At 64.4% G+C, this 230,686-nt stretch carries 200 protein-coding genes, 4 tRNA genes and 9 pseudogenes (2 of these 213 cut by a window edge); 96 read left to right on the plus strand and 117 right to left on the minus strand.

All coding sequences use genetic code 11. The features are described from left to right. The 4 genes in view from secF to P6U27_RS17380 are tightly spaced (at most 60 nt apart) and all read left to right on the plus strand, a layout consistent with a single transcriptional unit that may run on beyond the window. Positions 1-83 carry the final stretch of a protein translocase subunit SecF gene (gene secF / locus P6U27_RS17365; RefSeq protein WP_122406656.1) on the plus strand. Its footprint begins 937 nt before the window's first position, so the window shows 83 of its 1,020 coding nt (coding positions 938-1,020); its start codon lies beyond the left edge, outside the window; its stop codon occupies positions 81-83. Between the two features lie 60 nt (positions 84-143). After that, the gene (locus P6U27_RS17370) at positions 144-527 is read left to right on the plus strand and encodes an Mth938-like domain-containing protein (protein WP_027576230.1); all 384 of its coding nucleotides are present in this window, start codon (positions 144-146) and stop codon (positions 525-527) included. Further along, on the plus strand, positions 524-1,387 hold the full coding sequence (locus P6U27_RS17375) for a phytoene/squalene synthase family protein (protein WP_122403135.1): 864 nt from the start codon (positions 524-526) through the stop codon (positions 1,385-1,387). The genes P6U27_RS17370 and P6U27_RS17375 overlap by 4 nt, the downstream gene beginning before the upstream one ends. A 45-nt stretch (positions 1,388-1,432) precedes the next feature. Continuing rightward, positions 1,433-2,677, plus strand: coding sequence for a threonine ammonia-lyase (locus P6U27_RS17380; protein WP_122403136.1), 1,245 nt, complete (start codon positions 1,433-1,435; stop codon positions 2,675-2,677). A 25-nt stretch (positions 2,678-2,702) separates the two neighbouring features. On the opposite strand, the pseudogene P6U27_RS17385 reads toward P6U27_RS17380, so the two are convergent. After that, positions 2,703-4,258 (minus strand): annotated as a pseudogene (locus P6U27_RS17385) (winged helix-turn-helix domain-containing tetratricopeptide repeat protein). Positions 4,259-4,370: 112 nt separating this feature from the next. Between P6U27_RS17385 and P6U27_RS17390 the strand changes: the two are divergent. Then, a complete protein-coding gene (locus tag P6U27_RS17390; RefSeq protein WP_122406657.1) occupies positions 4,371-4,832 on the plus strand; it encodes a cupin domain-containing protein in 462 nt (153 codons plus the stop codon). A 59-nt stretch (positions 4,833-4,891) separates the two neighbouring features. On the opposite strand, the gene P6U27_RS17395 is transcribed toward P6U27_RS17390, so the two are convergent. The 5 genes from P6U27_RS17395 to P6U27_RS17415 form a co-directional block, all read right to left on the minus strand. Continuing rightward, entirely contained in the window at positions 4,892-6,070 is a 1,179-nt protein-coding gene (locus P6U27_RS17395; RefSeq protein ID WP_122403138.1) for an aminotransferase class V-fold PLP-dependent enzyme, read from the minus strand. Between the two features lie 96 nt (positions 6,071-6,166). Continuing rightward, complete coding sequence (locus P6U27_RS17400) at positions 6,167-6,745, minus strand: CAP domain-containing protein (RefSeq protein ID WP_122406658.1); 579 nt, start codon at positions 6,743-6,745, stop codon at positions 6,167-6,169. A 74-nt stretch (positions 6,746-6,819) separates the two neighbouring features. Then, positions 6,820-7,914 carry an AMP-binding enzyme gene (locus tag P6U27_RS17405; protein WP_122406659.1) on the minus strand — a complete coding sequence of 365 codons (1,095 nt, stop codon included), beginning with the start codon at positions 7,912-7,914 and terminating at the stop codon, positions 6,820-6,822. A gap of 7 nt (positions 7,915-7,921) precedes the next feature. After that, positions 7,922-9,349 carry a methylenetetrahydrofolate--tRNA-(uracil(54)-C(5))-methyltransferase (FADH(2)-oxidizing) TrmFO gene (gene trmFO, locus P6U27_RS17410; RefSeq protein ID WP_407194323.1) on the minus strand — a complete coding sequence of 476 codons (1,428 nt, stop codon included), beginning with the start codon at positions 9,347-9,349 and terminating at the stop codon, positions 7,922-7,924. Between the two features lie 125 nt (positions 9,350-9,474). Further along, positions 9,475-9,627, minus strand: a complete 153-nt coding sequence (locus P6U27_RS17415; protein ID WP_007590701.1) for a DUF1127 domain-containing protein — start codon at positions 9,625-9,627, stop codon at positions 9,475-9,477. Positions 9,628-10,297: 670 nt separating this feature from the next. Between P6U27_RS17415 and P6U27_RS17420 the strand changes: the two genes are divergently transcribed. Next, entirely contained in the window at positions 10,298-10,561 is a 264-nt protein-coding gene (locus tag P6U27_RS17420; protein ID WP_244608021.1) for a hypothetical protein, read from the plus strand. A gap of 74 nt (positions 10,562-10,635) precedes the next feature. On the opposite strand, the gene P6U27_RS17425 is transcribed toward P6U27_RS17420, so the two are convergent. Further along, complete coding sequence (locus tag P6U27_RS17425; protein WP_122403141.1) at positions 10,636-11,460, minus strand: lytic murein transglycosylase; 825 nt, start codon at positions 11,458-11,460, stop codon at positions 10,636-10,638. 131 nt (positions 11,461-11,591) lie between these two features. Beyond that, positions 11,592-12,500, minus strand: a complete 909-nt coding sequence (locus P6U27_RS17430; protein WP_407194324.1) for a DUF2189 domain-containing protein — start codon at positions 12,498-12,500, stop codon at positions 11,592-11,594. Positions 12,501-12,836: 336 nt separating this feature from the next. Here P6U27_RS17430 and P6U27_RS17435 point away from each other — a divergent pair, with 336 nt between their 5' ends. Continuing rightward, positions 12,837-13,235, plus strand: a complete 399-nt coding sequence (locus P6U27_RS17435) for a DUF3597 domain-containing protein (RefSeq protein WP_122403142.1) — start codon at positions 12,837-12,839, stop codon at positions 13,233-13,235. Between the two features lie 51 nt (positions 13,236-13,286). Here P6U27_RS17435 and P6U27_RS17440 read toward each other — a convergent pair whose 3' ends face one another. Then, positions 13,287-13,562 carry a GNAT family N-acetyltransferase gene (locus P6U27_RS17440; RefSeq protein WP_122403143.1) on the minus strand — a complete coding sequence of 92 codons (276 nt, stop codon included), beginning with the start codon at positions 13,560-13,562 and terminating at the stop codon, positions 13,287-13,289. A 429-nt stretch (positions 13,563-13,991) separates the two neighbouring features. Here P6U27_RS17440 and P6U27_RS17445 point away from each other — a divergent pair, with 429 nt between their 5' ends. Beyond that, positions 13,992-14,276 carry an SPW repeat protein gene (locus tag P6U27_RS17445; protein WP_312016221.1) on the plus strand — a complete coding sequence of 95 codons (285 nt, stop codon included), beginning with the start codon at positions 13,992-13,994 and terminating at the stop codon, positions 14,274-14,276. A gap of 49 nt (positions 14,277-14,325) precedes the next feature. Here the strand turns inward: P6U27_RS17445 and P6U27_RS17450 are convergent, their stop codons facing one another. Continuing rightward, on the minus strand, positions 14,326-14,601 hold the full coding sequence (locus P6U27_RS17450) for a GNAT family N-acetyltransferase (protein WP_122403145.1): 276 nt from the start codon (positions 14,599-14,601) through the stop codon (positions 14,326-14,328). Between the two features lie 87 nt (positions 14,602-14,688). Next, entirely contained in the window at positions 14,689-15,048 is a 360-nt protein-coding gene (locus P6U27_RS17455; RefSeq protein WP_122403146.1) for a hypothetical protein, read from the minus strand. A gap of 103 nt (positions 15,049-15,151) precedes the next feature. Here P6U27_RS17455 and P6U27_RS17460 point away from each other — a divergent pair, with 103 nt between their 5' ends. The 7 genes from P6U27_RS17460 (at position 15,152) to P6U27_RS17490 (ending at position 22,475) form a co-directional block, all read left to right on the plus strand. Further along, complete coding sequence (locus tag P6U27_RS17460) at positions 15,152-15,478, plus strand: hypothetical protein (RefSeq protein WP_245163263.1); 327 nt, start codon at positions 15,152-15,154, stop codon at positions 15,476-15,478. A 102-nt stretch (positions 15,479-15,580) separates the two neighbouring features. Continuing rightward, a complete protein-coding gene (locus P6U27_RS17465) occupies positions 15,581-17,188 on the plus strand; it encodes an acyl-CoA synthetase (RefSeq protein WP_122403148.1) in 1,608 nt (535 codons plus the stop codon). 9 nt (positions 17,189-17,197) lie between these two features. Continuing rightward, positions 17,198-18,058 (plus strand): PCC domain-containing protein, encoded by an 861-nt coding sequence (locus tag P6U27_RS17470; RefSeq protein ID WP_122403149.1) that lies wholly within the window; start codon positions 17,198-17,200, stop codon positions 18,056-18,058. 100 nt (positions 18,059-18,158) lie between these two features. Then, complete coding sequence (locus P6U27_RS17475; RefSeq protein ID WP_122403150.1) at positions 18,159-18,956, plus strand: AAA family ATPase; 798 nt, start codon at positions 18,159-18,161, stop codon at positions 18,954-18,956. A 440-nt stretch (positions 18,957-19,396) separates the two neighbouring features. Further along, positions 19,397-20,497 carry an IS4 family transposase gene (locus tag P6U27_RS17480; protein WP_122401899.1) on the plus strand — a complete coding sequence of 367 codons (1,101 nt, stop codon included), beginning with the start codon at positions 19,397-19,399 and terminating at the stop codon, positions 20,495-20,497. Positions 20,498-20,958: 461 nt separating this feature from the next. Next, positions 20,959-21,522 (plus strand): SRPBCC family protein, encoded by a 564-nt coding sequence (locus P6U27_RS17485; RefSeq protein ID WP_122403151.1) that lies wholly within the window; start codon positions 20,959-20,961, stop codon positions 21,520-21,522. A 2-nt stretch (positions 21,523-21,524) separates the two neighbouring features. Then, positions 21,525-22,475, plus strand: a complete 951-nt coding sequence (locus P6U27_RS17490; RefSeq protein WP_122403152.1) for a cytochrome D1 domain-containing protein — start codon at positions 21,525-21,527, stop codon at positions 22,473-22,475. Between the two features lie 25 nt (positions 22,476-22,500). Here the strand turns inward: P6U27_RS17490 and P6U27_RS17495 are convergent, their stop codons facing one another. The 7 genes and pseudogenes from P6U27_RS17495 to P6U27_RS17525 form a co-directional block, all read right to left on the minus strand. Further along, the gene (locus P6U27_RS17495) at positions 22,501-23,688 is read right to left on the minus strand and encodes a hypothetical protein (RefSeq protein ID WP_122403153.1); all 1,188 of its coding nucleotides are present in this window, start codon (positions 23,686-23,688) and stop codon (positions 22,501-22,503) included. 280 nt (positions 23,689-23,968) lie between these two features. Next, the gene (locus tag P6U27_RS17500) at positions 23,969-24,610 is read right to left on the minus strand and encodes an HAD family hydrolase (protein ID WP_122403154.1); all 642 of its coding nucleotides are present in this window, start codon (positions 24,608-24,610) and stop codon (positions 23,969-23,971) included. Positions 24,611-25,590: 980 nt separating this feature from the next. After that, positions 25,591-26,936 (minus strand): annotated as a pseudogene (locus tag P6U27_RS17505) (IS5 family transposase). A 220-nt stretch (positions 26,937-27,156) separates the two neighbouring features. Beyond that, positions 27,157-30,141, minus strand: a complete 2,985-nt coding sequence (uvrA, locus tag P6U27_RS17510) for an excinuclease ABC subunit UvrA (RefSeq protein WP_122403155.1) — start codon at positions 30,139-30,141, stop codon at positions 27,157-27,159. 274 nt (positions 30,142-30,415) lie between these two features. Beyond that, positions 30,416-31,168, minus strand: a complete 753-nt coding sequence (locus tag P6U27_RS17515; protein WP_122406661.1) for an outer membrane protein — start codon at positions 31,166-31,168, stop codon at positions 30,416-30,418. Between the two features lie 237 nt (positions 31,169-31,405). After that, complete coding sequence (locus tag P6U27_RS17520; RefSeq protein WP_122403156.1) at positions 31,406-32,098, minus strand: outer membrane protein; 693 nt, start codon at positions 32,096-32,098, stop codon at positions 31,406-31,408. A gap of 237 nt (positions 32,099-32,335) precedes the next feature. Further along, entirely contained in the window at positions 32,336-33,106 is a 771-nt protein-coding gene (locus P6U27_RS17525) for an outer membrane protein (protein WP_122403157.1), read from the minus strand. A gap of 439 nt (positions 33,107-33,545) precedes the next feature. Here P6U27_RS17525 and P6U27_RS17530 point away from each other — a divergent pair, with 439 nt between their 5' ends. Beyond that, complete coding sequence (locus P6U27_RS17530) at positions 33,546-34,040, plus strand: single-stranded DNA-binding protein (RefSeq protein WP_122403158.1); 495 nt, start codon at positions 33,546-33,548, stop codon at positions 34,038-34,040. Positions 34,041-34,351: 311 nt separating this feature from the next. Continuing rightward, positions 34,352-37,096: a DNA gyrase subunit A gene (gene gyrA / locus P6U27_RS17535; protein WP_122403159.1), complete on the plus strand. Its 2,745-nt coding sequence runs from the start codon at positions 34,352-34,354 to the stop codon at positions 37,094-37,096. Positions 37,097-37,190: 94 nt separating this feature from the next. On the opposite strand, the gene P6U27_RS17540 is transcribed toward gyrA, so the two are convergent. From P6U27_RS17540 to P6U27_RS17570, 7 genes are all read right to left on the minus strand, one after another. Further along, positions 37,191-38,117: an alpha/beta hydrolase gene (locus tag P6U27_RS17540; protein ID WP_160118824.1), complete on the minus strand. Its 927-nt coding sequence runs from the start codon at positions 38,115-38,117 to the stop codon at positions 37,191-37,193. 31 nt (positions 38,118-38,148) lie between these two features. Beyond that, positions 38,149-38,883: an ABC transporter ATP-binding protein gene (locus tag P6U27_RS17545; protein ID WP_122403161.1), complete on the minus strand. Its 735-nt coding sequence runs from the start codon at positions 38,881-38,883 to the stop codon at positions 38,149-38,151. Continuing rightward, positions 38,880-40,013, minus strand: a complete 1,134-nt coding sequence (locus P6U27_RS17550; RefSeq protein ID WP_129143466.1) for an ABC transporter permease — start codon at positions 40,011-40,013, stop codon at positions 38,880-38,882. Before P6U27_RS17550 ends, P6U27_RS17545 begins: the two co-directional genes overlap by 4 nt. A gap of 10 nt (positions 40,014-40,023) precedes the next feature. Then, positions 40,024-41,247, minus strand: coding sequence for an acyltransferase family protein (locus tag P6U27_RS17555; protein WP_122403163.1), 1,224 nt, complete (start codon positions 41,245-41,247; stop codon positions 40,024-40,026). A gap of 155 nt (positions 41,248-41,402) precedes the next feature. Further along, positions 41,403-41,864, minus strand: a complete 462-nt coding sequence (locus P6U27_RS17560) for a hypothetical protein (RefSeq protein ID WP_129143468.1) — start codon at positions 41,862-41,864, stop codon at positions 41,403-41,405. Positions 41,865-41,882: 18 nt separating this feature from the next. Next, positions 41,883-43,736 (minus strand): potassium transporter Kup, encoded by a 1,854-nt coding sequence (locus tag P6U27_RS17565; RefSeq protein ID WP_122403165.1) that lies wholly within the window; start codon positions 43,734-43,736, stop codon positions 41,883-41,885. A 195-nt stretch (positions 43,737-43,931) separates the two neighbouring features. Further along, positions 43,932-44,189: a hypothetical protein gene (locus tag P6U27_RS17570; RefSeq protein WP_122403166.1), complete on the minus strand. Its 258-nt coding sequence runs from the start codon at positions 44,187-44,189 to the stop codon at positions 43,932-43,934. Between the two features lie 267 nt (positions 44,190-44,456). On the opposite strand from P6U27_RS17570, the gene coaD reads away from it, so the two are divergent. The 5 genes from coaD to queA all read left to right on the plus strand — a co-directional run bounded on the left by coaD (position 44,457) and on the right by queA (position 47,651). Then, on the plus strand, positions 44,457-44,954 hold the full coding sequence (coaD, locus tag P6U27_RS17575; protein WP_122403167.1) for a pantetheine-phosphate adenylyltransferase: 498 nt from the start codon (positions 44,457-44,459) through the stop codon (positions 44,952-44,954). Positions 44,955-44,990: 36 nt separating this feature from the next. Then, positions 44,991-45,554 (plus strand): peptidylprolyl isomerase, encoded by a 564-nt coding sequence (locus P6U27_RS17580; protein ID WP_122403168.1) that lies wholly within the window; start codon positions 44,991-44,993, stop codon positions 45,552-45,554. Between the two features lie 8 nt (positions 45,555-45,562). After that, positions 45,563-45,973 (plus strand): hypothetical protein, encoded by a 411-nt coding sequence (locus tag P6U27_RS17585; protein WP_122403169.1) that lies wholly within the window; start codon positions 45,563-45,565, stop codon positions 45,971-45,973. Beyond that, positions 45,970-46,434 carry a peptidylprolyl isomerase gene (locus P6U27_RS17590; protein ID WP_122403170.1) on the plus strand — a complete coding sequence of 155 codons (465 nt, stop codon included), beginning with the start codon at positions 45,970-45,972 and terminating at the stop codon, positions 46,432-46,434. Before P6U27_RS17585 ends, P6U27_RS17590 begins: the two co-directional genes overlap by 4 nt. A gap of 143 nt (positions 46,435-46,577) precedes the next feature. Next, the gene (gene queA, locus P6U27_RS17595; RefSeq protein WP_122403171.1) at positions 46,578-47,651 is read left to right on the plus strand and encodes a tRNA preQ1(34) S-adenosylmethionine ribosyltransferase-isomerase QueA; all 1,074 of its coding nucleotides are present in this window, start codon (positions 46,578-46,580) and stop codon (positions 47,649-47,651) included. 169 nt (positions 47,652-47,820) lie between these two features. Here the strand turns inward: queA and P6U27_RS17600 are convergent, their stop codons facing one another. The 4 genes from P6U27_RS17600 to P6U27_RS17615 form a co-directional block, all read right to left on the minus strand. Continuing rightward, the gene (locus P6U27_RS17600; RefSeq protein ID WP_122403172.1) at positions 47,821-48,846 is read right to left on the minus strand and encodes an aspartate-semialdehyde dehydrogenase; all 1,026 of its coding nucleotides are present in this window, start codon (positions 48,844-48,846) and stop codon (positions 47,821-47,823) included. Between the two features lie 245 nt (positions 48,847-49,091). Beyond that, positions 49,092-49,694: a PepSY domain-containing protein gene (locus P6U27_RS17605; protein WP_162500269.1), complete on the minus strand. Its 603-nt coding sequence runs from the start codon at positions 49,692-49,694 to the stop codon at positions 49,092-49,094. A gap of 252 nt (positions 49,695-49,946) precedes the next feature. Beyond that, positions 49,947-50,693: a TetR/AcrR family transcriptional regulator gene (locus tag P6U27_RS17610; protein WP_407194325.1), complete on the minus strand. Its 747-nt coding sequence runs from the start codon at positions 50,691-50,693 to the stop codon at positions 49,947-49,949. A gap of 134 nt (positions 50,694-50,827) precedes the next feature. Further along, positions 50,828-52,036 carry a patatin-like phospholipase family protein gene (locus tag P6U27_RS17615; RefSeq protein WP_122403175.1) on the minus strand — a complete coding sequence of 403 codons (1,209 nt, stop codon included), beginning with the start codon at positions 52,034-52,036 and terminating at the stop codon, positions 50,828-50,830. A gap of 193 nt (positions 52,037-52,229) precedes the next feature. On the opposite strand from P6U27_RS17615, the gene tgt reads away from it, so the two are divergent. Then, on the plus strand, positions 52,230-53,375 hold the full coding sequence (gene tgt, locus P6U27_RS17620) for a tRNA guanosine(34) transglycosylase Tgt (RefSeq protein ID WP_122403176.1): 1,146 nt from the start codon (positions 52,230-52,232) through the stop codon (positions 53,373-53,375). Between the two features lies 1 nt (position 53,376). On the opposite strand, the gene P6U27_RS17625 is transcribed toward tgt, so the two are convergent. Then, positions 53,377-53,595: a hypothetical protein gene (locus P6U27_RS17625; RefSeq protein ID WP_122403177.1), complete on the minus strand. Its 219-nt coding sequence runs from the start codon at positions 53,593-53,595 to the stop codon at positions 53,377-53,379. Between the two features lie 223 nt (positions 53,596-53,818). On the opposite strand from P6U27_RS17625, the gene cysK reads away from it, so the two are divergent. Both cysK and P6U27_RS17635 read left to right on the plus strand, forming a co-directional pair. After that, positions 53,819-54,796 (plus strand): cysteine synthase A, encoded by a 978-nt coding sequence (gene cysK, locus P6U27_RS17630; RefSeq protein ID WP_122403178.1) that lies wholly within the window; start codon positions 53,819-53,821, stop codon positions 54,794-54,796. Positions 54,797-54,799: 3 nt separating this feature from the next. Then, positions 54,800-55,042, plus strand: coding sequence for a BrnA antitoxin family protein (locus P6U27_RS17635; RefSeq protein WP_129143470.1), 243 nt, complete (start codon positions 54,800-54,802; stop codon positions 55,040-55,042). A gap of 170 nt (positions 55,043-55,212) precedes the next feature. On the opposite strand, the gene P6U27_RS17640 is transcribed toward P6U27_RS17635, so the two are convergent. Beyond that, complete coding sequence (locus P6U27_RS17640; RefSeq protein WP_129143471.1) at positions 55,213-56,640, minus strand: caspase family protein; 1,428 nt, start codon at positions 56,638-56,640, stop codon at positions 55,213-55,215. Between the two features lie 200 nt (positions 56,641-56,840). After that, on the minus strand, positions 56,841-57,716 hold the full coding sequence (locus P6U27_RS17645) for a DMT family transporter (RefSeq protein ID WP_122403181.1): 876 nt from the start codon (positions 57,714-57,716) through the stop codon (positions 56,841-56,843). Between the two features lie 152 nt (positions 57,717-57,868). On the opposite strand from P6U27_RS17645, the gene P6U27_RS17650 reads away from it, so the two are divergent. Continuing rightward, the gene (locus P6U27_RS17650; RefSeq protein WP_122403182.1) at positions 57,869-58,267 is read left to right on the plus strand and encodes a RidA family protein; all 399 of its coding nucleotides are present in this window, start codon (positions 57,869-57,871) and stop codon (positions 58,265-58,267) included. A 49-nt stretch (positions 58,268-58,316) separates the two neighbouring features. On the opposite strand, the gene P6U27_RS17655 is transcribed toward P6U27_RS17650, so the two are convergent. From P6U27_RS17655 to P6U27_RS17665, 3 genes are all read right to left on the minus strand, one after another. Beyond that, positions 58,317-58,862 carry a hypothetical protein gene (locus tag P6U27_RS17655; protein ID WP_162500270.1) on the minus strand — a complete coding sequence of 182 codons (546 nt, stop codon included), beginning with the start codon at positions 58,860-58,862 and terminating at the stop codon, positions 58,317-58,319. Next, positions 58,807-59,157 carry a hypothetical protein gene (locus tag P6U27_RS17660; protein WP_122406662.1) on the minus strand — a complete coding sequence of 117 codons (351 nt, stop codon included), beginning with the start codon at positions 59,155-59,157 and terminating at the stop codon, positions 58,807-58,809. Before P6U27_RS17660 ends, P6U27_RS17655 begins: the two co-directional genes overlap by 56 nt. Before the next feature lie 197 nt (positions 59,158-59,354). After that, on the minus strand, positions 59,355-59,942 hold the full coding sequence (locus P6U27_RS17665; protein ID WP_122403184.1) for a formyltransferase family protein: 588 nt from the start codon (positions 59,940-59,942) through the stop codon (positions 59,355-59,357). A gap of 321 nt (positions 59,943-60,263) precedes the next feature. Here P6U27_RS17665 and P6U27_RS17670 point away from each other — a divergent pair, with 321 nt between their 5' ends. Continuing rightward, positions 60,264-60,482 (plus strand): hypothetical protein, encoded by a 219-nt coding sequence (locus tag P6U27_RS17670; protein ID WP_122406663.1) that lies wholly within the window; start codon positions 60,264-60,266, stop codon positions 60,480-60,482. A 162-nt stretch (positions 60,483-60,644) separates the two neighbouring features. Here P6U27_RS17670 and P6U27_RS17675 read toward each other — a convergent pair whose 3' ends face one another. Both P6U27_RS17675 and P6U27_RS17680 read right to left on the minus strand, forming a co-directional pair. After that, positions 60,645-60,947: a hypothetical protein gene (locus tag P6U27_RS17675; protein ID WP_122403185.1), complete on the minus strand. Its 303-nt coding sequence runs from the start codon at positions 60,945-60,947 to the stop codon at positions 60,645-60,647. A gap of 203 nt (positions 60,948-61,150) precedes the next feature. Further along, a complete protein-coding gene (locus P6U27_RS17680) occupies positions 61,151-61,378 on the minus strand; it encodes a hypothetical protein (RefSeq protein WP_122403186.1) in 228 nt (75 codons plus the stop codon). A gap of 505 nt (positions 61,379-61,883) precedes the next feature. Here P6U27_RS17680 and P6U27_RS17685 point away from each other — a divergent pair. Both P6U27_RS17685 and P6U27_RS17690 read left to right on the plus strand, forming a co-directional pair. Continuing rightward, a complete protein-coding gene (locus P6U27_RS17685; protein WP_376707313.1) occupies positions 61,884-62,963 on the plus strand; it encodes an AI-2E family transporter in 1,080 nt (359 codons plus the stop codon). Positions 62,964-63,109: 146 nt separating this feature from the next. Beyond that, positions 63,110-63,502: an NUDIX hydrolase gene (locus P6U27_RS17690; protein WP_122403189.1), complete on the plus strand. Its 393-nt coding sequence runs from the start codon at positions 63,110-63,112 to the stop codon at positions 63,500-63,502. A gap of 1 nt (position 63,503) precedes the next feature. Here P6U27_RS17690 and P6U27_RS17695 read toward each other — a convergent pair whose 3' ends face one another. Further along, positions 63,504-63,749 carry a hypothetical protein gene (locus P6U27_RS17695; RefSeq protein WP_312016216.1) on the minus strand — a complete coding sequence of 82 codons (246 nt, stop codon included), beginning with the start codon at positions 63,747-63,749 and terminating at the stop codon, positions 63,504-63,506. A gap of 179 nt (positions 63,750-63,928) precedes the next feature. Further along, positions 63,929-64,168, minus strand: coding sequence for a hypothetical protein (locus P6U27_RS17700; RefSeq protein ID WP_122403191.1), 240 nt, complete (start codon positions 64,166-64,168; stop codon positions 63,929-63,931). A gap of 622 nt (positions 64,169-64,790) precedes the next feature. On the opposite strand from P6U27_RS17700, the gene P6U27_RS17705 reads away from it, so the two are divergent. From P6U27_RS17705 to P6U27_RS17715, 3 genes are all read left to right on the plus strand, one after another. Further along, a complete protein-coding gene (locus P6U27_RS17705; RefSeq protein WP_162500597.1) occupies positions 64,791-67,898 on the plus strand; it encodes a DEAD/DEAH box helicase in 3,108 nt (1,035 codons plus the stop codon). A 1,389-nt stretch (positions 67,899-69,287) separates the two neighbouring features. Continuing rightward, positions 69,288-69,956: a hypothetical protein gene (locus P6U27_RS17710; RefSeq protein WP_162500271.1), complete on the plus strand. Its 669-nt coding sequence runs from the start codon at positions 69,288-69,290 to the stop codon at positions 69,954-69,956. A gap of 70 nt (positions 69,957-70,026) precedes the next feature. Further along, positions 70,027-70,311 (plus strand): hypothetical protein, encoded by a 285-nt coding sequence (locus tag P6U27_RS17715; protein ID WP_162500035.1) that lies wholly within the window; start codon positions 70,027-70,029, stop codon positions 70,309-70,311. 828 nt (positions 70,312-71,139) lie between these two features. On the opposite strand, the gene P6U27_RS17720 is transcribed toward P6U27_RS17715, so the two are convergent. Continuing rightward, positions 71,140-71,298, minus strand: coding sequence for a hypothetical protein (locus tag P6U27_RS17720; RefSeq protein ID WP_164936882.1), 159 nt, complete (start codon positions 71,296-71,298; stop codon positions 71,140-71,142). 1,806 nt (positions 71,299-73,104) lie between these two features. On the opposite strand from P6U27_RS17720, the gene P6U27_RS17725 reads away from it, so the two are divergent. Beyond that, on the plus strand, positions 73,105-73,266 hold the full coding sequence (locus P6U27_RS17725) for a hypothetical protein (protein ID WP_160118827.1): 162 nt from the start codon (positions 73,105-73,107) through the stop codon (positions 73,264-73,266). A 496-nt stretch (positions 73,267-73,762) separates the two neighbouring features. On the opposite strand, the gene P6U27_RS17730 is transcribed toward P6U27_RS17725, so the two are convergent. The 4 genes from P6U27_RS17730 to P6U27_RS17745 form a co-directional block, all read right to left on the minus strand. After that, positions 73,763-73,984, minus strand: a complete 222-nt coding sequence (locus tag P6U27_RS17730) for a hypothetical protein (RefSeq protein ID WP_122403197.1) — start codon at positions 73,982-73,984, stop codon at positions 73,763-73,765. A gap of 237 nt (positions 73,985-74,221) precedes the next feature. Further along, positions 74,222-74,297, minus strand: a tRNA-Lys gene (locus P6U27_RS17735). Positions 74,298-74,590: 293 nt separating this feature from the next. Next, the gene (locus P6U27_RS17740; protein WP_122403198.1) at positions 74,591-77,260 is read right to left on the minus strand and encodes a glycosyltransferase; all 2,670 of its coding nucleotides are present in this window, start codon (positions 77,258-77,260) and stop codon (positions 74,591-74,593) included. Between the two features lie 217 nt (positions 77,261-77,477). Then, positions 77,478-78,074, minus strand: a complete 597-nt coding sequence (locus P6U27_RS17745) for a beta-1-3, beta-1-6-glucan biosynthesis protein (protein ID WP_122406664.1) — start codon at positions 78,072-78,074, stop codon at positions 77,478-77,480. A 345-nt stretch (positions 78,075-78,419) separates the two neighbouring features. Here P6U27_RS17745 and P6U27_RS17750 point away from each other — a divergent pair, with 345 nt between their 5' ends. Continuing rightward, positions 78,420-79,979 carry a beta-(1-6) glucans synthase gene (locus tag P6U27_RS17750; protein ID WP_122403199.1) on the plus strand — a complete coding sequence of 520 codons (1,560 nt, stop codon included), beginning with the start codon at positions 78,420-78,422 and terminating at the stop codon, positions 79,977-79,979. Here P6U27_RS17750 and P6U27_RS17755 read toward each other — a convergent pair. Together P6U27_RS17755 and P6U27_RS17760 are read right to left on the minus strand one after the other, a co-directional pair. Then, positions 79,939-80,319 carry a hypothetical protein gene (locus tag P6U27_RS17755; RefSeq protein WP_122403200.1) on the minus strand — a complete coding sequence of 127 codons (381 nt, stop codon included), beginning with the start codon at positions 80,317-80,319 and terminating at the stop codon, positions 79,939-79,941. The two genes, P6U27_RS17750 and P6U27_RS17755, sit on opposite strands and share 41 nt — an antisense overlap. 383 nt (positions 80,320-80,702) lie before the next feature. Then, the gene (locus tag P6U27_RS17760) at positions 80,703-82,097 is read right to left on the minus strand and encodes a hypothetical protein (protein WP_407194326.1); all 1,395 of its coding nucleotides are present in this window, start codon (positions 82,095-82,097) and stop codon (positions 80,703-80,705) included. Between the two features lie 173 nt (positions 82,098-82,270). On the opposite strand from P6U27_RS17760, the gene glmU reads away from it, so the two are divergent. Next, on the plus strand, positions 82,271-83,626 hold the full coding sequence (gene glmU / locus P6U27_RS17765) for a bifunctional UDP-N-acetylglucosamine diphosphorylase/glucosamine-1-phosphate N-acetyltransferase GlmU (RefSeq protein WP_122403202.1): 1,356 nt from the start codon (positions 82,271-82,273) through the stop codon (positions 83,624-83,626). Between the two features lie 153 nt (positions 83,627-83,779). Here the strand turns inward: glmU and P6U27_RS17770 are convergent, their stop codons facing one another. Next, the gene (locus P6U27_RS17770; protein ID WP_122406665.1) at positions 83,780-83,998 is read right to left on the minus strand and encodes a hypothetical protein; all 219 of its coding nucleotides are present in this window, start codon (positions 83,996-83,998) and stop codon (positions 83,780-83,782) included. A 223-nt stretch (positions 83,999-84,221) separates the two neighbouring features. Here P6U27_RS17770 and glmS point away from each other — a divergent pair, with 223 nt between their 5' ends. The 3 genes from glmS (at position 84,222) to P6U27_RS17785 (ending at position 87,862) form a co-directional block, all read left to right on the plus strand. Beyond that, positions 84,222-86,048 (plus strand): glutamine--fructose-6-phosphate transaminase (isomerizing), encoded by a 1,827-nt coding sequence (gene glmS, locus P6U27_RS17775; RefSeq protein ID WP_122403203.1) that lies wholly within the window; start codon positions 84,222-84,224, stop codon positions 86,046-86,048. A gap of 84 nt (positions 86,049-86,132) precedes the next feature. After that, a complete protein-coding gene (locus tag P6U27_RS17780; RefSeq protein ID WP_122403204.1) occupies positions 86,133-86,903 on the plus strand; it encodes a DUF502 domain-containing protein in 771 nt (256 codons plus the stop codon). Between the two features lie 104 nt (positions 86,904-87,007). Then, positions 87,008-87,862 carry an NAD(P)-dependent oxidoreductase gene (locus tag P6U27_RS17785; protein ID WP_122403205.1) on the plus strand — a complete coding sequence of 285 codons (855 nt, stop codon included), beginning with the start codon at positions 87,008-87,010 and terminating at the stop codon, positions 87,860-87,862. A 50-nt stretch (positions 87,863-87,912) separates the two neighbouring features. On the opposite strand, the gene P6U27_RS17790 is transcribed toward P6U27_RS17785, so the two are convergent. The 3 genes from P6U27_RS17790 to recG form a co-directional block, all read right to left on the minus strand. After that, positions 87,913-88,341 (minus strand): DUF1236 domain-containing protein, encoded by a 429-nt coding sequence (locus P6U27_RS17790; protein ID WP_122403206.1) that lies wholly within the window; start codon positions 88,339-88,341, stop codon positions 87,913-87,915. A 184-nt stretch (positions 88,342-88,525) separates the two neighbouring features. Beyond that, positions 88,526-88,732: a hypothetical protein gene (locus tag P6U27_RS17795; RefSeq protein ID WP_122403207.1), complete on the minus strand. Its 207-nt coding sequence runs from the start codon at positions 88,730-88,732 to the stop codon at positions 88,526-88,528. A 146-nt stretch (positions 88,733-88,878) separates the two neighbouring features. Further along, positions 88,879-90,987, minus strand: a complete 2,109-nt coding sequence (recG, locus tag P6U27_RS17800) for an ATP-dependent DNA helicase RecG (protein ID WP_122403208.1) — start codon at positions 90,985-90,987, stop codon at positions 88,879-88,881. Between the two features lie 183 nt (positions 90,988-91,170). On the opposite strand from recG, the gene P6U27_RS17805 reads away from it, so the two are divergent. The 3 genes from P6U27_RS17805 to P6U27_RS17815 all read left to right on the plus strand — a co-directional run bounded on the left by P6U27_RS17805 (position 91,171) and on the right by P6U27_RS17815 (position 96,265). Then, positions 91,171-91,461 (plus strand): succinate dehydrogenase assembly factor 2, encoded by a 291-nt coding sequence (locus tag P6U27_RS17805; protein WP_122403209.1) that lies wholly within the window; start codon positions 91,171-91,173, stop codon positions 91,459-91,461. Next, a complete protein-coding gene (mfd, locus tag P6U27_RS17810; RefSeq protein ID WP_407194327.1) occupies positions 91,458-94,976 on the plus strand; it encodes a transcription-repair coupling factor in 3,519 nt (1,172 codons plus the stop codon). The genes P6U27_RS17805 and mfd overlap by 4 nt, the downstream gene beginning before the upstream one ends. Positions 94,977-95,098: 122 nt before the next feature. Beyond that, entirely contained in the window at positions 95,099-96,265 is a 1,167-nt protein-coding gene (locus tag P6U27_RS17815) for an IS110 family transposase (RefSeq protein WP_122406309.1), read from the plus strand. A 543-nt stretch (positions 96,266-96,808) separates the two neighbouring features. On the opposite strand, the gene P6U27_RS17820 is transcribed toward P6U27_RS17815, so the two are convergent. From P6U27_RS17820 to P6U27_RS17830, 3 genes are all read right to left on the minus strand, one after another. Continuing rightward, a complete protein-coding gene (locus P6U27_RS17820; protein ID WP_129143473.1) occupies positions 96,809-98,032 on the minus strand; it encodes a GGDEF domain-containing protein in 1,224 nt (407 codons plus the stop codon). 86 nt (positions 98,033-98,118) lie between these two features. Continuing rightward, positions 98,119-99,621 (minus strand): class I adenylate-forming enzyme family protein, encoded by a 1,503-nt coding sequence (locus P6U27_RS17825; RefSeq protein ID WP_122403212.1) that lies wholly within the window; start codon positions 99,619-99,621, stop codon positions 98,119-98,121. A 4-nt stretch (positions 99,622-99,625) separates the two neighbouring features. Continuing rightward, a complete protein-coding gene (locus P6U27_RS17830; RefSeq protein WP_407194455.1) occupies positions 99,626-101,467 on the minus strand; it encodes an extracellular solute-binding protein in 1,842 nt (613 codons plus the stop codon). A 260-nt stretch (positions 101,468-101,727) separates the two neighbouring features. Here P6U27_RS17830 and P6U27_RS17835 point away from each other — a divergent pair, with 260 nt between their 5' ends. Then, a complete protein-coding gene (locus tag P6U27_RS17835; protein WP_122403214.1) occupies positions 101,728-102,549 on the plus strand; it encodes an invasion associated locus B family protein in 822 nt (273 codons plus the stop codon). 70 nt (positions 102,550-102,619) lie between these two features. Here the strand turns inward: P6U27_RS17835 and hspQ are convergent, their stop codons facing one another. Continuing rightward, complete coding sequence (hspQ, locus tag P6U27_RS17840) at positions 102,620-102,952, minus strand: heat shock protein HspQ (protein WP_008564941.1); 333 nt, start codon at positions 102,950-102,952, stop codon at positions 102,620-102,622. 106 nt (positions 102,953-103,058) lie between these two features. Between hspQ and P6U27_RS17845 the strand changes: the two genes are divergently transcribed. Further along, positions 103,059-104,012, plus strand: coding sequence for an AEC family transporter (locus P6U27_RS17845; protein WP_122403215.1), 954 nt, complete (start codon positions 103,059-103,061; stop codon positions 104,010-104,012). 72 nt (positions 104,013-104,084) lie between these two features. On the opposite strand, the gene P6U27_RS17850 is transcribed toward P6U27_RS17845, so the two are convergent. Beyond that, positions 104,085-105,269, minus strand: a complete 1,185-nt coding sequence (locus P6U27_RS17850) for a UbiH/UbiF family hydroxylase (RefSeq protein WP_122403216.1) — start codon at positions 105,267-105,269, stop codon at positions 104,085-104,087. Between the two features lie 86 nt (positions 105,270-105,355). Between P6U27_RS17850 and pcsA the strand changes: the two genes are divergently transcribed. The 3 genes from pcsA to P6U27_RS17865 all read left to right on the plus strand — a co-directional run bounded on the left by pcsA (position 105,356) and on the right by P6U27_RS17865 (position 107,905). Next, on the plus strand, positions 105,356-106,123 hold the full coding sequence (gene pcsA / locus P6U27_RS17855; protein ID WP_122403217.1) for a phosphatidylcholine synthase: 768 nt from the start codon (positions 105,356-105,358) through the stop codon (positions 106,121-106,123). Next, positions 106,120-106,854: a TerC family protein gene (locus tag P6U27_RS17860; protein WP_122403218.1), complete on the plus strand. Its 735-nt coding sequence runs from the start codon at positions 106,120-106,122 to the stop codon at positions 106,852-106,854. The genes pcsA and P6U27_RS17860 overlap by 4 nt, the downstream gene beginning before the upstream one ends. Positions 106,855-106,930: 76 nt before the next feature. Continuing rightward, a complete protein-coding gene (locus P6U27_RS17865) occupies positions 106,931-107,905 on the plus strand; it encodes a quinone oxidoreductase (RefSeq protein WP_122403219.1) in 975 nt (324 codons plus the stop codon). A gap of 166 nt (positions 107,906-108,071) precedes the next feature. On the opposite strand, the gene P6U27_RS17870 is transcribed toward P6U27_RS17865, so the two are convergent. Beyond that, entirely contained in the window at positions 108,072-109,268 is a 1,197-nt protein-coding gene (locus P6U27_RS17870; RefSeq protein ID WP_407194328.1) for an acetylornithine transaminase, read from the minus strand. Between the two features lie 267 nt (positions 109,269-109,535). Continuing rightward, positions 109,536-109,739, minus strand: a complete 204-nt coding sequence (locus tag P6U27_RS17875; RefSeq protein ID WP_376707312.1) for a hypothetical protein — start codon at positions 109,737-109,739, stop codon at positions 109,536-109,538. 162 nt (positions 109,740-109,901) lie between these two features. Here P6U27_RS17875 and P6U27_RS17880 point away from each other — a divergent pair, with 162 nt between their 5' ends. After that, on the plus strand, positions 109,902-110,843 hold the full coding sequence (locus P6U27_RS17880; RefSeq protein WP_122403221.1) for a hypothetical protein: 942 nt from the start codon (positions 109,902-109,904) through the stop codon (positions 110,841-110,843). A 166-nt stretch (positions 110,844-111,009) separates the two neighbouring features. Here the strand turns inward: P6U27_RS17880 and rimO are convergent, their stop codons facing one another. Continuing rightward, entirely contained in the window at positions 111,010-112,335 is a 1,326-nt protein-coding gene (rimO, locus tag P6U27_RS17885; protein WP_122403222.1) for a 30S ribosomal protein S12 methylthiotransferase RimO, read from the minus strand. A 110-nt stretch (positions 112,336-112,445) separates the two neighbouring features. On the opposite strand from rimO, the gene P6U27_RS17890 reads away from it, so the two are divergent. The 5 genes from P6U27_RS17890 (at position 112,446) to P6U27_RS17910 (ending at position 118,279) form a co-directional block, all read left to right on the plus strand. Continuing rightward, the gene (locus P6U27_RS17890; protein WP_008564898.1) at positions 112,446-113,036 is read left to right on the plus strand and encodes an ANTAR domain-containing response regulator; all 591 of its coding nucleotides are present in this window, start codon (positions 112,446-112,448) and stop codon (positions 113,034-113,036) included. Continuing rightward, positions 113,033-114,196, plus strand: a complete 1,164-nt coding sequence (locus P6U27_RS17895; protein WP_407194329.1) for a CmpA/NrtA family ABC transporter substrate-binding protein — start codon at positions 113,033-113,035, stop codon at positions 114,194-114,196. Before P6U27_RS17890 ends, P6U27_RS17895 begins: the two co-directional genes overlap by 4 nt. Positions 114,197-114,531: 335 nt before the next feature. Next, entirely contained in the window at positions 114,532-116,313 is a 1,782-nt protein-coding gene (locus P6U27_RS17900) for a NirA family protein (RefSeq protein WP_407194330.1), read from the plus strand. Next, positions 116,310-117,923, plus strand: a complete 1,614-nt coding sequence (locus P6U27_RS17905; RefSeq protein ID WP_122403225.1) for a sulfite reductase subunit alpha — start codon at positions 116,310-116,312, stop codon at positions 117,921-117,923. Before P6U27_RS17900 ends, P6U27_RS17905 begins: the two co-directional genes overlap by 4 nt. A 203-nt stretch (positions 117,924-118,126) precedes the next feature. Beyond that, positions 118,127-118,279: a hypothetical protein gene (locus tag P6U27_RS17910; protein ID WP_164936884.1), complete on the plus strand. Its 153-nt coding sequence runs from the start codon at positions 118,127-118,129 to the stop codon at positions 118,277-118,279. Positions 118,280-118,342: 63 nt separating this feature from the next. Here the strand turns inward: P6U27_RS17910 and P6U27_RS17915 are convergent, their stop codons facing one another. From P6U27_RS17915 to pxpB, 3 genes are read right to left on the minus strand one after another with little or no spacing between them, the layout of a single operon-like run. Next, positions 118,343-119,110 (minus strand): LamB/YcsF family protein, encoded by a 768-nt coding sequence (locus tag P6U27_RS17915; protein WP_122403227.1) that lies wholly within the window; start codon positions 119,108-119,110, stop codon positions 118,343-118,345. Between the two features lie 32 nt (positions 119,111-119,142). Continuing rightward, a complete protein-coding gene (locus tag P6U27_RS17920) occupies positions 119,143-120,180 on the minus strand; it encodes a biotin-dependent carboxyltransferase family protein (protein WP_122403228.1) in 1,038 nt (345 codons plus the stop codon). Continuing rightward, positions 120,177-120,908, minus strand: a complete 732-nt coding sequence (pxpB, locus tag P6U27_RS17925) for a 5-oxoprolinase subunit PxpB (protein WP_122403229.1) — start codon at positions 120,906-120,908, stop codon at positions 120,177-120,179. Before pxpB ends, P6U27_RS17920 begins: the two co-directional genes overlap by 4 nt. Before the next feature lie 250 nt (positions 120,909-121,158). Here pxpB and P6U27_RS17930 point away from each other — a divergent pair, with 250 nt between their 5' ends. Both P6U27_RS17930 and P6U27_RS17935 read left to right on the plus strand, forming a co-directional pair. Then, the gene (locus P6U27_RS17930) at positions 121,159-121,857 is read left to right on the plus strand and encodes a ribonuclease activity regulator RraA (protein ID WP_027550912.1); all 699 of its coding nucleotides are present in this window, start codon (positions 121,159-121,161) and stop codon (positions 121,855-121,857) included. Positions 121,858-121,881: 24 nt separating this feature from the next. After that, complete coding sequence (locus P6U27_RS17935) at positions 121,882-122,286, plus strand: cupin domain-containing protein (RefSeq protein WP_209296197.1); 405 nt, start codon at positions 121,882-121,884, stop codon at positions 122,284-122,286. A gap of 127 nt (positions 122,287-122,413) precedes the next feature. Here P6U27_RS17935 and P6U27_RS17940 read toward each other — a convergent pair whose 3' ends face one another. Together P6U27_RS17940 and P6U27_RS17945 are read right to left on the minus strand one after the other, a co-directional pair. Next, positions 122,414-123,247, minus strand: a complete 834-nt coding sequence (locus P6U27_RS17940) for a DUF2147 domain-containing protein (RefSeq protein ID WP_122403231.1) — start codon at positions 123,245-123,247, stop codon at positions 122,414-122,416. Positions 123,248-123,417: 170 nt separating this feature from the next. Then, positions 123,418-124,197, minus strand: a complete 780-nt coding sequence (locus P6U27_RS17945; protein ID WP_122403232.1) for a transporter substrate-binding domain-containing protein — start codon at positions 124,195-124,197, stop codon at positions 123,418-123,420. Positions 124,198-124,312: 115 nt separating this feature from the next. Between P6U27_RS17945 and P6U27_RS17950 the strand changes: the two genes are divergently transcribed. Next, the gene (locus tag P6U27_RS17950) at positions 124,313-124,810 is read left to right on the plus strand and encodes a DUF1993 family protein (protein ID WP_122406666.1); all 498 of its coding nucleotides are present in this window, start codon (positions 124,313-124,315) and stop codon (positions 124,808-124,810) included. 60 nt (positions 124,811-124,870) lie between these two features. Here P6U27_RS17950 and P6U27_RS17955 read toward each other — a convergent pair whose 3' ends face one another. The 8 genes and pseudogenes from P6U27_RS17955 to P6U27_RS17990 all read right to left on the minus strand — a co-directional run bounded on the left by P6U27_RS17955 (position 124,871) and on the right by P6U27_RS17990 (position 132,454). Further along, on the minus strand, positions 124,871-125,338 hold the full coding sequence (locus tag P6U27_RS17955) for a hypothetical protein (protein ID WP_162500273.1): 468 nt from the start codon (positions 125,336-125,338) through the stop codon (positions 124,871-124,873). Between the two features lie 247 nt (positions 125,339-125,585). Then, positions 125,586-125,788, minus strand: a pseudogene (locus P6U27_RS17960) (transposase); the annotation flags it as partial. Next, positions 125,760-126,644 (minus strand): aminoglycoside phosphotransferase family protein, encoded by an 885-nt coding sequence (locus P6U27_RS17965; protein ID WP_244607651.1) that lies wholly within the window; start codon positions 126,642-126,644, stop codon positions 125,760-125,762. The pseudogene P6U27_RS17960 and the gene P6U27_RS17965, both read right to left, overlap by 29 nt. A 346-nt stretch (positions 126,645-126,990) precedes the next feature. Beyond that, on the minus strand, positions 126,991-127,980 hold the full coding sequence (locus tag P6U27_RS17970; protein WP_122403234.1) for a hydroxyacid dehydrogenase: 990 nt from the start codon (positions 127,978-127,980) through the stop codon (positions 126,991-126,993). 32 nt (positions 127,981-128,012) lie between these two features. Continuing rightward, positions 128,013-129,113, minus strand: coding sequence for an ABC transporter ATP-binding protein (locus tag P6U27_RS17975; protein WP_122403235.1), 1,101 nt, complete (start codon positions 129,111-129,113; stop codon positions 128,013-128,015). A 6-nt stretch (positions 129,114-129,119) separates the two neighbouring features. Beyond that, the gene (locus P6U27_RS17980; RefSeq protein WP_122403236.1) at positions 129,120-130,031 is read right to left on the minus strand and encodes a carbohydrate ABC transporter permease; all 912 of its coding nucleotides are present in this window, start codon (positions 130,029-130,031) and stop codon (positions 129,120-129,122) included. Beyond that, on the minus strand, positions 130,031-130,969 hold the full coding sequence (locus tag P6U27_RS17985; protein WP_122403237.1) for a carbohydrate ABC transporter permease: 939 nt from the start codon (positions 130,967-130,969) through the stop codon (positions 130,031-130,033). Before P6U27_RS17985 ends, P6U27_RS17980 begins: the two co-directional genes overlap by 1 nt. Before the next feature lie 144 nt (positions 130,970-131,113). After that, complete coding sequence (locus tag P6U27_RS17990; protein WP_122403238.1) at positions 131,114-132,454, minus strand: ABC transporter substrate-binding protein; 1,341 nt, start codon at positions 132,452-132,454, stop codon at positions 131,114-131,116. Positions 132,455-132,947: 493 nt separating this feature from the next. Between P6U27_RS17990 and P6U27_RS17995 the strand changes: the two genes are divergently transcribed. After that, positions 132,948-133,745, plus strand: coding sequence for a Spy/CpxP family protein refolding chaperone (locus tag P6U27_RS17995; RefSeq protein ID WP_122403239.1), 798 nt, complete (start codon positions 132,948-132,950; stop codon positions 133,743-133,745). 106 nt (positions 133,746-133,851) lie between these two features. Next, positions 133,852-134,229 carry a response regulator gene (locus P6U27_RS18000; protein ID WP_122403240.1) on the plus strand — a complete coding sequence of 126 codons (378 nt, stop codon included), beginning with the start codon at positions 133,852-133,854 and terminating at the stop codon, positions 134,227-134,229. Between the two features lie 60 nt (positions 134,230-134,289). Here P6U27_RS18000 and P6U27_RS18005 read toward each other — a convergent pair whose 3' ends face one another. From P6U27_RS18005 to glk, 3 genes are all read right to left on the minus strand, one after another. Continuing rightward, a complete protein-coding gene (locus P6U27_RS18005) occupies positions 134,290-134,445 on the minus strand; it encodes a hypothetical protein (protein WP_164936885.1) in 156 nt (51 codons plus the stop codon). Positions 134,446-134,588: 143 nt separating this feature from the next. After that, positions 134,589-134,792 carry a hypothetical protein gene (locus tag P6U27_RS18010; protein WP_122403241.1) on the minus strand — a complete coding sequence of 68 codons (204 nt, stop codon included), beginning with the start codon at positions 134,790-134,792 and terminating at the stop codon, positions 134,589-134,591. A gap of 147 nt (positions 134,793-134,939) precedes the next feature. Further along, complete coding sequence (glk, locus tag P6U27_RS18015) at positions 134,940-135,917, minus strand: glucokinase (protein ID WP_129143477.1); 978 nt, start codon at positions 135,915-135,917, stop codon at positions 134,940-134,942. 276 nt (positions 135,918-136,193) lie between these two features. On the opposite strand from glk, the gene pncA reads away from it, so the two are divergent. From pncA to P6U27_RS18120, 21 genes are all read left to right on the plus strand, one after another. Beyond that, on the plus strand, positions 136,194-136,820 hold the full coding sequence (pncA, locus tag P6U27_RS18020; protein ID WP_122406669.1) for a bifunctional nicotinamidase/pyrazinamidase: 627 nt from the start codon (positions 136,194-136,196) through the stop codon (positions 136,818-136,820). A gap of 16 nt (positions 136,821-136,836) precedes the next feature. Then, a complete protein-coding gene (locus P6U27_RS18025) occupies positions 136,837-137,952 on the plus strand; it encodes an alpha/beta fold hydrolase (protein WP_122403242.1) in 1,116 nt (371 codons plus the stop codon). A 140-nt stretch (positions 137,953-138,092) separates the two neighbouring features. Continuing rightward, positions 138,093-140,126 carry an NAD(+) synthase gene (locus tag P6U27_RS18030; RefSeq protein ID WP_407122429.1) on the plus strand — a complete coding sequence of 678 codons (2,034 nt, stop codon included), beginning with the start codon at positions 138,093-138,095 and terminating at the stop codon, positions 140,124-140,126. Positions 140,127-140,654: 528 nt separating this feature from the next. After that, entirely contained in the window at positions 140,655-141,470 is an 816-nt protein-coding gene (locus P6U27_RS18035; protein ID WP_122403244.1) for a sugar phosphate isomerase/epimerase, read from the plus strand. Positions 141,471-141,499: 29 nt separating this feature from the next. Next, positions 141,500-143,137, plus strand: coding sequence for an ABC transporter substrate-binding protein (locus tag P6U27_RS18040; RefSeq protein ID WP_122403245.1), 1,638 nt, complete (start codon positions 141,500-141,502; stop codon positions 143,135-143,137). A gap of 1 nt (position 143,138) precedes the next feature. Continuing rightward, on the plus strand, positions 143,139-144,122 hold the full coding sequence (locus tag P6U27_RS18045) for an ABC transporter ATP-binding protein (protein WP_407194331.1): 984 nt from the start codon (positions 143,139-143,141) through the stop codon (positions 144,120-144,122). Further along, positions 144,119-145,105 carry an ABC transporter ATP-binding protein gene (locus tag P6U27_RS18050; protein ID WP_407194332.1) on the plus strand — a complete coding sequence of 329 codons (987 nt, stop codon included), beginning with the start codon at positions 144,119-144,121 and terminating at the stop codon, positions 145,103-145,105. The genes P6U27_RS18045 and P6U27_RS18050 overlap by 4 nt, the downstream gene beginning before the upstream one ends. Beyond that, a complete protein-coding gene (locus tag P6U27_RS18055) occupies positions 145,105-146,034 on the plus strand; it encodes an ABC transporter permease (protein ID WP_162500274.1) in 930 nt (309 codons plus the stop codon). Before P6U27_RS18050 ends, P6U27_RS18055 begins: the two co-directional genes overlap by 1 nt. Further along, the gene (locus P6U27_RS18060) at positions 146,031-146,954 is read left to right on the plus strand and encodes an ABC transporter permease (protein ID WP_407194333.1); all 924 of its coding nucleotides are present in this window, start codon (positions 146,031-146,033) and stop codon (positions 146,952-146,954) included. Before P6U27_RS18055 ends, P6U27_RS18060 begins: the two co-directional genes overlap by 4 nt. Before the next feature lie 267 nt (positions 146,955-147,221). Continuing rightward, positions 147,222-149,072, plus strand: a complete 1,851-nt coding sequence (ilvD, locus tag P6U27_RS18065; RefSeq protein WP_407194334.1) for a dihydroxy-acid dehydratase — start codon at positions 147,222-147,224, stop codon at positions 149,070-149,072. Positions 149,073-149,471: 399 nt separating this feature from the next. Next, the gene (locus P6U27_RS18070; RefSeq protein WP_122403251.1) at positions 149,472-149,789 is read left to right on the plus strand and encodes a hypothetical protein; all 318 of its coding nucleotides are present in this window, start codon (positions 149,472-149,474) and stop codon (positions 149,787-149,789) included. A 324-nt stretch (positions 149,790-150,113) separates the two neighbouring features. Continuing rightward, positions 150,114-150,437: a hypothetical protein gene (locus P6U27_RS18075; RefSeq protein WP_407194335.1), complete on the plus strand. Its 324-nt coding sequence runs from the start codon at positions 150,114-150,116 to the stop codon at positions 150,435-150,437. A gap of 274 nt (positions 150,438-150,711) precedes the next feature. Then, positions 150,712-150,801 (plus strand) — tRNA-Ser (locus tag P6U27_RS18080). 243 nt (positions 150,802-151,044) lie between these two features. Next, complete coding sequence (locus tag P6U27_RS18085; RefSeq protein ID WP_407194336.1) at positions 151,045-151,440, plus strand: hypothetical protein; 396 nt, start codon at positions 151,045-151,047, stop codon at positions 151,438-151,440. A 705-nt stretch (positions 151,441-152,145) separates the two neighbouring features. Continuing rightward, positions 152,146-152,442 (plus strand): hypothetical protein, encoded by a 297-nt coding sequence (locus P6U27_RS18090; RefSeq protein ID WP_129143480.1) that lies wholly within the window; start codon positions 152,146-152,148, stop codon positions 152,440-152,442. Between the two features lie 104 nt (positions 152,443-152,546). Continuing rightward, positions 152,547-154,622 (plus strand): VTT domain-containing protein, encoded by a 2,076-nt coding sequence (locus P6U27_RS18095; protein WP_407194337.1) that lies wholly within the window; start codon positions 152,547-152,549, stop codon positions 154,620-154,622. Beyond that, positions 154,523-155,329, plus strand: a complete 807-nt coding sequence (locus tag P6U27_RS18100) for an endonuclease/exonuclease/phosphatase family protein (RefSeq protein WP_407194338.1) — start codon at positions 154,523-154,525, stop codon at positions 155,327-155,329. Before P6U27_RS18095 ends, P6U27_RS18100 begins: the two co-directional genes overlap by 100 nt. Positions 155,330-155,541: 212 nt before the next feature. Then, positions 155,542-155,733 carry a hypothetical protein gene (locus P6U27_RS18105; RefSeq protein WP_122403255.1) on the plus strand — a complete coding sequence of 64 codons (192 nt, stop codon included), beginning with the start codon at positions 155,542-155,544 and terminating at the stop codon, positions 155,731-155,733. Positions 155,734-156,319: 586 nt separating this feature from the next. Beyond that, entirely contained in the window at positions 156,320-156,640 is a 321-nt protein-coding gene (locus tag P6U27_RS18110; protein WP_162500276.1) for a DUF1476 domain-containing protein, read from the plus strand. Between the two features lie 164 nt (positions 156,641-156,804). Continuing rightward, on the plus strand, positions 156,805-157,041 hold the full coding sequence (locus tag P6U27_RS18115) for a hypothetical protein (RefSeq protein ID WP_245163180.1): 237 nt from the start codon (positions 156,805-156,807) through the stop codon (positions 157,039-157,041). A gap of 746 nt (positions 157,042-157,787) precedes the next feature. Next, positions 157,788-158,714, plus strand: coding sequence for a septal ring lytic transglycosylase RlpA family protein (locus P6U27_RS18120; protein ID WP_122403258.1), 927 nt, complete (start codon positions 157,788-157,790; stop codon positions 158,712-158,714). Here the strand turns inward: P6U27_RS18120 and P6U27_RS18125 are convergent. Continuing rightward, the gene (locus P6U27_RS18125) at positions 158,708-159,664 is read right to left on the minus strand and encodes an alpha/beta fold hydrolase (protein WP_122403259.1); all 957 of its coding nucleotides are present in this window, start codon (positions 159,662-159,664) and stop codon (positions 158,708-158,710) included. The two genes, P6U27_RS18120 and P6U27_RS18125, sit on opposite strands and share 7 nt — an antisense overlap. A 153-nt stretch (positions 159,665-159,817) precedes the next feature. Here P6U27_RS18125 and P6U27_RS18130 point away from each other — a divergent pair, with 153 nt between their 5' ends. From P6U27_RS18130 to P6U27_RS18155, 6 genes are all read left to right on the plus strand, one after another. After that, positions 159,818-161,080, plus strand: coding sequence for a D-alanyl-D-alanine carboxypeptidase family protein (locus tag P6U27_RS18130; RefSeq protein WP_407194339.1), 1,263 nt, complete (start codon positions 159,818-159,820; stop codon positions 161,078-161,080). Between the two features lie 2 nt (positions 161,081-161,082). Then, on the plus strand, positions 161,083-161,769 hold the full coding sequence (gene tmk, locus P6U27_RS18135; protein ID WP_407194340.1) for a dTMP kinase: 687 nt from the start codon (positions 161,083-161,085) through the stop codon (positions 161,767-161,769). Beyond that, complete coding sequence (locus tag P6U27_RS18140; RefSeq protein ID WP_122403262.1) at positions 161,766-162,812, plus strand: DNA polymerase III subunit delta'; 1,047 nt, start codon at positions 161,766-161,768, stop codon at positions 162,810-162,812. The genes tmk and P6U27_RS18140 overlap by 4 nt, the downstream gene beginning before the upstream one ends. Before the next feature lie 110 nt (positions 162,813-162,922). After that, positions 162,923-164,896: a methionine--tRNA ligase gene (metG, locus tag P6U27_RS18145; RefSeq protein ID WP_407194341.1), complete on the plus strand. Its 1,974-nt coding sequence runs from the start codon at positions 162,923-162,925 to the stop codon at positions 164,894-164,896. A gap of 13 nt (positions 164,897-164,909) precedes the next feature. Continuing rightward, positions 164,910-165,686: a TatD family hydrolase gene (locus P6U27_RS18150; RefSeq protein WP_122403264.1), complete on the plus strand. Its 777-nt coding sequence runs from the start codon at positions 164,910-164,912 to the stop codon at positions 165,684-165,686. Positions 165,687-165,699: 13 nt separating this feature from the next. Further along, positions 165,700-166,497, plus strand: coding sequence for an MBL fold metallo-hydrolase (locus tag P6U27_RS18155; RefSeq protein ID WP_122403265.1), 798 nt, complete (start codon positions 165,700-165,702; stop codon positions 166,495-166,497). Positions 166,498-166,835: 338 nt separating this feature from the next. Here the strand turns inward: P6U27_RS18155 and P6U27_RS18160 are convergent. The 3 genes and pseudogenes from P6U27_RS18160 to P6U27_RS18170 form a co-directional block, all read right to left on the minus strand. Then, positions 166,836-168,484: pseudogene (locus P6U27_RS18160) on the minus strand (acyl-CoA synthetase). 22 nt (positions 168,485-168,506) lie between these two features. Then, positions 168,507-170,396, minus strand: a complete 1,890-nt coding sequence (locus tag P6U27_RS18165) for a TRAP transporter large permease subunit (RefSeq protein WP_209295947.1) — start codon at positions 170,394-170,396, stop codon at positions 168,507-168,509. A 15-nt stretch (positions 170,397-170,411) separates the two neighbouring features. Then, positions 170,412-171,443: a TRAP transporter substrate-binding protein gene (locus P6U27_RS18170; RefSeq protein WP_122403268.1), complete on the minus strand. Its 1,032-nt coding sequence runs from the start codon at positions 171,441-171,443 to the stop codon at positions 170,412-170,414. Between the two features lie 452 nt (positions 171,444-171,895). Here P6U27_RS18170 and P6U27_RS18175 point away from each other — a divergent pair, with 452 nt between their 5' ends. Beyond that, complete coding sequence (locus P6U27_RS18175) at positions 171,896-173,095, plus strand: Xaa-Pro peptidase family protein (RefSeq protein WP_122403269.1); 1,200 nt, start codon at positions 171,896-171,898, stop codon at positions 173,093-173,095. 120 nt (positions 173,096-173,215) lie between these two features. On the opposite strand, the gene P6U27_RS18180 is transcribed toward P6U27_RS18175, so the two are convergent. The 8 genes and pseudogenes from P6U27_RS18180 to P6U27_RS18215 form a co-directional block, all read right to left on the minus strand. Further along, positions 173,216-173,809, minus strand: coding sequence for a DUF4956 domain-containing protein (locus tag P6U27_RS18180; RefSeq protein ID WP_407194342.1), 594 nt, complete (start codon positions 173,807-173,809; stop codon positions 173,216-173,218). 329 nt (positions 173,810-174,138) lie between these two features. Next, the gene (locus P6U27_RS18185; protein ID WP_407194343.1) at positions 174,139-174,954 is read right to left on the minus strand and encodes a hypothetical protein; all 816 of its coding nucleotides are present in this window, start codon (positions 174,952-174,954) and stop codon (positions 174,139-174,141) included. Between the two features lie 86 nt (positions 174,955-175,040). Beyond that, positions 175,041-176,333, minus strand: coding sequence for a siderophore utilization protein FsrB (fsrB, locus tag P6U27_RS18190; RefSeq protein WP_407194344.1), 1,293 nt, complete (start codon positions 176,331-176,333; stop codon positions 175,041-175,043). A gap of 56 nt (positions 176,334-176,389) precedes the next feature. Next, positions 176,390-178,373, minus strand: a pseudogene (locus P6U27_RS18195) (TonB-dependent siderophore receptor). Between the two features lie 518 nt (positions 178,374-178,891). Continuing rightward, on the minus strand, positions 178,892-179,557 hold the full coding sequence (locus P6U27_RS18200) for a methionine ABC transporter permease (protein ID WP_407194345.1): 666 nt from the start codon (positions 179,555-179,557) through the stop codon (positions 178,892-178,894). Next, positions 179,547-180,686 (minus strand): methionine ABC transporter ATP-binding protein, encoded by a 1,140-nt coding sequence (locus P6U27_RS18205; RefSeq protein ID WP_407194346.1) that lies wholly within the window; start codon positions 180,684-180,686, stop codon positions 179,547-179,549. Before P6U27_RS18205 ends, P6U27_RS18200 begins: the two co-directional genes overlap by 11 nt. 234 nt (positions 180,687-180,920) lie before the next feature. Continuing rightward, the gene (locus P6U27_RS18210) at positions 180,921-182,393 is read right to left on the minus strand and encodes a DASS family sodium-coupled anion symporter (RefSeq protein ID WP_122406674.1); all 1,473 of its coding nucleotides are present in this window, start codon (positions 182,391-182,393) and stop codon (positions 180,921-180,923) included. Positions 182,394-182,536: 143 nt separating this feature from the next. Continuing rightward, entirely contained in the window at positions 182,537-183,295 is a 759-nt protein-coding gene (locus P6U27_RS18215; RefSeq protein WP_407194347.1) for a hypothetical protein, read from the minus strand. Between the two features lie 62 nt (positions 183,296-183,357). On the opposite strand from P6U27_RS18215, the gene nthA reads away from it, so the two are divergent. Genes nthA through P6U27_RS18230 form a run of 3 tightly spaced genes read left to right on the plus strand, consistent with a single transcriptional unit; the run spans position 183,358 to position 185,020 of the window. Continuing rightward, positions 183,358-183,984, plus strand: coding sequence for a nitrile hydratase subunit alpha (gene nthA / locus P6U27_RS18220; protein WP_122403276.1), 627 nt, complete (start codon positions 183,358-183,360; stop codon positions 183,982-183,984). Beyond that, positions 183,981-184,640, plus strand: a complete 660-nt coding sequence (nthB, locus tag P6U27_RS18225; RefSeq protein WP_407194348.1) for a nitrile hydratase subunit beta — start codon at positions 183,981-183,983, stop codon at positions 184,638-184,640. Before nthA ends, nthB begins: the two co-directional genes overlap by 4 nt. Beyond that, the gene (locus P6U27_RS18230; protein WP_164936887.1) at positions 184,640-185,020 is read left to right on the plus strand and encodes a nitrile hydratase accessory protein; all 381 of its coding nucleotides are present in this window, start codon (positions 184,640-184,642) and stop codon (positions 185,018-185,020) included. The genes nthB and P6U27_RS18230 overlap by 1 nt, the downstream gene beginning before the upstream one ends. A 205-nt stretch (positions 185,021-185,225) precedes the next feature. Here P6U27_RS18230 and P6U27_RS18235 read toward each other — a convergent pair whose 3' ends face one another. Together P6U27_RS18235 and queC are read right to left on the minus strand one after the other, a co-directional pair. Beyond that, the gene (locus P6U27_RS18235; RefSeq protein WP_129146477.1) at positions 185,226-186,422 is read right to left on the minus strand and encodes an IS256 family transposase; all 1,197 of its coding nucleotides are present in this window, start codon (positions 186,420-186,422) and stop codon (positions 185,226-185,228) included. Positions 186,423-186,638: 216 nt separating this feature from the next. Continuing rightward, positions 186,639-187,355 (minus strand): 7-cyano-7-deazaguanine synthase QueC, encoded by a 717-nt coding sequence (gene queC, locus P6U27_RS18240; protein ID WP_407194349.1) that lies wholly within the window; start codon positions 187,353-187,355, stop codon positions 186,639-186,641. A gap of 127 nt (positions 187,356-187,482) precedes the next feature. Between queC and mazG the strand changes: the two genes are divergently transcribed. After that, positions 187,483-188,307 carry a nucleoside triphosphate pyrophosphohydrolase gene (gene mazG / locus P6U27_RS18245; protein WP_122403280.1) on the plus strand — a complete coding sequence of 275 codons (825 nt, stop codon included), beginning with the start codon at positions 187,483-187,485 and terminating at the stop codon, positions 188,305-188,307. Positions 188,308-188,321: 14 nt separating this feature from the next. On the opposite strand, the pseudogene P6U27_RS18250 reads toward mazG, so the two are convergent. The 5 genes and pseudogenes from P6U27_RS18250 to P6U27_RS18270 all read right to left on the minus strand — a co-directional run bounded on the left by P6U27_RS18250 (position 188,322) and on the right by P6U27_RS18270 (position 194,133). Next, positions 188,322-188,464: pseudogene (locus tag P6U27_RS18250) on the minus strand (GDCCVxC domain-containing (seleno)protein). A 49-nt stretch (positions 188,465-188,513) separates the two neighbouring features. Continuing rightward, positions 188,514-189,890 (minus strand): GTPase HflX, encoded by a 1,377-nt coding sequence (hflX, locus tag P6U27_RS18255; protein ID WP_407194350.1) that lies wholly within the window; start codon positions 189,888-189,890, stop codon positions 188,514-188,516. 11 nt (positions 189,891-189,901) lie between these two features. After that, positions 189,902-190,150, minus strand: a complete 249-nt coding sequence (hfq, locus tag P6U27_RS18260) for an RNA chaperone Hfq (protein ID WP_007591126.1) — start codon at positions 190,148-190,150, stop codon at positions 189,902-189,904. 243 nt (positions 190,151-190,393) lie between these two features. Further along, positions 190,394-191,764: a sigma-54 dependent transcriptional regulator gene (locus P6U27_RS18265; protein ID WP_036039494.1), complete on the minus strand. Its 1,371-nt coding sequence runs from the start codon at positions 191,762-191,764 to the stop codon at positions 190,394-190,396. Positions 191,765-191,781: 17 nt separating this feature from the next. Then, on the minus strand, positions 191,782-194,133 hold the full coding sequence (locus P6U27_RS18270; RefSeq protein ID WP_407194351.1) for an ATP-binding protein: 2,352 nt from the start codon (positions 194,131-194,133) through the stop codon (positions 191,782-191,784). 177 nt (positions 194,134-194,310) lie between these two features. On the opposite strand from P6U27_RS18270, the gene P6U27_RS18275 reads away from it, so the two are divergent. Continuing rightward, entirely contained in the window at positions 194,311-194,457 is a 147-nt protein-coding gene (locus tag P6U27_RS18275; protein ID WP_164936889.1) for a hypothetical protein, read from the plus strand. Positions 194,458-195,024: 567 nt separating this feature from the next. Here P6U27_RS18275 and ntrC read toward each other — a convergent pair. The 3 genes from ntrC to dusB are packed head-to-tail and all read right to left on the minus strand — an operon-like array spanning position 195,025 to position 198,650. Beyond that, a complete protein-coding gene (gene ntrC, locus P6U27_RS18280; RefSeq protein ID WP_122403283.1) occupies positions 195,025-196,467 on the minus strand; it encodes a nitrogen regulation protein NR(I) in 1,443 nt (480 codons plus the stop codon). Positions 196,468-196,476: 9 nt separating this feature from the next. Further along, positions 196,477-197,652, minus strand: coding sequence for a nitrogen regulation protein NR(II) (locus tag P6U27_RS18285; RefSeq protein WP_027573361.1), 1,176 nt, complete (start codon positions 197,650-197,652; stop codon positions 196,477-196,479). After that, on the minus strand, positions 197,649-198,650 hold the full coding sequence (dusB, locus tag P6U27_RS18290; RefSeq protein ID WP_407194456.1) for a tRNA dihydrouridine synthase DusB: 1,002 nt from the start codon (positions 198,648-198,650) through the stop codon (positions 197,649-197,651). Before dusB ends, P6U27_RS18285 begins: the two co-directional genes overlap by 4 nt. 277 nt (positions 198,651-198,927) lie before the next feature. Here dusB and P6U27_RS18295 point away from each other — a divergent pair, with 277 nt between their 5' ends. Further along, a complete protein-coding gene (locus P6U27_RS18295) occupies positions 198,928-200,124 on the plus strand; it encodes a bifunctional 2-C-methyl-D-erythritol 4-phosphate cytidylyltransferase/2-C-methyl-D-erythritol 2,4-cyclodiphosphate synthase (RefSeq protein ID WP_407194352.1) in 1,197 nt (398 codons plus the stop codon). 4 nt (positions 200,125-200,128) lie between these two features. Next, positions 200,129-200,737, plus strand: a complete 609-nt coding sequence (locus P6U27_RS18300; protein WP_122403285.1) for a CinA family protein — start codon at positions 200,129-200,131, stop codon at positions 200,735-200,737. A gap of 53 nt (positions 200,738-200,790) precedes the next feature. On the opposite strand, the gene P6U27_RS18305 is transcribed toward P6U27_RS18300, so the two are convergent. Continuing rightward, positions 200,791-201,267, minus strand: coding sequence for a type II toxin-antitoxin system RatA family toxin (locus tag P6U27_RS18305; RefSeq protein WP_129143495.1), 477 nt, complete (start codon positions 201,265-201,267; stop codon positions 200,791-200,793). Between the two features lie 6 nt (positions 201,268-201,273). Continuing rightward, entirely contained in the window at positions 201,274-202,230 is a 957-nt protein-coding gene (gene lipA / locus P6U27_RS18310) for a lipoyl synthase (RefSeq protein WP_122403287.1), read from the minus strand. A 130-nt stretch (positions 202,231-202,360) separates the two neighbouring features. Between lipA and P6U27_RS18315 the strand changes: the two genes are divergently transcribed. After that, a complete protein-coding gene (locus P6U27_RS18315; protein ID WP_407194353.1) occupies positions 202,361-202,963 on the plus strand; it encodes a DNA-3-methyladenine glycosylase in 603 nt (200 codons plus the stop codon). Between the two features lies 1 nt (position 202,964). Here P6U27_RS18315 and P6U27_RS18320 read toward each other — a convergent pair whose 3' ends face one another. From P6U27_RS18320 to P6U27_RS18350, 7 genes and pseudogenes are all read right to left on the minus strand, one after another. Beyond that, positions 202,965-205,841, minus strand: a complete 2,877-nt coding sequence (locus P6U27_RS18320) for a valine--tRNA ligase (protein WP_407194354.1) — start codon at positions 205,839-205,841, stop codon at positions 202,965-202,967. A gap of 144 nt (positions 205,842-205,985) precedes the next feature. Continuing rightward, on the minus strand, positions 205,986-206,735 hold the full coding sequence (locus tag P6U27_RS18325) for a PopZ family protein (protein ID WP_407194355.1): 750 nt from the start codon (positions 206,733-206,735) through the stop codon (positions 205,986-205,988). A gap of 306 nt (positions 206,736-207,041) precedes the next feature. Further along, positions 207,042-208,427: a TolC family outer membrane protein gene (locus tag P6U27_RS18330; RefSeq protein WP_122403291.1), complete on the minus strand. Its 1,386-nt coding sequence runs from the start codon at positions 208,425-208,427 to the stop codon at positions 207,042-207,044. 203 nt (positions 208,428-208,630) lie between these two features. Next, positions 208,631-209,293, minus strand: coding sequence for a protein-L-isoaspartate O-methyltransferase family protein (locus P6U27_RS18335; RefSeq protein WP_407194356.1), 663 nt, complete (start codon positions 209,291-209,293; stop codon positions 208,631-208,633). A gap of 137 nt (positions 209,294-209,430) precedes the next feature. Next, positions 209,431-209,610: a hypothetical protein gene (locus P6U27_RS18340; RefSeq protein ID WP_129143503.1), complete on the minus strand. Its 180-nt coding sequence runs from the start codon at positions 209,608-209,610 to the stop codon at positions 209,431-209,433. A 210-nt stretch (positions 209,611-209,820) separates the two neighbouring features. Continuing rightward, a tRNA-Asn gene (locus P6U27_RS18345) sits at positions 209,821-209,895 on the minus strand. 497 nt (positions 209,896-210,392) lie between these two features. Then, a pseudogene (locus P6U27_RS18350) lies at positions 210,393-210,652 on the minus strand (hypothetical protein). Positions 210,653-210,910: 258 nt separating this feature from the next. Between P6U27_RS18350 and P6U27_RS18355 the strand changes: the two are divergent. Then, positions 210,911-211,117: a hypothetical protein gene (locus P6U27_RS18355; protein ID WP_129144858.1), complete on the plus strand. Its 207-nt coding sequence runs from the start codon at positions 210,911-210,913 to the stop codon at positions 211,115-211,117. Positions 211,118-211,161: 44 nt separating this feature from the next. Here the strand turns inward: P6U27_RS18355 and P6U27_RS18360 are convergent, their stop codons facing one another. The 7 genes from P6U27_RS18360 to P6U27_RS18390 all read right to left on the minus strand — a co-directional run bounded on the left by P6U27_RS18360 (position 211,162) and on the right by P6U27_RS18390 (position 221,581). Next, positions 211,162-211,308 carry a hypothetical protein gene (locus P6U27_RS18360; RefSeq protein WP_164937083.1) on the minus strand — a complete coding sequence of 49 codons (147 nt, stop codon included), beginning with the start codon at positions 211,306-211,308 and terminating at the stop codon, positions 211,162-211,164. Positions 211,309-211,488: 180 nt separating this feature from the next. Further along, positions 211,489-211,562, minus strand: a tRNA-Cys gene (locus tag P6U27_RS18365). 87 nt (positions 211,563-211,649) lie between these two features. Then, the gene (locus P6U27_RS18370) at positions 211,650-212,390 is read right to left on the minus strand and encodes a tRNA-uridine aminocarboxypropyltransferase (RefSeq protein ID WP_407194357.1); all 741 of its coding nucleotides are present in this window, start codon (positions 212,388-212,390) and stop codon (positions 211,650-211,652) included. Positions 212,391-212,427: 37 nt separating this feature from the next. After that, a complete protein-coding gene (locus P6U27_RS18375) occupies positions 212,428-215,529 on the minus strand; it encodes an efflux RND transporter permease subunit (protein ID WP_122403295.1) in 3,102 nt (1,033 codons plus the stop codon). After that, positions 215,529-218,678 (minus strand): efflux RND transporter permease subunit, encoded by a 3,150-nt coding sequence (locus P6U27_RS18380; protein ID WP_407194358.1) that lies wholly within the window; start codon positions 218,676-218,678, stop codon positions 215,529-215,531. The genes P6U27_RS18375 and P6U27_RS18380 overlap by 1 nt, the downstream gene beginning before the upstream one ends. A 37-nt stretch (positions 218,679-218,715) precedes the next feature. Then, positions 218,716-220,107, minus strand: coding sequence for an efflux RND transporter periplasmic adaptor subunit (locus P6U27_RS18385; RefSeq protein WP_407194359.1), 1,392 nt, complete (start codon positions 220,105-220,107; stop codon positions 218,716-218,718). Further along, positions 220,097-221,581 (minus strand): efflux transporter outer membrane subunit, encoded by a 1,485-nt coding sequence (locus P6U27_RS18390; protein ID WP_407194360.1) that lies wholly within the window; start codon positions 221,579-221,581, stop codon positions 220,097-220,099. Before P6U27_RS18390 ends, P6U27_RS18385 begins: the two co-directional genes overlap by 11 nt. A gap of 699 nt (positions 221,582-222,280) precedes the next feature. Between P6U27_RS18390 and P6U27_RS18395 the strand changes: the two genes are divergently transcribed. Next, positions 222,281-223,315: a cysteine synthase A gene (locus P6U27_RS18395; protein ID WP_209294311.1), complete on the plus strand. Its 1,035-nt coding sequence runs from the start codon at positions 222,281-222,283 to the stop codon at positions 223,313-223,315. A 61-nt stretch (positions 223,316-223,376) separates the two neighbouring features. Here P6U27_RS18395 and P6U27_RS18400 read toward each other — a convergent pair. The 3 genes and pseudogenes from P6U27_RS18400 to P6U27_RS18410 form a co-directional block, all read right to left on the minus strand. After that, positions 223,377-225,614 (minus strand): annotated as a pseudogene (locus P6U27_RS18400) (tetratricopeptide repeat protein). A 106-nt stretch (positions 225,615-225,720) separates the two neighbouring features. Then, positions 225,721-227,964: a tetratricopeptide repeat protein gene (locus P6U27_RS18405; RefSeq protein ID WP_407194361.1), complete on the minus strand. Its 2,244-nt coding sequence runs from the start codon at positions 227,962-227,964 to the stop codon at positions 225,721-225,723. A gap of 120 nt (positions 227,965-228,084) precedes the next feature. Continuing rightward, a pseudogene (locus tag P6U27_RS18410) lies at positions 228,085-228,903 on the minus strand (acetylglucosamine transferase); the annotation flags it as partial. On the opposite strand from P6U27_RS18410, the gene P6U27_RS18415 reads away from it, so the two are divergent. After that, positions 228,829-229,041 (plus strand): hypothetical protein, encoded by a 213-nt coding sequence (locus P6U27_RS18415; RefSeq protein ID WP_407194555.1) that lies wholly within the window; start codon positions 228,829-228,831, stop codon positions 229,039-229,041. The pseudogene P6U27_RS18410 and the gene P6U27_RS18415 sit on opposite strands and share 75 nt — an antisense overlap. Positions 229,042-229,099: 58 nt before the next feature. Here P6U27_RS18415 and P6U27_RS18420 read toward each other — a convergent pair whose 3' ends face one another. Then, the gene (locus P6U27_RS18420; RefSeq protein WP_027574517.1) at positions 229,100-229,837 is read right to left on the minus strand and encodes an amino acid ABC transporter ATP-binding protein; all 738 of its coding nucleotides are present in this window, start codon (positions 229,835-229,837) and stop codon (positions 229,100-229,102) included. An 11-nt stretch (positions 229,838-229,848) separates the two neighbouring features. Further along, on the minus strand, positions 229,849-230,686 hold the 3' portion of the coding sequence (locus tag P6U27_RS18425; protein ID WP_407194362.1) for an amino acid ABC transporter permease. 683 nt of this gene lie beyond the right edge of the window; the window shows 838 of its 1,521 coding nt (coding positions 684-1,521); the start codon falls outside the window, past its right edge — the gene reads right to left on this strand; its stop codon occupies positions 229,849-229,851.

Genomic DNA, 230,686 nt, shown 5'->3' on the forward strand with positions numbered 1-230,686 from the left:
CGATCCTGATCTATCTCGGCGTCGGCGAGCATCGCGAGGATGCGCCCGATTCCGCTACGCCGGCGAAGAAAAGCAAGGCATGATCCGAACCTCATGCCCTCGCAGGAGTTTGCGGGGGCAGTAAGCCCATTCGGACGAAGCTCATGGCCGGCGATCCCAACGCTCCGCATTTCCCGCGCTCGGCGCCGATCGATGCCTATGGCAAGGGCGGCTTCGCCTTTGCCGGCATGTCGCATCGAGGATCGCTGCTGTGCCTGCCCGATGCGATCTGGGCCTGGGATGTGACGGACCCCCAGAAGATCGATCGCTACTCGCTGGATCGGGTGTTCGCAGCCGCCAACAGCATCGACACGCTGCTCGTCGGCACCGGAACCGGGCTCTGGCTGCCCCCGCCGGAGCTCCGCCAGGCGCTCAAGGCGGTGAGGGTGGTGTTGGACACGATGCAGACCGGCCCGGCCGTGCGCACCTACAACATCATGATCGGCGAACGGCGGCGCGTCGCAGCCGCGCTGATCGCCGTGCCATGAGCCGCGCTGCGCCGCCGCCCGACTCCGTTGCCTTCTGCGCCGATCTCGTGCGTAGCCATGACTTTCCGCGCTATGCCGCGACCCTGTTCGCGCCTGCCGCCGAGCGCCGCGCGTTGTTGGCGCTCTATGCCTTCAATGTCGAGATCGTGCGCGTCCGCGACCAGGTGAGCCAGCCATTGCCCGGCGAAATCCGCCTGCAATGGTGGACCGACATGCTGTCGGGCCATGTCCATGGCAGCGCTGAGGGCAATCCCGTGGCGGCCGAGCTGCTGCGCGCGATCCGCGATTTCGACCTGCCCGTCGAGCCGCTGTCGTTGCTTGCCGACGAGCACCAGTTCGATCTCTACAATGACCCGATGCCGACCATGGCCGCGCTGGAGGGGTATCTGGCGGCGACGTCATCGGCGCTGTTCGATCTCGCTGCCCGGATCATGGGACCACGATCGGAGGCGGTCGAGCATCTCGCTCGTCATGCCGGACTGGCGCAGGGCCTCGTGCAGGTCATAGCCAATTTGCCGCGCGATGCCGCGCACCGGCAGCTGTTCTTGCCGCAACAGGTGCTCGAGAGGCACAATTGCAGCATGCAGGATGTCTTCGCCGGCAAGGAGACACCCAGTCTCCACGCGGTGCTGGAGCAGCTTGCGGCTGAAGCCCGGCAGCATATGACGGCGTCGTCGTCGCTGCTGGCGCAGGTGGCGCCGTCCGTGCGGCCGGCGTTTCTACCGCTGAGCCAGGCGCAGGCCGATCTCAAGCGCCTCTCGCGTCCGGGACGAAACCCGTTTACGCTGCAGCCGTCGTCGCGGCTGCGCACGCTCTGGACACTGTGGCGCGCCTCGCGATCACGTGAATTTACCAAATAGAGGCTGGCTTATCGCCTGGGCCGGCGAAATGCTCTATGCTGTCCCATGGCTGACTTGTCCCAAACCACGTCCTCCGAAGTCAGCGGCCTTTCGGTCGCACCGGAAGACATTCGCGCTGCCGCCGAGACCATCCAGGGCGCCGTCGTCGAGACGCCCTGCAACTACAGCCGCACGCTGAGCAGCATCTGCGGCTGCGACATCTGGCTCAAATTCGAGAACCTCCAGTTCACCTCCTCGTTCAAGGAGCGCGGCGCTCTCAACCGGCTGACCGCGCTGACGCCGGAAGAGCGCGCGCGGGGCGTGATCGCAATGTCCGCGGGCAATCACGCGCAGGGCGTCGCCTACCACGCCAAGCGGATCGGCATTCCCGCCACCATCGTGATGCCTATCGGCACGCCGATGGTGAAGATCGAGAACACCAGGCATCACGGCGCCGAGGTGGTGGTCACGGGCGCGACGCTGGAAGAGGCGGCCGCCTTTGCGCGCAGCCATGGTGAAGCGCACGGCATGATCTTCGTCCATCCCTATGACGATCCGCTCGTGATCGCGGGGCAGGGCACGATCGGGCTGGAAATGCTCAAGGCGGTCCCGGAGCTCGATACGCTGGTCGTCCCGATCGGCGGCGGCGGGTTGATCAGCGGCATTGCCATTGCCGCGAAATCGATCAAACCGTCGCTGCGGATATTGGGCGTCGAGGCCTGGCTCTATCCCTCGATGTACAACGCCATCCATGACGGCAATCTGCCGGCGCGCGGCGATACGCTCGCCGAGGGCATTGCGGTGAAATCGCCGGGCAAGATCACCACCGAGATCGTCCGCCGCCTTGTCGACGACATTGCGCTCGTTAGCGAAGCGGAGCTTGAGCGCGCGGTCGCGACCCTGATCTCGATCGAGAAGACTGTTGTCGAGGGCGCCGGCGCCGCCGGCCTTGCCGCGCTGATGTCCGATCCGTCCCGCTTTGTCGGCCAGAAGGTCGGCCTGGTGCTGAGCGGAGGCAATATCGACACGCGGCTGATCGCCTCCGTCCTCACCCGCGAGCTGGCGCGCGAGGGGCGGTTGACGCAACTGTCGCTCGATATTCCCGATCGGCCCGGGCAGTTGGCCGCCGTGGCGGCGCTGCTGGCCGAGGCGGGTGCGAACATCATCGAGGTCTCGCATCAGCGGACCTTTTCCGACCTGCCGGCCAAGGCGACGCTGCTGCAGCTCGTCATCGAGACCCGTGATGCCGCCCATCTCGATGAGGTGATGGCCCGGCTCAGCGCATCCGGACTGAGCGCGCGCTGCGCTTGAGCGCAACGCGAGGCCGAGCCGAGCGCTACTCGGGAAGGCCCGCAACGCGGAGCGCGTCGCCCAGCGAGGAGGCCAGCGCCGGCGCGCAGTTGACGCCCTGAAATTGACGGCCGTAGCGGAAGGTCGGGTGTAGCTCCAGCACCCGCGCGGCCGCTGCCTTCGCCTCCTGCAATCGTCCCAGCTTTGCCAGCGCTGCGGCCAATTGCACATAGGTGATGCTGTGGGGCGAGGATTGGCCTGAACCGAGCGGTAAGCGGCGCGGCACGCTTCCTCATATCGGCCGCGGTGGAAGTGCCCGAGCGCCTGGGCGTCGAATGCGGCGAAAGCCCAGGAATCGAACGGGCTGAGCCGCAGGCCTTGCTCGCTCCATTCGATGGCGCGGTCGGAATCTCCGCCCCAGCCGAGCACGACACTTCCGAGAATGTAGGTCAGCGCCGATGATGGGCTGATGGCGAGCGCGGCCTCGAACGCGGTGAATGCCGCGGAGCGATCGTGCCCGTCCATGCCGACCGAAAAGCCCGCGAGCGTGAGCGCAAGTGCGTCGTCCTGGCCGTGGACGATGGCCGAGCGCGCGTGGCGGATCGAAGCCTCGCGATTGGCTTCCTGCAGACCGGCCCGGAGAAACAAGCAGTGATGGCACATTGCTGCATTGCCGTGCGCGAGCGCATACGCAGGCTCGAGCGCGATCGCACGCTCAAGCAACACGAGGGCCTGGGTGACCTGGGCGGGCATGCCGGAGTCAACGTCCGGCTGGGCGCGCAGGACGAGATCATAGGCATCCAGGCTGTCCGGCCGCTTGCGCTTGACCCTGTTGATCTCGGCACGCCGCAGGCTGGGCGCGATGGCACCGACGGTCGACAATGCAATGTCATCCTGGAGGGCGAAGACGTCTTCGGACCGGCGGTCAAATCGCTCGGCCCATACGTGCATTCCGCTCTCCGCATCGATCAACTGGCCGGTGATGCGGACCAGCGTGCCTGTCCTGCGGACGCTGCCTTCCAGGACGTAGCGTACACCAAGCTCGCGGCCGACCTGCTTCACGTCCACCGCACGGCCCTTGTAGGCGAATGTGGAATTCCGCGCGATCACGAACAGCCAGTTGATGCGTGACAACCCGGTGATGATGTCGTCGACCATTCCGTCGGCGAAATAATCCTGCTCCGCATCGCCGCTTAGGTTCGTGAAAGGCAGCACCGCGATCGACGGCCTGTCGGGCAGTGTCAGCGGCGGCGCTTGCGGCGCTGCCTGTGCGCGATCCGGATCGGACGTCGTCACGGTGGGGCCGACATAGCGATAGCCGCGGCGCGGCAACGTTTCGATCCAATGTGCATCGCCGGAGATGTCAGCCAGCGTGCGCCGCACCGCCGCGATCTGGACCGTCAGATTGCTGTCCTCAATGGCCTGGCCGGGCCAGGCCGCCTCGATCAAGGCATCTTTCGAAACTGGCGCGCCAGCCTGCCGGACGAGGAGGGCGAGGAGCAGCACGGCCCGCCGGCCGAGTCCCGTCGGCTCAGCCCCGTGGAACAGGATTCCCGCCTCGGCATCGAGCCGAAAGGGACCAAATTCAAGGATCGCGGCCATCGCCGAAGAAGGGCACATTTCGCAGGTTTTTTGCAACGTTTTCCGATCGGCTTCACCACTTTCGGGCTGGCCTGGATCACTATCGCGGCTGCAACAAGCGATGGAGGGGTACATGACCGTGAAACACGTGATCCGCAGGCCAGGCGAGTCCGAAGGGGTTGTGCTGCGCGGCAAACCCATGGGCTTCCTGGTGACCGGCGAGGACACCAGGCACACGAGTATGTTCGACTGGACGATTCCGGCCGGATTTGCCACCGGCCGGCACGTGCATCGTGTTCAGGAAGAGACCTTCTACATGCTCGAAGGCGAGTGTGAATGGCACGTTGGGGATGAGGTTGTCCGGGCAACCCCCGGGACCTTTCTCTTCATTCCTTCGGGCGTGGCTCACAACATCACCAACGTGAGCGAGAAGCCCGCGCGTGTGCTCATGACCGTCTCCCCGCCGGGACACGAGCATTATTTCGAGGAACTGGCCAAGTTGACGGCGAGTGGGCCGCCGGATGCGAGAGCCATCAGCGCCTTGCGCGCCCGCTTTGATACCGACCAACTCTCGGCATTGACGACAAGAGCTTGATGTCAGGGCGGCGCGATCGTGGCCGACGTCACGTCGGCCGGTCGCGCCGGCTCCTTTTGCTATCGTGACGTCAGGTCCGCCAGATGCGCGACCAGCCGATCGACCTCGGCCTCCGTGTTGTAATAATGCGGTGACGCCCGCACGAGATGCGGCAGCGAGCGAAGCTCAGCATCGATGCGCGTGCTCGACGGATCCGAAGCGCCGATCGTGATGCCGGCTGTAGCGGAACTTGCGACAATGTCGTCCGCCCCGTGCCCGGCCATCGTGAAGCTGACGATCGCACCCGGCGAACGCCCAAGGTCGCGAATGGTGATGCCGGGAAGGGCCGCAAGGCCGCGGCGCAGGCGGCCCGCGAGCAGCCGGCAGCGCTCCTCGATGGCATCCATGCCGATGTCCAGCGCATAATCGATGGCAGCGCCGAGCCCAAGCCGGGCCGCGTAATTGTTCTCCCAGGTCTCGAAACGGCGCGCATCGTCGCGGAGCCGATATTCATCGCGCGAGACCCAGGGCGCTGCGAAATGGTCGATCATCGGCGGTTCGAGCCGTTGCAGCAGCGCACGGCGGACGTAGAGAAAGCCCGTGCCGCGCGGGCCGCGCAGGAATTTGCGCCCCGTCGCCGACAGCATGTCACAGCCGACGGCTTCGACGTCGACCGCCATCTGTCCGACCGCCTGGCATGCGTCGAGCAGATAGGGAATGCCGTGCGCCCGCGCGATCTTGCCGATTGCCGCGGCGGGATTGACCAGCCCGCCATTGGTCGGCACCCAGGTGATGGCGATCAGCTTCACGCGCTCGTCGATCATGCGTTCGAGCGCGTGCACGTCGAGCTCGCCGCTGGAATCGCTCGGCACGACGTCGATCGTCACGCCGGTTCGTTTCGCGGCCTGAAGAAAGGCGACATAGTTGGCGGCGTATTCCGCCTCGGCGGTCAGGATGCGGTCGCCCTCGCGGAACGGCAGCGCGTAGAACGCCATCTGCCAGGCAACGGTCGCGTTCTCGACAAGTGCGATCTCATCGGGGGCGGCATTGAGCAGGCGCGCGACCGAGCCGTAGATCGCGTCGAGCCGATCGGATTCACGGTCGGCAGCGGCATAACCGCCGATATCGCTTTCGAGATCGATATGCTGCTTCATCGCCGCGACAACGGGCGCCGGCATCAGGGCCGCACCGGCATTATGCAGGTATACGAGCCGCGAGGCGGCCGGTGTCTCAGCACGTATCCGCTCGATGTCGATCACTTGCGCCTCCGCCTCCTGGACGTTCGTGCATGAACTGGACGTTCGTGCATGAATTTGACACGTCGAAGACTGCGAGCAAGACGGCCCGGTCTCGTTTCAGATGCAGAGGCTGAGCAGCTTGATGTGGCAGTTGCTGGATTTGGGCTTGCTTGCCGGAGCAGCCTCGCGCTTCACGGCAACCAGCGGCTCCTTGTCCTTCTTGCCTTTACCCTTGCCCTTCGGCTCGTAGTCGCCGGCGATTACCATGGCCCAATAGGTGCGCTTGCCGCTGGCATTCTTGGCGCTCGCAAGGCCGACGCGAGAGGCGTTGTGCAGCAACAGGTTCTTGCGGTGCCCGGACGAGTCGATCCACTGACCCAACGTCTTCTCGAAACTGTCATACCCGTAGGCGATGTTCTCGGCGGCGCGCCCCGCGCCCGCCGGTGCGACACGGCGGTTGAACGGACCGAGTGCGTCGTGGCTCAGGTCATCCTTCGCCGCCATCGCGCGGGCCTGATCCATGGCAATGCGGTCGAGCGTGGCATCGCGGACGACGCGGATCTCGCCATGCTTGAGACGGAAGCTCGAGATCAACTCGGCCGGCGAGTCGGCCATCGCGGGCGTGCCTGCCAGCAACAGAAGGCCAGCGATCATCCCGCCAACCACACGATGTATTATCGCTCCCCGAGCGCCCATGATCTTTCCCAACCCAGCCTTGTCCGTACGCTTCTCCATCGCCAATGTGGACGCTTCAAGGCGCAGACCCCGCGCTAGCTCGTCGGCAGGTTCGCCTCGAAATTGAAGCGGTCGCGAAGGTTCTTGCGCTGCTCCAGGATGTCCTTGAGGAAGGCCCGGTCCTGCTCGTTCGTCATCATCGGCTCGATCAGGTCGAGCTGGTTCATGGCGACGAGTTGCAGGACCTCGGTGCGCGGCTTGCCGCTGGTGTTGCGTGGCAGGGCGTGCACGACCTGGATGTGCTCGGGTGGCTTCGGTCCGTTGGCGGCGGCAAGCTCGCTGCGGAGCTGGCCTTCGAGCGCGGCCTGATCGGCTTCGACGAAGGCATAGAGCCCGACGCCGGAGCGCCGGTCGGCAAAGGCGACGATGGCGGCGTCGCGCACGGCAGGATTCCGCAGGATCAGTTCGGCCAGGACCGGCGCGTCGTTGACGAGCCTGCGGCCGCCACCCTCGCGGTCGGTGAAATTGAACAGGCCGCGGGTGACGGCGCGATAGACCTTCTTGCCGGTGGCAAGCCACAGGCTCGCGGCGAACGACTTCTTCGCCAGTATCTTTCGCTCCCGCGGCGTCAGCGCCTCCGGCGCGTAGGAGCGCTTGTGCTTGAGCAGATGCCGCAGGTCTTCATAGGCGAGGATGCGATAGAGCCGGCCGCGGCGGTTAAAGCAAGCTGCAAGCTGGAAGTCGGTCACATAGGCCCTGCCGTCGCGGCCGACCAGCCAGTTCTGCTCCTTGGCGAGATCGTTGTGGCAGATGCCGGCGCGGCGCAGCCGGCGCAGCACGGCTTTGGCCGAGCGGAAATAGGTGAGATCGCCATGCGGCTTGGCCAGATGCAGTGCGACGCCGTCGACGAAGCCGCGCACCAGAGCGCGGCGTCCGGCCCACAGCAGCTCCGGACCGGCGTTGAGGCCTTTGGCGCGCAGCAGCGCATGCTTCTCGCGGGCGAACAGATGGCGTGCCAGCAGGAACGACCACCATGGCACCTCATCGAGCCGGCGCAGCACCGCGTCGATCTCGCCGCTTTCGCTGCGGAAGCGGCCGCGCTCGACGGTCGAGAACACGTCTCGCTTGAGCAGCACACCTTCGGTCCAGCGCGGCGACAGCACTGCGGCGTCGTCTTTGGGGAGGCTCATCGAAAGCTCACGCGGCGGCGGCAATGCGCAGGTGGTCGGCGATCCAGCGATCGAGATCGGCGAGCGCTCGTGCGCTCAGCGCCTGCTTCTTGGCCACCGTCTTCTCGCTGCCGCGCAGCCGCGTGCCGTCGGGCTTCTTCGCCGGCACCGTCGCGAGCGGCGGGAACAGGCCGAAATTGATGTTCATCGGCTGGAACGAGCGCGTGCCCGGCTCGATGGTCTCGATATGGCCGCCGGTGATGTGGCCGAGCAGCGATCCGAGCGCCGTCGTAGCCGGCGGACTGACAAGCGTCTCACCGCGCGCGTCCGCTGCTGCGTAGAGACCGGCGATCAAGCCGACGCTGGCGGACTCCACATAGCCCTCGCAGCCCGTCATCTGCCCGGCGAAGCGCAGCCGCGGCTGCGCGCGCAGGCGCAACTGGCCATCGAGCAGCTTTGGCGAATTCAGGAAGGTGTTGCGATGCAGGCCGCCGAGACGGGCGAACTCCGCCTTCTCCAGTCCGGGAATGGTGCGGAAGATGCGCTGCTGCTCGCCGTATTTCAGCTTCGTCTGGAAGCCGACGATGTTGTAGAGCGTGCCGAGCTTGTTGTCCTGGCGCAGCTGCACGACCGCGTAGGGTTTCGTCGTGGGATCGTGCGGATTGGTGAGGCCGACCGGCTTCATGGGACCGTGGCGCAGCGTCTCGGGGCCGCGCTCCGCCATCACCTCGATCGGCAGGCAGCCGTCGAAATAGGGGGTATTGGTTTCCCATTCCTTGAACTCGGTCTTCTCGCCGGCGATCAGCGCGGCGACGAAGCCGTCATACTGCTCCTTGGTCATCGGGCAGTTGATGTAGTCGGCGCCGTTGCCGCCGGGGCCGACCTTGTCGTAGCGCGACTGGAACCAGGCCACTGACATATCGATGGACTCGCGATGAACGATCGGTGCGATCGCATCGAAGAAGGCCAACGCATACTCGTCGGTCAATTCGCGGATGGCGTCAGCCAGCGGCGCGGAGGTGAGGGGACCGGTTGCAACGATCACGTTGCTCCAGTCGGCCGGCGGCAGGCCAGCGACCTCGCCACGTGCGATCTCGATCAGGGGATGGTCATTCAGTGCCTCGGTCACGGCCGCCGAGAAGCCGTCGCGATCGACCGCAAGCGCGCCGCCGGCGGGCACCTGGTTGGCGTCCGCCGCGCGCATGATCAACGAGTCGAGCCGGCGCATCTCCGCATGAAGCAAGCCGACAGCGTTGCTGGCAGCATCGTCCGAGCGGAACGAATTGGAGCAGACGAGTTCGGCGAGTCCGTCGGTGCGGTGCGCCTCGGTCATGCGGTCCGGCCGCATCTCGTGCAGCACTACGGGCACACCGGCTTTGGCGACCTGCCAGGCGGCTTCGGAGCCGGCAAGGCCCGCGCCGATCACGTGCACACTACTGGAATGAGGTCCTGTCATGGGCGGACAGGTAGCGCTTTTCGGCGGAGAGTGGAATCGCCGAGATCGAGTTTTCTGCCACCAGATACGACAACGCCCGCACAAGGCGGGCGCTATCGGTCCGTCCGGTGGAGGGCTGAACGGTATCAGCCCTGATACTGACCGGCGGCAACGCGCGGGATGTCCGAGCGATCGAGGCCGATATCGGCCAGTTCGCGATCGCTGAGTTGGGACAGCTCGGCAACATTGCGCTGATAGTCCCGGAAGGCCTGGATCATGCGGATGAGCGAGAGCAGCATTGGTAGTCTCCTGTAGTTCGATTCAGCGTTTGCCTTTAGGCCTCATCGTTGAAATGAATATAGGTGAGTGTGGTGCACTGCGAAAGTTCCGATGTTGCGATGCAGCTAGGCGCTAGGTGCATAGCGTCGGCAAGAAATGATTAACCTCTCGGCAGTGTCGCTCATGAGTTCGGCGGATCATGTCGTGCGTTGCAATATAATGCATGTAAATCAATTGCTTATTTCACACATCTCGGCTCCGAAAAACCTTGAGATAAGTTGCTCCCTCTTGATCTGCAACACGATGGGTCAGCTTGTAAGCCCAAGTTTCTCATGCGCGAATCGCATGAACTCATGAAATGAACAAAGATTCTATTGTTCCTGAGGTGGAGTCCGAAATGGCTAGATTAATGGCGAGCCTGGAACTGCGAGCCAAGGCGGATGCGCTGGCCTCTTCGGACTGAGACTGACCGCCCCTTTGATGCGGTGCACACGTCAAGCGGGTGCTCCGATTACGAAGTTGTAATGAAAATCAGAAGTTTCGCATGCGGCTCTGCGCGGCTCGCAACATCACGCAATTCTCGCGGGGAATTTATTGCGGCAAGTTGCCGCAAGCAGAGGAAAGTCATTCTTGCAGATTCCGGCAATGTCGCTGGTTCTGGCCCAAGAACAAGAGAAGGAAAGTAACATCATGAAGAAGTTACTCGGGGTTATCGCAATTGCTGCCGCCGCATTCGCGGTCGCGCCGTCCCACGCCGCCAAGCACGCCATGGGCGGTTGCAGCGGGGCCAATCTGGAGAAGACGGAGACTGCGATCGAGAACATGGCCGACGGCGACAGCAAGTTCGTCGCCCAGAAGGAAATCGCGGCGGCGCAGGACGCGCTGCTCAACGGCAAAATGGCCGCATGCGGCGCGCATCTGAACAAGGCGATGCAGGCGACCACGGGCAAATAGGGACGTCCGGAAGCCAAGGCACCGAGAGAAGGCCGGTCGCCGTGCGATCGGCCTTACTCATCTTGTCCGAGGCATCAGGGGGCGTGAGCGAGCTGGGTTGCGAAATAGGCGACGGTCTTGGAATAGACCTCGCTCTTGTTCCACTGCTGTAGCACCGCAAAATTCGGACTGCCTGGCTGCCAATCCTTGCCTCGCTGCCAGCCATAGCTTGCGAGATAATTGGCGGTGGAGGCGAGCACGTCAGGCGCGTTATGCAGGAGATCACGCTTGCCATTGCCGTCGAAATCGACGGCGTATTTCATCCAGGACGACGGCATGAACTGGGTTTGGCCGAGCTCGCCGGCCCAGGCGCCTTTCATGTCGGCAGGTGCAAGATCGCCGCGCTGGATGATGCGCAGCGCATCCATCAGCTCGGCGCGAAACTGCTCCGAGCGACGGCAGTCATAGGCAAGCGTTGCCAGCGAGCGGATCGTTGCGAACTTGCCGGTGTTGACGCCGAAATCGGTCTCCAGACCCCAGATCGCAACCAAGACCTCGCCGGGCACGCCGTAGGCCTGCTCGATGCGCGACAGCACGGATCCGTATTGCTTCATCATGTTGGAGCCGCGCTGCACGCGTGGCGGCACCATGCGGCCGGAAAACTCCTCGAAGGTCTGGCTGAAGACCTTTTGCGAGCGGTCGCGGTTGAGCACGCTCTGATCGAGCGTCACGCCGGCAAGCCCGCTAGCGATGGCCTGCTGCGAGATGCCTTTTGCCGCAGCGTCGGTTTTGAAATCCGCAAGCCAGGCGTCGAAATTGCCCGAGCCGCAGGCAACCGCGGCGAGCGCTGGCTGGGCGGACAGGATTGAAACGGAGAGGGCGAAGGCTGCGAGAGCGAGACGAGAAATCGTCGGGGGCATTCGGGTAAATGAATTCCGTGGAGCGATCTGACCGGCGGGGCGCAATCTCGGCCGGAACCGCGGCCAAAGCAAGGCGCGCGACAGGGCGCGATCCTGCCCGAGCCGAGGCAGGATCGCATGTCACGATGTCGTCAGGCGTCGGTCCGGTTTCGCCAAGGGAAGAGGTTGGCCGGGAAGTCGGCGGCCGGCTTGCGCGGACGATGCGGCGGGGGCGGCACCGGACGTGCCCCAGGCTCCGACACGATCACCTTGCGGTAGAGGTGCCACGTGGCGTGCCCGAGCAGGGGGATCACCACGGCGAGGCCGAGGAAGGCCGGTATCGTGCCGAGCGCGAGCAGCACCGCCACGACCAGGCCCCAGGCCGCCATCGGTACCGGGTTTCTTCCGACAACGCGCAGCGAAGTCACCATCGACTCGAACGCGCCGGCATGACGGTCGAGCATCAAGGGAAACGACACCACGCTGATGCAAAGCGCGGCGAGCGCGAACAGGAAGCCGTTGCCGCAGCCGACCACGATCAGCCACCAGCCTTGCTGCGTCGTCAGCACGCGCGTCGCGAAATCCGAGAAACCGGTGACGCCCTCGTACCCGAACGCCGCGACATAGATCGCCTGCGCGGTCGCAACCCAAGTGACAAACAGGGCGAGCAGCACCGTACCGAGGCCGAGCATCGCACCGAACGAGGGCGAACGCGGTACCTCCATGGCATCCCAGGCGCTGGCCGGTTCATAGCGCTCGCGCCGGCTTGAGAGCTCGTAGAGTCCGAGCGCCGCGAAGGGCCCGATCAGCGCGAAGCCGGCAGCCAGCGGAAACAACAGCGGCAGCACCGAATAGCCCATCACCACGCGGGCGAGCACGAGGCCAAGCACCGGGTAGATCACGCAGAGGATAATGGCGTGGCTCGGAACGGCCTTGAAGTCTTCCCAACCGCGCCTGAGCGCGTCGTGCAGATCGGACAATTTGATGGTTCGGATCACTGGCCCAGCCGCATCCGAGCGCTGGGCCATCGTGGGGACATTGCCTTGGTAGAGTGTGGCCATGGTCGCTAGCTCCCTTGCCAGGCAGCCGAGCCCGGCGCCAGCAAACGGCGCAAGCGGCCGCCATTCTCTGAAATCTCGCAATCCCGACCAGATGCGAACTCCGGATGACATCGCGAGCTGAACGACAACCATACTCCCAAGTCCGAGTCCTGTCCCTCGCGCTCGGGTGAAATTCAATGCCGCGGCGCAACCACGACGATGTCATTCTGTCGTCATTTCGCCGCAGATAAGCTGATGCTGCTGGTCGTTCGCGGAGCTTCGCGGGCGCGACGCAGTAACTTCGTCTATAAGTGCCACTCAAGGCCCTTCCAACGGATTCCTTTTCGGGGAGCAGACATGAGCATTTTCGGGAAAATCATGAGCGCGATCTTCGGCAGCCAGCCGGTCTCCGCCGCCCCCGCCGGTGGCGCGGCTTCGCCCAGCGCGCCCGCAGGGACGCCGGGCGCTTCGGCGCCGGCCACAGCGCCCATGGCCGCGGTCGACGTGGCGGCGATCGTCGACAAGGCAGCGGCCGCGCATAAGGGCGAGAAGCTGGAATGGCGTACCTCGATCGTCGACCTCATGAAGGCGCTCGACATCGATTCCAGCCTCGCTGCGCGCAAGGATCTCGCCAAGGAGCTGGGCTACAGCGGCGATATGAACGACTCGGCCAGCATGAACGTCTGGCTGCACAAGCAGGTAATGTCCAAGCTCGCCGCCAATGGCGGCAAGCTGCCGCCGGAGATCAAGCACTGATCCGCCTGGGTCGCGAAAAAGGGGCTGCCATCTCGCGGACCCCCTTCGCTTTCAGGCGATCAGATCCGCATCCTCCGGATGCCTGTCGAGATAGTCGACGACGAAGCCGCAGCCGGCGATCACCTTCCTGCCGTCGCGCCGGATCAGGTCCAGCGCGCCCCTGACCAGCTCGGAGCCGATGCCGCGGCCGCGCAGCGCGCGCGGCGTCTCGGTGTGGGTAATGATCACGGCCGACGGCGTCAGCCGGTAGTTGGCGAAGGCGATGTCGCTGCCGACATCGAGCTCGAAGCGGCTCCTGTCCTTGTTGTCGCGTACCGAAGCCGCCATGCGGGATCCTCCGAAATGCCGATTGTCTCCTGATCTAGGAGGCCGACGCCATCCTTGCCAAGTGAGATCAAGGGAGATTGGCGCAGAGGAGGTATATGCAAACGCGCACTGCCGCGACCGCAGTGCAGTATGGATATCGCGCTTTGCGAGCATGGTGCGGCGAGCGCAAATAATCCTCGGTACCGCTCTTGCAAGCCGGACCTCGGTTCCCACGTCCTGCGGAGGACATACGCCCGAATGCGGCCGGCAGGGTCGCTAGACATTCGGAGTGTCATGATCGCCAGCCGCAGACGTATGCCTCTTGTGTAGGAGGGTACGATGTCGGACTCTGGTTTCTTTGATACTCATCGAACATGGGAAGACTGGTGCGGGATGCTGCTTGGGGCGGTCATCGTGGCTTCGCCATGGTTTCCCATCCAGGATCAACCGATGACCGGACATGAGATGGTCATCCTGAACGCGGTCGCGGTCGGTCTGGTCGTGTTTGGCCTCAGCCAGCTCGAATATGTCGCGTTGCAGCGCTGGCAAGAGGTGACGACGATCCTGGTCGGACTTTGGCTCATCGCCTCGCCTTATGCGCTCGGCTATTCCGGTGAGGGCTTTCTCCGCATCTATCACACGAGCCTCGGTGCGGTGGTGGTGCTGCTCGGCATACTCCAGCTGTGGCAGGACTGGGATCTGACCGACCAGGATATGCTCAAGCATGGACAATAGGCCGTAGATATCGGCAGGCCCGCCGGCTACTGACGGCGGGCCTGTGCATTCATCGCGTCACGAGATCCGCATAGTCCGGGTGCTTGTCGATCCACGCCTTCACGAACGGGCATTGTGGGATCAGCTTCAATCCGTCGGCGCGGACCTGATCGAGTGCGCCTTGCACCAGCTTCGAACCGACACCTTTGCCTCCGAGCTCCTTCGGCACGTCGGTATGTTCGAATGTGATGACATTGCCGTTGAGCTTGTAGTGCTCGGTCGCAAGATGACCGTCCACCTCGAGCTCATAACGGTGATGGGCTTTGTTGTTGATGACGTCGCTCATATCGTCGCCCCTGCATAGCTGCCAGCCTCGCGCACGAAGTCGTAACGCACGGTCCGGTCGGTGGTTTCCGATCTGAAGCCGTTCGGTTCAATCGGTCGCTCTGGCCAGCCTGGAATCTTCGGCCTGAGGCTGCGGGCGGAGGCAGCCCTGGCAGATGACCAGGGAGCGGTTGACCCTGGCGTCCTGTTCGGCCTCTGTGGCGTCCTGCGCCTGCCACCACTCCTTGGAAGAGGACTGAAGCCCGACTTGCGATCTGCTGCGCTCCGAACGGGCAGCGGCCCGCGTTGGCTGCGAGGCAGCGTGCGGCCGATTGGGATCCTCACCGGCGCCATCCCAGGCATAGCGCGCAGGCTTGAAGGCAGGATCGGAAGCCAGATGAGTCTGTGGCGCCATAGCACACCCGGCGAGCGCCAGCGACAACAGGAGGAGGGCGGGCGCTTTGACCATGATGCGGCACTCTGTACGCGGAGACGGACGAAGGTTGCGCCGATCATGTTTAAAATTCCCTGAACGGTTGCGATTGCGGCTGCGAACCTTCGCGCGAAACACCGTGCGCAAGATCGATCTGACCGGCGATGGACGCGAGGACTACATCGTGGATTTCCAGGACACCAAATGCGGCGATCGCCAAACGACCTTTTGCGGAACCGGCGGCTGCGTCATGAAGATCCTGGTGATGCTGCCGGATGGCAGCGTGCGCGAGGTGTTTGACGGCTATGTCCGCGGCTACAAGATCATGGTCCCGCCTGTGAAGCGCGGCGCGGCGCGCACCGTCCGCTTCGATCTGCATGGCAGCTTCTGCGGCGGATTTGGTCCGCAAGCCTGCTGGAAGACGAAGGCCATCACGGCGACGTCCTTTGCGTTCGAGCAGCCATAGGGCTGGTCCGCGGCAGCTGGCCTTGCAGGGGCGCTGGCGTTGGCGATAAATGGGCTGCAATGAACGGGCGGCTCGCGTGCCGCCAGTCGAAGAGGAAGCCCGATGCAGCCCCTGCGCATGTCCCGCCGCGTCATGAATCTCGCCTATATGCTGACCCAGAATGCGCGGCGGCATGGAGCGCGCCCCGGCTTCGTCTGGGGCGACAGGTCCTGGACCTGGCGCCAGATCGATGCGCAGGTCTCGGCGCTGGCCGCGGCGCTCGCCGCGCGCGGCATTGCGAAGGGCGACCGTATCCTCGTCCATTCCAAGAATGGCGAGGAGATGTTCGTTTCCATGTTCGCCGCGTTCCGGCTCGGTGCGGTCTGGGTCCCCACCAATTTCCGTCTGATGCCGGATGAGGTCAGCTATCTCGCGCAGGCCTCCGGCGCCAAGGCGTTCCTGTGCCATGTCGATTTCCCCGAGCACGCTGCGGCGGTGAAGGACGGCGCGCTGGAATTCACCTGGAGCATCGACGGCAAGGCCGCGTTCGGCGAGCGCTCGGTGGCTGACGCCATCGCCTCGCATACCGGAGCGACCGTGGAGAATGTCGCCGTCGAGCACGACGATCCCTGCTGGTTCTTCTTCACCTCCGGCACCACCGGCCGCTCCAAGGCGGCGGTGCTGACCCACGGCCAGATGGGTTTCGTCGTCACCAATCATCTCGCCGATCTGACGCCCGGTACGACCGAGCAGGATGCCTCGCTGGTGGTGGCGCCCTTGTCGCATGGTGCCGGCGTGCATCAGCTGATGCAGACCGCACGGGGCGCGCGCACCGTGCTGCTGCCGACCGAGAAATTCGACATCAACGAGGCGTTCCGCCTGATCGAGGCGCATCGCGTCAGCAATCTCTTCACGGTGCCGACCATCCTGAAGATGATGGTCGAGCATCCCGCCGCCGACAAATACGATCACTCCTCGCTGCGCCATGTCATCTATGCCGGCGCGCCGATGTATCGGGAGGATCAGAAGGCGGCGCTGAAGAAGCTGGGCAAGGTGATCGTGCAGTATTTCGGCCTTGGCGAGGTCACCGGCAACATCACCGTGCTGCCGGCCGCGCTGCATGATCTCGAGGATGGCCCGCATACGAAGATCGGCACCTGCGGTTTCGAGCGCACCGGTATGCAGGTCTCGATCCAGGACGACGAGGGCCGCGAGCTCAAAGCCAATCAGAGCGGCGAGATCTGCGTGATCGGGCCGGCCGTGTTCGCCGGCTATTACGACAATCCGGAAGCCAATGCGAAGGCGTTCCGCAACGGCTGGTTCCGTACCGGCGATCTCGGCCACATGGATGAGGAGGGCTTCGTCTACATCACCGGGCGCGCCTCCGACATGTATATCTCCGGCGGCTCCAACATCTATCCGCGCGAGATCGAGGAGAAGATATTGACGCACCCCGCGATCGGCGAGGTTGCGGTGCTCGGCGTGCCGGACGCGACCTGGGGCGAGGTCGGCGTTGCCGTTTGCGTGGCGCGCGAAGGCGCAAAGCCGGTGAGCGAGGCGGAGATGGCGGCGTTCCTGTCGCCGAAGGTGCCGCGCTACAAGATGCCGAAGCGCTTCTTCTTCTGGGAGGCCTTGCCGAAATCCGGCTACGGCAAGGTGCCGAAGCGGATGGTGCGCGATGAGCTCGAGGCGCGCGGGTTGCTCGATCTGGATAAGAAGCAGGCGGGCTGAGCAGACGAGATGCGAAGGATCAAGCAGCCTGGAGCGCCGCCTCCCGAACGTATTCAGTGGGTGGAGACGAGGGGGCGCGCCTTTTCCTTCACGCTTCAGGCGGGTCTGCCGCTGCTGGAAGCCGCGCGGCGCGGCTTTGCCGAGGAGGGTTTTGCCGGCGGCGTGCTGAATTTTCGCCGCGGCGCACTCGGACCGTTCGCCTATGTCATGCCGGCACTGTCGAAGACCGGCGAGAACGCGGCGTTCTACAGCGACACCTACCGGCCCAACGGCGTGACGCGCTTGAGGCTCGGCAGCATGACGCTCGGCACGCGCGACGGCGCGCCGTTCTTTCATTGCCATGGACTGTGGACCGAGGCGGACGGCAGGACCAGCGGCGGCCACATGATGCCGGATGAGACTGTCGTCGCCGAGCCGTTCGAGGTCGAGGCTTTCGGCATCGATGGTGCGATGTTTATCGCCGAGCCGGATCCGGAGACCAACTTCAAGCTGTTCGGGCCGGTTGCGGCTGCAAGCACCGGCGCGCGAACGACGAGCCGCGCCTTTGCGCTGCGGCTCCGTCCGAACCAGGATCTTGCCGGCTGTCTCGAAGCGTTCTGTCACGCGCACGGCATTGCCCGCGCAAAGATCCACGGTGGCGTCGGCTCGACCATCGGCGCGCGGTTTACCCACGGTGGCGTGACAGAGCCATTCGCCACGGAGCTGGCAATAACGTGTGGCGCGATCGAGTCCGGTCCGTCTCACACGGTCGAAGCGGCAGTCGATGTTGCCCTGATCGACTACACCGGCGGTATCGCGGAGGGCCGTCTCGTCCGGGGCGACAATCCCGTGCTGATGACGATGGAGCTTGTGCTGGAGGCCTTGGGTTAAGGTTCGACCGGAGCTTGCTGTCTTCCGCAGATGCCGCTTCCGTGCGATTGATGTTCCTGTTATGTTCCATTAAGGTTTTGAGTAGAGAGGGGGCAGGAGCATGAGCCGGACACGACGCCGTCAGACCACGTTGCGTGCGCCTTATCTCAGGCGCGTCTGGCTCGATCGCTCGCGCGTCGAGGACTGGGAGGCTTATCCGTTCTGTCTTCCTGTGTTCAGGGATGAGTTCGACCAGAGCTTCGACGCCGCGGTCACGATCATCGTCGGCGAGAACGGGAGCGGCAAATCGACCATTCTCGAGGGCATCGCGGGACTGGCCGGCTTTGCCAGCACCGGCGGCCGCAAGGGTTTTCAGGAAGTCGACGGCGGCGGCATCGAGATCAGCGGCGATGAACTGTCCTCTGCGTTGCGGGCTGCCTGGGTGCCAAAGGTGACCGACGGCTGGTTCTTTCGTGCCGAGACGTTCTTCTCCATCGCGCGCTATCTGGACCGCTCGGCGGTGGATGCTGCGCACGCCATGGAAGGCGTGTTTGGTGCGAGCGTTCAGGAAGCGCCCGACTATCTCTCCTTTTCCCACGGCGAAGGTTTTCTGGTGTTCTTCGAGGAGCGCTGCCAGAAGCAGGGCATTTACATCTTCGACGAGCCGGAATCCGCGCTGTCGCCGGCACGGCAGATGGACTTCCTCAAGCTGCTGCATCGCATGGATCTCTCCGGCAATTGCCAGGTGATCATGGCGACCCACGCTCCGCTGCTGATGGCCTATCCCAACGCGCAACTGTTGCGGCTCGGGAAATACGGCCTTGAGCCGGTTACTTTGGAGCAGACGGATCATTACCGGGTGATGCGGGAGTTCTGCGATGATCCGCGCGGGTTCGTGGAGGCGACGCTGGGAGAGTAGGCAAGGGCACTTCCTGGTCATTGCGAGCAAAGCGAAGCAATCCAGAATCTTTTCCACGGCGGCAGTCTGGATCGCTTCGCTACGCTCGCAATGGCGGAGTGGAGGGCCACACCGCGCTCACCTGTCGTGTCCCGGACAAGCCGCAACGCGCAAGCGTTGTGGCGCAGAGCCAGGACTCAAATGGCGACACGGTACGACGCAGAAGAGATGGGTCCCGGCTCTGCAGCGCATCGCCGCGGATGCGCTGCGTCCGGCCACGAGAGTGCAATTCATCTTCATACTCGAATCTAAATCGCACACGCGGTCCCCCGTTCTCGCGGCACATCGTGCCCGAGCTTTGCTTCAGCTGCCGCCCTCGAAAGTGCCGAGGGCGCAGGGAAGGCCGCATAGGCGTTAAGTTTGTTCTTGAGTGTTGGAATCACACGTGATTCCAAGGCGGGATGGCAGACGAATCGCTTCTGAACGAGGACTGGACGAGAGTGGTTACGCAGCTCGGCGGGGCTGCGCAGCTTGAAATAAGTGCGCGCCAGACGAAGGCTTTCGTGCGGCGGCGCCAAATTCCAGATGCGGTGTCGTTACTTCGGCTGATGCTGGCCTATTGTCTGGGTGAAAGAGGGTTGAGATCGACAGCCGCGTGGGCCGCTTCTGTTGGCCTTGCCGACCTCAGCAGCGTGGCGTTGTTCTATCGCCTGCGTCAATGTGGCGATTGGTTTGCAGTGCTGGTGGAGGGCTTGCTCGCTGCGGCAGCCCCGAAAGCGAGCCGAGGCCGCCTGATCCGCATTATCGATGCGACGACAGTGCCTCAGGCAGGACCGGCTGCGCGCAGGAACAGTGAGCTTTGGCGCGTTCATAGTGCATTCGATCTGCCATATGAGCGCTTTGGTCACTTCGAGCTGACAGATCAGCAAGAAGGCGAAACGTTTGACCGGATACCGGTGGTCAAGAACGAGATCCGCATTGCTGACCGCGCTTATCTACAACCTGACCGCATCGCCGCTGTGCGCGACGCCGGGGCAGACGTTTTGATCCGAGCGGGCTGGAAGAACGCACGTTGGCTTGATGCCAAAGGCCTTCCGTTCGATCTGATGGCCCAATTGCGTGCGGCGAAGGCGCACGGACTGATCGATCGGAGGATTTGGATCAAACGCAAGGACGGTGCGCCTCTGGCTATGCGTCTGGTCGCAGTCAAGAAGCCCGCCGGTGCAGTCGCGGCTTCGCGCCGTAAAGCCCGGCGCGACGCACAAGACGAAAACCGCGTCATCTCCAAAGAAACTCTGGAAGCCGCGGATTGGGTCATTCTGGTCACGTCGCTCGCGCGGGACGAGTTCTCCACCAAGGATGTACTCGCGCTCTATCGACTGCGATGGCGCATCGAACTTGGCTTCAAGCGACTGAAGAGTCTGATTGGTCTCAAGACGCCACCTGGAACCGATCCGCGCTCCGCCAAGCCCTACTTGCTGGCACACCTCTTGATCATCCTGCTGCTCGAGCCGCTTGCCCGCGACTTCGAGGACTCTCCCCGCTGGACGCAGGCCGCCTGACGGCACCTGGCGCTTGGCGTGTTTTGCAACAACTCGTTGCATCCTTGCTACAAGCGATCATTCCACAACCAACCATCCGTTGCTTTCGCCGCAGAAAGCGAGCGCTTGGGCGGCACCTGCGCGAGCCTCCTCGAAAACGTCCGTATCAATCGATGCTCGCGCTACCTTAACGCCTATGGGGAAGGCCGGGTGCCGGCCGGGCACCCACGGTCCACTGTGCGAAAACTGCGCTACGAGAAGCTGCACAGCGGCATACAGGTGAAGCCAAACATCGGGCCTTCCCTGCGCAGTGGTTTTACGGCTTTGGCGTGTTTTGCCCGTCGGGCACCGCAACCGATGGTGTGAACGGAGAAGCCCTGCCACAGCCGCACCACGAACTGGTCTCCCCACGGTCCAAAAATGCGCTACGATGATCTCAGCGCGCGTTCCAAGTCGCGCAGGATCAGGAGTGAGGAAACGGTATGAGGATGAGAAGCGGAACGGCGCTCGCCGGGGTGGCGGCGCTGGCGGTGGCGGGGATGGCTCTGACGGCAGCTTTTGAGCCGGTCTGGGCCCATGGGCCGACGCGGCAGAAGGTGCGCGAATCCATCGAGATCAACGCGCCGCAGGACAAGGTCTGGGCCGCAATCCGCAACTTCCAGGACATGAGCTGGCTACCGCCTGTGACCAAGACCACGGGCGAGAGGGGCAACGAGATCGGCGCAACGCGCCAGCTGACGCTGACCGGCGGGGCAACCGTCGATGAGGAGCTCTACAAGTACGAGCCCGACATGATGAGTTATTCGTACCGGATCACCAAAGTCGACGTGAAGGTGCTGCCGGTGACCAATTATTCTTCGACTCTCAGCGTGTCGCCCGCTCCCGATGGCAAGTCCAAGCTGGAATGGGCTGGCGCATTCTATCGCGGCTATCCCAACAACGATCCGCCACCGGAGCTGAGCGACGAAGCCGCCAAAACTGCGGTGAGCGGGCTCTACAAGACCGGCCTCGAAGCGCTGAAGAAAAAGATCGAGAGCGGCAGCTGATCGTGCGCATCCCGGTCCTGGCGGCGCTCGCCAGCCTCTGGCTTGCCGCTTCCCGCGGCGCGGTCGCCGAGGAGGCGTTCGTCACCAACCAGCTCAGCGACGATCTGATGGTCGTGGACCTCGCGACCGCGCGCAGCGTTGCGACCATCCCGATCGGCGGCAAGCCGGCCGGCATCGCCGTCAGCGTGGACGGACGCTTTGCCTATGTGACGAGCCCCGATGCCAAGGCCGTGACGGTGGTGGACGCCGCCGCGCGCCAGGTCGCTGGCCGCGTCGAGGTCGGCGGCGGGCCGCTCGGCATTGCCGTGGCGCCCGACGGCAAGACCGTCTATGTCGCGGACTGGTATGCCGCCGCGGTTCGGCTGATCGATACGGCCTCGCGCAGCGTCACCGCCAGCATCGCGGTCGGCGCCTCGCCATCGGGCCTCGCCGTCACGCCGGACGGCAAGCTGCTGCTCTCGGCGGACCGCGACGACGACAGCGTCTCGATCGTGGACACCGCGACGCGCCAGCGCAAGGCGACCATCAAGGTCGGCACCCGTCCGTTCGGCGTCACCATCGACGCCGATGGCAGGCGCGCCTACACCGCCAATGTCGGCTCCGATAATGTCTCGGTGATCGACATCGCCGAAGGCAAAGAGATCGGCCGCGTGCCGGTCGGCATGCGCCCCTATGCGGTGGCGCTGGCGCAGGGCCGCGGCTTCGTCACCGACCAATATGGCGGAACCGTCAGCGTGTTCGACCTTGCGACGCTGAAGCCGATCAAGCGCATCAATGTCGGCGACTATCCCGAAGGCATCAACGCGACCGCCGACGGCAAGCGCGTCATCGTCGCCTGCTGGGAGAGCAACGTGCTGGACATCATCGATGCGGTCGAGCTGAAGGTGATCGGCGAGATCAAGACCGGCGACGGCCCGCGCGCGTTCGGGGCGTTTTTGCGGAGGACGGAGTAGGGGGTGGAGGCGGATTCGCTGAAGCTCAGGCGATGCCGGCAGCTCTTTCATGATGGGCCAGGGGCGCCAGCTGGAGCATTGCCTCGTAGATCGCCGGACCGGAAGATACGTCGTGCATCAGGTCAGCCCAATCGTCGCGACTGAACGCAGCGACCTCGACCTTAAGCTCCGCCAGCCATTGCGCTCGCAATTGTCGATACAGACTGAGCAGAATCCGCATGCTGATGAATGCGCAAAACGTCGCGGGGACAACGCAAAGGCCGGCGAAAACCAATGCTTGGACGCCGACAGCCAACATCATCGGCAACGGATCGGTCGCTTCAGGCTGAAGCGACGCGGCCTTACTGTACACCAGGAATGCTGACAGGAGCCACAACGCCATGGTGACGAGAAGAAACGTCATTGCGATTGCCCACGATATCGCCTTTCCCTGTCGAAGCGATCGCTTGCAGATTTCCAGCATGGACTGCAAGTCACCGCCGATGAAGCTGAGAAATATCTCGAGGGGATGGAAACCGTTGTCGGCGAGAGCCTCGATCTGAAAGACCGGGTAGCGCTTGTCTGCCGTGTTCGGGATCGTGCCGTCGTCCCCTGATATCAGGAGGACGACCGGGTGACCGATCGTCGTCGCGGCCAGGATTTCGTGTTCCACGAATGAATCTGATGGACCGGGAATGCAAACCACGAGCTCGGTTTTCTTCAGCAGCTCGACAATCTTCCGTAGAAGAGCTTGATGCTCCGCCTTGTCGTCAAACGGGAGCCGGGATACCGCAAACCCTTTTCTCTCAAGAAAGACGTGCAACTGTTCTGCGGCATCGCCGCGAACACGGTTGAACGAGACGAAAATGCGTAGGCGACGTCGCGAAGCGAACCGATACAGCAAGGGGGCGACGAGACACACGATTGTCATCAGGAGGCAGAGCAGGCCGCTCAGAAAAATCGCGCCTCGATCGATAGCGATCTCCCTGCCTATCTGGTCGACCAGCTTCTGCGTAGCTTCGATCTGTTGGGGTTTCGTCGCTAACCTCTCGGCAAGCCGCGTAGCAAGGAGTAGGGCCACGCGATCAAAGATGTCGGTGTAGATGGACTCGGCGACGAGGGTCGCGATGAATACGATCTTTGCAGATAGCGCCTTTAGCGGCTCGGCTTTCACGAGCGCGTCGATCAGCGCTGATATCTCTTTGGCGAAGATTTCGGCAAACCGGCCCAACATTCAGCTTCTCCGGGCTTTTGTCGGGATACCACCGTGCACAATAGTCGCTGAAGAAACTTGGGAGTGAATACGATACCACAGATTTTTCTACTTGTGGTTTGCTACCCGAAAAAAGTCGACAGCAGCATCTGGACCAGCGACAAACTGATTGTCGATCTCGTTGTAGATATCGGTATCGAGCACGACGCGCACCCTGCCGACCGGCGACGTCAGGAGTTCAGGCGGACTGCGTCCGTGAGCGTCATCACCATCTCCCTGGGCCTTGCTTGGCAAATGCGGATCATATCCTGGCCGGGATGCGGCCGGCGATATCCGTGATCTCATTCATCCGCTCGAACATGTGGTCGGGCCCCCGAGCTCGCAGCGCCGCCGGGGCCGCGTAGCCCCAGCAAACCGCGCCGCAGGCAATTCCGATAGTGCGTGCCGCCTCGATGTCGCGGACCTCATCGCCGATCGAGATGACCTTGCCAGGCTCAACACCCGCGCGCCGGATGACTCGACGGAATTTTGCGGCCTTGCCGAACAGTGACGCCGAGCAGTCGAAATGCGAAAACAGTGCGGCGGACTCGCCGAGCTTCTCGCGCGCATTGGCTTCGCTGTCGGAGGTCACCAGCGCGAGCTGCACGCCGTTGTCGGCCAGCGTCCGCAGCATCGTCTCAACGCCCGCAAACAGCGAAATCTCGCCAGCTGCCTCCGCCTTCAACCGCCGCGCATGCCGCGCGATCGCCGGCAGCTTCCACAATGGCACCTCGAGCCGGGTCAGGATCTCGCGGCTCGACGCATGCCTGAGCTCCTCGATATCCTCATCCCTTACGCGGCGAAAATTGAAGCGATCGGCGACGTCGTTGATGGTGCGCAGGAACCAGGGAAAGCTGTCGGCGAGGGTTCCGTCGAGGTCAAAGATGACGAGGGCATAGGGCATGGGGGCTGATTTTGAGCTCACCGACGAGCGAGAGGTCGCGTGCTAGTATTCGCGAGTTCGAGCACAGCCATGCGACACGAGCGGATCGAAATCAACCTGCAATCATGGGCGGCAAGCCAATGCTCTGGCTCGCCGATGAGTGCATCGCTGCCTCCCCTGTACGAGAGCCGCGCGCCGGTCGCGACGTGCCTTATATCGCCGAATATGCCGCGAGCCTGAGCGACATGGAGGTAAGGGCGCGCGCGGCCCGGTATCGCCATTAAGCGGACTTGACGGCGCTCGAGGAAACGGTGGCGGACCGGAGCCGCTCACTGGCCCATTCAGCAAAAGCAGCGTGTGCGGAGGGATCGGAAAAGGCTCGCGCCGGTATGAAAAAGCCTTGCCCTGAATTGTACCATATCCCCACCATGGTCGATGCATCTGTCACGCCCTTGATGGAATGCCAGCACGTCCTCCGGCGTTCGCTGCCGGGGGTTCTGACGACAATCGAGCTATCGTCAAGAGTGACGTTCCATGTCATTTGCGCTACGCGATCTACCTCAAACAGGTTGTCCTGGATTCGTCGGATGATCCGCAATGTTAGGAAAAATGCCTGAATCTGCCCAAGTACGAGGCAGACTACCAATACAAACAGAGTTTGCAGTGTGATAGACCCGCTATCATCAGGACAGCCCAAATGTTGAGCGCTTGAACTTGGTAGGCTTCCGTATCGAAGTGCACCTTTAGACGTTTGCCTACAAGTTTTCGGAAGGATCTATCTTCCTCTATTGTGATGTTGAATTGGAAACGAAAGCTTGACTGATCAATTACGTCGCTCAAATCTCATCTCCGCGGCGAAGCCAATTGAGTATAGTCATCACCCGCGAGATAACCATAGGTTGTGTCGGCTAATAGCGTAGTCGTCTGAACAACTTTGCGCATCTGCGAAGGGGCCGCCCGATGTGGCAGCCCGGTCTCCGATGATTGTCTGATGTCGTCCGTTAAGAAGCCGATTGCAGCGGTGAGCGGTCGCTGATGGCTGCGATGAGGGTGGCCAGGAAGAGGCACCAAAGAACCCTCAGCCAGGCGAGGATGCGGCGGAAGTTGTGACCGACGGCAGAGAGGATGACGTTGGCGGCATCGCCGGCGCGGCCTTTGAGGTAGCAGCGGCCGAGGTGACCATCGGCCTTCAGGTGTCCGATGACGGGTTCGATGGCGGAGCGGCGGCGCAGCTCGCGCTTGATGATACCGAAGACGCCGCGCTTCTGGCCGGAGATGAAGACACGGCGCGGGTTCTGCGCGTCATGGCCGCGGTATCCCTTGTCGACATAGGCCCGCTCGATCGGATAGCCGGTGAGTGTCTCGGTGCGGTCGATGACGTCCCGCAGGGTGTGACCGTCGTACGGGTTATCGGGTAGCGCCCTGGCGTGCAGCACGAACAGGCCGCCGGGAGCACGGCGGTTGTTGGTGACGATGGAGGCTTTGACACCGAACTCGTAAGGCGCGGCTGCTTTGCCCTTGCCGATGCACTCGACCTCCGGAGCATGGAAGGAATACAGCTTCCAGCCGCGCTGGCGCTGCTGCTGCGAGCGGATCTGCGCGGCCCGGCTGAGCGGCAGGGCGAAGGCGTTCTCGAGCACGGCCTGAGCTTCGATCTTGCGGCGGATATCGCGGATGATCCGGCCCAACCGGCTGCGCAGGATGCGCAACTGCCGCTGATGCCGTTTGAATTGCTTGGCATGGGCGTAGCGGGAAGCCATCATGGCCGCGGTCTTGGCAATGCGAAGATAGGACTGCCGCAGCCTGATCCCGTGCTTCCTCGCTAGACGGTTGAGCCCCTTGATCGCCGCGTGCAGCAGCTTGGCATCGGTCGGGAAGGTGATGGCCTTTGGCTGCACCGTGGTATCGACTGTGACCCGCTTGAGGTCTTGGCCGCGTAACGCGCCGGCCTCGTGCGCCACCCGCAGGCTCTCGGCCAGCAGCAGTTCCAGCTTGTCGCCGAGCCGCTTGCGCCAGTGGCTCAGGTCCGAGCGCTCGTGCGGGAAGGCGTGCTGGAAGAACTCTTCGCCGGTGAAGTACTGGAAATATGGGTCGTGGACCCAGCGCTCGCAGACCCCTCATCGGACAGGCCGTAAATGTGCTTGAGCAGCAGCAGCCCGATCACGAAGCGGGTCGCGATGCCGGGCCGGCCGTTCTCGCTGTAGAGCGGCGCGATCTCGCCGTCGATCCAGTCCCAATCGACCTTGCCAGCGAGCTGAACCAGCTCGTGCTTCATGTTGATGATCTGGTCCAGCCTGGCCCGGAACAGATCGCCCGATCCCGTCGTCCTGTGCTTCTTCGGTCGCATCGCCACCTCCGATGCGGCCACCGAATCATGTCTGGCGATTCGACGGAATCCTGAAAATGAAATTGCAAGGTTCCGATGCCCGAAGCATCAAAACCCTGCAATCCTAAAACACCCCGCAACCACAAATGCGATTCCAGCTCAATCGCTTAGCCGCTCTTCACGGATGACTCTGATTGCAGACCTTTGGTTTCGCGTAGATTGGCCGAGTCCAAACCGACCCTCACTCCGCCGCCTCGCTCGCCGCACGCCTCCGCTTCGGCTTTCGCGCCTTCTCCAGTACCGGAGCCAGGAATTTCCCCGTATAGCTCCGCGGCGCCTTGACGATATCTTCCGGCGGGCCCCAGGCGACGATCTCGCCGCCGCCATCGCCGCCTTCGGGGCCGAGATCGATGACCCAGTCCGCGGTCTTGATGACTTCGAGATTGTGCTCGATGACGACGACCGTGTTGCCCTGCGCGACCAGCTCGTGCAGCACCTCCAGCAGCTTCTTGACATCGTGGAAGTGCAGGCCGGTGGTCGGCTCGTCCAGGATGTAGAGCGTGCGGCCAGTGGCGCGCTTGGACAGCTCCTTGGCGAGCTTGACGCGCTGGGCTTCGCCGCCTGAGAGCGTGGTGGCCTGTTGGCCGACATGGATGTAGTCGAGGCCGACGCGGTGCAGGGTCTGGAAGGTCTCGCGCACGCGCGGCACCGCCTTGAAGAACTCGGCGGCTTCCTCGACGGTCATGTCGAGCACGTCGGCGATGCTCTTGCCCTTGAACAGCACCTCCAGCGTCTCGCGGTTGTAGCGCTTGCCCTTGCAGACGTCGCAGGTGACGTAGACATCGGGCAGGAAGTGCATCTCGATCTTGATGACGCCGTCGCCCTGGCAGGCCTCGCAGCGGCCGCCCTTGACGTTGAAGGAGAAGCGGCCGGGCTCGTAGCCGCGCGCCTTGGCTTCGGGAAGACCCGCGAACCATTCGCGGATCGGCGTGAAGGCGCCGGTGTAGGTCGCGGGGTTGGAGCGCGGGGTGCGGCCGATCGGCGACTGGTCGATGTCGATGATCTTGTCGATGTGCTCCAGGCCTTCGATGCGATCGTGCGGCGCGGCACCTTCGCTGGCATTGTTCAGCTTGCGGGCGATGGCGCGGTAGAGCGTGTCGATCAGCAGCGTCGACTTGCCGCCGCCGGAGACGCCGGTGACGCAGGTGAACAGGCCAAGCGGAATCTCCGCCGTGACGTTCTTGAGATTATTGCCGCGCGCGTTCACCACCTTGATGGTGCGGCGGTGGTTCGGCGGACGCCGCTCCGGCACCTCGACCTCGAGCTCGCCGGTGAGATACTTGCCGGTGAGCGATTTCGGGTTGCGCATGATGTCGGCGGGCGTGCCTTCGGCGACGATGTTGCCGCCATGCATGCCGGCGCCGGGGCCGATGTCGAGCACGTAGTCGGCGAGGCGAATGGCATCCTCGTCATGCTCGACCACGACCACGGTGTTGCCGAGGTCGCGCAGCCGCTTCAGCGTATCGAGCAGGCGGGCGTTGTCGCGCTGGTGCAGGCCGATCGAGGGTTCGTCGAGCACGTAGAGCACGCCCGTCAGGCCGGAGCCGATCTGCGAGGCCAGGCGAATGCGCTGGCTCTCGCCGCCGGACAGCGTGCCGGAGGAGCGCGACAGCGTGAGATAGTTGAGGCCGACGTCGAGCAGGAAGGTGAGGCGCTCGCGAATCTCCTTCAGGATGCGGCCGGCGATCTCGTTCTGTTGCTTGTTCAGCGCCTCGGGCACGCCCGCGAACCACTCGCCGGCCTTCTTCACCGACAGCTCCGAGATCTCGCCGATATGCTTGCCGCCGACCTTGACGCAAAGCGCCTCGGGCTTCAGGCGGAAGCCATTACAGCCCTCGCAGGGCACGTCGTGGAAGTACTTCGCCAGCTCCTCGCGGGCCCACTCGCTTTCGGTTTCGCGGTAGCGGCGGTTGATATTGGTGATGACACCCTCGAACGGTTTCTTGGTGTCGTAGGAACGCACCCCGTCTTCATAGGAGAACTTGATCTCGTCCTCGCCCGAGCCGTAGAGGATCGCGTTCTGCGTCTTCTTCGGCAGATCCTTCCACTTGGTGTCGAGCGTGAACTTGTAGTGCTTGCCGAGCGCGGTCAGCGTCTGCACGTAATAGGGCGATGACGATTTGGCCCAGGGCGCGATCGCGCCCTTGCGCAGCGTCAGATCCTTCTCGGGGATGACGAGATCCTCGTCGACATGCTGCTCGACGCCGAGGCCGCCGCAGGCGGGGCAGGCGCCGTAAGGATTGTTGAAGGAGAACAGGCGTGGCTCGATCTCGGGAATGGTGAAGCCGGACACCGGGCAGGCGAACTTTTCCGAGAACAGGATGCGCTCGGGGCCGCTCTTGTCGTGGATCTTGGCGGTCTTCTTTTTCTCTTTCTCTTCGGCGGGCGCGGCTGCGGGCGCGTCGGCGAACTCGACGACGGCGAGCCCCTCGGCGAGCTTCAGCGCGGTCTCAAAGCTCTCGGCGAGGCGCTGGCCGATGTCGGAGCGGACCACGATGCGGTCGACCACGACGTCGATGTCGTGCGGGAATTTCTTGTCGAGGCTTGGGGCTTCCGCCAGCTCGTAGAAGGTGCCGTCGATCTTGACGCGTTGAAAGCCCTTCTTGAGCCATTCGGCGAGCTCTTTCTTGTACTCGCCCTTGCGGCCGCGCACGACCGGCGCCAGCAGATAGAGGCGGGTGCCTTCGGGCAGCGCCAGCACACGATCGACCATCTGCGAGACGGTCTGGCTTTCGATCGGCAGGCCCGTGGCGGGCGAATAGGGCACGCCGACGCGGGCCCAGAGCAGGCGCATATAGTCGTAGATCTCGGTCACCGTGCCGACGGTGGAACGCGGGTTCTTCGACGTCGTCTTCTGCTCGATCGAGATCGCCGGCGACAGGCCGTCGATCTGGTCGACGTCGGGCTTCTGCATCATCTCCAGGAACTGGCGGGCATAGGCCGACAGCGACTCGACGTAGCGGCGCTGGCCCTCGGCATAGATGGTGTCGAAGGCGAGCGAGGATTTGCCGGAGCCGGAGAGGCCGGTGAACACCACCAGCTTGTCGCGGGGAATCTCGACGTCGATGTTCTTGAGGTTGTGCTCGCGCGCGCCGCGGATCGTAATTGCGCGCAGGCTGGAGCCCGCGTTCTGTTGTTGGCGCTTCGCCCTGATCACTTCGTCCATCCCGCTGGTCCCTCAAGGAATCCAAAGACGCGCGATCGCGCCAATGCAAAAGGCGCGCTTCGCCCGGAACCGGGATCGGCGCCGATGGGTATGGCAGCGAACGTAGGAAGAACGGCGGAGGATTTCCAGTGGGACTTGCGAATCGTCAACGGATTGTTGGCGCGCTGGCGGCAAGTGGCAGCAAGCGGGCGCGGAACTGCACCTGAACAGCCCGCCGCAACAAAAAGGCCAGCGCGAGGCCGGCCTTTCGTGGCGATGTGACGTCGGTCAGCGATCAGTACTTCGCGACGACAGGGCCGCCGAAAGTGTAGTTCAGGCGAACGGTGCCCATGTCGACGTCCTGCTTGATACGGTCGGTCCGGTCGTTGATGCCAAGCACAGTGAAATTGAGGTTGCGGCCGCCCATGAACAGGTGGTCGTATTCGATGGCAACGGACCAGTTCGGTGCGAAACCGAATTCGAGGCCGGTGCCGACCGCGCCACCCCAGCGGGTCTCGCTTGCGCTGTCGACGACCACGCCGCCCAGAAGGCCGTTATATTTGGCGTGCGTGACCGCGGCGCCGCCCTTCACGTACCAGAGCACGTTGTTCCAGGCATAGCCGACCTGGCCGGTGAACAGGCCGATCGCATCGATTTTGGTCTGATTGACGACCGGCGCGAATGCGGCAAGCGGGCTCGCATTCGACCCCTTCAGATTGGCCCAGTCTCCTTGAGCTTCGAGCCCGAACACCCAGTTGGCCGCCTGCCAGCGATAGCCGACCTGACCACCGACGAGTCCACCGGTCGCGTTGTGACAACCTTCGGACACGACCGGGATTGGCGCGCCGAGCACAGCATTGAGATCCCAGCAATTGCGGCTCGAGGCACCACCGCCGTTGATGCCGAGGTAGAAGCCGCTCCAATTGTACATCGCGACTGGCGCGACCGGAGCTTTGGTGTAGGGGCGGGCCGCCAAATCGGCTGCCGAGGCCGGTGCCAACGCGCTGAGTGCGAACAAACTGGCCGAAGCCAGCAAAAGCTTCTTCATATCCATTCCCCAGTTCCGTTTCCATTCCGGCCTTCCGGAGAGCGGAAGAGCAGCGGACCCTATGACTCAAGTAACGTGGTGATTTTACACCACCGAAGCCAAAGGTTGTGTCTCCCTGGAGCCACATCTCGGCGAAAACGCTGGGGGCGGGCTGGCGTATTGCTACGCGCCTGAAAACAACAAAAAGGCCGGCGCGAGGCCGGCCTTTCGTAACGCGGGTAGCGTCAGAGACGCAGCTCAGTACTTCGCGACGATCGGGCCGCCGAAGTGATAGTTCACGCCGACCTGCACGGTGTGGAAGTTGAGCGTGCCGGTAGGAATGGCGCCCGAGAAGTAGGTCTCGCCGCCCAGGCTGCGATAGAGGTACTCGCCCTTGACCGACCACTGCGGAGCGAAGAACGCCTCGACGCCCGCACCAACGGTCCAGCCGGAGTGGAACTTGCTGTCGGAGACCGAGAGGGCTCCCAGGCTGGCGGTGAGCTTGTTGTCGATCCAGGCGTAACCACCGGTGCCGTAGAACAGCACGTTGTTGACAGCCCAGCCGATGCGGCCGCGCACGGTGCCCATCGCGTCGGTCTTCGAGGTCAGCGAGGCGGGGACGCCACCGACGCCGGGGACGAAAACCACACCTGCAGCCGTCGCGCTGACGTCGGCCCAGGCGCCATCGGCCTCAACGCCGAACACCACGTTGCCGGTCTGCCAGTTGTAACCGGCGGTGCCACCGACGAAGCCACCCTTCATCTTCGGGTCGCCCGAAGCGTTTTCCCACGCGCCGCCGCCGACGATACCGAGGTAGAAGCCGGTCCAGTTGTAGACAGCAGCGACCGGAGCGACCGGAGCCTTGGTGTAGGGGCGCGCCGCGAGGTCAGCGGCCGAGGCCGGAGCGGCGAGAGCGAGCAAACAGGCCGAAGCCAGCAAAACCTTTTTCATTTTCAACTTAATCCCAGTCCCAGTTTCTGTTGTTGCCTTCCGCGACGGAAGGGCAGCGGACTCAACGGCCCAACTGATGCCATCTCTACACCACCAAAGGCGCACGTTGTGTCTCCGAAAAGCCACATAGCCGCAAAAGGTGATGGTTACTGACTTATTACTTCCAAGCGATCGAGCCGAAACAAGAAAGGCCGGCGCAAGGCCGGCCTTTGATCTCCGAATAATTTCAGCGAGATATCAGTACCTCGCGATCGCCGGGCCACCCCAGCGATAGTTCACGCGGATGAGGCCGATATCGACGTCCTGGCTGATGCGCTCGGACCGTGTGACGACACCGAGCGGGGCAATGGCGAAATTGCCGGATCCGGTGAAGTTGATCGTGCGGTTGCCGAGGAAGATGTGGTCGTACTCCAAGCCGACTGACCAGTTCGGCGCGAATCCGAACTCGATGCCTGCACCGACCGTGCCCCCCCAACGGGTCTCGTTGGCGCGATCGAATTCGAGGCCTGTCGCCAGATCGTAGGTGCGATAGCGATCCCCGACGACGGCGCCGCCGCCCTTCACGTAGAGCAGCACGTTATTCCAGGCGTAGCCGACCTGGCCGGTGAGCAAACCGAAAGCGTTGATCTTGGAACGATCGCGCAGGCCAGTCAGCGGGCTGATGTTGTCGCCGGAGAAGTCGGCCCAGTTGCCTTGGCCCTCGACGCCGAACACCCAGTTCGCCGACTGCCAGCGATAGCCGACCTGGCCACCCACCGTGCCGCCCGTGGCGTTGTGGCAGCCTTCACCGACCAGAACGCCCGTCACGGGCGTCACGAAGTCCCAGCACTTGTGGCTCGTGCCGCCGCCGCCGTTGATGCCGATGTAGAAGCCGCTCCAGTCGTAGATGGCAGCGACCGCCGGCGCCGGAGCCTTGGTGTAAGGACGCGCTGCGAGATCCGCCGCGCTTGCAGGAGCCGACAGGACCAACGCCATTGCACCGATTGCACTAAACAGAATCTTATTCATTGCAGTCTCCCCACTTTCGTCCGCTTCTCGAAATCCCCAAAGCGGCTGATCAGGCGCGACGCCCATATGAACTAATTCCGAGGCAACCGTAGCCTAAGGAAAGAGCAGAGTCCGTCTCCGAAATGCCACACTCGGCGACCGACTGAAGTGGCTGCAACTTGATGAATGTTAAGTGGTTTTTGCCGTTCACGGGAACCCGGAAAGGTTCCATCGGAGGAATTGTCTTTTTATCGGCACGCGACCGAATGTTCTGGTGCGTCGCCGCAAAGAACAAATCTGGAACAAAGCCGATGGTGATGCTATATGTGGGGATAACCCTGGGGGTGCCGGGCTGACCGGTGCCCGCAAGCGTATAGGGTCGCCTCGACGGGGCGCAGAGCAACGCGGGCAGCGGATTCGCCCTTTTGAAATTCAGTGGCATTCGGAGTGGAGAGCGGCGATGGCGGGAAGCGTCAACAAGGTCATTCTGGTTGGAAATCTCGGCAAGGATCCTGAAATCCGCCGCACCCAGGACGGGCGGCCGATCGCGAATTTGAGCATCGCCACCTCGGAGACCTGGCGCGACAAGAACACCGGCGAGCGCAAGGAAAAGACCGAATGGCATCGCGTCGTGATCTTCAATGAAGGGCTCTGCAAGGTCGCCGAGCAGTACCTGAAGAAGGGCGCGAAGGTTTACATCGAGGGCGCGCTGCAGACCCGCAAATGGACGGACCAGAGCGGCGTCGAGAAGTACTCGACCGAGGTCGTGCTCCAAGGCTTCAACTCGACGCTGACCATGCTCGACGGCCGCGGTGGCGGCGGAGGAGCCGGCAGCTTCGGCGACGAGCCGGGCGGCGATTTCGGCTCCTCCGGTCCCATCAGCAGCGCACCGCGCCGTCCGGTTGCCGCCGGCGGTGGCCGCAACAGCGACATGGACGACGATATCCCGTTCTGAGCGTGCGTCGTGTCAGCAATTCTTACTAATTGATAGGGCGGGCTCGGATTTTCCGGGCCCGCTTCATGTTTGGGATGAGGTCCGCGTTGCGCCCATGCGAAGTTGGCCGACGGGGCGGCTTCTCGCGTGATCAGCCAGGCGCGACGGGTGGTTCTGAAGGGCCGATTCCGGGAGCGGTTCAGGGGCTGGTCCGGAGCCTTAAGTTATTGGAAAAATAAGCGGAAAAAGCGCTTTCGAGGGGGCTGCAAGGGTGGTTATCCGACCCTGGATGCGCTATATGATTCCCAGATAAAACCTCACCGGATTTCCCCTTGGCTGACGACGACAACAAGCCCGGCGACCAGCCGGCGCAACCCTCGGACATTCGCCCCGTTTCCATCTACGAGGAGATGAAGAAGTCGTACCTCGATTACGCCATGAGCGTGATCGTGGCGCGCGCGCTGCCCGATGCGCGCGACGGGTTGAAGCCGGTGCACCGCCGCATCCTGTTCGCGATGAACAATCGCGGCGACACCCCGGACAAGAAGCACAAGAAGTCTGCCGGTGCCGTCGGCGAAGTCATGGGTAAATACCACCCGCACGGCGACCAGGCGATCTACGACGCCTTGGTGCGCATGGCGCAGGACTTTTCGATGCGCGCGCCCCTGATCGACGGACAGGGCAATTTCGGGTCGGTCGACGGCGATCCGCCGGCGGCGATGCGCTACACCGAGTCGCGCCTGACCAAGATCGCGCTGAAGCTGCTCGAGGACATCGACGACGACACGGTCGACTTCCAGGACAACTATGACGGCTCTGAAAAGGAGCCGGTGGTTCTGCCCGCGCGGTTCCCGAACCTGCTGGTCAACGGCGCCGGCGGCATCGCGGTCGGCATGGCCACCAACATCCCGCCGCATAATCTCGGCGAGGTGATCGACGCCTGTGTGGCGCTGATCGACAATCCGTCGCTGACCATCGACGAGCTCAACAACATCATTCCGGGGCCGGATTTCCCGACCGGCGGCATCATCCTCGGACGCCAGGGCATCCGCAGCGCCTACCATCTCGGCCGCGGCTCGATCGTGATGCGCGGCAAGGTCACCTTCGAGACGATCCGGAAAGAACGCGAGGCGATCGTCATCACCGAGATCCCGTATCAGGTGAACAAGGCGACGATGGTCGAGCGCATCGCCGAGCTCTACAAGGAAAAGAAGATCGAGGGCATCTCCGACCTGCGCGACGAGTCCGACCGCGACGGCTATCGCGTCGTCGTCGAGCTCAAGCGCGATGCCGTGCCCGACGTGGTGCTGAACCAGCTCTACAAGTTCACGCCGCTGCAGACGAGCTTCGGCGTCAACGCCGTCGCGCTCGATTCCGGCCGTCCGCAGACCATGAACCTGAAGGACATGCTGACGATCTTCGTCGGCTTCCGCGAGCAGGTCGTCACGCGACGGACCAAGTACAAGCTGCGCAAGGCGCGCGAGCGCGCGCATGAGCAGGTCGGCCTTGCCATCGCGGTCGCCAATATTGACGAGATCATCAAGGTGATCCGGCACTCGCCGACGCCGGCTGCGGCGCGCGAGACCCTGATGACGCGCGACTGGCCCGCCCGCGACGTCGAGGACATCATCACGTTGATCGACGATCCGCGCCACCGCATCAATGCCGACGGCACCATTCGCCTGTCGCTGGAGCAGGCGAGGGCGATTCTGGAGCTGCGCCTCGCGCGCCTCACCGCGCTCGGCCGAGACGAGATCGGCGAGGAGCTTTCCAAGCTCGCCGGCGAGATCAGCGACTATCTCGACATTCTGCGTTCCCGCGCCCGCATTCTCGACATCATCAAGACCGAGCTCGCCGAGGTGAAGGCGGAGTTCGCCACGCCGCGCCGCACCGTCATCATGGAGCAGGAGGGCGAGGTCGAGGACGAGGACCTGATCCAGCGCGAGGACATGGTCGTCACCGTCTCCCACGCCGGCTACGTCAAGCGCGTGCCGCTGTCGGCCTATCGCGCCCAGCGCCGCGGCGGCAAGGGCCGCGCCGGCATGCAGACCCGCGACGAGGATTTCGTCAGCCGGCTGTTCGTGGCCTCCACGCACACGCCGGTGCTGTTCTTCTCCTCACGCGGCCAGGTCTACAAGGAGAAGGTCTGGCGGCTGCCGATGGCTGCGCCGAACGCACGCGGCAAGGCGCTGATCAACATCCTCCCCCTGGAGCAGGGCGAGCGCATCACCACCATCATGCCGCTGCCGGAGGATGAATCGACCTGGGGGCAGCTCGACGTGATGTTCGCCACCACGGGCGGCAACGTCCGTCGCAACAAGCTGTCCGACTTCGTCGACGTCCGCCGCTCCGGCATCATCGCGATGAAGCTGGAGGAGGGGGAGGCGATCGTCGACGTGCAGATCTGCACCGAACGCGACGACGTGCTGCTGACGGCTGCCGGCGGCCAGTGCATCCGCTTCCCGGTCACCGACGTGCGCGTGTTCACCGGGCGCACCTCGATGGGCGTGCGCGGCATCGCGCTCGGCGAAGGCGACAAGGTGATTTCGCTGGCGATCCTGCGCCACGTCGAGACCACCTCGGACGAGCGTTCGGCTTACCTGAAGATGCGCCGCGCGGTGGCTGGCGAAAGCGCGGCCGAGGAGCCGGCAGCGGACGCCGAGGCCGAGGAGGCCTCCGGCAGCTTCCAGCTGCCGCAGGAGCGCTATGTCGAGATGTCGGCGCAGGAGCAGGTCGTGCTGACGGTATCCGTCAACGGCTACGGCAAGCGGACCTCGTCCTACGAGTACCGCACCACGGGCCGCGGCGGCAAAGGCATCGTCGCCATGAGCGTCAACAACCGCAACGGCAACCTCGTGGCGTCCTTCCCGGTGGAGGAGGCCGATCAGATCATGCTGGTCACAGACAAGGGCCAGCTGATCCGCTGCCCGGTCGAAGGCATCCGCATCGCGGGCCGCTCGACGCAGGGCGTGATCGTGTTCGACACCGCCGAGGACGAGCACGTCGTCTCGGTCGAGCACATCACCGAAGAGGCCGAGAACGGCAACGGAGAGAGCGGCAACGGTAGCGGGGCCTAGGGCATGATCCGGAAAAGTGCGCAGCGGTTTTCCGAAAAGATCATGTTACAGCCCAAAGCGCGATGACGACGATTTATCCTGATCTCATCGCGCTTCAGGCTGGCCCGGAAGCCGACGCAGTTGTATCGCAACGCAGGTTGGAGATGAATTCTCCGATCTGGGCGATGGCTGCATGGGCTTCCGGCAGCACCGGGACGAAGAGCTGGAACACGTGCGGCATGCGCGGCCAGACCTCCAGGCGGCTCCGCGGATCACCGTTTTTCAGCTTGTTGGCCATACGGACCGCGTCATCGCGCAGGATCTCGTCGCTGCCGACTTGGATCAGCACCGGCGGAAGGCCGAATGCATCGCCATAGAGCGGCGATGCACGGGGGTTATACGGGTCGGCGCCTGCCAGATAGCAACGCACGAATTCCGGAATATCGTCCACGTTCAGCATCGGATCTGATGCGGCATTCTCGGTCAACGAGGGCGCGGTGAGCGCCAGATCGGTCCAGGGCGACATGGCAACCGCGGCGGCAGGAAGCGGCTTGCGTTCGTCACGCAGTCTCATGAGAAGGCACAGAGCCAATCCTCCACCGGCTGAATCACCCATCACGAACAGTTCGCTTGGATCGGCCGTCTCGCCGGCGAGCCAGAGAAAAGCCGCCACGGCATCGTCCAGTGCGGCCGGAAACGGATGTTCGGGGGCGAGGCGATATTCAAGCGCCCAGACCGTCGACTTGGTCACATTGGCAATGCGCCAGGTGAAATGCCGATAGTAGATCGGCGCGCCCGAAATATAGGCGCCACCGTGAAGATACAGCATGTTGCGCCCCGGGCGCGACGCCGGGGTGGCGATCCGGTGCAATCTGAGGTGACCGACCTGTACGACGCTTGTCTTGGTGCTGCGTGGCGGGCGAGGCACCCACCTCTCCATGCGATGCATGTTTGCCCGCCACGTTCCGACATCGAATGGCCGACGGTGCCGTTTCAGGAACATGCGGATGCCGAGGCGCAGCATTTCCCCGCGCAGGCTCATGGTGCGTCCTTTTGATTCATTCGCGTGGGTCTTACGACCTGAATGCGGCCGCCTTTGGCAAATGCAGCCGTTCGGGTTCGCCGGATCCGGTGTCGACCAGCAGGCCATCCTCGATCTCGACGATGCGATCCGCAAAGGGAATGACTCGCGGATCATGGGTCACGACGAGCACGGCGCGTTCGCGCTGATGTGCGGCGTCTGCGAGAATCCGCATGATGCTTCGTCCGTTATTGCCGTCGAGCGCGGCCGTCGGCTCGTCGGCGAGAATGACCGAGGGATTGGCGACGAAGGCTCGCGCGATCGCGACCCTCTGCTGCTCACCGCCGCTGAGCTCGCCCGGCAAGGTATCGGCCTTCTGCTCCAGACCAACCAGGTTCAGCGCTTCCCGCGCGCGTTTCCCGGCTTTGCGCCCACGCTCGTGACGGATGTCGAGCGCGAGCTGCACGTTCTGCGCTGCAGTGAGCGTCGGAAACAGATGATAGGACTGGAACACAAAGCCGATATGGTCGCGCCTGATTTGGGCTAGTCCCTCCTTGTCGACACCCGACGTGGGCGTGCCGCACACGGTGAGTGTACCCGAGCTTGGTGCCAGCATGCATCCGAGCACGAGCAGCAGCGTCGTCTTGCCGCTGCCCGAGGGCCCCATCAGCAGTGTGAACTCGCCCCGCCGCAGCGTCAGGTCGATCCCGCGCAGCGCCTTCACCTCACCGGCGCCACGCCCAAGCGTCTTCTTGATTCCGGCCGCCTCAATGATGATTTCGTTCATCGCATGAATACCGTTGCTGGATCGATCCGCACCACGCGCACGATTGCACCGATCGCCGACGCCACGCACATCACGACCGTCAGCACGAACAGGGCTGCAATCAGCCACGGCGTGATGACGATCGGCAGCGCGCTCTTGGCAGTCATCTCCACGACGACGGCGCCAATCGCACCCGCGATGACGAAGCCGATGATCGCGTTGAGGAGCGCCTGATAGATGATGACCCTGTAGATATATCCATTCGAAGAACCCATTGCCCGCAGGGTGGCGAATTCACTGAGGTGATCCTTGGTGCTCGAATAGAGCGTTTGCGCGACGATGACGGTGCCGACGATCACTCCCAGCAATGCACCTGCAAATAGCGCAGCGCCGGCGCCCGTTCCGAACAGCCAGAACGAGCGGCTACGGCTGCGGAATTCATCGGTGGTGAGCACCTCGTGCTCACCAACTTGAGAGCGAATGGCCTTGAGAACTGTGTCGCGATCGGCGTCGGGCTTGAGGCGCACCAGGAGATCGCTGGCGCGATCCGGGAAGGTTCCGGTGTAGGTGCGAGCGTTTTTCAGGTCCACGAAGACGTAGGGCGTGGTGGTGAAGGAGCGGATGCCGTCGGTCAAGGCCACGACCTTCACGCGGCGGCCGCGGATCTCGGCCGTTGATCCGATTTTTGAGACGCCGAGGCGATCGTAGTAGGAGCGGTCGACGACCACCGCTCCATTTTGCGACAGCGCGCGAACGTCACCCTCGACCACGTTCCATGGCCTCAGGCTTCCATCACGCAAATCGGCGCCGACAACGAAGATGGGTGTCATCTCGCCGCTCTCGAGGCGCCAGTCCGAGAAGCCGATGACCAGCGGGACCACGGAGGCGACGCCGTCGACGGACATGACCTTGTCGCGCAGCTTCGCATCCAGCAGCGAGGGATCCTCGAAGCATTTCGCTCCCTTCGGCAGCACCCAGAGATCGGCCGATGCATGGTCGATCATCGTCGTCACCATGCGACCGAAGCCCAGGAACAGGCCCATCTGGATCATCACCAGGACGACCGAAAAAACGATGCCGACGAGCGTCGCGACAAAGCGCAGGCGGTCGTGGAAGAGATTGCGGGACGCGAGCGTCGGGACCAGTGACATGGACGTTCCGTCATCGAGGTTGATCTGAGATAGCGCCCTTACCGGGGAATCCGGAATGCCGGTGGCCCAGCAGTCTCGCGCCTGCGGCCAGGAATCCGCTCGCGGCCCAGCTCAGAGCCAGCGCCACAATGAGGACGAACGCGGCTTTGGCGGCGGCGTTCAGTCTCGTGTCGAGCAGTGCATATTGCAGCCACAGCACGAACGGGTAATGCGTGAGGTAGATGCCGTAGGCATTGGTGGAAAGGCTGTCGGCGACCGCCGACCTGCGACGCAACAATGCCAGCGAACTCGCCACAAAAGCGATCACGCCCGTCGCGCATGCAGGGGGAAACGCGAAAGCAGCGGCGATCCGGTACGCCGGCGGACTGGCATTCCAGTCCGGCATGGTCAGTGCGGTCAGCCCGCCCCATACGGCAAAGCAGGCGAAAGCTGCGGCAACCCACGTTGGCCAGTGGTGCGCGAGGGGGCCGTCGATGCGGAAGACGCTGCGATCAGAGCCGTAGCTGCCGATGGCGAGCCCCGCGGAGAAATAGAGGAGATAGTGCAGCGGGCGGCTTAGCTGGAAAGACAATGGGCCGAAAAAGGTCCATTCCCAGGGGGTGAAGATCATCGCGAGCGGGACATAGGCCAGTGCCGACAGACTGGTCAGGCCTGCGAAGAGGAGCAGGGGACGATCGTCGCATTTGGCGACGATGAAGCTCGCGGCGCGTGGCCACGATGGCACGAGCTCATGCAGCGCAGCAGCCAGTGCGCTGAGCAGCAGAAGCTGCCACAAGAACCATTGCGGGCCCGAGGGCCACATCGGCAAAGCGCGCCAGTGCTGCCAAAATGCCGCAGGCGACGGGTCGGTCGCGGTCGTCAGATACGAGGCGTAGTACGCCACCGGACTGAGGAGGACGACGGCGAGGACGAAGGGCAATCCAATTCGCCACCAGCGATCCGCGAGATAGGCGGCGGCGCCCTTGCGGATCAGGCCACGCGGGGTGAACAGGCCCGCCAAAAGGAACATCAGGGACATCAAGCTGACGTCTTGCCATGCGCAGAACAGGTCCAGCCCAAACCAGCGCTCGCTGTCGATGATCGGAAACGCGATCCAGCGATAGGGCGACGCGTCGAAGGCGAACGGATGCGGCGGCTGAGAGGCGAGGTACGGAAGGGCCGAATGGAAGGCGACCACGATCAGGATGACGACGGCGCGCAAATTGCTGAATGTGACGTTGGCGCCAGAGTTCATGGGGGAGCACCAGCCCGGGATTGATCTCGCCGGAACCAACCGAAAGCCGATCCACCTGGTTCCAATTCGCCGACGGGCAATTTCAGATTGGATCCGCAGCGGACGCGGTTTTGCTGAAGCCAACGCCTCCAGGGCCAGGCGCGCTCGCTGGTGGGCTACGAGGCGGTCGAAAGCTCTCTCGTCAAATCGGCAAGCGCCTCCCGCTTTCCGATTTGTGCCATCCAGCACCAAAGGGGACGCTCAATCTTGCCATAGCCCGCGAGCAGTCCCTCTCGTTTCGGCGCATCGTCAACGTCGCGAAGAAGCCCAGAACGTAGACCCTCCTTTGCCATCTTCCACTGCAGCGATGCAGGGTAGGCCTTGAGGACGCAAGCAGGCGAATCCGCCGCCATGATCTCCAGGACGGTACCGATCTCCCCGCCATGCAGTTCGGCGACGTCCAGCACCGAGGCCTGCGGAAAGATCCGACCGATGATCGACTGCACCTGATCGAACGAGATTGTCAGCCGAGGTTTCAACTGCAGAGGCGGATCGCTGGACATTTTCGCACCTGCCTCATGCAGCAATCCGGGGCTCTCACGCTTGTCGAGAAACCCGGATTGCGCTTGCCGCTCCACTCGGGCTACGCGCTTCCGCTAAATCTCCAGCTCCGTCCCGAACTCCACCACCTGCTTGGTCGGCACGCCGAAGAACGCGGCGGAGCGTTCGGCGTTGCGCTGGAGGAAGGCAAACACGCCTTCGCGCCAGACCCACATTCCCGGGACGTCCTCGCGCGGGATGATGGTCTCGCGGCCAACGTAGTAGGTGATGTCGGAGAGGTCGATGCCGGGCAGCTTGCCCAGGCGGCAGATGAGCTTCAGTCCTTCATAGATCGTCGGGTTCTGCATGAAGCCGTAATGCAGGATCACGCGGGTGATGCCCGGGATGATCTCGAGCACCTCGGCGCGTTCCTCGTCGGGAATGTGCGGCGATTCCTCGATCAGCACGGTGACCAGCAGCACGCGTTCGTGCAGCACGCGATTGTGCTTGACGAACTGGGTCAGCGCCAGCGGCACGCCGCGCGGCGCGGAGGCCAAAAACACCGCGGTCCCGGGCAGCCTCGCCCTGCACTGGTTCACGACGGTCTCGATCAGGTCCTCCTCGGGTTGGCGCAGCCGCGCCCGCGCCGCCTCGACCAGCTTCACGCCGCCGCGCCAGGTCAGCATCAGGAACGCAACGAGGGCCGCGAGCAGCAACGGAAACCAGCCGCCCTCGAACAGCTTGATCGAGTTGGCCGAGAAGAAGATCACGTCGATCACGAAGAAGGCGCCGTTCACGGCAACCACCAGCCAGGGCGAATAGCCCCACTGGATCGCCACCAGCGCCGCGAGCAACGTGGTGATCGCCATCAGCAGCGACACTGCGATGCCATAGGCGCCGGCGAGCGCGTCCGAGCTGCCGAAGCTCAGCACCGCCCCGAGCGTTGCGGCAGCAAGCAGCCAATTGACCAGCGGCACGTAGATCTGGCCGATCGCAGCGCTCGTGGTGTGGCGGATCTGCATGCGCGGCAGGAAACCGAGCTGGATCGACTGCTGTGTCAGCGAAAACACGCCGGAGATGATCGCCTGCGAGGCGATCACGGTCGCGACCGCCGAGAAGGCGACCAGCACATAGTGCAGGGCGTCGGGGCAGAGCTGGAAGAACGGATTCTCGATCATGGCGGGATCGGTGATCAGAAGCGCTGCCTGGCCGAAATAATTCAGCACCAGCGCCGGCAGGCAGACCGCGAACCAGGCGAGCCGGATCGGGAAGCGCCCGAAATGCCCCATGTCGGCATACATGGCTTCGCCGCCGGTGACCGCGAGGAAGGCGGCGCCGAGAATTCCGAAGGAGACGTGAAAATCCTGGTGGATCAGGAAGTCGAAGGCATAGAGCGGGCTGAGCGCCGCCAGCACCGCCGGCGCCTTGACGATGCCGTGGATGCCAAGCGCGGCAAGCACGACGAACCAGGCCAGCATCACAGGGCCGAAGATGCGGCCGATGAAGCCGGTGCCCTGCTTCTGCATCATGAACAGCCCGATCAGGATGGCGACGGTCACGGGCACCACGGCCGGTGCCAGCGAGGGGGCGTCGACCTTGAGGCCTTCGATGGCGCTGAGCACCGAGATCGCCGGCGTGATCGCGCCGTCGCCATAGAGCAGGGCGGCGCCGATGAGGCCGACCACCAGGAGATGGGCGCGCCATGTGCCTGGCTGGGCGTGGCGGGCATGCAGCAGTGCCAGCAGCGCGACGATGCCCCCTTCGCCGCGGTTATCCGCGCGCAGGATCAGCAGCGCGTATTTCAGCGAGATGATCAGCAGCAACGCCCAAAGGATCAGCGAGGCAACCCCCAGGACAGCGTCCTGACTCAGCGTGCCTCCATGAGCAGCCGCCTTGGCGGCTTCCTTCAGGGCGTAGAGGGGACTGGTGCCGATATCGCCGTAGACCACCCCAAGGGCGCCCATGGTCATGGCAAGCGGCAGCGCGTCGGGGCGATGGCCGGAGGCGACTGCGGGCGTACTGGACAACGGCAACTCCCCCGATGGAAACGCGCCCGTCGGGTCATTCCGATGGGGGCGAGCACGATGCAGTTTGCGACGAGACGTCGCAAATATCCACGGGGTTTATCTTGAGGGGGCTTCCTGACGCGAAACTTACAGGTCCGACTACGGGGTGCGGTCGGCTGTCACGAGGCGGGCCTCGCGGACACTGGCCTTGCTGCCGGCGCGGCGCAGGCAGGACGCCTCGAAATTCGGCCAGGCCTGCTGTGAGCAGTCGCGGCCGATGGTGCGGATGTCGAGCCGGTCGCTCTTGGCCAGCGGCTGCGGCACGCTGGCTTCGACGGTCGGGGCAAAGCCGGGCAGGAGGGTGAGGGCTGCGGCAACACACGCAGAGACTGCGATCGCTGAAATGGTCTTGATCATTGACGGTCCCCTGTGATGCGGCCGCCTCGCCCAGTGTGCGGCCCGTCATTCGTTGGCTGGATTAGTAACCATGGCCAGTTTCCGGACGTCTTCGCGGAGACTGGAAATGGTTTCGTTCGCGCTCCGTTTTGTTTCGTCGCTGCCCGAGGACGAAACAAAACGGCCATTGCCGACGTCCGGCGAGACATTTTCCGTGTAAAAGGTCCGGAAACGGACAAGGAACCTGCCCGGCTTGCCGGGCCGGGCCGGGCGCGGTAGGACGGGGCCATGTCGCGCATTGCCTTCTACCCAGGTTCCTTCGACCCCATCACCAACGGCCATCTGGACGTGGTCCGGCACAGCGTCTCGCTGTGCGACCGGCTGGTGGTCGCGATCGGCGTGCACCCAGGCAAGAAACCGCTGTTCTCCACCGAGGAGCGGCTGAAGATGCTCCATGACGTCTGCGGGCCAATCGCGGCCCAGGCCGGCTGCGTGCTCGAGGCGACGACGTTTGACGATCTGTCGGTGACCGCGGCGCGCAAGCACGGCGCGATCATCATGATCCGGGGCCTGCGCGACGGCACCGATCTCGATTACGAGATGCAGCTCGCCGGCATGAACGAGGCCATGGCGCCTGAAGTGCATACGGTCTTCCTGCCGGCCTCTCCCATGGTCCGCCCGATCACCGCCACTTTGGTGCGCCAGATCGCCGGCATGGGCGGGGATGTCTCGGCCTTCGTCCCGCCGCAGGTCGCGGCACAGCTCAAGGCCAAATTCGCCGGTTAACGGCCCGCTTCCTTTCTCATCCTGACCGGAGTTGTCATGATCCGAATTTTCGCAGTTCTTGCCGCGCTTGTGTTCGCGGTGCCGGCGGTGGCGCAGCAATTGCCGGCAAACCTCGACAAGGCCAATGCCATCGTCATCGACAGCACCAAAGGCCGCATCGTCATCAAGCTCAGGACCGACATCGCGCCGCAGCATGCCGAGCGCATCAAGCAGCTCGCGCGCGAGGGCTTCTACAACAACGTGCCGTTCCACCGTGTCATGGACGGCTTCATGGCGCAGACGGGCGACGGCCAGAACGGCAACGGCACCGGCGGCTCGAAATATCCGAACCTGAAGCAGGAATTCTCCAAGGTGCATTTTGCCCGCGGCATCGTCGGCATGGCCCGGCGCGGCGACAGCGTCGACAGCGCCAACTCGCAGTTCTTCATCATGTTCGCCGACGGCGGCAGCCTCGACGGCCAGTACACGGTGATCGGCGAGGTCGTGCAGGGCATGGACGTCGTCGACAAGCTGAAGAAGGCGCCCCCCGGCTCGCCCGGCGGCACCGTCACCGATCCCGACAAGATGGTGAAGGTGCAGGTCGCCTCCGACATCAAGTAGGAGCGGCCATGGCGCGCCGCGGTGGCAAGCTCCTGCTGGTTGCCGCGATGCTGCTGCTCGGCGTTCCCCGTGCGGCCGCGGAGGACGCGCAGGTCAACACCATCCAGGACATCTTCCGGCACTTGCGTACCTGCTGGAGACCGCCGTCGCCGGCCAAGGCGCGCCCCCTCGACATCACCGTCGTCGTGAGCTTTAACCGGGCCGGAAACATTCTGGGCCATCCGAGGATTACCTATGAATCCGCGGAGGCCTCCGACAACGACCGGCTGCAATACCGGATCGCGGTGATGGAGGCGTTGCAACGCTGCACGCCGGTGCCATTTACCGATGCAATGGCCGGCGCCGCGGCGGGACGTCCATTCGCGATCCAGTTCCGCAACCGGAAGACTTCACCTCCAACACAAGAGAGACGAGCATGAGCGTCACCGAAAACACCCTGATCCTCGAGACAACGCAGGGTCCCGTCACCATCGAGATGCGGCCCGACCTCGCGCCGAACCACGTCGCGCGCATCAAGGAGCTCGTGCGCGAGGGCTTCTATGACGGCATCGTGTTTCACCGCGTGATCGAGGGCTTCATGGCCCAGACCGGCTGTCCGCATGGCACCGGCACCGGCGGCTCCGGCAAGAAGCTGAAAGCCGAGTTCAACAAGGAGCCGCATGTGCGCGGCACCGCCTCGATGGCCCGCGCCGCCAATCCCGATTCCGGCGACAGCCAGTTCTTCATCTGCTTCGACGATGCCCGCTTCCTCGACAACCAGTACACGGTCTGGGGCAAGGTCACCGAGGGCATGGAGAACGTCGACAAGATCAAGCGCGGCGAGCCCGTGATGAATCCTGACAAGATCGTCAAGGCGCGGATGGCCGCGGACAAGGAGTAAGCACGCGACCCTCATCCTGAGGAGCGCGGAACGCGCGTCTCGAAGGATGAAGGCTTCGCTGCTGCAGTTCGGCCTTCATGGTTCGAGACGGCGCTACGCGCCTCCTCACCATGAGGGCTGGCTGTGTCGCGCTAGGCCCGCACATGCGCACCGATCTCTTCGATTTCGACCTGCCCGCCGAGCGCATCGCATTGCGTCCGGCGAGTCCGCGCGACTCCGCGAAGATGCTGGTCGTGGAGAACGGCGCGTTGCGCGACCAGACCATCTCTGACCTGCCGCAATGGCTTAAGCCCGGCGACCAGCTCGTCGTCAACGACACCAAGGTGATCGCGGCGCAGCTGAAGGGCCGCCGCATCGGCCGCGAGACGGAGCCGAAGATCGAAGCGACGCTGATCAAGCGCGTCGACGGCTCGCGCTGGCAGGCGCTGGTGAAGCCGGCAAAGAAGCTTGTTGCCGGCGATCGCATCCGCTTCGGTAATGAAGGCAAGGTCTGCCTGCTCGGCCACCTCGACGCCGACGTCGAGGCCAAGGGGGCAGAAGGTGAGGTGACGCTGTCGTTCTCATTCCACGGCCCGGCACTCGACCAGGCCATCGCCGATCTCGGCAGCCCGCCGCTACCACCCTACATCGCTTCCAAGCGCACGCCTGACGACCAGGATTTTGCGGATTACCAGACCATGTTCGCGGCCAACGAGGGCGCAGTTGCAGCGCCGACCGCGGGTCTGCATTTCACGCCCGCGCTGGAGCAGGCGCTGCGCGCGCGCGACATCGGGATCAACCGCGTGACGCTGCATGTCGGGGCAGGGACCTTCCTGCCGGTCAAGGCCGAGGACACCGAGGGCCACAAGATGCACGCCGAGTGGGGCACCATCTCGGCCGAGGTCGCGGAGCGGCTCAACAGCGCGCGGAAAAATGGCAGGCGGATCGTCGCGGTCGGCACGACGTCATTGCGTCTGCTCGAAAGCGCGGCGAGCGAGGACGGCATGATCCAACCGTTCGCGGCCGAGACCTCGATCTTCATCACGCCGGGTTATCACTTCCGCGCCGTCGATGTCCTGATGACCAATTTTCACCTGCCGAAGTCGACACTGTTTATGCTGGTGTCGGCGTTTTCGGGGTTGGAGACCATGAAGCAGGCCTATGCGCATGCGATCGCGAATGGTTACCGGTTTTATTCGTACGGGGATGCGTGTTTGCTGTTTCCGTCGGTGCCGTAGGCGACCAACGCAAACCCATCGCCGTCACCCCGAGGTGCTCGGCTCTTCGGCGAGCCTCGAAGGGCGACGGCCCGGCTGCTGCATCTCGGCCGCTCATCGAGGCTCACCATGCAGCGCCTGGCGCGGCATGGTTCGCACCTCAGGATGACGGATCGACGGGCGTGCTCCGTTACGCCATCACCCGCTGCGGCAAGAGCTCCGCGATCTGCACCGCGTTCAGCGCCGCGCCCTTGAGCAGCTGGTCCGCCGCCACGAACATCGAGATCGAATGCCCGCTAGCGTCGCTGAGGTCCTTGCGGATGCGGCCGACCAGCACGTCGTCCTGGCCCGAGGCGTCGATCGGCATCGGGAAGTAGTTCTTGGCGCGGTCGTCGACGACCTTCACTCCGGGCGCCTGCGCCATGATGGCGCGGACCTGGTCTTCGGTGATCGGCTGCTCGCATTCGAAGGTGATGGCCTCGCAATGGGCGCGCAGCACCGGTACGCGCACGCAGGTGACGCCGACGGCGATGCTGTCGTCCTCGAAGATCTTGCGGGTCTCCTTGATGACTTTGGTCTCTTCGTCGTTGTAGCCGGTCTCGGGATCGACGGCCGTGTTGTGATTGAAGAGATTGAAGGCGTAGGGGTGCGGCATCACCTTGGGCGTATAGACCTGCCCGTTGAGATTGGCGCGGGTGGACTCGACGAGCTCCTCCATCGCGGCGGCGCCGGCGCCGGAGGCCGCCTGATAGGTCGAGATGATCACGCGCTTGATCCGGTTCTTCTGATGGATCGGCCACAGCGGCACCAGCGCGGTGATCGCGGCGCAGTTCGGGTTCGCAATGATGCCCTTGTGATCGCGGATGCGGTTCGCGTTGATCTCGGGAATCACCAGCGGCACGTTCGGGTCCATGCGGAAGGCGGAGGAATTGTCGACCACGACCGCGCCCGACTTGACCGCGATCGGCGCATACTTCCTGGAGATGCTGCCGCCGGCGGAGAACAGGGCGATATCGACACCTTCGAAAGACCGCTCGGTCAGTTCCTCGATGACGACGTTCTGGCCGCGGAACGACACCGTCTTGCCGGCGGAGCGGGCGCTCGCCAGCGCCTTGAGCTTACTGATGCGAAAGCCGCGCTTGTCCATGGCGGCGATGAATTCGGCGCCCACCGCACCGGTGACGCCGACAATCGCGACGACGGGATCGTTACTCACTTTGTCCTCCGTTGAATTTGCGAATTAGACAACAAAAAAGCCCCGGACCATCGAGGGCGGGGCTTGCCGTAGAGCTGATGCGTTTAAGTCGACGACCTACGTGCGCACGCCTCCCCGGGCCCCTGAGGCCGTGGTGGTTTTGGTCGTGCGTTTGGTGATCGTGAACATGGCGGCGACTTATGCGGGAGAGTCTTGCGTCCGTCAATGGGTTTTCGGCGGGAACGTGGCAGCGCGGGGACCTGTCGCTATTTGGCCCGGGCAGCCGGCGGCTCCAGGATGACCTCCTTGAGGTCGTCGCCGCTGATCACGACGATCGCAAAATTGAGCCGGCCGCGTTCGCGCACCAAGCCGCCGCTGATGGCCTTGCCCGAGGCTGCGCGCTCGGCGACGCGTACGGCGTCGGCGAGGCGGTGCCTGATCGCACCGAGCGCGGCGAGATTGCTGCGGTCCTCGTGGTCGAGCTCAGTGAGGGGGAGGGCGGCCTCCCCGCCGACCAGCTCGCCCGTCGCAGCATTGATGGTGTGGCGCCAGATTCGGTCGTTGTGCAGGGTCTTGACGCGGTAGACCGGCACGCCCGAGGCGCCGTCGAAGCTCACATCCGCCGTCGTGGCGCCGGCATGGCGGGCTTCCGCGATCGCCATGGCCTGGCTGATCGTGATCGACGAGCTGCGGAATCGTTCTATTTCGCGGCTGACCGCCTGGCGGTCCGCTTCAGCATCACCATCTGTCTCGCTGTGAAGCGCGGTCGGCGTGCCCGCAGTCACGATTGCCTGCGCCGGCGCGGTGATGAGCAGCGCGGGCAAGGCGATCGCAAGCAGTTGCGAGGTCCATCGTTTGGCTGTCGTCATGCTCGAAACCCTCGGCCAGCGAGTGTGCCGGATGATCGTAAAGAATTCGCGGCCGGCCTTGGGCATCGGCCGGCCGCGGAGCGCCGCGGCGGGCTATACCCGCCGTGACGATCGAAGCGGTCCGGACCTCTTTGGGGCTGGTGAAAAAGCGATCCGTACCCGGCTTATAACTAAACCATACCGTATCGTTTTATTTTGGTCAACGCTGCCGCGCGGTCCCCTTTGGGGAAAGATCGCAAGCTCACGGAATTGTCAGCGGGAGGAGCGGCGCCGTGGCGTGACTTTGGCGGCGTCCTGGACGCGGTCGGGGGGCCCCAGCGCGCCGGCCAGGAACAGCTTGATCGCCGCGCGCATGCGCTTTTCGGCGGCCTTCAGCTCCAGCGCCGTCCCGAACGTCGCCATGCGGTGGGTGTGACCGACGACGACGTCGAGGAATACCTCGGCTGCAATGGTGGTGTCTTCGACATCGAGCGCACCTTGCGCCACCAGATGGTCGAAGAAGCGCGCGGTGGTGGCGACGGCCTTGAGCCAGCCTTCCTCCTTGCCGAGCTTGGCGACGTCGGGGAAGTTGATGGCCTGCGACGTCATCATGCGGCTGAAGGCGACGGCGTCGAGACCGCAGGTGAAGGTCAGCATCTCGCGCCCGATCTCGACCAGCCGCTGCTCGACCGAGATGTTCGAGGCGCTGGAGAGCTGTGTCTCCGCCGCCGCCGAGAGCGGCGCGAGCCAGCGCGCGATCTCGCGCCTCAGCACGGCCGCAAACAGCCCGCGCTTGTCGCCATAGCGGGAATAGACCGTGGGCTTGCTCACCCGCGCGGCTTCCGCGACCGCGTCGAGTGAGGTCGCATCGAAGCCGCGGTCCAGGAACAGGCGGGTGGCGACCTCGATCAGCCGCTGATCGCGCTCGATCGCGGCTGACTTCGTCGGCCGGCCGCCGCGCGATTTCGGCACCTCGCGCCGTGGCGCTGCCGGTCTCGTCCTGGTCGCAGTCAATCCCATGCCCAATGATTCCTGCGCGTTTCTGACAGTCGTCTTTGCTCTATAACGCGCAGCAATCGAGGCGTCATCGCGAATCTGGCCGAATTGGCCGTATCGTCAACGGTCTCGATCCGCCCCCGTTCCGTCGTGCCGGCTTACGGAAGCGTCGAGGTCCAGGCCCGCCCGGATGCGGCCTTCTCGTATCCGTACTCATACAGCGCCCGCATATAGACGGTATCGAATCCTTCCGACGGCGGCGCCGGGTAATCGCGCGCGATGTAGGAGAGATGGAAGCCCAGTCGGTTGCGCTTGGCGAAATCGTAAGTCGAGAAGATGATCGACCGCGTCTGCGATTGGGTGATCGCCGACAGGCTCCGTGAGGCAACGTCGATGGTGCCGTTGGAGACGAGCTCGAAGTTGCGTTCGATCTTCTTGTTGACGAGGATGTAGATGTCCATGTTTGCATTGCCGGGCAGGCGGCTGCTCTGGAACAACAGGGCTTCCGGCAAGGTGAGCACCGGCGCCGTCACGCCGCCGTCGACATGCATCTCCTGAAACCGGCGGCCCTGGCCTTCGGCATCGATCATGATCGGCGGAAACACCAGGGGAATGCTGGCGGAAGCCGCCATCACGTCGCGAAACAGTTTCAGGGCCTCGGGCGTTCCAACAGCGGCGATCTTGCCCATGTCCCAGATCGCGGTCCGCTGGGTGTCGAGATCGGTCGTCACCACCAGTAGCTTCCGGCCGTTCGCGTGCTCGCGCGCGACCTGCGCCATGATTTCCGGACCTACATAGCGCGCGACGAGCTCGCGCAGCCTTGTGTTGCCGAACAGGCCGGATCCGAACAGCACGCGCATGATGCTGGGATCGTTCAGGAGGCTCTCCGCAATGCCGCTGGTGTAGACCTCCTTCAGCGTGTCGTCATATTGCGGGCCGAGAAACGCGAAGGGCGCGATCAGGCCGCCGGTGCTGACGCCCGAGACGACCGAGAAGGTGGGGCGGGTCTTGGCCGCGGTCCAGCCGTTGAGCACCCCGACGCCATAGGCGCCATCGGCGCCGCCGCCGGAGAGCGCCAGATAGGTTTTCGTCGTGGCGCTGGTGCCCTTCTCAAAGCTGAATTTCGTGATGGGCTCGTCGGCGTAGCGCCTGAGGCCGTCGATATCCAGCACGCGCGAGACGCTGGCTTCAGCGGCCGTGTAGGGCGTACGCGGCAGGGAGGTGCAGGCGCCGAGCGCAAGGCTGCACATAAGGACCAGCAATTCGACCAGGCTGACACCTGTCTGCCTGATCCGGTCACGCGAGGAGACGGATGCGTCGGTCGAACACGAAGGATACGGCATTGTCGGTGGCTGGCGATCACGCATCTAGCGCCGCCGGCAAAATTCACCGCGGCATCTCGTCCAGCCCCCATGACGAAACTATACTGTATCGTTTTGTTCGACAAGAGGGACAAGCAATATCCTCGCGCTGCTTGCTGTCCCGGTCTGAAGCACAAACGGGCCCCGAGCGCGGCCTTGCGGGTTGATCGGCTCCCTCCGACAAGCAATAAGCACCGCCATGAATCCCGACGATGACGTACCCAATCACTTTGAGTTGCTCGCCACCGATGGCGCCGCGCGCACCGGGCGGCTGACCACGCCGCACGGCGTGGTGCGGACCCCGGCCTTCATGCCGGTCGGCACCGCCGGTGCCATGAAGGGCATGCACTGGCGCGAGGTGCGCGATGCCGGCGCCGATATCGTGCTCGGCAACACTTACCATCTGATGCTGCGTCCGAGCGCCGAGCGGATCGCGGCGCTCGGCGGTCTGCAGCGGTTCACCGGCTGGAACGGTCCGATGCTGACCGATTCCGGCGGCTTCCAGGTGATGTCGTTGTCGGATCTGCGCAAAGTCAGCGAGAACGCCGTCACGTTCCGCTCGCATATTGACGGTGCCAAGGTCGAGCTGTCGCCGGAGCGCTCGATCGAGGTGCAGCGTTTGCTCGGCTCCGATATCGCCATGCAGATGGATGAATGCGTGCGGCTGCCGGCCGAGCACGCGGACATCGAGCGCGCCATGCAATTGTCGTTGCGCTGGGCGGAAAGAAGCAAGCGCGCCTTCGAGAGCGCGCCCGCAGGCTACATGCTGTTCGGCATCGTGCAGGGCGGCGACGTGCCGCAGCTTCGCCACGCGAGCGCCAGAGGCCTGGTCGCAGTCGGCTTCCACGGCTATGCGATCGGCGGTCTTGCCGTCGGCGAGCCGCAGGCGGTCATGCTGGCGATGATCGACGAGACCGCACCGCTGCTGCCGAGAGAGCGGCCGCGCTACCTGATGGGCGTCGGCACGCCCGACGACATCCTCGAAGCGGTGAAGCGCGGCATCGACATGTTCGATTGCGTGATGCCGACCCGCAATGGCCGGCACGGCGTCGCGTTCACGCGCTTCGGCCAGGTGAATCTGCGCAATGCACGCCACGCCGACGATCCGCGCCCGCTCGATGAAGAGAGCTCATGGCCGTCGACGCGCAACTGCGCGCGCGCCTACCTGCACCATCTCGTCAAGGCGGGCGAAACGCTGGGGGCGATGCTGCTGTCCGAAATCAATGTCGCTTACTACCAGTCCCTGATGCGGGGCGTCAGGGACGCGATCGCACACGGAAAGTTCGACGAATTCTATCAGCGCACGCGCGAGGACTGGGCGAGGGGCGACATCGCCCCACGCTAGATCAGTTGCAAGTGAAGCGATGCTTCACGGCGTGCTTGGTCACGAAGCCGTAGCCGCAATTATCGCAGGTCCAGAGATAGCTGATCACGTGGTCCGACACGTAGGCGGATGCTTCGGCGGCGACCATGGAGTCGGCGCAGACAGGGCAGGTGGGCAATTCGCTGCAACGCGGATCGCGGTTGGTCGCGACGGTCGACAACACTTCAGCAACTGCTGACATCGCGGTGACCTCCCTGCTTTGAGACGTAAGTCTAACATAAGCAGAACCAGTTGACGAGATCGCAACACAAATGCGTTGGTTTTCTGATCGCTGCCGCTCACGTGATTTTGCGATGCAGCGTATTTAGCATGTGCCGCATTGTCGCTTGCGTGTCGCCGCAAGCTGTCTGTAACTGCCAGAATGGTCGCGACAGAAGCACAGATCGTCGCCATAGGAGTTCATCATGGACGCATCGTCCACCACGGGTGCAGCGCACCAACCCGGCCGCGGCCGGATCTATGACTCGATCGTCGATGCCTTCGGCAACACGCCCATCGTGCGCTTGCAGCGACTGCCGCGCATGCACGACGTGAACGCGACCATTTTGGCAAAACTTGAATATTTCAATCCCGCGGCAAGCGTGAAGGACCGCATCGGCGCGGCCATGATCATCGCCATGGAGAAGGCGGGCATCGTCAAGCCCGACACCGTGCTGATCGAGCCGACCTCCGGCAATACCGGCATTGCGCTCGCATTCGTGGCGGCTTCGCGCGGCTACCGCCTGAAGCTGGTGATGCCGGAATCGATGTCGATCGAGCGACGCAAGATGCTGGCTTTTCTCGGCGCCGAGCTGGTGCTGACGCCGGCAGCGCAAGGAATGAAGGGCGCGATAGCGGCCGCCGAGGAGCTGTTGAAGACGACGCCGAACTCGGTGATGCCGCAGCAGTTCAAGAACCTCGCCAATCCCGAAGTGCACCGCCGCACCACCGCGGAGGAGATCTGGAACGACACCGGCGGCAACATTGATTTCTTCGTGGCCGGCGTCGGCACCGGCGGCACGATCACCGGCGTCGGCCAGGTGCTCAAGCCGCGCAAGACCTCGCTGCGTGTGGTGGCGGTCGAGCCGGAGGAGAGCCCGGTGCTGTCGGGGGGACAGCATACCCCGCACAAGATCCAAGGGATTGGCGCCGGCTTCGTCCCCGACATCCTCGATCGTTCCGTGATTGACGAGATCGTGAAGATCAACTCGACGACGGCGATCGAGACTACGCGCGCGCTGGCGCGGCATGAGGGCATTCCGGGCGGCATCTCCTCGGGCGCGGCGATCGCGGCCGCGCTGCAGATCGGCAAACGCCCCGAAGCTGCGGGAAAGACGATCCTGGCGATCGTACCGTCCTTCTCCGAGCGCTATCTTTCGACGGCTCTATTCGAGGGAATCTAGGACATGGCAGATCAACCGAGGCGGCCGCGTACGCTTGGCGATGCCAGAACGGAGGCCGAGGCGGCGTTCAAGAAGGTGACGGCGAAGGTCGCCGCGGCGCCGCCCAAGCAAAACGCCGTTCCCGGCATCAAGGAGCAGGTCACGCTCCGCATTGACCAGGACGTGCTGGAGTTCTTCCAGGAGGGCGGTCCCGGCTGGCAGGACCGTATCAACGAGGCGCTGCGGAAAGCGGCGGGGAAGTCGTAGCCAACATCGTCGTCGAGCGCAGCGACGCAATCCAGAATCTTTCCACGGTTGACAGCCTGGATTGCTTCGTCGCAAGGGCTCCTCGCAATGACGGAGCATGCTGCGACGCCGTCGTGCCAACGAAAAGCCCGGCGCGAGTCGGGCTTTTGTGTTGTCAATTTGGCTTCGTTTCAGCGGCGGAACATGCCGCCCATCATGCCGCCGACGACACCGCCGACGAAGGCGGCACCGGCAGCATCGCCGGGGCTGCTGCGTTGAGGGGCCGGCGCCGGCGCGCTGCTGGGAGGCGGAGCGCTGGCGCGCCGGGCCGCCTTCTGGCCGTTGTCGCTCGCAACGGGCGGAGCGGCCACGACCTCCGAGAGCAGGGCCTTGTGCTGGTGCTTGTTGAGGTAGCCGGACGATGGATAGCCGCGCGCTGCCTGCCAGCGCTTGATGACCGCACGGGTCTCGTCGCTGAACACGCCGGTCTGCTTGGTGTCGAAGCCGAGGCCGGTGAGGCGGCGCTGCACGTCGCGGCGCTGGGCCTTGTCGAGGCCGATCTGGTCCTCGGTGAGCTGGGTGGCCTCGTCGGTGAAGGTCGCAGGATCGACGCCGGCGTTGAGCGTACGGGTCGCGGTCGAGGGTCCGCTCTTGATCGCCGCGAGCCGTGCCAGCGCCAGCGCCTTGAACTGACCGTTCGGATAGGCGGAGAGATAGGCGTTGAGCTCCTCCGGCTTGTTGGACTCCTTCACCGAGCGCCAATATTCGAGCTCGACACCGTCCGAGCTCCCGGCCGCCGCCGGCACGACCGCGGAAGCGGTCGGGGCCGCGTTGGCGACCTGGGTCGTCGGGGCTTGGTTGAGATAGACCGAGCCGGTCAGGTTGGTGTGGCCCCAGGGCAGCTGGCTCTTGCGGGTCTCTTCATTGACCTGGGCGCGCACCGCCGTCATCGCCTGCTGGATCTCGACGCCGGGCTTGGTGATGTTGTCGATCAGTGCACGGGTGAACGGGCTGTTGTTGCCCTCCTGGCCGTCGAGCGCGGTCTGGCCCGGGCCGGTCGCGAACGCGATCAGCGTGCCTTCGCCGGACTTCATCTCGGCCAAACCGCTCTGGACGTTGACGCTGCGGGTCGCCGAGTTCGACTTGATCTTGGCGGCGAATGGATTGTCGCGGCAGGCATCGAGGAAGACGAGCTTGACCTTGGCATCGCCCATGGTCTGCTCGAGCGTCAGGTCGATGTTGATGGCGGCCCCCAGCTTGACGTCCATCTCCGATTTGATGTCGGCATCGACAGGCAGGAGATAGTTGGTGCCGCTGACGGCGATGCCGTGCCCGGCATAATAGAACAGCGCGATGTCGGAGCCCTGCGCCTTGCGGCCGAAATCGAGCAGCTTCTCCGTCATCTGGTCGCGGCTGAGGTTGGAGCCTTCGATCACCTCGAAGCCGACATTGCGCAGCGTCGCCGCCATCGCCTTGGCATCGATTGGCGGGTTCGGCAATTGCGCGACGTTCTTGTACGAGCCGTTGCCGACCACGAAGGCGACGCGGCGGTCAGCCTTGGCGGCACTGACCGACAGGGCCATGCACATCAGCGAAGCGAGGAGGGTGAGATAGCGCATTCTGAAATCCCCAGAATCGAATTGCAGGCAGCAACAAATCGGCAACGAAGCTACACGAAGTGCCCGACTTCGCGCCACCAAAACGGCAGTCCGTTGCACCAACCCGCTGCTGTGTGGCCGAATGTGCACGATGGAGGGACACTCCAACGTGACCCAAATCACACGGCCACTTCGTTTTGTCGCGCGAGGTGGCGCGAGGTTCACTGCGCGCGAGCGGGAACCGGCGAAGCGGGCTTTAAATTCAGGAGATTGCCGAAAAGGATCAGCGCCGCACCGAGTACGGTCCAGGCGTCGAGCCGCTCGGAATACAGCAACCAGCCGGCGGTTGCGGTCAGTGGGACCCGCAGGAAGTCCATGGGAACCACGATCGTCGCGTCGGCGTAGCGCATCGCGCTGGCGAGGCAGTAGTGCGAGAATGTGCCGCAGATGGCGATCACGCCGACCCAGGCCCAGACATAGACCGATGGCCACGTCCAGACGAACAGCGTCGGAACGAAGCCTGCGACCGATTGCACCACCAGCATCCAGGACAGGATCGAGAGCGCGCTTTCGGTGCGGGTCAGCGATTTGACCAGGGCCATCGAGACGCCAAATCCCATGGCGGCCCCGAGCGCGATGAGCTGGCCCGGATTGATCTCGCCAGTAGCCGGCCGCACGATCATGATCACCCCGACGAGGCCGAGCACGATGGCGGTGATCTTCCATGGCGTCATTCGCTCGGACAGGAAGCTTGCCGCGAGGAGGGCCGTCCAGATCGGCATGGTGAACTCGATCGCCACCACCTGGCCGATCGGGATCAGCGTCAGCGCGAAGAACCAGCCGAGCTGGGCGACGTAGTGCACCAAATTGCGCCCGACATGCTGTGGCAGGCGCGATGTCTTGAGCACCTTCAAGCCGCCGACGCGGTAGATGATCGGCGAGAGCAACAGGAAGCCGACCAGCGACCTCACTTCCATGATCTGAAAGACATTCAGCTCGCGCGTGGTCTCGCGCCCAGCCACCGCCATGATCAGCATCAGCGACAGCCAGCCCGCCATCCACAGTGCAGCCATCGTTTTGGACGGTGTCGTGCTCATTGCTGGCGGATGCGGAAGGGTGAAATTCCGAAGGGACGGCTGGTATCGGCGACGTCGCTGCCGTTTGCAACGGCCAAATCTGCGGATGCAGCAATGCAGGTCGGCGTGTTAATGCATCAGCGAACAACGAGAAAAATCGGGAGATCTCGCTCATGCATATCTTGCAGCCGGCCGAATGGAAGAAACCCCGTGGCTTTTCCCATGGCGTCGTGGTTGAGGGGCCGGGCCGGTGGGTGGTTCTGGCCGGCCAAACCGGTGGCGACGAGGCCGGCAACTACGCGCCCGACATGGCCGCGCAGGTCGCGACTGCGCTGAAGCGGATCATCAAGCTCTTGGGCGAGGCCGGCGCGGGCCCCGAGCACATCGTCCGTCTGACCTGGTACCTGACCAGCCGCAGCGAATATGAAGCGGCCGCTGCTGGCATTGGCGCAGCATGGAAGGAAACGCTCGGACGCAATTTCCCGCCCTCGACGCTGCTTTGTATTGGCGGTCTCGTGGATGAGCGGGCCAAGGTCGAGATCGAGGTCACGGCGTTCGTGCCGAATGCATAAAAAAAACCCGGCGAGGTCGCCGGGTCGATGGTCTTGAACGTGATCTGGCTCAGCGCGTCATCGCGATGTTGGCGCCGCGGAATTGGCTGTCGGCGCGCATCGTGACGGTCTGCTTGTTGCCGCTCGTTCTCAGCGCGATGTTGGCGTTGAAGCCGGCGGCCGAGGCGACCACCTCGAAGTTTCCGCCACCACCGCGGCCCTCGAGCGAGCCGGAGATGTTGCGGCTGGCTTCGGCCCAGCTGCCGGTGACGGCGCTGCCTTCGGCACGGACATTGGCGGAGAGGTGAAACTTGTATGCGTCGCTGGCACAGGTCAGCGACATCTCCATGGTCGGGCCGATCGGGGCGTACTTGGCCCGGCAGCGGATTCGCTCGGTCGAGCCGTCGTCGAGGACGACAGTACCGCCGCCGCTCCAGGTGCCTGCCATCGGCGCAAACGGGCCTGACTGAGCTTTGCTTTCGGTGTGGGCGATGCCCGCTGCAAACAAAACGGCGGCCGCGATCAGCAGCCGCCGGCTTCCAGCGCGAGACTCAGTTGGCTTATTGGCGCGATGCTTCCCACCGCCCGCTGCACGGTATGCCTGCAGATGCTCCATTCCACTTCCCCGATCCGGCGTTGCCGTTGAGTTGACCGTTGGCATATGCACCATTGATCGAAACTTTCACAAGTCCCCCGCTGCCGATGGTGCCGGAAACGTTAGCGCCGGGTGCGGTGATCTTGCCATCGGCAACCGTCAGCATGGAGCTAGCGGTCGGTTCGCACGAACCGCTCTTGGTCACGATGGTGACCTGCCAGTTGCCATCATAGGGGTTCTGGGCAAAGGCGGGGGCAGCGAGGGTGCCGGCGAAAACTGAGGCGGCACAAAACACCGCAATGCGACCAAAACGCATGAATTCGTCCTCGAATGTGTCCGATATGCTGACGCTTATTCGGGCGAAATGTGACCGAAATTTGTTGCAATGCCAAAGGCAAAATTGTTCCTGTGGGAACAATGGTTTATTTGCGCTCTTGGTGCCAATTTCCGAAGTGGAATCAAGGTCGCTTCACGTTAAGAGTAAACGTAAGGGCGACTCAGGAAAGGCTTCGGTCAGGAAAGGCTTGGCGCGGAGGTCGCGAACTGCTCGTCCTGAACTTTGGCGGGCAGCGCCTTGTGCACCTTGATGTAGTCGATCACATCGGCGAGCAGCTTGAGCCCGAGGGGCGCCAGCGCACGCTCCCAAAGCTCCCGTGCGGTCTCGCCTTTCTTGACGAAGCACCAGTCCTGGGCGGCGATCGCGCCTGCGTCCATGCGGTCGGCGAGATGGTAGATGGTCCCGCCGGCGATCGGGTCGCCTTCCTTGATGGTCCATTCCACCGCGGCCTTGCCGCGATGGCGTGGCAGCAGTGAGGGGTGATAGCCGATCCCGCCGAACTTGGCGGAGGCGAGCGCGTCCTTGCCGATTCGGGCGTGGCTGTGCGCCGTGATGATCAGATCGGTATCCGGGGCAATCTCGGACGCCACCACCAGTTTCGGATTGGCCTGGACCACGACCTCGATGCCGGCAGCCCTGGCAGTCGCGGCGAGGCGATCTTCGGCATCGGCCACGACGACCCGGACGACCGCGACGCTGTGCTCCCGCAACATGTTGAGGGTGGTCACGCCGAAATGGCGGGAGCCGACGAGGGTAATGCGCATATGTGTCCGATCCGTCTCGCAACTGCGTCATCCTCCCGATAACACGTTCGTATGCCCTGTCACCACCCGCGCGGCATTTGCGTGGGTTATCAACAATGCGCTGGGCGCTGGCTGCGACGAACTCTGGGATTGCGCAGTCGATCGCTCAGCTGATCGCCGGCGGCCTTTGCGCCCATGCATCGCGAAATCATCGGGCGGTAACACGATCTCAACCAGCTTCGTGTATCGACGAATCTGTCGCGGATTTGTATTGCGTACCGCGACACGAAGACGTCCGCCGGCGTGGGCGCGCCGCCGCGCCTTTTCGCCGGGATGGATCTCATGCCGAGTGCAATCGAGCAGATCGTGGACGCCTATGTGCGTCTGAAGAACCGCCGTGGACTCGATGAGCTGATGATGCACAGGCAGCGGCTCGCGGTCGATCTGAAGAGCCGGTCCGGCTATGATTTCAGCCTGCCGATCGGCAAGATCGACGAGGAGATCGCGATCATCGAGGCAGGGCTCAGCCGGCTCAACGCGGAGAATTCCACGGCAATCTAGAGGTCTGCGTCGTTGCGGGGGATCTGAGGCCGATGCATGGTCTTGGTCCGCGCCCGGTTCATGCATGGTTGGGGGCGGCAGTGTCTCAATCGTCGGGTCGTTCCGTGGGACACCATCCTGAGGCTTTGTCCCTGCGATTTGGAGGAGTCGAGCGTCTATCGCTCAGTCGCGCCGGCCGCCGTCAATCACCGTGAACAGCGGTCGCGCCGGAGTCGGCTCGACCAGCAGCTCCTCCACCAGTGCGGTTGCCGCATCGACATATTTGCGGGTCGGCCTGTCGAGAGGGCGCTTGGCCTCGTCGTCGAGCGCGACCTTTGCGGCCTCGACCAGCTTGCGCATGCGTGCCGCATGGTCGTCGCCCGCCGTCAGCGTCGCTCGCGCCAGCGAGCGCAGCACGAACAGCTCGCCCTCGAGGCGGAGCAGACGGTCGTTGAGCCTGGTCAGGACGGCGTTGAGATCGGCCATGGGTTCGACGCGGAGGATCCATCCTGATCTAAAGCGCAATGAGATTTGGATGAATCGTCATCGCGCTTTAGCTTGTTGTTTACGCATGATCTTTCCGGAAAACCGCTTCGCACTTTTCCGGATCATGCTTTAGCGGCGATCGGTGAACGGAGTCCAAACGGCGCCGGTGCAATTCGGCCGATCCTGCGAACGCCGTGGACGGCTTACCACTCGACGCCCGCCCAGCGCCTCCCGAACACAGGCGGCCTCGTCTTCACGGCTTGCCAGCCGAAGAAATGATGCTTGCCGGACCAGGCGTGCACCACGCCGCTACAGATGCCGCATTTGAAGCTGCCGGTGTGGGCCTCGCTGTGCTCCTCTCTGGTCGCGGTGTAGTTCATGCCGCAACCCGCACAGGTGAACTGTTCGATCGTCCAGATGCTGTTGGCCATTGCCCAGAATGTGTTTCGGTGGTCTCGATCCACAGTAGTCAGCAGCGTTTGCAGCAGCGTAAACTGGCGCGGGGAAATCCGGTTAATGGGCATTAGCCAAGCCCGGGTTGGAGGGGAGGCCATCCGCCGCCCATCCATATCAGCCGCCTCGAGCGCTTCGAATGTCCCGGTCGATGAGCATCTGCACCCGTCTGATGGCGAGCAGCGACAGCCTGCCTTGCACTCGCCCCGAGCGGACCTTGTCCCTGATCGCATAGGTATAGCGCCAAAAGCCGGGCGCGGCGTTTGGCCTCAGAGAGTAACGGATGCCGCGGTGCGTCCCTGCGCGTGCAAGAGGCTCTTCGGGAGGGCGCGTCATCGTCTCGGAATGCGGAATGGCCCGATCTGTTCCCAATCGGGAGCATGGGCAGTTCCAGTCGCCTTGACGCAGGATGCGTTGCTGGCATAACGGCAGGGCCTCGCAAGCGCCGGAAGTTGCGTTCATGCCGCAAGGAAAGCTGTGCCCGTGAAAAACCTCCGTCAGCTCCTGACGGGAGAGGACGTCATCCAGCTCGTGATCCGGCTCGGCCTGCTCGCCCTGCTGATCATCTGGACCTTCCTGATCATCCGCCCGTTCGTACCGATCCTGGCCTGGAGCGGCGTGCTGGCGGTCGCGTTCTATCCGGCGTTCAGCTGGGTTGCCAAGATCCTCGGCGGCCGGCCCAAGACCGCAGCGGCGATCCTGACCCTGATTACGCTCGGCATCGTCATTGGTCCGGCGACCTGGCTCGGCATCAGCGCGGTGGACGGCGTGCGCGAGCTGGCGCACCAGCTCGGCACCGGCGACCTCGTGCTCCAGTCGGCGCCGGAGCAGCTCAAGGCGTGGCCGCTCGTCGGCCCCTGGCTCTACGATCTCTGGGACCAAGCTTACAACAACGTTCGGGCGGTCGTGCGCGAGGTGGCGCCGTATCTCCAGCCGCTGGCAGGCCCGCTGCTCTCGCTCGCGGGCGATGCCGGCGTGGGCACGCTTCAGTTTCTCGTCTCCGTGTTCGTGGCCGGCTTCCTGTTTCCGCATGGGCCGCGGCTGGTCGCCGCCGGCCGCAGCTTCCTGTTTCGCATCGTGCCGGAGCAGAGCGAGCATTTCCTATCGCTTGCGGGCGCGACCATCCGCGCCGTGGCGCAGGGCGTGATCGGCGTCGCGATCGTGCAGGCGCTGCTCGCCGGCATTGGCTTCAAGCTCGCCTCTGTGCCGAGCGCGGGCCTTCTCGCCTTCATCGTGCTGTTGCTCTCGATCGTACAGATCGGTGCTTTCCTCGTGCTGCTGCCGGTGATCATCTGGATCTGGACCGCCAAGGACGTCACCACGGCGCTGCTCCTCACCGTGTTTCTCGTCATCGTCGGCTTCATCGACACCATGTTGAAGCCGCTGGTCATGGGACGCGGCCTGACCACCCCGACCATCGTGATTTTCGTTGGCGTGATCGGCGGCACGCTCGCCCACGGCATCGTCGGCCTGTTCATCGGCCCGATCGTCCTGTCGGTGGCCTGGGAAATGATGATGGCCTGGATCAGGACCGAGGACCGGGCGGAGGCGGGCAAGGGCTGATCTCGCCCCCGAACGGCGCGGTCTGCCGGCCGTGCCACGCCAGGCCCCCGATGGCTGGCGTCCTGTGATCAAGGTGTGCCGCGAACTTGTCTGTTCCACTAGACAAGTTACGATTGGCTCGATTCTAGTTTTCGATGACGGCAGCAATGGCGAAGTCTTCCAAGCTGGTTGCCGTCAGGCGCGGCAAGGTATTGTTGGTCAGACGCCGGTCGGACGGCCGGTGGATGTTCCCGGGCGGCCGCAAGCGTGCGCGCGAGTCGGAGAAAGACTGCTTGCGGCGGGAGATCAAGGAGGAATTGCCCAAACTGAAGCTCGGCAGGATCAGCCTTTGGAAGGAAGTCAAGGCGAGGAACAAGCGCTCCGGCCGCAAGATGAGCGACGCGATCTTCCTCACCAAGTCTGCGAAGGGCAGGCTGGCGATCGGAGACAAGAAGGAGATCGATCGCGCCGCCTGGCAGAAGCCCCGCGGCATCCGCCTGACGCCGACCTCGCGCTACATCCGCGATCGCCTGTTCCCGAGGAAGCGACGGCGGAGCTGAGCTAATCCTCGCGTTCCGCCGATCGCGTCCGCCCAGCGAATGACCTCGACCGCGTCGCGAGCGGCTCCAGAGCCGCGAGCCTGACAGCCTCGGCCTCCCGCATCTCCTTGCGGACCTTGCGCGCATCGCGCATCGCCCGCTGGATGAAGGGATGTTGGGAGTCCTCGGCGAAGAACAGCACCACTTCGCAACTCGGACATTGCCTGGAATAGCCGTCCTGCAACCGCCCGGCGCGATCGCGAAACACGTTCTTGCACCGCGTGCACTGAATCTGGACCGAACTCATGCGCGGACAACAATGACTTTGAAAATGGATCGTCAACTGATCCGAAATATCTGAAGAAAGCTTGAATGCATTTGCGGCCGGACGCCGGCAGAACGCGCGCGGCCAACGGCAGAAGACCGGTTGGAACAGTCAGCCAGCCGCTATTGCCTGGCCACCATCGCGTCCAGGCAATGGTTGAGGAAGGCGGTGCGATCCCTGGGCAGTATCTTCTCGAGGTCCGCCTTCAGCGCGCATTCACGCTGGCGCAACTGCTCGGCCCGGCGCTTCTCGGCTGCCTCGCGATATTCGGGAGCAACCTTGTTGGGATCGACCAGCGTTTGTGCATGGGCGGGAGCCGTCGCAAGCAGCGCGATGGCGCCGATGAAAATGAATGGTTTCAAATGAGCCTCCGTCAAACGAGGTATCCTAGCGTGCCGCTTGCGCAAGCCCAAACCGGAAAGCGTGAGGTACCCCGTTCCCGATAGGTCGCGCCGGTGGACTTTCTGCCGGACCGCTTGGAACGACTCTGCGCGTCGCGCGTAGATTCTTGGCTCCCGGCCCATCCCCAACCCCAAAAGCCCCCGGGCCGCGAGAAAACCTTCCCCATAAAGGTTGGCGACCTCAGGCCTTCGCACTGAGGTCGTTTGGCGTACGCGTGTGAACCAGTTCACAAGCGCGCGGCGAAACCTCTGCTATGGAGACGTCATTGCTTAACCGCTTCATTTTAAACGAACGCCCCAGCGTGGCTCCAAGCGCTGGGGCTTTTTCGTGCCGGCTACTGCCGGGATCGCGATGGCGTCCCCGGACGTTGCCTGCGAGGGATGCGTTCGCGGGGCAAATCCCATATGCATGGCGGCGAGCTGCCGATTCGAGATGAAGGCGGCTCGCATTCAGTTTGCGACGGTTCAAGACCAGAAGCGGGTTCAAGTGAGGCTTTCCAAAAAGGCAGGGGTGGCCAAGAAGGCGCCAAAGAAGGGCAAAGGATCGCAGCGCGCCACGATCTCATCTTCGTCGCCCCTCGGCATGATGGCCCTTCATCTGCTTGCACAATGGAAGCAGTCTGGACGCAGTGGCATCGTCTTTCTCGCCGAGAGCGAGAACAGGGCGGAGCGGCTGGGCAGCGTGATTCACGCGCTCGACCCGTCCTGCGAGGTGCTGGTGTTTCCGCGATTGAACACGCTGCCGTTCGATCAGCTGGAGCCGTCGCACGAGCTCGCGGGGCGCAGAGCTTCCGTGCTGAGGCGCCTCGCAAGATCCAAGAAACCCCTGTTTCTGGTGTCGACCGCGGAAGCGGTGATGGAGCGCCTGCCGCCGCCGGCGAGCCTGTCGCGCCTGAGCCTGAGCTTGAAGGTGGGCGGCACGTTCTCCGAGCGGGACCTCGAGACTCGCCTCGCGGCTCTGGGATACGATCTCGACGACGAACCGGATTATCCAGGCGGAGCGCTGTTCCACGGTCAGACCTTCGAGATATTTCCCGCGGGCGCACTGGGGCCGTTCCGGATCGAGCATTCGCAGCATGCGATCAGACGGATCGTGGCGTTCGACCCGCATGAGCACAGGATCATCTTCGAGACCAGGGAGCTGCTCGTCGATCCCATGTCGGAGCGGCTCGGCCTTGCCGGCAAAGGCGGCAAGCGCGCGAGCCTGTTCGATTATTGCGCGGGTGCCAAATGGATCGCCGATGCAAGCGTCCCCTCGCACGCCGACGGATGGCTCGACACGATCGAGGAGGCCGCGCCGCGCAGCGAGCGCCAGCGCGAATATCTCGGGCGGAGCGATTGGAAACGGCTCTCCAAGGGCATGAAGATGCTGCCGCGGACGGCGTCGTTCCAGCCCGTTCCGGAATTTTCGAAGCTGACGTCCTCCAGGAAGGCGCTGCGGGCCTTCGTCGAGGAGACACGCCGGGCCGGAGCGCGACTGATCCTCATCGCCGCGCACGAGGACGATCTGCGCGTGATGGAGCGGATGAGCGGCATCAAGACGCCGCGCTGCGAGGACTGGGACGAGGCGACGCGCGGGCGGAACGGCGAGACGGCGCTGCTGGCCGATCTCGATGCAGGCTTCGTCTTGCCAGGAAAGAAGCCTGTGGTCGTGGTGACGGCGTCCGACGTGCTCGGCAGCCGCGCCCATCATCCGCAACCGATGGCGCGCGCCTGGAGCGCGGCCTTCGACCATGCCGACGTGCCCGAGCAGGGTACGGTGGTCGTCCATCTCCAGCGCGGCCTTGCCGTGCTCGACGGCTTGCAGACCGTCAACACCGGCGGCGGCGCCATGCGCGAGATGATCCGCCTGAAGTTCGCGGGCGAAAACGCGGTTCTGGTGCCGCCGCCCGATCTCGCCTTGATGTGGCCTTACGCGACCGAGCTCGGCAAGCTGGCGCTCGACAAGGCGGACGGCAGCACATGGTGGGCGCGTCGTACCGAAGCCGAGCGCGAGATCCAGATCGCCGGCAAGGTGCTCGCCAAGCACATCAGCCAACGCCGCCGGCGGCGCGGCGAAAAGCTGGTGCCGCCGGGATCGACCTACGAGAAGTTCGTCGCGCGCTTCCCTTACTTCACGACGATCGACCAGGCCAAGGCGATCAACGACGTGCTGGACGATCTTGCATCCGGTCATCCGATGGACCGGGTGATCTGCGGCGACGTCGGTTTTGGCAAGACCGAGGTCGCGCTGCGGGCCGCGGCCGCGGTGGTGCTGTCGGGCAAGCAGGTGGCGATCGCGGTGCCGACGACGGTGTTGGCACGGCAGCATGTCGCGACGTTCCAGAAGCGCTTCGCGCCGTTCAGCATCGAGGTGGGCAACCTGTCGCGTGCGACCTCGGGCGCGGAGCTGCGGGAGACCAAGGAGGGACTGCGCCGCGGCCGGATCAAGGTCGTGATCGGCACCCAGGCGCTTACGGGGAAGGACGTGAAGTTCGACGATCTCGGTCTCGTCATCATCGACGAGGAGCAGCATTTTGGCGCGGCGGAGAAAGCAAAGCTCGCCGGCCTCGCCAAGAACGTCCATGTGCTGATGATGAGCGCGACGCCGATCCCGCGGACGCTGGCCGCCGGCCTTGCCGGCTTCCGCGATCTCAGCGTGATCGCTTCGCCGCCAGTGCACCGGCTTCCGGTCGCAACCCGGATCGCGCCGCTGTCGGATGCGGCCATTGCCTCCGCGCTGCTGCGCGAGCAACGCCGCCACGGCCAGAGCTTTTTGATCTGTCCGCGCATCCAGGATCTCGATCCCATGCTGGCGCGGGTGCGAGCGGTGGCGCCTGACCTGCGCATCGTCTGTCTGCACGGCAAACTGCCCGCCGACGAGATCGACGATCGCATGATGAGCTTCGTCGAAGGCGATGCCGACGTCCTGCTCGCGACCAACATCGTCGAGAGCGGCCTCGACATTCCCCGCGCCAACACCATCGTGGTGTGCTGGCCGGAAAAGTTCGGCCTTGCCCAGCTGCACCAGCTGCGCGGACGCGTCGGCCGCGGCGGCATCCGCGCCTTCGCCCATCTCTTGACCGAGACGGAGTCCGGACAGTCCGAGAAGCGGCTCGCCGTGCTCGAGGAGTTCAGCCGGCCGGGCGCCGGCTTTGCCATCAGCGAGCGCGACCTCGATCTCAGGGGCGCAGGCGACCTGTTCTCGGAGCAGCAATCGGGCCATGTCCAGGTGTTCGGGCCCGTGCTCTACAGCCACCTCCTGAAAATGGCTTCGGAGAAGGCCGATGAGGAGCGCGCCGCGGTGTGGGTGCCCGACCTGAACCTGCCGGTCGGGGACATGCTCCCCGAGAGCTACGTGCAGTCCGAGCCCGTGCGGCTCGAGCTCTATGCGCGCGCCGCACGATGCAGCAGCGAGGATGATCTCGACGATCTCGAGGAGGAAACCTCCCGCCGCTTCGGACCTTTGCCGAAGATCGCGCGCGACTTCTTCGCTGCGGCGAAGCTCAGGATCGAGTGCAAGCGACGCGGCATCATCCGGCTCGATGTCGGGCCTGAGGCCGCGGCTGCAACGTTCCTGCCGGGGCGCTTGCGGAAGTCGCGGGGCAAGTCACTGCAACGCGACGGCGATCGCGTCGTTCATCACAGCCCGATGCGCGATGCGCCATTCGAGCGGGTGGAGGAGTTGTTCGAGCTGCTGGATGAGGGGTGAGGGCGCCCGCGCCTTGGCGTCCTCCTTCGACAGCAGCCTGACGTCATCGCCAGCGCGGATCGCGCATCCGAGGTCGCTCACCGGCCGGGCCTTTTCAATTGCCAATTCGTGGCGGGAACCCTGTTCCACCGTTATAGTTAATGGGGGCTTGGCGCAGGAGATTGTCCGATGTCCCATGCCATTCCTCCGGTCATTGTCGCGATTATCGCAAGCTCATGTTTGTTGGTCCTGGCGCAAGCAGGCGGCGCAAATGCCGGGTCCGCAGGGGCGGGCATGGGAACGGGGCCGAATACCGCTGGCGGGTCGGCACCTTCTGGAATGGGGACGAGTGCAGGCAATGCGGCTCCCTCAGCGCCCCCGGGGATGGGGACGAAAGATACCGGCACCGGCGGAAATCCGGGCACCAACAGCGAACCGGCCAATCCGAACGTTCAGCCCGCCACGCCCGCGAGGTCGCGGGCGGCAGCCCAGGCCGCGAGAAATGCCGGGGCTGGTCACGCCCAAAATGGCCTGCCCATCGGCGCCATTGGGAGCGGCACGAGCAATGAGGATCAACTGGCCACTGGCTCAACGTCCTCCCAAGACAGATTCCGGCCGGCGACACAGGCTCAAGGAAACACCGGTGCTGGTTCACACGGTCTGTCGGGGAGAGGCTCGAGTCTTTCGGATCAGATCAGTCACCGGCGAGCCGCACGAGCTGGAGACAAGGTGCTGGATGCCAAAGCGCAGGTCGAGCGACGAACGAATGTGTCGCCCAGACGCGGTTCGAGCCCGATAAAGCCAGGTCTATAGTCTGCGAGCGAAGGGCAAAGGATCGGCAATGGATCGTCGCGCTCAACCACAGCCCGATGCGGGAGGCGTGGTTGGAGCGTGTGGAGGAGTTGTTCGAGCTGCTGGATGAGGGGTAGGACGCATCAAAAATGCGAGAACAACCCCATGCACAGTAGCTAAGTGCTTCTGCCATAATGTCTTCTGCATCGCGCAAAAGGTGGTCGCGATCGCTGCACCGGGCCGACACAGCTGTCGGTCTGTGATCAGGATGGGCCCAACGGCGCATGCCGCATTCTCTGGCCCCGGAGTTCCAGCACACAGCAATTGCACCGTCGGGCAAAACAGGGGTATTCTGCCAGCTTCGGAAAATCCGTTTCGAGGCGTGCGCAGGCCGGGGCGACTGCACCCATCAGGGTAGCTTCCCGGCTGTCTTCGTCCCTGCATCGCATCGACCCCGTAATCGGCCGGGGTCGCTGAGCCGTCGGCCAGCAGCGTCGCTAACGTGAAATTAATCCGAAATGCTCACAATTTTAGGCAGTTGGAGTTGGGTGCTGCGTACAAGGACTCGTCGCGAGGACGTTCCAGGGGCGGCTTCCTGTTGCTCGCTCACTGGGGTCAATGCACGTGACCACGACCTTCGAAACGCAAAGCTTCGCCGAAGAACTCGACGCGGTAGCACTTGCTGCCGCCGCAGCAGCGCACGAGCCCCCGGCCCTGGAGGCTCCAGCACCGATCAAGCGCTACAGGCGGAAATCGGTCTTGGCACTCTCGGTATGTGCCCTGGCCATCAACGGCGCCGCGGCCATCTATACGTTGCCGCCCGATTTGCCGCCGCTGAATGTCAGCAGCCTGGCTGAGCTGCTTCCACGCCGCGAAGCGCCCGCGCCGAAGCCGGATCCGGTTGTCGCCGCCTTGAAGGAGATCCAGTCGGCCCAGCAGCAACACACGGCATCGCTGCAGGAGAACAATCAGGCCTTGCAGCAAAATGCAGCTCTGATGCAGCAGGATTCGATGGTGCTGCTGTCCCTGCGACAGAGCATCACGGACGAGCGGGTCGATGTGAAGAAGATATCTTCGCAGCTGTCCACGCTGATCGCGAAGGTCGACTCGCTGCAAAACGCAATGATGTCGGACGTCACGTCCTCCATTCGACGAGCGAATGCCCGCTATGGATTGTCCGCGGCAATGCGGAAGCGCTTGGCTCGGGAGTCCAAGCCCGTAGGGCCCATTTCGGTCGGCGGAGCCCCGCTGAGTGTGCCGGCTGCGACGTCAGCTCCGGAGAGCTGAGGCGCGGGCTCGGCTGCCTCTCCACCAGTGAGGCAGGCTAATCGCATTTGAACCTTCATCGGAAGTCGTGATGCCCGGGCTCGTCGCGCCTGCGCGGCCGAAGCCGTTTCGGCGAGGCGAAGGCCTGGCCATCCACGTTCTTGTGCTGCATGGCAAGGCGCGGATGACCGGGACAAGCCCGGCCATGACGATGTGGAGACTATCCTGCCCAAGCGGCGGCTGTCTCGCTCCGGCAAGCATTTTGAGGCGCGAGCAGGGCGCGGCAGAGTGTGCTCTTGAACCGCATCTCCCCAAGATCGACTCGTTGTCTCCGATCCAGAACACAAAATTGCTGCCGTCTGAATCGCATGCGTGAATGCGAAAGCGACATCTTCGTCAGCGACGAACCGCTTCATAGCGCCTCGCGATAACTATCGATCCGTTTCATCTCGGATTGCTGATCGACGTTCTGGCGGGCTTAGAAGAATACTGACCCACCTACTGAACGCCAGTGTCCGCGCGGTGGCGTTGCAAGCTTGCAAGTACAAATGCGTCCGCAAGGCGCGCTCCACGGGGACTGTCCGGGAGGACCACGCTGCTCCACGACGCCTACCCCAGCGGAATGCTGTCGACGCGCAGACAGGGGCGGCACTGGAAGGCGTGTACCGCGGGCAGATCGAGGATGGCGGGAAGCGTGGCCAGGAACGTCATCGGCCGTCTGCACTTGCAGCAGATCAGAACGGGCGGCCCGTCTTGCGCTGTACCGATCATCGCCAAAGTGCCCAGGGGGTAGGGCACACTACGCGGATGCTGCGGGCAGTTCATCTCGGGGGGACTACGGTGCTCTATCGGAATCTGCCGCTCTTTTGCGACGAAGGGGGTTGAGGATTGGCAGGAAAACCGATCGGATCGCGGCCGCGCTGCAATGTCACCCTAATCAAGAGCGTCAATTGTTGGGCCTTAACCTCCAGCCGTAGTCCTGATGTGAAATCGCGGCGGTGATGTCGGCCTCTTTGTCCGCTGAGAGGCGCCAGGCTGCCACTCCGAAGCACAAGGTCAAGACCAGGGCTGTCGCAAGCAGAAGCATCGAGACGAAATGGCTCACGCGCATCACCCGCAGTTTGAAACTACGAGAGAGCGAACACGAGTTGCCGATTCGGAAAATACAGACGCGCTGACCTAAAGGCCTGATTTCCACATCCGTTCACACAGGACCAAAGGCGCTCACGATCCCGATCGTGATCGGGACCAGCGCGACGATTGTCCATAAGGCTGGCGAGCTGGAGGATAAGCCGGCGAAAAAGATCAGGAGACCGAAGCCGACGAGGGCCGCCGAGATGGCATAGGCGAGTGCTTTTTCCATCATTCGATCCACGAGGAATACGGGATGGATTGCGCCTGTAGGACTCACCGCGGGTCGAAACGTTCCTGTGCTTATATTTGAGCCGCATCTGCGGCTCCGAAAGCTGGAGACACGAAATCAGCTGGCGTCCGCGCTCACCTGGCCCGCTGGATTAGCGGCGGCACGCTTTTAGGCCGACGGGGCAGTCCCGGTCTTCCGCTCAAGCATCGCCATTTCAACATGGTCAGCCAGGACCGTGAGGTGGCACGCAAGCCGGTCGAACACTTCGCGCTTGGCGGGATCTGTTGCCAAATCGCGGATCAGGGCGCATTCAGCGGCATCGTTCCGAAGTTCTCAAGCTGGGCCAGATAATCCTTCATCGGTAACTGGCTCCGTCCCCCGCAAGCGGAACTGTACAACCAATGTCCGAAAGCGAACAGAAGCGATTGCCGATTTTTCCTAGTCTTTCGAGGCTTTGGCCTTTCCCAAAGGCCCAAGCACCTCCAGCGGCCCCGGCCTCCACACCCCAAATGCCCCCACGGTCGGGGCCGTCATTGGCGATAGCCCGACCCATCGATCGTATCCCGTAAAGCTGGCCCTCTAAGCGTTCGCGACATTGGGGTCGGTGAGCCGTTTTGCAGCGCAGGCCGCTGCGACCCCTGGACAGCACTTCCAAGCAGGAACTGTACCCTCGCCAGCGCGTTTTCTCGCTTGCATGGTTTTCCCGGTCGGTCGGGCCTTGGGGGGCGTCAATGGGCACTTGTGATCGCACCGCTGTCCTAAAGCAGCGTGGGGACGAGCTGGCTTTCGGTCGTTCCGAGCTTGAAGATTTGCGCTCCCGCGTGATCGCGGCCGAGCAAATGCAAGAGCGGCAAAGGCTCGACGGCAAACCGGCCGCAGCAATTCGCAGGAGTGCGAAGTCCAAATCGTCATCGGCAAATCCCGATCGGCCAAAGAAGCGCTTGGCGCGGCCGCCGAACGTCGGACAATGACGTCCGGTCAAGAGTAGGCAATTTCGTCGGCGTTCGAGCGTGGCCGAAAGACTCAACTGGGAAGTGTGCCGGCTGCGAGCGCGGCTCCGGAGAGCTGAAGGCGAGACAAGCGAAGCACTCAGAAGATATCCGCGCTAAGCTAGGCCCGCGCGAACGGTCTCCTTCGCCTCGCTCGACGCGAGCCGCCACCGAGGATGCGCATCCGGCCGCCGTCTATTGCCGTTCTTCGTACTTGTTGCAGCGACCATCGCCCAGTTGCACCCGATTGAGTTCCTGAAATGGCGGATCGCAACGCAGGAGCGTGTACGTCCTGTAGGAAGGCGGGGGGACGCGCCAGCAAAGAGTCTGGCCCGCGGGCACCTGGTACGTTTCCCCGCTCGCTATCGTATAGCTGCACGAAGGACTGGGGTCCTTCATCTTCACCTCTGCATTGGCCTGGGTGAGCGAAGCCGCCGCGAGGAGTGCCACCGACAATACACGCATGGTTTCCCTTTCTCCGCACATGTGACCTGCAATGGTGAGTTGGGATGCAGGCGTCGGTACGACAAGACAGCCACCGATGACAAATTTCCAAGAAGCACGATGGTTGCGACGGCCTGACGTGTAACCTTTTGCCGTTGAGGCTGCACGAGCAAGAGCTCAACCCGTACCACTGCTGAGAACATCGTTCTGCCTTCGCGCAACGCTTTGCAGCGCCACCGGAGACGAACATTTGAATTGCATTGCTGCTATCAATCTTAACCTCGACTTAAAGGCTCCATCTGATTGCCTTGGTGTGCGTAAAGCAGGATCATTCCGAACGGTCATACGACGCTGTTCGAGAGAGGAGCCTGCGATGACACTGCAGGATGCTTTGGCGGTCTACGTGTATGCTTGGATGAGGGACAAATCTCTCGACGAGGCCCACGAGCAGGTCGTCGACGCGGCGGTGAGGGTCATCGAACAGCAGGCGCGGAAAGCACTGGCAGCGCATTCACAGAGCGACGAAACGGAATAGCGCCGCCGTGTGGTCGCCATATCCGGCGGTGTTGTCGTGCGCAGGGCGGCTCCGCGCCCATCGCTCGCAATCCGGTCCGTCGTTCCAGTGCTTCTGCCGACGGTATGGCCGATCACGATGCTCCACGCAGGATCAGCAGCCTGCATCGTCCGGATGCGGCTCGATTAAGCATTAAGACAATAAGCCAAATTAAATAAATTAAATACTGGACGTGATTTAAATTTGGATTAGAATGAGAATCACTTGGCGCCGGACGAACGCGTCAAGGACCTCCTAGAAGCGGCCCCATTATCCCGCCCTGCTTGCAGCCAAGGATGTAAGGCCGCTTCTAGGGCAAAGTGTGAGGCAAATCATGCACCTGTCACTAGGTGATTTGTGTCTCATCTCCGCAGCAACGGGTGCGCTCCTACTGATTGAGATCGGCGTTCTGATCATCGTGGGTTTGATCTGAGCCAATGAAGAAGAGCGTAGGGACGTTCTGCGGGACAGCTGCATATCAGTTTTCTTTGTAAGCGTGTTCGGCCTCGACGGCGCGGAGCAGGGCGGCAAGGCTGGGATATTCCACGCCATTGCGGACGTAGCGGTTGATGTGCTCGACATAGCTGGCCGATCCGTCGGGCTTGCCGCGCCAGCTGAACAGCAGCACGGCACTGTTGTGCTGGCGCAGTACGTGGCCGGCGCCATTACCGAAATGCTTGCTCATGGCGTGCCGCTTCATGGCCGCACCTCCAACTTCGCCAGCTCCGGCTCGTCCCATTTCCGGAAAGCATCCCGAAGGGAGACGTTCCTATGGTGAGGCGTAATGCCGAGTGCAAGGAAGCTACGGGCAGGACTGCCGAGCTGAGTGGCATATATCTCGGAGCGCTGCGCACGCGCGTAATCGATTTGCCAACACGGTGCCCACATAGAGCTTTTTCAGTGGGCTTGCGATCTAAACTAACTCATTGATCCGGCTTGGTGAGCGCGCTGGGGCTCGAACCCAGGACCCCGTGATTAAAAGTCACGTGCTCTACCGGCTGAGCTACGCGCTCCCATGGCCGCTGATGGCTTTGACGAGATCGCCATCGTGTTCGGACATTCGAGAAGCATGTCTTGCCGCTGCGCTTCAAGTTTGCGTCGCGGGGAAAACCGGCCGTTTCCGGATCATGCTTTCGGTCCGGGCTGTGTAGGGGGATGGGACGCTGAGGTCAATAGCGGGCGTGGTTGCCGAAAGTCTTGGCAGGGACGAAGATTTGCTCGCGGAATCGTTGGCTTAAGCCGGGATTCTCAACCTGATTGGCGGGCCGTCATCCACGCCGAACAGCGAGGATGGACAAGCCGCCCGTCACGTCGGCTCCCGCCGCACCTCGCTCGGCACGGGTTGTGGCGTGCCGACGGGGGTCGGCAGGGCGACCGGGCGTAGGCCGATCAGCTCGGCAGTGCGGATGGCGCTGTCGCGCCAGAACTGGAACGAGTTGATCCGGCTGAGCTCGAGGATGGCGATCGCGACCGCGGCGAGGAACGGCAGGCTTTGCAGCACCAGCACGCCGGCGAAGATGTAGATCTCGGTGATCTGGCGGAAGCTGTTGGAGGCGATCAGCACGCCGGCACCGACCACCAGCAGGGTGCCGATCACGGCCTCCCAGAACGCCTGGAACTCGATCGACATCCTGGACAGGCCGCCTTTGGAGGTACGGGCGAAGGCGATGTGCTCGGTGATCAGGCCCTGCGCCACCGCGCGCGACACCGTCCACTGCACGCTCATCGCCGCGATCATGGCGCCCAGCATCTGGCCGGGCTTGATCGCGACGCGGGCGCGGTACATCGACAGGAAGTGGGCCAGCGAGACGATGAAGGCGCCGATGATCGGCAGCGTCAGGATCTTGTCGGGGATGGCGATGTCGGCAAAGGCGACGATCGGCACCCAGACGAGGTTGAGCAGCGCCACGACGACGCCGAGGCTTTCGGCGCCCAGCCAGTTGAGCCAGCCCAAGCCATATTCTCGCTTCTGGTCGGGCGTCAGCCGACTCGAACCGGGCAGGAAACGGCGCCAGTGCTTCTTGACGATCTGGAGGCCGCCATAGGCCCAGCGGTGCCGCTGCTTCTTGAAGGCCTCGTAGGTGTCGGGCAACAGGCCCGCCCCGTAGCGGGTGTTGGTGTAGTGGGTGGTCCAGCCGAGCTCCTGGATCGCAAGGCCGAGATCGGAATCCTCGCAGATCGTGTCCGACGACCAGCCGCCGGCCATGTCCATCGCGGCGCGGCGGATCAGGCACATGGTGCCGTGCACGATGATGGCGTTGGCCTCGTTGCGCTGGACCATGCCGATGTCGAAGAAGCCGGCATATTCGCCGTTCATGATGTAGTGCATGATCGACAGATCGCCGTCGCGATGCTCCTGCGGCGCCTGCACGAGGCCGACGCGCGGATCGGCGAATGCCGGCACGAGGTCGTTCAGCCAGTCGGGCTCGACGACATAGTCGGCATCGAGGATGCCGATGATCTCGGCATCCGCCGCGGTCCGATCCATCGCAATGCGCAGCGCGCCGGCCTTGAAACCCTGCACCTTCTCGGCGTTGATGAACTTGAAGCGTTCACCGAGCGCACGGCAATGGTCCTGGATCGGCTGCCAGAAGGCGGGATCCGGCGTGTTGTTGATGATGACCACGCATTCGTAGTTCGGATAGTTCAGCCGCGACAGCGCATCCAGCGTCTGCTTGAGCATGTCGACCGGCTCGAAATAAGCGGGGATGTGGATCGAGACTTTGGGATAGTAATTCTCCGGCACGTTCTCGACCGGCTTGCCCTTGGAGAGCAGCCGCTGCGGCGGCCGGCCGAAGGCGACGGCCGCGATCTCGTCGATGCGCGCCATCGCAATGAGAACAAGGGGAACAAGGAGGATCATGCCGAGCGTCAGCGCGAAGGCCGAGCCGAAGATGAAGTAATGGCTGTTCCAGAACGCGAACACGGTCGCCGCCCAGGCACCGACGCCGTTGGCGGTCGCCGAGAGCAGGAAGGCCTGCTTCGCGGTCGCTTTTTCGATCCGCAGGATCGGCAGTGACAGCAGGACGCCGACCAACAGCGCGATGCCCATCAGCTTCCAATAGTCGGGGTTTTCCACCGGGCCGGTCCAGGCGAATTTCGGCTCGCGGCTGGCATTGAGGATGCCCCAGTAGGGGCCGACGCCGCCTTCGAAGAACTTCCAGGGCTGATCGATGGCTTCGACGATGTTGTATTCCATGCCGATGGCTTCGGCGCGGGTGACGAAGTTGCGCAGGATCAGCGCCTGCTGGAACGGGCCCGGATCGGCGTTACGCAAATTGTAGCCCTGGCTCGGCCAGCCGAACTCGGCGATCACGATGCGCTTGCCCGGGAAAAGGTTGCGCAGGAGGTTGTAGCGGTCGACGGCCTGGTCGACCGCCTGGTCCGAACGGAAGTTTTCCCAGTAGGGCAGAACGTGCGCGGCGATGAAATCGACGTTGGAGGCAAGGTCCGGATTGTCGCGCCAGATATTCCAGATCTCGCCGGTGGTGACGGGCACGCGGACCGAGCCCTTCACCTTCTTGATCATGTCGATGAGGTCTTCGACCTTCTGCTCGCCGCGGTAGATCACCTCGTTGCCGACCACGACGCCGACGACGTTGCTGTTCTTGCGGGCGAGCTCGATGGCGGCCTTGATCTCGCGCTCGTTGCGATCCTTGTCCTTGTCGATCCAGGCGCCGACGGTGACCTTGAGGCCGAACTCGGCGGCGATCGGCGGCACCAGTTCCACGCCGCCCGTGGACGAATACAGGCGGATCGCGCGCGTCATGGTCGACAGCGTCTTCAGGTCGGCGCGGATTTTCTCGACGGTCGGAATGTTGTCGATGTCGGGGTGGGCCGAGCCTTCGAACGGTGCGTAGGACACACTGGGCAGGAGGCCCTTGAAGTCGGGCGCGGGTTTCTGGTCGCGCAGGACTCCCCACAGACCAGCGTGAAGCGCGGACACAAGCAACAGAACGGCGGCGACAACGCGCATCGCGGCTAGACCAAAAGGGGCTGAGGTGGCAGGGAAGCGGATCCGACCCCGAGATCCGACCGTGTCCCCGGCAAAGGGAGCATACCTCTGCCGCGCGGTTTCACAACTGTCATGGCCTCATGTCCTTATGAGGGCATGGTCTTTTCGAACGACGCGCGGCAGTGCCAACCGCGTCTATGGCTGATCGTTCCTGAACGGCAGGTGAAACGACCCTCGCCTATTTCTGCGGCGCCGGCGTCGGACTTGCTGCAGGCGAGGGGCTCGCGGCCGGCTGCGGTGCCGGCGAATTGCCGGCTGCCGGTGCCGCCGGCTGAGAGGCCGTGGCCGCCGCCTGCTGCGGCTGGGCGGCCGGATTGATCCAGCACGCGTGCACGCGGCTGTCCAGCGTTTCGGCGACCTTGGGGTCGATCTGCCCGCCGAATCGGGTCAGGCAGCGGAACGCGGCCTGGATGTGGCCGCCCGGGCAGCCGAAACGGTCGTAGAGGTCGAGATGGCGAAACGCGGTGTCGAGATCATCCCGCCACATCAGCCGCACCACGCGCCGGCCGAGCCAGACGCATTCGGGGTTGCCGGCCGGGCCGTTGATGACCTGGGCCGCTTCGGCGAATTCGTCGGTGCGGCGCTGGTTCTGGGCGGCATCCTTGGCGGCGGCGTCGGCGGGCTGGGCAGCCGCCTTGCCCTGGTCAGGGGTCGGTGTGCCGCTCTGGGCGGAGACGCCGCCAAGACCGGCGAGAAGGAGAAGGGAGGAGACGGCCAAGGTGGCGGCGAACTGCCGCAGGACCGCATTTCGTGACTCGAACACCCGTTGCCGCATGAATTCCCCAATGTATCCGCTGGCCGTCCGCATCAGGATCCCGCGGACGCGCCGGTGATGGCGTCCAAATGGGTCTCCAATGCGGCGGAAAAGTCTTTGCGAGTCCATGACCTGTATTTCGAATTTTGTCCAGCAAAGTCACAATCCTAGAGCACGGTCGAACGGCCGCAGCCAGATTCCTTTTTGGGGGAGGGGCGGATCCGCAGAGTGGATCGGCATTTGGACCACCCCCTTGGCAGATGGCGTGCGAGCAGGTAATCGACGGACCCTTCGCGGAGGACGGAACCGATTTCTCTTCGTACGCCACTGGCGCTTCTGCTCGTTTCGTTGGGTGCGATCGCTGCCGTGTGGTGGTGGCTTGCCACGCCGATCACACTCGCGCGCGCCCCGATCGACCCCGCCGACAAGGTCCAATGCGTCTCCTACGCGCCGTTCCGCGGCGAGCAGTCGCCGCTGGACGCATGGACTCATATCGAAGCCGACCAGATCGAGCAGGACCTGCGCCAGCTCAAGCAAATCACCGACTGCGTTCGCACCTATTCGATGGAGAACGGGCTCGATCAGGTTCCGGCGATCGCCGCCAAAGTCGGCGGGTTGAAAGTGCTCCAGGGCATCTGGCTCTCCAGCAACCGCACCAAGAATTTCGAACAGGCCGGGCTCGCCATTCGCCTCACCAAGCAATTCCCCGACGTCATCACCGCGGTCATCGTCGGCAACGAGGTGCTGCTGCGCGGTGAAATGACGACGGCGGATCTCGTCTCGATCATCCGCCTGGTGAAGACGCAGGTCAGCGTGCCCGTGACCTATGCCGACGTCTGGGAATACTGGCTGAGGAATCGCGAGGTCTCCGACGCCGTCGACTTCGTCACCATCCACATCCTGCCTTATTGGGAGGATTTCCCCGTGAGGGCGAAATTCGCCTCCGCCCATGTCGAGGCGATCCGCGAGCGCATGGCGGTGGCGTTCCCCGGCAAGGAGATCCTGATCGGCGAAACCGGCTGGCCGAGCGAGGGCCGCATGCGCGACGGCGCGCTGCCGTCGCGAACCAACCAGGCGCGTGTCGTCTCGGAAATCCTGGGCCTTGCCAAGGCGCAGAAGTTTCGCGTCAATCTGATCGAATCCTACGACCAGCCGTGGAAGCGCAGGCTGGAAGGCACGGTCGGCGGCTATTGGGGCCTGTATGACTCGGTGCGCCGGAGCCTGAAATATCCGCCGGGAGAGCCGATCAGCAATTTCCCGTACTGGAAATGGTACATGGGCGCGGGCATGGGCCTTTCCGCGCTGGTGTTCGCCGTCGCACTGATCACGCTGCGCCGGAGGCCGTGGACGCCACGCTTCTCGTCCTGGCTCGGCGTCGGCATCTCGGCGACGACTGCCGGCATCCTGCTCGGGATCGGCGCGGACAAGATGTATTACGAGAGCTACGGGATCGGCGGCTGGCTGCTCTGGGGCGCGCTGTTGCTTGCCGGCATCCTGTCGCCGATCTTCTGTGCGCAGGCGATGGTGATCGGCCGCAGCCTTCCGACCTTCCTCGATCTGCTCGGCCCGCGCGAGGGCCGGAAATGGTCGAAGCTCACCGCGGTACTCGGCCTCACGCTCGCGGCGACGGCGGTGATCGCGGCAGCGACCGCGCTCGGCTTCGTGTTCGACCCGCGCTACAAGGATTTTCCCTACGCTTCGCTGACGATGGCGGTGGTGCCGTTCGCGCTTTTGATGCTGAACCGGCCGCAGATCGGCCAGCGTCCGATCGCGGAAGCCGCGTTCGCGGGCGTGCTGGCGTTGTCGGCCGCGTATGTGCTGGTCAACGAAGGCCGTGACAATTGGCAGTCGCTGTGGACCTGCGCGATCTATCTCTTGTTCGCTCTCACGCTGTGGCGGGCGCGGGCCGAGCAAATCCAAGAATGAAGAGGCCGATCGCCAGGCCCGACAGCACGACATTGTAGAGCACGATGCCGAGACCGGCGGCGACGACGCCGACGGTGAGCAGAACGATCGACGGTCGCATCAGGTTCAGCGTCGCCACCACCAGCGCGACGATCCCGAACACCGAATTCTTGAACAGGACGGTCGCAACCGAACGCCCCTTGCAGATCAGCGTCTGAAGGCCGGCGTCGCAGGCAAGCGCGACCTGCGACAGCTCGATCGCGAGATAGCGCAGATAAAGCGCATAGCCGACGGAGACGAAGCCGACGACGATCAGGAACTGCACCTGGTAGGGCGTGAGGCGGAAGGGCTTTTTGGTCATGGCGGCAATATGGTCGGGATGGCGCGGGCAGGCAACAGGGCAGGCCGAAGTTTCTGTTCGACGCGCGGGCTACAATCCCTTTGACCGATCATCTTGCGGCGCGCGCCATGCGCTCAGACAGGGCAACGGCGCCGACCAGGTCGGCGCCGTCCGGCGGATGCCGCGAGAACAGCTGCCGTTGCGATGATGAATGTCTTCACCTGTGTCTCCCTTGGTCATGGAGGCGGGCACGAGCGATTTCGCATGTCGGCCGCTTCGGTTCACGACCGGGACAACTTGGCAATCGGCGGCTGGTTTCCATGACGGACTGAGATCTGAGTCCGCCTGCGCGCGCGACAGGATACCGTCATCCAGCGTGCGTTCAGGTGGAAGCGGAGTCCATCCTAGCGCCTGAAGAACGACGACAGCGTCGATCCTGTGGATGCTGACGACGCCTCCGGTTTCGCCGGCGCCGGCGCAGGCTGCGCCGCGGGAGCGGGCGCGGGCTCCTCGTGCTTCGAGCGTTTTGAGGAATAGCTGCGGCGGCGCTGCGGCTTCTCGGGCTTTGCGCTCGGCGGGGGCGCGGTTTCGGCTTGCGGGACCGCGTCCTGGTTCTTCTCCGAACTCTTCTCTTGAGCCCTGTCTTGAGTTTTCTCTTGCGCTTTTTCTTGCCCTTTTTCTTGCGCTTTTTCTTGCGCTTTGTCCTGACCGCCACGCATCGACAGGCGCTGGCCGTCGAATATGGTGGTCTCGCAGTGGCGGTCGCTCTCGGCGAGGCCGGCGCAGAATTTTGCCGCGACGGCGGCGTTGACCAGGGGGCCGGCCCCCAAGCGGAGCTGCATGCCGAGGCCGGTGGTGCCTTCCTTGATCATGATGATCGGCCGCAGCGCGGCGATCTCGGGATTGGACTTGGTCAGGCTGCGCCAGAGCGCGCGCAGGCCGTCGATCGAGTTGGCGCCGCCGAGATCGATCGCAAAGCGCGTCTGCTGAACCGCGATCGCTGCGGATTCGCTCTCGGCTGCGTCGGGCGGCTTGGTTGCCGCCGCGACGACCTCAGCCGCGCCGGACGCCGGCTCGGCCTTCTTCTCAGCGGGCTTTTCAGCTGCCTCGGGTTGAACCAGTTTCGATGCGGCCGGATCCGGCGGCGCCATGAGCGACTTGGACGGCACCAGGGGAATGGTCGGCAGCGCGGAGTTCATTGCCGGCGTCTGTTGCACGAGCGAGGCGGCGGCCGCGGTCTGCGGCGGTGGGCTCGCCGGCTCTTTCAACGTTTGCGTCGCAGTGTCCTTCTGAGAATCCTTGGCGGCTTCGGTGCGCGGCTTCTCGCCCGCCGGCGTCGGGGTCGAGGCGACCGGCGCGACGCTGGGTGCTGGCGCTGCGTCCTGCGGCTTCAGGCCCAGCGGCGTGGCGGTTTGCTTGGCAATGGCGCCGGTGACGGAATCGAGCCCTTGCTCGAGGACGGTGACGCGCGAATACAGGCGGTCGCGGTCGCTGTTCAACGTCTCGATGGCGGCGGCGAGTCGGCGCGCCTCGTTCTGGCTCTCCTTCGTCAGCATCTGGAGCCGGTCGGCCTGGTGCGCGAGATCGACGGACGCAACCTGGTCGCGTCGCCAGCCGAGCTGGGCCTGGTTGGCCATCACGGCAAGGACGACGGCGCCCACGGCCGCCACGCCCCACGAGCCCAGCCGCCACATCATACGCCGGTCGAGCGCGTTTTCCTCGGCCAGAAGTCCGGAGAACAGCCCGCCGGTCTCCTTGGTGCCGAAGGCATCCGCCAGTGGGTCGGAATCCTTTGCCATGAATATTAAGCGCCCAGCCCTGTCCGGCTTCCCCGAATCAATCAGGGAACATTAACAGGAAAAGCGCGCCGCACTTGAATTCCGGGCGTTTGCGGGGGTAGCAAGGCGATAGCTTCTGAGGGCCTCGCTGCCCGTCGCGCCGAATTGATTCGGCACTATCTGTCAGGATTTCGATGACCGCCCGTTCCAGTCTCACGATCGTGCTCGCCGCCGGCGAAGGCACGCGCATGCGATCGAGCCTGCCGAAGGTGCTGCATCCCGTGGCTTCTCGGACGCTGCTCGCCCATGTGCTCGCTGCGGCGCCCAAAGAAACCGGCAGCTCGCTGGCGGTGGTGGTCGGCCCCGATCATCAGGCAGTCGTGGAGGAGGCAAAGCGCATCCGCCCCGACGCGCTCACCTTCGTGCAGGGCGAACGCCTTGGCACCGCGCATGCGGTGCTGGCGGCGCGGGAGGCAATCGCGCGAGGCGCGGATGATCTCCTCATTGCCTTCGGCGACACGCCGCTGATCTCGGCCGAGACCTTTGCGCGGCTGCGCGCGCCGCTCGCAAGGGGCGCCGCAATCGCCGCGCTCGGCTTCCGCGCCGCCGATCCCACCGGTTATGGCCGCTTCATCGTCGAGGGCGAGCGTCTGGTCGCGATCCGCGAGCAGGCCGACGCCAGCGCAGAGGAGCGCAAGATCGAGCTGTGCAACGCCGGCGTGATGGCGATGGATGGGCGCCGGGCGCTCGACATCCTCGGACAGATCGGTAATGCCAATTCCAAGGGCGAATATTATCTGACGGACGCGGTCGAAATCGTCCGCAAGCAGGGATGGGAGTCCGTGGTGATCGAGACCAGCGAGGACGAGGTGCGCGGCATCAACACCAAGGCACAGCTTGCCGAAGCAGAAAGCGTGATGCAGGCGCGATTGCGCAAAGCGGCGATGGAGGCCGGCGTCACGCTGATCGCGCCGGAGACGGTGTATCTGTCCGCCGATACCGTGTTCGGCAAGGACGTGACCATCGAGCCATTCGTGGTAATCGGCCCCGGCGTGTCGATCGCGGACGGCACGGTGATCCATTCGTTCTCGCATATCGTCGAGACCAAGCTCGGCAAGAAGGTGTCGATCGGCCCCTATGCGCGGCTGCGGCCCGGCACCTCGCTCGGCGACGGCGCTCGCATCGGCAATTTCGTGGAGACGAAGGCGGCGACGCTGGAGGCCGGCGTCAAGGTCAACCATCTCTCCTACATCGGCGACGCCACCGTCGGCGCCAATTCCAACATCGGCGCCGGCACCATCACCTGCAACTATGACGGATTCAAAAAGCACAAGACGGTGATCGGGCAGGGCGCCTTCGTCGGCACCAACTCCTCGCTGGTCGCACCGGTGACAATCGGCAACGGCGCCTATATCGGCTCGGGCTCGGTGATCACGAAGGATGTACCCGACGACGCGATGGCGCTGGAGCGCAACCAGCAGACCATCCGCGAAGGCGGCGCCGCTCGCTATCGCGAGATGAAGACCGGCGGCAAGAAGCCGGAGAAATGAGCGGCGCTTCTATTGTGTCGCAGCACACTGCGACCTCATCCTGAGGGCCCGCTGGAAGCGGGCGTCTCGAAGGATGGCCGCGAGCGAGATGCGGGCCTTCATGGTTCGAGACGCGCTTCGCGCTCCTCACCTTGGGGGTCTTCTTATGCCGCCTTATTCGTCGTCGGCGAATTCGGAGAAGATGGCGCGGGTCAGGCGCCAGCCGCGGGGCTTGGCGCGCTTGGCCGGTTCGCCTCGCACATGCTTGACGAAGACCGGCTTGCTTTCCTTGCCGCGCTGGGGCGGCGGCCAATGCGCAAGGTGCGTGCCCGTTGTCTCGCTGGCGCGCAGATACATCGACGACAGACCCTTGCGGTCGGACGAGCCTTTCATGGGCTTGTTCTCCTGACTGGAATCGTTGGTCAAACATGTTGACAACGAGTTAACGCGCGCGGTTTAAGGCCTGCCAATTCGACGCAGGCGAAGTAGGGGGCGCGGGCCCCGTGCTGTCTCAATCAGCAATAATTATTGAGTTTCCGGTTCCTTGGGAACTTCGCTAAAAATCGAGCGCGTCGTTTAGGCGATTTTTCGACGGATTTGGGGGATAGTGATCCGCATGTGCGGAATTGTCGGCATTCTCGGTCGCGAAGCGGTTGCAGAGCAACTGGTGGATTCGCTCAAACGTCTCGAATATCGCGGTTACGATTCCGCGGGCGTTGCCACGCTCGAGGGCAAGCACCTGGAGCGTCGCCGCGCCGAGGGCAAGCTGAAGAATCTGGAGAAGCGGCTCGAGGCCGAGCCGCTCAAGGGCACCACCGGCATCGGGCATACCCGCTGGGCCACCCACGGCAAGCCGACCGTCAACAACGCCCATCCGCACGCGACCGAGCATGTCGCCGTGGTGCACAACGGCATCATCGAGAATTTTCGCGAGCTGCGCGAGGAGCTCGAGGCGAAGGGCACGGTGTTCCACACCGAGACCGACACCGAGATCGTGCTGCATCTCGTCGACGAACTGCTGGCGCGCGGCAACAAGCCGGTGGAAGCCGTCAAGCTGACGCTGGCGCGCCTGCGCGGCGCCTTCGCGCTCGGCTTCATCTTCGCCGGCGACAATGACCTCATGATCGGTGCCCGCAACGGACCGCCGCTGGCGATCGGTTACGGCGACGGCGAGATGTATCTCGGCTCCGATGCCATCGCGCTCGGGCCGTTCACCGATACGATCAGCTATCTCGAGGACGGCGACTGGGTTGTGCTGACCCGCAACAGCGCAACGATCTTCGACAAGGACGGCTACACCGTCCAGCGCGACAAGATCAGGCACGCCGCCTCGACTTCGCTGGTCGACAAGGCCAACTATCGCCACTTCATGGCGAAGGAGATCCACGAGCAGCCGGAAGTGGTTGGCCACACGCTGGCACGCTACGTCGATATGGCGACCGAGCGCGTCGCGCTGCCGGTCAAGCTCCCCTTCGACTTCAAGAACATCCAGCGCATCAACATCACGGCGTGCGGCACCGCGAGCTATGCCGGTTTCGTCGCAAAATACTGGTTCGAGCGCTTCGCGCGTGTGCCGGTCGAGGTCGACGTCGCCTCCGAATTCCGCTACCGCGAGACGCCCTTGCGCAAGGGCGACCTCGCCATCTTCATCTCGCAATCGGGCGAGACCGCCGACACCCTGGCCGCGCTGCGCTATGCCAAGGCCGAGGGCGTGCACACGATCGCCGTCGTCAACGTGCCGACCTCGACGATCGCGCGCGAGAGCGAAATCGTGCTGCCGACGCTGGCCGGTCCCGAGATCGGCGTTGCTTCAACCAAGGCCTTCACCTGTCAGCTCATGGTGCTGGCAAACCTTGCGATCGCGGCCGGCAAGGCCCGTGGCAAATTGTCCGAGGAGGACGAGACCGAGCTGGTCCATGGCCTCGTCGAGGTCCCGCGCCTGATGGCAGACGCGCTCACCACCGAGCTCCAGATCGAGAAGCTCGCCCACCGGATCGCCAAGTCGCGCGACGTGCTCTATCTCGGTCGCGGCACCAGCTTCCCGCTGGCGCTCGAAGGCGCGCTGAAGCTGAAGGAGATCTCCTACATTCATGCCGAAGGCTATGCCGCCGGGGAGCTCAAGCACGGGCCGATCGCGCTGATCGACGAGACCATGCCGGTCGTCGTCATCGCACCCCACGACCGCGTGTTCGAGAAGACCGTTTCCAACATGCAGGAAGTCGCCGCGCGCGGCGGCAACATCATCCTGATGACCGACGCCAAGGGCGCAGCGGAGGCGACCGTCGAGTCCCTCGTCACCATCGTCATGCCCGATATGGCAGCGGCCTTCACGCCGATGGTCTATGCCGTCCCCGTGCAGCTGCTCGCCTATCACACGGCTGTCGTGATGGGGACCGATGTCGACCAGCCGCGCAACCTCGCGAAATCAGTGACCGTGGAGTAGGCAGACGGGATATCGGTCAGTCGCAGTCTTCCAAAACCTGCTAGAAGACCCTAGCTTGTTTGAAGCGACCGACCTGGAACCCGAATGACCCCCCGCGACGACGCGCCTGCGCCTCTTGACCCCGTTCCGGAACCGCATACCGGCCTGATGGGCCGCTTCCGCAACTATTTTCTCACCGGCCTCGTGGTGACGGGACCGATCGCGATCACCCTCTATCTGGTCTGGTGGTTCGTCACCTGGGTCGATGGCGTGGTGCGGCCGTTCGTGCCGCTGGCCTATCGGCCGGAAACCTATCTGCCCTATGGCGTCCCCGGCTGGGGACTGATTGTCGCATTCTTCACGCTGACGCTGGTCGGCTTCCTCGCGGCCAATTTGATCGGCCGCACGCTGGTGGATGTCGGCGAGACCTTCCTGGGCCGGATCCCTGCGGTGCGTGCCATTTACCGCGGCCTGAAGCAGGTGTTCGAGACGCTGTTCTCGGGCAAAGGCTCGAGCTTCCGCAAAGTCGGCCTCGTCGAATTTCCCTCGCCGGGCATGTGGTCGATCGTGCTGATCTCGCAATCGCCGAACGAGGACATCGCACGCAACCTGCCGGGACAGGAGGAGCACGTCTCGGTGTTCCTGCCGTGCTCGCCAAACCCGACCACCGGTTTCTTCTTCTATGTTCCGAAGAGCAAGATCATCGAGGTCGACCTCAGCGCCGAGGATGCCGCGACGCTGATCATGTCGGCCGGCGTGGTGCAGCCGGGCTCGGCACCCGATCCGAAGAAGGCGGCGGCGCTTGCCGGCGTGGCGAACGCCGCGCGTATTGCCAATGCCTCCAAGCTCCAACCCGAGCCTGCGAAGGCGGAGTAGGGCTATTCCGTCGCGGGATGGCCACGACCACGCGGCCGCATTCGGCCTCTGCTATTCTCGGGTTGAACCGAGCGTGCCGCTCGGAAGTCGACCTGGAGTGCACGATGTCCAAAACCATTGCGATCCTCGCCCCCGGTGCCATGGGCAGTGCCGTGGCCCGCCGGCTCAGCGAAAACGGCGCACGCGTGCTGACGTCGCTGAAGGGCCGGAGCGAGGCGACGCTGAAACGGGCGGCAGACGCCGGCATGGTCGGCGCCGAGGACGATGAGATTGCGGACGCCGACATCATCCTCTCGATCGTGCCGCCGGGCGAAGCCGTCGCGCTGGCCGAACGCCTTGCCTCGCTGATCGTCAGGCGCGAGAAGAAGCCGGTCGTGGTCGACTGCAACGCCGTCAATGTCGATACGGTGCAAAGAATCGAGGAGATCATCGGCTCGGCGCAGGCGCCGTTCGTCGATGCCGGCATCATCGGATTTCCGCCGCAGCCCGGCGGCAAGGGCCCCGCCTTCTACATGTCGGGCGAGCATGCCAAGGACGTCGGCGTGCTGAAAGACCTCGGTCTCGACGTGCGGATCGTCGAAGGCCCGGTCGGCGCGGCCTCTGCGCTCAAGATGTCCTACGCCGGCATCGTCAAGGGCCTCGCCGGCATCGGCTCGGCCATGGTGATTGCGGCCACGAAGGCAGGCGCAGCCGATGCGCTCCGCGACGAGCTCGCGCTCAGCCAGCCTGCAATTCTGGCACGCCTCGAAGTGGCGTTGCCGGACATGATCCCGAAGGCGTATCGCTGGGTCGCCGAGATGCGGGAGATTTCGGGATTCTTGGGGCCGGATCATCCGGCCAGCCAGATCTATGAAGGCTTTGCGAAGTGGTTCGAGCATCTGGCGGAGGATGCGAACGGTGAGGCGGCGGACGCCGCGCTGATGAAGGCGTTCGCGGCGAATGTCCCGAAGAAGGACTAGAGCCTACCTGTATGCGCGATCTGTCGAATGTCTTGCGCCAAGACCTTGGGCTAGGACAGTGGTTGCGTCTCCGAGAACATATCGACGATCTTGTTGGTCATGCCGTCCACGATCAGCACCTGATCCTTCATCTTGACGTACATATAATCGCGCAGCTCCGGCAATTGCGCGAGCACCTGCGCGGGCAGTCCTTGAGCCTTGACACCTTTTGGAAGCGTTGCGCCAACGGCAGGGGTAAAGTCCTTGGCTGGCTGGGTGGTCTTCAGCCGGAACTGGATATCGTTATGCTCGGTCAGCACGGTCTTGCGGATCTGCTCGCGCTGCGCGTTGGTGAGGCTGAGTTTCGGCAGGGATGGATGTTGCGATATCGTTGTGCCGTCGCTCAATTCAACTGCACCTTGCCCACCCGGTTGCGCGAGCGATACTGCGGGCGCGCCGAGTAAGATCGCGAGCGCGGCGATGGTGGTGGGAGCCCTCATGGTCTGCTCCTTCCTGTCTGCGCCGCCCTTGATTAATTAACAGGGCGATAGTGCGTCCGTTCCGCGGCCCCGGGATCGGGCTACGCCAAGAGTTCTGTGCGTGCACACAAAGCGGCAACGGCGGGTGTGTGCTGGACCGCCTTGACCGAGTATCGCTTCCCGTCGGCATTGCGCTGGCGACGGATCAGCCTGGATTGGCCCATATGCGCCAATGGGTCGGCTGAATGTCGGCGTGCGTTTTGCCCGTTCGATCGACCCAATTGGATCCGTCCTTGTGACAAGGAAAAGGAAGCGAGTGGACGATACCATCAAAGTCCAGCGCGCAGATTTCGAGATCTCCGTCTGAGGGAGCCGTCGAAGTGGACTGCCATTCGGTGGAGATGAACTGCATGATCTACCTCCAGCAGGGGATGTGGGGACAGTTCCAATATAATCTTTAGCACCAGTGATCGGTCCCTGAATGTGAGCCAGCTCGCAATGACCGTATCTTTCATTGGGGCAATTGCATTGTCCTTGCCTCGGGCGCATGGGAACGCTTCAGCCCGCACCGATCAACGGGATCGCCTCGTCGCGTTCATAAAGATACAGCAAGCACCGCAGCGCCTCGCCGCGCTCGCCTTTTAGCTTCGGATCATCCTTCAGGATGCGCAACGCCTCGTCGCGGGCCTGGGAGATGAGCTGGCCGTGCACCTCAGGGCGCGCGATGCGGTAGCCGGGCAGACCGCTCTGGCGCACGCCCAGCACATCGCCTTCGCCGCGCAGCTTCAGGTCCTCCTCGGCGATGCGGAAGCCGTCGGTGGTCTCGCGAATCACTTTCAGCCGCGCCTTCGACATCTCGCCGAGCGGCTCACCATAGAGCAGGATGCAGGTCGAGGCTTCCGAGCCGCGCCCGATGCGGCCGCGCAGCTGGTGCAGCTGGGCGAGGCCAAAGCGCTCGGCATTCTCGATCACCATGATGGTCGCGGCCGGGACGTCGACGCCGACCTCGACCACGGTGGTGGCGACCAGGAGCCCGATCTCATGCGCAGCGAACTGGCCCATCACACGGTCCTTTTCCGTGCCTTTCATCTGGCCGTGGACGAGCCCGACACGTTCGCCGAAGCGTTTTTGCAGGCTCTCGAACCGTTTGGTCGCATTGGTCAAGTGCTCGGTGCCTTCGGCCTCGGATTCGTCGACCAGCGGGCAGATCCAGTAGACCAGCTTGCCGGCTTCGAGCGCGCGGCCGACACCCTCCATGACCTCGCTGATGCGGCTCATCGGCACCGCGCGGGTGTCGATCGGCTGGCGCCCGGCGGGCTTTTCGCGCAACTCGGAGATGTCCATGTCGCCGAAATAGGTCAGCACCAGCGTGCGCGGGATCGGCGTCGCGCTCAACACCAGCACGTCGACGGCCTCGCCCTTGGACGTGAGCGCGAGGCGCTCGCGCACGCCAAAACGGTGCTGCTCGTCGACGATGGCAAGCGCGAGATCATGGAAGATCACGTCATCCTGGATCAGCGCGTGAGTGCCGACGAGAAGGTCGATTTCGCCTTCTGCGAGCTGGGCGATGATCTCGCGCCGCTCCTTGCCCTTCTCGCGGCCGGTGAGGATCGCAACCCGCATGCCGGCGCGCTCGGCGAGCGGAGCGATGGTCTTGATGTGCTGGCGCGCCAAAATTTCCGTCGGCGCCATCAGCGCGGCCTGCTTGCCGACTTCGGCGACCGCGGCGGCCGCGAGCAGCGCGACGACCGTTTTGCCCGAGCCGACGTCGCCCTGGAGCAGGCGCAGCATGCGCACCGGCTGCTTCAGATCCTCGGCGATAGCGGCCGCGGCGCCACGCTGGGAGGGCGTCAGTGCGTAGGGCAGGGCGTCGATGATCTTGTTGCGCAGGTGGCCGTCGCCGGCATTGCGGACGCCGGCCGGCCGACGCAGCTGTGCGCGGATCAGCGCGAGCGCGAGCTGCCCGGCCAGAAGCTCATCGAACGCGAGTCGTGACCAGAACGGATGATCGGGCAAAATGTCCGTGAGCTCGACCGGTTGGTGCACACGCGTCAGCGCTTCCGCGACGGGGGGAAAATTGCAACGGCGCAGCACCTCGGGACTGATCCATTCCGGCAGAGCGGGCAGCTTCTGCAGCGCCTGCGCGATCGCGCGGCGGAGCGAGCCGAGCGCGAGCCCTTCGGTTAGCGGATAGACCGGATCGATCCCGGAGAGCTTTGAGATCGCCTCCTCGTCGAGCACGCGATCAGGATGCACGATCTGCGGGATGCCGTCATACATCTGCAGCGTTCCGGAGACGTAGCGCTTCGCGCCCATCGGCAGCAGTTTTTCGACATAGCCCGGCTTGGCGCGGAAGAAGGTCAGAACGACATCGCCGGTGTCGTCGCTGGCGTACACCAGATAGGGGGCGCGCGCGTTGCGCGGCGGAGGCGGGCGGTGGCGATCGACGGTGACCTCCAGCGTCACCATGGTTCCAACGGCGGCGTCGCGGATTTTTGGCCGCGCCCGGCGGTCGATGACCTGGCTCGGCAGATGCAACAGCAGATCGACCAGCCGCGGCGTCTGGCTCCGGCCGAGCAGGTACTGCAGCAGCTTGTCCTGCTTGGGACCGACGCCGGGCAGGCTGGTCACGGGAGCAAACAGTGGATTGAGCAGGCTGGGGCGCATGAGACGAATCTAGGATCGTTTCGGCCCGTCATGCCCGGCTTTATGCCGGGCATCCACGTCTTTTTTCGTGCCCTGCGCCGGCACCGGCCCATGCCAAATCGAGGGCTGACATGGCCACCCCGAGTGGCTATATCACACCCGCCCGGCACGTCCGGGCTTTCTGCGTTTGACTGGATTTGAGACATGACGGGAACGACACGATCGAGCAGCGGCCTTGATGACCGCCGCAAGCGGCTTTTGTTCCGCTGCTGGCATCGCGGCACGCGCGAGATGGATCTGATCCTCGGCCGCTTCGCCGATGCCGAGATCGGCAATCTGTCCGACGCCGAGCTCGGTGAGCTCGAGCGCCTGCTCGAAGTCAACGATCCCGATCTCTATGCCGCCATCACCGGCGACAAGGTGCTGCCGGCCGACGTCACCGGCGCGCTGTTCGCCCGCATCAAGGCCTATCCGATCGCGGACGGCAACGCATGAAGCAGGGCATGAAATCTCCGGCTGAGCTGCTCGCGCCCGGCCGCGCGCTGACGCTCGCCAATGTCGCAGAAGGCGCGGAAGGCCTCGTCGTCTCCGATCTCGCCCGCGCCATTGCGGCGCGGCCGAAGAAGCCGGCGGTCAGCCTCGCGGTGGTCTGCCGCGACGGCGGGCGCATGCAGCAGCTCGAACGCGCACTGCAATTCTTTGCGCCCGATCTGCCGGTGCTGACCTTTCCGGCCTGGGATTGCCAGCCCTATGACCGCGTCTCGCCGCATGGTGGCATCCTCGCGCAGCGCCTGACCACGCTGGCGCGGCTGGCCTCGCTCAGCGGCAGCGACAAGCCACTGATCGTGCTGACCACGGTGAACGCCGTGGTGCAGCGCGTGCCCGCACGCGAGCTCGTCGCGGCGCAGGCGCTGTCGGTCGCACCGGGCAACGTCGTGCCGATGGACACCGTCGTCGCCTGGCTCGAGCACAACGGCTACAACCGTTCCTCGACCGTGCGCGAGCCCGGCGAATACGCCGTGCGCGGCGGCATCCTCGACCTGTTTCGGGCCGGGCTCGAGCAGCCGGTCCGCTTCGACTTCTTCGGCGACAGCCTGGAATCGATCCGCTCCTTCGATGCCGAGACCCAGCGCACGCTGCTCGACATGCGCTCGCTCGATCTCGTGCCGGTCTCCGAGTTCCAGCTCGTCACCGATACCATCCGCCGTTTCCGTATGGGCTATGTCGCCGAGTTCGGCGCGCCCGAGCGTGATGATGCGCTCTACGAGGCCGTCAGCGAAGGCCGCCGCCATCCCGGCATGGAGCACTGGCTGCCGCTGTTCCAGGACCGCATGGACACGCTGTTCGATTATCTGCAAGGCGCGACTGTTGCGATCGAGCCGCAGGCCGAGGACGCCGTCCGCGAGCGGTTCAAGCAGATCCTCGACTACTACCAGGCCCGCCGCGAGGCGATGGAGCATCCCGGCGGCGGCGCCATCTACAAGCCGCTGCCGCCCGACCGGCTCTATCTGACCGACGAGGAATGGACCAGGCGCCTCGGCGAGATCCCGTTGGCTCGTCTGACGCAATTCTCGGTGCCGACCGACGGCACCGGCGTCGTCGATGCCGGCGCGCGCAAGGGCCGCGATTTCGCGCCGGAGCGCAACGACACAAGCGTCAACGTGTTCGAGTCCGTGGTCAGCCACGTCATGGCACTGCAGGCGCAGCGCAAGAAGGTGGTGATTGCGCTGTGGACCGAAGGCTCGCGCGACCGCATGACCTCGATGCTGCGCGACCACAAGCTCGCCCATACCACCAGCGTCAACAGCTGGCGCACGGTGCAGGCGACGCCGCGCAACGAGACCATGCTGGCCGTGCTCGGCCTCGAAAGCGGTTTCGAGACCGACGAGATCGCTGTCATCAGCGAGCAGGACATCTTGGGCGACCGCCTGGTGCGGCCGCGCAAGGCGAGCCGCAAGCTCGACAATTTCATCTCGGAGGTGACGAGTCTGGCTGCCGGCGACATCGTCGTCCATGTCGAGCACGGCATCGGCCGCTTCATCGGCTTGCAGACGCTCGACGTTGCCGGCGCGCCGCATGACTGCCTCGAGCTGCATTATGCCGCCGAGACCAAGTTGTTCCTCCCGGTCGAGAACATCGAGCTCTTGTCGCGCTACGGCTCCGATCAGACCAGTGTCGAGCTCGATCGTCTCGGCGGTTCGGGCTGGCAGACCCGCAAGGCTAAACTCAAGAACCGCATCCGCGAGATCGCGGGCGAGCTGATCAAGATCGCGGCCGAGCGCATGCTGCACGAGGCGCCGAAATTGCCGGTGCAGCAGGGTCTCTATGACGAATTCTGCGCGCGCTTTCCCTATGACGAGACCGAGGACCAGCTCGGCGCCATCGAGTCCACGCTGAAGGATCTCGAAAAGGGCCGCCCCATGGACCGGCTGATCTGCGGCGACGTCGGCTTCGGCAAGACCGAGGTGGCGCTGCGCGCCGCCTTTGCGGTGGCGCTCGACGGCAAGCAAGTCGCGGTCGTGGTGCCGACCACGCTGCTGGCGCGCCAGCACTACAGGACCTTCGTCGAGCGGTTCAAAGGCTTCCCGGTCAACATCGCGCAGGCCTCACGGCTGATCCCCACCAAACAGCTCAACGAGGTGAAGAAGGGCATTGCCGACGGCTCCGTCGACATCGTCGTCGGCACGCACGCGCTGCTCGGCAAGACCATCAAATTCCGCGACCTTGGCCTGCTCATCGTCGACGAGGAGCAGCATTTCGGCGTCAGCCACAAGGAGCGGCTGAAGGCGCTGCGTGCCGAGGTCCACGTGCTGACGCTGTCGGCGACGCCGATCCCGCGGACGCTGCAGCTGGCGCTGACCGGCGTCCGCGAGCTCTCGATCATCGCCTCGCCCCCTGTCGACCGACTTGCGGTGCGCACCTTCGTCGCCCCGCACGATCCCTTGATGATCCGCGAGGCGCTCTTGCGCGAGCGCTATCGCGGCGGCCAGGCGTTCTACGTGGTGCCGCGCATCGACGACCTCGCCGAGGTCAAGGACTTCCTCGACAAGAACGTGCCGGAGATGAAGGTCGCGGTCGCGCACGGCCAGATGCCGCCCGCCGTGATCGAGGACATCATGACCGCATTCTACGACGGCAAGTTCGACATTCTGCTGTCCACGACGATTGTCGAGTCGGGCCTCGACATCCCCAACGCCAACACGTTGATCGTGCACCGCGCCGACATGTTTGGCCTCGCCCAGCTCTACCAGCTCCGCGGCCGCGTCGGCCGCTCCAAGCTGCGCGCCTATGCGCTGTTCACGCTGCCGGCGCAGCAGAAGATCACCGCGCAGGCCGAGCGCCGGCTCACCGTGCTGCAATCGCTGGAGACACTGGGCGCCGGCTTCCAGCTCGCCTCGCACGACCTCGACATCCGCGGCGCCGGCAATCTGCTCGGCGAGGAACAGTCCGGCCACATCAAGGAGGTCGGCTTCGAGCTCTACCAGTCGATGCTGGAGGAGGCGATCGTCAATCTCAAGGCCGGCGTCTCCGAGCCCGCCGCCGACCGCTGGTCGCCGCAGATCACCATCGGCATGCCCGTGCTCATCCCCGAGGATTACGTCAGCGACCTCTCGGTGCGGCTGTCGCTGTACCGGCGTCTTGCCGATCTCGACACCGAGGAGGAGATCGAGAACTTCGGCGCCGAGATGCGCGATCGCTTCGGCGTGCTGCCGGACGAGGTGCGCTACCTCTTCAAGGTCGCCGCGATCAAGGCGTTCTGCCGACGCGCCAATGTCGAGAAGATCGACGCCGGCCCGAAGGGCGCCGTCATCGTCTTCCGCGACAATTCCTTCGCCCATCCCGACCGCCTCGTGACCTTCATCCGCAGCCATGGCCAGGCCGCCAAGGTGCGGCCCGACATGAAGGTGGTGTTCCTGCAGGACTGGGAGACGCCGGAAGAGCGCCTCGCCGGCACGACCGAGATCATGCGGCAGCTGGCGCAGCTCGCCGAGAGCAAGAAGGCGGCGTAGGGCACCAGTCTCACCACGTCATTGCGTGGAGCCCTTGCGACGAAGATTCCATGGGGAGTGGATAGCGACCAGGTCTGAGGCCAGACTGAGGGTTGCTGAATCCATTCAACCTGGAGACGACGATGTTGCTCGATCATCCTTCCGACGGACTGGCCGCTATCCGCACGCAGTTTGGCGCAATTTTTGTGTCATTGGAACTGAGCCGTTCGACATGGCTGGTCACTTCGCTGTCGCCCTGCAAGGGCGAGAAGATGTCCAAACGCAGCATGAAGGCCGGCGACCTTTCGGAACTGTTGAAGCTGTTTGCGGAGCTGAAGCGCAAGGCGCAGGCGCGAACGGGTGAGAGCTATCCGCTCATCGCGATCCAGGAGGCGGGGCTGGACGGGTTCTGGCTTCACCGCGCCCTGCAGCAGGAAGGCATCGAGAGCCACGTAGTCGATCCGGCCTCGATTGCGACGCCGCGCCGGCGCCGGCGGGCCAAGACGGACCGGCTGGATGGCGAGACGCTGTTGCGGACGCTGCTGGCCTACAAGCGCGGCGAGGTACGGGTCTGCGCCATGGTCGTTGCGCCCTCTCCGGCAGAGGAGGACCGCCGTAGGCTGTGCCGCGAGCGAGAGACCTTGATCGCGGAGCGGATCGAGCATGTGAACCGGATCAAGGGTCTTCTGTTCGCGCAAGGGATCTTCGACTACGCGCCGCTGCGGCGAGACCGGCGGAAGCGGCTGGAGGCCTTGCGGACGGGCGACGGGCGCGCCTTGCTGGCGCATCTGAAGGCGCAGATCAGCCGCGAACTCGACCGGCTCGAACTGCTGCTCGACCAGATCACGGCGGTGGAGCGCGAGCAGGATGCGTTGCTGGCCGCGAGCAAGGCGGCGGGGGAGAAGACCGTATCGAACCCGGTGGCAATGCTGCTCGAACTGAAGAGCCTGGGCCCGAACTTCACGGCCGTTCTCTGGTCGGAGGCCTTTTACCGGCAGTTCGCCAACCGCCGCCAGATTGCATCCTATGCCGGCCTTGCAGCCACGCCATGGCGCAGTGGCGGCATCGAGCGCGAGCAAGGCGTGTCGAAGGCTGGCAATCCGCGCCTGAGAACCACGATGATCCAGCTCGCCTGGCTCTGGGTACGCCACCAGCCTCAATCGGCTTTGACCCAGTGGTTCAAGGTGCACAGCCAACGCGGCCGCAAGCGCGCGATCGTGGCGCTCGCGCGCAAGCTGCTCGTGGCCCTCTGGAAGTACGTGACCGCGGGCGTGGTGATCGAGGGAGCCGAGATAAAGGCCGCCGCCTGACACCACGCTCCTCAGCCTCAAAGCCAATCCGCCGAGATTGATCAGCCTCGGCCGATCCGGGTGGACGAACCGATGGATTGCATGGCTTCAAACGCCGTAACGAAGAATGGTCTCGTCCTCTCGAGCCTGCCCGCCGCAAGCGGAATGTTGGTGCAGCCGCCGCCGCGCGGCGACCGAATGTGAGTTTGATCTGGCAAGCAAACCAGATTGCAAAAACCGGCTCGACCCTTGGATCGCCTGACGAAAAGGAGTTATCCGCCCGCTGCCCCGACTGCCAAAGCCTGATGGCGTGCTCGCTCGAGTCAAGGCCAAGTCGCTTCGCGACGGCCCTCCGGGCCGACCTTGACTCGATCTGCGCGCGCCATCCCACGTGCTCCACGGTCGGGACGAAGAGCTGGCCTGCAATCGAACAAAGAGCTGAACAAACCGCCTTGACACACCAAATCCCCATGTGAGCAATCCAGAATCTTCCCACAGAGACAGTCTGGATTTGCTTCGCTGCGCTCGCAATGACGGTGCTTGTTGCGATAGCGCGCGAGAAAACTACGAGGCCGCCCGCGACGCGTCCGCCGACAGCCGCGCCAGCAGTGACCTTGCCGTATCCGACGGCGATAGCGAGTCCACGCTGACGACGGGATCGCTGCGCATCTCGTGCTTGCCATTGGACGTGTGCCGCATCACCGCGGACAGGCGGCGGGCGATCATATGAGCGGTGCGGAAGTCGGTCTCCGCGAACACGACGATGACGGAGCCGTCCTTCTGTGCCGCGCCAAAATCCATCTGGCGCATCAGGCGGCTGAGGATACGTGCGGCATCGAGCTGGGCGCGGGAATTATTGGGATCGAAGGCGAAGCGGGCGACCGAGAGGCCGCCGCCGCGGGCGAGCGTCTGCTCCACTGCCTTGGCAAAATCCCGGGCAAAGGCTTCCGTCGTGAGCAGGCCGCTGCGTGGATCGAGCCAGCCGCCGGCATCGATTGAGCGCAGCGTGCGGCTCAGCTGCGCTTCCATCGCGTGCTGGCGGATCAAGGGCAGCGCGTTGGCGGCGACCTTGGCCGGCTCGCCCTGGATCAGCTCGAGATTGGGCAGGTCGTAAGTTTGCGCCAGCTGGTGCGCGGTGACGATCACGGGCAGGCTGCGGAAGCGGGTGTCCTCCGCGAGCACCGTGAGGAAGGCATCGGTCACGCGCGCGGTGAAACCTTCGGCGAGCACAACGCCGTCGAGGTCGCGGGTGTTGAGGTGTTTGGCGGCGGCCTCGATCGAGAGCGCGCCGACCACGCCGACGCGCTCACCCAGCGCGACGGAGAGCGCGGGATAGGCAGCGCCGCGACCGATCAGCAGCACGGTGGCGTCGCGTGCGGGATCGCCCGCCGGCAGCGTGACCTTCGCTTCCGGCAGCCGGCGCAGCACCGTTGCATGCAGTGTGCGCACGCGTAGCGCGGCACGGAGCCGCGCGATCAGGCGGTCGGGATTGCCGCCGCGCGAGGAGAAGGGCAGGGCGTTGTGCGGCAGCATGCCCGCCGCATTCAGGGCCACCAAGGGAACGTAAGGCGATTGATCGGCGATCTTCCTTGCGAGGAGCGTCACATGCGGCTCGTGTCCGGCATGCATCGCGGCGAGAACCGCGGCCGGCTGCACCGCTTCGACCGCGCGCGCCGCGCCGGCCCAATCGCTGTCGACCACGGGAAACAGCCGGGCCTCGTCCAGCGCCGCCACGAAGGCCGGGCGCTGGGCATCGGACACAAACAGGATCGGGCCCGCCTGGGACATCAATAGACTCGAGATCACGCAACAGATGCCGCGCAGTCTAGTCGGGTCGCCTTAATGCTGCGTCAATGTGACAGGCGAAACTGTGCTCAAGCAGGCCCGGAGCGGTCGCGAAAAGCCTCAACCATCAGGGGGTTAAGCCCGAGCTCGCTGAGCGCCTCGCGGGCGCGGGCATTGTCCTGGGCGCGCCCGGCAAGCCGGTGCCCGGAGAGGCGGTCGGGCAGCGCCGTGAGCAGGGCGCCCTGGCCGAGCCGGCGCGCCCATTCCTGGAGATCGTTGGAGAGGAAACGGTAGCCGCCGACCGCCATGATGCCGGAAGGCGGCGCGGTGATGCAGATTGCGCCGCTGGTACGGTCGAGCCGCGCCGCATAGCCGGTGTCGACATAATCGCGCGGCGGCTGCGCCGTCAGCGTCTCGCCGACCGGCTGCGGCGGGGCATAAGCTGCGATCGGTACCATCGGCCCGCGCAGGCCGAGCGTGCCCTTCGAGGTCAGCAGGATCTCGCCGGCGATGGAGGAGCCCGACTGCTCGCGCGGGGCGCCGTGCGGCCCGGGCATCACCGGCACCGGCATGCCGTCCTCGCCGCGGCGGGCGCCGAACAATCCGGCCTCGCCGAACAGATAGACGTCGGTCAGCGGTGCATGCGGCGCGATCCAGGCATCGCTCGCCGCGACCTGCTCGGGCGCGCGCCACAGGCCGATGACGTTGCGTAAGCTCGGCATCCGCGCCGCCAGGCCGGCATCGCCGAGGCGCAGCGCGAACTGTGCGGGCGCGATCAGCACCTCGCACTCGTGCTCGTTGATCTGCTGCTCCAGCACCTCGTTGTCGAAGGGATGATGCAGCGCCAGCGTTCCGCCCGAGAGCAGCCACACCGCGAGGGAGGAGGCGAGGCCTGCAAACGACATCGGCGTGAATGCCGCCATCACGGTTGCGCCTTGCTTGATGTCGGCTTCGAGCGACATCGCGAGGCCACCGGCAATCAGGCTGAAATGCGGCCGCGGCACGGGGCGAAAGCCCTCCGCGGTGACGTCGAAGGAGATCATCGCCGCCTTGCGGCCGTCCTGGATCACGGCGCGCGTGGTGCCGGGCGGGCGGGCCAGAACGTCGTCGAGCGAAGCCATGCCCTCGGGCAGATTGCCTCCGAAGCCGCAGACATGACGGATCGAGAACGCCTCGGCAGCGGCGTGCATCGCGAGGTCTGCATGGCCGATGCCGTCGACCGTGCTCATGGTGACGATGGCGCGCGCCGCGGTGCGGTTGAGCGCCGCGGTCAGTTCCGCATGGCGCCACAGCAGCGGCAGCACGGCGACGACGAGGCCGGCGCGATGGGCGGCGAGCACGGTGAGCACGAACTCGACCGTGTTCGGCAACTGGATCGCAACGATGGAATTGGCCGGCAGCCCCGATTCGACGAAATGCGCCGACAGTGCCTCGATGGCCGTGTCGGCCTCGGCGTAGCTCATCCGCCGCGGCTGATGCCCGGTGACGCGCGCCTTGTTGAGGGGATCGAGCAGAGCGGTTGCGTGCGGCTGCCGCGTCAGCGTGCGCTGAAACAGCGTGTCGAGCGTCGGCGATATTGCTGGCTGGTTCACGGCGTCACTTTGCTTGTTGAGCTTGCGGCGGCCCCTTCGACCACCAGGTCTCCGGCAAATAGCCCGAGAGCGAGGTGGCCTTGGGCCGTTCTATCCGATTCCAGCGCGCGATCCATTGCTCCGGTACGTTAAACAGCGGGATCGTATAGAAGCCCGCGATCAGGGCGCGGTCGAGCGCGCGCACCGCCGAGACGAAATCCGTACGTTCGTGGGCCTCGAGCAGGGCAGCGATCATGGCATCGACCGCGGGATCCCTGGCGCCCATGTAATTGCGAGTGCCGGGATTGTCGGCGGCGGCGCTGCCCCAATAGAAATACTGCTCGTTGCCGGGCGACAGCGACTGGTCCCAGCGGTTCTGGATCATGTCGAACTCGTAAGCGAGCCGGCGCTGGTCGAACTGCACGGGATCGACCGAGCGAACGCTCGGCTCGATGCCGGCACGCTTGAGGTCGCGCTGGAACGCGAGCGCGATGCGCTCCTGGTCGCGGGTCGTGACCATGATCTCGAAGGTGAAGGGCGCCTTGGTCGCGCGATTGCGCAGCACTGTTCCTTCGAGATCGTAGCCGGCCTCCGACAACAGCTTGAGCGCGGCGCGCAGGGTGGTGCGATCGCGCCCCGAGCCGTCGGTGACCGGCAGGCGGTAGCTGCCGTCCATGACGTCGCGCGGGATCTGCGCGGCGAAGGGCTTCAGCAGCTCACGCTCGCGCGCATCCGCAGGGCGGCCATAGGCCGACAGCTCCGATCCGGCGAAATAGCCGGCCACACGCGAATAGAGGCCGAAGAAATAGTTGCGATTGACCAGCTCGAAATCGAACAGCAGCGTCAAGGCCTGCCGCACGCGGACGTCGGCGAAGATCGGACGTCGCGCGTTGAACACCAGGAATTCGGAAGGCTGCGGCACGCCGGGCTTGATGGTGTCGCGGATCACCTCGCCGCTTCTGGCGGCCGGAAAATCGTAGCCGTCGTGCCAGCGCAAGGGCTCGTTCTCGACCCGGAAATCGTAGAGGCCGCGCTTGAAGGCCTCGAACTGGCCGTTGGCCTCGCGAAAATAATCGAGCCTGATCTCGTCGAAATTGTAGAGCCCGCGATTGATGGCGAGGTCGCGGCCCCAGTAATCGGGATTGCGGGTGAGCGTCACGCTGGCGCCCGGCTTCACCGCGGTCACGCGATAGGGACCGGAGCCGACCGGCGCCGCCAGCGTCGTCTCCTCGAAGGTCGCGACATCGACCGCGTGCTTCGGCAGGATCGGCATCAGGCCGAGGATCAGCGGCAGCTCTCGGTCGTTGGCGCCGGTGAGGTCGAAACGGACGGTGAGGGAATCCGGCGCGTCGGCCTTGGCGACTTTGGCGTAGTACTGCCGGTGATTGGGGCGGCCGTGGTCGCGCAGCAATTGCCAGGAGAACAGCACGTCCTCGGCCGCTACCTGCTTGCCGTCGGAGAAGCGGGCGCGGGGATCGAGGCGGAACGTGACGAAGCTTCGCTCGTCATTGGTTTCGACCGTCCTGGCGAGCAGGCCGTGCAGCGTGAACGGCTCATCCTGGCCGCGCGCCAGCAGGCTCTCGACGACGTAGCTGCGGACCGGCTGCACCGCCAATCCCTTCACGATGAAGGGATTGAGGCTGTCGAAGGTGCCGAGAATACCCCAGGTCAGGCGGCCGCCCTTGGGGGCATCGGGGTTGGCGTAGGGCATGTGGGTGAAATCGGCCGGCATCGCCGGCTTGCCGTGCATGGCGATGGCATGGGCCTCCTCGGCCCGGGCGCCTGCCGATAGTCCGGTGGCCAGAGCAAGGGCGAGGGCGCAGAGGCGGACGCCGGAGCCCTCGAGAAGGCGCAGGAACATGAACATCGGCACACGGTGATTCGGGGACCGGCGGGCTTGAATCCTATCACAGGGAATTTGATGGAGCGTTGGCACCAGCCCGGTCAAAGACGGTTGTCGGCATTGATCTTTTCGTCGGCCACGTTAAGAAGGCGGGCAATCGCGCAAGAGCGTCGAGCCCGTCACTTATCCGCCTCAATTGACGGGGAGAGAGCCGCGCCCAAGGCGGCCAGGTTCGGCGCTTCGGAGCGGTTCGGGCACTTCCCGTTCAGAAAGGGTTTTCCGCAATGAATTTTCGTTACTTGGCCGCGTCCGTCCGGCCGCGCGGGCGACTTCTCGCCCTGTTGACGGCGACGGCGTTGGCCGTTCCGTTTGCCGCCGAGGCCCAGACCCCTGCGCCGGCCCCGGGCGCGCCCGCCGCGCCGAAGGCCGCCCCGAAAGCGGCTCCCAAGGCTGCTCCCAAGGCTCCGGCGCCCGCGGCGTCTCCGCAGGCCCAGCAGGCTCCCGCCCAGAGCGCTCCGGCCCAGCAGGGCGCGGCGCAGCCCGCCGACCAGCAGATCCAGCTGATCTACGCCCCCTGGACCAAGTTCTGCCTCAAGGGCCAGGACGCCAACGCCAAGCAGGTCTGCTTCACCGGCAAAGACGGCCGCATCGAATCAGGCCAGCCGGTCATCGCGGCCGTCATCATCGAACCGGAAGGCGAGCCCAAGAAGATCCTGCGCGTGACGCTGCCGCTCGGCATGCAGCTGGTTCATGGCACCCGCATCATCGTGGACAACAATCCCCCGCTGCAGCAACCGTATGTGATCTGCTTCCAGAACGGCTGCATGTCCGACTACGAGGCCACGCCCGAACTCATCAACAACATGAAGAAGGGCCAGAATCTCGTTGTCCAGGCGATCAATGCCAACGGCGCGCCGCTGACCCTGCCGCTGCCGCTCGCCGGCGAATTCCAGAAGGCCTATGACGGTCCGCCGACCGATCCCAAGGTGTTCGAGGAAACCCAGAAGAAGCTCCAGGAAGAGCTTCAGAAGAAGGCCGAGGAGCAGCGCAAGAAGCTCGAGCAGCAGGGTGGCGCGCCGGGCGCATCTGCGGCTGGTCAGAAGTAATCGCATCCCAAACATGAAAAAGGCGCTCGGTTCGAGCGCCTTTTTTGTTGCCGCTTGCTGACGGCGAATTTCAGTTCAGCGAGGGATTGCGCGGGCGATAGCCGCCGGCCTTGTCCTTGATGAAGATCTCGGCGACCTGAGAATGCCGGACCGGCTCGCCGGAATCGTCCGGCAACAGGTTCTGCTCCGAGACATAGGCGACGTATTCCGACTCCGCGTTCTCCGCGAGCAGGTGATAGAACGGCTGGTCCTTGTGGGGCCGCACCTCCTCGGGAATCGACAGCCACCACTCCTCGGTGTTGTTGAATTCCGGATCGATGTCGAAGATCACCCCCCGGAACGAGAAGATCCGGTGGCGAACGACCTGTCCGATCTGGAATTTCGCGGTCCGCGCTTTAATCATCCCCCGTCGATAGACCAGGATTGTGGCCGATGCTAGTGCCCAGGTCTGGAATTAACCTTCGTTTCCGGGGCGGATAGCCCCCAAGACTTCAGAAAACACTTCATCAATGGTCGATATCCTCAATCTGGCGCTGCCTTATTTCGGCTTGATCTTCGTTGGTTTCGCGTGCGGCAAGGTCAAGTCCCTCCCGGAATCGGGCCTCGCCTGGATGAACTTCTTCCTCCTCTATGTGTCGCTGCCGGCGCTGCTGTTCGCGATCATGTCGAAGACGCCGTTTTCGGAATTGAATAACCCGCCGTTCCTGGTAGCGACCACGCTGTCGACGGTTGCAGCGTTCACGCTGGCGCTGATGGTCGGCAAGCTGCTCGGCGGGCTGACGCTGCGCGAAGCGACGCTCGCCGGCCTCTCCGGCGGCTACGGCAATATCGGCTATATGGGGCCGGGCTTGGCGCTCGCGGTGCTGGGGTCGAAGGCGGCGGCGCCGACGGCGCTGATCTTCTGCTGTGACAGCATCTTCCTGTTCACGATCGTGCCGCTCCTGATCGAGCTTTCCGACCGCGATCATCCCTCGCTCGTCCACGCCTTTGGCGTCGTGCTGAAGCAGATCGTGCTCAATCCGCTGATCATGTCGGCCTGCTTTGGCGCGGCCGTCGCAGCGCTTCATATCGAGCTGCCGGTCGCGCTCGATCGCACCATCACCTTCCTCCAGAACGCAGCCGCGCCGACCGCGCTGTTCGTGCTCGGCGTGACGGTGGCGCTCCGCCCGTTCGACCGGGTGCCGTGGGAGGTGCCAGGCGTGATCGCGGTCAAGCTCCTGATCCATCCGCTCACGGCGTTCGCTCTGATGCTGGCGTTCGGCCCGTTCGCGCAGCCCTGGGCCGCCACCGCCGTCCTGATGGCCTCGCTGCCGCCGGCGCTGAATGTGTTCGTGATCGCCCGACAGAACGACGCCTGGATCGAATCTGCCTCCGTGGCGGTGCTGCTGGGAACGTTCGCGTCCGTGGTCACGCTGACCAGCGTGATGTGGGCGATCCAGAGCGGGCGGCTGGCGTTTCCGTGAGGGGCCGGAATGTGCACCTCTCCGCAACGGGGAGAGGTGTTCGAGCACGCCCTTGGCGAGTCAGCCCGCGGGCTACCGCCGCCACGTCGGCGTCAGCCCTTCGCGCATCGCAAACCGCCGGAGCGGGCCGATGGCGCCGAGCAGGTGCATGCCGACGGCGCGGACCGGCTGGAGCGGCAGGAAGTCGTTGAGCAGTGAGCGGTTGGCGATGTCGATCGCAAAGGTGCGACTCAAAATGTCCGGCCGCCGCGCGCGCTCGTAACGCTTCAGGACCTCGTCGGCGCCGGGATCCTGCCGCGAGGCGATGGCTTCGCCCGCGAGCCGTGCCATGTCGGCGGCATCGCGCAGGCCGAGATTGAGGCCCTGGGCGCCGATCGGCGGAACGACATGGGCGGCTTCGCCGACCAGCGCGATGCGGTCGCGGCCGAAGGATTTTGGACGTTCGATCGCGAGCGGGAACAGGTTACGGCCGGGCTCGACCGACATGCGCCCCAGAATCGAATGCGACTGCTTCTCGATTGCGGCGGACAGCTCCTCATCGCTCAAGCCGCGAAGCCGTTCGGCCTCCGCAGGCGCCGAGACCCAGACGACGCTGGAGCGGTTGCCGGGCAGGGGCACGAACACGCAGGGACCGTGCGGCGTGTGGAACTCGGTCGAGACATTGCGATGCGGCCGGGCGTGGCCGACGTTGAAGGTCAGCGCGGTCTGGTTCAGCTCGCGCCGCGTCACGGCGATGCCGGCGGCCTCGCGGCACAGCGAGTGCCGGCCGTCGGCACCGACCACCAGGCGGGCCGAGAGAAACTGTCCGGAGGCCGTGCGCACCGCGACGTCATCGGCTTCGATGACGACGCTTTCGGCCTCGTCGTCGAAGCGGACGAGGTTGGCCAGCTCAGCCGCGCGCGCCTCCAGCGCCAGCATCAGCGAGCGGTTGTCGATGTTGTAGCCGAACGCATCGAGGCCGATTTCGTGACAGGAGAAGCGGACCTCGGGGCTGCGGAATAGCCGGCCGGTGTCGTCGACGAGACGCATGACCTCCAGCGCTGCCGCCTTGTCCTTGCAGCGCGACCAGACGTCGAGCATCTCCAGCAGGTCGATGGAGGCACCGAGCAGCGCGGTGGTGCGATTGTCGGCGTAGGGCACGCGCCGGGCCACCAGCGCGGTCCGTGCACCCGCTTGCGCCAGCGCGATGGCCGCCGCAAGTCCCGCCGGTCCGCCGCCGATCACGGCCGCGTCATGGAGTGTCGATGCATCTGTCATGGAACGACATTTGACACGCCCCGCGGCAAATTCAAGCCCGCTGATTTTGCCTGATTTTATGACGAATTGTGCGATCGTGCGCCGCAATGTCGGATGTGCAAACCGGTCGCATTCTGATAGCAGAAGCCATGGACACGCAGCAGGATTCCCTGAAGCCGAGACCGGCGATCCGCGCCGCAGCCTTCTCGGTGCACATTTTCACCGCGTTCGGTGCGGCGGTCGCGCTCTTGGCGATGCTGGAGGCCGTGCGCGAGCACTGGGCGGCGATGTTTCAATGGCTCGGCGTCGCGCTGATCATCGACGCGATCGACGGGCCGATCGCGCGCCGGCTCGACGTCAAGAACGTGCAGCCGAACTGGTCGGGCGACGTGCTCGATCTCGTGGTCGACTTCGTCACCTATGTGTTCGTGCCGGCCTATGCGATTGTGGCGAGCGGGCTGTTGCTGCCGGTCGCAGCTCCGTTGCTCGGCGTCGCCATCATCGTCACCAGCGCATTGTATTTCGCCGATCTGCGCATGAAGGCCGACGACAATCATTTCCGCGGCTTCCCGGCGCTGTGGAATGCGGCGGCCTTCTACCTGTTCCTGCTGCATTGGCCGCCGCTCTGGTCGACGCTGCTGGTGGCCGCGCTCGTCGTGCTGACCTTCGTGCCGTTCCATGTGCTGCATCCGGTCCGCGTCGTTCGGCTGCGCTGGCTGACGATGTCGCTGATCGCGATCTGGGCGGTGCTCGGCCTCTACACGCTGGAGATGGATTTTCGCGTCGGCACCGGCGTCACCGTCGCGCTCTGCGCCATCGCGCTCTGGATCACCTTTAGCGATGCCTTGATCCGCCTCGCGAGATCCTTCGCGTGATGCACCTGCTGACCAGCCCCGAAGCCTGGGCGGCGCTGCTGACGCTGACGTCGCTCGAGATCGTGCTCGGCATCGACAACGTCATCTTCCTGTCGGTGATCGTCTCGCGCATCCCCGAGCAGCAGGCGCACCGCGCCCGTCAGATCGGGCTCGCGCTGGCACTCGTGTTTCGCATCATCCTGCTCAGCGTCCTCGTCTGGCTGATCGGCCTGACCGTGCCGGTGTTCTCGTTTGCCGGCTACGACTTCTCCTGGCGCGATCTCATCCTGATCGGCGGCGGCCTGTTCCTGATCGCAAAGGCGACGCACGAGATTCACGGCGAGGTCGAAGCCGATGACGGCGAGGCCGACGAGGGGTCCGCGGGCAACGCGTTCTTCTGGGTGATCGTCCAGATCGTGATCATCGACATCGTGTTCTCGCTGGACTCGATCATCACCGCGATTGGCATGGCCCAGGACATCGAGATCATGATCGCGGCCGTCGTGATCGCCTGCCTGGTCATGTACATTTCGTCCGGGCCGGTGTCGCGATTCGTCGCGGAACATCCGACCACGAAGATGCTGGCGCTGGCCTTCCTGGTGCTGATCGGCGTCGCGCTGGTTGCGGACGGATTCAAATTCCACATTCCACGCGGCTACATCTATTTCGCAATTGCGTTCTCGGCGGCGGTCGAATTCTTCAACGTGCTGGCCAAGCGCAACCGCAAGAAAACCAGCAAGCAGTCGGTCTAGTCGTTCCCGTCGGCGTCGAGTTGACAAGGCGGGCGCGATGTCTTTCGCTCAGCCCTGGAGAAGAGGAGGTCAGGCGATGACCAAAGCCATCCGTGTGCACAAGGTCGGTGGCCCCGAAGCCCTGGTCTATGAGAGCGTCGACGTGCCGGCGCCTGGGCCGGGCGAGGTGCGCATCCGCCAGCATGCGGTGGGCCTCAACTTCATCGACGTCTACTACCGCACCGGCCTCTATAAGGCGCCGGAGCAGCCCTTCATCGCCGGCAATGAGGCTTCCGGCGAGGTTGTCGCGGTTGGAGCTGGCGTCACGCATTTCCATCCCGGCGACCGCGTCGCCTACTACCACAATCTCGGCGCCTATACCGGCGAGCGCAACATCCCCTGGGAGAAGCTGGTCAAGCTGCCCGACCACATCACCTACGAGCAGGGCGCCGTGCTGATGTTGAAGGGGCTCACCGTCTGGTATCTGCTGCACAAGACTTTCAAGGTCGAGCCGCACCATCGCGTGCTGATCCATGCTGCGGCGGGCGGCATCGGCTTGCTTGCCTGTCAATGGGCGCGGGCGCTCGGCGCCCATGTCATCGGCACCGTCGGCTCGCGCGAGAAGGCCGAGCTTGCTGAGGCCAACGGCTGCGACCACGTCATCCTCTACAACGAGGAGGATTTCGTTGCGCGCGTGAAGCAGATCAGCCGCAACGAGGGCTGCGACGTCGTCTATGACGGCGTCGGCAAGGCGACCTTCCCGGGTTCGCTGTCCTGCCTGAAGCCGCGCGGCATGTTCGTCTCGTTCGGCAATGCCTCCGGTCCCGTGCCGCCGTTCGCGATCGCCGAGCTCAACAATCACGGCTCGCTGTTTGCGACACGGCCCAAGCTCAACGACTATGTCGGTACGCGCAGGGAGCTGTTGGAAGGCGCCGACACGTTGTTCGCCGCCGTCATCAACGGCAAGCTGCACGTGCCGATCAACCACGCCTACGCGCTGAAGGACGCCGCCAAGGCCCATATCGATCTCGAAAGCCGCAAGACCACGGGGGCGTCGATCTTGAAGCCTTAGGTCTTCCGTCACCGTCCGCTCTCGTGTCCCGGACGAGCTGCAATGCGCGAGCATTGCAGCGCTGAGCCGGGACCCGTATGCAGCGCGCGATGCGGAGAGATGGGCCCCGGCTCTGCAGCGCACCGCCGACGGGGCGCTGCGTTGCGTCCGGGGCACGGGACGTATCTTACGCGACTCTCCGTGCCGCGCCGGCCTTGGTCAATATCCCGTCGAGGCAATCGATCATCTCGGCGATCTCTGCCTTCGTGACGTTCAGCGCGGGCATGAAGCGCAGCGTGTCAAGCTGCGGTGCGTTCAGCAGCACGCCGGCTTCGAACGCCTGCGCGACGATGCTTGGCGCGATCGGCAGCTTGAGGTCGAGCGCGAGCAGCAGCCCGCGTCCGCGCACGCCGCCCAGGCCATGCCGCGCGGAGACCTTCCGCAACTCGCTCTCGAGCAAGAGGCCGGTCTCGGTCACCGCCTTGAGGAAGTCGGGCTTCTTGATCTCCTCGAGCACCGCAAGACCCGCCGCGCACATGATCGGGTTGCCGTTGAATGTGCCGCCCTGGTCGCCGTGCTCGAAGCAGGAGGCGCGTTCGGTCGCGAGCAGGGCGGCGAGCGGCACGCCGCCGCCGATGCCCTTGCCCAGCGTCATGATGTCGGGTGCGATCCCGGTGTGCTCGTAGTGGAAGAGTTTTCCGGTCCGGCCCATGCCGGTCTGGATCTCGTCAAAGATGAGCAGCAGGCCGTGCGCCTCGGTCAGCGCGCGCAGCTGCTGCAAGAATTGATCAGTCGCGGGCCACACGCCGGATTCACCCTGGATCGGCTCGAGCATCACCGCGACGGTGTTGTCGTTGATCAGCTTCTCGACCGAGGCAATGTCGTTCAGCTTCGCCTTCTTGAAGCCGGCGACCTTCGGCTCGAACAGCGGCGCGAACGCCTTCTTGCCCGAGGCCGACATCGTCGCCAGCGTCCTGCCGTGGAAGCCGCCTTCGAAGCTGATGATCTCGAACGCGCCGCCCTTGTGCAGGCTGCCATATTTCCGCGCGAGCTTGATCGCGCCTTCATTGGCCTCCGCACCCGAGTTGGCAAAGAACACCTGATCGAACGCACTGTTCTCGACAAGCGCCTGCGCCAGCTTGAGGCTCGGCTCGTTGTAGAAGGCCGGGCTCGGCGTCAACAGCCGCTTGGCTTGCGCGCTAAGCGCGTCGGCGATCACGGGCGGCGAGTGGCCGAGGCAGTTCACAGCCCAGCCCTGCACGAAGTCGAGATAGCGCTTGCGGTTGTCGTCCCAGAGGTAGGAGCCGGCGCCGCGGACGAACACGGCCTTGGGCCGTGCGGTGATGTCCATCAGCGCGTCATACGGATGGGTGGCGGTGGTCATGTCGAACTCCTCTGGAGGCGGGTGGAAAGCGGGCGCAAAAGCAGAAAGGCCGCACCTTGCGGGTGCGGCCTTCTCGAAAACTGGCTGAATTCAGTGGTTCAGCGGCGTCGTCGGACATGGCGCACCCTCTCATCGTCGCGGAAGCGACGACGGAGCATTTCGGTGCGCAGGTTGGTCCGAGAGTTGATCATGGGGCGCGTCCCTACAGCCGAATAGCAGAACTTGTCAAGCAGGCATTTTGCATGATGCTCGCCGAGCGTGCATCGGTCAGGTCGAATGCGCGGCTTCCTCGTTGTCGCCTTTGCCCCAATCCGCATCCGCAATCGCCGTGTCGATCAGCTCGCCGCGCATCAGCTTCAGCGGTGAATTCCAATACAGCGCGATGTTGTGGAAGGGTCGGTCAGCAGCTTGAACACTCAGACGAGGCCGGTCGTGACGTCGCGCGTGACGAATAGCTGCAGCATGGCTCACGCAGCCTGCTCCCGATACCGGTTGTTTCACGCCGTTTCATCGCTCGTCGCGCAGCAACCATCGCATCGCTGGCGCGTTTGTGATCAAAGCACGCGATTTGGTTCGAACCGGTCGCGACTCGGCTCAGACCAAGAGTAGCGGGACCAACGAGACAGTTCAGCCTTGTCCAACACGCCTTACCCGATCGACCTCGACAGCATCCGCGGCGCATTTCCGCCGGGCATCGACGCGCCGCCGCTGCTGGTCGATTTTGCCGCCTGGCTCGAGGGGCGCCCCTGGGGCAGCGTCGGCCGCTTCTCCTTGCAAGGCCAGTTCTCCGATTCCGCGCCGATCGTCGACGGCAGTCCGTTGCGCGACAGGTTCTCGCTGTTCATGCGACTGCCGGATGGTTCGGCCGTCGGCGGCTGGTATGGCGCCGGTCTCGACCGCGACAATCCGCCGATCGTCGGGCTGGGATCGGAGGGCGATTACGAATTGCTGGCGCCGAGCCTCGACGGCTTGCTCGCAAAACTGACGTCGCAGCAGTTCGACAAGGCCTGGAGCGATCTCCTGCCGGATGAGGAGGTCGAGTGTCAGACCGTCGAGCTTGCGCAGTGGCTCGCACGGCGGCCGATTGGCGAGCCGGCGCCTTCCGAGAGCGACGCTTCGGATTTGCCCGACTTCCGGGGCTTCATGGAACAATGGGTGCGGGAGCGCGAGGAATATTGGGCCAATCACCGCCTGATGGCCGAGCTCGGCTGGCGACTCGCCGCGCATCTGCCCGATGGCAAGAAGCCATGGGACCAGACGCGCTTCGAGATCGCCATCGTCGGCGCACAATATCAGGCGCGCGTGCTGAGGCGCGGGCCGCAGCCTTTCGAGGAGGCCGCCTCGATCGAATCCCTGCTGCGCGATCTGCGCGAGGAGATGCGCCGCGCACAGCCCGAGCTCGGGCTGTGGTACGCGATGAATTTCGGCCTCCATGCCGATGGCCGCATCATGCCGAGCTTCGAATACGATTTGCACCCGACCATCGATGGCGAGCCGGCGCTGCTGTCCGAAGCGAAGGCCGATCTCGCCCGCGCGCCAAGGCCGGAGCGCTGGGTGCCGAAGTGGCTGGCGTGACGGGGCTGTAGAAGGGCGACGTTAGCAGCTAGGACTCTCGTACCCACAGGAGTTGCCCGGGCTTGTCCCGGGCATCCACGTTCTTTGCGCGTGGGGAGGACGTGGATGGCCGGGTCAAGCCCCGGCCATGACGACGTGGAAGCGTCGGTGAGCCCAAAACGCCCCTTCAGAATCCCGCGACGCTGCCGTGTAGATCGTATTCGTCCGCGCGCTCGATCTTCGCGGTGACGATCTCGCCGACACGCAAGGGGCGGCGGCTGGAGAGATAGACCGCGCCGTCGATCTCTGGCGCATCGGCCTTGGAGCGGCCCTTTGCCACGGTCGGACCGACCTCGTCGATGATGATCTGCTGGCGCGTGCCGACCTTGCGCTTCAGCCTGCGCGCCGAGATCTTCTGCTGCCTGGCCATCAGCGCGTTGTAGCGCTCCTGCTTGACCTCTTCGGGCACGGGGTTCTCGATCGCATTCGAGGTGGCGCCCGCCACCGGCTCGTATTTGAAGCAGCCGACACGGTCGATCTCGGCTTCATCGAGCCAGTCGAGCAGATAGGCGAAATCGGAATCGGTCTCGCCGGGGAAGCCGACGATGAAGGTCGAGCGCAAAGCGAGATCGGGGCATTCCTCGCGCCAGCGCTTGATCCGCGCCAGTGTCTTGTCCTGCGCCGCCGGGCGCTTCATCGCCTTCAGCACCTCGGGGCTCGCATGCTGGAACGGGATGTCGAGATAGGGCAGCACCTTGCCCTCGTTCATCAGCGCGATGACCTCGTCGACATGCGGGTAGGGGTAGACATATTGCAGCCGGACCCAGGCCCCGAGCTCGCCGAGCTCGCGCGCGAGGTCGAGGAACTTGGCGCGGACCTGGCGGTCCTTCCACGGGCTCTCGGCGTATTTCAGGTCGACGCCATAGGCCGAGGTGTCCTGCGAGATCACCAGCAGCTCCTTGACGCCTGCGCCGACCAGACGTTCGGCCTCGCGCAGCACGTCATTGGCCGGGCGCGAGACGAGATCGCCGCGCAGCTTCGGGATGATGCAGAAGGTGCAGCGGTTGTTGCAGCCCTCGGAGATCTTCAAATACGCGTAGTGCCGCGGCGTCAGCTTGATGCCCTGCGGCGGCACCAGGTCGAGATGCGGATTGTGCGCCGGCGGCAGCGCGCGGTGCACAGCGTCGAGCACGCTCTCATATTGCTGCGGCCCGGTGATGGAGAGCACGCCGGGATAGGCCTGCTCGATCGCTTCCGGTTCAGCGCCCATGCAGCCGGTCACGATCACCTTGCCGTTCTCGGCCATGGCCTCGCCGATCGCCGAGAGCGATTCCTGCTTGGCGCTGTCGAGGAAACCGCAGGTGTTGACGATGACGATATCGGCCCCGTCATGCTTGCGGGCGAGCTCATAGCCCTCCGCGCGCAGGCGCGTGATGATGCGCTCGGAATCCACCAATGCCTTGGGACACCCGAGCGACACGAAGCTGACCTTGGGCGCAGCCGTCTGATCCATATCTGATCTGCCTGATTGACCGGCCTGAGCTAGTCCCAATTGCCCATAATTACAACCCTTTGCAGGGCGTTCGGGCGTGCTATGGATGAATCACCTGCCGTGAGTGAGCCATGAGCGCCGAACAGTCGCCCAAAATCGTGATCGTCGACGAAAGCCCGATCCGGGCCGCGATCCTGGAGGAGGGTTTGCGGGAGGCCGGATTCACCCAGGTCGTCCATATCCGCGAGATGCAGAGCCTGCTCGCCCGTATTTATGCGGTGGACCCCGACATCATTCTGATCGATCTGGAGAACCCCAGCCGCGACGTGCTGGAGGCGATGTTCCAGGTCAGCCGCGCCGTGAAGCGGCCGATCGCGATGTTCGTCGACCAGAGCGATTCAGCCTCGATCCAGGCCTCGGTCGAGGCGGGGGTGTCGGCCTACATCGTCGACGGGCTGAAGAAGGAGCGCATCAAGCCGATCCTCGACCTCTGCGTGTCCCGCTTCAACGCCTTCGCCAAACTCCAGGAGGAGCTGGAGCGCACCAAGTCGCAGCTCGAGGACCGCAAGATCATCGAACGCGCCAAGGGCATCCTGATGAAGGTGAAGGGCCTGACCGAGGACGAGGCCTATGTGCTGCTGCGCTCCACCGCGATGCGCGAGAAGAAGAAAATCGGCGAGATTGCGCAGTCGATCATCACCGCGTCGGAGATGCTGAAATGACCGCCACCCTCCGCATCGGGTTCATTCCGCTGGTCGATGCCGCCGCCCTGATCGTCGCGGTCGACAAGGGATTTGCCGCCACTGAGGGGCTCGAGGTCGAGCTGGTGCGCGAGGTCTCCTGGTCCAACGTCCGCGACAAGCTCAACATCGGCCTGTTCGACGCGGCGCATCTCTTGGCGCCTGTCGCGATCGCGTCCTCGCTGGGGCTCGGCCACGTCAAGGTGCCGATCGCAGCGCCTTTCAATCTCGGCATCAACGGCAACGCAATCACGGTGTCGCCGGCGCTCCATGCCGCGCTGATGGAGGAGATCGAGGGCGATCGTTTCGACCCGATGGCGACCGCGAAGGCGCTGGCGAAGGTCGTTGCCGTCAGGCGCAAGCTAGGCGCCGAGCCGCTGACCTTCGGAATGACCTTCCCGTTCTCGACGCACAATTATCAGCTGCGGTTCTGGATGGCCGCGGCGGGCGTTGATCCCGACGAGGACGTGCGCCTCGTGGTGCTGCCGCCGCCCTATATGGTCGACAGCCTCAAGAACGGCCATGTCGATGCGTTCTGCGTCGGCGCGCCCTGGAACTCGATCGCGGTCGACCTCGGCATCGGCCACATCCTGCATTTCGTCTCCGACATCCTGGTCCGAGCAGCGGAGAAGGTGCTGGCGGTCCGCCAGACCTGGGCCGACAAGAATCCGGATGTGGTCGCAGCCCTGGTGCGGGCCGCGGTGAAGGCGGCCGAGTTCATCGAGCATCCCGAGAACCGGGCCGAGGCGGCGGAAATCCTGGCGCAGCCGGAACGGATCGGCGTCGACGCAGAGGTCATCCAGCGCACCCTCACCGGGCGCCTGAAGATTTCGCCCGATGGCACTTTCCGCGAAAGCAGCCGCTACCTTTTGGTCGGACGCGAAGGGGCAGGGCGGCCCGATCCGGTCCAGGCCGCCTGGCTCTATGCGCAGATGGTGCGCTGGGGCCAGACGGCGCTCACCCCTGACGGCGTCAAGACGGCGATGGCGGTGTTCAGGCCCGATCTCTACGACGCGGCGCTCGGCAACAGCACGCCGGCCGAAGCTCCCGCAGCGTTCGGCGCCTTTGCCGGCCCGGCGTTTGACCCGAGCGATATCCGCGGACATCTCGAGGCCTTTGGGGTCGGGCGCTGGAAGGCCTGATTCGGAGTTGCGTCGTTTTTGAGCATACCGCCTGCCTGGCTAATGTTTGAGCGCGCTGCTCGAATTTCGGGAGAGTTCCCAGGCGTGGATCCACTCGGCCTCGTTTTAACTCTCTGAAATTTCAAGATTTTTGATTTCCGCCAAGCTGGCACGCAACTTGAATATTGCACTGCGGCCAGCTTGTCATAGGTGCCTGCTGAGCCAAGTCCCACAGCAACGAAGCTGATCGGACCGTCGGGTTGCGAAGCAGGCGTCAGAGCCAGCTGAGTTTCCCGCGGGTCGCGCAATTTTCCGTCGATGCCACCGAGGTGGCCGCAGGAGCTTCGTTACACACCATGAAAATCGATACGGTCTCAGTCGACTTTACCGACGAGCAGAAACGCTATCTCGAAGGCTTCACGACGGGCCTGCAGATCAGCCGGGTCGGCCGCGGCCTTGGCGCGGGCACCGGCAAGACGAATGCCGAGCCGACCGGTCCCGATGCCGTTCACATCAAGGCGCAGGACAAGGTGATCGCGGCGGGCAAGAAGCTTGCCGACCAGGAGAAGTTCAAGCGCGAGGAGCATCCCTTCGACGCCTATCCGCGGCTGCGCCAGCAGGCGCGCGACAACACCCCGCCGAGCCCGGCGGACAATTTCCGCTGGCGCTATTACGGCATCTTCTATGTCGCGCCGACGCAGGACTCCTACATGTGCCGCCTGCGCATTCCGAACGGCATCATGAAGCACTGGCAGCTGTCGGGCCTTGCCGATCTCGCCGACGAGCTCTGCGGTCCCTACAGCCACGTCACGACGCGCGCCAATCTCCAGCTGCGCGAGATCCCGCCGAAGCACGCGATCAGGATGATCGAAGGCATCCAGGACCTCGGCCTGTGCTCACGCGGCTCCGGCGCCGACAACATCCGCAACGTGACGGGAACGCCGACGGCCGGCATCGATCCGCAGGAAATCATCGACACGCGGCCCTATGCGCGCGAGTGGCACTATCACATCCTCAACGACCGCTCGCTCTATGGCCTGCCGCGCAAGTTCAACGTCGCCTTCGACGGCGCCGGCAGGATCGCGGTGCTCGAGGAGACCAACGACATCGCCTTCACCGCGTACGAGGTGAAGGACGGTTTCGGCGTCGAGCCCGGCATCTGGTTCCGGCTCGGTCTCGGCGGCATCACCGGCCACAAGGATTTTGCAAAATATTCCGGCATCATCGTCAAGCCGGAGCAGGCGACTGCCGTCGCCGACGCCATCGTGCGCGTGTTCATCGATCATGGCGACCGCACCAACCGCAACAAGGCACGGCTGAAATACGTGCTCGACAGCATGGGCCACGACGGCTTCCTCAAGCTGGTCGAAGAGCGGCTGAAGAAGCCGTTCACGCGTGTGCCGGAAGAGGCGTTTGCGCCGCGGCCTGCCGCCGACCGTCTGGCCCATATCGGCGTGCACAAGCAGAAGCAGGACGGGCTCAACTGGATCGGCGTGTCGCTGACGCTCGGCAAGCTCACCTCCGATCAGATGCGCGGCCTCGCCAAGGTTTCGCGCGATCTCGGCGACGGCGAGATCCGTCTCACGGTCTGGCAGAACCTCCTGCTTTCAGGCGTGCGCGACGAGAATGTCGAGCTTGCCGTCGCGGCCATCAAGCAGATCGGGCTCGCAGTCGAGGCATCGCACATCCGCGCCGGCCTGATCGCCTGCACGGGCAATGCCGGTTGCCGCTTTGCCGCTGCCAATACCAAGCGCCACGCCGCCGAGATCGGCGACTGGTGCGAGCCGCGCGTCGCGATGGACAAGCCGGTGAACATCCATGTCACTGGCTGTCACCATTCCTGCGCGCAGCACTACATCAGCGATATCGGCCTGATTGGCGCGCGTGTGCCGGTCGGCGAGGAAGACACGGTCGAGGGCTATCACCTCTTCACCGGCGGCGGGTTCGGCCCCGATGCCGACGTCGGGCAGGAAGTCTATCACGACCTCAAGGCCGAGGACGCACCGAAGACGGTCGAAAATCTGCTCAAGGCCTATATCGCCCATCGCTCGTCTCCCGATGAAACCTTCCTGTCTTTTGCGCGCCGCCACGACGGCGAGACGCTGCGCAAGCTGGCCGATGCACAGGTGTCCGCATGAACCAGATCACCCCACCGCCGAAACTCGACCTCATTCCCGCGAGCGCGCCGTTCTCCGATGCGCAGCGTTCCTGGCTGAACGGCTTCTTCGCCGGGCTGCTGTCGCCGGACGTTGCCGCGCCGCTGTCGGCGGAGCAGGGCGCCGCCGTCATGCAGGGAGCGGCCGGCGACGGCGATGACGGCGAAGCGCCATGGCATGACCAGACCATGCCGATCGCCGAGCGGATGAAGCTCGCCGAGGGACGCCCCCTGCGGCGCAAGATGATGGCAGCGATGGCGCAGCAGGATTGCGGCCAGTGCGGCTACAATTGCCACGACTATTCGGAGGCGATCGCGAGCCGCAGCGAAGCGCGGCTCAATCTGTGCGTTCCCGGCGGCAAGGAAACCGCGCGGATGCTGAAGTCGCTGTACGAGGAGCTCGACAAGGCGCCCGTGGCGAAAGCTCCCGAGAAGACGGACGCGGTGGCCGCGCCGGCCGTGACCGTGACGATCGCAGAGCCCGGCCGCTCGCGCGACAATCCGATTCAAGCGACGTTCCTGTCGCGCCGTCTTCTCAACAAGGGCAAGTCGGAGAAGGAGACCTATCACATCGAGTTCGATCTCTCCGAGAGCAAGCTCGACTATGTCGTTGGTGATTCCTTCGGCGTCTTCCCGCGCAACGATATCGGCCTCGTCGACCAGGTCATCGCGCTGCTCGGCGCCTCCCACACCACCAAAGTGAACGGCAAGACGCTGCGCGAGGTGCTGATCGATGACGTCTCGCTGTCGCCGGCGCCCGACACGCTGTTCGAGCTGATCTCCTTCATCACCGGCGGCGCGCAGCGCGAGAAGGCGCGAGCGCTGGCGCAGGGCGAGGATCCCGATGGCGATGCCGCGACCCTCGACGTGATGGCGGCGCTGCAGAAGTTTTCCGGCACGCGGCCGCATCCGGAGGCGTTCGTCGAGGCGCTGGAGCCGCTGCAGCCGCGGCTTTACTCGATCTCGTCCTCGCACAACGCGACGCCGGGAAAACTGTCGCTGACAGTCGACTCGGTGCGCTACGTCATCGGCAAGCGCAAGCGCCTCGGCGTCGCCTCGACCTTCCTCGGCGAGCGCATCGCCGAGGGCGAGAAGCTCAAGGTCTATGTGCAGAAGGCGCACAATTTCGGCCTGCCGCAAGACCCGAAGACGCCGATCATCATGGTCGGACCCGGCACCGGCATCGCGCCATTCCGCGCCTTCCTGCTCGATCGCAAGGCGACCGGCGCGCCCGGCAAGAACTGGCTGTTCTTCGGTCATCAGCGCAGCGATTGCGATTTCTTCTACCAGGAGGAGCTCAACGCGATGAAGACCTCTGGGCTGCTCACGCGCCTGTCGCTGGCCTGGTCGCGCGACGGCGAGAAGAAGTTCTACGTGCAGGACCGCATGCGCGAGGTCGGCCGCGAGCTGTGGACCTGGCTCGCCGAAGGCGCGCATCTCTATATCTGCGGCGATGCCAAGCGCATGGCCAAGGATGTCGAGCGCGCGCTGGTCGATATCGTCGCCCAGTTCGGCGCGCGTTCGACGGATGAGGCCGTCAGTTTCGTTGCCGAGCTCAAGAAGACCGGCCGCTTCCAGGCGGACGTGTACTAACCACTGCCACTCCGCCGTCGTCCGAGCCGGTTCCAACTGGCTCGGATTTGAACGAATAAAATTCCCGGAACCTGCACTTCAAGAGAATTTACAGCTGCGATGCTGTCTCCTCGGAGAAGGCGCATCGCTATTTCCGCCACCGTCTTGCCTGCCCCCCGGCTTGATCCTTCATACTCCCGCAAATGGGGCGTTGGAGATCGACCATGCGCGCACTATCGGCTGAAGCCAGGCTGCACTTCTACGCGCGTTCGCTCTCGCGTCGGACCGGGGCGAGCATGCACCACGTTGCGATGTACAGCGCGTTTGCGGTGATCGCGGCGATCGTGTTCGGGACGCTGTCGGTGCACCCATTCTGATGCTCTCGTCGGGTGGGCAAAGGCGCATAGCGCCGCGCCGACCCTGTACCCTTCTTACGTATCTCACGCGCGCTTGAACGGCGCGACCTCGATCCCGGCTTCCTTCAACGCCTGACGTACGCCACGCGCGATCTCGACCGCGCCCGGCGTGTCGCCGTGGATGCAGACCGTGTCCGTGCGCATCTTGATCACCTTGCCGGTCACCGAGACCACCGCGCCGTCCTGCACCATGCGCACCACGCGGTCGGCGATCGCCTTGGCATCGTGCAGCACCGCGCCCGGCTTCTTGCGCGAGACCAGATTGCCGTCGTCCTCGTAGGCGCGGTCGGCGAACACCTCGTGCACCATCGGCAGATTGGCCGCTTCGCCGGCCTTCACCAGTTTCGAATTGGCGAGCACGACGAAGATCAGGCTGGGATCGACCGCCTTGATGCCGGCGGCGATCGCCTTCGCGGTCATGTCGTCCTCGCAGGCGACATTGGAGAGCGCGCCGTGCGCCTTCACATGGGTGACCTTGTGGCCGGCCGCGGTCGCGATCGCCTGCAGCGCGCCGATCTGGTAGGCGACGAGGTTCTCGATCTCGGAGGCCTTGAGCCCTGCGATCGGGTGGCGGCCGAACCCGTGCAGGTCGCGGTAGCCGGGATGCGCGCCGACCGAGACGCCGCGCGCCTTTGCCAGCTCCACCGTCCTGCGCATGATGTCGGGGTCCCCGGCGTGGAAGCCGCAGGCGACGTTGACCGAGCTCGCCAACTCGATCATGGCGGCATCGTTGCCCATCTCCCACGCGCCAAAACCTTCGCCGAGGTCGCAATTAAGATCGACTGTCTTCATGGGGTGCTCTCCGCCTCTGGTCTTGTTGCCGTTTACGGCTCCGCCGCGACTTGCCACGTCCCGGCATCGACCGCGCTGACCGCATAGCCCGCCACGTTAGCATCGCTGAGCGCCTCGATGTTGAGCGCGACGGTGTCGGAGGAGCGCAGGCGATCGGGTAGGCTGCGGATCAACTGCGCGAATTTTCGCGCCTCGTCCTGCGCTTCGGAAATGCTGACGGCCTTGAAGCGGAACGCGGTTCCTGCCGAGGTCTGCGCGAGGCGGCCGATATCGGCCGTAATCACCGTTGCGATCTTCGGATAGCCACCGGAGGTGCCGCGGTCCATCATCAGCGCGATCGGCGCGCCGTTGCCGGGCACCTGAATGCTGCCATTGACCGTGCCGTCGGAGACGATGTTGTGGCCGTGCAGATGCTTGATCGCGGGGCCTTCAAGCCGGTAGCCCATGCGGTCGGAGGTGGCCGAGATCTTCCACTCGCTGTTCAGGAACAGCGCCTTGTTGGCCTCGTCGAACTCGTCGTCCTGCGGCCCCAGCACCACGCGGATCGGGCCGCTCGCCGGCTTCGGCAGCTCGATGCGCAGCTCCGGTGCACCGCTCGCGGCATCGACCGTGAACTCGTCGCCGGCCTGGAGCGGGCGCGGGTAGGGGCTGCCGAGGCCGGCGCGCGCATTCACCGCGAGACTGCCGAACACCGGCTCGCCCTTGATGGCGCCTTCGATTGCCAGATACGTGAACGCGCCGCCGCGGGCAAAGCCGAGCGTCAGCGTCTCGCCATCCTTCAGCGTCACCGATGTGTCCATCGCGACCGGGTTTCCGGCGACGTCCGCATTGCGCGGTGCGCCTGATAGCGCCACGCGCACGGCGCCGTCGCGGGCTGTGAAGGAGGCGCCGAACGGGCCGATCTCGACGGCGGCCGCGAAAGGCTCGTTGCCGACGAGCGTGTTCGCCGCCGCAAGCGACAGCCGGTCCATCGCCCCGCTCACCGTCAAGCCATAGCGCTGCGCGCCGAAGCGCCCGCCATCCTGGACGGAGCTTGCAGGGCCGATGCTGGGGACGACGAGCCGGCTCATGCGACCACCTGCTCAGCGATGATCTCGCCGGCTTCCGCAGCGCGATCCATCTCCTCGAACGTCTTGTGGTCGATGGCGAAGAAAGTCACGCGATCACCGGGTTCGGTGAGGAAGGTCGGATTGCGATGGAGCTGATATGTTCTGACAGGCGTACGGCCCAGGAGGTGCCAGCCGCTCGGGGCGGCCAGGCATTGGATGCCGGCCTGGACGCCGCCGATCGAGATCGTCCCGGCGGGTGTCAGCAGCCGCGGGTTTTGCCGCCGCGACATGTGCAGGGACTTGTCGAGGCCACTGAGATAGGACCAACCCGGCGTGAACCCGATCATGGCGACCTTGTAGTCGCCGCCGACATGCCGGGCGACAATATCGTCGGGCGTGGTGCCCAGCGCCTTCGCGACATCCTCGAGATCGATGCCATGCTCGCCGCCATAGGCGACGGGAATGCGCCAGCGGCGCGCCTTGGTGACCGGCGGCAGCGGCTGGGTGGCGATCGCGAGGATCTTTTCGCCCAGCGCGTCGAAACCGATCTTGCCGGGATCGTAATGCACCAGCAGCGAGCGATAGGTCGGTACCGTCTCGGTGATGCCGTCGATTGGGCTCGCTGCGAGCGCCTTGTCCAGCGCCAGCACGCGCTGGTTGGCGTCCTCGTCGATGGTGCGGCTGAACTCGACCGTGACGGCGCTGTCGCCACTGGGCAAAAGGCGGGGCGGGGGAAGCGTCGCGGCCATGGAGCTGTCGAAATCGGGCTTCTGAAGAATGCGGCCCCCGACGTTCGAGTTCCGCTTTGCCCTGCTTCGCGTAAATGCGCCCGCAAGTCCAATAAATTAATGCAAGGGGAAGCGATAAAGCCTTGTTATCGCGTCGCATAATAGCCCAGCGGCCCTGCGTTATTGCCAGCCTCGAGGCCCTTGACGCAAGGCTTGCGGCTCGCAAGATGCGCGCGTTCTTTTCCCGCCTATCCGGAGCTCGTTCTCGTCCATGTCGCTGTCCCCCGAAGCCCGCAAGACCCTCGCCGGCATCACCACCGCCACCATCACCACGGTCCTGCTGAAGAAGGGGCTGCGCAATGTGTGGATGCGCGGCGCCCGTCCGCTGCGCCCGGGCTTGCCGCGGCTGGTCGGACCGGCTTTCACGCTGCGCTTCGTGCCGGCGCGCGAGGACCTGGCAACGCCGGAATCCTGGTCCTCGCCGATCTCGACCCGCACCGCGATCGAGGCGATGCCGGAGGGCTGCATCGCCGTGGTCGATGCCATGGGCATCACCGATGCCGGCATCTTCGGCGACATCCTCTGCGCGCGCATGGTCAAGCGCGGCGTCACCGCGCTCGTGACCGACGGCGTCGTGCGTGACGTCGAGGGCGTGCTCGGCACCAATCTTCCCGTGTGGTGCGACGGCTATGCCGCGCCCCCTTCCGTCGCGGGCCTGACCTTCGTCGGCTGGGGCGAGCCGATCGGTTGCGGCGGCGTTGCCGTGTTTCCGAACGACATCGTGGTCGCTGACCAGGACGGCTGCGTGCTGATCCCGCAAGCGATGCTCGACCACGTCCTCGCCGAGGGCGTCGAGCAGGAGCGCATGGAGGCCTGGATCGTCAACGAGGTGAACAACGGCGCCGTGCTGCCGGGCCTCTATCCCATGAATGCCGAGACCAAGGCGCGCTACGCCGCCAGCAAGAAGTAGTCGGGAAGCAGCGAGGTAATCCCAATGGAAATCACTGTTGCAGGCACGCGGCCGACCCGGCGCGCGCCCAAGGAAAACTTCACCGGCACCGTGTGGCAGGACCCCGTCATCATGGCGCCCGCACCGGCACGGCTGAACTGCTCGCGCGTCGCATTCGAGCCGGGCGCACGCACCAATTGGCATCACCATCCGCTCGGGCAGACGCTCTACGTCATCTCCGGCGTCGGCCGCGTCCAGTCCAAGGGCGGCCCGATCCGCGAGATCCGCCCCGGCGACACCATCTGGATTCCGCCGGGCGAAGTGCATTGGCACGGCGCATCACCGACCAACGGCATGTGCCACATCGCCATGCAGGAAGCGCTCGACGGCGTCTACTCGACCTGGCTGGAGCCGGTCACCGACGCGGAATACGGGGCCGCGTTGGGCTAAGGCTGCTGTGTCCCGGACAAGACGCATCGCCCCAACGCGATGCGTCGCCGAACGCGGAATTCTCGAGATGCCGGGTTCACGCTTCGCGTGCCCCGGAATCACCCGGTCCTGGAGAATTCGAGAGGCTCTAGTTCACCCGCGTCCACGTCTGGCCGCCGCAGAACATGCCGCCGAAGGCGCAGCCCTGCACGCGCAACTGGTCGGTGCCCTTCATGGCGATCGTCGAATCATAGGTCGAGCCCGAGTTCGGATCGAGGATGCGGCCGGACCATTTCTGGTCCTTGCCGGGTTTCATGTTGATCAGAACCTGCTCGCCGTTCTGGTTCGACTTGCTGTCGACCGAGTAGCCGCAGAGGTTGGTGCCGCATTGCTCGATGCGGACCTTGCCTTCCTTCTCCTCGGTGAGCCAGACGCCGACCGGTGAATTGAGATCGCGTGTGGGCGCGGTTGCCGGAGAGGGTGCCGCCGCGGCCGCCTGAACGGGGGCGGGGGCAGGCGCCGGAGCGGGCGGAGGCGGCGCGGCCGGCGCTGCCTGCTGCGTGGCAGGCGCAGGTGCCGGCGGCGGCACCAAGGGCGTATCGGCCGGCGTGCTAGTGGCCGTCGTGGTCGTCGGTGAAGCTGGTGGTGGCGGAGCGGGTGGCGGCGCTGCTGCGGCAGTGGGCGCTGGTGCGGGCGGCTGCGCGGCCACGGGCGGAGGGGTGACCGGGGCGGGAACCGGAGCTGGCGCCGCCGGCGTTTGCGGCTCGACCGTCGCTTGTTGCGGTTGCTGGTTCGGCGCCTGCTCGTTCTTCTTGGCCTTCTTGGCCTTGCCCTGGCCGGTGTTGTCAAACACGCCGGGGATCTGCACGGTGCCGCGGTCCGGATCGATGCGGATGGTGCGCCCGCCATATTCGAAGGTGTACTGCGCCTGCGCGGCGGTGCTCGCCAAAAGGAATGCGGCCGCGGCCAACAGCTTCCTCATTTCCGTCTCCTCAACAGATCGTCCCCGCACCGACGCTTACGCGCCGGCAACATCGCAAAAAGTGATCTAGATCACTGTCGTTGGTATGAGTCGTCTTCCGGCGGCTCCGGGTTCAATAGGCCTGGGGCCGGTCCAAAGTTTGGCGGGGCAAGCGACAGGAGGACGCGGCCTTAATCGAACCAGGCCGCGTAGATCTTCTTGTAGCTGCCATCTTCCATGGAAATGTGCAGCCATTGGTCGATGAAGGCTTTCAGCGCCATGTCGCGCTGCAGCCAATAGGCCTTCTCGGAGAAGTCGAACGGCTTTTCGGGATGCACCGCGCACAGCACGCCGGCGTGCTGCTTCTGCTGGTAGCGTGTCTCGGAGGCGTCCGTCATCATCAGATCGGCGTTGCCCTTGGCGATCTCGTCGAAGATCGCTGTGTTGTCGGGGAAGACGGTGATCTCGGCATCCTTGATGTTGGCACGCGCAAAGCGCTCGTTGGTGCCGCCGGGATTGACGATGATGCGGGTGCCCTTCTTGTCGATGTCGGCGAGGCTCTGGTACTTGCCGACGTCGGCGCAGCGCGTGATCGGCGTCTTGCCCTCGCGCATGATCGGCGTCGAGAAGAAGCCCTTCTTCTGCCGGTCGAGCGTGACCGACACGCCGCCCATGGCGATGTCGAACTGGTCGGCCTCGAAATCCTTCATCAGCTTCGGCCAAGCCGTCGGCACGAACTCGACCTTGACCCCGAGGGCTTTGCCGAGCGCCTGCGCCATGTCGACGTCGAAGCCGCTGAACTGCTGCGTCGTCTTGTCCAGGTAGGTGAATGGCTTGTAGTCGCCGGTCATGCCGACGCGCAGCGTGCCGCGCTGGACGATCTCGTCGAGACGCGAGGGCGCCTGCTGCGCTTGCGCCGAAAGGTTTGCCAGCAACACCACGGCCAAGGCCGCCACGATTCGAACGATCATCTCTTTTCTACCCCTGCGCGAGCTGTCATTGTGCAGCCGTTCGGACGTGGATTTAGACCAGATGCCCGTCGCGGGCGAGGCAGAATTGAAGGGAATCCTTGAGGTGACGATATCGATGTACGAGGCCTCGGTCGGCCTGTTCGTGCCCTATTTGCGCAACCTGTCCGCGCTGCTCGACAAGGGCGTCGCTTATGCAGAGGCCCGCAAGTTCAACCCGACGGTTCTGCTCGGCATGCGCCTTGCGCCGAACATGTACGACCTGGCGCAGCAGGTCGGTGAGGCCTGCCGCCACGCTACCGTTGCGCCGGCCCTGCTGGCGCAGCGCGAGCCGGTGGCGCTGCCGGCGCTGGAGCACGATATGGCCGGGCTTCAAGCGCGTATCGCAACGTCGATCGAGTTCATCGAAAGCTTGCCGCGTGCGGAGATCGATGCCGCGGCGGAGCAGAACGTCTTCTTCAGGCTGAAGAACGGCACCGAGCTGCCCTTCACAGGGCGGACGCTGCTGCTGACGTTCAGCGTGCCGCAGTTCTTCTTTCACGTCACCACGGCCTACGACCTGCTACGGCACGCCGGCGTCGAGCTCGTGAAGAAGGATTATCTCGGGCGGAAGTAGGGCTCCGTGTTTGCCTCTCCCTGCGGGAGAGGTGTAGCGAGACCTGGTCTACTAGCTGCCTTACGCTTCGCCCTTGCGCTCGTAATCGGCGAGCGAGCTGCGGCCGGCGATCTCGCTGCGGAGCAGCTCGAAGCGTTTATTGGCCTCTTCCTCCTGCGCATCGACGAAACGCACAGCGGCCTCGCTCGTCATCGGGCCGCTGACCACGGGGGCGGACTGCTCGCCGATGGTCTCGTGGACGTAATACTGGCCGTCATCGCCGCGATGGACCGTCCATTTGAGACGGATCGCCACCATGGGGCCGGGACCGACCTTGCTGTAGCCATCGGCATCGGTGTGCTCCGGCACCAGCGGCTGCTCCTCGACGACAGGATGCTCGTCGGTAACGACCTGCTCCTGGGCCACCGCCTGCTCATCGGCAACCGCCGTCTCGGTCGCGCTATCGCGGACGACGAGGACGGGCTCGGGGTGCTCCAAAATGCTGGCGATGGTCGCCAGCGCGTGGTCGGTCGGGTCGATCTCTGCCAAGGGTCATCCTCCAGCTCGACGCGGCCGGCCAGTCTGTCCCGCTGCCGCCGCGGCCGGTCCTATTACGCGCGTTCGATTGAGGCTGAGTTGGGGCTCGATCTGCACCAAAATGGGACACTTTCTGGGACGCGGACTCATGCTTTCCAGGACGCGAACTCATTAAGGCGCAGCCATAGCCTGATTGACGCCAGTTGAACGAAAGCAGGGTAGTTGGCGGCAAGCCTGTCGTAGCGTGTCACCATGCGACGACACCAGCCCGCCGCCAGCGGATGAAGCGGTTGTAGCACGTGGCGGACCAAATGCCTCGGGCAGATCACGCCAGGTGCCCCGGATCGCAAGACCCAGAAAATGCCATTAAGGACACGACGTCGTTTACGCGTCGTTTACTCGAGGAACGGCTCGCGCGCGCGACCAAGACTGTTCAGTCTTCCGAGCGCAAACCCGCCTCAATGCGTTGGATCAGCCGCTCCCGCAAGGACGGCACCACGTTGCCGAGGACGACGAAGGTGCGGACGATGGGCAAATACGGCTCCATTGCCGCCGTCAGCTCCGCGAGAGACGTGCCGGCCAGCCGCGCATATTCGGATTGCGCCGCCGCATTGGTCGCGCGCGGCCGCTCGGGATTGTCAGCGATTTCCGGGGCGAGCTCGGACAGGATGACATGCAAGAACCCGAGGTCGACGGCGGCGGGCGCGCGCATCACGAAAGTCCAGTCGACGAGCTTTGGGCCTTCCGCCGTCATGATCACGTTGCCGGGGCTCAGGTCGCAATGGCAGAGCCTGTCGTCGGACGACAAGCGCTCGATCAGCGCGAGGACATCGGTGGCGACGTGCTTCGGAAGCTTGCCGTCGTCGTGCCGCAACTCCGCCTCCATATACTCGCGCAGGGAGAGGACCTCCGGCGGCGGGGGCGTCTTGTGAACGGACATGGCAAGCGCGGCGACAATCGCTCCCGCCCGTTCGAACGTCACCGCGCCGGTCCGCGAGAGCTGCCACAGGGTCGGTCCGTCGAGCCGCTGCAGCACGATGCCGAAGCGCCCGTCCAAGATCACCTCGCCGAACACCGCCGGCACCGGGAGGCCGGCGGCATGGACAGCGCGGATCATTCGGGCTTCATGCCGACCGAGCTGATGAGAGACGCCGGCCTTGAACAGCTTCACCACCTGACCGGGCGCCCAGGCGTAAGCTTCGGAGAAGGCGCCTTCACCGATCTTTTTCCCTAGTGATCCCTGCATGCCCGTTCTCCACCGTACAGAGGAAACACCGGCGAGCAAAAAGGAATCCTCCCGTCGGGGGCCGCCGGACATTATCGCCTTTCAACCTGCAGAGACCGTCGGCCACTCCGCTAAATGGTCCCAAGCCCGGTTGTGACCCGGAGCGGGCATCAGGATGGGCCGATGGTCCTCCAGGAAAATCGGAGTTTGTCATGCAGGTGCGGCGGTGCGCACAACAGTGTCCGCTTCACTCACCGACCTTCCTGATTTGATGAGGCTGAACGAGCCGATATCAGTCGTCCCTGCGAAAGAGAAGCCGGCCAAGACGGCCAGTCTGCGATACTCGGCTTCCGTGCGCTCGCAGCCGCCGGGTCCGCGCAACATGTTAAGGTCACTCATGACGCGATGCGACCGCCCGCGCCATGCGTCCGCCTGTCGCTCAGCCCAGCACGTCCTGATTGATCACGTTCTGCCGGATGGGATCGCCGTCCAGCACGCTCAGGATGTTGCGCGCGGTCTGCTCGCTCATGCGCTGGACAGCCTCGACCGTGACGCCGGCCACATGCGGTGCCATGATGACGTTGGACAGCGCGAACAGCGCGTTGCTGACCGGCGGCGGCTCCACCTCGAACACGTCGATACCGGCGCCGGCGAGCTTTCCCGACACCAGGGCGTCGTAGAGCGCCGCTTCCTTCACGATGCCGCCGCGCGCGGTATTGATGAGGTAGGATTTCGGCTTCATCCGGCCGATCCGCGCCGCATCGAACAGGCCGACGGTCTCCGGCGTCTTCGGGCAGTGGATGGTGACGAAATCGGCGTGAGCTAGCGCGGCGTCGAGGTCAGTGATGGGCTCGCAGCCGGCGGCCTTGATTTCGGCGGCGGGCTTATAGGGATCGTAGACCTGCACCTTCATCTCGAACGCCAGGCAGCGCCTGGCGGTACGACTGCCGATGCGGCCGAACCCGATGACCAGCACGGTCTTGCCGTAGAGGTCGAACGGCAGCATGCCGAGCCGGTCGGCCCATGTGCCATCCTTGACGCAGGCATGCAGCTCCTGCGCGCGCTTGGCCAGCGTCAGCATCATGAACAGCGCCGCTTCCGCGACCGAGGGCGAGTTGGCGCTGCCGGCGACCATCAGCGGCACCTTGCGGCGGGAGAGCGCGGGCACGTCGACGGCGTCGTAGCCGACGCCGATGCGGGTCACCACCTTCATGTCGCGGGCCGCCTCGAGCTCGGTCTCGCCGAAGGCGGTGGCACCTAACGCCACCCCATGGACCGGCGCATGGCTCTTCAGCAGCGCCTCAAAGTCCTTCGCGGAGATCAGGTTGGAAAACTCGACGAGCTCGATATCGTCCCGCTGGGTGAGGAGGGCGCGCGCCCCTTGCGACAAAGTTTGAGTAACGAAAATCTTCTTCTTGTTGGTCGCCATCGCTCCCTGCCTGCTAGCGTTTCTTCACGGCGTCACAACACGACGCCGGTTTCCTCATTTAGCAGGTGCATGTTGTTGAGGTCCATCGCCAGGCGCATGGGTGCCCCGTCCTTGGCGCCGGCATTGGGATTGACGCGGCCGCACACCGGCGTGCCGTCGAGCCCGAAATAGACCAGCGTCTCCATTCCCATCGGCTCGGTCACGTCGAGCACGGTCTCGAAGGTCTCGACCCCGGGCTCGAGATGCGCGTGCGACTCCGTCAGATGCTCGGGCCGGAGGCCGAGCAGCAGCTTGTCGGTGCGCGGCAACGCGTTGTATCGCGCGGCACGGGCCGGCGGCAGCGGGAAAGCGATACGGTCGGTGAGGCGGATCTGGAGCGTGCCGCCGACATCCTCGAGGCGGCACGGGATGAAATTCATCGCCGGCGAGCCGATGAAGCCTGCGACGAAGCGCGTCGCCGGCTTGTGGTAGAGCTCGTTCGGCGTGCCGATCTGCTCGATGCGCCCCTTGTTCATCACCACCACGCGGTCGGCCAGCGTCATCGCCTCGACCTGGTCGTGGGTGACGTAGACGGTGGTGGTGCGCACCTTCTGGTGCACCTTCTTGATCTCGATCCGCATCTGCACGCGCAGCTTGGCGTCGAGATTGGAGAGCGGCTCGTCGAAGAGAAAGACTTTGGGATTGCGCACGATGGCGCGGCCCATGGCGACGCGCTGGCGCTGGCCGCCGGAGAGCTGCTTCGGCTTGCGGTCGATCAGGTCGGTGATGTCGAGGAGCCGGGCTGCCTCCGTCACGCGGGCCTTGATCTCGGCCTTGGGGTAGTGCTTCAGGCGCAGACCGAACGACATATTCTCCGCGACCGTCATGTGCGGGTAGAGCGCGTAATTCTGGAACACCATGGCGATGTCGCGGTCCTTCGGCGGCACGTCGTTGACCACGTCGCCGCCGATCATGATGTCGCCGTCGCTGATGTCCTCGAGCCCTGCGATCATCCGCAGCGTCGTCGACTTGCCGCAGCCGGAGGGGCCGACCAGCACGATGAACTCATGGTCGGCGATGTCGAGGTCGATGCCTCGCACGGCTTCGACATCGTCGTAACGCTTAACTACTTTCCGCAGAGCAACGTCAGCCATGAGTCATCAGCCCTTTGTCGCGCCGGCGGTCAAGCCGGCAATGTAGTAGTCCATCAGGAACGCGTAGATGATCAGCGGCGGCGCGGCGCCGAGCAGCGCGCCGGTCATGATCTGACCCCAGTTGAACACATCGCCCTTGATCAGCGTGGTGGTGATACCGACCGGCAGCACCAGCTGGTCGACCGATGTCGTGAACACCAGGGGATAGAGGAATTGGGCCCAGGACACCGTGAAGGCGAAGATGGTCGCTGCGATCAGCCCGGGCAGCGCGACCGGGATGAAGATGCGTGTCAGCGTCTGCAGCCAGGAGGCGCCGTCGATGAGCGCGGCCTCGTCGAGCTCCTTCGGGACCGAGGCGAAATAGCCGATCATGATCCAGGTGCAGAACGGCACCGTCAGCGTCGGATAGATGAACAGCAGCACATACCATCGGTTCAACAGCGTGATGCCGGTATAATCCTGGACCACGCCGAGCATCTTGAACAGCGGGATGAACAGGAGACTGTCCGGGATCAGGTAGGTCAGGAAGACGCCGGTGGCCAGCGTCGCCGAGCCCCAGAATTTCATCCGGGCCAGGGCAAAGGCCGCGGGAATGCTGATCACCATCGTGATGATGACGACCACGATCGACACGATCGACGAATTCCAGAAGAAGCGCAGAAACTGGTTCGAGCTCAACAGCTCGACATAGTTCGACAGCGTCGGGTGGAATACCCACCAGGGGTTGGTCGCCGCCGAGATCTCCGCGCTGCTCTTGAGCGAGGTGATCAGCATGTAGACCGGTGGTGTCAGGAAGAAGATCGCAAACAGCACCAGGAAGAAATAGGACCAGCGCAGCGCCCAGGCACGGTCGCGGCTCATGCTGCCATACTTGACCTTGCGGGAGGGGCCGGCCTTGTCGATTGCAACCGTGCTCATCAGGCTTCGTTTCCGCGTTTGGTGACATCGCGCAGGATGAAGATCGCTGCGACGGCGAGGATCGGCACCATGAACAGCGAGACGCAGGCGCCGAGCGGAATGTCGCTGCTCTGGATGCCGACCTGGAACGCCCAGGTGGCGAACAGGTGGGTCGTATCCAGCGGGCCGCCTGAGGTCAGGATGCGCACGATGTCGAAATTGGCAAAGGTGACGATCAGCGAGAACAGCGTCGTGATGGCGATGATGTTGCGCATCATCGGCAGCGTGACGTACCAGATCCGCTGCCACCAATTGGCGCCGTCGATGGCCGCGGCCTCGTAGAGCTGATCGGGCACGGATTTGAGTGCGGCCAGATACATGATCATGAAGAACGGCGCTCCGTACCAGACGTTGACGAGGATGACGGAGAAGCGCGCCCAGAAGGTTTCGCCGAGCCAGGGAATCGGACCGACGCCGAAGAAGGACAAGGTGTAGTTGAAGGCGCTGTAGGAGGGGTCGAATAGCCACAGCCAGGCCAGCGTGCTCATCGCCGGCGGGATCACCCAGGGCACGAGCAGCATGCCGCGCCATTTGCGCTGGCCCTTGGCCGGGATGTTATGGACGAAATGCGCGACGACGAAGCCGATCATCGCCTTGAAAATGACAGCGGTGATCGCGAAGATGCAGGACTGCTGCACCACCATCCAGAACGTCTCGCGCTTGAACAGGAAGGTGAAGTTGCCGAGGCCGACGAACTTCGTCATCGCCTTGTTCAGCGTCGCGAGGTGAACCGAGTAGAAGGCGGGGTAGAGCACCAGCAGCGCGATCAGGAGGATCAGCGGCAGCGTCAGGAAGAACGCAACCGTCGATTTTCGCCCGAGCGCATTGCGCAGGCTCTTTCCCTTGCGCGCGCCCGTGGCACGTGCGACGCGACCTCGCTCAACGACGACATCGGCCATGTCAGAATCCTTAAGGTCAGTCTTCTTGCAAGCAGTCCAAGCTTGGAGCCGGCCATAACGGTCGGCTTCAAGGTCTTGCGGATCCGATGACGGAGCCCTGGCGGCTCACGCGCGTGGCGCGAGCCGCCCTGGCACACGCCCGGCTTAGCTCCGCATGAAGCCTTCGCACTCGCCCTCGGCCCAGGCGAGCGCCTGATCCAACCTCTCGCCGCGCGCATAGCGCAGCGCCATCTTCGTCAGCGTCGCCTGGAAGTAGATCTGTTGCGCGATCTTGGGCGGCGCGGGCGACGCTGCGATCGACAGCGTCTGATGCTTGTAGGGATCCGGATAGTGGAAGAGCGTTCCCTTCGGCGGGCCTTCCTCCGCCCAGGTCTTGAACTTGGTCATGTTCGCGTAGGCCGGCAGGTCGTAGCCGCCGCTCACCGCAACGAACTTCTCGATCGACGATGGCGCGGACAGGTGAACGAGCAGGCTCTTGGCCGCCTCCTTGTTCTTGCCGAAGCTCCAGACGCCCCAGAAGTAGGGCAGGTACGGTGCGAACCGGCCCTTGGGACCGGACGGGAAGCCGTGCGTCCAGCACTGCTCGGCGACCTGCGGCGCATCGCGCTTGGCGACGGCCCAGGCGCTCGGCGGGTTGAGGATCATCGCGCCGCGGCCGGAGATCAGCCATTTGTTGTTCGAAGCGTCGTCCCATGACGGCGCATCCGGCGGCAGGAACGCGATCAGCTTCTTGTAGAATTCCATGGCCTGGCGGACCTGATCGGTCTTCACCGTGATATCGCCCTTGGCATTGACGAGCTCGGCGCCGAACGACTGGAAGATCGCGCCGGCGGTATCCACGCTGTCGGTGGTCTCGCCGAGACCGATGCCGAAGGCAAAGCCGGCCTTCTGGCAAGCCTCGGCCGCCTTCAGGAAGGTCTCCATGGTCCAGTTCTCCGCCTTGGGCGGAGCGCCGACCGGATACATCTCCTGCACGTCGATGCCGGCGTGCTTCTTCATCAGATCGATGCGGGAGCAGGGGCCTTTGATCTGGCTGCCGGGTGTCGCGGGCACCGCGAGCCATTTGCCGCCGGATTGTCCGAGATATTTGACGGTGCCGTTCACCTCGCCATTCTGCTTGAGGAGCGGCTCCATGACGTCGTTGAGCGGCTCGAGATTCTCGGCGTAGGCCTGCGGCCACCAGCTCGGCATCTGGAGAATGTCATGGCCAGATTTCGCCTGGGCTTCGGCGGCGGCGGTCAGCTCGATCTTTTTGTTGTTGCTGGTGATGTAGTCGATGGAGACTTCGACCTTCTCCTTCGCCGCCCATTCATTGACGAGATCGGTCGAGGCCTGGTTGGCGCCCGGCACCCAATGGTCCCAGAAGCCGATCGAGAGTTTGCCGGCAGCGTAGGCGCCCCGGACATAGGGCGCCGTGATCAGCGCCGCGGAGGACATTGCTGTGGCAGCCACAAATTGACGTCGCGTCAGTGTCTTTCGTGACATCTCGTTTCCTCGCTTGGGTGTTGTTGTTGGAGCTTCCTCTGAGAGACTTCTTTATTGAGTTCTTGTTGCTCGATTTTCTTATTTGCGCCGTCGGCCCGCGTGGTCAATTCACGGATGCCGCGGCAAATTGGTAGCGCGATCAGATCATGATTGATCGCGTCTGTCGAGAAAGCCGAATGGCTCCGCGTCTAGAACTAACGTTGTGTCCGGAAAACGTCGGACGCGTGTCGAGGCGACGGATCGCAGGGGCAGGGCGCTCGTTGTTTTTGCGACGCACACTTCGCGTCGATCCGTCTGGAAGGATCGGTGCGCATTTACGCCGCAGTTTCGAATAAGCCTGCATAACCGCTTCGCGCCAAAGACTTTTCGGGCGTGGACAGCGGATCGGATGCGTCTGGACCTCGAACCGGCGGAAACGATAGAGTTGCAGCTGGCCCGTGACTCCCCCCGATAGGCCAGTCAGAAAAGACTCAGAACAGAGATGGAGACGAGAATGACCGACACGGCGCCGTCAGCGCGGCTTTACCTGCGGCGATGCCTCGCGCTGGGCGCCGTGCTTACGCTGTTGCTCGGTGCCGCCGCGGTGGCGAATGCTCAAGGTTTGGTCAAAGGCGTTCAGGAAGGCGCCGCGGCCGGGAACAAGGCGGCAGGTCCGGTCGGTGGCGTGCTCGGCGGCGCGATCGGCGGCGTGGTTGGCGTCTTCACCGGCGTGCTCGGCGTCGGCAACAGCAACGGCAACAATCAGCCGCCGCCCGCCAAGGAGTCCAGCAAGGACGCCAAGCAGCAGGGGGCGGCCAAGGACAAGGATGCCAAGAGCGCCAAGGCGGGCAAGGGTGCCAAGGCGAGCAAGGAGGCGAAGAACGCGCCGCAGGACAACAAGGGCAATAAAGACAACAAAGATGTCACGGTCCTCACCCAGACCGGCGCGCCGCAGCTGACGGCCGAGCAGATTGTCGCCAACAGCGATTCCTATATCGAGCGGATCAAGACCGAGCTGAATCTGACGGCGGATCAGGAGAAGCACTGGTATGGCTTCGCGAGCGCGATGCACTACCTCGGGCATAATGGTGCAGAGCGGCTCAACCTGCGGGTTGCGCGCGCCAAGCGGGATCCACCCGACGACATCATCGAGCAGATGCGCAACGAAGCCCAGTTCCTGATTGATCGGGCTGCCGACCAACGCAACGTCGCCGACGCCGCCGAGCCGCTTTATTCGAGCCTCGACGACAAGCAGAAGCAGGTCTTCATTCAGGAGATGGTGCGCCTCAGCCACGAGCGCGGATTGGATTGATCAAGTTGAATCGGACGCATCTGAATTGACGCGCCCGCCACGAATTCGTGAATCCTCTCCGCAATTCGGTTATGGTTAGCTTCGCAAGGCTGACTGCGGGGTTGATATGGCGGACGGACTCTCCGTTTTCCTGGTCGAAGACGAGGCGTTGATCCGGATGATGATCGCCGACATGGTGGAGGAACTCGGCCACCACGTCGTCGCGGAAGCAGACAATGTGCGCGACGCCAGCGCCTTTGCCATGACCGCGCAATACGATCTGGCCATCCTCGACATCAATTTGATGGGCGTCTACGTCGATCCGGTCGCCGACTTGATCGAGCGTCGCGGAAAACCGTTTCTGTTCGCCACAGGCTACGGCCCGGAACTGCTGCCGTCCTTGCTCCGGCGCAGGCCGATCCTGCGCAAGCCGATCGCGATCGATCAGCTCAAGGCGATGATCGATTCGATGTTTCCGGGAGCCCCGGACAAAGCTCAACACTGAGCACCAACGAAAATGGCCGCCCCTCTGGGCGGCCATTTGACGACGGAATTCGTCGCGCTCTCACATCAGGCCGGCGCCGAGGTCGATGCCGCGCGCCATCAGACCGAACGAGGCGACCACGCCCGTGCAGCAGAACAGCAAGATGGTCTTGAAGGACGAATCGGCGAAACGCGTCTCGACGGCGGCCGGCATCGCGATAAGTGAAATCATGCTCATGTTCATTCCCCCCTTGTTGATCCTGAATTGCATCAGGTGAGGGAACCTTTAGAGCAAAAAGTTTGACATGAGATTGCGAGGCGTCGTTAACGGAATCGGAAACGAATCCCGCGTTCTCAGCGGGCGCGACCGGATTGCAAGCCTCAGTTGCGACCGTTCCTCAGCACCATGGCGATGGTGTGAGCCGTCATGGCCGCGCGATCCGAAGCGCGCTGCGCAGCCAGCCGGTCACGGGCCTTTTCCTCGATCAGGAGTTCGATCAGGGCCAACCGCTTGTCTTCGCTGTCGGCTTCGCGCAACAGGCGGTGATAGCGGTGATAGTCGAAACCGAAATCCTGTTTACGCATGTCACGCCCCCGCAACTACGCCACACACGATGAGATTGTTTCTCATCTGAGATGTGTACGCAAGCGCGTTCCTGCCTGGAACCGGGCGCCCGCAGAAATCTGCTGTGAATTACCGTCGCCCGTGAGCGGCAAAGAGCGAACGGCCCGTCAATCCGAAGTGTGGTCGGCAAACATCTTCAGGCCGACGAAGCTCGCATCAGGCTTGATCACGAGCCTGGTCGGGATGTTGCGCAGATAATCCTGGAAGCGTCCCTTCGCTTCAAAGCGCGCCCGGAACGCGGAGGCCGCAAGGAATTCGTGAAAGCGCGGCACGATTCCGCCGGCGATATAGACGCCACCGCGGGCTCCGAACGTCACCGCGAGATTGCCGGCAACCGAGCCAAGGATGGCGCAAAACATCTCCAGCGTCGCGCGGCTGACGGGACAACTGCCCTCCAGCGCGGATTTGGTGATGGCCGCGGCATCGCGATGCGGCACCTGGACGCCATCGATCTCAGCCAACGCTTCGTAGAGATTCTGCAGCCCGGAACCCGAGAGTGCGCCACGCTCGATGGAGACATGGCCGAGGCGTCGGCGCAAGCACGCAATCACACGTTCCTCGCGCTCGTTCTCAGCCGGCAGGGTCGCGTGCCCGGCCTCAGTGACGACGGCCAGTCGCGCGCCATGGCGTTCAATCAGACAGGAGACACCAAAACCGGTTCCTGGCCCGACCACCAGCAACGGCTCTCCGGGCAAGCCATCGCCTCCGCCCAGCGGGAGGAGGTCGGCAGGTTGCAAGGCGGGCAGGGACCAAGCCACCACCTCGAAGTCGTTCAGCACATGGACGCTGTCGAAGCCGAGCGCGGGCTGCAGCTCGTTGCCGTCGATGACCCAGGGGCTGTTGGTCATGACGCAGCGGTTGTTGGTGACGGGACCCGCCACCGCCAGCACTGCTCTTTTGGGCTGATCGCCGCCCGACCGGCGCGCCAGGACGTCCGCGATGGCTTCGCGGACGGTCGGAAAGTCGGCGACCTTCACATAATCGATATCGATCGGTCCGGTCTGATCGCTCAGGCTCAGTGCGAAGCGCGCATTGGTGCCGCCGATATCGGCGAGAAGAATCTTTCCTGTCCTGCCGATGCCCATGGCCCTGCGGCTTCCGCGGCCCTGGCGGCCCTCGGGAACCTTCGCCTCCGTTCCTGATCCGATCCGCAAACGCGGACGGTCTGAGGATCCTCGCTTGGTTGTTCCTAGTCAACACGGATAAGGTCAAACCGTTGCATCCTGGACGACCTTGTCCATCAGCGTCCATCAGCGCGGTATCGCCGCACGCGGTCTGTGGTTGCGAAGCTGCGCCGGAAGATCGACATTGGGAGGGGGCGTCCGGTGCTCGACACCGGGCGGCTCGAACGGGACCTTGCGATGAAGATTTCCGACCGCGACGTGCTGCTGGTGATCGACGTACAGAACGATTTCTGTACCGGTGGAGCGCTTGCCGTTCCCAGCGGCGAAAAGGTCGTCCCCGCCATCAATCGGATCGCCCAAAAATTCACCAATGTAGTACTGACCCAGGACTGGCATCCGCGCGACCACGTCTCGTTCGCGTCGAACCATGTTGGCAAGCAGCCGTTCCAGGCGATCGAGCTCGACTACGGCCGGCAGGTGTTATGGCCAGCGCATTGCGTGCAAGGCACGGCGGGGGCTGAATTTCATCGCGATCTCGACGTGACCCGGGCGAGCCTCGTGGTGCGCAAGGGCTTTCGCCGTGGCATCGATTCCTATTCGGCGCTGTTCGAGAACGACCATCGGACGCCGACCGGACTGCTCGGTTATTTGCGCGAACGCGAGCTGAAGACCGTCTTCGTCGCCGGTCTGGCGCTGGACTTCTGCGTCCGCTTCTCGGCGGAGGATGCGCGCAAGGCGGGGTTGGAGGTGGCCGTCATCGAGGATGCCTGCCGAGGCATCGATCTCGACGGCTCGGTGGCCGCGACCCATCAAAGCTTTCGGGATCTCGGGATCGCCGTCGTCAGCCTCGAGGCTTTCCTGTGAGGACATCGAGGTAGCCATGGTGGAAAAGACCGCCAAACAGACACGCGGATCAGGGCATGCTGCTGATGATCCGCGGCTGTGGCCGTTTGCGGCAGCGCAGCTTGCCATGGACGCCTGCTTCTGGTGGCTGGATCGTGGACCCGCGGAGCCGCGTGACAGCAGCCTGGCATGGACGACACCCAACAGCGTTGCATTGGAGCTCGCAACAATGCAGCTGCGCGATTGCTCGCAGATTCGGTCCGGCCAGCCGGCGCTGGTCTGCGCGCCCTATGCGCTGCATCGGGCCCTGATCGCCGATTTCGCCCCGGGCCACAGCGTGGTGCAGTCATTGCAGAATGGCGGTATCGACCGGGTCTATCTCACCGACTGGCGGTCGGCGACATCAGACATGCGCTATCTCTCGATCGACAGCTATCTCGGCGATCTCAACGTCGCCGTCGACGAGATCGGCGCGCCGGTCGATCTCGTCGGGCTCTGCCAAGGCGGATGGCTGTCGCTGCTCTACGCGGCGCGCTTTCCGGCCAAGGTGCGGCGGCTGGTCCTGGTCGGCGCTCCCGTGGACCTGTCGATCGATTCCTCGCTCTCCCGGCTCGCCCGCAACGCGCCCGGGATGGTCTACGACCAGCTCGTCGCGCGCGGCGGCGGCAATGTCAGCGGCGAGGAGATGCTGCGCTTCTGGTCCAAAGCGCCTGATGACGACGACATCGTAGCGGCCTTGCAGCGGGATCTCTCGGATGAGCAGGGAACGGCGCTGCTCGCGCGCTTCGACCGCTGGAATGCCGAGACGCTCAATCTGCCGGGCACCTACTATCTCGAGATCGTCAATGGGATTTTCCGGGAGAACATGATTGCCCGCGACGATTTCGTCGCACTCGGCCGCCCGGTTCGTCTGAAGGACGTCAAGTCGCCGATCTTCCTGCTCGCCGGGCTCGACGACGAAGTGGTGCCGGCGACGCAAGCGCTTGCCACCGCCCGGCTTGTCGGCACGCCGCCGGCCTTCATTGCGGCGGCTTCCGAGCCGAGCAACCATCTCGGCCTGTTCATGGGCGCGCGCACCCACGCGCATGCCTGGCCCCGGATCGCCGAATGGCTGCGCGAGGATCTGTCCGGTGTGCTGGCCCGCAGCGCCTGAGCTCGCCAGCGCTGGACAGGCCGTCTTGCAAATCCGGTATGCATGACGGCGGATGGCTCGCACGGGACCCTGTCGATGGGCTACATATGGTCCGGAGCTGACGGCTTCGGCAGCGAAGAGATTCAAGGGTACTGCGCTCGATGACTTTCCATTCGATCTACGCTCACGGATTTGCGCGCGTGGCGGCCTGTGTCACCACGTCCCATGTCGCCGATCCCACGGCCAACGCCAAGGCTGTCCTGGCCGCCGCCGATGCCTGCCACGAGCAGTCGGTGGCAGTTGCCGTTTTTCCTGAGCTCTGCCTGTCCGGCTATGCGATCGAAGATCTTGTGAAGCAGGATTCGCTGCTCGATGCGGTCGAGCGCGGGCTCGCCGCGATTGTTGAGGCCTCCGCCGGGCTGATGACGGTGCTGATCGTCGGGGCGCCGCTACGCTTTGGTCATCGCATCTACAATTGCGCCGTCGTTATTCACCGCGGCAACATCCTCGGTGTGGTGCCCAAGAGCTACCTGCCGACCTATCGCGAGTTCTACGAGGGACGGCATTTCGCCTCCGGCGCCGGCATCGCCGGAGAGACGATCGCCTTCGCCGGCCTGCACGCGCCGTTCGGCGTGGATCTCCTGTTCGCCGCTGAGGACGTTCCGGGCCTCACCATCGGCGTCGAGATCTGCGAGGACATGTGGATCCCGGTGACGCCGGCCTCCGAGCTCGCACTCGCGGGCGCAAGCGTGCTGATCAATCTTTCGGGCAGTCCGATCACGATCGGCCGGGCCCGCTCGCGCGCGCTGCTGTGCCAATCGACGTCGGCGCGCTGCCTCGCGGCCTACGTCTATTCCGCCGCCGGGGCAGGGGAATCCACCACCGATCTCGCCTGGGACGGCCAGACCTCGATCTACGAGAATGGCGTGCTGCTGGCCGAGGGCGAGCGATTCCGGCAGGGCGGCCAGATCACATATGCCGATGTCGATCTCGACCTGCTCAGGCAGGAACGCGCGCTGATGGGAACGTTCGACGACAACCGTCGGCAGCGCGAGGCGTTTTTCCGCAAGGTGACATTTGCCCTGAAGCCGCCGGCGGCCGATATCGGCTTCCTGCGCAAGGTCGAGCGATTCCCTTTCGTGCCGAGCGACGAGAGCCTGCTCGAGCAGGATTGCTACGAGGCCTACAACATCCAGGTCGCCGGACTCGTGCAGCGCATGCGCGCGACCGGTACCAAGCGCGTCGTGATCGGCGTATCCGGTGGCCTCGATTCCACCCACGCGTTGATCGTCGCCGCCAAGGCGATCGACCTGCTCGGCCTGCCGCGTGAGAACATCCTTGCCTACACCATGCCCGGCTTTGCCACCGGCAGCGAGAGCAAGACCAACGCTCTGGCGCTGATGCAGGCGCTGCACACGAGCTGGCAGGAGCTCGACATCCGGACCACCGCGACCCAGATGCTGAAGGACATCGGCCACCCCTTCGGCAAGGGCGAGAAGGTCTATGATGTCACGTTCGAGAACGTGCAGGCGGGCCTTCGCACGGACTATTTGTTCCGGCTTGCCAACCATCACGGCGGCATCGTCATCGGAACCGGCGATCTCTCCGAGCTCGCGCTCGGCTGGTGCACCTATGGCGTCGGCGACCAGATGGCGCACTACAACGTCAATGCCGGCGTGCCGAAGACGCTGATCCAGCATCTGATCCGTTGGGTGATCTCCTCGAAGCAGTTCAGTGACGACGTCAACCGGACGCTTGGCTCGATCCTGGCCGCTGAAATCTCGCCCGAGCTCGTGCCGGTGCAGCCCGGCGAGAAACCGCAGAGCACGGAAGCGTCCGTTGGGCCTTACGAGCTGCAGGATTTCAACCTGTTCTATACGCTGCGCTTCGGCATGCGGCCGTCCAAGATCGCCTTCATGGCGCTACAGGCGTGGAAGGACGCCGAGAAGGGCGAATGGCCGCCGGCTTTTCCGAGCGACCGGCGCAGGGCCTATGATCTGCCGGAGATCCGCCGCTGGCTGGAAGTGTTCCTGCGCCGCTTCTTCGCCTTCAGCCAGTTCAAGCGCTCGGCCATGCCGAACGGGCCGAAGGTCTCGGCCGGCGGCTCACTGTCGCCGCGCGGCGACTGGCGCGCGCCGTCGGATTCGAGTGCGGCCGCTTGGCTCGAGGATCTGGAGCGGAACGTTCCGAACTGATCGGGCGGCGTTGGAGGAGGGACGATCTGACATCCGCCGGGGAAAAGATCAGCGTGACGTTCATGGCGCGGCTGACGCTGAAGGATGCGATGTGAGCTGACGCTCATCTCGAGCTGCTTCATGGCAGGCATGTGGGCTGAGGCATATGCTGGGACGCCCCGTGCTGATGGAAAGCGCGAGGTCCGGAGTGCCTAGGAGTCCGGACCTCGTCACCTTGCCCCAGCCTTCAATCCCCGCCCCATGTGGTCCCCCAACCCCATGTTGCGCGATCGGAGGTGATGCCCGTGGAGTGGCCGCCGATCGATGTCGCGCGATGTACGCGAAGGCCGGTTAGGATTCCATCCCGGATCACTACGGACATGAATACCGCTTGCTATCTGTTCATTCTGCGTCGGTCGCCATCGCAGATCTGCAGCGCGCGACCGACGGGATGTCCACATCCCATCGGGACCTCGCAACCTGCATTTCACGGGCCTGTCATTGAAGTGGTCTAGCGCTGCTGCCGTCATCACGGCCAGGGAGCATGCCATGTCGAAGCCGGTGTTGGGCGCCGCATTATCCATCAAATCGATCCCCGCGCATCGCGATTGGCTTCTCGAACGGCAGCGCGATCTGGAAATCCAGGACTTCTTCCGTGCCGATCTGCTCGAGAGCGACTGGCGCGCGACCGCCGGCGAGATCAAGCAGATGCTCGCCGGTTACACCGGCCGGCTCGGCATCCATGGCCCGTTCTGGGGCTTCAAGATCGACAGCCATGATCCCATGATCCGTCAGGCGGTGACCAAGCGCCTGCTCCAGGGGCTGGACGCCGCCGAGTTCCTCGGCGCAACGCAGATGGTGATCCATTCGCCGTTCACGACCTGGGACCACAACAATCTCGATCTCTATCCCGACAATCGCGGCAATCTCGTCGAACGCGTCAAGGCGACGCTCGCCGAGGTGATCGCGCGCGCCGAAACCATCGGCTGCGAAATCGTCATCGAGAACATCGAGGACAAGGATCCGCGCGACCGCGTGCGCCTTGCCAAGGCGCTCGAAAGCAGCAAGGTCCGCGTCTCGCTCGACACCGGCCACGCCAATTACGCGCATGTCTCCACCGGAGCGCCGCCGGTCGACTATTACGTCGAGACCGCCGGCGACATGCTGACGCATGTGCACCTGCAGGACACCGACGGCTTTGCCGACCGGCACTGGGCGCCGGGCGAAGGCAATATCCCCTGGATCGCCGTGTTCCGCGCCCTTGGCCGGCTGACGTCCAACCCGCGGCTCATCCTCGAGCTCCGTAACCACGACGACATCCGGAAGGGCGCCGCGCATCTCGCCGCGCTCGGTCTCGCTGAATAGTCGGATCGGAAAGGGCAGGGGTCATCATCATGAGCAAGCTCACCCGTCGCACCATCCTGACGTCCGGTGGTGCCGCCGCCGGCACATTGCTGCTGCCGCGCTTTGCGATCGCGCAAGGCGACAACCGTCCGTCGGTGACGATCGCCGTGCAGAAGGTTACCAATGCGAACGTGCTCGACGTGCTGCGCGAGCAATCCAATGTCGGCGAGCGCGTGTTCTTCTCCTCGATCTGGGAAGGCCTGATCTCCAAGAATTGGCGCGGCAATCTGGAAGCCGTGCCTGGCCTTGCGACCGAATGGCACCGCATCGACGATCAGACCGTCGAGGTGAAACTGCGACAGGGCGTTAAATTCCACAACGGCGACGAGCTGACGGCGGAAGACGTCGTCTTCACCTTCAGCCGCGAGCGCATGTTCGGCGAGACCGAGGCCAAGAGCCGCTCCACCATCCAGGCCTTTGAGAAAATCCCGACGCCGCGCCCGGGCAAGGAGCTGCCGCCGGATGTGCCGGCCGTCGCCCGCCGGATCTGGCCCGACCTCGTGCGCGTCGATGCCGTCGACAAGTACACCGTGCGCTTCTACAACGCGACGCCCGATGTCACGATCGAGGGCCGGCTGTCGCGCTACGGCTCCGACATCATGAACCGCCGCGCCTGGGAAGAGTCCGCCAGCTATCTCGACTGGGCGCGCAAGCCGATCACGACGGGTCCGTACAGGGTCGTCGAGCTCAAGCCCGACGTGTCGCTGACCCTCGAAGCGCATGACGAATATTGGGGCGGCCGCCCGCCGCTCAAGCGCATCCGTTTCCTCGAAGTGCCTGAAGTCGCGAGCCGCATCAACGGTCTCTTGTCGGGCGAATACCAGTTCGCCTGCGACATCCCACCGGACCAGATCGCCGGCATCGAGAAGAACGCCGCGTTCGAAGTGCAGGGCGGCACCATCCTCAATCACCGGCTGACCGTGTTCGACAAGAACCACGCCGTGCTCGCCAACCCGCTTGTCAGGCGTGCCTTCACCCACGCGATCGACCGCCAGGCCATCGTCGACAGCCTGTGGGCCGGCCGCACCCGCGTGCCGAAGGGGCTGCAGTGGGAATTCTACGGCGACATGTTCAATGCCGACTGGAACGTGCCGGCCTACGATCCCAAGCTCGCGCAGGATCTGTTGAAGCAGGCGGGCTACAAGGGCGATCCGATTCCCTATCGCCTGCTCAACAACTACTACACCAACCAGGTCGCGACCGCGCAGATCCTGGTCGAGATGTGGAAGTCGGTCGGGCTCAACGTGCAGATCGAGACCAAGGAGAACTGGTCGCAGATCATGGAGCGTGCGCCGACCCGCGCCGTGCGCGACTGGTCGAACTCGGCCGCGTTCAACGATCCGGTGTCCTCGCTGGTCGCCCAGCACGGCCCGAACGGCCAGCAGCAGCAGATCGGCGAATGGACCAATGTCGAGCTCAACAAGCTCTCGGAGTTCCTGGAGACCTCGACCGACCGCGCCGCCCGCAGGAAGGCATTCCACCGCATGCTCGAGATCGCCGAGCGCGAAGATCCCGCCTACACGGTGCTGCACCAGAACGCGACCTTCACGGCCAAGCCGAAGTCGATCAAGTGGAAGGCGGCGCCCGCCTTCGCGATGGATTTCCGCGCCGGCAATTTCGAGGCCTGACGTGGCGCCGCTGGTCAGCATCCGGGACTTGCGCGTCGCCTTCAACGGCGTGCCGGTCCTGCGCGGCGTCGACATTGTCTTGCAGAGGGGCGAGGCCCTCGGCCTCGTCGGGGAGTCCGGCTCCGGCAAGTCGGTGACGTGGCTGGCCGCGCTCGGTCTGTTGCCCCGGCATGCGCATGTCACAGGCTCGGTGCAGCTCGAGGGACGAGAGATCCTCGGCGCGCCGGCAGCCGAGCTCGATCATGTCAGGGGCGGGCGCATCGCCATGATCTTCCAGGATCCGGCGAGCGCGCTCAATCCGGTGCTGACCATTCGCAAGCAGCTCTGCGAAGCACTGGCGCTGCATCGTGATCTCCAAGGCAGCGCCGTGAAGACGGAAGCGCGGCGGCTGCTCGAACTCGTCGGCATTCCCGATGCGGCGCGGCGGTTAGAGGCCTATCCGCACGAATTCTCCGGCGGGCAGATCCAGCGCATCATGATCGCGATGGCGCTGGCCGGAAATCCCGATCTCCTGATCGCGGACGAGCCGACCACGGCGCTCGACGCCACCATCCAGGCCCAGATCCTGGAGCTGCTCTCTACGGTCCGCCGCGAGCTCGGCATGGCGATGGTGCTGATCAGCCACGATCTCGGCGTCGTCGCGGAGAATTGCGACCGTGTCGCGGTGATGTATGCCGGCCGCATCGTCGAGGACGCCCCGAGCAACCAGCTGTTCGCCGATCCCGTGCATCCCTACGCGCAGGGCCTGATCGGCGCACTGCCGCCGCTCGACGGACCGCGGCGGCGTCTCACCGCTATTCCTGGAACGGTGCCCGATCCCGCGCAGATGCCAAGCGGCTGCGCTTTCGCGCCGCGCTGCGCGCTGGCAGCCGAACCGTGCGGCCTGGCCGCGCCGAGCCTGGCGCCAATCGCGAACGACCGCAGCGTCGCCTGCATCCGCGCCGAGGCTTCGCGCCGCGCGCTGCTCGGGATCGCCGCCGAATGAGCGCGCCGCTCGTCGAGGTCTCCGCGATCTCGCGCACCTATTCGATGCGCTCCGGAATGTTCGGCCGAGCGACGGCTGTGCATGCCGTCGACGCCGTGTCGCTCACGATTGCCAGAGGCCAAACGCTGGGCCTCGTCGGAGAGTCCGGCTCGGGCAAGTCGACCACGGGGCGGATCGTGCTCGGCCTCGAGCCGTCCGATAGCGGCGAGGTGCGGTTTGGCGGCAAGCCCATGGCCGCGCCGGGAACAGCCGTGTGGCGCGCCCAGCGCGCGCGCATGCAGATGATCTTCCAGGACCCGCTGGGGGCGCTGGACCGGCGCCTGCCGGTCGCAACGCAGATCCGCGAGCCGCTCGACATCCACGGCCTCGGCACGCCCGCGATGCGCGAGGAGCGCGTGCGCGAGCTGCTGCGCGCGGTCGAGCTGACACCGGCGCACGGCGCGCGCTATCCGGGCGCGCTGTCCGGCGGCCAGCGCCAGCGTATCGTGCTGGCGCGGGCGCTGGCGACCAAGCCCGATTTTCTCGTCTGCGACGAGCCGGTCAGCGCGCTCGACGTCTCGATCCAGGCGCAGGTGGTGAACCTGCTCGCCGATCTCCAGGCCCAGCTGTCGCTGACGCTGCTGTTCATCAGCCACGACCTGCGCGTCGTCAGGCAGATCAGCAATGTCGTCGCCGTGATGTATCTCGGCCGCATCGTCGAGATCGGCAGCGCCGACGATCTCTTTGCGCGCCCCGAGCACCCCTATACGGAGGCACTGGTCTCGGCCTCGCCCGCGCCGGGCCGCCGCAGCGCCGGCCGGATCGTGCTGTCAGGCGATCCGCCGAACCCGGCGGCGCGCCCGCAAGGCTGCGCCTTCCATCCGCGCTGCCCGCGCGCGATTGCGCGCTGTGCGAGTGAGGTGCCGACGCTCGCGGCCATCAGCGGTGACAGACGGGTCGCGTGCCATCTCGTCACGGGCACGCCGGCGCGGGACGCGGCGTGATGGGGCGCTATTTCGCCATTCGGATCGGACGCGCGGCGCTGACGATCGTGCTCGTCGTCACCTTCGCGTTCGTCGTGCTGCGCCTCTCGGGCGATCCCGCGCTGATGATCCTGGGACCCGAGGCGCCGCCGGAGGTGCTCGCGGCGTTTCGCAAGGCCTGGGGCCTCGATGATCCCATCTGGTTTCAGTATCTCGACTATTTCGGCGCCATCGCCAGGGGCGAGCTCGGCCGCTCCATGCGCGACGGCCGGCCCGCGATCGAGCTGGTGCTGGAGCGGATTCCGGCGACGCTGGCGCTGACCTTGCCGGCCTTCGTCTTCAAGGTCGCGCTCGGCATTCCCGCCGGCATCTACGCCGCGCTGCATCGCGGCTCGGGCATCGACCGTGCCGTGATGATGACGGCGGTGGCCGGTTTCACGGTACCGAGCTTCGTGCTCGCGCTGGTGCTGGTCCTCGTCTTCGCCGTGCAGCTCGGCTGGCTGCCCTCAGGCGGGCAGGACAGTTGGCGCCACGCCATCCTGCCGATCGCAACGCTGAGCCTCGGCGGAGCTGCGGTGCTGGCGCGTTTCACCCGCAGCGCAATGCTCGAAGTGCTGGGCCAACCCTACATCCGCACCGCCTCGGCCAAAGGCGTGCCGTGGCGCAAGGTGGTGACCTCGCATGCGCTGCCGAACGCGGCGATCCCGACTGTCACAATTCTCGGCTTCATGGTGGGCACGCTGATGGCCGGCGCGGTCGTGGTCGAGAGCGTATTTGCCTGGCCGGGAGTAGGGCGCCTGCTCGTCGTCGCGGTCGCCAACCGCGACCTCGCGGTCGTGCAATGCATCCTTCTGCTGGTTGCCATGACCATGGTGACGTCCAACCTGGTCGTCGACTTCCTCTACGGCTTCCTCGATCCGCGGCTGCGCAGCAAAGGAGCGCACGCATGACCGACGCGACGCTGAAGGACACCAAAGCGTTTTCAAGCGACGTGGATTCCGGTTCGCGTAAAGAAAACGCGTCAAGTCTAGGATCTAGCGTCCGCCGCCGCATCAGCCTGCCGGCGATTCCTGTCTCGGTTGCGCTCGCGATCTCCTGGATCGTGGCGATGCTCGTCATTGCGGCTTTCGCGGAGAAGATCGCACCTTACGGCTTCACCCAGCTCGACCTGCGCAACCGGCTCTCGGCGCCCGGCAATGCCGCGCACTGGCTGGGTACCGACGAGCTCGGCCGGGACGTGTTGTCGCGGTCGCTCGTCTCCATCCGCATCTCGCTGCTGATCGCCTTCGGCGCCACCGCGATCTCGGCGATGGTCGGCACCACGCTCGGCTTCCTCGCCGCGCATTTCCGAAGGCTGGTGGAGCAGCTCGTGCTGATGCTGTCCGACTTCCAGGCCAGCATGCCCTTCCTGATCATGGCGCTGGCGGTGCTCGCCTTTTTCGGCAACTCGCTGCCGCTCTTGATCGGCCTGATGGGCCTGTTCGGCTGGGAGCGCTACGCCCGCATCGCGCGCGGCCTTGCGATCTCCGCCAATGCGCAAGGCTACGCCGTCGCCGTCCGCCAGCTTGGCGCAACGCCGTCGCGGATCTATCTCCGGCACATCCTGCCCAACATCGCCTCCACCCTGATCGTCTCGACCACGCTGGTCTTCCCAGAGGTGATCCTGACGGAATCCGGCCTGTCGTTCCTCGGTCTCGGCGTGCAGCCGCCGATGACCAGCCTCGGCAACATGGTCGGCTATGGCCGCGAATACCTCACCCGGGCACCCTGGATCATGCTGGCGCCGGCGACCACCATCGTCGTCACCACGCTGGCGGTGTCAGTAATCGGCGACTGGCTGCGCGACCGGCTCGATCCGACGCTGCAGTAAGTGCTCCGTCATGGCCGGGCTTGTCCCGGCCATCCACGTCTTTGCCGCGCAGAACCAAGAACGTGGATGCCCGGGACAAGCCCCATGACGGCTGAGACCGCCTGCGCCCACGCGCCGGGAGCAGGGGAGGCCTGCACGGGGCCGATCCGGGCCGTTTCGCGGCAAGTTCCCGTTGCGCCCGCCGGGTCCGTGCGCTATCCGGCCGGAAAGGCCTGAGGCGGCTTTCATTTTCCGCCCGGCCCAAGCCAATCGAGGACGGAAACCGCCATGCCAGCCTATCGCTCCCGCACCACCACCCACGGCCGCAACATGGCGGGCGCCCGCGGCCTCTGGCGTGCGACGGGCATGAAGGACGGCGATTTCGGCAAGCCGATCATCGCGGTCGTCAACTCCTTCACCCAGTTCGTGCCCGGCCACGTCCATCTCAAGGATCTCGGCCAGCTGGTGGCGCGCGAGATCGAGCAGGCCGGCGGCGTGGCGAAAGAGTTCAACACCATCGCAGTCGACGACGGCATCGCCATGGGCCATGACGGCATGCTCTACAGCCTGCCCTCTCGCGAGTTGATCGCCGACAGCGTCGAGTACATGGCCAACGCGCACTGCGCCGACGGACTCGTCTGCATCTCCAACTGCGACAAGATCACGCCCGGCATGCTGATGGCCGCGCTGCGGCTCAACATCCCCGCCGTGTTCGTCTCGGGCGGCCCGATGGAGGCCGGCAAGGTCAAGCTCGAGGGCAAGACCAGGGCCGTCGACCTCATCGACGCCATGGTGGCCGCCGCCGACTCCAAGGTCAGCGACGACGACGTCAAGGTGATCGAGCGCTCGGCCTGTCCGACCTGCGGCTCCTGCTCGGGCATGTTCACCGCCAATTCCATGAACTGCCTCACCGAGGCGCTTGGCCTCGCGCTGCCCGGCAACGGCTCGGTGGTCGCAACCCATGCCGACCGCAAGCGCCTGTTCGTCGAGGCCGGCCACACCATCGTCGATCTCGTCCGCCGCTACTACGAGCAGGACGATGCTTCGGTCCTGCCGCGCAACATCGCGAACTTCGAGGCGTTCGAGAACGCCATGACGCTCGACATCGCGATGGGCGGCTCGACCAACACCGTGCTGCATCTGCTCGCCGCCGCCCATGAAGGCCAGGTCGAGTTCACCATGCGCGACATCGACCGGCTGTCGCGCCGGGTGCCCGTGCTCTGCAAGGTCGCGCCGTCAGTGGCTGACGTGCACGTCGAGGACGTGCACCGCGCCGGCGGCATCATGGGCATTCTCGGCGAGCTCGACCGCGCCGGGCTGATCGACACTTCGGTCTCGACCGTGCACGCGCCGACCATGAACGAGGCATTGGAGCGCTGGGACATCAAGCGCACCAAGAGCGAACAGGTGCGCACCTTCTATCGCGCCTCGCCCGGCGGCATCCCGACCCAGGTCGCGTTCAGCCAGGAGCGCCGCTATGACGAGCTCGATGCCGACCGCGAGAAGGGCGTCGTGCGCGATCTCGAACATGCCTTCAGCAAGGACGGCGGTCTCGCCGTGCTCTACGGCAACCTCGCGCAGGACGGCTGCATCGTGAAGACCGCCGGCGTCGACGCCTCGATCCTGAAATTCTCCGGCCCCGCGCGCGTGTTCGAGAGCCAGGACGCCGCGGTCGAAGGCATTTTGGGCGGCAAGGTCGTCGCCGGTGACGTCGTCGTCGTGCGCTATGAAGGCCCGCGCGGCGGCCCCGGCATGCAGGAGATGCTGTATCCGACGAGCTATCTGAAATCGATGGGCCTCGGCAAAGCCTGTGCGCTCGTTACCGACGGCCGTTTCTCCGGCGGCTCCTCGGGCCTGTCGATCGGCCATCTGTCGCCGGAAGCTGCCGAAGGCGGCACCATCGGTCTCGTGCGCGACGGCGACCGCATCGCCATCGACATCCCGAACCGCAGCATCAGCCTGGAAGTCTCCGACGAGGAGCTCGCCAAGCGCCGCGCTGCGGAGGAGGCGAAGGGCGATGCCGCCTGGCAGCCGCAGAGCCGCAAGCGCAACGTCTCGACCGCGCTTCAGGCCTATGCCGCGCTCACCACCAGCGCCGCGCGCGGCGCGGTGCGCGAGGTGAAGCGGCGCTCGAGATAGGCGCCTGATCGGCACGTCACAGGCTGGATCGACGGTCTTCCGGAACGGCTCGCGGCTCCACGCGAGCGCGCGGGTGCGCCGTTGCAGGAAACACGGAGCCGAAGAGAAGATTCGGAAAGAACGGCCCCCGCTTCCCGGGGCGTGGGCTGTTGGGGGTGGGAGCGGGAGCCGTTTGCGAAGTGGGCACCCGACGCGCGGGCTCGCCCGCCAGGCCCGGTCAACTTAGTGCATTTGTCCACACCTCGCTATTTAATTCTTATTATTTTTTATTTTATTTTCGATTTAATCGTGCCATCCTGAGAAACATCGCCGAAATTCATGTTTTCCGAATCCGGCCGAGGCGGTCACCATATCGAGATCCGTCCGCAACGCTCCGGATTGACACTAGCGGAGCTAGCCATGAGTCATTCTCCATCACTCGTGCCGCAAATTACGACAGACCAGGACGTCTATCTCGTGCTCGATGATTTCGGCCGCCGGCTGGGCCGCGCCTGGTGTGAAACTGCCGAGGAGGATGCCAATCGCGCGACCCTGCTCAGACATCTCGCCGAAGGGCAGTATCTGCATCCCACACGCATCGTGGCCTTCAATACCGCGGAGGGATGGTCGCGGGATGCCACCGCCGAAATCGCCGACGAGCTGCGCCGCCGCTTCGTCGAACTCGAGGAGACCGATCCCTCGCTGCTGGAGTTCCTGGAAAGAGCCGCGAGGCGTTGAGGCTCGACCATCGGCGGAAGAAACTTCCGCTTGAACGAGTACCGCGGCGATGTCGAATTGCCGGAGCAGCGATCACGCTCTCGCTCGTCATGCGGACTTCGGAGCAGACGCCCATCGCGCGCCAATGCGCGTGGTCAATGAGTTCTTACCGGTTCGCCGCGATCAGCCGTTCGCGTTAAGGATGCCCCGACGAAGTTCGGCCAAGCAAGGTCTTGCGGCGTATACTCCCGCGACCTTCGCAAATCCATTTCGGGCAATTGGGGCACCACTGCAATGTCTCGTACTCTCGCCGTTGTTTTTTCCACTGCCGTCGCCGCGATGTCCATGACGGACGCAGCCTCCGCAGGCTGCTACAATTGCTATGCGCCGCCGTCGTGCACGACCTGCTATCAGCAGCAATATGTGCCGCCGCAATACCGCACCGTCGACGAGACCGTGATGGTCTCGCCCGGCGCCGTCGTCGCGCACCGCACGCCGGCGCAGTATCGCACCGTGATGGTGCCGCAGACCGTGATGGTGGCGCTCCCGAGCGTCCAGTACGAACGCATCCCGCCGCAATACGCCACGCGCCAACGCGTCGAGATGGTCTCGCCAGGCTATTCCTACTACGCCCCGGTGCAGATGGGCTGCGCGTCCTGCGGCTACTGACGCCACGTAACAGAACCGGCTTCGAGCGGCGCTCCTCATGGGGCGCCGGTTTCGTTTGCGAGCAGCAAAACGAGGCCCGGGCATGGAGACCAATCCAACCCGGGCCTCGCAACCTGCGACGCCCTGGGAGATGTCGCCGGTATCGGGATTGCTAGGCGTGCAGCCTAAGGCAACAGGCTGACGCTTGCCTGACAAGGAGCTGGGAGGCTAGGGCGCCCAACTTCGCGTTGCCTTGCGCAGTCGACTGGGTTAAGCGACAGCCGTTCCAAGCTCAGGAAGGGTGGCCGAGTGGTTTAAGGCACCGGTCTTGAAAACCGGCGTGCCCGCAAGGGTACCGTGGGTTCGAATCCCACCCCTTCCGCCAAAAGATCAACAAAATCAATATATTATTATCTCTATTGGGCGCGGCTGTACACAAACAAGCGTGCAATCGACCGTGGCTTAGACCCAGACGTCTTCACCTCATTGGGCGTGGCGATCTTGCTGGCCCCGTCGCCGTTCGGCTGATCGCAGCCGCCTCAAACGGAGAGGCCCGCCAGCGTGAACCGAACCATTCACGGGGGGTTCATACCGGCTGAAGCACCCTGCGCCTTGTGGAGGTTGTCGGATGATTATTATCGGGCTCGTCGCAGCGCTACTCACGGGTCAGGCTTTGCCGGCGATGGAGACTCACCAGCCCATCCAGCGGGTCCAGTATGGCGTGCCCAGGCACCCTCCGCCGTGCGGCGACGGCTGGGACGTCAGCGCCCGTGACGGCATGTGCTATCCAAACGGATACCTTCCTCCTCAAGAACAGGCCGCGAGGCAGTACTATTATCGCGGGGGCGGCTACGGCCATGGCAGATATCCGGTGCCCTGCGGCCATGGCGCCGACGTCGATATCCGAGATGGACAATGCTATCCAAACGGAACGGTACCCCCGCAGTTTCAGCAGGGCCGAGGGTACTACGGCGGTGACTACTACGATCGCGGTCCCCGACGCCGATATTATCGCTATTATTGAGCCCGCCAGCGTGAACCGGCGGGCCGAGGAGACTTCAGGCTGGGCGGCCTTCCACCATCTGCTGGAGGTCCCGCAGGAGTGAAGCGACCACCGGCTTCGGGATCGCTCCCATCCACGCCGCCGAAAACCTCCCCGTCGATCTCCAGGCATCGCCACGTGGGCGCTTGTTGTGCCAGTGCGCCTTGATCTTAGATGCCCAGCTCATCAGTGATACCAGTGCTCCACCGGAATATCCGTGTACGGCGTAGAATGAGCGCGGCATCGACGTCCGCGGTGCGGGCCGCGGTCACCTTGCCCGCGGCCTCGCGGAATTTGTCTGCAGCCTCGCGCCAGGCCTTGTGGTCCGAAGCGCCGGCGCGCCTCGCCGTAACGACGAACGACAGCGGGGCAGGAACGCCCTCGAACGTGAGAGATTAGCCCGACAGGAAGTTTCACAGCGGGCCCGCATGTTCTTCTTTTTCTCGAACCGGCTGGGATGTCTCGGCTCGCTGCTGATCTCCGGCCTGGTCACTGTCGCACTTCTGTTCCTGTTCGGGATCATTCGATTCTAAGCGCCAGCGCGTGGTCCAAGTCGACGCTCCAACCAAGTCGATGCTCCAACCAAGCCGTTGCTCCAACGATGGAGAAACACATCCCGAAGCTTGCAGGAACCTGGCCTCGGCTCGCCTGTTGTTCGCACTCTCGACCCATTCATGGAGAGCGCTTGTGGAAAGTACGATCATCGGGGAATTCGATACGCGCCGCGGCGCCGAGCTCGCAGTTGAGCATGTCGTGCAGGAATGCGGCGTGCCGCGAAGCGATGTGTTCGTTCAAGCCGCCGGCGGCGCCAACACGGTGGGGACCCGTCCGGCAGGTAGCGACGTCAAGGCGTCGCCCGCGCCGGAGGGGCGGCAGAAGCTGGAAGGTCCGATCGAGGTCTCCGTGGATTTTCACGGCGATGCGCCCGAGAAGATCGCAGATGTCTTGAGGAGCGCGGGTGCAAAGAGCGTGCATACCAGGTAACGGCATTCGCACGCACTGAAGACGTGGAACCCCTTGAGCGTCCGGCGCGTTTGGACGAAAACGCGAATTGCGAGGTCCACCTGCTTCAGAGTTCATCGACCCTGATGCCCGGCGACACCGTCTGGCGGCGGTGTGAAGCGCAGCGTGTGGCGGTTCTGAATGATGCTGCCGTTTATTTCGCGGCCCTCCGGCGAGCGCTGCTGGAAGCGCAAGATCTCGTCTACATCATCGGATGGGATATCCATAGTGAAACCAGGCTGGTCGGCGCTTCCGGGCGCGCAGATGACGGCTTGCCGGAACAACTCGGCGCCTTCCTGCGCGCGCTCGTTCATCGCCGCCCGACCTTGCGGATCGACATCCTCGTCTGGGACTTCGTCTCGTTTTACGCCTCCGAAAGGGAATGGAACTCTGCAGCGAAATTTACCGCCGAAACATATGGCCGCGTCCGGTTTCATCTGGATGCCACGCTTCCGTTTGGATCGGCGCAACACCAGAAGATCGTCTGTATCGACGGTTCACTGGCGTTCGTCGGCGGGCTCGATCTGACGATCAGGCGCTGGGACACGAGCGAGCATCGCGCCGTTCACGAATTGCGCTGCGATCCCGAGGGTAAGCCATACCCGCCCTTTCATGATGTTCAATGCATGGTCGACGGGGAGGCTGCGGCCTCGCTCCTCGACATTGCGGAAGGGCGATGGCGTGCGGCAGGGGGAAAGGCCCACGACCGGCGCGCGCCGAGGAGCAGTCGCTGGCCGGCGAATGTACCGATCGAGGCCGAGCATATGCCGGTCGGCATCGCCAGGACCGAGGTCGTCTGTCCTGCAGGCTCGAGCATCAATGAGGTCGAACGCTCGTTGATTGCAGCGATCCGGTCCGCGAGGAGTTTCATTTACATCGAGAACCAGTTCACCAGCGCCATCAAGATCGCGCGTGAACTGGTGGAGCAGATGCTTCGCGTGCCTTCGCTTCGGGTACTGGTGGTCGCGCCCAAGCTGCACTCCTCATGGCTGGAATCCCAGGCCATGCAAAACGGCCGCGGAGCTTTCATCGATTGCTTCGGCACGGCGGGTATCGCGGATCGCATCCGCTTCGTCTACCCGGTCTCACGCAGCGGGGACACGGACGCTGCCGTGATGGTGCACAGCAAGCTCATCATCGTCGATAACACGATCTTGAGGATCGGCTCGGCCAACCTGAACAATCGGTCGATGGGGGCCGACAGCGAATGTGACCTGATTTTTGAAGCCGCAACCGAGGAGCATCGGGATTTCATCGCGTCGGTCCGCCGCCGCCTGATCGCCCACTTCTGTGGTCTCGACGAACAGATCATAGGGCAAAACGAGGATCGTCTTTTCGCTGTGCTGGACGACGTGGCGAGCGCCGATGGGGCGAAGACGCTGCGGGACGTGGAGTGCTCGGTCCTGACCAGTACGCTGGCCACAATGGTTCAGCCCGTGGCGGATCCTGAGCGGCCTCTTCATCTGGAACGGGCGGCATCGCGCATGTGGCGCACGAAGACCATAATCGGCATTGGGTCGATAGCGGTGGGGCTTTTCGGACTGGGAATGGCTTGGTCGTACACGTCATTGACTGATTTTGCCGACGCCGCGCATATCTCGGCTCTACTGTCTGCCTACTCGCAGTCCATCTGGGGTCCACTGTTCGCGATCACCGCGTTTGTCGTCGGCGGGCTGGTCGTGTTTCCGGTTCTCGTGCTCATTGCAGCTACTGCTGCCGCACTCGGGCCATGGCTGGGCTTCGTCACCGCAATGGCCGGCGTCTTGCTCAGCGCTTTCGTTCTTTTTGTGATCGGGCGGTCACTTGGCCGAGAACGCCTCCAGAAGTTGCTCGGCCGACGTGCGGGGCGCATCCAGGAACGTGTCGTGGGCGAGGGCATTCTGGCTGTCGTCGTGATCCGGATGATTCCCGTCGCACCATTCTCGTTGGTGAATGTCGTGGCCGGAGCGAGCACGCTGCCGCTGCGCGACTTCCTGGTTGGAACTCTGCTGGGCATGATGCCCGGAATTCTCGCCATGGCCGTTCTGGGCGCTCAGATCGCGGATCTGGCCAGGAATGCCTCTTGGAGCAACATTTTGCTGCTGGCCCTGGCATTTCTGGGCTGGCTCGGGATCTGCGCGGGCGCACAATTCGTCGCGACGTGGCTCGCCGGGAGGCGCTGATGGCGCCGATGCGCTTCATGACCTGGAATGTGCACGGCACGTTCAATCTCAATCCGACATTCGATCTGGAGGGGGTTTGCTGCATCATTCGCAAGTGGTCGCCGGATGTCGTCGCGCTTCAGGAGGTGGATTCGCGATCGCGGTCCGACGATCCGTTCGCGAAGCTGGCGAGTGTCGTCGGCGATCACCGCGTTCACGCCAAGTCGATCGTCACTCGGGATGGCGAGTACGGTCAGATGCTCCTGAGCCGGTTTCCGTTCTCCAGCGTGCCCGAGATCGTCGACGTATCGTATCGGGAGCGGGAACCACGCAGAGCGATTGCCACGGGACTGCTGACACCTTTTGGCGATGTGCGCGTGGTGGCCACTCATCTCGGCCTCAGTGTCCACGAACGCTATGCACAGGCGCGGGCTCTGGCGAGCCTGGTGAAACCTGGAAGGACCGTCGTCCTCGGCGACTTCAACGACTGGTTCTGGGTGAAGTCGGTGCGGCGCGTGCTCGCGCAGGTCTGTCCAAACCGTACGCGGCTTCGAACGTTCCCGGCGCGTCTGCCCCTTCTACGGCTCGACAGGATCTATGCAACGCCCGACAGCCGGTTTGGGAACGTTTGGACCGACCGAGAGGCAAGGGCTTATTCCGACCATTTGCCTGTGCTTGCAGACATCGAGATGGAGATGTCGTCGGCTGACGGAAGAGGACCTTCGTGAGACCGATCGGCTGTCCTGGTGATTTTCCGAAGACGGCAGTACGGATTGCTTGGCCCGACGGCTCAACCGCCATTTGCGCGGATGCAAAAGGTGTTGTCGCAGCAGGACTTAGCTACTGTGCATGGGGTTGTTTTGCGAGTTATTGCGTCTGCGCTCAAGGGACCCTCAGCTCGCCAAGCGGAACTTTTTCCTTGCCGCTACGTTGATTTGGCATGACTGAAGACCTTTCCTTCCGACGCAAACCCCTGACCCCCGAACAGCGCCACGCGCGCGATGCGGCACGCCGGATCGAGGCGGAGAAGGCCATGCGCGATTATGAAGCGGCGCAGAAGGCGTTTTACGCCAACAAGGAACGGCTGAAGGCCGAGCGGCTGGCGCGTGAAGCAGCGGCAGCGAAAGGCTGAGCGAACGCGCACGCCGCCCGATCTCTGAATCGCTTCACCCGACTGGGTTCCGGCGGCCAGTGCCGCTTGGACGTGCCCATTGAACGTGCCCCTTGGACGTGCCCCTTGGACGTGCCCCTTGGACGTGCCCCTTGGACGTGCTCCTTGGCCTCAGGCCAGCTTGAGCGCCTGGACGGCTTCTGCAAACGCCCCGCGGGGTGATTGTGCCTCGATTGCTTCGGCCGCGACAATCGTCGGCGACCTTCGGCAGCCCGCTTCGTGCGCGATCCAGGGTGGAGAGGGCGGCCTGCTCCAGGCAGACCCGTTCAAGCCGTCGAAACTCCCGCAGCTCTCTGTTCATGCGTCAGCTCTCGATGTCTCCGCGCAATGCGGCGCTGAATCTGCTTAACGAGTTGTAAGCATTCCGAGCCTTGAGCGAATTGACTGGCGCGGGGCTTCCCGTGCACCCGGCCTGGGGCGCATCGCCAGGCTTGACGGCGTTCGGCTTCCGGGAGGAAGCTTCAACGATCCTAAACTGACGTGAACCGCGGAGACGTTCGCTCCCAGCAGGTCCGATCCTCATCAGCGAAATCAGATGGAGCTGACCATGACCACGTTCGACAAGCGCGAGCAGGGCTTTGAGGCTAAATTCGCCCGCGACGAGGAATTCATGTTCAAGGCGACCGCGCGGTCCAACAAGCTGCTCGGGCTGTGGGCCGCAGGCCAGCTCGGGCTCAGCGGCGATGCTGCGGCACGCTACGCAACCGCGCTGGTGACGGATCATCTGGAGAGCCGGACGATCGACGATGTCGTCGGCAAGGTGTCGGGTGATCTCGCAGACAAAGGCGTTGCGCGTGAGCAGGTCGCTCAGAAGCTTCAGGAGTGTCTGCACCAGGCGCTGGCGCAGCTCGAAGCGGACAAGCAGTGAGAGATGGCCGGCGGAAGACGCGATGCGGTTGCCGCCTTCCATAGGCGGTGCTGTTTCGTGCTACCGTCGCGATCGGCGGTCGTGCGATGGCGACGAACCGGAGGTGGGGCGTGTCTGGAAGCTGTTTTGGCAAGTGGTCCGGTGCGGTCACATGCGCGGGCATCATGCTGGTTGGTGCAGGCGGCGCCGAGGTCTCGGCGACGCCGCTGACGCCGTTTCGCTACGAGGCTCAGGCGCAGCGTCATTGCCCGCACGACAGGGTGGTCTGGCTCGATTTCAGGAAGGGCATCTACTACCGCAAGGGTCAGAAGCGCTACGGCCAGGGCTTCGACGGCAGCTTCGTTTGCCTGCGCGAGGCTGGCGACAGCTTCTATCGCCGTTCGCTGTTGGGCCTGCGCTGAGCGGCGCGTCCCCGGAGCTCGCAGTCAACTGACGAAGCTGTGTGCTGTGTCGCGATGGCTTGGCTGGAGATCAGAGAGGTGACTCAGGCAAACGCAAGAGCGACGAGACTCGAGCACAGCAGCACCAAGCCGCCGGCGGTCAAGGCCAGGAAGCCATTGGATACGAGGTCATGGTTGCGCATGGGACACCTGCCGCTCCCGTCTTCGATGCGCGATCGGATCGGTCAAACTCGTCCGAACGCGCCGCCTTGAAAGAGGTGATGCTTGCCGCCCGCGCGAGTGCCTTCAGGCCCTCGTGCGGTAACCTTCAAACGCATGGGCCAGGAAGATCCCCGCGCTTACCAGACCCATCAGTGCCGAAACAGTCTCGATCATCGTCAAATTCCAAAACCCGCCCTTGCATCCGAGAGAACGCGTGCAGCCTTGCACAGTCAAAAGAATTTCGGTGAGCGGCGTGACAATGGGGGTGGAGTGAGGATTTGGCGCAACAGAATGTCCAGGAGTGGCACTCCAGGAGTGGCACAGAGAAGGGCCCCTCGGCTCCGTAGACCGACGGGAAGAAGCGAACGTGGCGTTTACCATCCTGACGTGATCGCTGTGGGCTCCCCATTTCCGCCGTGTTCGGGTTGCGTTATCCTTACCACTTCGGACGCGGTGGTGGGCCGTTTCGGAAACAGAGGGCCGGACAGCGCTCCCCGTGGCCAAGCGGGTTGGGCACGCCTCCGGCGAAGTGGTATTTGGGGCGCATGGGGATCCAACGGTCAGATTCGGTTTTGCGAGCCGCGCGCGGTGTTGCGGCGGTCGCAACTTGCGTTGTGCTGGCCAATTGCGCCTCCTCGAACAAGTTCGCCAGCCGCGTCGATCCGAAATACGGCGTGTCGTCGAGCCCCCGGGTGGTGGCCTGGGGCGATCCGGTCCCGAAGGGCGGCGGCACCTACCGCGTCGGCAAACCTTATGTGGTGGCGGGTAAGACCTACGTGCCCGAGGAGGACGTCAACTACCGCGCCGAGGGCTTGGCGTCCTGGTACGGCGATGATTTCCATGGCCGCCTGACCGCCAATGGCGAAGTGTTCGACATGGCCTCGCTGACCGCGGCGCATCCGACCCTGCCGATGCCGTCCTACGCGCGGGTGACCAACATCTCGAACGGCAAGTCGCTGATCGTCCGCGTCAATGACCGCGGGCCGTATCACGGCAACCGCCTCATCGATGTCTCGAACAAGGCCGCCGAACTCCTTGAATTCAAAGGCAATGGCGTTGCGAGGGTCCGGGTCGAATATGTCGGCCGGGCGCCGCTTGAAGGCTCCGACGACCGCCAGCTGATGGCCACCTTGCGCACCGGCGTTCCGGCACCGTCGCCGTCGATGGTGCGGGTCGCGTCTGCCAAGCCGTTCGTACCGGAGCTGCCGTCCTCGACCCGCGGTGCCATTCGCGGCGAGGTCCCGCTGCCGGAGGGGCGGCCCTACAATCTCGGCAACAGCTCGGCCGACATGGCCTCGCTCAACGCGACGTCGGAAATGTCGGCATCGAGCCGCAGCCGGGGCCGGGCGCTCCAGAACGCCCGCGCGGTGTCCTATGACGAGGACGGCCGCTATGCGACCGAGAGCGCTCTCTCGTCAGCCGATGGCGCCGCCGAGGCCCGCAGCATCCTGAGCGGCCGCGGGCTCTACTGAGCCGCGCTCGCCGTCAGGAATTTCACCAGCGCCGCGTTCACCTCGTCGGGCCGCTCCTGCTGCACCCAATGGCCGGCGCCATCGAGGATCAGCTTGCCCTTGAGATTGGGCAGCACGCGTTCGAGCTCGTTGACGCGCTTGGCGCCGATCAGGCCAGTGATTACGGCGTCTTTTGAGCCGGCGATGAAGAGGGACGGCTGGTGGATCTGCGCGTCCTGCCAGGGCGCGGTCAGTTCCCAATTGCGGTCGATGTTGCGGTACCAGTTCAGCCCGCCGCGGAAGCCGGACTTGCGGAAGCTTTCGGTGAAGTAGGCCAGATCAGCCTCGCTCAGCCAGCCGGGCAGCGGCTCCTCGGCGCCCGCATGGCCGAGGAAGCCCTTGCCCTCCTGCACGAACATGGCCGCGGTGGGATCGGCGAGGCCCCGTCCGCCGAGGACGATGCGCATGGTGCGGGCGACGTCACGCTCGAGCTCGGCCTCGGCGATGCCGGGCGCCTGGAAATACTGCCAGTAGAAGTTGGTGACGCCGCCCTGGCGCAACAATTCGAGCGGTTTGGCGCGACCGCGAAAGGGCGGCGGAACACTCAGGCCCGCGACGGCGGTGAAGATGTCGGGACGGAACAGCGCCGCATGCCAGGCGACCGGAGCGCCCCAGTCGTGGCCGACCACCATCGCCTTGGTCTCGCCCAGCGCCTGGACGAGGCCGACGACGTCGCCGACCGTGTCGAAGATCGAGTAGGCGTTCACATCAGGCGGCGCTGCGCTCTGGCCGTAGCCACGCATGTCGGGGGCGACGACGTGAAACCCGGCCCCGGCGAGCGCGGGGATCTGGTGGCGCCAGGAGTAGGACAGTTCCGGCCAGCCATGGCACAGCACCACCAGCGGACCTTGGCCGGCTTCGCGAACGAACAGCTCGACCCCATTGGCCTTGATCATCCGAGTTGAGGACATTCGCTTTTCCGCCTTGTTTCAGGGGTTTGGTCGAGAAACATGAGATGCCACGATAGGGGCGCGACGAGAATCGTGCAATCTCAGGGACAGCGTCCAACCGCGTGTTGTTCGCATCTGTTCCAGCTGTTAGAACGCCTCTCTCAGGGCTTCGCCATGGCATTTCGTCTCCCTTCGCTTCGTCGCAACTGGCCCACCGCCAGCATGCTGGCGCGCGGGCTGATCGCGACGGTTTTGGTGGCGAGCATCGGCTGGGGCGGGGCTCTCTATGCCGCCAATCAGAGTGTTCAAGGCGCCAAGAAAGCGGAAGATGCCGGCTTCGATGGCGATGCCCCGACCTCGATCCTGATCGAAGCCTCCTCAGGCAGCGTACTGTTCGAGAAGAACGCCGACGAGCTGCGCGCGCCCTCGAGCATGATGAAGTTGATGACGGCAGAGGTCGTCTTCAATGCCATCAAGAAGGGGGACATCAAGCTGACCGACGAGTACCGGATCAGCGAGAATGCCTGGCGCAGGGGCGGGGCGCCCTCGGGCGGCTCCACCATGTTCGCCGCCATCAACAGCAAGGTCTCCGTCGACGATCTCCTTCACGGCGCGATCATCCAGAGCGGCAATGATGCCTGCATTGCGCTTGCCGAAGCCATGGCGGGCAATGAGCGCATCTTTGCCGCCGATTTCATGACCAAGCGTGCGCGCGAACTCGGCCTTACCAGATCGACCTTCGCCAATTCCAACGGCTTGCCCGACCCGGGCAACAAGATGACGGTGCGCGAGCTCGGCATCCTCGCCCGGCATATCATTCTGGACTACCCCGAGTTCTACAAACTGTTCGGCGAGAAGGAGTTCACCTGGAACAAGATCCGCCAGCCCAACCGCAATCCGCTGCTCAATTCGATGGAAGGCGCCGACGGTCTCAAGACCGGCTACACCAAGGAAGGCGGCTATGGCATGGTGGGCTCGGCCGTGCAGAACGGCACGCGATTGATCGTGGTCGTCAACGGTCTCGAGGATGCCGATGACCGCGCCTCCGAAGCCAAGAAGATGCTTGAATGGGGTTTTCGCAATTTCGAGACCCGCACGCTGATCGCGGCCGAGCAGCCTGTCGGCTACGCCAAGGTGTTCGGCGGCGAGAGCCGCTCGGTCAAGCTCGTGGCGAAGACGCCGGTGAAGGTGATGGTGCACAAGAACGGCAGCGACAAGCTGATTGCGCGCATCGTCTATAGCGGCCCGGTGCGCGCGCCGGTCGAGGCCGGCCAGCAGGTCGGCGTGGTCAAGGTTTGGCGCAGCGGCAACATTGCGGTCGAGACGCCTGTCTATGCGGCCGAATCTGTCGGAACCGGCTCGACCATGCGTCGCGCGATCGATGGCGCCAGCGAGCTCGTGATCGGCATGTTCCGCGCGGGCGCCGAGAAGCTCTGATCATGAGTGAGAGCGCGGCACAGCGGCCGTCCGGACGCGGACGCTTCATCACCTTTGAAGGCGGCGAGGGCACGGGCAAGTCGACCCAGATCAAGAAGCTCGCTGACCGCCTCAAGGCGGCGAAGCTGCGCGTCCGGGTCACGCGTGAGCCGGGCGGCTCGCCGGGCGCCGAGATCATGCGTCATCTGGTGCTGTCGGGCATGGGCAAGCTGCTCGGCCCCGAGGCGGAGACGCTGCTGTTTGCCGCCGCGCGCGATGACCATGTCCGCACCGTGATCCAGCCTGCGCTGAATCAGGGCACCTGGGTGCTCTGCGACCGCTTCGCCGACTCGACACGGGCCTATCAGGGCAGCCTTGGCCGCGTACCCGAGGGCCTGATCAACGCCATGCAAAGGGTCACCATCGGCGATCTCAAGCCCGATCTCACCATCATCCTCGACTTGCCGGTCGAGATTGGCCTGCAACGCGCCGCCGCGCGCCGCGGCAGCGGCACGCCTGACAGGTTCGAGTCCGAGAAGCTCAGCTTCCACCAGGACCTGCGCGAGGCCTATCGCAAGATCGCGGCGGAGGATCCCGCGCGCTGCGTGCTGATCGATGCCAATTCCGACCCCGAAACGGTCGCCGGGCGCGTCTGGACCGCGCTGCGCGAGCGTCTGCTCCCCACGCCTGCGTCAGTGATTTCCGCATGAGCCCGCGTCAGGCGGAGCGCGAAACCGCCATTCCGCATCCGCGCGAGACATCGCGGCTGTTCGGCCATCGCGAGGCCGAGGCCGCGCTGCTTGCGGCCTATCGCAGCGGACGCATTCCGCATGCCTGGCTGATCGGCGGACCGCAAGGGATCGGCAAGGCGACGCTGGCCTATCGCATGGCGCGCTTCGTGCTCGCCCATTCTCAGCCGCTGGCCCCCGCCGTGCAACGCGCCGAAGACCTCGCCATCGATCCCGATGACGCCGTGGCGCGGCAGGTGGCGGCCGGCTCGCATGGCGGGCTGCTGACGCTGGAGCGTACCGCCAACGATCGCGGCGTGATGCGCACCGTGATCACCGTGGACGAGACGCGGGAGACGATCGCGTTCTTTGGCTCGACCGCGGCGGCCGAAGGCTGGCGCGTCTGCATCGTCGACACGGTCGACGAGCTCAATCCAAACGCGGCGAACGCGCTCCTGAAAATTCTCGAAGAGCCGCCGCAGCAATCGCTGTTCCTTTTGGTGAGCCACGCGCCCGCGCGGGTGCTTGCCACGATCCAGTCGCGCTGCCGCAAGCTGCGCCTGCGGCCGCTCGCCACAGATGATGTGATCGGGGCGGCAGCTTCGGCGGCCGAGCTCGATCCGAACGATCCGGCGCTGCGCGAGGCGGCCGATGCTTCCGAGGGAAGCGTCGCGCGGGCGCTGACGCTGCTCGGTGGCGACGCGCTGAAGCTTCAGCAGCGCACGGCGGCGCTGCTTGCGCGCCTGCCGCAGGTCGATCCGCGCGAATTGCACACGCTGGGCGATTCGCTCGGCACCAGCGACCGCGTCGCGCTTGCCGCCTTCATCGATGGCATCGACCGCTGGATCGCGGAGCGCCTGCATGCGGATGAGGCCAATGCCAACCAGAACCTGCCGCGCCTTGCGCGCCTAGCTGAGGTATGGGAAAAGATCGTCCGCGCCGCGCGCGACACCGAAACCTACAATCTGGAACGAAAGCCCTTGGTTTTCTCGGTGTTCGGCTGGCTGGCGGACGCAACGCGCTAGAGCATGATCCGGAAAAGTGTGTAGCAAATTTCCGAAAGGATCATGCTCAAGACAATGACCGAACGCAGGTTCGTTTCCAAATTTCGGACAAGCCGATAAAGGAATTCGTGGTGGCAACGCGAGCTAAGAAGACCGCTAAAGGTAAGAGCAGCAAGACGAGGGTTGCTAAGAAGGCCGTTGAGAAAGCCGCCAGGAAAGCAGTGAAGGCGCGCGCGACCAAAGCCGTCAAGAAGACCAAGAAGTCTGCCGCCAAGAAGGGCGCGACGAAGCGGGCTGCGAAGGCCGTAAAGAAGGTTGCCAAGAAGGGCGCGAAGAAGCCGGTCGTCGCCACGAAGGCTTCGAAAAAATCCTCTGCCAAAAAACCGAAGGCGGCGGCGAAGAGGGTTGCGAAAAAGCCGGCTGCGCCTGCCGTGACCGCCGCACCGGCTCCTGTCATCACGCCGGCGAAGGCTGTGAAGCCCAAAGTATCGCAAGCCAAGACCCCGCGTGCGCCGAACCCCGCCGCGGCTCCGCAGGCCGCCGCGCCCACGGTCGCGCCCGCACGCGACAACGTGTTCTACATCACGACGGCGATCGCCTATCCCAACGGCAGCCCGCATATCGGTCACGCCTATGAAGCGATCGCGACCGACGTGCTGGCGCGCTTTGCGCGGCTCGACGGCAAGGACGTGTTCTTCCTGACCGGCACCGACGAGCACGGTCAGAAGATGGTTCAGACGGCGGCCAGTGAAGGCATGTCCGCTGCCGCGCTCGCGACCCGCAATGCGGGCCGCTTCAAGGAGATGGACGAGCGGCTGAACGTGTCGTTCGACCGCTTCATCCGCACCACCGAGGAGCAGCATCACCGCTCCAGCCAGGAGATCTGGCGGCGCATGGAAGCGAACGGCGACATCTATGCCGATACCTATTCGGGCTGGTACTCGGTCCGTGACGAGGCCTATTACGCCGAGGACGAGACGCGCGTGAACGAGGACGGCGTGCGCCTCGGGCCGCAGGGCACGCCGGTGGAATGGGTCGAGGAGAAGAGCTATTTCTTCCGCCTCTCGGCGTATCAGGACAAGCTGCTCAAGCTCTATGCGGATCACCCTGATTTCATCGGGCCGGAATCCCGCAAGAACGAGGTGGTGAGCTTCGTCAAGGGCGGCCTGCGCGATCTCTCGATCTCGCGCACCACCTTCGATTGGGGCGTGAAAGTGCCCGGCGACCAGGAGCACGTGATGTATGTCTGGGTCGACGCACTGACCAACTACATCACCGGCGTCGGCTTCCCCGATGAGAGCGACAAGAACTGGCGCTACTGGCCAGCCGACGTGCACATCATCGGCAAGGACATCATCCGCTTCCATGCGGTGTATTGGCCGGCCTTCCTGCTGTCCGCCGGGATCCCGCTGCCGAAACGGGTCTATGCCCACGGCTTCCTGTTCAACAGGGGCGAGAAGATGTCGAAGTCGGTCGGCAATGTCGTCGATCCCTTCAACCTCGCCGACCAGTATGGCGTCGATCAGATGCGCTATTTCTTCCTGCGCGAGGTACCGTTCGGCCAGGACGGCAATTATAACCACGAGGCCATCGTGGCGCGTATCAATGCCGATCTCGCCAACGATCTCGGCAACCTCGCGCAGCGCTCGCTGTCGATGATCGCAAAGCAGTTCGGCGGCGTGCTGCCGGAGCCCGGCGAGTTCAGCGACAACGACAAGGCGATCCTTGCGATGGCCGACGGCATGATCGCAGCGTCACGTGAGGCCATGGCGACACAGCAGATTCATCAATGGCTCAACGCCGTCTGGGCCGTGGTCGCGGAGGCCAACCGCTATTTTGCGGGCGAGGCGCCGTGGGCGCTCGCCAAGACCGATCCTGCCCGGCAGAAGACGGTGCTCTACATTACCGCCGAAGTCGTGCGCCAGATCGCGATTCTGGCCCAGCCCGCGATGCCGACCGCCTCCGCATTGCTGCTCGACAGCCTGGGCATCCCTGAAGGCGAGCGCAGCTTCGCAATGCTCGGCGGAAGCAAGCGTATCGCGCCGGGTTCGACGCTGCCGGCGCCGAAGCCCGCGTTCCCGCGCTACGTCGAGCCGGCAGCCTGAAGGCGTTCGCGTGATGCTGATCGACAGTCACTGTCATCTGGATTTTCCCGACTTTGCTGAAGATCTCGACGGGATCGTGTCGCGGGCGCGCGGGGCCGGCGTCGCGCGCATGGTCACGATCTCGACGCGGGTGCGGCGGCTGAAGGACCTGCTCGCGATCGCCGAACGCTATGACGACGTCTATTGCTCGGTCGGTACCCATCCGCACAATGCGGACGAGGAGGACGGCATCGCGCCGGACGAGCTTGTTGCGTTGACGGAGCACCCCAAGGTCGTCGCGCTCGGTGAGGCCGGGCTCGACTATTTCTACGACAACGGCTCGCCGGAGGCGCAGGCGAGGGGTTTTCGTGCCCACATCGCCGCTGCCCGCACGACCGGCCTGCCGCTGGTGATCCACACCCGCGAGGCCGACGAGGACTGCGCGCGCATTCTGGAAGACGAGGCGGCCAAGGGATCGTTTCGCGCCGTGCTGCATTGTTACACGGGCGGGCGCGAGCTGGCGCTGAAAGCAGTGTCGCTCGGGCTCTATATCGGTTTCACGGGAATCCTGACCTTCAAGAAGTCGGAAGCCTTGCGCGCGCTCGCGGCCGAACTGCCATCCGATCGTATCCTGGTTGAAACGGACTCGCCCTATCTTGCACCGGGCAAGTTCCGGGGCAAACGCAACGAACCCGCTTATGTGGTCGAGGTCGCAAAAGTGCTCGCCGAGACGCGCGGCGTCTCGCTTGACGAGATCTCGCGGCAAACGAGCGAAAACTTCTTCCGCCTGTTCTCGAAGGTGAAAGCTTGAGAGTGGGAGCCACATGACGCTGACGCTGACGATCCTAGGCTGCGGCTCCTCCGCCGGCGTGCCGCGCCCGGCGCTCGGCTGGGGCGCCTGTGATCCCAACAATCCCAAGAACCGCCGCCGCCGCTGCTCGCTGCTGGTCGAACGCACGTCCGAGCACGGCACGACACGCATCGTGATCGACACCTCGCCGGACTTACGCGAGCAATTGCTCTCGACCAATGTCGACCATATCGACGCGGTGTTTCTGACGCATGAGCACGCCGATCAGACTCACGGCATGGACGACCTGCGCTCGGTCGTCATGCACATGCGCCGGCGCATCCCGACCTATTTCAACCAGTCCACCGCCAAGGACATCATGGCGCGGTTCTCCTATTGCTTCATCTCGCCGGAAGGCAGCGACTATCCGCCGATCCTGACCCGGCATTCGATCGAGGCGGGCGAGAGCCAGACCATCCTGGGGAAGGGCGGCGCGGTGACGATGACGGCCTTCCTGGTGCAGCACGGCGCCATTCCCGCGCTCGGCTACCGCATCGGGGATGCCGCCTATACACCGGATCTCAACGACATTCCGCGCGAGAGCTGGGACGCGCTGGAAAATCTCGACCTCTGGATCGTCGACGGGCTGCGCTACACCGGCCATGTCAGCCATTTCAGCATCAACGACGCGCTGTCCTGGATCGAGCGCTTCAAGCCGAAGCGCGCGGTCATCACGAATATGACCGCCGACGTCGACTACGAAGTCATCAGGCAGTCGCTGCCCGCAGGCGTGGTGCCGGCCTACGATGGGCTGCGGCTGGAGACGCGCTGAACCTGCGATGGAAATTCCGGCATCCGCCGGCATACTCCTTGCCTGCGTCGGCCCCATCATGTTGATCTAACGTCTGAAAGACAGGCGCTGGGCTTGGTCTGCTGCTGGAACGTCTGCATGGGCGGACCAAGCAGATCGCGGAGATCGTGGCGCTCGGTATTGCCACGGCCTTCATTCTCTATTTCACCCGCTATGCCGTGCAGATGACCTACGATTCCTGACGCTTCAACGATGTGGCGCAGGGCGTCGTCGCGCTTCCGCTCTGGATTCCGCAGCTCGGTTTTGCCGGCGGCCTTGCGATACTGCCGCTGTGCGTGCGAGCGGAAGTCAGACGGCTCTCAGGCCGAGATCGCCTTCACCGAGCCGACTCGCTACGCAGCAGGAATTTCTGGATCTTGCCCGTGGACGTCTTCGGGATCGGCCCGAACACGACCGCCTTCGGCGTCTTGAAGCCGCTCATCTGCGAACGGCAGAAGGCGATGATCTCGGCCTCGGTTGCGCTGGCGCCGTCCTTCAGCTCGACGAAGGCGCAAGGCACCTCGCCCCATTTCGGATCGGGCTTGGCGACGACAGCGGCGAATAGCACGGCCGGGTGCTTGTAGAGGATGTCCTCGACCTCGACGGAGGAGATGTTCTCGCCGCCGGAAATGATGATGTCCTTGGAGCGGTCCTTGATGATGACGTAGCCGTGCTCGTCGAGCACGCCGAGATCGCCGGTGTGAAACCAGCCGCCCTCGAAGGCTTCCTTGGTCGCCTTCTCGTTCTTGAGATAGCCCTTCATCACGATGTTGCCGCGGAACATGACCTCGCCGATGGTCTCGCCGTCGCGCGGCACCTCCTGCATCGTCTGCGGATCGATGACGGTGACGGCTTCCTCGAGCGGGTAGGGCACGCCCTGCCGGCGCTTCAAGCGCGCGCGCTCTGCGGGCGGAAGCTCGTCCCAGCCTGGCTGCTCGGCGCAGACGGAGGCGGGGCCATAGACCTCGGTCAGGCCGTAGACATGCGTCAGCTTGATGCCGATGCTTTCGGCGCCTTCGAGCACGGCGACCGGCGGCGCGGCACCTGCGATCAGGCCGACGACGCGGCGGGCTGCATTGCCTTTGGGCGCGTCAGGTGCGTTGATCAGCGTGTTGTAGACGATCGGCGCGCCGCACATGTGGGTGACGCCGTGCTGCCTGATTAGCTCGAAGATCTTGGTCGGTTCGACCTTGCGCAGGCAGACATTGATGCCGGCAGCGGCCGCAATGGTCCAGGGGAAGCACCAGCCGTTGCAGTGGAACATCGGCAGCGTCCAGAGATAGACCGGATGCTGGCCGAGGTTGCCGGCGAGGATATTGCTGACCGCATTCAAGTAGGCACCGCGATGATGGGTGACGACGCCCTTGGGATTTCCCGTCGTGCCCGAGGTGTAGCTCAGCGCGATCGCGTCCCATTCGTCGTGCGGTAGAACGGCGTTGAAGCCGGGATCGCCTTGCGCGACAGCCGCCTCATATTCGATTTCGCCGATGCGCTTGCCGCCCTTGAAGGCGGCATCATCGACATCGATCACGAATGGCTTGGGCCCGGTCATCTGCGCGAGCGCATCGGTGATGACGCCCGAAAATTCGGGATCGACCAGGATGATCTTCGCCCCGCCATGATCGAGCTGAAATGCGATCGAGGGCGCATCGAGGCGGATGTTGAGGGCGTTGAGCACGGCGCCCGCCATGGGCACGGCAAAATGCGCCTCGTTCATCGCCGGAATGTTCGGCAGCATCGCCGCCACGGTGTCGCCGACGCCGATGCCCTTGCCCGCCAGATAAGAGGCAAAGCGTCGGCAGCGCTCGTGAGTCTCTGCCCAGGCGAAGCTGCGGCCCTCATAGACGGTGCTGACGTGATCGGGATAGACCGCGGCACTGCGCGCGAGGAAGCTCAGAGGGCTCAAGGGCACGTAGTTGGCGGGAGTCTTGTCGAGGCCGATATTGTATGGGTTCTGCCGCTCACTCATCGACACCCTCCTCAAATGCGTCTCAAAGGAATCCGATCGATATCCAGGGGAAGATCGCGACCACGATCAATCCCACCAGCAGCGCCAGCAGATAGCCCCAGATCGGCCCGATGCCTTCGGCCGGATCGACGCGTCCGATGGCGCAGGCGGCATAATAGCCGACGCCGAAGGGCGGGGCGAATAGCCCGATACCCATGGCGAGGATGATCACCATGGCGTAGTGCACCTCGTGCACGCCGACGGCGCGTGCGATCGGGAACAGCAACGGGCCGAACAGCACGATCGCCGGTATGCCCTCCAGCACGCTGCCGAGGATGGTGAAGGCCAGGATCGACACGGCGATGAAGGTCGCGGCCCCGCCCGGCAATCCCGTCATGGCGGCGGCCAGCGAACGCGAGAAGCCGGATTGAGTCAGGCCCCAGGCCATGCCGGTCGCCGTGCCGATGATCAGGAGGATCGCACCCGACAGCGCCGCCGTCTCGACCAGCATCGGAAACAGCCGCCGCCAGTCGAAGCGACGGTAGACGAGGAGGCCGACGAGAGCGCCATAGACGATGCCGATGGTGGAGACCTCGGTCGCCGTCGCGATGCCCTCGACCACGGCGTAACGGATCACGAAGGGCAGCGCGAGCGCGGGCAGGGCGATGATGAAGGTCCTGCCGATCTCGGAAGCAGTGGCACGGCGGACATGGCTCATGTCCTCGCGGCGGTAGCGCCACCACACCAGCATGCACAGCGTGATCGCGAGCACGACACCGGGCAGCAGGCCGCCTGTGAACAGCGCTGCGATCGAGACGCCGGTGACGGAGCCGATCGTGATCAGCACGAGGCTCGGCGGGATGGTCTCGGTCTGGGCTCCCGTCGCCGCCAGCAGCGCGACGAGATCGCCGGGCTTGGCGCCGCGCTCTTTCATCTCGGGAAACAGCACGGGCGCAACTGCGGCCATGTCGGCGGCCTTGGCGCCGGAAATGCCGGAGACCAGGTACATCGCGCCGACCAGCACGTAATGCAGGCCACCGCGGACATGCCCGAGCAGGCTCGCCAGGAACGCCACCATCGCCCGCGCCATGCCGGTCATCTCGATCAGGAGCCCGAGGAACACGAACAGCGGCACCGAGAGCAGGATCAGGTGGCTCATGCCCTCATCCATGCGCCCGACCAGCACCATGACGGGCGTGCGCGTGGTCAGCGCCAGATAGCCGAAGATCGCCAGCCCAAACCCGAACGCAATGGGAACACCGGCAAAGACGCAGAAGCCGGCGACGCCGACGAAGAAGATGACGAGGTTGAGATTGCCGAGCGGCCGCAGGAGCGGCTCCGCCAGCCAGAACAGGCCGATCACGACCGCAACCGACAGCACGGCGGCTGCGACCATTCGGTAGTCGGCCGCGCGCAGCAGCCGGAGCACGGCAAAAGCCGCCATCAGGCCGATGCCGGCCGGCAGCGCGGCCGCGCGCCACATGTTGGAAATCTGCAGCGCCGGTGTGGTGATGTAGCTCTCTTCGTAGGCATAGTCGCAGGACGGCCAGACGATCAGTGCGAGGAACGCCAGCGCGGCCGAGATCGCGATCAGATCGAGATAGGCCCGCATCGCGGGTCTGGCGCTCGCGACGACCGCGGTCATGCGCATGTGCTCGGAGCGGCGGAATGCGACCGCCGCGCCCAGCATCGCGAGCCACAGGAAGAGAATCGAAGCGAGCTCGTCCGACCAGATCAGCGGCCGGTGCAGACCGTAGCGCGCGACCACGCCGGCAAACAGGATCAGGATCTCGGCGACGACCAGGATCGCCGCCGGGATTTCGACGAGGAGGCCGAGCGCGCGTTCAAGTGACGCCAGCAACGAACGTCGGCGAGGGGACTGAACAGCCGCCTCGCCCGTCACTTCGATCACCTCGATCTCGACATGAGCCATGACGGCCCCAAGACGTTACGACAGCTTGCCGACGGCCTTTTCAAGGAGGTCCCAGGCCTGATCGCCATACTTACCCTTCCACTCGGCATAGAAGCCGGCGGTGCGCAGCTTGTCGCGGAACGGCCCGACCGCGGGCTGGTTGAAGGTCAGGCCCTTGCCCGCGAGCTCCTGCTGCAGGTTGGCGTTGAGCTTGGCAGTGTCCTCACGCTCCTTGACCGCGGCGGCGTTGATGTTCTTGGCGACGATGGTGCGCACGTCCTGGGGCAGCTTTTCCCAGGCTCTGCGGTTGGCCAGGAACCAGAAGCCGTCCCACATATGGTTGGTCAGCGAGCAGTACTTCTGCACCTCGTAGAGCTTCGCGGTCGAGATGATCGCCAGCGGGTTCTCCTGGCCCTCGACGATCTTGGTCTGCAGCGCGGAATAGACCTCGCTGAAATTGATCGAGGCGGGCGCTGCGTCGAACGCCTTGAACATCGAGGTCCACAGCGGCGACACCGGCACGCGGATCTTGAAGCCCTTGAGGTCATCAGGGCCGGTGATCGGCTTGGTCGAGGACGTGGTCTGGCGGAAGCCATTGTCCCAGATCTTGTCCATGACCTCGAGGCCGGCCTTCTTGATCTCGCCGCGGACATGGCCGCCGAGGTCGCCGTCCATGGCCTTCCAGACCGTGTCGTAGTCCGGGAACGCGAAGCCGATGCCGTTGATGGACGCCGCCGGCACCAGGGTGGACAGGATCAGGCCTGACAGCGTGAAGAACTCGACCCCGCCGGAGCGGATCTGGCTCAGCATGTCGGTGTCGGACCCGAGTTGGTTGTTCGGGAAGATCTGGAGGTCGAACTTGCCGTTCGTCTCGCTCTTGATCGCCGCCGCCATCTCCTTGGCGCGCACGTTCAGCGGATGGGTGTCAGGCAGGTTATTGGCGTATTTGTAGGTGAACTCGGCGCTCTGGGCGCGGGCCACATGGGGCGCACCGAGGCCGCCCAGGACCGCGGTCGCGGCGGAGGCCTTGAGAAGCGTGCGTCGGGAAAAGCGCGTTGAAAGGACCATGGGTCTGCTTCCTCGGAAGGTTTGTTGTTGTTCTGAGATGCAAACCTATACGGACGGTCGGCCTTAAGGTCATCTGCGATCTCGCGGAAGCCTCGCTTATTGCAGCCGGGCAAGGTCACGGCAATATCGGCTTTTGGAGAGATGGGGCTGGATGCAGAATCTGCAAAACAACCCCATGCACAGTAGCCGGCAAGAGCTGAGACGGCGGTCGGAAGGCGGACCGAACACAGCGCTCAGGCCGAGATACAGTAGCAGGAGTTTCGTCTAAACAATTGATCTAATTGGAAATAAAGATATTCCATAATATACCTTATGCGAATTTTGGATATGGCGCGCAGACGGGACCCTCCTTGCCCTGGCTGGGAGCCAACCGATCATCCGACCGTTATTCGAATGGCTGCGAACAGGAATGTGCCGGCAGACCGAACCGCAGCGGCCCTTGGAGGATCGTCATGCAAGAGACCGTTGCCCGCGCTGCTGCCTCGCGTGCCATTCCATTCGATGCCGCCAAGCTCGACCGTCTCATGGAGGCGGCCGGACTTGATATCCTGATCGCGACCTCCAAGCACAACGTGCAGTACCTGCTGGGCGCCGAGCGTGCGATCTTCTTCGACTATATGGATGCCCTGGGAGTTAGCCGTTATCTGCCGGTGCTGGTCTATCCCAAGGGTGCGCCCGAGAAATCCGTCTATGTCGGCCACCGGCTGGAAAGCCATCAGCGCGCCGTCGCGCCGCTCTGGGTGCCGCAGGTCCGAACCGAATCCAACGGTTCGGTGGACGCCATCATGCGGGCTGCAGAACTGATCCGGCAGGCGGGCGTGTCGTTGCGGCGGGTCGGGGTCGAGATGCCATTCCTGCCGATGGATGCAGGGAAGGCGCTGGCCGACGTCCTGCCCGGCGCCGAGCTCAAGGACGCGGTGCTGGTGCTGGAGCGGCTGCGAGCGGTCAAGTCGGTGGAGGAATTGGCGAAGCTCAAGACGGCGTCAGAGCTTGTCGTCGCATCAATGCTGGCCGTGATCGCCGGGCACGGTCGGGGCACGACCAAGCGGCAACTGTCGGATGCATTGCGCCTCGCCGAGGTCAATCGCGGCCTCACCTTCGAATACTGCCTGCTCGCGTGCGGCAGCAGCCACAACCGAGCGCCATCATCGCAGCGCTGGGAGCAAGGTGAGGCGCTGTCGCTGGACTCCGGCGGCAATTATCAGGGTTATATCGGCGACCTCGCCCGGATGGCCGTGCTGGGCGAGCCTGACGCCGAGCTCAAGGATTACCTGGCCGAGATCGAGGCCGTCCAGCGCGCCGCCTTTGCCACCATCCGTCCGGGCGCCTTCGGAGGCGACATCTATGTCGCCGCCGAACGGCAGCTTGCGCAGATCACCCAGCGTGACTGCACCGAGTTCCTGGCCCACGGCATGGGCCTCGTCAGCCACGAGGCCCCTCGCCTGACCGCCAAGGGTCCGGTGCCCTACGACGACACCGACGCCCGCCTGCCGCTCGAGCCCGGCATGGTCGTTTCGATCGAGACCACGATGAAGCATCCGAAGCGCGGCTTCATCAAGCTCGAGGACACAGTCGCCGTGACGTCGGACGGGTACGAGATCTTTGGCGAAGGCGGCCGTGGGTGGAATCGCGGCGGTAGCGGGCTCGCGTAGCCGTACCGGTCGAACTGTTCTGGCGGCCGATCCAGGCCTGCCGCTTGGCGCGACGCGAGGTCCCTCACAGCCCGGATGGGCCGCGTCGTCTGGATCGACTTGCCGACGTTTCCGCAAGTATCAATCCCCATCCCCTTCCGGGCCTTTGCCACGCTGCAGGCGAACGACGTTGACCTCCGACGTTCCTGGTACGACGCGAACGGCCGCGGCGATGGTCGGGATGTCTTGTCCGGCGCCGGCGACAATCTCAAACGCGTAGGTCGTGCCGCGCTCAGCTGTGTGCCGCAAAGACACGGAATTGACGCGTTCGGCAACGCGGCTCAGGGCGGTTTCGTACTGCGCGAATGCATCTTCGGCGCCCGTCGCCCTGACGCGCAGCGAGGGCGCGCGGGGCGTGCCGAATTTTATGCGCTCCAAAACGATCAGGAGGATCAGCACGAATGCGCATCCGCCGGCGGTCAGAACGAACTGGCCGCCTCCGATGCCAACGCCCGTCACGATCGATATGAAGACGAAGGTGAACTCTCGCGTGTCGCGGACGATCGTTCGAAACCGGATGAGGCCCAGAAGGCCGATCAACGCGAAGGCGAACCCCTCGCCCATGGCCCGGTTGGCGTTGTCGAACGCCGTGGCCGAGCGGATCGTGTGCATCACCAACGCTGTCAGCGGCACAATGACGACGCAGGCGTGAACGAACGAGGCCGAGAGCAACATCCCGTGGTAGCCGCGCGCGTAAGCAAAGCCGATCAGCAGACCAAGCGCGATCGACAGGACCGTGGCGCCGAGAACGTACTCGATCTGTGGTGTCATCGCCGCTTATGCTCCCAATCGACGGCATCGATTCCAATATGGGGATGATTGTTCTTCAGAAATACTCGCGATAAAGTGGCACGGCGAAAAACCCTTTATAGGGCGCGCAGGAGCCTGAGTCGATGCCATGCCCGCTGATCTGGCGGCACCGTGCTTTGGTAATCGTTCGAGCGTGATTTCGTCGTGAAATTGATTCTCACGTGGCCGACACCACACGTCGGGCCGGCCAGGCTCTAGCGCAGCGGCAGCAGATCCAGCTGGCTCTGCGCCTTCTTGACGGCGGCCGCGAACCAGCTCTGGCTCGGCGCTTCCTTGGCAAAGCACTTGGTGTAGGCGTCCATCGCCTGGTCTTCGCGGGCCATAGCGTCCTGCGGGGTCTTCTTGGCCATCATCTGCTTCCAGATCTTCTCGCAGGGCGGGATCTCGGCGGTCTTCACGGCATCGGTTGCGGCAAGGTAGAAGACCTTGTCGCCCTGGACCGCAACCACGCCAATCTCGCTGGGCGGCCCCTTGAGGCTGCCATTGCCACGCACGCCGAGCACCGCGACCGCGGCGCTCGCGCCGCTAGGCTTGGTGATGGGCAGGTCAGCATATTTCGCGAAGGCGGCGTCCTGAATGGCGTAATAGTAGAACCGGTCCGACCTGAGCGCCGCGCTGATCTCCTGTGGCATGCCGTCCTCGCGGTGCTCGGAAAGCCAGTGCTCGAGCAGCCCGGTCGTGGTCACCACCGCTTGCAGCTTGTCGCCTTCGGTGGCGAAACTGAGGCCGTCGAGATGACCGAAGCCGATGTCTCCCTTGAACAGCGTGTCGACATTCGACTTGCCGCCGACCGGAAGCCCCTTGATCGTGACCGGGCCCACCAGTGCGCGCAGCGCAGCGGCGAGCTCTCTGAGCGCCGCGTCATGCTGCTTCGAGGTGTCCTCGCTCTCCTTGGCCTTCGAGAATTTGACGATGTAGCGATCGCGCAGGTCGAGATAGTGCTGCTCGGGTGTAGCCGCATGTGCGCAGGACCCGAAGACGAGCAGGCAGAGCAAGGCAAGCGATCTCATCGCAATTCCGGAAGACTGTGGACGATCTTCAGTCTTTGTGCCGGTGCCGGCTATGAAGGTTCATCCTTTGACGGAATGCGCGTGCCCTACTCTGCCGGCGTGAGTTGCTGCCGCGTCAGGCGCATCGCGGCGGTCTCGCGCACGCGAACACGGGCGCGGCGCTTGCGCCACCAGATCACGACGCCAGTCACCGAGAGCGCCGCCACCACGAGGCCCATGACCGAGATCAGGATGCGGCCGAACAGTCCGACGATACGGCCCGAATGCAGCGGAAACTGCGCCTGTACGAAGATGTCGGCGGCGGTGCCGACCCAGGGCAGCCGCTCGCCAATGGGGCGGCCGTCCTCGCTGTCGTAATAGAGCTGCGCCGGGCCGACACCGCCGGCGCCGTGGTCGTCGCCGGGGTGGAAGAAGGCGGCGGCATAGACGCCATGGGCGGGGCCGTAATTGATCGAACCGACCGGGGTGGTCCACCCCCGCGCCTTGCCGTCGGCAGCGGCGCGTGCGGCGATGTCGGCGAAGGTGACCTTGGGCTCGATCGGATCGTCGAGATCGCGATACGGCCGCTGCTCATAGGGCGTCGGCGTGTAATTCGACACCATCTTCATCAGCGGTGAGAACACCTCGAAATAGAGGTTCAGCGAGAACGCCGTGAAGGCGATGATGAACAGAACGCCCCAGGTCCAGAGGCTGAAGGCGCGGTGGATGTCGAAATTGATCCGGTACGCACTGCCCGAGGTCTTGATGGTCCAAGCCGGAGCCCAACGCGCCCAGAAGCCGCGCTCGAGCTGGCGTGCGACTTCAGGCGCCCGCGCGGCCTTGGCGCGCGGGCGCGAGGGCAGCGTCAGGTAGAAGCCGACGAAGCAATCGATGGTCCAGATGATGGCGATCACGCCCAGCACGCGCATGCCCCAGCGGTCGCTGCCCCAGAACTCCGGGATGTGCATCGTGTAGTGCAGCTTGTAAAGAAACGAGACGAAGTTCTCGCGCGTGACGGGCCACACTGCGCCCCAATAGCGCCGGCCAAGCTCAGCACCGGTGTTGGGATCGAGGAAGACCTGATTGTAGTCGAGCGGGTAACGCTTGCCGGTTGCGGGATCGATACGCGGCATGACGAAGAACCACAGCGAGTGGCCCTGCTCCGGCGTCATGAAGAGATAAACGACGCGCGCACGGGGATCGCGCTGTTCGATCATCTTGGCGAGCTCGATCGAGGGAATCGCCGGGCCTTTGCTGCCGACGTCGAACAGATGGCTGTTCAGGACGTCGTCGATCTCGTGATCCCAGGAGATGATCGCGCCCGTGATGCCGGAGAAGAACAGGAATCCGGCCGTGAGCAGTCCCGCCCAGCGATGCAGCCTGCCGAATATCGCTCTCATCGTCTTCCACTCTCATCCAGCAGGTTCGGCCCCCCAGTGCCGGACCGTCTTCGATTTCACCAGCGATAGGTCAGCTTGCCAATGGCCTTGCGCCCCTCGGCATAGAAGCAGCCCGCCAGGCTGTAGCACGCAGCGACATAGCGCGTGTCGACAAGGTTGGTCACGTTCAGCGACAGGCGCCAGTTGTCATGGGTGTAGGCCAAAAGCGCATCCAGCACGGTCGAGGCTCCCACCTTGAAGGTGTTGGCATCATCGCCCCAGGTCGCGCCCACGTAGCGGATGCCGCCGCCGAACTGCAGGCCCGCGAGCGGTCCGTTCTGCAGCGTGTAGTCGCTCCACAGCGAAGCGCGGTTGAGCGGCACGGTGACCGGCGCCTTGCCGACATTCACCGGATCCTGCGTCACCATGGCGTCGACATAGGCATAGGCCGCGCGCAGGTTCCAGCCGTCGGCGAGCGACATCGTGCCTTCGAGCTCGATGCCGCGCGACTTCACCTGCCCGGTCTGTTCGGCAAAGGTGGCCGCAGGCACGTAGGTGACGACGTTGTCGCGCGTCGAACGCGGCGAAGGTGAACAGTCCGTTCCAGCCGAGCGGCTGGTACTTGACGCCGACCTCGTACTGGACGCCCGTCTCGGGATTGAGCATCTGTCCGCCAAAACCGGTCGCGAGCACCGGCAGGAACGATTCCGAGTAGCTGAAATAGGGCGCGACGCCGTTGTCGAAATTGTACATCACGGCGGCGCGGCCGGTGAAGGCCGAAGCATCCTTCGCGACCGTGGTGTTGACGATGCCGTTATCGACCTGCGTCGTCACGAAATCCTGACGGCCGCCGAGCTGGAACGAGAGCCGGCCGAGCTTGATCTGATCCTGCGCATAGAGGCCCACCTGCGACTGCTTGACGCCGGTGTTGTCGCTCATCGCACCGATGGTCCAGTCGTAGCTGTAGACCGGATTGAAGACGTTGATCTCGGGCGCCGACGTCGTGACGCCGAAGGCGGTGTCGCGAAACCGCGTGTTGCGGTAGTCGACACCGACCAATGTGGTGTGGCTGAGAATGCCGGTGTTGAACTTGCCCTGGAGCTGATTATCGATCGCAAAGGAGTTGATGCAGGAGTTGCTGTAGCTGCCATAACGCGCGAGCTGCCCCGCGGCCTCGTCGGTATAGCCGCCGCCGTAAAACACCTTTTCCTCGTTGTGCTGATAGGCGTAGCGCAGGTTCTGCCGGAACGTGAGATAGTCGGTGAGATCGTGCGAGAGCTGGTAGCCGGCGGTTGCGATCTCGGTATTGAACGCGTCGAAGCTCGGCACGCCTGCGAAGAACGAGACCGGAATGGTGCGCCCGTTGTTCGGCCATACCGTACCGGAGGCCGGCAGGAACTGAAGGCCCCACCCTGCCCGATCCTTCTGGTAGTTGGCGAGCAAGGTGATGGTGGTGTCCTCGTTCGGCTTGAAGGTGATTGCGGGCGCGATGAAGACGCGGTTGTCCTTGCTGAAATCGACCTGGGTTTCGCCGTCGCGCACGACGCCGGTCAGGCGCCACAGCACGGTGCCTTCCTTGTTGGCGGGGCCGCCCACGTCGAACTGACCCTGATAACGGTTGAAGCTGCCGCCGGAGATCGAGACCTCGCCGAACTGCTGCGCCGTCGGCAGCTTGGTCACGTAGTTCAGGATGCCGCCGGTGCCGCTGCCGCCATACATCGCGGAGGACGGGCCCTTGAGCACCTCGATGCGCTCGGCGCCATAGGGATCGAGGCCGTTGAAATGCACGTAGTTGCTGGAGGGAATCCGCAAGCCGTCGACGTAGAGTCCCGGCATGGTCATGTCGAAGCCGCGGATCTGGAGACCGCCGAAGCGGGTGTCCGAGCCGCCATTGACGTCGCCGCTGACGCCGGCGGTGTAGCGCAGGGCCTCGCCGATCGAGACGGCGCCCTGGTTCCTGATCTGATCGGTGGTGATGACCGACACCGACTGTGGCGTTTCGATCAGCGGCGTATCAGTCTTGGTGGCGGTGCCGCTCCGCGTCGCGACGAAACCGCGCACCGGTCCATTGGCGCGTTCACCCGTGACACCGTTCGATGACGCCGACTGGGCTGGCGCAGCCTGCTGCGCCGGAACGCGACGATTGGCGCGTGCGGTGCGTGTCGCCGCAGCCCTTCGCGACGAAGCAATCGCCGCCGGACGGGCGCGCTGCGCCGGCGCTTCCACGGTGACTTCGGGAATTTGCGTCTGCGCCTTCACATAGCCGAAGGGAACGACGAGAGAGAATGTGCTGACCGCCCCGAGGAAAAGCACCTGAATCTGTCGACGACGCGTGCATCCACGCGAAGAAAGTTGGAAGTCGGTCACGTCTTTCGAGACCCCACGCACTGCCGGCTTCGCCGGTATCGTTTTTGATGCCCTGCCCTAACTCAGGCGGTTTTCGAGTACGATAGGAGCGGTGTTAGAATTTCTCCAGACGTGTGCGCAGCACCTGCGGCCAATGCGCTCAGGCGTGCTTCGGAGTTTGGAATGTTTCCAGACAGACGAGACTCTGCCTGTTCGCAACATCTGGAAACGGCTCAGCGATGCCGCAGCCGGCGGTTGACCCGGCGTGCCAGATAATCGCCGGCGCTCTGGACGAGCTGCACCAACGCGATCAGCACGACCACGACGGCGAGCATCATCTCCGGCATGAAGCGCTGATAGCCGTAGCGAATACCGAGATCGCCGAGCCCTCCGCCGCCGACCGCGCCGACCATCGCGGAGTAGCCGAGCAGACTGACCACGGCGAGCGTCAGCGCCAGAAGCAGACCCGGCAGCGCCTCGGGGATCAGGACCTTGAACACGATCTGAAGCGGCGAAGCGCCGAACGAGGACGCGGTCTCGATCAGGCCGCCGTCAACCTCGCGGATCGCGGCTTCCACCAGGCGTCCGATGAACGGCGTCGAGGCGATGGTCAGCGGCACGATCGCAGCGGTCGATCCGATCGAGGTGCCGGCAATGAGGCGGGTGAACGGAATGATGGCGACGACGAGGATGATGAAGGGCGTGGACCGCGTCGCATTGACGACGATGCCGAGCACGCGATTGACGAGCGGGGCCGCGAACAACTCGCCTTTGCGGCTGGTGGCGAGGAACACGCCGAGCGGCAGGCCAAAGGCGGTGCCGAGCAGCGCTGCGATGCCGACCATGTACAGGCTTTCGCCCGTGGCCTGGATGATCAAATTGATGAGTTCAGGCGACATAGCCGAGACGCTCCGCCGAGAATTGGTGTTGAGAGAGCCAGGCGAGCGTTCGCGTCACCGCGTCCTCGCCACCGGGAATTCCGAGCGTGAGCGAACCGACATGCTGGCCGCCGATCTCGTCGATGCGGGCCGACAGCAGCGCGACGTCCAGGCCGAGGTCGCGGGCGAGCCGGGCCACCACGGTATCGCCGGCCCCTGCCCCACGCACCTGAACGCGGATCACGGCCTGCCCGCCGGCGGACGGCTCTAAAGCCATCCGGCTCGCCAGCGACACGGGCAAGCTGTCGCCGATCACCTCGGCCAGGAAGGACTGGGTGATCGGATGCTTCGGGTGGGTGAAGATGTCCGCGACATGGCCGCTCTCCACGACATGGCCGCCATCGAGCACCACCACTTCCCTGGCGAGCTGGCGCACCACGGACATTTCGTGGGTAATCAGCACGATGGTCACGCCGAGCTCGCGGTTGATGTTCGCGAGCAGATCGAGGATCGCCCGCGTGGTCTGTGGATCGAGCGCCGAGGTGGCCTCGTCCGACAGCAGCACGCTCGGTCGGGTCGCCAGCGCCCGCGCGATGCCGACGCGCTGCTTCTGGCCGCCGGAGAGCTCTGACGGATAGCGATCGTGCTTGTCGGCGATGCCGACCAACGCCAGCAGTTCGGCGACGCGCGCTTTGATGTCCGCCTTGGTCCAGCCGGCGATCTCGAGCGGCAGCGCGATGTTGCCGGCGGCCGTGCGCGAGGATAGCAGGTTGAAGTGCTGGAAGATCATGCCGATCGAGCGCTGCGCCAACCGTAGTTCGCGGCCGGCGAGCGCCGAGATATCCCTGTTGTCAACGATCACGCGGCCCGTGGTCGGCTTCTCCAGCCCGTTGATCAACCGTACCAGGCTCGACTTGCCGGCGCCGGAGCGGCCAATCACGCCGGTGATGGAACCGCGCGGAATCGCAAAGTCGATGTCTTGCAGCGCGTTGACGCCGGGCTTGCCGCGATAGGCCGGATAGGTTTTTGAGATGGCTTCGAAACGGACCATTGCGTCCGGCTCGGTCGGAGCAGGTGATATCGCTTCAAGCGTTTCGATCGGCCTTCCGATCGGGAGCGATTGGTGAGCGTTCATGGAGGCGGCCTTCATGCACAATAATTCGCTTGCCCGCGCCGCTCAGGGGCATACGGGAACCAGGTCGCTGGAGCGACGGGGGTGAAAGTGAGATGCCGGCTCAGGGGAGCGCGCTGCACCGCAGCACGCACCATCGCCGTTTCCGGTCTTTCATGCAATATCAGATATTTGCGGGGAGTTGGACGAAGTTTTCCCAATCTCCCGCGTACGAAGAAAATTCATCTGCGGGAGGCACCCTCTCCACCCTCCTCAGTGGACCCGCAACCAAGGCAGCACGATCAGCAGGAGCCCTGCGAAATAAAGCAGCCCGAAGATCAGCCCAAAAGCCCAGAACTGCCCCTTCCCGATATAGCCGCTGCCGAAATACATCGGCGCCGGCCCCGTTGCGTAAGGCGAGATCACGCCCATCAGGCCGAGCGAATACATGCAGAGCATGGCAAGCGTCGTGACCTGCAGGTCCGCGATGCCCGAGCCGACCGCGAGCACCACGGGCAGCACCGCGGCGGCATGCGAGGTGATGCTCGAGAAGAAATAGTGGATCCAGAAGAACAGCGCGACCAGAAGGATCATCGCGGTCGACGGCGACAGGCCCGCGAGCGGCTTGGCGTATTCGGTCGCGAACCATTTGATGAAGCCGATCTCGTTGAGACCCGACGCCAGCGTCAACAGCGAGGTGAAATAGAAGAACACCTCCCAGGCGCTCTTCTCGCCGACGATGTCGGCAAATTCGATTACCCCGGAGACCAGCATCAAAGAGATCACGATGAAGACGACGGTGGTGGCGTTGACGAAGTTCGAGCCGAGCAACGGCACGTGGATGTCCGGGCTCGAGCCCGCGATCCACAGGAACATCGCGAGCACGATCAGCGCCAGCATGATCCACTCGTTGCGCGACATCGGTCCCATCGCCGTCAGCTCCTTCGCCGCCCATTCGGAGATTTCCGGGCTGCGCTTCACCTCGGGACGGCAAACCACGTAGCTGAGCAGCGGAACGAGCACCATCAGGAGGATTCCGAGCGGCGCAAAGCCCAGGAACCACTGGCCCCAGCTGACCTCGACCCCGACGGTCTTCTTGGCGATCGCCAGCGCCGCCGCATTGGGCGCGAGCGCGGTGAAGAACAGTGAGCTCGTGACCGCAGTCGCGGCGAACGCGGTCCACATCACATAAGTGCCGATCTTGCCGGCGGTCGGCCCCGGCTCGGAGCCATAGATGCGCGGGATGTTGCTGATGATGGGATAGACGATGCCGCCGCTGCGTGCCGTGTTCGACGGCGTTGCCGGCGCGAGCACGAAGTCGGACATCGCCACCGCATAGCCGAGGCCGAGCGTGTTGCGGCCAAGCCGCTGCACCAGCACCAGCGCAATGCGCCGGCCGAGTTGGCTCTTGCGATAGCCGATCGAGAACACGAAGGCGCCGACGATCAGCCAGACCGTACTCTCGGCAAAGCCTGCCAGCATCCAGCGCAGCGATTTGGTCGGATCGGGGTCGATATAGCCACTGATGCCGGCGACGGTGAGTCCGATCAGCCCGACCGCGCCGACCGGCATCGATTCCAGGATGAGCCCGGTGATGACGGCCGCGAACACGGCGAAATAGTGCCACTGATTGACGTTGAGCCCCGTGGGCACGGGCCACAGATAGATCGCCAGCCACACCATGAGCGGCGCGATCAGCTTCCAGCGAAATCCCTTCGCCTCAGGCGCCTGCGAGCTAGCGGCCATGGGCCCTCCCCTCGATTGTCGTCAAATCAAGCGGTCCGTTGGCCGGGCCGCTCTTGTCCCATCGCGGCGTATACGGATTGTCCGCGGCGCGATCAATGGCCAGAAGCGGGTTCTGCCGCTAAGTGCTTGATTTTCCGAGAGGCTCACAAATGCCCGGTGCGCCGGTGCTCCGACTCGCTACCACCGACAGGAAACCTGATCGTTGTGCCGATGGTGACCCAGTTGGCGTTCTCGCCGGTGATGTTCCGGCCGTAGATCACGTCGACGGAGAATATCTCGTTTGGCCGGTAGCGCACGCCGGTCTGAAAGCGCGGCTGCACGATGCTCGCGACCTGGGACGCGCCGGCCTGGCCGTAAGCCTCGATCGTCCACTGCAACGTGTCGGTGAACTTCCAGTCGAAGCCGATGCCGTAGGTCAGGTAGTGGCGATCGACGGTGCGATCCCAGAGCCAGCCGGCATTGACGTTGACGCGCATGGTCTCGGACAGGCGAAAGGTCGCTGGTATGACCACAAAGGCGGACAACGCCTCGCCGGTCGCTGCATCGAATGATCCACCGCCATAGGCCGACAATCCCCAGCGCCCGATTCCGGTCGGGATGAAGTTGGTCTTGGCTTTCGGAGCCAGCGTCGTGCTCCAGTCGCCATCGCTGCGGGCCCGAATGGTCTGCATACTCAGCTCGATCGGCCTGAAGGGATCGACGACGCAGGAGGGATTGGCAACCGCTGCGAAATCCGTGTTGGAAGCAGTCGACAGCCAGCTTTCGACCTTGCAGGAGCCGACCTCGGAGATATCGGCGGCATCCACGGCATAGGCGCCATTCGCCGCGCGCGCATCCTGCGCCGCAAGTGCGACAAGAGCCGCGATTGCGGCGTATATTCCGGTTCGTGCAGCCCAGCCCATGGCGCGACGTTAGCAGAGTCTTCGCCTCGACAAGGCCCGGATTCTGGGACTATCTTCGCGCCATGAGCGAGCATCATCACGACCACGATCACGACCATTCCGAGCTGTCCGAAACCGAGCTGCGCGTACGCGCGCTCGAGACGATCCTCACCGAAAAAGGCTATGTCGAACCGGCCGCGCTCGATGCCATCATCCAGGCCTATGAGACCAAGATCGGCCCGCACAATGGCGCGCGCGTCATCGCAAAAGCCTGGACCGATCCGGCCTTCAGGAAGGCGCTGCTGGAGGACGGCAGCAAGGCGATCGGCACACTCGGCCATGTCAGCCGCGTCGGCGATCATCTCGTCGTGGTCGAGAACACGCCGCAGCGTCACAACATGGTCGTGTGCACGCTGTGCTCCTGCTACCCCTGGGAAATGCTGGGGCTGCCGCCGGTCTGGTACAAGGCGGCGCCCTACCGCTCGCGCGCGGTGAAGGATCCGCGCGGCGTGCTCGCCGATTTCGGCATCGCGCTGCCCAAGGACATCGAAATCCGGGTGTGGGATTCCACCGCCGAGACGCGCTTCCTGGTGCTGCCGATGCGACCCGAGGGCACCGAGGGCTGGAGCGAGGAGCAGCTCGCTGAGCTCGTCACCCGCGACTCCATGATCGGCACCGGCTTTCCGCGCAGGCCTGGAGCGCCGTCGTGAACGGCGTGCACGACATGGGCGGCATGGACGGGTTCGGCAAGATCGAGCCCGAGCCGAACGAGCCGATGTTCCACGCGGATTGGGAATCGCGTGTCCTGGCGATGGTGCGTGCGATGGGCGCGGCCGGCGCTTTCAACATCGACACGTCGCGCTTCTATCGCGAGATCTTGCCGCCGGATGTTTATCTCTCAAGCTCCTATTACGAGAAATGGTTTCTCGGGCTCGAGGAGATGCTGATCGAGAAAGGCTACCTCACAAGAGAGGAGGTCGCCGCCGGCCACGCGATGCAGCCAGGAAAGGCGCTCAAGCATGGCAAGTTCGATCTCTCCAACGTCGAGCGCGTGATGGTGCGCGGAAAGTTCGCTCGCCCTGCCCCGGCCCCGGCGAAATTCAGCATCGGCGATCGCGTGCGCGCCAAGAACATCCATCCGGCGACACATACGCGGCTGCCGCGCTACGTGCGTGGGCATGTCGGCGTGGTCGAGTTGAACCATGGCTGCCATGTGTTTCCGGACACGGCGGCGATGGAGCGCGGCGAGAATCCGCAATGGCTCTACACCGTCGTCTTCGAGGGCCGCGATCTCTGGGGCGAGGATGGTGATCCCACGTTGAAGGTTTCGATCGACGCGTTCGAACCCTATCTGGAGCCGGTGTGATGAGTGGTAGCGCCGCTGCCGCCGCGACGGCAGCGATCCCGGGCATTCCGCGCGATGACGAAGGCCCGGTGTTCCGCGCGCCCTGGGAGGCGCATGCGTTCGCGATGGCGCTGACGCTCCACGAGCGTGGTGTGTTCACCTGGCCCGAATGGGCCGCCGCCCTTGCCGACGAGATCAAGCGCGCGCAGGCGGCCGGCGATCCCGATACGGGCGAGACGTACTATCTGCACTGGCTCGCCACGCTTGAGGGCCTCGTCGCGCGCAAGGGCGTCGCCTCGATCGAGACGCTGCATCGCTATCGCGACGCCTGGGATCATGCGGCCGATCGCACGCCGCACGGCAAGCCGATCGAGCTGCGGGACGAGGATTTTGCGGGGTAATCACCTCCGCGTCGCGTGGATACTGTCGCCCCAACCAACATTGTCATCACCAGTTCTGTGCGTCAAGTTCAGCAAAATTGATCATGGGGTCCGGCCGAGCCATCCCCTCGGAGCCGCCGTCGCTCGCTTGCCCAAAAGCGCAGCGCTGGCGAGCGACGGCGGCGGAGAGGGGTGGCGTGCATCCCCTTGGTGGGCCTGAGCATCGTCAGGCCGCCTGGCGTAACGCCTCCTTCTTGTGTTCCTTGAGCAGGTCCATGTTGAGATAGCGATGATCCTCGAGCCAGGTCTCGTGACGCTCGACGGTCAAGGCGCGCACCAGCCGCAAGCAGCTCTCGGCATTGGGGAAGATCCGCACCACGTAGGTGCGCCGCCGGATCTCCTCGTTGAGTCTCTCCAGCATATTGGTCGACTTCATGTGTTTGCGGTGCGCCAGCGGCAGGCGGAAGTAGGTGAGCGTCTCCTCGATGTTCTCTTCCACCCAGCCGGTGAGCTTGGGGTACTTGCCGCCCCATTTGCCGAGCCAGGCGGCCAGATCGCGCCGGACCTCCGAGAGGTCGCGCCGGTCGTACATCCATCTGAGCTCCAGCAGGCAATCGTCATCGACCTTCCGAGGCACATAGTCGAGCGCGTTCCTGAGGAAGTGCACATAACAGCGCTGCCAGAACACGCCGGTGAGAACTTCGGGAATGGCCTTCTTCAAGCCCGGATGATCATCGGAAACGACGAACTCGACGCCATGCAGGCCGCGGGCCTTCAGGCCTTCCAAAAACTCCTTCCAGCTCGATCGGCTCTCCCGGTTGGCGAGATCAACCGCGAGCACCTGACGCCGGCCCTCCCAGTCGACCCCGATCGCGATCAGCACCGCCTGGCTCGCGATGATGCCATCGTCCCTGACGCGCTCGTAACGGGCGTCCAGGATCAGATAAGGGAACGGCTCCTTGAGCTTGCGCTCGCAGAACGCCTTCAGCGACGCATCCAGCCGCTTGTTGATCGCGCTGATCGCCGAGGCCGAGAAGGCATGGCCCACCAGCTCCTCGGTGACCTGCTTCACCTTCCGGGTCGAGACCCCTTGCACGTACATCTCGGCCAAGGCCGCCACCAGCGCCTTCTCCGAGCGCTGGTAGCGCTCGAACAGCTCGGTCGAGAACCGTCCCTGCCTGTCCTGCGGCACCTTCAGCTCGATCTTGCCGACCCGGGTGATCAGCGAGCGGGAATAGTAGCCGGAGCGATAGCCAAGCCGCCCCTCGCTGCGCTCCCCTTTCTCCGCACCCAGCGTCTCCGTCATCTCGGCTTCGAGAATGTCCTGCACCGCACCCTGGATCAGCGGCTTCAGGAACTCCTTGTCCGACCTCAACAACTCTTTGACTGCAGAGACATCCGTCCTAATCTTCGTCACGGTCATGGCGGGTCCAAGCTCCTCTACGAGCGGTGATCTTCGCAATCACCGGACTTACCATGACCGCTTCAGCCTCTCAGCTTTTGCAGAACCTCCCGCACACTACCTCATCACCCGCGAAGGCGGGTGATCCAGTATTCCAGAGACGCTCGTGGGATACCGAGAAGCTGCGGCGTACTGGATTCCCCGCCTTCGCGGGGAATGACAGCGAAGATTGGAGCGCTATTTCCGCCCCGCCACGTACTCCCGCCATCCCTTCGCCCGCAGGCTGCACGCCGGGCACTCGCCGCAGCCATAGCCCCAATCGTGCTGCGCGCCACGTTCGCCGAGATAGCAGGTGTGGGACTGCTCGCGGATGAGATCGACCAGGCCGTCGCCGCCGAGATCATGCGCCAGCTTCCACGTCGCGGCCTTGTCGATCCACATCAGAGGCGTATGCAGCTCGAACTGCTTGGCCATGCCGAGTGAGAGCGCCGCCTGCATGGCGCGGATGGTCTCGTCGCGGCAATCGGGATAGCCGGAATAGTCGGTCTCGCACATGCCGCCGACGATGTGGCTGATCCCACGTCGATAGGCCAGCGCCGCGGCGAAGGTCAGGAACACGAGGTTGCGGCCCGGCACGAAGGTATTGGGCAGGCCGTCCGCGCCCATCGCGATCGCGACGTCGCGTGTCAGCGCGGTCTCGGAGACGGCCGCGAGCGTCGGGATGGACAGAGTATGGCTCTCGCCGAGTTTTGCAGCCCAATCCGCGCGCAGCGCTTTGATGCCGTCGAGCAGGCGGTCACGGCAGGCGAGCTCGATGGCATGGCGCTGGCCGTAGTCGAACCCCAACGTCTCCACGCGCGCAAAGCGGCTGAGCGCCCAGGCGAGGCAGGTGGTGGAATCCTGGCCGCCGGAGAACAGCACCAGCGCGGTTTCGGAGGATGATGCGTCACTCATGGCCCGCGCTTTAGCACCATGGAACGGGCCCGCCAATCGGTGGAAATCGATCTGTTCCGCTGCGCCCCGCTGGGAACAGCGGCCCGCTTTTGGCATAAGGCCTTGGAGCCTAGGAGACTGCCCCGCAATGACCCCTTCCCGCGACATTTCCCGCCTGATCGAGATCATGGCGGCGCTGCGCACGCCGGTGACCGGCTGCCCCTGGGACCTCGAGCAGGATTTTTCGACGATCGCGCCCTACACGATCGAGGAAGCCTATGAGGTGGTGGACGCCATCACCCGTGGCGATCTCGACGATCTCAGAGAGGAGCTCGGCGATCTCCTGCTCCAGGTCGTGTTCCACGCCCAGATGGCGTCGGAGCAGAACGCGTTCGATTTTGGGGACGTGGTCGAGGCCATCACCCGCAAAATGATCCGCCGCCATCCCCACGTCTTCGCCGACAAGGACGGCAATCTCGCCTCCTCTCACGTCAAGGAAGTCTGGGACCGCATCAAGGCCGAAGAGAAAGCCGAGCGCGCCGCACGCCGGCCCCCGGAGGAGACGACGACGCACAAATCGCTGCTATCAGGCGTCAAGGCCGGCCAGCCGGCGCTGACCCGCGCCATGGAGTTGCAGCGCAAAGCCTCCACCGTTGGCTTCGACTGGAACGACCCGCGCGCGGTGCTGCAAAAGATTCGTGAGGAAACCGACGAGATCGAGGCCGCGCTGGACCGTAACGACAAACAGGAGCTGGCGGAAGAAACCGGCGATCTCTTGTTCGCGCTGGTCAACCTCGCTCGTCATGTTGATGCCGATCCGGAAGCCGCGCTGCGCACCACCAACGCCAAATTCGAACGCCGCTTCGCCTATATCGAGCGCGCGCTGAAAGCGCAGGGCCGCACGCTGGAGCACGCCTCGCTCGCGGAGATGGACGCGCTTTGGAATGCGGCGAAGCGGGAGGAGATCCGGTGACGGAATTGCCGCTATCAGCAGCAACGATGTTCGCTCTGCTTTCGTGGACAAGGCGTTGTCCCGTATGAGCAGAACACACAGCAATCGCCGGCCTTTGGCTGCAATTGCCTGCCGCAACCTTTGCAAATGTAGAAATACTGGCAAGCGTCGGGCGCATGATCTGTGCCGACTGATAGCGACATCCCGGACTACCAGTTTCACGAGCATCACATCGCGTGCGGCACGGCATCAAACCTCGACACCACGATATCCCGCTTGGTCTCGTCCACTCGCACGGTCATATCGAAGCGGCCATCGTGCAGCTCTTTCGCCAGCACCTCGGCATTGCGATGCAGCCAGCTGATGCCGGCCCCGTCGGCGGCGTCGATGGAGAGATCGAGCGTGGTGCGCTTGGCGGCCAGGCGCTCCTCGATCGCGGCAAGCAGTGCGTCGACGCCCTCCCCTGACACGGCGGACACCAGCATCGCCGGATGATCCTCCGGCCTGCGCGCGGCGATATTGAGCAGCTCTTCGCGCTGCTCGGGGTCGAAACGGTCGATCTTGTTCCAGACCTCGATGATGCGGCCGGAATCGTCGGGGTTGATGCCGAGCTGGCGCAGCACCGCGTCGACGTCGCTCTGCTGCGCCTCGGCGTCCTCATGCGAGATGTCGCGCACGTGCAGGATGACGTCCGCCTCCAGCACCTCCTCCAGCGTGGCTCGGAAAGCGGCCACGAGCTGGGTCGGCAGGTTGGAGATGAAGCCGACGGTGTCGGACAGCATCGCCTTGCCGCCATGCGGCAGATTGAGTGCGCGCAGGGTCGGATCGAGCGTTGCGAACAGCATGTCGGCGGCCTGCACGTCGGCGCGCGTCAGGCGGTTGAACAGCGTCGACTTGCCGGCATTGGTGTAGCCGACCAGCGCCACGACGCGGTACGGCACGCGCTGGCGCCCCGCACGATGCAGCCGCCGCGTCGCCTGCACCTTCTTCAGCTCGCTCTCGAGCTTGGAAATGCGCTCCTGGATCAGGCGGCGGTCGGCCTCGATCTGGGTCTCGCCCGGGCCGCCCATGAAGCCGAAACCGCCGCGCTGGCGTTCGAGATGGGTCCAGGAGCGCACCAGGCGCGAGCGCTGGTAGTTGAGATGCGCAAGCTCGACCTGGAGCGAGCCCTCCCTGGTCTTGGCGCGCCGGCCGAAGATTTCCAGGATGAGCCCGGTGCGGTCGAGCACCTTGGCGTGCCATTCCTTCTCCAGGTTGCGCTGCTGGATCGGCGACAGCGCGCAATCCATCACCACGAGCTCGACCTCGAGGGACTTGATCAGTCCGGCGATCTCCTCGACCTTGCCCTTGCCGATATAGGTCGCGGGCCGGATCTGGCTGACCGGCGCGATGATGGCGTCGGCAATGACGAGATCTATCGCGCGCGCGAGGCCCGCGGCCTCGTCGAGGCGGGCCTCAACGTCGCGCAGGACATAGCCATCCGCTTGCGCGTCGGCAGTCCCTGCGCGCACTCGCAAATAGGGGCCGATGACCAGCACCCGCCCCGTATGAGCCCCCGCTGACCGCGGACGGTCAGCATCCCCGCTGAAATTCCGGGGTTCCAATCAGATCACTCTCAAGCCGGCTGGTCCTCGCCGCCTTCGAACAGCTGAATCGGAGCGCCGGGCATGATGGTCGAGATCGCATGCTTGTAGACAAGCTGCGAATGACCGTCGCGCCGCAGCAGCAAACAGAAATTGTCGAACCAGGTCACGATGCCCTGGAGCTTCACTCCGTTGACCAGAAAGATCGTCAGTGGCGTCTTGGTTTTGCGAACGTGATTAAGGAAGGTGTCCTGTAGGTTTTGTGCGCGGTCTGCCGCCATTGTTTTTTTCTCGCTTTGAGTTTCTTTTTATTGCGCCGGTTGCGGCCTCTTGTGACGAGGCCTCTCCCGGTTGCCGTCCCTCATGAGATCCCCCTCGGAAGGAACAGCGTTTCAATTAGAGGACAGGTCGGGATATTAGGCAAGCCGCTTCACGCGGCAGGCCATGCCCTATTGCCCCGAAAAATTACGGAAATCGATGATTTTCCTCGCCTATTCCCGAGGGCGGCCTGCAGTGTCGCGGCGCTAGCCGACGCCGAGCGCCTTCAACTTCCGATGCAGCGCCGACCGTTCCATGCCAACGAACTCAGCCGTGCGAGAAATATTTCCTGAGAAACGGCTGATCTGCGCAATCAAATAGTCGCGCTCGAACACTTCGCGCGCTTCGCGCAGCGGCAGGCCCATGATGTGCTCGCCATTGTTGCTGGTCGGCATCGCCGGCACCATGGAGCCGACGTCCTGCGGCAACATATCGGCCGTGATGATCACTTCGGGTCCGCCTGCCGCCAGAATCATGACTCTCTCAACGTTGTTGCGGAGCTGGCGCACATTGCCGGGCCAGACATGCGATTGCAGCACCGCCATTGCGTCCTGCCCGATCTGACGCTTGGGCAAGCCACTGCCGGCCGAGATCTGCTCCATGAAGTAGTCGATCAATTCCGGAATGTCCTCGCGCCGCTCCGACAGCGCCGGCACGCGGATCGGCACCACCGAGAGCCGGTGGTAGAGATCCTCCCGGAAACGGCCCGCCGCGATCTCCTCTTCGAGATTGCGCGCGGTCGATGAGATGATGCGCACGTCGACCTGCACCTTGGCAGTGCCGCCGACGCGCTGGAATGACTGCTCCACCAGCACGCGCAAGATCTTGTTCTGGGTCTCGCGCGGCATGTCCGCGATCTCGTCGATGAACAACGTGCCGCCATGGGCTTCCTCGAGCGCGCCGGGCTTGCGCGGCTGCTCGCCATTGGACTGCTCGACACCGAACAGCTCGTGCTCCATGCGCTCGGGCGTGATCGCGGCGGCATTGATCACCACGAAAGGACCGTCGGCGCGGCCCGAGGCCGTATGCAGCGTGCGCGCGGTCAGTTCCTTGCCGGCGCCAGCGGGGCCGACGATCAGGATACGGCTGTTGGCTTTGGCGGCGCGCTCGATGGTCTGGCGTAGCTGGTTCATGCTTGGCGAACGGCCGACCAGCTGGCTGGCACTCGGCGCGAGCTGTTTCAGCTCCTTGACCTCGCGCTTGAGCCGCGAGTTCTCCAGTGCGCGGGTCGCGACCAGGATCAGCCGGTCGGCCTTGAACGGTTTCTCGATGAAATCGTAGGCGCCGCGCTTGATCGCAGCGACCGCGGTCTCGATGTTGCCGTGGCCTGAGATCATCACGACGGGCAGATCGGCATTGTCCTTCTTGACCTGCTCCAAGAGCTGCAAGCCGTCGAGCTTGGAGCCTTGCAGCCAGATATCGAGAAACACGAGATGCGGCCGGCGATTGGCGATCTCGGCGAGCGCCGTATCGCTGTCGCGTGCGGTCCGGGTCACGAAGCCCTCGTCCTCGAGGATGCCCGCAACGAGATCCCGAATATCGGCCTCATCATCGACAATCAGAATTTCACTTGCCATGGATCGCGCCTGTGTTGTCAGCTGCCTGTTGAGGCTTCGATTTTGGTTGAATCATTGGTCTTTTCAGCCGGCTCTTTGGTTTGCTGGCTCTTGACGGGTTCCGTGGCCGCTTGCTTGGCCGCCGGCGTTTGCTCGACCATCTCGGACTTCGCGGGTTGCCCCGAGACGGCAAAGCGCATCCGCATCCAGGCGCCGCGCTGGCCTTCGCGGAAGTCGGAGGCGTCCTTCAGCTCGATGCGCCCGCCATGGTCTTCCAGCACGCGGCCGACGATGGCCAGCCCCAGCCCGGTGCCCTTGGCACGCGTGGTGACGTACGGCTCGAGCAGGCGCGAGCGCGCGACCTTGGGCAGGCCGATGCCGTTATCGATGACGTCGATCAACACGTCTTCGCCCTCGCGCGACACCACGACGTCGATGCGGCCTTTGCCGAGTTCTTCCGGCGGGACCTGCTCGATCGCCTCGGTGGCGTTCTTGATGATGTTGGTGACCGCCTGCGAGATCAGCCGCCGGTCGAACTGGGCGCGCAGCGGATCCTGTTTGAACGCGGCCTCGATGTCGATCTCGGGATGGGCGACCTTCATCAGGAACACGGCTTGCCGCACGGTGTCCGCGACGTCCTCGCCTTCCATTACAGGCTTGGGCATCCGCGCAAAGCGCGAGAACTCGTCGACCATGCGCCTGATGTCGTCGACCTGGCGCACGATGGTGTCGGTGCACTGGTCGAAGATCTGCTTGTCCTTGTCCTCGGTGATGGTCTTGCCGAACTTGCGGCGGATGCGCTCGGCCGAGAGCTGGATCGGCGTCAGCGGGTTCTTGATCTCGTGCGCGATGCGACGCGCGACGTCGCCCCAGGCCGAGGTGCGCTGGGCCGAGACGAGCTCGGTGATATCGTCGAGCGTGATGATGTAGCTGTCGTGCGGCTGGTTCTTCTCGGCACTGACGCGGACCGACAGATTGCGCTCGGTGCCGTCGCGGGTGATCGTGATCTGGCCCTGCACCAGACGCTGGGTCCCTTCGCGCGCCGCCTTCATCATCTCGTCGAGCTCGGGCAGCACGTCGGAGAGCGGATGGCCGAGGGTCTCCGCTTCGGAGTGCCCGATCAGCTTCTCGGCGGAGCGGTTGAGGATGCCGACACTGCCGGACGTATCGACGCCGATGATGCCGGCGCTCGCCGAGGACAGCACGGCCTCGATGAAGCGGCGGCGGCTATCGATGAGATCGCTGGCGTTGACGAGCTCGTCGCGCTGGCTGCGCAGTTCCTGCGTCATCTTGTTGAAAGTCTCACCCAGCTGGGCGAGATCGCCTTCCGACTGGTGCACGGGCACCTGGACGTGGAGGTCGCCGGTCGAGACCGTGTGCGCCGCGTTCATCAGCCGCCGGATCGGGGAGACCAGCGAATTGGCGAAGTTGAGGCCGATCAGCACCGAGGCCATCAAAATGGTCAGCGCGATCACCGCGAACATCAGCGCGAACGCGACCTGGATGCCGAGCCGGCGTGACTCGATCTGGGCGTATTCGGCGACGCTGACTTCGGTCTGCTTGAGCTGATTGACGACATTCGGGTCGAGCGGACGGGCGACATAGAGGAAGGTGTCGTTGAAGGCGCGCAGGCGGATCACCGCGGCGACGAAGCTCGCATCGGGGAGCACCGCGATCTCGGGCTCGTTCTCGTTGACATTGCTGAGAAAGTCCGACGCCGGCGGCGAATAAGCCAGCCGCATGCCGGTGTCGGCCGACTCCAGGATGTTGGTGTTCTTGTCGATGATCATCGCCCCCGGCAGGTTCCGGGAGGCGGCGCTCGCCGTCAGCATCTCGCGGAACGAGCGGCGGTCCTGGTCGTAGAGCGGCCGGGCATGGGCGATGTCGTTGGCCATGCCGATGATGTCGCCACGGATCAGCTGCGCGTGATCCTGCATATAGGCCCGCGCGATCGTCAGCGAGTTCTGGATCACCTCCTTGGTCGGCCCGGAGAAGAGCCGGTCGAGGCCACGCTCGATGGTGACGTTGGCGACGACCGCGACCAGCACCGCCGGCAGCACCGCCACGATCGAGAACAGGCTGACGATTTGGACATGGAGACGCGCCGCCGCCCTGCCCCGCCGCCGCGCCAGGATCAGCTGCCAGAGTTCGCGGATGATGATGCCGACCAGCAGCAGGATCGTGGCCGCATTGATCAGGTAGAACGTACGGACCACCTCGGGCGTCGGCTCGATCTTGGTGAGACCGGTCAGGACCAGGAAGGTCAGGAAGGCCGACAGCAGCGCCAGCGCCACGGCAACGGGTGCCAGCCAGCGCCGCACCGACCAACGCCGGGGCTCTTCCGCTGGGGCCGTGTCAAAGTGTGCGGCCGAGGTGTCTGCGCTGGTCATTCCGGCAATGGTGGTGCTGAAAACGGGTCCGCGACGGGCGGGTACTGATGTATTCGTACCACATTGTTGCCGAATTGCGACAATTCCGCGGCGTCTGCCCCGCCGCGGAGCGGCGCAATCCACAGGGACATGCCATTCGGCTGGGAACGGATTCCCGCCGTCCCGGCTTGATCCGGCATGGATAGGATCTTTCTCGCGACGATGGTTTCGGCCGTTCTTCTGCTGATCGTGGCCGCCGACCTCCTGGTCAACGGCCTCGCCCTTCAGCAGGTCCCGGTGAATCTCGCCAGCGTGATGCCGGCATCCGGCCAAACGGTCAGATAGATGTCATGCCGCGCGTTGCGGCCGAACGACCCATTTGAACGCAAGCGGAACATTTAGGCCGATTGGGATTTCTGCTCAGCGCGTCAGCCACAACGGCCAGCGCGATCCGGACAGGCTCAGCTCTGCCTTGGTAGGGGGAGCTGAGCCACCGCCGGGCAAACCAATGCGGACTTGCGTGGAGCGTGCCCTCGGCGTCCTCGCATCAACATCGCGGCGCACGGCCGCGGCATAGCCGAGGTGGAAGCCCGTGCGCTCGGATTGTTCTCGCTGGTTCTGGCCAATTGCTCGTTCAGCGCCTCGCTGGTCTCCGCGTTCCGCCGTCCCAGCGCAGGTGTGAATCCAGCTCGCGATCGCCGCGTTGCTGCCCGGTCCCCCGAAGCACGCAAGCCGATCTGGAGCAGCCGGCAGCGCCTGCGAGCAACCGAGCTACCCTGCGGATTTTTTCAGAGCGGCCGTGCCCGCCTCCGAAGCTCGGCAACCGCCGGCATTCGCGTCACCGTCGCGGCGGGTGTTAGTCGGCCTCGGCTCCTTCCGCTTCGGCCTGCCCAGCTTCGGCTCTGAGCGGAATCAGCCCCCGCTCCGATACACCTGGATGTCGAGGTCCCGGATCTTCTTCCGCAACGTGTTGCGGTTGAGACCGAGCAGGTCGGCGGCGCGGATCTGGTTGCCGCGGGTGGCAGCGAGCGCGGCCGTGAGCAGCGGCACCTCGATCTCCTTGAGGATGCGGTGATAGAGGCCGGGCGGCGGCACACCGTTCGGAAAGCCCTGGAAGTGCGAGGACAGATACGCTTCCACGGCGCCGCCGAGATTGTCGACGCCCTGCTGGACCGCAGCGCCCGGACTGACCGAGGGGGGCGCGAGCTCGCCGTCGATGACGGAGGCCGTGATCACGTCCTGCGGATAGAGCGCTGCGAGGCGCCGGGCGAGATTTTCCAGCTCGCGCACGTTGCCGGGCCAGCGATGCTGCTTCAGCCGCTCCAGCGCCAGCGCATCCAGCTTCTTCGGCGGCAGGCCGTCCTTCTCGGCCAGCGTGAAGAAGTGACGCACGAGATCGGGCAGGTCCTCGATGCGCTCGCGCAAAGGCGGCAGCCGCAGCGGGACGACGTTGAGGCGGAAGAACAGATCTTCGCGGAACAGGCCCTGCTGGATCAGGACGCGCAGGTCCTTGTTCGAGGCGGCGACGATGCGCACGTCGGTCTTGATCGGGGTGCGGCCGCCGACCGTCGTGTATTCGCCCTGCTGAAGGACGCGCAGCAGACGGGTCTGCGCCTCCATCGGCATGTCGCCGATCTCATCCAGGAACAGCGTGCCGCCTTCGGCCTGCTCGAACCGGCCGGAGGCGCGGGTGTTCGCGCCGGTGAAGGCACCGCGCTCGTGGCCGAACAATTCGGACTCGATGAGATCGCGCGGGATCGCCGCCATGTTGACCGCGACAAACGGCCCGTTGCGACGCTTGCCGTAATCGTGCAGCGCGCGCGCCACGAGCTCCTTGCCGGTGCCGGACTCGCCCGTGATCATCACGGTGAGGTCGGTCTGCATTAGGCGCGCCAGCACGCGATAGATTTCCTGCATCGCTGGCGAACGGCCGACCAGCGGGATCGCCTCCATCTCGGCATCCTCGTCAGGCGTCGAGGTCCGCTCCTTCGGCTCGGCGAGCGCGCGACCGACGATGGCGATCAGCTCCTTGAGGTCAAAGGGCTTCGGCAGATATTCGTAAGCCCCGCGCTCGGAAGCTCGGATCGCCGTCATGAACGTGTTCTGCGCGCTCATGACGATGACGGGCAAATTCGGCCGCATCTTCTTGATCCGCGGCAACAGGTCGAAGGCGTTTTCGTCCGGCATCACCACGTCGGTGATGACGAGATCACCCTCGCCCTGGCTGACCCAGCGCCACAGCGTTGCGGCATTGCCGGTCAGCCGCACCTCGTAACCGGCGCGGGACAGTGCCTGATTGAGAACGGTGCGGATGGCGGTATCGTCATCGGCTACGAGAATGCTACCTGCGGGCATCGTTGATCCTCATTTTGCCCCCTGTGATGCAGGCGACGACTTCCCGGCAGAGCCGTCGCGACTGCTTTGATCGGCATGTTTGACCGATGTGGAATACATCGGCATCAGCACGCGGAAGGTGGTCTTGCGCGGCTGAGATTCGCATTCGATGATGCCCCCGTGATCGCCGACGATTTTTGCAACCAGCGCCAAACCGAGACCACTTCCAGTCTGCTTGGTGGTCACGAAGGGATCGAACAGATTGGGCAGAAGATCGTCGGGCACGCCTGGTCCATTGTCCCTCACGCAGAATTCGAGCGGCAGAGATACCCGGGATTTTTGACCAGGCACTGACAGGCGCACGCCGGGGCGGAACGCGGTGGTGAGCTGGATCTCGGCGTCGGGCACGTCGATCAGGGCTTCTGCGGCGTTCTTCACGAGGTTGAGGAACACCTGAATCAGCTGGTCCTGATTCGCGAGCACCGGCGGCAGCGAGGGATCGTAGTCCTCGATGAAGCGGATGTTGCGGGCAAAGCCCGACTGCGCCAGCCGCTTCACGTGGTCGAGCACCGAATGGATGTTGACGGGCCCGCGCACCACGGGACGCTCGTCGCCGAACACCTCCATGCGGTCGACCAGCGTCACGATGCGGTCGGCCTCGTCGCAGATCAGGCGCGTCAGCATGCGGTCCTCGGACGAGGCCTGCTGCTCCAAGAGCTGCGCCGCGCCGCGAATACCCGAAAGCGGATTCTTGATCTCATGCGCGAGCATTGCTGCTAGCGCTATCACCGAGCGCGCGGCGCTGCGATGGGTGAGCTGTCGATCCATCTTGTCGGCTATGGTGCGTTCCTGCAGCATCACCACGATGTGGCCCGGACGCTCGGTGAGCGGCGCGACGTGCAGGTCGACCTGGCGATCGCCGCCCATGCGCGGCGTACCCAAATCGACCTTGTATTCGTTGACCGGCGAGTTCGACGAGCGCACCTGGTCGATCAGCGCCAGCAAGGGGCTGCCGAACGGCACCAGTTCCTTCAACGACTGCCGCTTCAAGAACTGCGTCGAGATCTCGAAGAAAGCTTCGGTCGCGATATTGGCGGCGACGATCTTGCCGTCCGGCCCGATCATGAGCACGGGATTCGGCAACGCATCCAGGATTGCGTCGCTGTCGGACTGAAGCGGCCGACGATGTTCAGCGGCTGAGCTCATGCAGCGGCGCTCCATGCGAAGTCGTCGAAAGCGTCTTGCAGTGAATTGTGAACGAGGCGCGGATCCTCCGAGACCAGGATCTTTTGGCGCCAGGATCTCAGCTTCTCGGCCGGCGCACGGCTCGCCTGCGCTGCGACATCGAGCGCCCAGCCCAGATGCTTGCGGGCATGCCTGAGACCGATGCGCAGACCATAGAGCGCGCAAACGCCATCATAGAGTGTGCGGACATAATGCAGCTGCGTTTCGAGCGAGGGGGCAGCTTCCTCAGCCCCGCCCTGCAGGCGGCGGCCGATCTGACCGGGCAGCCAGGGCTGGCCCTGCGCACCGCGGCCGATCATCACGGCGTCGGCGCCTGAGGCTTCCAATGCGGTGAGCGCCTTTTCATAGGACGTGATGTCGCCGTTGACGACGAGCGGAATGGACATGGCCTCGCGCACGGCGCGGATCGCATCCCAATCGGCCTCGCCCTTGTAGAATTGGCAGCGGGTGCGGCCGTGAACGGTGACGAGCCGGATGCCGGCGGCTTCAGCGCGCCGCGCCAGTTCCGGCGCATTGCGCGTACGGTCGTCCCAGCCGAGCCGCATCTTGAGCGTCACGGGCACCTTCACCGCGGCGATCGTCGCGTCGATCAGGCTGACGGCGTGGTCGAGATCGCGCATCAAGGCCGAGCCGGACTGGCCGCCGGTGACATGGCGGGCCGGACAGCCCATGTTGATATCGATGATGTCGGCGCCCTCGGCTTCCGCGATGCGGGCGCCTTCGGCCATCCAGTGCGCCTCGCAGCCGGCAAGCTGGACCACGTGCGGACCGATTCCCGTGGCTTCGCAACGCAACCGGGACATCCAATGGCCATTGGCGAGCTCATCGCTTGCGGTCATCTCGGATACGACGAGACCGGCCCCAAGCTCGGCGGCCAGCCGGCGGACGGGCGAGTCAGTCACACCTGACATCGGCGCCAGGAAGACCGGGGTGGCGACTTCAATATCGCCTATTTTCAACGGCTTAGAGCCTGATACTGCCGAGCCGGTCACGGGGGTCTCGTTGACTGGGCAGGGCGTCATTGCGCCTGCCATGATCTATCTTGCGCACAATTCTTGTGCAGTCAAGCGTCATGCCTACAGTTTAGACAGTTCTGCAAATCTTTCAAGTGCAGTGCAGCAAAATGCTGTTTCCCACAATCCCGGGAAATCCCCTTTTTTTGCGGGCTTGCCGTGCTAGAGGCATGCCGGCAAATCACCCCCTGCCCTTTCATTGGCAACTGAGTATTTGAGTCCTATGGCGAAATCACAACGCACCGCTGTCGTCCTCGTGGCGGCCGGACGCGGCCTGCGCGCCGGCGCTGGCGGGCCGAAGCAATATCGCGAGATTGGCGGCCTGCCTGTGATCTATCGCGCCATGGAAGCCTTCAGCCGCCATCCTGATGTGTTCGCAGTGCAGCCGGTGGTGAACCCCGACGACACCGCCATGTTCGCCGCGGCGGTCGCAGGGCTGAAGCATGAGCCGCCGACCAGTGGCGGCGCGACGCGGCAGGCTTCGGTGCTTGCCGGTCTCGAGGCGCTGGCGAAGCACGAGCCGGACATCGTGCTGATCCACGACGCCGCGCGTCCCTTCGTCTCTGACGGGGTGATCTCGCGCGCGATCGAGGCGGCGAGCCGCACCGGAGCCGCGATTCCCGTCGTTCCCGTCACCGACACCATCAAGGTCGCCGGTGAGAGCGGCAATGTCGAGGACACGCCCGACCGCGCCCGCCTGCGCATCGCACAGACGCCGCAATCCTTTCGTTTCGACCTCATCCTGGAGGCGCATCGTCGCGCCGCGAAGGACGGGCGCTCGGATTTCACCGACGATGCCGCGATTGCCGAATGGGCGGGATTGACGGTTGCAACCTTTGAAGGCGATGTTGCCAATATGAAGCTCACCACTCCCGAGGATTTCGTGCGCGAAGAGGCGCGCCTGGCTGCCCAGCTGGGCGACATCAGGACCGGCACCGGCTATGACGTGCACGCCTTCGGCGAAGGCGACCATGTCATGATCTGCGGCGTGCGCGTGCCGCACAGCAAGGGCTTCCTGGCGCACTCCGACGGCGATGTCGGCCTGCATGCACTGGTCGACGCCATCCTCGGCGCGCTCGCCGACGGCGACATCGGCTCGCACTTCCCGCCGAGCGATGCGAAATGGAAGGGCGCCTCCTCCGACCAGTTCCTGAAATACGCTATCGAGCGCGTCGCCCAGCGCGGCGGCCGCATCGCCAATCTCGAGGTGACGCTGATCTGCGAGCGGCCCAAGATCGGCCCCTTGCGCGACGCCATGCGCGGGCGCATTGCCGATATCTCAGGCGTCGACATTTCGCGCGTGGCGGTGAAGGCTACCACCAGCGAGCGCCTCGGCTTCACCGGCCGCGAGGAAGGCATCGCGGCCACCGCGAGCGCCACCATTCGCCTGCCGTTCAACGAAAAGACTTGGAGCATGTGAGGCCATGGGCGGCAGCGACGCACGCGCCATTGCTCGCTCGCTGCTCGATCTGTGCCGGATGCGCAAGCTGACGATCGCGACCGCTGAATCCTGCACCGGCGGGCTCGTTGCCGGCGCACTGACCGATATCCCCGGCTCCTCGGACGTCATCGACCGCGGCTTCGTCACCTATTCCAACGACGCCAAGCGCGCGATGTTAGGGGTCGAAGCCAGCACGCTGACGAATTTCGGCGCGGTGAGCAAGGAGACCGCGACCGCCATGGCGATCGGCGCGCTGGAGCGCGCTGATGTCGATCTCGCCGTCGCGATCACCGGCATTGCCGGCCCCGGCGGTGCCACGCCCGGCAAGCCCGTTGGCCTCGTGCACTTCGCCGCCGCCGCGCGTGATGGCCGCATCATCCATCGCGAGCACCGTTTCGGCGCGATCGGCCGCAGCGCGGTGCGCGCCCGCTCCGTGGTCGAGGCGCTGCGCATGCTGATGGACCTCGCCCGCGGACCGCAGATCGCGGCCAAGCCGCAACGTACCGCCGCAAGCCGCCTGCGCCCGCGCGTGACCCGCTCGCCGCGCCGGCATGCGGTGAAGCGCAGGCCGCCACGTTCGCCGCGGGGCTGATGTTCCCGTAGCGCGGGTACAGGGATCGGTAGAGCACTTTCGCTCTACCCATTCTACGACTGCGACTGCGCCAGCTTCGGCCGACCGTAGATCGCGTCTGCCCGCTTCTCGAAGGCGGTGGAAAACCGCGCGAAGGCGGCGTCGAACATCGAACCCATCAGCATCGCCAGCATGCGGCTCTTGAATTCGTAGGCGAGGAAGAATCCGACGTCGCAGACGCCCTCGCCCTTGGGCTCGAACGTCCAGCGGTTTTCGAGATTGCTGAAAGGACCTTGCAGATATTCGACCAGGATCTTCAGATTGGCGCGATCGAGCGTCACCCGGCTGGTGAAGGATTCCTTGACCAGCTTGAACGACACCGTCATGTCGGCGACCAGCACCTCCGTGCCGTCGGGCTTTGCCATGCGCTGGCGCACCCTCAGCGCGCTGCACAGCGGCACGAATTCCGGGTAGCGCTCGATATCGGCGACCAGATCGAACATCTCGGGTGCGCTGTGATTGACACGGCGCTTGCTCGAAAAACGGGGCATATCGGTTCAGCGGGCAATCGCGGCCCGCGCGGCCTTCAATCTCGCAAAGTCCTCGCCGGCATGATGCGACGAGCGGGTGAGCGGGCTCGCCGACACCATCAGGAACCCCTTGGTGTAGGCGACCTTCTCGTAAGAGCTGAACTCGTCCGGCGGCACGTAGCGCATCACCGCGTGGTGCTTGCGAGTCGGCTGGAGATATTGCCCGACGGTGAGGAAATCGACGTCCGCCGAGCGCAGATCGTCCATCACCTGCAGCACCTCGTGGCGCTCTTCGCCGAGGCCGACCATGATGCCGGACTTGGTGAAGATGGAGGGATCGAGCTCCTTGACCCGCTGCAGCAGCCGGATCGAGTGGAAGTAGCGCGCGCCCGGACGCACCGTGAGATAACGCGACGGCACGGTCTCGAGATTGTGGTTGAAGACGTCCGGCTTGGCCGCGACCACGATTTCGAGCGCGCCCTCCTTGCGCAGGAAGTCGGGCGTCAGGATCTCGATCGTGGTCGAAGGGCACGCGGCCCGGATCGCGCGGATCGTCTCCGCGAAATGCTCGGCACCGCCGTCAGTGAGGTCGTCGCGGTCGACCGAGGTGATGACGACGTGGGCGAGACCGAGCTTGGCCACGGCCTCGGCGACATTCTGCGGCTCGGCCGCATCCAGTGCATTCGGCAGGCCGGTCTTGACGTTGCAGAAGGCGCAGGCCCGGGTGCAGGTGTCGCCCATGATCATGAAGGTCGCGTGCTTCTTGTCCCAGCACTCGCCGATGTTCGGGCATCCCGCCTCCTCGCACACCGTGTGCAGGCCGTTGGCGCGCACGATGTTGCGGGTGTCGGCGTAGCCGCGGGTATTGGGCGCGCGCACGCGGATCCAGTCCGGCTTCGGCGGCGAAGCGGAATCAGGACGATTCACCTTTTCAGGGTGGCGCGGACGCAGCGGGTTCGAGATGGTATCGACAATAACGACCATGGGGTGTCCGGTCTGTTCAGGTCCTACCTAGTCGGTCTGGCCTGGCATCGCAACCCGGCTCGCACCACTTCAGAGAACATGGCAGATATGGGCAATATCCTGCTCTGTTCTCAGGCGATTCTCTCCTCGAATGGCTCCAGTCTCGAAACCTTCCACACCCAGGCTTGGCAAGGCCCTCAAGCGTGCCTTTTTCGCGCGCAACGTGCGCGAGGTCGCCCACGACCTGATTGGCGCAACCATGCTGGTCGACGGCATTGGCGGGATCATCGTCGAAGTCGAGGCCTATCATCATACCGAGCCGGCGGCGCACTCCTACAATGGCCAGACGCCGCGGAACCGGGTGATGTTCGGCCCGCCCGGCTATGCCTATGTCTATCGCTCCTACGGCATCCACTGGTGCGTAAACTTCGTCTGCGAGGAGGAAGGCTCGGCCAGCGCCGTGCTGATCCGCGCGCTGGAGCCGACGCATGGCATTGCGACGATGCGCCGCCGCCGCCACCTTCAGGACGTGCACGCACTGTGCTCGGGCCCGGGCAAGCTGACCGAAGCGCTCGGCATCACCATCGCGCACAACGCCCTGCCGCTGGACCGCCCACCGATCACGCTGCATGCGCGGACGGAAGATGTGGAGGTCGCAGCCGGCATCCGCATCGGCATCACCAAGGCTGTCGAGCTGCCCTGGCGCTATGGCGTCAAGGGCTCGAAGTTTTTGAGCAAGCCGTTTCCGAGGTAGGCTACGACGCCTGCTTCAGCCGCTCCAGTGCCTCGAGCAGCTTGGCCTTGCGCGCCAGCGCGGCCTCGCGCTTTTCACGCTCCTCCTCGACGACCTCCTCGGCCGCGTTGGCGACGAACTTCTCGTTGGCCAGCTTGGATTCGGCACGCTTGATGTCAGCGTCCGCCTTCGCGATCTCCTTGTCGAGACGCGCGCGCTCGGCGGCCACATCGATGACGCCCTTCAGCGGCAACGCAGCCACCTCGCCGCGCACCAGCAGCTGCACCGCGCCGTCGGGCGCACGGTCGGCGAAGGAGATCTCCGACAGCCGCGCCATGCGCTTGATGACGTCGGTCCAGCGCGGCGCCCGCTCCCGGGTCTCGGCCGAGGCGCCGGCAAGCACGAGCGCCGTCAGCGTCGCCGGCGGGATGTTCATCTCGGCGCGCACCGAGCGGATCTGGGTGATGAGGTCGATCACCCAGCCGATCTCGGCTTCCGCCCTGGGGTCGGTGAAGTCGGCATGGTCGAAGATCGGCATGACCAGGGCCGGCGAGATCAGCGGATCGGTCGGCCCGGCGGCCGCGGCGAGCATCGCGAGCTGCTCCGGCGAAGGCTGAGAAGGCTTCAGCGGCCACGGCGCCAATGCGAGCAGGCCGTCGCGCTCGGCCGTCACCTCCCACAGCTCTTCGGTGATGAAGGGCATGAAGGGGTGCAACAGCTTGAGGATCTCGTCGCGCGCCCAGGCGACCATGGCGCCGGTCTCGTCCTTGGCGGGGCTGTCCGGGCCGAGCAGCACGGGCTTTGCGAGCTCGACATACCAGTCGCAATAGACGTTCCAGACGAAGCGGTAGATGCTGCCTGCGGCATCGTTGAAGCGATAGGCCTCGATCGCCTCGGTCACTTCGCGCGTGGTGTGCGCGGTTTCGTGCGCGATCCAGCGGTTCAGCGTCTCCTTCGCCTTCGCCGGCTCGAAGCCATCGGGCACGGCACAGTGGTTCATCTCGGCGAAACGGCACGCATTCCAGAGCTTGGTCGCAAAGTTGCGATAGCCCTCGACGCGGCTGGTGGCGAGCTTGATGTCGCGCCCCTGCGCCGCCATCGCGGCCAGCGTGAAGCGAAGCGCGTCCGCGCCGTATTCGTCGATCAGATGCAGGGGATCGATGACGTTGCCCTTCGACTTTGACATCTTGGCGCCCTTCTCGTCGCGGACGAGGGCGTGGATGTAGACAGTCGAGAACGGCACCTCCTTCATGAAGTGCAGGCCCATCATCATCATGCGGGCGACCCAGAAGAAGATGATGTCGAAGCCGGTCACCAGCGCATTGGTCGGATAGTAGCGCTGCACTTCGGGCGTGTCGTCGGGCCAGCCGAGAGTCGAGAACGGCCACAGTGCCGAGGAGAACCAGGTATCGAGAACGTCCTCGTCACGCGTGATGAAGCCTTCGCGCTTGTTGCGGTCGAGCGCCATCTCGCGCCCCTGCTCGGCCGTGATGACCTCCTGCTCGACGTAGTAGCCGAGCGCGTTGCTGACGGCCTCTTCCTCGGTCTCGGCGACGAATACCTTACCGTCAGGACCATACCAGGCCGGGATCTGGTGACCCCACCAGAGCTGACGCGAGATGCACCAGGGCTGGATGTTCTCCATCCAGTCGAAATAGGTCTTTTCCCAGTTTTTCGGCACGAACGTCGTTTCGCCCGAACGCACCGCCGCGATCGCAGGCTTGGCGAGGGTCTTGGCGTCGACATACCACTGGTCGGTCAGATACGGCTCGATCACGCTGTTGGAGCGATCGCCATGCGGCACCATGTGGGTGTGAGGCTCGATCCGGTCGACGAAGCCGAACGATTCCAGCCGCTCGACGAGACGCTTGCGCGCGGCGAAGCGATCGACCTTGTGGAACTCCTCGGCGAACTGCGCGGCGCCTTCGGGCAGGTCGCGCAGGTAATCCTCGTTGTCGAGGAGATCGAGACAGCCTTCCCTGTCGAGCACGCTGATCCGGCGCAGGCCGTGGCGATTGCCGACCTCGAAATCGTTGAAGTCGTGCGCCGGCGTCACCTTCACAGCGCCCGAGCCCTTCTCCGGATCGGAATATTCGTCGGCGACGATTTTGATCTTGCGGCCGACCAGCGGCAGGATGACGTTCTTGCCGATCAGCTGCCGATAGCGCTCGTCCTCGGGATGCACGGCAACGCCGGTATCGCCGAGCATGGTCTCCGGGCGCGTGGTGGCGACAACGACGAAGCTCGCGGGATCCTCGGGGCTGAAGGTCTTGCCCTCGATCGGATAGCGCAGATACCAGAGGCTGCCCTTGACCTCCACCTGCTGCACTTCGAGATCGGAGATGGCAGTGAGCAGCTTGGTATCCCAGTTCACCAGCCGCTTGTCCTTGTAGATCAGACCCTCGCGGTGCAGCTCGACGAACACCTTGACGACGGCCTTCGACAGGCCTTCGTCCATGGTGAAGCGCTCGCGCGACCAGTCGCAGGAGGCGCCGAGGCGCTTGAGCTGGTTGATGATGGTGTCGCCGCTCTCGGCCTTCCACTGCCAGACCCGCTCCAGAAACTTCTCGCGGCCCATCTCGCGGCGGCCTGGCTGCTGGCGCTCCATCAGCTGCCGCTCGACCACCATCTGGGTGGCGATGCCGGCATGATCGGTGCCGGGCTGCCACAGCACGTCGCGGCCGCGCATGCGCTCGAAACGGCACAGAACATCCTGCAGCGTGTTGTTGAGGGCGTGGCCCATGTGCAGCGAGCCCGTCACGTTCGGCGGCGGGATCACGATGGTGAACGGCACCGCGTCGCGACGGTCGGGGCGGCCGGCCTTGAAGGCAAGGCTGTCCTCCCACACGACGGACATGCGGGTTTCGATATCGGCGGGCTGGTAATTTTTCTCGATCATGGGGGTGCTAGAAAGCCGCGCGAGGGGGCCAAGTCAACGGACAAGTCAACGAAAAAGGTCAGCGCGCACGGGCTGTCCGGCCCGGTCGACGCGGCCAATATGACGTACAAGCGGGGCTATATCAGGGCCGCGCGACCCGCGGCCCTATCTGCCGCCGCGCGAGACCCGCTCGATTTCGGCCTTCACGATGCGTTCAACCAAGCCCGGCAGGTTGTCGTCGAGCCAGGACTTCAGCATCGGCCGCAGCATTTCCTTGACCAGATCCTCCAGCGTCCGCGCATTGCTGCTGAGCACCGTATGGGCCAGGGAATTGAAGGCGGATTCGACCGCGGAGACGGTCGATTGCGCGAGGATTGGCTGCTGCGGCGGCAGCGGCGGGGCGTCAAAATCCACCGGCGCGTAGGACGGTGGCGGCGTCGGACGGGGGGACGGCGATTCGGCGAACTCGAGATCGTCCCGCGGCTCGACCTTGCGGAAGCTCGGCGGCGGCGGAGCCGGTGTCGGATTCACCGCCATGTCGTCCGTCAGTTCGAGCACGTCGGGCTCAGGCTCTGGTTCGGGAGCGCGGACCTCGGGCGCAGGCGTGGCCGCGTCGAGCCCCGCCAGCAGCGCGTCGATGTCGTCCTGGCTGTTGGATGCATCCGCCGCAGGTGCTGGCGGCGGCGCCGGAGCCGGCCTCGCTTCTGGCGGCGCGGGCTTCTCGGCGGCGGGTTTTGCGGGCGCGACCTTGGCTGTCGGGATGTCGTTCACGGCCTGCGGCTTCGGCGCCGCAGCCTTCTCGGGCTTGGCGGCCTCAGCCGGCGGCGGCTTTGCCTCATCGTCGGCAATGATGCGCCGGATCGAGGCCAGAATCTCCTCCATGGAGGGTTCTGTGACCTTTGCAGGCTGCGTCATCTCCGACTCCACATCATCAACGCCCTCGCATGCGTTGTTTTACACCAAGCAGGACAGGATTGGCCGGTTCCGGACGAGAGGTCCGTGATTTTTCGGCGCGGCAGCCCGACTTGTCCCCAGATCACGGCTCAACCTGCGCAGCGGTGCGCCCCTGCTCCCGGCACTCAAGCGTTACACACACGTCGTCAACGCGGGACGAATCGGCCCGCATCATCTTGGCAAGGCTATGTCAGGGATTTTGACGATTGCAAGCAAAGCGCCGGTCGACCTCGGCTGTCCGCGAGGTCGACCGGATCATTGCGGGAATCAGCGCCCGTCGGGCGTGCGCACGCCAGCCCAGCTGTCGCGGACCTGATGATAGTGAACGCTGGGGTCGTAGGTTGTTGTCGCCAGGCCAAGGACCTGCGGCGATAGACGGCCTACGGCACTGAGCACGGAATAGGACGCAACCACGCGATCGTGCTGTGCGGTGACGAGTGCGACACGCGCGTTGACCAGCGCCTGCTGCGCATTGAGCACGTCGAGCGTGGTGCGCTGGCCAGCCTTGGCCTCTTCACGGACGCCGTTCAGCGCGATCTCTGAGGCGGTGACCTGTGCCTGCGCGGACTGCACCTGCGCCTTGGCAGCCTGCAACTGGCCCCACGCCTGCACGACGTTGGCACGAGCCTGATCGCGGGTCGTCTCCAGATTGAGGCGCTGCTGCGCCAGGTTCTCCTTGGATTGGCGGATCAGCGAATATTCGCCGCCGCCCTGATAGATCGGCACGGAGAGCTGCGCGATCGCCGATGCGGTGTACGAGCGCAACTGAATCAAGGACTGTTCGTCGGCCCGCGTGGCCGATGCCTGAAGCGAAACCGTCGGCAGCAACGCACCTTCGGCGACTTTCACCTGCAGATAATTGACGTCGATACCGTACATGCTCGCCGTGACGTTAGGGTTCTCGATGAGGGCGAGCTCGATTGAAGCTGCAAGCGTCGGAGGCAGGAACCGATCGACGGGCGAGCCCGGCGCGAGGTTCGTCGGCTCGTTACCGATGATCCGCCGGAAGTTCGCCCGCGTCGTGGTCAAATTCGCTTCGGCAGTGAGTGCCTGCGTCTTGCCGGCAGCCAGCTGCGCCTCCGATTGCGCAACGTCAGTGCGGGTCACTTCGCCGACGTTGAAGCGGTCACGGGTCTGCTTCAGCGTCTGCTCGAGCACGCGTACGTTGCTGCGCTGGACTTCCAGCGTGGCGGCGTCGCGCAGATAATCCATATAAGTGGTCGCGGCCTGGAGCAGCACGGTCTGATCGAGGCTGCGCAACGCTTCGCGGGCACCGGACACCTGACTCTCCGCCGCACGGGTCCGGTTGGCGGTCTGGTTGCCATTGTAGAGCGTCTGCGTCGCGGTGACTCCAACACTGCGAGGGAATCTGGATCCGAAGACTGAGTTAGTCCCGACGCCACTCTGCAAGTCCTGATATTGATAACCGCCGGTCGCCGTCAGCGAGACCTTCGGGCGGTATCCGGACAGCGCCTGCGGCACGTTTTCGTCGGTCGAGCGCACCTGGGCACGCTGTGCGTTGAGCTGCGGATTGTTCTGATAGGCGCGCACCAGCGCGGCCTCGATCGTATCCGCCAAGGCAGGCGTCGGCCCGGCCAGCGCCAGCAGCAGGACCGAAACCGCAGCTCCGGTGAAGAGCTTCACCCCATGCATCCAAAATTTCCGTTCATTCTAACGCCCAACTCGTGCCCGCGAGCTGGGTTACGTCTACGAGTGGAGTCGTTGCCCCGCCGCAACATAGGACGCGGTCAAGCGCGACGGAACCACCTATGGGTGGTTCTCAGTGGAAACTCTTCACGTGCAGCATCCCGGCCACACTTCTGATGCAGAACGGGATTTGGGCGGCTTTTGGGCCATCAGAAGACGAAGGCGGCCGCCCGTTCCAGCCCGGGAAGGACCGGGGCTGCGGCATCGAACAGGGCCCGATGGCCGAATTCACCGTGGGTACGGGTCACGATCGTGGCGCGCGGCGGCCTCGATTCGGCCGACACCCCCACCAGACGCCCGCCCTCCTTCAGCTGCCCGAGCAGAGCTTCCGGCATCACCTCGGCCGCGCCGTTGAGGACGATCACATCATAGGGGCCAGCAGCCGGTTCCCCGTCGGTGCAGGCCGCCGCCTTGCAGGTGACATTGGTAAGTCCCAGGGCGGCGAAGGCGTCCTTAGCCTTCGCGGCCAAGGCCGAATCGCATTCGGTCGCGACGACCTGCCGCGCGAGCTTGGCCGTCAGCGCGGCGAGATAGCCCGTCGCACAGCCGACAACCAGCACGTTGTCGCCCTCGCCGATTTCAGCGGCCTGAAGCAGCTTGCCAGTCAGCGCTGGCTTGATCAGGAACCGTTTGGTGGCGCCTTCGCTCACGTCGAGGTCGAGATCGAGGTAAGCAAGTGCCTGTCGGCCGGCCGGCACGAAAGCCTCGCGCGGAACCGTGAGCATGGCGTCGAGAATACGGCGGTCGGTGACGTCATTGGTGCGCACCTGGCCATCGACCATTTTTTGGCGCGCGGTCGAAAAACCGGACATTTGCGGACCCTGCAATGCGGACAATGCCGCGGAGGAAATTCGCGGCATCTTTGAAGCATGCTTGGTCAAAAGGCAACACGGCCGTCGGCCTCAAGCGACCACGGCTTCCGCAACTCTCGGTGCGGGCCGGACCAGCCTTATTCGATCGCCACCGCGAGGCGGCCGATCAGAGCGGCGACCTCGTCCAGCCGTGCCGAATCCGGCGTCTCGACCGCGCGCGCCAGACAGGCGAGGCATTCATCGTCGCTGAGCTCAGGAATGCGGGCCGGCAGAATCGAGGGGGCCACACGAGAATGGTCGACCTGGATCTCTGACATGGGAATCAGTTCCTTGTTGTCCGGCGCAACCATGCTCGATTTGAATTAAGTCGATTTGGCGCCGTCCGCATGGCGCGACCGCGCCCGCCCACACATCCGTTTGAGAGCGATTCCGTGCTGGATTTTGGATGCTGTCTTCAAATATCAGGACAAGAAGATTGCATGCCGCATGAGAATGCGAGCGCAAATCATTGAATTATCGGCAAGATTTGGCTCCCCGGGCTGGATTCGAACCAGCGACCATCCGATTAACAGTCGGATGCTCTACCGCTGAGCTACCGAGGAAAAGGCGAACCGTTCGTTCGCGCGCGGCTGCGTATAACAAAGCCGCTTGCGCTTGCAAAGGACGAATTCGTCCTCATCCTCAACGCGCCCCAGGAAGAGCCTGGACTGAGGGCCTGGAATGGCCCCTCCTCCGGTTAGGCGGTCCCAAACATCATTCCGCGAGAAACGAGGTGGTCTTGGTGCCGGAGTCGTAGCGCCGCCCGACTCTCTCCGCATCGTCATTGCTGTCGATGTTCAATAATTCGCTGATTGGATCGCGGTGGTCTTGGAAGCGGCGAAAGCCTTGAGCGCGCCCGGCATTTGGGCAAACGACTGCACAAAATGTGTTCGTGGACCACGAGCCGTGGGACGCCGAAAAGAAGCATCCACGACAGCCATCCACAGCAGATCAAGCACCCCTCCACAGTCTTGTCCGCAGCATATCCACAGGCTGACCATGGCGGATTCGCGAGCCCGTGCGATGCGCTTGCTGCGCACAAACCCACAGCGGGGGCAGCTCAGCCACCAGCCTGGTCGCACTCGGAACGGCAGGCCTCGCTGAGGCTCGACCGGTTGGGTCGCAGGCACGCGGTAATGGCGCAGACGTTGGGGATATCGCCGGCGCAGAGCCGGTAGACGTCGGGGTGCAGCCCCGCCGCTGCTCCGCTGTCCCCTGGGCATGAACGGTGGAGGCAAACAGCGTCAGGAACAGCCCGACGGTCGAGGCGCCACGCGCCCGGCTTTTCACGCCCGCAAACCGCAAGAACCTCGCCTGCATGACCAGTCTCCCGCTCTACCCACCCCGGCCTGCATTGGCCGGCATGGAGCGAAGAGGTAGGAGGAATAATCCGCGGGGAATGTGATCTCTTTCACACCGGCTGCGCCGTGGCGGGACGTAGGGTTTACCGGGGATTTTTTCAGGAATCGCTAACCAATCGGGTCCCGATCGCCGCATCGTTAAAATGCGAACGATCCGGTCAATCCGGAAACAAACCGGCTTTGCGACATTGCGCCATCCGCGTTCTGCGAGGGTGTGATGAGCGAAGCCGAATTCAACTTGCTGCTGGATGCTGTTCGGGACGCCATGGTCTTTGAGGACTTCGCGCCCGCGCCGGAGGAGGAATTCGTGCCCCGTTCGTGGTCGTATGGCGCAACACCCAAGGAAACTCTGAAGGCCGCCAACGACAACGAGGGCGCCTGGCCCCTCCTGCCCTTCCCCGACGGCTGGTACGCGGCCTGCTGAGGCCCGCCTCGCCGTGAACGGATGCGCCGGCGGCGCAACCACGATCAATTCTTGACGCGTTCCTCGCCGTCCTGCGGCGCCCGCTCGGGGACAGCCGGCGGAAAGATGCTGTCATAGATCGCGCGCGCCTCACGAATGAGACGGGCCCGCTCCAGCTCGGATTTTGGAACAAATCGGACGATTTCGCCCACGTGCTCTCCAGCGCTCGGTTAATGGGGCATGCGTCACTTCGCAGATGCGAAGTCCATGCCATCGGCCTGAATCACCAGTTTCCGCCAAGCCCCGGGCAAACCCGGTAGGCGCGGCCCTGCAAGCTTCCGCCGCCCACTGTGGCAAACTTGCATTTTTCCTGGAAGATCAGAGACTTGTAATGGAGGCCACGACCAGAATTGAACTGGTGTACACGGTTTTGCAGACCGTTGCGTAACCACTCCGCCACGTGGCCCCGTAAGCGCGGACCAATATAGGGGATCAATGGCTTAGGCAACCGCCTTCGTCCGACTTTGGCGGCGATGGCCGATGTGGATCAAAGTCAGACGCGCTTGCCGCGCCGGAAGTCGCGCCGGCGGCCCTTGGGCGCCGGCTTGGGTGCGAGTTCCGGCATCTCGGTCTGGACCTCGCGATAGCGCGCCAGCATCCGTTCGAAACTGCCATGCAGTGTCTGTGCGATGTCGGGACGTCGCTCGAGGCCGGCGAGCATCGTCGCGGCCGCCTCGATGGTCGAGAGCCCGTCGCGGCGCGGCTCCTTGCGCAGGCGTCCGTAGCGTGAGGGATGCGCCGGATTGAGGATCACGCGCTGGCATTTCAGCATCCAGGGATTGCGCCACCACAGCGCTTTGGCCTGGCTCCAGGTGCCATCGAGCAGCACGACGCCTTCGAGCTTGCCGAGGATCGCGCGCTGGTTCTCCGCGACCTCGCCCTTGCGGGTCAGCGCCACGATCTCGCCCTCGGCCTCGAGATCGGCCGCGCGGGCCGAGCCGAGATAGAGCACGGCCCAGCGAGCGGCATTCTCGACCGGCCGCCCCAGCGCCTTGGACAGGCTTGGCCAGGACAGGCCGACCCGGACCGTGGCATCGGCGAAATGCCTGGCCAGCAGCCGCGCGGTGCCGAGCGCCCTGTCCTGCTCCTGCGGGTGCTGCAGGATCAGCAGCGAGAGCCGATTTTCAATGGGCGTGACGCTGTCGCAGATGCACAGCGGCATCGGCTTCTGGCAGTGCGGGCATTCGGGAATCGCCTCGGGCGCGGCGGCCGTCGTCTCGGATCGGTTCGACATGGTCGCCGCTATACGCTTCGCGCGTCGCTGCAACAACCTATTCCGCCGGCGCAGCCAGCGGACGCGGCTCGGATCGGCGCCGCAGACGGTCGATCAGGAGATAGATCACGGGCGTGGTGTAGAGGGTCAGGATCTGCGAGACGAACAGGCCGCCGATGATGGTGATGCCGAGCGGGCGGCGCAGCTCCGTGCCGGGGCCGGTCGCGACCACAAGCGGAATGCCGGCGAACAGCGCCGCCATGGTCGTCATCAGGATCGGTCGGAAGCGCGCCTGGCAGGCCTCGAAGATCGCCTCCGCCGAGGACAGCCCGCGCCGGCGCTCGGCGTCGAGCGCGAAGTCGACCATCATGATGCCGTTCTTCTTGACGATGCCGATCAAGAGGATGATGCCGACGAAGGCAATCACCGTCAGAGGCGTGTTGGTCAGCTGCAGGGCGAGCAGCGCACCTAACCCGGCCGAGGGCAGCGTCGAGATGATCGTGAGCGGATGGGCAAGGCTCTCGTAGAGCACCCCTAACACGATGTACATCGCGATCAGCGCGCCGAGGATCAGAAGCGGCTGGCGGCCGCTGGTCCTGGCGAAATCGCCGGCATTGCCGTCGAAGCTGCCGCGGATGCCCTCGGGCATGTGCAACTCCTCGACCGCACGCTGGATGTTCTGGGTCGCGGCCTGGAGCGGCACGTCCGGCAGCGTGTTGAAGGATACGGTCGTCGAGGGGAATCCTTGCGAGTGAAACACGGCGAGCGAGGCGAGCCCGCGTTGGGCGCGGACCACGGCTGACAACGGCACCTGCACACCGTTGGCGCCCGCCACATAGATGCGCTCGAGATTGGTCGGGTCGACCTGGAATTTCGGATCGGTCTCCAGCACGATCATGTACTGGTTTCGCTGGGTGTAGATGATCGAGATCTGCCGCTGCGCGAACGCGTTGTTCAGCGCATTGTCGATGTCCTGCACGCGCACGCCGAGCCGCGAGGCCTTCTGGCGGTCGATGGCCAGCGTGAGCTGCAATCCGCCGGGATCGCGATCGGCGGACACGTCGGTGATTCCTTCGACCGTCTCCATTCGCTTGGCGACGATCGGCGCCCATTGCTGCAGCAGATCCAGGTCGGTGCTCGACAGCGTATATTGGTAGTTCGAGTCGCTCTGCCGTCCGCCGGCGCGGACGTCCTGCGCCGCGAACATGAAGAGACGGATGCCAGCAACGCGATAAAGATCGCGCCGCAAGCGATCGATCACGATCTCGGTCGAGACGTGGTTCCGCTCGGCCGGCGGCTTCAGGCTGATGAACATCGTGCCGCGGTTGGAGGTCGCCGGGCCCGGCCCGCCACCGCCCAGCACCGAGCCGATGCCGGCGACGGCCGGATCGGCCATCACGATGTCGGCGAGCTGCTGCTGGAGGCCCAGCATCGACTGGAACGAAATGTCGGCGGAGGCCCGCGTCGCGCCGATGATGAATCCGGAATCGTCAGTCGGGAAATAGCCCTTGGGCACCTTGACGTAGAGCGTCACGGTCAGCCCGATGGTGGCGAAGAACACGAGCAGCGTCAGCAGCGGGAATTCCAGCACAGTGCGCAAGCTGCGCGCGTAGAAATTGACGATCCGCGACAGCGATCCCTCGATCAGACGGTCGAACAGCGTGGCCGTACCCGACGTCGTCTGCCGGATATAATGGGCGCAGATCATCGGCGTGGCCGTGAGCGAGACCAGCGTCGAGACCACGATCGCAAAGGTCAGCGTCAGCGAGAATTCGCGCAACAGGCGGCCGACGATGCCGTCCATGAAGATCAGCGGCGTGAACGCCGCGATCAGCGACAGGCTGATCGAGAGCACGGTGAAGCCGATCTGCTTCGCTCCCTCCTGCGCTGCTCGGAAAGGCCGCATGCCGTGCTCGAGATTGCGGAACATGTTCTCGATCATGACGATGGCGTCGTCGACCACGAAGCCGACGGAGATTGCGAGCGCCATCAGCGACAGATTGTCGATCGAGAAACCGGCGAGCCACATCCCTGCGCAGGTGCCGGCGAGCGCCAGCGGCACCGAAATGCCGGCCGCGATCGTCGGCGTGATCCTGCGCAGGAACACGAACACCACCACCATCACCAGGATGGCCGTTGCCAGCAGCGTCCACTGCATGTCCTCGACGCTGGCCCGGATCGTGCCGGTGCGATCGACCAGGGTCGAAATCTCGACCCCTGCCGGAATCCATTGTTTCAGCTCGGGGATCAGCGCCTTGACGCGGTCGACAGTGTCGATGACGTTGGCATCGCCCTGCTTGGTGATCTGCATGATCACCGCCGGCTGCTTGTTGAACCAGGCGATCGAGCGGGCATTGCGGACGGAATCCTCGATCTCGGCGACGTCGGAGAGCCGCACGAAATTGCCGTTCGCGCTCTTGATCACGATGTCGCGGAATTCCTGGGCGGTCCGCATCTGGCGGTTCAGCGCCAGCGTCTCGCTCTGGCGCTCGCCGTTGAAGATACCGACCGGGCCGAGCGGGTTGGCATTGATGATCGCGGTCCGTACGTCGTCGGTGGCGATGCCGGCATTCGACAGCGCGACCGGATTGAGCTGGATGCGCACCGCCGGTTGATCGGCACCGCTGATCGTGACGTTGCCCACGCCCGGCACCTGCGAGATGCGTTGCGCCAGCACGGTGTCGGCGACATCATAGATCGCACTGGTGGTGAGGGTTTTCGACGTCAGCGCCAACACGTAGACGGGGGCGCCCGCGGTGTTGGCCTTGCGGAAGCGCGGCAGCGCCGGCAGATCGCTCGGCAGGTCCACCAGCGAGGCGTTGATGGCGGCCTGCACGTCGCGTGCGGCGCGATCGATGTCGCGGCCGATGTTGAATTGCAGCTGAATATTGCTGATGCCGAGCGAGCTGGTCGAGGTGATCTGATTGATGCCGGCAATCTCACCCAGGCGCCGCTCCAGCGGCGCGGCGACCGTTGCCGCCATCACGGAAGGATCGGCGCCAGGGCGGCTCGCGGAGACGAAGATGGCGGGAAAATCGACGTTCGGTACTGAGGACACCGGCAGGAACTCGTAGGCGACGACACCCAGCAGGAACAACCCGATCGAGAGCAGCGTGGTCGCGACCGGGCGGCGGATGAAGGGCTCCGAGATCGATGCCATCACTGCATCCCCTCGGTCGCGCCGGCGACCGGCGGACCGCCGGATTCGGTCGGCGGCAGCGCCTGCTCGAGGCGGCGGTTGATGCGGTCGAGCGCGAGATAGATCACGGGCGTGGTGTAGAGCGTCAGCAGCTGGCTCAGCAGCAGGCCGCCGATGATGGAGATGCCGAGCGGAAAGCGCAGCTCGGCGCCGGTGCCGCTCTCGATCGCCAGCGGCAGCGCGCCGAACAGCGCCGCCAGCGTCGTCATCATGATGGGACGGAAGCGCAACAGACACGCCTGCACGATCGCTCCGTTGGGCGACATCCCCTGCCCGCGCTCGGCCTCCAGCGCGAAGTCGATCATCATGATCGCGTTCTTCTTGACGATGCCCATCAAGAGGATGATGCCGATCAGTCCGATCACCGACAGGTCCTGCCCACACAGCACCAGTGCCAGGATCGCGCCGACGCCGGCCGAGGGCAGCGTCGACAGGATCGTGATCGGGTGGATGTAGCTCTCGTAGAGCACCCCTAACACGATGTAGATCGTGATCACGGCGGCGAGCAGCAGCCATGGCTGGCCGGCCAGCGCCTTGGCGAACTCGGCGGCGTCACCGGCATAGACGCCGACGATGCTGCCCGGCATGCCGATCCGGCTCTCGATCGCTTTCACGGCTTCGACGGCATCGCCGAGGGCCGCGCCCGGTGCGAGGTTGAAGCTGAGCGACACGGAGGGGAACTGCGCCTGGTGCGAGATCGCGAGCGGCGCCGTGGTGCGCTTCAGCGTCGCCACAGCCGAGAGCGGCACCTGGGCGCTCGGCGTGCCGGCGACGCTGCTCGCGGCGCCCGGCAGATAGAGCTTGGAGAGGATCGAGGGATCGCGCTGATACATCGGCAGCGCCTCCAGCACCACGCGGTACTGGTTGGCCTGGCCGTAGATCGTCGAGATCTGCCGCTGCGCGAAGGCATCGTTCAGCGTGTCGGTGATGCCTTGCAGGCTGACGCCGAGCTGACCGGCGCGGGTGCGGTCGACCTCGAGCTGCGCCCGCAGGCCGCCCTCCTGCGCCTCGGAGGAGACGTCGCGGAACAGGGGATCGCGCCGCATCTCGGCGACGAGCTTGCGCGCCCATTCCGACACCAGCGCCGCATCGGTGCCGGTCAGCGTGTACTGGTATTGCGAGCGGCTCGACTGGGTCGAGATCTGCACGTCCTGCACCGGCTGGAAATAGACGGTCATGCCGGGGATGCCGGCGACGCGCTCCTTCAGCCGGCTCACGACCACGCCGACATCGTCGCGCCGCTCGCCGCGCGGCTTGAGCGTCATGACGAGGCGCCCGACATTGGTGGTCGGGTTGACCGAGCCGGCACCGATCACCGAGACCACGCCTGTTACGTCAGGATCGGCCTTGATGGCGTCGGCGGCCTCGGTCTGCCGCTTCTGCATCTCGGCGAAGGAGACGTCCGGCCCCGCCTCCGTCACCGCCGTGATCGAGGCGGTGTCCTGGAGCGGCAGGAAGCCCTTGGGGGCGACGACATAGAGAACGAGAGTTGCGACCAGCGTGGCGAAGGTCACGACCAGCGTAGCGCGCTGGCGCTCCAGCACCCAGAGCAGCGTGCGATGGTAAAAGTCGACGGTGCGGTCGATGAAGCGGCTGATCGCGGCGAGGCCCGGCACCGCCAGCTCCTCATGGGCGTGCTTCAGCAAGCGCGAGCACATCATCGGCGTCAGCGTCAGCGAGACCACGGCCGAGGTCACGACCGCGATCGTCAGTGTCAGCGCGAACTCGCGGAACATGCGCCCGACGAGGCCGGACATGAACAGCAGCGGGATGAACACCGCGATCAGCGACACCGTCAGCGAGATCACGGTGAAGCCGATCTCGCTGGCGCCTTTCAGCGAGGCTTCCATCGCGCTCTCGCCATTCTCCATGTGGCGAACGATGTTCTCGATCATGACGATGGCATCGTCGACGACGAAGCCGGTGCCGATCGTGAGCGCCATCAGCGACAGATTGTCGAGGCTGAACCCGGCAAAATACATGATGCCGAAGCTCGTGATCAGCGACAGCGGCAGCGCGACGCCGGCAATCAGCGTGGCACGCAGCGAGCGCAGGAACAGCAGCACCACCAGCGTCACCAGCACGACGGCAAGGACCAGCGTGAACTGCACGTCGCGCACCGAGGCGCGGATGGTGACGGTGCGGTCAGACACGATGGTGAGGTTCACACCGGCCGGAATCGCCCGCTGCAGCTTCGGGATCTCTGCGCGGATCTGGCTGACGACGTCGATGACGTTGGCCCCGGGCTGGCGCTGGATGTCGATGATGACGGCCGGCGTGCCTTGGTACCAGCCGCCGGTGCGGTCGTTCTCGAGGCCGTCGACGATCTGAGCGACATCGCCGATGGTGACGGGCGAGCCGTTGCGATAGGCGATAATGACAGGCTTGTAGGCGTCAGCGGCGGCGATCTGGTCGTTGGCCGCGATGAGATAGGATTGCTGCGCGCCGTCGAGCGAGCCCTTCGGCCCCGAGACATTGGCATTGGCGATCGCGGTGCGCAGATCCTCCATGGCGATGCCATAGGCTGCGAGGCGTGCCAAATCGGCTTGGATGCGCACGGCCGGTTTCAGTCCACCGAGCACCGAGACGCGACCGACCCCTGAAATCTGGCTCAAACGTTGCGCCAGAATGGTGTCCGCGATGTCGCTCATCGCGCGCAGCGAGATCGTGTCGGAGCGCAGCGCCAGCGTCATCACCGGCGCATCCGCCGGGTTCACCTTGGCGTAGGTCGGCGGGTAAGGCAGCGTCCTGGGCAGCACGCCGGCCGCCGCGTTGATCGCGGCCTGCACGTCCTGCGTCGCACCGTCGATATCGCGGTTGAGGTCGAACTGGAGCGAGATCTGGCTGACGCCGAACGAACTCGTCGAGTTCATCGCCGACAGCGAGGGGATCTGGCCGAGCTGCCGCTCCAGCGGTGCGGTGATCAGCGAGGCGATCACGTCCGGACTCGCGCCCGGCAGCTGCGTCGTCACCTGCACGGTCGGGAAATCGACCTGCGGCAGCGCCGAGACCGGAAGCGCGAAATAGCCGAGCAGCCCGCCGATCAAGAGCGCAATGCCGAGCAGCGAGGTCGCGATCGGCCGCCGGATGAAGGGTTCGGAGACACCCATGGGTTATGCCTGCCGCGTCAAGCGGCTGTTGTCGGGATCATGGCTGCTTGGCTCCACTTCCCGATGCCCCCGGCCCCGGCGCCGGCCCAGTCTGCCCCTTCTGGTCGCCTTCGCTGCTCTTGCGCTTGGCACGGAACTCACCGTCCTTGCCCTGCCCGTCCTTCTGAACTTCTTTGGCACCATCCTTTTTCTGCGCGTCCGGCGCGCGCGAGCGCTTGCGCGGGGCAAGATCGGCCGATGGGGTCTGGTCGTCGCGGCCCACGATCACCTTGGAGCCGTCGGACAAATTGGCAAAGCCCGTGGTGATGACCTTGTCGCTCGGCGAGAGGCCGCTGGCGATCACCGCGTCATGCTCGTTCTGCTGCGTCACCGTCACGGGCTTGGCCGAGACGATATTGTCCTCGCCGATGACGTAGCTGAAGGTCCCGACCGGGCCGCGCTGCACCGCAGAGGTCGGCACCACCAGCGCCTGCGTCAAGGTCTCGACCTTGAGACGGACATTGACGAACTGGCCCGGCCAGAGCTGGTAATTGGCGTTGGGAAATTCGGCCTTGAGCTTGAGCGTGCCGGTGGTCTGGTCGACCTGGTTGTCGATGCCGGTGAGCTTGCCGGTGTCGATCACCGTAATGCCGTCATTGCCGAACACGTCGACCGCCAGCGTGCCCTTTGCGGCGGCCGCGTTGACGCGCATGATCTGCTGCTGCGGCAGGCTGAACCACACCGCGATCGGCTGCAGTTGCGTGATCACCACAAGACCCGTGGTATCGGAGGCGTGGATGATGTTGCCCTGGTCGACCTGGCGCAGGCCGGCGCGGCCCGAGATCGGCGCCACGATCTTGGTGTAGCTGAGAGTTGCCGCGGCATTGTCGATCGCGGCCTGGTCGGCCTTGATCAGCGCCTCGGTCTGCGCCACCAGCGCGCGCTGGGTGTCGGCCTGCTGCTTGGAGCCGGCATTGGTCGCTGCGAGCTGCTCGTAGCGCGCGAGATCGATGCGCTGGTTGGCGAGCTGAGCCTGATCCTGCGCCTTCTTGGCCACCGCCTGGTCGTACTGCGCCTGGTAAATCGCCGGATCGATCTCGCCGAGCACGTCGCCCTTCCTGACGTCCTGGCCCTCCGTGAAGTTGACGGCGATCAGCTTGCCGTCGACCTGCGAGCGGACGGTCACGGTATTGAGCGCGCGAATCGCGCCGACGCCGTCGAGATAAACCGGCACGTCCTGGATGCGTGGGCTCGCCGCCAGCACGGGCACCGGCAGATCCGGCCGCTGGTTGCGGTTGTTGGCCTGCTCCTGATGCGCAACGGTCCAGCCGAGATAACCGAGCCCGCCGAGGATCGCGAGCGTGATCAGGGTCATGACGAAGCCGCGGCCGCGCGATCTTTTCGCCGTCCCCTCCTTCGCGTCTTGCTTCGTCTCCGGCTTAAAGAGCATTGACCGGTTTCTCCATCCTCGGCTCCCAACCGCCGCCGAGCGCCTGGTACAGGCTGACGATGGCGAGGAGCCGTGCGAGTTGGGCCTGCGACAGCGCGTCTTCCGCCTGGAACAGGGTCAGTTGGGTGTTGAGCACGGTCACGATGTCGGCAGTGCCGGCGCGCAATTGCTGTTCGGAGAGATCGAAAGCCCGGCGCGAGGCGGCGACGACGTCGCGCTGCAACTGCAGCTTGATCGTGGTTTGCTTGATCGAGAACAGCGCATTGTCGACATCGGCAAAGGCCTGGATGATGGTCTTGCGGTAGGTCTGGAGCAGCTCGTCCTGCCGGGCCTTCGCGAGTTCGAAATTACCGAGGATCCTGCCGCCGTCGAAGATCGGCTGTGTCGCGCTGCCGACGAGCTGGAAGAAGGCGGCATGCGGCTGGAACAGCGAGACCAGCGCCGAGCTCTGATAGCCGCCATTGCCGGTGAGCTGGATGGTCGGAAAGAACTGCGCGCGGGCGTTGCCGATGTTCGCGGTCGCCGAGGCGAGCTGGGCTTCCTGTCGGCGGATGTCCGGTCGCTGCGTCAGGAGCTCGGACGGCAGGCCGGGCGTCACGCGCGGGATCGCGATCCGATCCAGGGAGCCGCCGAGCACGCGCACGCTCTCCGGCGGGCGCGATACCAGAACAGCCAGCGCGTTGGCGTTCTGGTCGAGTGTCTGGCGCAACGGCGGCACCAAGGCCTTCTGGTTCGCGAGCACGCTCTCCTGCTGGGCAACGTCGAGATCGGTGCCGGTGCCGGCCCTGCGCCGTTCCTTGACCGCATCGAGGATGCGCTGCGCGCTCGCGATATTGCGCTGTGAGGTCCTGATGCGATCCTGCGAGGCCAGCACCTGGAAATAGGCGTTGGCGACGGCGGCGAGCGTAGTCAGTGCGACCGTGTCGCGGTCGAAGCGATTGGCGTTGGCCGTTTCCTCCGCCGTTTGCAGCGCGTCGCGATTCTGGCCCCAGAAGTCGAGCTGGTAGCTCGCGCTCAGCGAGGCCGAATAGTTGACGACCTCGCGTCCGCCGATGGACAGGCCCGAGGCGCTCGAGCCTGAGGTGCGCGAGTAGGTTTCCGATCCGGCCGTCGACACGCTCGGCAGCAGCGCCGCGCCTGCCTGCCGTGCCTGGGCGTCGGCTTGGACGATGCGCGCGACCGCGGCGGCGATGTCGAGGTTGACGGTCTGCGCCTCCTCCATCAGCTGGGTCAGCTCCGCAGAGCGGAAGCCACGCCACCAATCCAGCGATGGCGGCGCATCGCGTTTGCCGGCATATTTGTATTGCGTGGGTACGTCGAGCGCGGGATCGGGGAGATCCTGGGTCAGCACGCAAGCGCCCGAACCGGCGGCGAGGCACAACACCGCAATCCATCGCGCCGCGCGCAGCGTCCGGAATGCAGAACCGAGAGACCGCCGCGAGGCGATCGCTGGAACTTGCTGTGTCACATCCACCCCCCGTCGGGCAGATCGAGCCGCCGCCGTGCAGCCGGATTAGCCGATTCGCGGCGGGACAGTCGGGAGGCTTTGGATAACGCGTTCACAGCTATGATGCTTTCTGCGGAACCTAAGAATCATACTAGCCGGGCGCGGAACGGCGGGACAGTGCCGCAGTTGCGAGATGCCCGTGCCAACGAGGCGGGAGCGAACTGACAAAAATGTAAAAAATGCCTGTCTCGCAGGGACTTCTCTCACTACGCAACATCTGGAAACGTGAGCAAGCTTACTAAGATTTCATGTGATATTGCTGCCACACCGGCCGCTGAGCCCCTTCGATCCAACCGCGCCAGGCGGCTTCAGCTCAGTTGCGCCATCTGGGCCGCCCCGGAAGACCGTCAATTTGCCGAAAACGAAGCCGTCCATCCTGCCGATAGACTTTTCGACCTCCCAAACGCTGTGGCAAGAAATGGTCGCAAGACCGCTCATCACCAGCGTTATCGTGTCGGGTCCTAACGGAGTTCGACCATTTCGTCCTACGATATCCCGCCTCGCGGCCGAGCGCATCATCGCCGGTCCCGCCTCTCAACCATATCGCTGTTTGGACGGGCGTTTCGGTAGGGTTCGCCGCAACGCAAAAGCCTTTCCCTTTGGCCTCCCAAGCACTAGGTTCTGGCCAAACCTGATCAAAACCCCCTGGCAGTGATTTCCCCCGACATGACCATTCGCAACGACGTTGTCGAAGCCATCGGCAACACCCCGCTGATCAAGCTGAAGCGCGCCTCGGAACTGACCGGATGCACCATTCTCGGCAAGGCCGAGTTCATGAATCCGGGCCAGTCGGTCAAGGACCGCGCCGGCAAATGGATGATCCTGGAGGCGGAGAAGCGTGGCGAGCTCAAGCCCGGCGGTCTCGTGGTGGAAGCCACCGCCGGCAATACCGGCATCGGGCTTGCGGTCGTGGCGAGCGCGCGCGGCTACCGCACCTTGATCGTGATCCCGGAGACGCAGAGCCAGGAGAAGAAGGATTTCCTGAAGCTGTGTGGTGCCGAGCTGATCGAGGTGCCGGCCCTGCCCTATGCCAACCCCAACAACTACCAGCATGTCGGCCGCAGGCTCGCCGACGAGCTGCGCAAGACCGAGCCGAATGGCGTGCTGTTCGCCGATCAGTGGAATAACCTCGACAACGCGAAGGCTCACTACGAATCGACGGGGCCCGAGATCTGGGAGCAGACCAGCGGCAAGGTCGACGGCTTCGTCTGCTCGGTCGGCAGCGGCGGCACGCTGGCCGGCGTCAGCCGCTATCTCAAGGAAAAGAGCAAGAACGTCCGCATCGCCTGCGCCGATCCGCATGGCGCCGGCATGTACGAATATTTCAGGACCGGCGATCCCAAGGCGACGCCCGGCGGCTCGATCACCGAGGGCATCGGCCTCAACCGCGCGACGGCGATCGTCGAGACCGCCAAGGTCGATGACGCCTATCTGATTCCCGATGCCGAAGCCGTCACGGCGATCTATGATCTGCTCCAGCACGAAGGCCTGTGCCTCGGCGGCTCGACGGGCATCAATGTCGTCGGCGCGATGCGACTTGCAAGGCAGCTCGGGCCCGGCAAAACCATCGTCACCGTGCTGTGCGATTCCGGCAGCCGCTATCTCTCGAAGCTGTTCAATGCGGACTTCATGCGCGCCAAGAACCTGCCGGTTCCGGAGTGGCTGGAGAAGCGCAGCAACATCAAGCCGCCGTTCGTGTGATCGTCGCGGGAAGGCTCACGTCCGGGACGCTTGCCCACGAGACGCCCGCGTTTCGGCCCGATTATGCGACTTCGCCGCGCTCCGAGTCCGCGGCACAATGGTCGCGCCAGAACTGGCGATATGCCGCCTCGACCTTCCGCGTGTAGATTTCGACATTCCCGGCGGGCGAAGCTGCGATCCGGGCCGGCAATTCCGCACGCAGCTTCGCCAGATGAGCTGGCTGCGCCGCATATGTGCGCGCGATCGCGGCATACCCCTCGTCATCCTCCGCGACCCAATCGTTGAGGCCAACGGCAGCCACGATCGAGCCGCCGGCGCGCGACGAGGCGCCGTTGCCGAGCTTGGCCACGACCGGAACGCCGGCATAGAGCGATTCGCAGGTGCTGATGCCGCCATTTTGCGGAAACGTATCGAGCGAAATGTCGACATTCGCAAAGGCCCGCAGATGCTCGGCGCGCGGGGACGAGCCCATGCAGATCACGTTCTCCTCGGCAATGCCCTGCGCCACGAATCGCCCGACCAGGCTGTCGCGCAACAAGGGATCGTCCAGCAGGGTATGTTTGATGATGATCTTCGATCCGCTCACCGCGCGCATCACATTCGCCCACACCCGGATGGCCTCGTCCGAGATCTTGTAGATGCGGTTGAATACGCCGAAGGTCACATAGCCGTTGCGGAGCATGGGAAGCTCCGAAGGCGGCACATCCCCGATGGGATCGATCGTGATCAGGCACGGCAGGTCATAGACCTTTTCGGCCAGCAGATGCCGCGCCGATTGCGGAATGAAGATCGGATCCGCGAGCACGTGGTCCATGGTCTGAAGACCTGTCCCGGTGGCATGACCAAAACCCGTGACCTGGATCGGCGCCGGCTTCCGTGCGAAGACAGGAAGCCTGTTACCCGATGAATGCCCTGACACGTCGATCAGGATATCGATCTTGTCCGCCTGGATGCGGTCGGCCAGCTCGTCGTCCGAAAGCTGCCAGGCATCGACCCAGATGTCCGCAAACGAGTTGAATTCGGCTGTCATCTCATCGCGTCGCGGCGAGCATGAATAGCAGACGATCTCGAAGTTCGTGTGATCATGATGGCGCAGCACCGGTAGAAGGGCGAACGCCGCCGAGTGATACCAGAACTCGGCAGCGACATATCCGATCACGATCCGCCTTTCCGGATCGAGCTGGCGCGGCGCCAACGTCCTTCGCGGCAACTTGGCTCCGATCGCGTCCCACCAATGTTTGCGCGCGGCCTGCTGGACCGCGAAATCGGCGTCGGAGAGAAAGTCCAGAAAGAAAATCTTGCGGGCGATCAGGTCCGCATTATCAGGCGCCATCGCCAGGGCGGTGTCGAGATGTGCGATGGTGGATGCGATCTCGCCCTGATTGGCGAAACAGGCGCTCAGCAGCGTCATCGCGATCGCGGAGCGCGGATTTTCCGCGAGCAGTATCTTGACGGCCGCAAGCGCCTCGGCCGTGTTCCCCAGCTGGATGCTGACTTGCGCCTTCCCCTGCAAGGCGACCTCCAGCTTGGGCGAAAGCGCGAGCGCTGCATCGAAATCCGCAGCCGCCCGTTCCAACCGCGATAGCTCGAAATTGAGCCGTCCGCGGTGCGCCAGGGCCTTGGCCGAATGAGGCCTCATCGCGAGCGCCGCTGCGAGCGCGGCCTCCGCTTCATCGTAGTGCTTGAGCTCGATATCGACCACGCCCTTGCCGATGAGCGCTTCCGCTTGACGCGGCTGAAACACCAGGGCGCGCTCGAAGCTCTGTTTGGCGCGGTCAAATTGGCGCAGCGCCAGCTCTGCCAGGCCGCGATTGCAGAGTGCATCGGCATGGTCCGGCTTCAGCTTGATGGCGCGATCGTACAGTTCGATCGCCTGCTCCGCGAGATTGAGGTGGAGCAGCGTATTGCCGAGATTGGTCAGCCCCTGCGGAAAGTTCGGCTTCAGCGCGATCGCCCTCTCCTGGCACCGGCGCGCATCCTCGAACTTCCTGAGATCAAAATGCACGGTCCCGAGATGGCTATGGGCTTCGTGCGAACGAGGATCGAGCGCAATCGCGCGCTCGAGCAGCCGCTGCGCCTCCTCGAGGCGCCGGCCGTTCTGCGCACACAGGCCGAGCAAGTGCGTGGCGTCGAAATGGTCGGGAACAGCTTGCAGGATCTGACGGCAGAGCGCCTCGGTTTCCGCATATCGGCCTTAGGCGCTCGCCGCGGCAGCGATGACGGCGTCCGCCTGCTTCTTCAATTTCTTCTGCAATCGCGCGTTCTGAAATGCGCGCGCGCCGGCGCCGCTGCTCTGCAAGGTTGCTCTCCGGAAGATCGCCCGGACCGAGTCTAGCTGATTCGCAGTCCCGACCCGCCGGTCACTGGACCAGCATCGCCCCCCGCGATTTTCCGGTCCTCAGCGTCTACACGACGTCGCCGCGTTCCGAGGCCGCGGCACAATAGTCGCGCCAGAACTGGCGATATCCTGCCTCGACCTTCTGCGTATAGATCTCGATATTGCCGGCGGGCGAAGCTGCGATCTGGGCCGGCAATTCCGCCCGCAGCTTTGCCAGATAGGCCGGCTGCGCCGCATATTTGCACGCGATCGCGGCATACCCTTCATCATCGTCGGCGACCCAATCGCTGAGGCCGATGGCAGCCACGATCGAGCCGCCGGCACGCGAGGAGGCGCCGTTGCCGAGCTTGGCGACGACCGGAACGCCCGCATAAAGGGATTCCCAGGTGCTGATGCCGCCATTTTGCGGGAACGTGTCGAGCGAAATGTCGACGTTCGCGAAGGCCAGCAGATGCTCGTGGCGCGAGGTCGAGCCCATGCAGGTGATATTCTCTGCGGCGATGCCCTGCGCCACGAACCGCGCGACCAGACTGTCGCGCAGCAAGGGATCGTCGAGCAGTCCGTGCTTGATGATGATCTTCGATCCGCTCACCTCGCGCATCACCTTTGCCCACACCCGGATGGCTTCGTCCGATATCTTGTAGATGCGGTTGAACACGCCGAAGGTCACGTAGCCGTTGCGGAGCATGGGCAGCTCCGACCGCGGCACGTCCAGCACGGGTTCAATGGTGATCAGACATGGCAGATCGTGAACCTTCTCGACCAGCAGATGTCGGGCTGATTGCGGAATGAAGACCGGATCCGCGAGCACGTAATCCATGGTCTGAAGGCCGGTCCCGGTGGCGTGCCCGAAACCCGTGACCTGGATCGGCGCGGGCTTGCGAGCAAAAACATGAAGTCGGTTGCCGGTCGTATGCCCCGATACGTCGATCAGGATATCGACCTTATCCGCCTGGATACGGTCGGCCAGCTCGTCGTCCGAAAGCTGCCCGGCGTCGACCCAGACGTCCGCCAGAGGCTTGAATCGTTCGGTCATCTCATCCGGCAACGGCCAGCAGGAATAGCAGATGATCTCGAACCTTGTGTGATCATGATGGCGCAGCACCGGCAACAGAGTGAGCGCGGCCGAATGGTTTCTGAATTCGGATGCGACGTATCCGATCACGATGCGCTTGTCCGGATCGAGCTGGCGTGGCGCCAACGTCCTTCGCGGCAATTTGGCGCCGACCGCATCCCACCAGGATTTTCGGGCCTCCTGCTGAACCGCAAAGCCGGCTTCGGAGAGATAATCCAGCAAGAAGATCTTGCGCGCGATCGCGTCCGAATAACCCGGGCTGAGCTCGAGCGCGGCATCGAGATGCTGAAGCGCCGTCGCGATGTCACCCTGGCTCGCATAGCACGACGCCAGCAGCGCCATTCCGATCTCGGATCGCGGATTTTCCTCCAGCAATGTCTTGACGGCCGCGATCGCCTGCGCCGTGTTTCCCAGCAGGATATTGACCTGCGCTTTCCCGCGCAGCGCCAGCTCGAGCGTAGGCGATTGCGCCAGCGCCGCATCGAAATCGGCGGCCGCCTGCTCCAGGCGCGACAGGTCGAAATTGAGCCGTCCGCGCTGTGCCAGCATCCGCGCCGAATTGGGCTTGATCGCGAGCCCGGCTGCGAGCGCAGATTCCGCCTCATCGTAGTGCCGACGCTCGATGCTCACCATGCCCTTGCCGGCGATTGCTTCCGCGTGACGCGGCTGAAACAACAGGGCGCGATCGAAACTTTCGCTGGCACGCTCGAACTGACCCATCATCAGTTCGGCCATGCCGCGATTGCAGAAGGCATCGGCATAGTCCGGCTTCAGGCGGATGGCGCGATCGTGCAATTCGATTGCCTGCCCGGGGAGATTCATGTGCAGCAACGTATTGCCGAGATTGGTAAGAGCCAGCGGAAAGTTCGGCTTCAGCGCGATCGCCTTCTCCTGGCATCGGCGCGCATCCTCGAATTTCTTCAGGTCGAAGTAGACGGTCGCGAGGTTGCTGAAGGCCTCGTGCGAACGCGGATCGAGCACAATCGCGCGCTCGAGCAGCTGTTGCGCCTCCTCCAGGCGCCCGCCGTCATGCGCGCACAGACCGAGCAAATGCGTGGCATCGAAATGGTCCGGCAGCGCTTTCAGGATCTCGCGGCAAAGCGCCTCGGTCTCCGTGTATCGACGCTGGCCATAGGCGCTCGCCGCGGCGGAGATGACGGCGTCCGCCTGCTTCATCAGTTTCTTCTGCAATCGCGCGTTCTGGAATGCGCGCGCGCCGGCGCCGCTGCTCTGCAAGATGTCTCTCCGGAAGGTACCCGCATGGAGAGTCTAGCTGATTCGTCCTCTAGGCCGCCCGGTCGGCTGGACCGCGGGCGCCCGGGATTTCCGGTGCTCGGGGCAAAATCCGGCTCAGGCTCACGCTATGTCTCCGGTTTCTGATGCCGCGACACAATAGTCGCGCCAGAACTGGCGATATGCCGCCTCGACGTTCCGCGTGTAGATTTCGACATTGCCGGCGGGCGAAGCTGCGATCCGGGCCGGCAATTCTGCGCGGAGCTTCGCCAGATGGGCAGGCTGCGCCGCATATTTGCACGCGATCGAAGCATAACCTTCATCGTCCTCTGCGACCCAGTCGCCGAGACCGACGGCCGCGACGATCGACCCGCCGGCGCGCGAAGAAGCGCCGTTGCCGAGCTTGGCGACGACCGGAACGCCCGCATAAAGGGATTCCCAGGTGCTGATGCCGCCATTTTGCGGGAACGTGTCGAGCGAAATGTCGACGCTCGCGAAGGCCCGCAGATGCTCGGAGCGCCGGGACGAGCCCATGCAGATGACGTTTTCTTCGGCGATACCCTGTTCCACGAACCGCGCGACCAGACGGTCGCGCAGCAAGGGATCGTCGAGCAGCCCGCTCTTGATGATGATCTTCGATCCGCTCACCGCGCGCATCACCTTCGACCACACCCTGATGGCCTCGTCCGATATCTTGAAGATGCGGTTGAACACGCCGAAAGTCACATAGCCATTGCGGAGCATGGGAAGCTCCGAAGGCGGCGCGTCCAGGATGGGATCGATCGTGATCAGACAGGGCAAATCATAGACCTTTTCGGCCAGCAGATGCCGCGCCGATTGCGGAATGAAGATCGGGTCGGCGAGCACATGATCCATCGTCTGAAGGCCCTTCCCCGTGGCGTGCCCGAAACCCGTGACCTGGATGGGGGCCGGCTTGCGGGCGCCTCGATCGCGAAGGCCATGACGGCGTCCGCCTGCTTCTTCAGCTTCTTTTCCCATCGCGCATTCTGGTATGCGCGCGCGCCGGCACTGCTCTGCAAGGTCTCTCTCCGGAGGATGGTCCGAAAAGAGACGAGCTGATTCGGATGGTGCCAAGCTTGCGGTCAGTCAGACCACGAGGCCGTGGGGTCGCAGAGGCTCAGCGCAGAATCTGGCTCAGGAACAGCTTCGTGCGGGCGTGCTGCGGGGCGGCGAAGAACTCCTTCGGCGTGTTGGCCTCGATGATCTGGCCGGCGTCCATGAACACGACGCGGTTGGCGACCTCGCGGGCAAAGCCCATCTCGTGGGTGACGACCAGCATGGTCATGCCCTCCTCGGCGAGGTCGACCATGGTGTCGAGCACCTCCTTGACCATCTCGGGGTCGAGCGCCGAGGTCGGCTCGTCGAACAGCATCACCTTCGGGTTCATGGTCAAGGCCCGGGCAATCGCGACGCGTTGCTGCTGGCCGCCGGACATCTGCCCCGGAAACTTGTTGGCCTGGTGCGGGATCTTGACCCGTTCCAGGAACTTCATCGCGGTCGCCTCGGCATCCCTCTTGGGGATGTTGCGGACCCAGATCGGCGCCAGCGTGCAATTGTCGAGCACGGTCAGATGCGGGAACAGATTGAAGCTCTGGAACACCATGCCGACCTCGCGACGCACGGCATCGACATGCTTGAGGTTGGGACCGAGCTCGATGCCGTCGACGACGATCTCGCCCTCCTGGAATTCCTCCAGCGCATTGATGCAGCGGATCAGCGTGGACTTGCCGGAGCCCGAGGGCCCGCAGATCACGATGCGCTCGCCCTTCCGGACCTCGAGGTCGATGTCGCGCAGGACGTGGAATTCGCCATACCATTTATTCAGGCCGGAAATCTTGACGATGGGGTCGGACATGGTGGCCTCGATCAGTTGCGGCGGTGGGCGTTGAGACGGTGCTCGACGAATAGCGAGTAGCGCGACATTCCAAAGCAGAAGATGAAATAGATGATCCCGGCGAAGGCGAAACCGGTGAACGCGGTCGACGGCGTCGACCATTTTGGATCCGAGAACGAGGCGCGCAGCGAGCCCAGGAGGTCGAACAGCGCCACGATCGAAACCAGCGAGGTGTCCTTGAACAGCGAGATGAAGCTGTTGACGAGGTTCGGAATGACGTGACGCAGCGCCTGCGGCAGCACGATCAGCGACGTCGTCTTCCACCAGGACAATCCGAGGGCGGCCGCCGCCTCGCCTTGACCGCGCGGTATCGCAGCGAGCCCACCGCGAACGTTCTCGGCCTGATAGGCGCCCGTGAACAGCGCAATGCCGATCAGCGCCCTGACCAGACCGTCGACGGTGAAATTGCCGGGCAGGAACAGGGGCAGCATATAGGTCGCGAAGAACAGCACGGTGATCAGCGGCACGCCGCGCCAGAACTCGATGAAGGCGATCGAGAAGATCCGGATCAACGGAATGGTGGAGCGGCGGCCGAGCGCGAGCGCAATGCCAATCGGCAGCGAGGTGACGATGCCGGTGACGGAGACGACCAGCGTCACCAAAAGGCCGCCCCAGAGATTGGTTGCCACGATCGGCAATCCCCCGTGGTCGAGCCCCATCAGCTTGATAACGATCGCGATGCCAATCAAGGTGCCGATGCTCGATGCCAGAGCCCGGCCGCCGGTGCGAACGCCACCGCCCAGAACGAATGCGATCAGGCCGACAATCGCGGCCGTGATGGCAAAATCAGCCCAGACCGGCTGCCCCATG

Source organism: Bradyrhizobium sp. STM 3566 (genome assembly GCF_045571445.1).
GTDB classification, from domain to species: Bacteria; Pseudomonadota; Alphaproteobacteria; order Rhizobiales; family Xanthobacteraceae; genus Bradyrhizobium; species Bradyrhizobium vignae.

Coding starts and splice junctions, on each gene's coding strand:
- P6U27_RS17370 (WP_027576230.1), top strand. CDS start 144: ATGGCCGGCGATCCCAACGCTCCGCATTTCCCGCGCTCGGCGCCGATC.
- P6U27_RS17375 (WP_122403135.1), top strand. CDS start 524: ATGAGCCGCGCTGCGCCGCCGCCCGACTCCGTTGCCTTCTGCGCCGAT.
- P6U27_RS17380 (WP_122403136.1), top strand. CDS start 1,433: ATGGCTGACTTGTCCCAAACCACGTCCTCCGAAGTCAGCGGCCTTTCG.
- P6U27_RS17390 (WP_122406657.1), top strand. CDS start 4,371: ATGACCGTGAAACACGTGATCCGCAGGCCAGGCGAGTCCGAAGGGGTT.
- P6U27_RS17400 (WP_122406658.1), bottom strand. CDS start 6,745: ATGGGCGCTCGGGGAGCGATAATACATCGTGTGGTTGGCGGGATGATC.
- P6U27_RS17405 (WP_122406659.1), bottom strand. CDS start 7,914: ATGAGCCTCCCCAAAGACGACGCCGCAGTGCTGTCGCCGCGCTGGACC.
- trmFO (WP_407194323.1), bottom strand. CDS start 9,349: ATGACAGGACCTCATTCCAGTAGTGTGCACGTGATCGGCGCGGGCCTT.
- P6U27_RS17415 (WP_007590701.1), bottom strand. CDS start 9,627: ATGCTGCTCTCGCTCATCCGCATGATCCAGGCCTTCCGGGACTATCAG.
- P6U27_RS17420 (WP_244608021.1), top strand. CDS start 10,298: ATGAAGAAGTTACTCGGGGTTATCGCAATTGCTGCCGCCGCATTCGCG.
- P6U27_RS17425 (WP_122403141.1), bottom strand. CDS start 11,460: ATGCCCCCGACGATTTCTCGTCTCGCTCTCGCAGCCTTCGCCCTCTCC.
- P6U27_RS17430 (WP_407194324.1), bottom strand. CDS start 12,500: ATGGCCACACTCTACCAAGGCAATGTCCCCACGATGGCCCAGCGCTCG.
- P6U27_RS17435 (WP_122403142.1), top strand. CDS start 12,837: ATGAGCATTTTCGGGAAAATCATGAGCGCGATCTTCGGCAGCCAGCCG.
- P6U27_RS17440 (WP_122403143.1), bottom strand. CDS start 13,562: ATGGCGGCTTCGGTACGCGACAACAAGGACAGGAGCCGCTTCGAGCTC.
- P6U27_RS17445 (WP_312016221.1), top strand. CDS start 13,992: ATGACCGGACATGAGATGGTCATCCTGAACGCGGTCGCGGTCGGTCTG.
- P6U27_RS17450 (WP_122403145.1), bottom strand. CDS start 14,601: ATGAGCGACGTCATCAACAACAAAGCCCATCACCGTTATGAGCTCGAG.
- P6U27_RS17455 (WP_122403146.1), bottom strand. CDS start 15,048: ATGGTCAAAGCGCCCGCCCTCCTCCTGTTGTCGCTGGCGCTCGCCGGG.
- P6U27_RS17465 (WP_122403148.1), top strand. CDS start 15,581: ATGCAGCCCCTGCGCATGTCCCGCCGCGTCATGAATCTCGCCTATATG.
- P6U27_RS17470 (WP_122403149.1), top strand. CDS start 17,198: ATGCGAAGGATCAAGCAGCCTGGAGCGCCGCCTCCCGAACGTATTCAG.
- P6U27_RS17475 (WP_122403150.1), top strand. CDS start 18,159: ATGAGCCGGACACGACGCCGTCAGACCACGTTGCGTGCGCCTTATCTC.
- P6U27_RS17480 (WP_122401899.1), top strand. CDS start 19,397: ATGGCAGACGAATCGCTTCTGAACGAGGACTGGACGAGAGTGGTTACG.
- P6U27_RS17485 (WP_122403151.1), top strand. CDS start 20,959: ATGAGGATGAGAAGCGGAACGGCGCTCGCCGGGGTGGCGGCGCTGGCG.
- P6U27_RS17495 (WP_122403153.1), bottom strand. CDS start 23,688: ATGTTGGGCCGGTTTGCCGAAATCTTCGCCAAAGAGATATCAGCGCTG.
- P6U27_RS17500 (WP_122403154.1), bottom strand. CDS start 24,610: ATGCCCTATGCCCTCGTCATCTTTGACCTCGACGGAACCCTCGCCGAC.
- uvrA (WP_122403155.1), bottom strand. CDS start 30,141: ATGGACGAAGTGATCAGGGCGAAGCGCCAACAACAGAACGCGGGCTCC.
- P6U27_RS17515 (WP_122406661.1), bottom strand. CDS start 31,168: ATGAAGAAGCTTTTGCTGGCTTCGGCCAGTTTGTTCGCACTCAGCGCG.
- P6U27_RS17520 (WP_122403156.1), bottom strand. CDS start 32,098: ATGAAAAAGGTTTTGCTGGCTTCGGCCTGTTTGCTCGCTCTCGCCGCT.
- P6U27_RS17525 (WP_122403157.1), bottom strand. CDS start 33,106: ATGAATAAGATTCTGTTTAGTGCAATCGGTGCAATGGCGTTGGTCCTG.
- P6U27_RS17530 (WP_122403158.1), top strand. CDS start 33,546: ATGGCGGGAAGCGTCAACAAGGTCATTCTGGTTGGAAATCTCGGCAAG.
- P6U27_RS17540 (WP_160118824.1), bottom strand. CDS start 38,117: ATGAGCCTGCGCGGGGAAATGCTGCGCCTCGGCATCCGCATGTTCCTG.
- P6U27_RS17545 (WP_122403161.1), bottom strand. CDS start 38,883: ATGAACGAAATCATCATTGAGGCGGCCGGAATCAAGAAGACGCTTGGG.
- P6U27_RS17550 (WP_129143466.1), bottom strand. CDS start 40,013: ATGTCACTGGTCCCGACGCTCGCGTCCCGCAATCTCTTCCACGACCGC.
- P6U27_RS17555 (WP_122403163.1), bottom strand. CDS start 41,247: ATGAACTCTGGCGCCAACGTCACATTCAGCAATTTGCGCGCCGTCGTC.
- P6U27_RS17565 (WP_122403165.1), bottom strand. CDS start 43,736: ATGACCATGGGCGCCCTTGGGGTGGTCTACGGCGATATCGGCACCAGT.
- P6U27_RS17570 (WP_122403166.1), bottom strand. CDS start 44,189: ATGATCAAGACCATTTCAGCGATCGCAGTCTCTGCGTGTGTTGCCGCA.
- coaD (WP_122403167.1), top strand. CDS start 44,457: ATGTCGCGCATTGCCTTCTACCCAGGTTCCTTCGACCCCATCACCAAC.
- P6U27_RS17580 (WP_122403168.1), top strand. CDS start 44,991: ATGATCCGAATTTTCGCAGTTCTTGCCGCGCTTGTGTTCGCGGTGCCG.
- P6U27_RS17585 (WP_122403169.1), top strand. CDS start 45,563: ATGGCGCGCCGCGGTGGCAAGCTCCTGCTGGTTGCCGCGATGCTGCTG.
- P6U27_RS17590 (WP_122403170.1), top strand. CDS start 45,970: ATGAGCGTCACCGAAAACACCCTGATCCTCGAGACAACGCAGGGTCCC.
- queA (WP_122403171.1), top strand. CDS start 46,578: ATGCGCACCGATCTCTTCGATTTCGACCTGCCCGCCGAGCGCATCGCA.
- P6U27_RS17605 (WP_162500269.1), bottom strand. CDS start 49,694: ATGACGACAGCCAAACGATGGACCTCGCAACTGCTTGCGATCGCCTTG.
- P6U27_RS17610 (WP_407194325.1), bottom strand. CDS start 50,693: ATGGGATTGACTGCGACCAGGACGAGACCGGCAGCGCCACGGCGCGAG.
- P6U27_RS17615 (WP_122403175.1), bottom strand. CDS start 52,036: ATGCGTGATCGCCAGCCACCGACAATGCCGTATCCTTCGTGTTCGACC.
- tgt (WP_122403176.1), top strand. CDS start 52,230: ATGAATCCCGACGATGACGTACCCAATCACTTTGAGTTGCTCGCCACC.
- P6U27_RS17625 (WP_122403177.1), bottom strand. CDS start 53,595: ATGTCAGCAGTTGCTGAAGTGTTGTCGACCGTCGCGACCAACCGCGAT.
- cysK (WP_122403178.1), top strand. CDS start 53,819: ATGGACGCATCGTCCACCACGGGTGCAGCGCACCAACCCGGCCGCGGC.
- P6U27_RS17635 (WP_129143470.1), top strand. CDS start 54,800: ATGGCAGATCAACCGAGGCGGCCGCGTACGCTTGGCGATGCCAGAACG.
- P6U27_RS17640 (WP_129143471.1), bottom strand. CDS start 56,640: ATGCGCTATCTCACCCTCCTCGCTTCGCTGATGTGCATGGCCCTGTCG.
- P6U27_RS17645 (WP_122403181.1), bottom strand. CDS start 57,716: ATGAGCACGACACCGTCCAAAACGATGGCTGCACTGTGGATGGCGGGC.
- P6U27_RS17650 (WP_122403182.1), top strand. CDS start 57,869: ATGCATATCTTGCAGCCGGCCGAATGGAAGAAACCCCGTGGCTTTTCC.
- P6U27_RS17655 (WP_162500270.1), bottom strand. CDS start 58,862: ATGGAGCATCTGCAGGCATACCGTGCAGCGGGCGGTGGGAAGCATCGC.
- P6U27_RS17660 (WP_122406662.1), bottom strand. CDS start 59,157: ATGCGTTTTGGTCGCATTGCGGTGTTTTGTGCCGCCTCAGTTTTCGCC.
- P6U27_RS17665 (WP_122403184.1), bottom strand. CDS start 59,942: ATGCGCATTACCCTCGTCGGCTCCCGCCATTTCGGCGTGACCACCCTC.
- P6U27_RS17670 (WP_122406663.1), top strand. CDS start 60,264: ATGCCGAGTGCAATCGAGCAGATCGTGGACGCCTATGTGCGTCTGAAG.
- P6U27_RS17675 (WP_122403185.1), bottom strand. CDS start 60,947: ATGGCCGATCTCAACGCCGTCCTGACCAGGCTCAACGACCGTCTGCTC.
- P6U27_RS17680 (WP_122403186.1), bottom strand. CDS start 61,378: ATGGCCAACAGCATCTGGACGATCGAACAGTTCACCTGTGCGGGTTGC.
- P6U27_RS17690 (WP_122403189.1), top strand. CDS start 63,110: ATGGCGAAGTCTTCCAAGCTGGTTGCCGTCAGGCGCGGCAAGGTATTG.
- P6U27_RS17705 (WP_162500597.1), top strand. CDS start 64,791: ATGATGGCCCTTCATCTGCTTGCACAATGGAAGCAGTCTGGACGCAGT.
- P6U27_RS17710 (WP_162500271.1), top strand. CDS start 69,288: ATGCACGTGACCACGACCTTCGAAACGCAAAGCTTCGCCGAAGAACTC.
- P6U27_RS17715 (WP_162500035.1), top strand. CDS start 70,027: ATGCCCGGGCTCGTCGCGCCTGCGCGGCCGAAGCCGTTTCGGCGAGGC.
- P6U27_RS17720 (WP_164936882.1), bottom strand. CDS start 71,298: ATGGAAAAAGCACTCGCCTATGCCATCTCGGCGGCCCTCGTCGGCTTC.
- P6U27_RS17725 (WP_160118827.1), top strand. CDS start 73,105: ATGACACTGCAGGATGCTTTGGCGGTCTACGTGTATGCTTGGATGAGG.
- P6U27_RS17730 (WP_122403197.1), bottom strand. CDS start 73,984: ATGAAGCGGCACGCCATGAGCAAGCATTTCGGTAATGGCGCCGGCCAC.
- P6U27_RS17740 (WP_122403198.1), bottom strand. CDS start 77,260: ATGCGCGTTGTCGCCGCCGTTCTGTTGCTTGTGTCCGCGCTTCACGCT.
- P6U27_RS17745 (WP_122406664.1), bottom strand. CDS start 78,074: ATGCGGCAACGGGTGTTCGAGTCACGAAATGCGGTCCTGCGGCAGTTC.
- P6U27_RS17755 (WP_122403200.1), bottom strand. CDS start 80,319: ATGACCAAAAAGCCCTTCCGCCTCACGCCCTACCAGGTGCAGTTCCTG.
- P6U27_RS17760 (WP_407194326.1), bottom strand. CDS start 82,097: ATGGCAAAGGATTCCGACCCACTGGCGGATGCCTTCGGCACCAAGGAG.
- glmU (WP_122403202.1), top strand. CDS start 82,271: ATGACCGCCCGTTCCAGTCTCACGATCGTGCTCGCCGCCGGCGAAGGC.
- P6U27_RS17770 (WP_122406665.1), bottom strand. CDS start 83,998: ATGAAAGGCTCGTCCGACCGCAAGGGTCTGTCGTCGATGTATCTGCGC.
- glmS (WP_122403203.1), top strand. CDS start 84,222: ATGTGCGGAATTGTCGGCATTCTCGGTCGCGAAGCGGTTGCAGAGCAA.
- P6U27_RS17780 (WP_122403204.1), top strand. CDS start 86,133: ATGACCCCCCGCGACGACGCGCCTGCGCCTCTTGACCCCGTTCCGGAA.
- P6U27_RS17785 (WP_122403205.1), top strand. CDS start 87,008: ATGTCCAAAACCATTGCGATCCTCGCCCCCGGTGCCATGGGCAGTGCC.
- P6U27_RS17790 (WP_122403206.1), bottom strand. CDS start 88,341: ATGAGGGCTCCCACCACCATCGCCGCGCTCGCGATCTTACTCGGCGCG.
- P6U27_RS17795 (WP_122403207.1), bottom strand. CDS start 88,732: ATGCAGTTCATCTCCACCGAATGGCAGTCCACTTCGACGGCTCCCTCA.
- recG (WP_122403208.1), bottom strand. CDS start 90,987: ATGCGCCCCAGCCTGCTCAATCCACTGTTTGCTCCCGTGACCAGCCTG.
- P6U27_RS17805 (WP_122403209.1), top strand. CDS start 91,171: ATGACGGGAACGACACGATCGAGCAGCGGCCTTGATGACCGCCGCAAG.
- mfd (WP_407194327.1), top strand. CDS start 91,458: ATGAAGCAGGGCATGAAATCTCCGGCTGAGCTGCTCGCGCCCGGCCGC.
- P6U27_RS17815 (WP_122406309.1), top strand. CDS start 95,099: ATGTTGCTCGATCATCCTTCCGACGGACTGGCCGCTATCCGCACGCAG.
- P6U27_RS17820 (WP_129143473.1), bottom strand. CDS start 98,032: ATGTCCCAGGCGGGCCCGATCCTGTTTGTGTCCGATGCCCAGCGCCCG.
- P6U27_RS17830 (WP_407194455.1), bottom strand. CDS start 101,467: ATGTTCATGTTCCTGCGCCTTCTCGAGGGCTCCGGCGTCCGCCTCTGC.
- P6U27_RS17835 (WP_122403214.1), top strand. CDS start 101,728: ATGAATTTTCGTTACTTGGCCGCGTCCGTCCGGCCGCGCGGGCGACTT.
- hspQ (WP_008564941.1), bottom strand. CDS start 102,952: ATGATTAAAGCGCGGACCGCGAAATTCCAGATCGGACAGGTCGTTCGC.
- P6U27_RS17845 (WP_122403215.1), top strand. CDS start 103,059: ATGGTCGATATCCTCAATCTGGCGCTGCCTTATTTCGGCTTGATCTTC.
- P6U27_RS17850 (WP_122403216.1), bottom strand. CDS start 105,269: ATGACAGATGCATCGACACTCCATGACGCGGCCGTGATCGGCGGCGGA.
- pcsA (WP_122403217.1), top strand. CDS start 105,356: ATGTCGGATGTGCAAACCGGTCGCATTCTGATAGCAGAAGCCATGGAC.
- P6U27_RS17865 (WP_122403219.1), top strand. CDS start 106,931: ATGACCAAAGCCATCCGTGTGCACAAGGTCGGTGGCCCCGAAGCCCTG.
- P6U27_RS17870 (WP_407194328.1), bottom strand. CDS start 109,268: ATGACCACCGCCACCCATCCGTATGACGCGCTGATGGACATCACCGCA.
- rimO (WP_122403222.1), bottom strand. CDS start 112,335: ATGGATCAGACGGCTGCGCCCAAGGTCAGCTTCGTGTCGCTCGGGTGT.
- P6U27_RS17890 (WP_008564898.1), top strand. CDS start 112,446: ATGAGCGCCGAACAGTCGCCCAAAATCGTGATCGTCGACGAAAGCCCG.
- P6U27_RS17895 (WP_407194329.1), top strand. CDS start 113,033: ATGACCGCCACCCTCCGCATCGGGTTCATTCCGCTGGTCGATGCCGCC.
- P6U27_RS17900 (WP_407194330.1), top strand. CDS start 114,532: ATGAAAATCGATACGGTCTCAGTCGACTTTACCGACGAGCAGAAACGC.
- P6U27_RS17905 (WP_122403225.1), top strand. CDS start 116,310: ATGAACCAGATCACCCCACCGCCGAAACTCGACCTCATTCCCGCGAGC.
- P6U27_RS17910 (WP_164936884.1), top strand. CDS start 118,127: ATGCGCGCACTATCGGCTGAAGCCAGGCTGCACTTCTACGCGCGTTCG.
- P6U27_RS17915 (WP_122403227.1), bottom strand. CDS start 119,110: ATGAAGACAGTCGATCTTAATTGCGACCTCGGCGAAGGTTTTGGCGCG.
- P6U27_RS17920 (WP_122403228.1), bottom strand. CDS start 120,180: ATGAGCCGGCTCGTCGTCCCCAGCATCGGCCCTGCAAGCTCCGTCCAG.
- pxpB (WP_122403229.1), bottom strand. CDS start 120,908: ATGGCCGCGACGCTTCCCCCGCCCCGCCTTTTGCCCAGTGGCGACAGC.
- P6U27_RS17930 (WP_027550912.1), top strand. CDS start 121,159: ATGTCGCTGTCCCCCGAAGCCCGCAAGACCCTCGCCGGCATCACCACC.
- P6U27_RS17935 (WP_209296197.1), top strand. CDS start 121,882: ATGGAAATCACTGTTGCAGGCACGCGGCCGACCCGGCGCGCGCCCAAG.
- P6U27_RS17940 (WP_122403231.1), bottom strand. CDS start 123,247: ATGAGGAAGCTGTTGGCCGCGGCCGCATTCCTTTTGGCGAGCACCGCC.
- P6U27_RS17945 (WP_122403232.1), bottom strand. CDS start 124,197: ATGATCGTTCGAATCGTGGCGGCCTTGGCCGTGGTGTTGCTGGCAAAC.
- P6U27_RS17950 (WP_122406666.1), top strand. CDS start 124,313: ATGTACGAGGCCTCGGTCGGCCTGTTCGTGCCCTATTTGCGCAACCTG.
- P6U27_RS17965 (WP_244607651.1), bottom strand. CDS start 126,644: ATGTCCGGCGGCCCCCGACGGGAGGATTCCTTTTTGCTCGCCGGTGTT.
- P6U27_RS17970 (WP_122403234.1), bottom strand. CDS start 127,980: ATGGCGACCAACAAGAAGAAGATTTTCGTTACTCAAACTTTGTCGCAA.
- P6U27_RS17975 (WP_122403235.1), bottom strand. CDS start 129,113: ATGGCTGACGTTGCTCTGCGGAAAGTAGTTAAGCGTTACGACGATGTC.
- P6U27_RS17980 (WP_122403236.1), bottom strand. CDS start 130,031: ATGAGCACGGTTGCAATCGACAAGGCCGGCCCCTCCCGCAAGGTCAAG.
- P6U27_RS17985 (WP_122403237.1), bottom strand. CDS start 130,969: ATGGCCGATGTCGTCGTTGAGCGAGGTCGCGTCGCACGTGCCACGGGC.
- P6U27_RS17990 (WP_122403238.1), bottom strand. CDS start 132,454: ATGTCACGAAAGACACTGACGCGACGTCAATTTGTGGCTGCCACAGCA.
- P6U27_RS17995 (WP_122403239.1), top strand. CDS start 132,948: ATGACCGACACGGCGCCGTCAGCGCGGCTTTACCTGCGGCGATGCCTC.
- P6U27_RS18000 (WP_122403240.1), top strand. CDS start 133,852: ATGGCGGACGGACTCTCCGTTTTCCTGGTCGAAGACGAGGCGTTGATC.
- P6U27_RS18005 (WP_164936885.1), bottom strand. CDS start 134,445: ATGAGCATGATTTCACTTATCGCGATGCCGGCCGCCGTCGAGACGCGT.
- P6U27_RS18010 (WP_122403241.1), bottom strand. CDS start 134,792: ATGCGTAAACAGGATTTCGGTTTCGACTATCACCGCTATCACCGCCTG.
- glk (WP_129143477.1), bottom strand. CDS start 135,917: ATGGGCATCGGCAGGACAGGAAAGATTCTTCTCGCCGATATCGGCGGC.
- pncA (WP_122406669.1), top strand. CDS start 136,194: ATGAAGATTTCCGACCGCGACGTGCTGCTGGTGATCGACGTACAGAAC.
- P6U27_RS18025 (WP_122403242.1), top strand. CDS start 136,837: ATGGTGGAAAAGACCGCCAAACAGACACGCGGATCAGGGCATGCTGCT.
- P6U27_RS18030 (WP_407122429.1), top strand. CDS start 138,093: ATGACTTTCCATTCGATCTACGCTCACGGATTTGCGCGCGTGGCGGCC.
- P6U27_RS18035 (WP_122403244.1), top strand. CDS start 140,655: ATGTCGAAGCCGGTGTTGGGCGCCGCATTATCCATCAAATCGATCCCC.
- P6U27_RS18040 (WP_122403245.1), top strand. CDS start 141,500: ATGAGCAAGCTCACCCGTCGCACCATCCTGACGTCCGGTGGTGCCGCC.
- P6U27_RS18050 (WP_407194332.1), top strand. CDS start 144,119: ATGAGCGCGCCGCTCGTCGAGGTCTCCGCGATCTCGCGCACCTATTCG.
- P6U27_RS18055 (WP_162500274.1), top strand. CDS start 145,105: ATGGGGCGCTATTTCGCCATTCGGATCGGACGCGCGGCGCTGACGATC.
- P6U27_RS18060 (WP_407194333.1), top strand. CDS start 146,031: ATGACCGACGCGACGCTGAAGGACACCAAAGCGTTTTCAAGCGACGTG.
- ilvD (WP_407194334.1), top strand. CDS start 147,222: ATGCCAGCCTATCGCTCCCGCACCACCACCCACGGCCGCAACATGGCG.
- P6U27_RS18070 (WP_122403251.1), top strand. CDS start 149,472: ATGAGTCATTCTCCATCACTCGTGCCGCAAATTACGACAGACCAGGAC.
- P6U27_RS18075 (WP_407194335.1), top strand. CDS start 150,114: ATGACGGACGCAGCCTCCGCAGGCTGCTACAATTGCTATGCGCCGCCG.
- P6U27_RS18085 (WP_407194336.1), top strand. CDS start 151,045: ATGATTATTATCGGGCTCGTCGCAGCGCTACTCACGGGTCAGGCTTTG.
- P6U27_RS18095 (WP_407194337.1), top strand. CDS start 152,547: ATGCCCGGCGACACCGTCTGGCGGCGGTGTGAAGCGCAGCGTGTGGCG.
- P6U27_RS18105 (WP_122403255.1), top strand. CDS start 155,542: ATGACTGAAGACCTTTCCTTCCGACGCAAACCCCTGACCCCCGAACAG.
- P6U27_RS18110 (WP_162500276.1), top strand. CDS start 156,320: ATGACCACGTTCGACAAGCGCGAGCAGGGCTTTGAGGCTAAATTCGCC.
- P6U27_RS18115 (WP_245163180.1), top strand. CDS start 156,805: ATGCTGGTTGGTGCAGGCGGCGCCGAGGTCTCGGCGACGCCGCTGACG.
- P6U27_RS18120 (WP_122403258.1), top strand. CDS start 157,788: ATGGGGATCCAACGGTCAGATTCGGTTTTGCGAGCCGCGCGCGGTGTT.
- P6U27_RS18125 (WP_122403259.1), bottom strand. CDS start 159,664: ATGTCCTCAACTCGGATGATCAAGGCCAATGGGGTCGAGCTGTTCGTT.
- P6U27_RS18130 (WP_407194339.1), top strand. CDS start 159,818: ATGGCATTTCGTCTCCCTTCGCTTCGTCGCAACTGGCCCACCGCCAGC.
- tmk (WP_407194340.1), top strand. CDS start 161,083: ATGAGTGAGAGCGCGGCACAGCGGCCGTCCGGACGCGGACGCTTCATC.
- P6U27_RS18140 (WP_122403262.1), top strand. CDS start 161,766: ATGAGCCCGCGTCAGGCGGAGCGCGAAACCGCCATTCCGCATCCGCGC.
- P6U27_RS18150 (WP_122403264.1), top strand. CDS start 164,910: ATGCTGATCGACAGTCACTGTCATCTGGATTTTCCCGACTTTGCTGAA.
- P6U27_RS18155 (WP_122403265.1), top strand. CDS start 165,700: ATGACGCTGACGCTGACGATCCTAGGCTGCGGCTCCTCCGCCGGCGTG.
- P6U27_RS18165 (WP_209295947.1), bottom strand. CDS start 170,396: ATGGCTCATGTCGAGATCGAGGTGATCGAAGTGACGGGCGAGGCGGCT.
- P6U27_RS18170 (WP_122403268.1), bottom strand. CDS start 171,443: ATGGTCCTTTCAACGCGCTTTTCCCGACGCACGCTTCTCAAGGCCTCC.
- P6U27_RS18175 (WP_122403269.1), top strand. CDS start 171,896: ATGCAAGAGACCGTTGCCCGCGCTGCTGCCTCGCGTGCCATTCCATTC.
- P6U27_RS18180 (WP_407194342.1), bottom strand. CDS start 173,809: ATGTTGCTCTCGGCCTCGTTCGTTCACGCCTGCGTCGTCATTGTGCCG.
- P6U27_RS18185 (WP_407194343.1), bottom strand. CDS start 174,954: ATGAGATCGCTTGCCTTGCTCTGCCTGCTCGTCTTCGGGTCCTGCGCA.
- fsrB (WP_407194344.1), bottom strand. CDS start 176,333: ATGAGAGCGATATTCGGCAGGCTGCATCGCTGGGCGGGACTGCTCACG.
- P6U27_RS18200 (WP_407194345.1), bottom strand. CDS start 179,557: ATGTCGCCTGAACTCATCAATTTGATCATCCAGGCCACGGGCGAAAGC.
- P6U27_RS18205 (WP_407194346.1), bottom strand. CDS start 180,686: ATGAAGGCCGCCTCCATGAACGCTCACCAATCGCTCCCGATCGGAAGG.
- P6U27_RS18210 (WP_122406674.1), bottom strand. CDS start 182,393: ATGGCCGCTAGCTCGCAGGCGCCTGAGGCGAAGGGATTTCGCTGGAAG.
- P6U27_RS18215 (WP_407194347.1), bottom strand. CDS start 183,295: ATGGGCTGGGCTGCACGAACCGGAATATACGCCGCAATCGCGGCTCTT.
- nthA (WP_122403276.1), top strand. CDS start 183,358: ATGAGCGAGCATCATCACGACCACGATCACGACCATTCCGAGCTGTCC.
- P6U27_RS18230 (WP_164936887.1), top strand. CDS start 184,640: ATGAGTGGTAGCGCCGCTGCCGCCGCGACGGCAGCGATCCCGGGCATT.
- P6U27_RS18235 (WP_129146477.1), bottom strand. CDS start 186,422: ATGACCGTGACGAAGATTAGGACGGATGTCTCTGCAGTCAAAGAGTTG.
- queC (WP_407194349.1), bottom strand. CDS start 187,355: ATGAGTGACGCATCATCCTCCGAAACCGCGCTGGTGCTGTTCTCCGGC.
- mazG (WP_122403280.1), top strand. CDS start 187,483: ATGACCCCTTCCCGCGACATTTCCCGCCTGATCGAGATCATGGCGGCG.
- hfq (WP_007591126.1), bottom strand. CDS start 190,150: ATGGCGGCAGACCGCGCACAAAACCTACAGGACACCTTCCTTAATCAC.
- P6U27_RS18265 (WP_036039494.1), bottom strand. CDS start 191,764: ATGGCAAGTGAAATTCTGATTGTCGATGATGAGGCCGATATTCGGGAT.
- P6U27_RS18270 (WP_407194351.1), bottom strand. CDS start 194,133: ATGACCAGCGCAGACACCTCGGCCGCACACTTTGACACGGCCCCAGCG.
- P6U27_RS18275 (WP_164936889.1), top strand. CDS start 194,311: ATGGATAGGATCTTTCTCGCGACGATGGTTTCGGCCGTTCTTCTGCTG.
- ntrC (WP_122403283.1), bottom strand. CDS start 196,467: ATGCCCGCAGGTAGCATTCTCGTAGCCGATGACGATACCGCCATCCGC.
- P6U27_RS18285 (WP_027573361.1), bottom strand. CDS start 197,652: ATGAGCTCAGCCGCTGAACATCGTCGGCCGCTTCAGTCCGACAGCGAC.
- P6U27_RS18295 (WP_407194352.1), top strand. CDS start 198,928: ATGGCGAAATCACAACGCACCGCTGTCGTCCTCGTGGCGGCCGGACGC.
- P6U27_RS18300 (WP_122403285.1), top strand. CDS start 200,129: ATGGGCGGCAGCGACGCACGCGCCATTGCTCGCTCGCTGCTCGATCTG.
- P6U27_RS18305 (WP_129143495.1), bottom strand. CDS start 201,267: ATGCCCCGTTTTTCGAGCAAGCGCCGTGTCAATCACAGCGCACCCGAG.
- lipA (WP_122403287.1), bottom strand. CDS start 202,230: ATGGTCGTTATTGTCGATACCATCTCGAACCCGCTGCGTCCGCGCCAC.
- P6U27_RS18315 (WP_407194353.1), top strand. CDS start 202,361: ATGGCTCCAGTCTCGAAACCTTCCACACCCAGGCTTGGCAAGGCCCTC.
- P6U27_RS18320 (WP_407194354.1), bottom strand. CDS start 205,841: ATGATCGAGAAAAATTACCAGCCCGCCGATATCGAAACCCGCATGTCC.
- P6U27_RS18325 (WP_407194355.1), bottom strand. CDS start 206,735: ATGACGCAGCCTGCAAAGGTCACAGAACCCTCCATGGAGGAGATTCTG.
- P6U27_RS18330 (WP_122403291.1), bottom strand. CDS start 208,427: ATGCATGGGGTGAAGCTCTTCACCGGAGCTGCGGTTTCGGTCCTGCTG.
- P6U27_RS18335 (WP_407194356.1), bottom strand. CDS start 209,293: ATGTCCGGTTTTTCGACCGCGCGCCAAAAAATGGTCGATGGCCAGGTG.
- P6U27_RS18340 (WP_129143503.1), bottom strand. CDS start 209,610: ATGTCAGAGATCCAGGTCGACCATTCTCGTGTGGCCCCCTCGATTCTG.
- P6U27_RS18355 (WP_129144858.1), top strand. CDS start 210,911: ATGAGCGAAGCCGAATTCAACTTGCTGCTGGATGCTGTTCGGGACGCC.
- P6U27_RS18370 (WP_407194357.1), bottom strand. CDS start 212,390: ATGTCGAACCGATCCGAGACGACGGCCGCCGCGCCCGAGGCGATTCCC.
- P6U27_RS18375 (WP_122403295.1), bottom strand. CDS start 215,529: ATGGCATCGATCTCGGAGCCCTTCATCCGCCGCCCGGTCGCGACCACG.
- P6U27_RS18380 (WP_407194358.1), bottom strand. CDS start 218,678: ATGGGTGTCTCCGAACCCTTCATCCGGCGGCCGATCGCGACCTCGCTG.
- P6U27_RS18385 (WP_407194359.1), bottom strand. CDS start 220,107: ATGCTCTTTAAGCCGGAGACGAAGCAAGACGCGAAGGAGGGGACGGCG.
- P6U27_RS18395 (WP_209294311.1), top strand. CDS start 222,281: ATGACCATTCGCAACGACGTTGTCGAAGCCATCGGCAACACCCCGCTG.
- P6U27_RS18415 (WP_407194555.1), top strand. CDS start 228,829: ATGATCCATCGTCTGAAGGCCCTTCCCCGTGGCGTGCCCGAAACCCGT.
- P6U27_RS18420 (WP_027574517.1), bottom strand. CDS start 229,837: ATGTCCGACCCCATCGTCAAGATTTCCGGCCTGAATAAATGGTATGGC.